The 172,593-nt window shown below is 71.0% G+C and carries 113 protein-coding genes and 10 pseudogenes; 66 read left to right on the top strand and 57 right to left on the bottom strand.

Going from position 1 to position 172,593, the window contains the following annotated elements; translation table 11 throughout:
- Nucleotides 1-351, bottom strand: a 351-nt coding sequence (locus NQU54_RS14215) for a hypothetical protein (RefSeq protein WP_257631385.1), incomplete at its 3' end; no start/stop codon positions are given.
- Nucleotides 352-554: 203 nt separating this feature from the next.
- Between NQU54_RS14215 and NQU54_RS14210 the strand changes: the two genes are divergently transcribed.
- A complete protein-coding gene (locus tag NQU54_RS14210; RefSeq protein WP_257631384.1) occupies nt 555-950 on the top strand; it encodes a GNAT family N-acetyltransferase in 396 nt (131 codons plus the stop codon).
- Nucleotides 951-1,002: 52 nt separating this feature from the next.
- On the opposite strand, the pseudogene NQU54_RS14205 reads toward NQU54_RS14210, so the two are convergent.
- The 5 genes and pseudogenes from NQU54_RS14205 to NQU54_RS14185 form a co-directional block, all read right to left on the bottom strand.
- Nucleotides 1,003-1,146, bottom strand: a pseudogene (locus NQU54_RS14205) (IS21-like element helper ATPase IstB); the annotation flags it as partial.
- Nucleotides 1,147-1,192: 46 nt separating this feature from the next.
- Entirely contained in the window at nt 1,193-2,047 is an 855-nt protein-coding gene (locus NQU54_RS14200; protein WP_257631383.1) for a VirB4 family type IV secretion system protein, read from the bottom strand.
- Nucleotides 2,044-3,195 carry a PrgI family protein gene (locus NQU54_RS14195; protein WP_257631382.1) on the bottom strand — a complete coding sequence of 384 codons (1,152 nt, stop codon included), beginning with the start codon at nt 3,193-3,195 and terminating at the stop codon, nt 2,044-2,046. Before NQU54_RS14195 ends, NQU54_RS14200 begins: the two co-directional genes overlap by 4 nt.
- Nucleotides 3,155-3,931, bottom strand: a complete 777-nt coding sequence (locus NQU54_RS50075; RefSeq protein ID WP_372505874.1) for a Rieske 2Fe-2S domain-containing protein — start codon at nt 3,929-3,931, stop codon at nt 3,155-3,157. Before NQU54_RS50075 ends, NQU54_RS14195 begins: the two co-directional genes overlap by 41 nt.
- 157 nt (nt 3,932-4,088) lie before the next feature.
- On the bottom strand, nt 4,089-5,363 hold the full coding sequence (locus NQU54_RS14185) for an O-antigen ligase family protein (protein WP_257631381.1): 1,275 nt from the start codon (nt 5,361-5,363) through the stop codon (nt 4,089-4,091).
- Nucleotides 5,364-5,438: 75 nt separating this feature from the next.
- On the opposite strand from NQU54_RS14185, the gene NQU54_RS50645 reads away from it, so the two are divergent.
- On the top strand, nt 5,439-5,735 hold the full coding sequence (locus NQU54_RS50645; RefSeq protein WP_257631380.1) for an AbgT family transporter: 297 nt from the start codon (nt 5,439-5,441) through the stop codon (nt 5,733-5,735).
- Nucleotides 5,736-5,919: 184 nt separating this feature from the next.
- Here NQU54_RS50645 and NQU54_RS14175 read toward each other — a convergent pair whose 3' ends face one another.
- Together NQU54_RS14175 and NQU54_RS14170 are read right to left on the bottom strand one after the other, a co-directional pair.
- The gene (locus NQU54_RS14175) at nt 5,920-6,720 is read right to left on the bottom strand and encodes a DUF427 domain-containing protein (RefSeq protein ID WP_257631379.1); all 801 of its coding nucleotides are present in this window, start codon (nt 6,718-6,720) and stop codon (nt 5,920-5,922) included.
- Nucleotides 6,717-7,034 (bottom strand): hypothetical protein, encoded by a 318-nt coding sequence (locus tag NQU54_RS14170; protein ID WP_257631378.1) that lies wholly within the window; start codon nt 7,032-7,034, stop codon nt 6,717-6,719. The genes NQU54_RS14175 and NQU54_RS14170 overlap by 4 nt, the downstream gene beginning before the upstream one ends.
- Before the next feature lie 271 nt (nt 7,035-7,305).
- On the opposite strand from NQU54_RS14170, the gene NQU54_RS14165 reads away from it, so the two are divergent.
- The 7 genes from NQU54_RS14165 to NQU54_RS14135 all read left to right on the top strand — a co-directional run bounded on the left by NQU54_RS14165 (nt 7,306) and on the right by NQU54_RS14135 (nt 17,581).
- The gene (locus NQU54_RS14165; RefSeq protein ID WP_257631377.1) at nt 7,306-7,941 is read left to right on the top strand and encodes an HAD family acid phosphatase; all 636 of its coding nucleotides are present in this window, start codon (nt 7,306-7,308) and stop codon (nt 7,939-7,941) included.
- Nucleotides 7,942-8,498: 557 nt separating this feature from the next.
- Nucleotides 8,499-9,233: a TrmB family transcriptional regulator sugar-binding domain-containing protein gene (locus NQU54_RS14160; RefSeq protein ID WP_257631376.1), complete on the top strand. Its 735-nt coding sequence runs from the start codon at nt 8,499-8,501 to the stop codon at nt 9,231-9,233.
- Nucleotides 9,234-9,402: 169 nt separating this feature from the next.
- Nucleotides 9,403-10,356 (top strand): ATP-binding cassette domain-containing protein, encoded by a 954-nt coding sequence (locus tag NQU54_RS14155; protein ID WP_069874970.1) that lies wholly within the window; start codon nt 9,403-9,405, stop codon nt 10,354-10,356.
- A gap of 103 nt (nt 10,357-10,459) precedes the next feature.
- Complete coding sequence (locus NQU54_RS14150; RefSeq protein WP_257631375.1) at nt 10,460-11,533, top strand: cysteine synthase family protein; 1,074 nt, start codon at nt 10,460-10,462, stop codon at nt 11,531-11,533.
- Nucleotides 11,530-13,011, top strand: coding sequence for an argininosuccinate lyase (argH, locus tag NQU54_RS14145; RefSeq protein WP_257631374.1), 1,482 nt, complete (start codon nt 11,530-11,532; stop codon nt 13,009-13,011). Before NQU54_RS14150 ends, argH begins: the two co-directional genes overlap by 4 nt.
- The gene (locus NQU54_RS14140; protein ID WP_257631373.1) at nt 13,008-14,276 is read left to right on the top strand and encodes an ATP-grasp domain-containing protein; all 1,269 of its coding nucleotides are present in this window, start codon (nt 13,008-13,010) and stop codon (nt 14,274-14,276) included. The genes argH and NQU54_RS14140 overlap by 4 nt, the downstream gene beginning before the upstream one ends.
- The gene (locus NQU54_RS14135) at nt 14,276-17,581 is read left to right on the top strand and encodes a non-ribosomal peptide synthetase family protein (RefSeq protein ID WP_257631372.1); all 3,306 of its coding nucleotides are present in this window, start codon (nt 14,276-14,278) and stop codon (nt 17,579-17,581) included. The genes NQU54_RS14140 and NQU54_RS14135 overlap by 1 nt, the downstream gene beginning before the upstream one ends.
- A 75-nt stretch (nt 17,582-17,656) precedes the next feature.
- Here NQU54_RS14135 and NQU54_RS14130 read toward each other — a convergent pair whose 3' ends face one another.
- Both NQU54_RS14130 and NQU54_RS14125 read right to left on the bottom strand, forming a co-directional pair.
- Nucleotides 17,657-18,598 carry a TauD/TfdA family dioxygenase gene (locus NQU54_RS14130; protein ID WP_257631371.1) on the bottom strand — a complete coding sequence of 314 codons (942 nt, stop codon included), beginning with the start codon at nt 18,596-18,598 and terminating at the stop codon, nt 17,657-17,659.
- 56 nt (nt 18,599-18,654) lie between these two features.
- The gene (locus NQU54_RS14125; RefSeq protein ID WP_257631370.1) at nt 18,655-19,485 is read right to left on the bottom strand and encodes an ABC transporter permease; all 831 of its coding nucleotides are present in this window, start codon (nt 19,483-19,485) and stop codon (nt 18,655-18,657) included.
- 371 nt (nt 19,486-19,856) lie between these two features.
- On the opposite strand from NQU54_RS14125, the gene NQU54_RS14120 reads away from it, so the two are divergent.
- The 9 genes from NQU54_RS14120 (at nt 19,857) to NQU54_RS14075 (ending at nt 63,777) form a co-directional block, all read left to right on the top strand.
- The gene (locus NQU54_RS14120; protein ID WP_306278697.1) at nt 19,857-21,674 is read left to right on the top strand and encodes a fatty acyl-AMP ligase; all 1,818 of its coding nucleotides are present in this window, start codon (nt 19,857-19,859) and stop codon (nt 21,672-21,674) included.
- Nucleotides 21,671-23,437, top strand: coding sequence for an acyl-CoA dehydrogenase family protein (locus NQU54_RS14115; RefSeq protein ID WP_257631369.1), 1,767 nt, complete (start codon nt 21,671-21,673; stop codon nt 23,435-23,437). Before NQU54_RS14120 ends, NQU54_RS14115 begins: the two co-directional genes overlap by 4 nt.
- Complete coding sequence (locus NQU54_RS14110; RefSeq protein ID WP_257631368.1) at nt 23,434-24,390, top strand: hypothetical protein; 957 nt, start codon at nt 23,434-23,436, stop codon at nt 24,388-24,390. Before NQU54_RS14115 ends, NQU54_RS14110 begins: the two co-directional genes overlap by 4 nt.
- A gap of 65 nt (nt 24,391-24,455) precedes the next feature.
- Complete coding sequence (locus NQU54_RS14105) at nt 24,456-24,728, top strand: acyl carrier protein (protein WP_069871569.1); 273 nt, start codon at nt 24,456-24,458, stop codon at nt 24,726-24,728.
- A gap of 81 nt (nt 24,729-24,809) precedes the next feature.
- A complete protein-coding gene (locus NQU54_RS14100; RefSeq protein ID WP_257631367.1) occupies nt 24,810-34,748 on the top strand; it encodes a non-ribosomal peptide synthetase in 9,939 nt (3,312 codons plus the stop codon).
- Nucleotides 34,745-55,345: a non-ribosomal peptide synthase/polyketide synthase gene (locus tag NQU54_RS14095; protein WP_257631366.1), complete on the top strand. Its 20,601-nt coding sequence runs from the start codon at nt 34,745-34,747 to the stop codon at nt 55,343-55,345. The genes NQU54_RS14100 and NQU54_RS14095 overlap by 4 nt, the downstream gene beginning before the upstream one ends.
- Nucleotides 55,345-62,550, top strand: coding sequence for a non-ribosomal peptide synthetase (locus NQU54_RS49270; protein ID WP_306278696.1), 7,206 nt, complete (start codon nt 55,345-55,347; stop codon nt 62,548-62,550). Before NQU54_RS14095 ends, NQU54_RS49270 begins: the two co-directional genes overlap by 1 nt.
- A 55-nt stretch (nt 62,551-62,605) precedes the next feature.
- Nucleotides 62,606-62,830 (top strand): MbtH family protein, encoded by a 225-nt coding sequence (locus tag NQU54_RS14080; RefSeq protein WP_069871580.1) that lies wholly within the window; start codon nt 62,606-62,608, stop codon nt 62,828-62,830.
- Nucleotides 62,831-62,964: 134 nt separating this feature from the next.
- Entirely contained in the window at nt 62,965-63,777 is an 813-nt protein-coding gene (locus NQU54_RS14075) for an alpha/beta fold hydrolase (RefSeq protein WP_257631365.1), read from the top strand.
- A 231-nt stretch (nt 63,778-64,008) separates the two neighbouring features.
- Here the strand turns inward: NQU54_RS14075 and NQU54_RS14070 are convergent, their stop codons facing one another.
- On the bottom strand, nt 64,009-66,198 hold the full coding sequence (locus tag NQU54_RS14070; RefSeq protein WP_257631364.1) for an MMPL family transporter: 2,190 nt from the start codon (nt 66,196-66,198) through the stop codon (nt 64,009-64,011).
- A 350-nt stretch (nt 66,199-66,548) separates the two neighbouring features.
- Between NQU54_RS14070 and NQU54_RS14065 the strand changes: the two genes are divergently transcribed.
- Nucleotides 66,549-67,610, top strand: a complete 1,062-nt coding sequence (locus NQU54_RS14065; protein ID WP_306278695.1) for an ornithine cyclodeaminase family protein — start codon at nt 66,549-66,551, stop codon at nt 67,608-67,610.
- 140 nt (nt 67,611-67,750) lie between these two features.
- On the opposite strand, the gene NQU54_RS14060 is transcribed toward NQU54_RS14065, so the two are convergent.
- From NQU54_RS14060 to NQU54_RS14010, 12 genes and pseudogenes are all read right to left on the bottom strand, one after another.
- Complete coding sequence (locus NQU54_RS14060; RefSeq protein WP_173963146.1) at nt 67,751-68,395, bottom strand: response regulator; 645 nt, start codon at nt 68,393-68,395, stop codon at nt 67,751-67,753.
- The gene (locus tag NQU54_RS14055; protein ID WP_257631362.1) at nt 68,386-69,468 is read right to left on the bottom strand and encodes a sensor histidine kinase; all 1,083 of its coding nucleotides are present in this window, start codon (nt 69,466-69,468) and stop codon (nt 68,386-68,388) included. The genes NQU54_RS14060 and NQU54_RS14055 overlap by 10 nt, the downstream gene beginning before the upstream one ends.
- A gap of 227 nt (nt 69,469-69,695) precedes the next feature.
- Nucleotides 69,696-70,352, bottom strand: a complete 657-nt coding sequence (locus NQU54_RS14050; RefSeq protein WP_069871782.1) for a DedA family protein — start codon at nt 70,350-70,352, stop codon at nt 69,696-69,698.
- Nucleotides 70,353-70,556: 204 nt separating this feature from the next.
- Nucleotides 70,557-70,877 (bottom strand): CoA transferase, encoded by a 321-nt coding sequence (locus NQU54_RS50535; RefSeq protein WP_441005743.1) that lies wholly within the window; start codon nt 70,875-70,877, stop codon nt 70,557-70,559.
- Nucleotides 70,835-71,308 carry a CoA transferase gene (locus tag NQU54_RS50530; protein WP_441005742.1) on the bottom strand — a complete coding sequence of 158 codons (474 nt, stop codon included), beginning with the start codon at nt 71,306-71,308 and terminating at the stop codon, nt 70,835-70,837. The genes NQU54_RS50535 and NQU54_RS50530 overlap by 43 nt, the downstream gene beginning before the upstream one ends.
- A 113-nt stretch (nt 71,309-71,421) precedes the next feature.
- A pseudogene (locus NQU54_RS14040) lies at nt 71,422-71,742 on the bottom strand (acetylxylan esterase); the annotation flags it as partial.
- An 81-nt stretch (nt 71,743-71,823) separates the two neighbouring features.
- Nucleotides 71,824-72,660, bottom strand: coding sequence for an amino acid ABC transporter ATP-binding protein (locus tag NQU54_RS14035; protein ID WP_284705992.1), 837 nt, complete (start codon nt 72,658-72,660; stop codon nt 71,824-71,826).
- Nucleotides 72,661-72,665: 5 nt separating this feature from the next.
- Nucleotides 72,666-73,451 (bottom strand): amino acid ABC transporter permease, encoded by a 786-nt coding sequence (locus NQU54_RS14030; RefSeq protein WP_069871592.1) that lies wholly within the window; start codon nt 73,449-73,451, stop codon nt 72,666-72,668.
- 43 nt (nt 73,452-73,494) lie between these two features.
- Nucleotides 73,495-74,289, bottom strand: coding sequence for a basic amino acid ABC transporter substrate-binding protein (locus tag NQU54_RS14025; RefSeq protein ID WP_251772587.1), 795 nt, complete (start codon nt 74,287-74,289; stop codon nt 73,495-73,497).
- 161 nt (nt 74,290-74,450) lie between these two features.
- Nucleotides 74,451-74,678, bottom strand: a complete 228-nt coding sequence (locus NQU54_RS14020) for an SGM_3592 family protein (protein ID WP_069871597.1) — start codon at nt 74,676-74,678, stop codon at nt 74,451-74,453.
- Between the two features lie 136 nt (nt 74,679-74,814).
- On the bottom strand, nt 74,815-76,824 hold the full coding sequence (locus tag NQU54_RS14015) for a glycoside hydrolase family 127 protein (protein ID WP_257631361.1): 2,010 nt from the start codon (nt 76,822-76,824) through the stop codon (nt 74,815-74,817).
- 176 nt (nt 76,825-77,000) lie between these two features.
- Complete coding sequence (locus tag NQU54_RS14010; protein ID WP_257631360.1) at nt 77,001-78,086, bottom strand: MerR family transcriptional regulator; 1,086 nt, start codon at nt 78,084-78,086, stop codon at nt 77,001-77,003.
- A 280-nt stretch (nt 78,087-78,366) separates the two neighbouring features.
- Here NQU54_RS14010 and NQU54_RS14005 point away from each other — a divergent pair, with 280 nt between their 5' ends.
- The 6 genes from NQU54_RS14005 to NQU54_RS13980 all read left to right on the top strand — a co-directional run bounded on the left by NQU54_RS14005 (nt 78,367) and on the right by NQU54_RS13980 (nt 88,136).
- Complete coding sequence (locus tag NQU54_RS14005; protein WP_257631359.1) at nt 78,367-79,398, top strand: DUF8189 domain-containing protein; 1,032 nt, start codon at nt 78,367-78,369, stop codon at nt 79,396-79,398.
- A gap of 229 nt (nt 79,399-79,627) precedes the next feature.
- The gene (locus NQU54_RS14000) at nt 79,628-82,177 is read left to right on the top strand and encodes a glycoside hydrolase family 127 protein (RefSeq protein ID WP_257631358.1); all 2,550 of its coding nucleotides are present in this window, start codon (nt 79,628-79,630) and stop codon (nt 82,175-82,177) included.
- Nucleotides 82,178-82,250: 73 nt separating this feature from the next.
- Nucleotides 82,251-83,258 (top strand): aldo/keto reductase, encoded by a 1,008-nt coding sequence (locus NQU54_RS13995; RefSeq protein WP_069871605.1) that lies wholly within the window; start codon nt 82,251-82,253, stop codon nt 83,256-83,258.
- A gap of 197 nt (nt 83,259-83,455) precedes the next feature.
- A complete protein-coding gene (locus NQU54_RS13990) occupies nt 83,456-84,550 on the top strand; it encodes a CobW family GTP-binding protein (RefSeq protein ID WP_257631357.1) in 1,095 nt (364 codons plus the stop codon).
- 96 nt (nt 84,551-84,646) lie between these two features.
- A complete protein-coding gene (locus NQU54_RS13985) occupies nt 84,647-86,101 on the top strand; it encodes an FG-GAP and VCBS repeat-containing protein (RefSeq protein ID WP_257631356.1) in 1,455 nt (484 codons plus the stop codon).
- 88 nt (nt 86,102-86,189) lie between these two features.
- Nucleotides 86,190-88,136 (top strand): cellulase family glycosylhydrolase, encoded by a 1,947-nt coding sequence (locus tag NQU54_RS13980; protein ID WP_257631355.1) that lies wholly within the window; start codon nt 86,190-86,192, stop codon nt 88,134-88,136.
- Between the two features lie 16 nt (nt 88,137-88,152).
- On the opposite strand, the gene NQU54_RS13975 is transcribed toward NQU54_RS13980, so the two are convergent.
- Both NQU54_RS13975 and manD read right to left on the bottom strand, forming a co-directional pair.
- Nucleotides 88,153-89,136: an aldo/keto reductase gene (locus NQU54_RS13975; RefSeq protein WP_257631354.1), complete on the bottom strand. Its 984-nt coding sequence runs from the start codon at nt 89,134-89,136 to the stop codon at nt 88,153-88,155.
- 40 nt (nt 89,137-89,176) lie between these two features.
- A pseudogene (gene manD / locus NQU54_RS50070) lies at nt 89,177-90,417 on the bottom strand (D-mannonate dehydratase ManD).
- A gap of 236 nt (nt 90,418-90,653) precedes the next feature.
- Here manD and NQU54_RS13965 point away from each other — a divergent pair.
- The 3 genes from NQU54_RS13965 (at nt 90,654) to NQU54_RS13955 (ending at nt 92,337) form a co-directional block, all read left to right on the top strand.
- Entirely contained in the window at nt 90,654-91,628 is a 975-nt protein-coding gene (locus NQU54_RS13965; protein WP_257631353.1) for a carbon-nitrogen hydrolase family protein, read from the top strand.
- An 89-nt stretch (nt 91,629-91,717) separates the two neighbouring features.
- A complete protein-coding gene (locus NQU54_RS13960; RefSeq protein ID WP_069871789.1) occupies nt 91,718-91,957 on the top strand; it encodes a hypothetical protein in 240 nt (79 codons plus the stop codon).
- Between the two features lie 2 nt (nt 91,958-91,959).
- The gene (locus NQU54_RS13955) at nt 91,960-92,337 is read left to right on the top strand and encodes a toxin Doc (protein WP_069871618.1); all 378 of its coding nucleotides are present in this window, start codon (nt 91,960-91,962) and stop codon (nt 92,335-92,337) included.
- A gap of 134 nt (nt 92,338-92,471) precedes the next feature.
- Here the strand turns inward: NQU54_RS13955 and NQU54_RS13950 are convergent, their stop codons facing one another.
- The 3 genes from NQU54_RS13950 to NQU54_RS13940 form a co-directional block, all read right to left on the bottom strand.
- On the bottom strand, nt 92,472-93,743 hold the full coding sequence (locus NQU54_RS13950) for an MFS transporter (RefSeq protein WP_079153630.1): 1,272 nt from the start codon (nt 93,741-93,743) through the stop codon (nt 92,472-92,474).
- Between the two features lie 72 nt (nt 93,744-93,815).
- Nucleotides 93,816-94,319 (bottom strand): MarR family winged helix-turn-helix transcriptional regulator, encoded by a 504-nt coding sequence (locus NQU54_RS13945; protein ID WP_257631352.1) that lies wholly within the window; start codon nt 94,317-94,319, stop codon nt 93,816-93,818.
- An 80-nt stretch (nt 94,320-94,399) separates the two neighbouring features.
- Nucleotides 94,400-95,650, bottom strand: coding sequence for a YncE family protein (locus NQU54_RS13940; RefSeq protein ID WP_257631351.1), 1,251 nt, complete (start codon nt 95,648-95,650; stop codon nt 94,400-94,402).
- Between the two features lie 55 nt (nt 95,651-95,705).
- Between NQU54_RS13940 and NQU54_RS13935 the strand changes: the two genes are divergently transcribed.
- Complete coding sequence (locus NQU54_RS13935) at nt 95,706-95,939, top strand: hypothetical protein (protein ID WP_257631350.1); 234 nt, start codon at nt 95,706-95,708, stop codon at nt 95,937-95,939.
- Between the two features lie 56 nt (nt 95,940-95,995).
- Complete coding sequence (locus NQU54_RS13930; RefSeq protein WP_257631349.1) at nt 95,996-96,895, top strand: Gfo/Idh/MocA family protein; 900 nt, start codon at nt 95,996-95,998, stop codon at nt 96,893-96,895.
- Here the strand turns inward: NQU54_RS13930 and NQU54_RS13925 are convergent.
- The gene (locus NQU54_RS13925; protein WP_257631348.1) at nt 96,882-97,334 is read right to left on the bottom strand and encodes a hypothetical protein; all 453 of its coding nucleotides are present in this window, start codon (nt 97,332-97,334) and stop codon (nt 96,882-96,884) included. The genes NQU54_RS13930 and NQU54_RS13925 overlap by 14 nt on opposite strands.
- 39 nt (nt 97,335-97,373) lie before the next feature.
- Between NQU54_RS13925 and NQU54_RS13920 the strand changes: the two genes are divergently transcribed.
- The 11 genes and pseudogenes from NQU54_RS13920 to NQU54_RS13870 all read left to right on the top strand — a co-directional run bounded on the left by NQU54_RS13920 (nt 97,374) and on the right by NQU54_RS13870 (nt 107,183).
- Nucleotides 97,374-98,117 (top strand): HAD family hydrolase, encoded by a 744-nt coding sequence (locus NQU54_RS13920; RefSeq protein ID WP_257631347.1) that lies wholly within the window; start codon nt 97,374-97,376, stop codon nt 98,115-98,117.
- The gene (locus NQU54_RS13915; RefSeq protein ID WP_257631346.1) at nt 98,114-100,459 is read left to right on the top strand and encodes a glycoside hydrolase family 65 protein; all 2,346 of its coding nucleotides are present in this window, start codon (nt 98,114-98,116) and stop codon (nt 100,457-100,459) included. The genes NQU54_RS13920 and NQU54_RS13915 overlap by 4 nt, the downstream gene beginning before the upstream one ends.
- Nucleotides 100,460-100,494: 35 nt before the next feature.
- Entirely contained in the window at nt 100,495-101,541 is a 1,047-nt protein-coding gene (locus NQU54_RS13910; RefSeq protein ID WP_257631345.1) for a PHP domain-containing protein, read from the top strand.
- Nucleotides 101,542-101,631: 90 nt separating this feature from the next.
- On the top strand, nt 101,632-101,982 hold the full coding sequence (locus tag NQU54_RS13905; protein ID WP_257631344.1) for a hypothetical protein: 351 nt from the start codon (nt 101,632-101,634) through the stop codon (nt 101,980-101,982).
- 143 nt (nt 101,983-102,125) lie between these two features.
- Complete coding sequence (locus tag NQU54_RS13900; protein ID WP_173963145.1) at nt 102,126-102,302, top strand: hypothetical protein; 177 nt, start codon at nt 102,126-102,128, stop codon at nt 102,300-102,302.
- A gap of 222 nt (nt 102,303-102,524) precedes the next feature.
- The gene (locus NQU54_RS13895; RefSeq protein ID WP_257631343.1) at nt 102,525-104,453 is read left to right on the top strand and encodes an NAD-binding protein; all 1,929 of its coding nucleotides are present in this window, start codon (nt 102,525-102,527) and stop codon (nt 104,451-104,453) included.
- 89 nt (nt 104,454-104,542) lie between these two features.
- Nucleotides 104,543-104,746 (top strand): annotated as a pseudogene (locus NQU54_RS13890) ((2Fe-2S) ferredoxin domain-containing protein); the annotation flags it as partial.
- Between the two features lie 152 nt (nt 104,747-104,898).
- Nucleotides 104,899-105,105 carry a helix-turn-helix domain-containing protein gene (locus NQU54_RS13885; protein WP_257631342.1) on the top strand — a complete coding sequence of 69 codons (207 nt, stop codon included), beginning with the start codon at nt 104,899-104,901 and terminating at the stop codon, nt 105,103-105,105.
- A gap of 18 nt (nt 105,106-105,123) precedes the next feature.
- Nucleotides 105,124-106,050 (top strand): RNA-guided endonuclease InsQ/TnpB family protein, encoded by a 927-nt coding sequence (locus NQU54_RS13880; RefSeq protein ID WP_257631341.1) that lies wholly within the window; start codon nt 105,124-105,126, stop codon nt 106,048-106,050.
- 128 nt (nt 106,051-106,178) lie between these two features.
- Nucleotides 106,179-106,750 (top strand): annotated as a pseudogene (locus tag NQU54_RS13875) (FAD-binding protein); the annotation flags it as partial.
- Between the two features lie 88 nt (nt 106,751-106,838).
- Nucleotides 106,839-107,183: a hypothetical protein gene (locus tag NQU54_RS13870; protein WP_099016133.1), complete on the top strand. Its 345-nt coding sequence runs from the start codon at nt 106,839-106,841 to the stop codon at nt 107,181-107,183.
- 7 nt (nt 107,184-107,190) lie between these two features.
- On the opposite strand, the gene NQU54_RS13865 is transcribed toward NQU54_RS13870, so the two are convergent.
- Nucleotides 107,191-108,156: a DMT family transporter gene (locus NQU54_RS13865; protein WP_257631387.1), complete on the bottom strand. Its 966-nt coding sequence runs from the start codon at nt 108,154-108,156 to the stop codon at nt 107,191-107,193.
- A 47-nt stretch (nt 108,157-108,203) separates the two neighbouring features.
- Complete coding sequence (locus NQU54_RS13860) at nt 108,204-108,809, bottom strand: TetR/AcrR family transcriptional regulator (protein WP_102936299.1); 606 nt, start codon at nt 108,807-108,809, stop codon at nt 108,204-108,206.
- 144 nt (nt 108,810-108,953) lie between these two features.
- On the opposite strand from NQU54_RS13860, the gene NQU54_RS13855 reads away from it, so the two are divergent.
- Nucleotides 108,954-109,589, top strand: a complete 636-nt coding sequence (locus tag NQU54_RS13855) for a cysteine hydrolase family protein (protein WP_257631340.1) — start codon at nt 108,954-108,956, stop codon at nt 109,587-109,589.
- Here the strand turns inward: NQU54_RS13855 and NQU54_RS50640 are convergent.
- Together NQU54_RS50640 and NQU54_RS13850 are read right to left on the bottom strand one after the other, a co-directional pair.
- Complete coding sequence (locus tag NQU54_RS50640; protein WP_502362198.1) at nt 109,555-110,007, bottom strand: hypothetical protein; 453 nt, start codon at nt 110,005-110,007, stop codon at nt 109,555-109,557. The genes NQU54_RS13855 and NQU54_RS50640 overlap by 35 nt on opposite strands.
- 126 nt (nt 110,008-110,133) lie before the next feature.
- The gene (locus tag NQU54_RS13850) at nt 110,134-111,474 is read right to left on the bottom strand and encodes a cytochrome P450 (protein ID WP_257631339.1); all 1,341 of its coding nucleotides are present in this window, start codon (nt 111,472-111,474) and stop codon (nt 110,134-110,136) included.
- A gap of 370 nt (nt 111,475-111,844) precedes the next feature.
- Here NQU54_RS13850 and NQU54_RS13845 point away from each other — a divergent pair, with 370 nt between their 5' ends.
- Nucleotides 111,845-115,258: a phosphoenolpyruvate synthase gene (locus NQU54_RS13845; protein WP_257631338.1), complete on the top strand. Its 3,414-nt coding sequence runs from the start codon at nt 111,845-111,847 to the stop codon at nt 115,256-115,258.
- Nucleotides 115,259-115,366: 108 nt separating this feature from the next.
- Complete coding sequence (locus NQU54_RS13840; RefSeq protein ID WP_257631337.1) at nt 115,367-116,227, top strand: SAM-dependent methyltransferase; 861 nt, start codon at nt 115,367-115,369, stop codon at nt 116,225-116,227.
- A gap of 102 nt (nt 116,228-116,329) precedes the next feature.
- Here NQU54_RS13840 and NQU54_RS13835 read toward each other — a convergent pair whose 3' ends face one another.
- Nucleotides 116,330-117,439, bottom strand: a complete 1,110-nt coding sequence (locus NQU54_RS13835) for a sensor histidine kinase (protein WP_257631336.1) — start codon at nt 117,437-117,439, stop codon at nt 116,330-116,332.
- Nucleotides 117,440-117,633: 194 nt separating this feature from the next.
- On the opposite strand from NQU54_RS13835, the gene NQU54_RS13830 reads away from it, so the two are divergent.
- Nucleotides 117,634-118,092 carry a MarR family winged helix-turn-helix transcriptional regulator gene (locus tag NQU54_RS13830; protein ID WP_257631335.1) on the top strand — a complete coding sequence of 153 codons (459 nt, stop codon included), beginning with the start codon at nt 117,634-117,636 and terminating at the stop codon, nt 118,090-118,092.
- A gap of 141 nt (nt 118,093-118,233) precedes the next feature.
- Here the strand turns inward: NQU54_RS13830 and NQU54_RS13825 are convergent, their stop codons facing one another.
- The 5 genes from NQU54_RS13825 to fae form a co-directional block, all read right to left on the bottom strand.
- Nucleotides 118,234-119,403 (bottom strand): iron-containing alcohol dehydrogenase family protein, encoded by a 1,170-nt coding sequence (locus NQU54_RS13825; RefSeq protein WP_257631334.1) that lies wholly within the window; start codon nt 119,401-119,403, stop codon nt 118,234-118,236.
- Between the two features lie 144 nt (nt 119,404-119,547).
- On the bottom strand, nt 119,548-120,483 hold the full coding sequence (locus NQU54_RS13820) for an NAD(P)-dependent oxidoreductase (RefSeq protein ID WP_069871662.1): 936 nt from the start codon (nt 120,481-120,483) through the stop codon (nt 119,548-119,550).
- A 70-nt stretch (nt 120,484-120,553) separates the two neighbouring features.
- Complete coding sequence (locus tag NQU54_RS13815; RefSeq protein WP_257631333.1) at nt 120,554-122,074, bottom strand: aldehyde dehydrogenase; 1,521 nt, start codon at nt 122,072-122,074, stop codon at nt 120,554-120,556.
- Entirely contained in the window at nt 122,071-123,183 is a 1,113-nt protein-coding gene (locus NQU54_RS13810; protein WP_257631332.1) for a mandelate racemase/muconate lactonizing enzyme family protein, read from the bottom strand. The genes NQU54_RS13815 and NQU54_RS13810 overlap by 4 nt, the downstream gene beginning before the upstream one ends.
- The gene (gene fae, locus NQU54_RS13805) at nt 123,180-123,719 is read right to left on the bottom strand and encodes a formaldehyde-activating enzyme (RefSeq protein ID WP_257631331.1); all 540 of its coding nucleotides are present in this window, start codon (nt 123,717-123,719) and stop codon (nt 123,180-123,182) included. Before fae ends, NQU54_RS13810 begins: the two co-directional genes overlap by 4 nt.
- A 210-nt stretch (nt 123,720-123,929) precedes the next feature.
- Between fae and NQU54_RS13800 the strand changes: the two genes are divergently transcribed.
- From NQU54_RS13800 to NQU54_RS13790, 3 genes are all read left to right on the top strand, one after another.
- Complete coding sequence (locus NQU54_RS13800) at nt 123,930-124,799, top strand: IclR family transcriptional regulator (RefSeq protein WP_257631330.1); 870 nt, start codon at nt 123,930-123,932, stop codon at nt 124,797-124,799.
- 131 nt (nt 124,800-124,930) lie between these two features.
- The gene (locus NQU54_RS13795) at nt 124,931-126,409 is read left to right on the top strand and encodes an NAD-dependent succinate-semialdehyde dehydrogenase (RefSeq protein ID WP_257631329.1); all 1,479 of its coding nucleotides are present in this window, start codon (nt 124,931-124,933) and stop codon (nt 126,407-126,409) included.
- A gap of 39 nt (nt 126,410-126,448) precedes the next feature.
- Entirely contained in the window at nt 126,449-127,813 is a 1,365-nt protein-coding gene (locus NQU54_RS13790; protein WP_257631328.1) for an MFS transporter, read from the top strand.
- A gap of 254 nt (nt 127,814-128,067) precedes the next feature.
- Here the strand turns inward: NQU54_RS13790 and NQU54_RS49760 are convergent, their stop codons facing one another.
- The 4 genes and pseudogenes from NQU54_RS49760 to NQU54_RS13770 form a co-directional block, all read right to left on the bottom strand.
- Entirely contained in the window at nt 128,068-128,625 is a 558-nt protein-coding gene (locus NQU54_RS49760) for a GlxA family transcriptional regulator (RefSeq protein WP_257631327.1), read from the bottom strand.
- Nucleotides 128,626-128,695: 70 nt separating this feature from the next.
- A pseudogene (locus NQU54_RS13780) lies at nt 128,696-129,328 on the bottom strand (arginase family protein); the annotation flags it as partial.
- A gap of 543 nt (nt 129,329-129,871) precedes the next feature.
- Nucleotides 129,872-132,181, bottom strand: coding sequence for an FdhF/YdeP family oxidoreductase (locus NQU54_RS13775; RefSeq protein ID WP_257631326.1), 2,310 nt, complete (start codon nt 132,179-132,181; stop codon nt 129,872-129,874).
- Nucleotides 132,182-132,210: 29 nt separating this feature from the next.
- The gene (locus NQU54_RS13770; RefSeq protein ID WP_257631325.1) at nt 132,211-132,732 is read right to left on the bottom strand and encodes an SRPBCC family protein; all 522 of its coding nucleotides are present in this window, start codon (nt 132,730-132,732) and stop codon (nt 132,211-132,213) included.
- 458 nt (nt 132,733-133,190) lie between these two features.
- On the opposite strand from NQU54_RS13770, the gene NQU54_RS13765 reads away from it, so the two are divergent.
- The 6 genes from NQU54_RS13765 to menC are packed head-to-tail and all read left to right on the top strand — an operon-like array spanning nt 133,191 to nt 140,230.
- Nucleotides 133,191-134,150, top strand: coding sequence for an isochorismate synthase (locus NQU54_RS13765; RefSeq protein WP_257631324.1), 960 nt, complete (start codon nt 133,191-133,193; stop codon nt 134,148-134,150).
- Nucleotides 134,151-134,167: 17 nt separating this feature from the next.
- Nucleotides 134,168-135,616, top strand: a complete 1,449-nt coding sequence (locus NQU54_RS13760) for a glycoside hydrolase family 88 protein (protein WP_257631323.1) — start codon at nt 134,168-134,170, stop codon at nt 135,614-135,616.
- On the top strand, nt 135,616-137,526 hold the full coding sequence (gene menD, locus NQU54_RS13755; protein WP_257631322.1) for a 2-succinyl-5-enolpyruvyl-6-hydroxy-3-cyclohexene-1-carboxylic-acid synthase: 1,911 nt from the start codon (nt 135,616-135,618) through the stop codon (nt 137,524-137,526). The genes NQU54_RS13760 and menD overlap by 1 nt, the downstream gene beginning before the upstream one ends.
- Nucleotides 137,511-138,284 carry an enoyl-CoA hydratase/isomerase family protein gene (locus NQU54_RS13750; RefSeq protein ID WP_257631321.1) on the top strand — a complete coding sequence of 258 codons (774 nt, stop codon included), beginning with the start codon at nt 137,511-137,513 and terminating at the stop codon, nt 138,282-138,284. The genes menD and NQU54_RS13750 overlap by 16 nt, the downstream gene beginning before the upstream one ends.
- A complete protein-coding gene (locus tag NQU54_RS13745) occupies nt 138,281-139,060 on the top strand; it encodes an SDR family oxidoreductase (RefSeq protein ID WP_257631320.1) in 780 nt (259 codons plus the stop codon). Before NQU54_RS13750 ends, NQU54_RS13745 begins: the two co-directional genes overlap by 4 nt.
- A 57-nt stretch (nt 139,061-139,117) precedes the next feature.
- A complete protein-coding gene (menC, locus tag NQU54_RS13740; RefSeq protein ID WP_257631319.1) occupies nt 139,118-140,230 on the top strand; it encodes an o-succinylbenzoate synthase in 1,113 nt (370 codons plus the stop codon).
- 125 nt (nt 140,231-140,355) lie between these two features.
- On the opposite strand, the gene menE is transcribed toward menC, so the two are convergent.
- Nucleotides 140,356-141,513, bottom strand: coding sequence for an o-succinylbenzoate--CoA ligase (menE, locus tag NQU54_RS13735; protein ID WP_257631318.1), 1,158 nt, complete (start codon nt 141,511-141,513; stop codon nt 140,356-140,358).
- 257 nt (nt 141,514-141,770) lie between these two features.
- On the opposite strand from menE, the gene NQU54_RS13730 reads away from it, so the two are divergent.
- Complete coding sequence (locus NQU54_RS13730) at nt 141,771-142,637, top strand: LysR family transcriptional regulator (RefSeq protein WP_257631317.1); 867 nt, start codon at nt 141,771-141,773, stop codon at nt 142,635-142,637.
- Nucleotides 142,638-142,691: 54 nt separating this feature from the next.
- On the opposite strand, the pseudogene NQU54_RS13725 reads toward NQU54_RS13730, so the two are convergent.
- Nucleotides 142,692-144,825, bottom strand: a pseudogene (locus NQU54_RS13725) (alpha-galactosidase).
- A 269-nt stretch (nt 144,826-145,094) separates the two neighbouring features.
- On the opposite strand from NQU54_RS13725, the gene NQU54_RS13720 reads away from it, so the two are divergent.
- From NQU54_RS13720 to NQU54_RS13710, 3 genes and pseudogenes are all read left to right on the top strand, one after another.
- Nucleotides 145,095-146,306 (top strand): ROK family transcriptional regulator, encoded by a 1,212-nt coding sequence (locus NQU54_RS13720; protein WP_257631316.1) that lies wholly within the window; start codon nt 145,095-145,097, stop codon nt 146,304-146,306.
- Between the two features lie 317 nt (nt 146,307-146,623).
- The gene (locus NQU54_RS13715; RefSeq protein WP_257631315.1) at nt 146,624-148,444 is read left to right on the top strand and encodes an alpha-galactosidase D; all 1,821 of its coding nucleotides are present in this window, start codon (nt 146,624-146,626) and stop codon (nt 148,442-148,444) included.
- Nucleotides 148,445-148,503: 59 nt separating this feature from the next.
- A pseudogene (locus NQU54_RS13710) lies at nt 148,504-148,992 on the top strand (glycoside hydrolase N-terminal domain-containing protein); the annotation flags it as partial.
- Here NQU54_RS13710 and NQU54_RS49755 read toward each other — a convergent pair.
- Nucleotides 148,973-149,287, bottom strand: coding sequence for a GntR family transcriptional regulator (locus NQU54_RS49755; RefSeq protein ID WP_257631386.1), 315 nt, complete (start codon nt 149,285-149,287; stop codon nt 148,973-148,975). The pseudogene NQU54_RS13710 and the gene NQU54_RS49755 sit on opposite strands and share 20 nt — an antisense overlap.
- A 263-nt stretch (nt 149,288-149,550) precedes the next feature.
- Between NQU54_RS49755 and NQU54_RS13700 the strand changes: the two genes are divergently transcribed.
- Together NQU54_RS13700 and NQU54_RS13695 are read left to right on the top strand one after the other, a co-directional pair.
- Complete coding sequence (locus tag NQU54_RS13700; RefSeq protein ID WP_257631314.1) at nt 149,551-150,393, top strand: fumarylacetoacetate hydrolase family protein; 843 nt, start codon at nt 149,551-149,553, stop codon at nt 150,391-150,393.
- 27 nt (nt 150,394-150,420) lie between these two features.
- Complete coding sequence (locus NQU54_RS13695; RefSeq protein WP_257631313.1) at nt 150,421-151,347, top strand: VOC family protein; 927 nt, start codon at nt 150,421-150,423, stop codon at nt 151,345-151,347.
- Between the two features lie 27 nt (nt 151,348-151,374).
- On the opposite strand, the gene NQU54_RS13690 is transcribed toward NQU54_RS13695, so the two are convergent.
- Entirely contained in the window at nt 151,375-152,688 is a 1,314-nt protein-coding gene (locus NQU54_RS13690; protein ID WP_257631312.1) for an MFS transporter, read from the bottom strand.
- A gap of 154 nt (nt 152,689-152,842) precedes the next feature.
- The gene (locus NQU54_RS13685; RefSeq protein ID WP_257631311.1) at nt 152,843-154,384 is read right to left on the bottom strand and encodes an FAD-binding oxidoreductase; all 1,542 of its coding nucleotides are present in this window, start codon (nt 154,382-154,384) and stop codon (nt 152,843-152,845) included.
- Nucleotides 154,385-154,765: 381 nt separating this feature from the next.
- On the opposite strand from NQU54_RS13685, the gene NQU54_RS13680 reads away from it, so the two are divergent.
- On the top strand, nt 154,766-157,510 hold the full coding sequence (locus NQU54_RS13680; protein WP_257631310.1) for a type 1 periplasmic-binding domain-containing protein: 2,745 nt from the start codon (nt 154,766-154,768) through the stop codon (nt 157,508-157,510).
- Nucleotides 157,511-157,588: 78 nt separating this feature from the next.
- Here the strand turns inward: NQU54_RS13680 and NQU54_RS13675 are convergent, their stop codons facing one another.
- The 3 genes from NQU54_RS13675 to NQU54_RS13665 form a co-directional block, all read right to left on the bottom strand.
- Entirely contained in the window at nt 157,589-157,792 is a 204-nt protein-coding gene (locus NQU54_RS13675; protein ID WP_257631309.1) for a hypothetical protein, read from the bottom strand.
- An 83-nt stretch (nt 157,793-157,875) separates the two neighbouring features.
- Nucleotides 157,876-158,493: an MPN domain-containing protein gene (locus tag NQU54_RS13670; protein ID WP_257631308.1), complete on the bottom strand. Its 618-nt coding sequence runs from the start codon at nt 158,491-158,493 to the stop codon at nt 157,876-157,878.
- 180 nt (nt 158,494-158,673) lie between these two features.
- On the bottom strand, nt 158,674-160,356 hold the full coding sequence (locus tag NQU54_RS13665; protein ID WP_257631307.1) for an FAD-dependent monooxygenase: 1,683 nt from the start codon (nt 160,354-160,356) through the stop codon (nt 158,674-158,676).
- Between the two features lie 68 nt (nt 160,357-160,424).
- Here NQU54_RS13665 and NQU54_RS13660 point away from each other — a divergent pair, with 68 nt between their 5' ends.
- A complete protein-coding gene (locus tag NQU54_RS13660; RefSeq protein WP_257631306.1) occupies nt 160,425-161,039 on the top strand; it encodes a TetR/AcrR family transcriptional regulator in 615 nt (204 codons plus the stop codon).
- A gap of 60 nt (nt 161,040-161,099) precedes the next feature.
- Nucleotides 161,100-161,524, top strand: a pseudogene (locus NQU54_RS13655) (MFS transporter); the annotation flags it as partial.
- Between the two features lie 100 nt (nt 161,525-161,624).
- Here NQU54_RS13655 and NQU54_RS13650 read toward each other — a convergent pair.
- Together NQU54_RS13650 and NQU54_RS13645 are read right to left on the bottom strand one after the other, a co-directional pair.
- Nucleotides 161,625-162,536, bottom strand: a complete 912-nt coding sequence (locus NQU54_RS13650) for a helix-turn-helix domain-containing protein (protein ID WP_257631305.1) — start codon at nt 162,534-162,536, stop codon at nt 161,625-161,627.
- Nucleotides 162,533-163,342: a peptidoglycan-binding protein gene (locus tag NQU54_RS13645; protein WP_306278689.1), complete on the bottom strand. Its 810-nt coding sequence runs from the start codon at nt 163,340-163,342 to the stop codon at nt 162,533-162,535. The genes NQU54_RS13650 and NQU54_RS13645 overlap by 4 nt, the downstream gene beginning before the upstream one ends.
- A gap of 330 nt (nt 163,343-163,672) precedes the next feature.
- Here NQU54_RS13645 and NQU54_RS13640 point away from each other — a divergent pair, with 330 nt between their 5' ends.
- Nucleotides 163,673-164,110 carry a hypothetical protein gene (locus NQU54_RS13640; RefSeq protein WP_257631303.1) on the top strand — a complete coding sequence of 146 codons (438 nt, stop codon included), beginning with the start codon at nt 163,673-163,675 and terminating at the stop codon, nt 164,108-164,110.
- 138 nt (nt 164,111-164,248) lie between these two features.
- Here NQU54_RS13640 and amaB read toward each other — a convergent pair whose 3' ends face one another.
- Genes amaB through NQU54_RS13625 form a run of 3 tightly spaced genes read right to left on the bottom strand, consistent with a single transcriptional unit; the run spans nt 164,249 to nt 168,408 of the window.
- Entirely contained in the window at nt 164,249-165,778 is a 1,530-nt protein-coding gene (amaB, locus tag NQU54_RS13635) for an L-piperidine-6-carboxylate dehydrogenase (RefSeq protein ID WP_257631302.1), read from the bottom strand.
- Nucleotides 165,779-165,808: 30 nt separating this feature from the next.
- Nucleotides 165,809-167,206, bottom strand: coding sequence for a 2-oxoadipate dioxygenase/decarboxylase (hglS, locus tag NQU54_RS13630; RefSeq protein ID WP_257631301.1), 1,398 nt, complete (start codon nt 167,204-167,206; stop codon nt 165,809-165,811).
- Between the two features lie 29 nt (nt 167,207-167,235).
- Entirely contained in the window at nt 167,236-168,408 is a 1,173-nt protein-coding gene (locus NQU54_RS13625) for an NAD(P)/FAD-dependent oxidoreductase (protein ID WP_257631300.1), read from the bottom strand.
- Between the two features lie 173 nt (nt 168,409-168,581).
- Here NQU54_RS13625 and NQU54_RS13620 point away from each other — a divergent pair, with 173 nt between their 5' ends.
- Both NQU54_RS13620 and NQU54_RS13615 read left to right on the top strand, forming a co-directional pair.
- The gene (locus NQU54_RS13620) at nt 168,582-169,580 is read left to right on the top strand and encodes a LysR family transcriptional regulator (RefSeq protein WP_257631299.1); all 999 of its coding nucleotides are present in this window, start codon (nt 168,582-168,584) and stop codon (nt 169,578-169,580) included.
- A gap of 291 nt (nt 169,581-169,871) precedes the next feature.
- Nucleotides 169,872-170,900: pseudogene (locus tag NQU54_RS13615) on the top strand (alanine racemase); the annotation flags it as partial.
- A 137-nt stretch (nt 170,901-171,037) separates the two neighbouring features.
- Here the strand turns inward: NQU54_RS13615 and NQU54_RS13610 are convergent.
- Nucleotides 171,038-172,453 carry an amidase gene (locus NQU54_RS13610; protein ID WP_257631298.1) on the bottom strand — a complete coding sequence of 472 codons (1,416 nt, stop codon included), beginning with the start codon at nt 172,451-172,453 and terminating at the stop codon, nt 171,038-171,040.
- Nucleotides 172,454-172,593 lie beyond the last annotated feature (140 nt).

Here is a 172,593-nt window from a genome sequence, read left to right as displayed (position 1 = left end):
AGAACAACCAAGCACTCGCAGCGTAGAAGAAGAGTGTCCAGGATCACGGGGAAACTTCACGATCGAGCCCGCCTTGTTGTGCACGGTGCCCTTCGCCAGGCCCCGGACCTTGCGCTGGTGGACAAGGAAACGGTCGGCGTCGTCTGGCTGCACGGTCCACACCGGTCGGCCCACGAACCGGATCAGCTCGAAGAGCACCGCCCGGTCGCCCGCGATCGTGACGTCCTCGACCCCGGCTCCGACGGACGCCAGCAGGTACTGGTCCACGAGCTCTTGCTCGTAATCCTCGTACTCCTGCTCCGTGCGCAGGCTTCGTGGCGAACCCAGCGAGCGCACCGTCGCTAACGCCACAGAGTCCTCACTCACTTCACCAGGAGCGACAGTGCGCCGAAGATATCAGTGAATCTTCAGGAATCTCGACCGAATGTCAGAATCTCCCATCAGTCCCACGAACCCGTCGCGGCCTGGCCTGTGCGGTCACCAGCGACAAGAACGCTCCAAGGAACCCGCGGGAGTTCGTGTAGTCCGGCTCTGATGGTCACTAGGTTCGGACCATGACGATCACGTATGAGTGGCGAGGCGACGTCGACAACTCAGCTCTTAACGAGTTGCATGCCGAAGGGTTCGATCATCCGGTCGGGCAGACGGACTGGCGGGCAAGGCTTCAACGTCACAGCCTTGGTTGGGTCTGCGCTTGGGAAGATGATCGTTTGGTCGGCTTTGTCAACGTCGCCTGGGACGGCGGAGTCCATGCATTCGTTCTGGATACGGTCGTGGCTCAGCGCTGTCGTTCGAACGGAGTGGGATCCGCACTGATCAGGGCAGCTGCTGAGGGGTGCCGTGCGGCAGGGTGTGAGTGGCTGCATGTCGACTTCGAAGAGCACTTGCGGACGTTCTACTTCGATGCCTGCGGCTTCAGAGAGACGGCGGCGGGACTGATCGCGTTGTGATCCTTGGTCTCCCGGCCCCTGGTCAGGTGCTCAGAGGCCGGGAGGAAGATCTTCAGCTGGCGACGACGTGTTCCTCGGCACGAGCCCTGGTGCTGGCCAGCCGGTAGGAGCCGGTGCCGGTCTCGATGATCGCGCCGTTGAAGGTCAGGCGGTCGACGATGGCCGCGCAGAGCCGCGGGTCGGTGAACGTCTTGGTTTGGGCAGGTCGGTCAGCGTGGGGGTGCCGGACTGGGCGCGCAGGGTCAGGAGTGAGGGCCCGCAGGATGTCGTCGGTGCGCGGGCCCCAGGAGGCGGCGTAGACGCGGGAGAAGATGGATACCAGGTTGGCCGAGGACGACGGAGTTGTGGTTGTCCAGGGCGAAGCGGTCCCAGTGGACGAGTCCTTGGGAGCCGATGTTGTATCCGTAGAGCACGCCGGTGGGGGCGGCGACGGAGGTGGGGTCGCTCGGGGGAAGGTCGGGGCTGGTGAAGGGGAAGGTTGCCGAGAGCGCCGCGGTGTCGAAGGTGCGGCGCATGCGGATCAGGTCCAGGCCCATGGGCAGGCAGGTGACCCAGCCTTGGAGACTGCGGTAGCTGGTCGGTTTGGCGTCCAGGAGCAAGCTCGCCGCGAGAGAGCGGACGGCGGCGACCTCGTCGGCCAATTCCTCGGGGCTGGCTGCATGCACGGTCAGGTAGAGCCCGAGGCGGTAGAGCTTGCCCTCGCCGCGGGCGACCCGGGAAGACAGCTCGTAGGCATCCTCGGTCGCGGCCTCCACGTGCGGGTCGAGCAGCCGGCCTTTCTGCTCGGTGTAGCGGCGTCCGGATTCGAGCTTGGCGAGCTGCCGCTTGAGGCGGGTCGCGGCAGTGACGGGGTCGATCGGCTCGATGTGCACGCTGACGTCCACCCGCCCCGGATAGGTCAGCAGGGGCTGTAGCCAGCCGGGGTAGACCTCGCGGGGGAAACCGGTGACGGCGAAGGAAGCCACCTGCTCCCCACCGATCTCCAGGTGCCGGGGGCCGACCGCCAACGCATCGGGTGTGAACGCCCCGGTCCCCTTCGGTGCGGTGGTCTTGTCCTGCCGTGACGCGCGTGAGCAGCCCGCACGTTTGCGGATCACCGTGCTCCCCTCCCTCCTGGCCCGTCGTCTTCGCTGTGGCCGGTCTCGTGGGAGGCGTCCGGAGGTTCGAAGGCCCTTGGAGCGGTGTCGTCTTCAGGGGCTGGGGCTGTGGTGATCACCTCGTCCGCTCCGGCGAGGTGGGAGGAGACCGGTACGAGGCTGTCGGGGTTGCAGGCGGCGGCCAGCACCGCGGTGGCCTGGCCGGCGTCCAGCGGAGTGACGACGATCCCGGTCGGGCTCAGCAGATCGACGGCCTCACCCAGCCGCCGCACCAGGCGGGCTTCCGCGGCCCTTCGCGCCGCCTCCACCGAGAGCTGCGGGGAGCCATGGGACCGTGTGCGGCGGGTGAGGGCCGCGAGTGGGGAGGCGCCGCCGAGTCCGTCGACCGCACGCTGTGCTCCCAGCGGTTCGTGCAGAACGAGCAGCACTTGACGGCACAGCAGATCACTTCGGACGCTGAGCTGGGCCAGATAGTCGGCGTGTTCGCGGGCGGCTTCCTCCAGCGCGGGATGCGGCAGCTTGGGGGCCTGTTCGCGGAGTTCACTGATCTGCCCGGTCAGGTCCAGGCGCTCGGTGCGCACCAGCACTTGGATCGGGGCGGTGAGGGAGTGCAGGTAGCGGCCGAAGGCGGCGGTCAGGGACTCCTGCTCGGCCGGGGTGCCCAGGGAGAAGTTGACGGTGGAGCACACCGCCAGTGCCGCGATTCCGTCCGTGCCGAGGTCGACCACGCCGGTTTCGGTGACGCCTTCGGCGGGGAGCTCCAGCGCGGCCGGAGCGATGTCCGCCTTGGAGTTGAGGTCTTGCACGTTGCGGGTGGCCCGGTTGGCCAGCCAAGCCGGAGCCGGGTGGATGCCTTCGGGGGCGGCGACCCGATGGCGGGGGCTCATGCGCTGGCGTATGGCAGCCAGCGCCAGCCGGTCCAGTGAGATGCCGTCCCTCCGTCCCAGGGCCAGCACAACGGTGGCCACCGCGATAGGGATGGCCAGGAGCGCGAACACCGCCAGCGGCACCACGTCGCGGACGGCCGTCCAGGTGCCGTGGAGCACGATGCCGGCCACCGTCAGGATGAGCAGCTGGCGGGCGGTCAGGTTCGCCAGGACGGTGTCCTCACGGTCGACATCGGCGGGGATGCGTACCGGCTGGGTCATCGCCGGTGACCTCCTTCAGTTCCTGCGTGGTTTTCGGCCGGGCGGCGAAGTGCGATTGGCGGGTGGGGAGCTGAAGCGTGGCGGAGGGGGCGCGCTGGCGCGTTTCCGCGGGGGCGGGACGCTCGGGTCGGGCACCGGCGGACGGAAGGTCACCGGCGCGGGTTGACCACCGGACTGTCGGGGTTGCGTGGGGGATGGAGGGGTGGGTGGCTGGAATCGCGGCCGGCCCGGGGGTGTGGTGGGGCGGCCGGTTGGACCAGCGGCCCACCCCGGGGAACTCGGCGTGCCAGTGGACCTCGTCCCGCACCCGGTAGATCCACCGGCCGCGCGGCACGATCCGGGTGATGTTCCAGGTCGGCATGGGCTTGAACAGCCGCCACAGGGACGTGCGGTGCAGATACTTGGCGTGGCCCTCGTCGAAGCCGTTCTCGCAGGCGAACCGCCAGTCGCCGGCGCGCGGCTCGATCCGGCCGCCCATCACGAAGGCGATGCCGACCAGCTCCTCGGGGCAGCTGACCGTGCCCGGGAACTGCTGATCGCCCTCCGACAGCGGCACACCGCGGTGCGGACATCGGTCGTACAGGGCGTACGCGGTGCCGTTGTCGCGGATCAGCGCGATCCGCTCACCGCAGACGGTGAAGGGCAGCGGCTTGCCCGTGACCTGGCTGGACCAGGTGACCGGGTACCAGTAGCCGCGGAACCCCGCGGCCGCGCCGTCGTAGTGGGGCCAGGACAACCAGTCCTGGCGGCCGGGTTCGGCCGGTTTCCTGCGGCGGCTCCGAGTGAGAGGCGCGGGGCTGTGTCGATGTGCGGCTCCGCCGCGTGGGCGCGACCAGCCACAGACGGCGCCGCGGATGGCCGACGATGCATCGCGGCACCTCCAGCGGAGCGCTTCAGTGGCGCCGCGCGCGGCGGCCCGACCGGCCGGTGGCCCTGGCGGGCGCCCCGGACTCCCGCCAACCGCCCGGGACTTCGGCCACGACGAGGCCGAGGACCAGCCAGAAGAGCATGGCGATCCGGTCCAGATTGGCCGGGTGGTCCACCGTGGCCGCGAGGAAGAACCCCGTCAGGGCGGCGAGCCCGACGACCCCGGCCACGGATTTCTCCCGGGCGGCGCGGACCGCCGAGGCCACGGCGATCACGGTCACCAGCACCATGCCGAGCAGACCGGCCACCCCCGCTTCGGTCAGCCAGTTCAGCCACATGTTGTGCGCGTGGACGAACGTCCTGCCGCCGGGCACGGCGGCGGAGACGGCGTCCCCGGCCCGGCCGAGACCGATGCCGAGCGGATGGTCCATGGCGAGGTCCACGGCCGCCTTCCACGCCTGGCCCCGGACGCCCAGCGCGTCACCGGCTCGCGACACCACCCACAGCGCCACCGTCACGGCCACCAGCCCGGCCAGCCCCACCGTCGTCAGCGTCCGCACACCCCACCGGCCGAGGCGGGGCGCGAGCCAGTACGCGCCGCCGAGCACCAGCAGTCCGGCGGCCGCCGCGACGCAGCCCGCCCGGGAGAAGGTGGTCAGCACCGCGCCGTACGCGAGGAGGCCCACGCTCACGACGGCGACGCGGGCGGTGCGTTCGGCGACCGTCACCGCTGCCAGCAGGGCGAACGGAGTGAGCAGCACCAGGAACGCGGCGAGCAGATTGGGGTTGGCGAAGGTGCCCGTGGCGCGGATCATCGCACCGGAACCGCCGCTGTCGCAGTCGACGTCGGTGAAGAGCCCGGTGCGGCAGAAGCCGGTCGGCACCTCATTGGTCACCTGGGAGAACGCCGCGGTGGCCGCGGCCGTCACCGCGGCCAGCGCGAGCAGGGCCACCGCCCGCCAGGAGTCGGGCTGCGCCCGCCGCACCCCGACCACCAGATAGAAGGTGGCGAGGGTGGTGATCAGCGCGCGCAACGGCGGGTCGGGGTGCCCGCCGACATAGGTGGTGGCGACGGCACCGAGGAGGAGCAGCGCGATGGCGGGGTCGAGCCGGGTGCGGAAGGTGGCGAGCCTGGGGGCCGTCACCGCCGTCGCCACCAGCCCCGCCAGCACCGCGAGGCGCACCGGTGTGATGACACCGACCAGCGGGGCGTCCGGGAAGAAGTCGGTGGCCGCGTCGAGCATGACGATGGCCGTAGCCACCAGCGGAACGGCCTGAACTGTCGCGCGCACAGGTGCCATGGCGCCCCAGCGTGTCCGGCCACGGGTACCGGCAGATGGCACACACACGAACACCGGACAGCGCCTTCACGTCCGGTGTGCCGCGCCGCCCACGTCCGGCGCGGCGGCCGCGATCCCGACGCGGACCGATCCGGATCCGCCCTGTGGTCCCTGGTCGGCCCCGTCTTCATCCCGGCCTTCATGCTGATGGACATGAGCCCGGCGCTCAGCCAGGCGGCCTTCCGCATCGGTGACTCCGCGACCGGTGCCATCACCCCGATGAACCCGTATCTCCTCCTCGTCCTGGCGATGGTCCGTGAATACGAACCGGAAGCCCATCGGCGTCATATGACGCACCCCGATCGCACGGTGGCTCCGTCCCCACAGCCGTGAGGACGGAGCCACCACGCGATCCCGACTCAGCCGTCGAGGGGGCGGTCGTCCCGGTGGGCCCCGTAGAAGTCGGCCTGCCGGGCCATGACCGTGCGCATGGTGGGGCGTCAAGTCCCGCCGTGAGACCCCTACGTGTGCCCCGGGCCGAGGCCCAGGGCGCGATCGACCGAGGGGGCGTTACCGCCTATCGGTGTTCCTTCTCCCAGTTCGCCCTGCTGACCGGGTCGGGCCGGGGAAGGGGCTGTCCGTCGAGGTAGAGGTCGACCTTTTCGTTGTAGAAGGCGACCAGCCCCGCGATGGGGGACACCTGCCGGGTGGGGAAGTCGTATGTCCAGGCGAGGTCCGGGTATTCGGCCTTGTCGGTCCGGACGGTCCAGTAGCCGCTTGTCGTTCCCTTGTAAGGGCAACTGGTGACGGAGTCGGTGGGCGCCATGCGCGTCCAGTCGAGATACACCCGGTCCAGGTAGTAGCGGGTCGGGAGCCCGGTCTCCAGCACCATCACCGAGCTCGGGGCGTCGGCGAGCACGGTGCCGTCCAGCTCGACGCGGACGCCGCGGCCGGACCGGAGCGCGTCGACGCGGGTGTACGGGCTGCGGGGGTGGACGAACACCTGCTCGTCCTCCTCGAACCAGGCGTCGATGGCCTCCCACCGGAAGCTGACGCAGCCGACGACACCGGCGGGCGCGTCCTCGCCCCACTCCCAGGCCGCGCCCGGGCGGGTGACCGACCCCACCTGGAGGGTCTGGCGGCGTGCTCCGCCGACTTTCAGCGTCAGGCTCCGGCCCTCGTCGACGAGCGCCCCCTCGGCGATGTCGTCGCGGGGCACGCAGTACTGCGGATAGCCCGGCCAGAGCCACAGATAGCGTGCCCGCACCGTGTCGAAGACGGGGCGGCCGGCCACATAGCCACGGATGCGGCGCGGTACGGGCTCCACATGCCCGGCCGGAACGATCATCGCCGGATAGTCCGGTGTGTACTGTGTCATGCCTCTTCCAGGGCCTCTCCGAACTCGCGCAACGCCTGGCCGTGCTGGCTGTGGGACAGCCAGTGCCCGATCGCTATGGCCGCCGCGACCGGCCAGTCGAGGATCCCGACGGCGGCGATGGCACCGAGGCCCGCGAGGAACCACAGTTCCTGCGAGGGCAGCTCCACTCGCCGCCCATCGAACTGGACGGTCACCGAATGGCGCTCGGAGATGTGCTCGGCCGCGGCGCGGGGGCCGCGCGACCTATTCGTGGCCGGAGCCGACGCGCGGGAGGACGCGCTGGTGGGAGGGGGTGTCTTGGTCGCTCTGGTCATGGCTTCGATCCGTTCATCGACCTTGACGGACAACCGCGCGATGACATTTTCTACTCTAATCCACCCTCCACGCCTCATGCCCGGTGGCAGCTACTTGCCATGATTTCGGCCGGTCCGGCGAGAAGCGCGCGGTTGCGTTCTCGGCTCCCCTGTGCGGTCAGAGCCCCTCGCTCCGGTTGTGGCCAGGGGCTCGCCGAAGCGTCGGTGGCGGCCTTAGCTTCGAGCCGAATCGTGGCCGCCGGCCACGGCTGACGAAACGGAGGAAGCGACCATGAGAGCGGTCTTACGGAAGGCGCGGGCGGGAGCGGTTGTCGCCACGGCGGCTCTGCTGGGGCTGGCGGGGACGGTGGACGCCCAGGCCCTCGACGCGGATCGGGCGCGTACCACGGCGGTCGGGGCCCCCAGCGCCGCCGCGGCCGTCGACTATGAGACGTGGAAGAGCGATGTCGACAAGGTGATCGACCAGGCCCTTCCCTACATCCAGCAGCGCATCCAGGACGGTGGGGGACAGAAGCAGGCGATCGTCCTCGACATCGACAACACCTCGCTGGAGACCTACTTCCAGTGGTTCCCGCCGACTCCCGCCGTCGGGCGGGTCCTGGAGCTCACCCGCTACGCGAGCGAGCGCGGAGTGGGCATCTTCTTCATCACCGCGCGCCCGGACCTCCTCGAGCAGGTGACCCGGGGCAACCTGGTGCATGTCGGCTACCCCATCACCGGCCTGTACCAGCGGTCGCTGGGGGACGTCCTCGGTGACCCGGCCGAGTACAAGACGGCGAAGCGGGCGGAGATCGAGTCCCTCCGTTACACCATCATCGCCAACATTGGGAACAATGAAAGCGATCTTGTTGGCGGGCATGCCGAGCGCACGTTCAAACTGCCTGACTACGACGGTCAGTTGTCCTGAATCGGAATTGTGAGTTCCGGCGGTTTCCTCCAGGGAGCCGCCGGAACTCGTCGGTCCACGGCCCTGCCACCGGTCCCCCGGGTGGCGTTCCGGGGTGCGGGTTCCCCGTTGTCCGAGGGGCGTGAATCCACACCTTGCAATGAGGTTTCCCCCATTGTCTTTAGGGGTTCGACCATTCTCCGCGCTGGGGCGGATAGGTATAGTCCAGCGCTATGGACGGTCAAGGTGCGACCGCTACGTCTTTGTCCGCTGGAGGCGAGGTGCCCATGGGAATGGCGAGCCACGTTCCGAGCGCGGGCGGTGTGGGCGAGCGGCAAGCCCTCTTTTCTCCTTGAGCTGCCTTGATCCCATGGCGCACTCGTGAGTCGCAACCCTTCCTTTCGACGATCAACGCCGGGTTTAGGACGTAATCCCAAGCATCAGGGGGAACTGTGCCAAGCTCTTGCAATGACGTGTTCATCATCGCCGACAATTCCACCGGTTCGGATTCCGAACCAGACGCTGATATCACACCGTTAAGAACGAGTGGCGGAGTCTTCAGCGGAGAGATAGAACGTATGCTTCTGGAGGCCGGCCGGCTCGTCAAGTCGGCCGTCGACCGCCATCGCAGCGAGGAACGGCTCCTGACCGAGATGGAGCCGGAGGAAGGCGTGGACGCCGCCGAGCACGTCATCGAGTCGGCGCAGCAGAGCCTCTCCGTGGTATTCGCCGGTGGCGACGACCAGCGGGCCCCCAGGCTGGTCACGCGGCTGGGCAGGGCCGTCGCCCGGGGGGTCGATGTGCGCCTGCTGGGGCGGGTGGGGCTGATGGACGAGCGGTACCTGCTGAAATGCCTGGACAAGCAGGCGTCGGGGGTCGACGTCAGGCTCGTCGGGGCACCCCTGCACGAAATGGTGCTCGCCGATGGCTCGGTGGGTGTGGTGTGGTCCGGTTCGGACAAACTCTCGCGCGAGGCGGTGCTGGTGCGGGCGCCGGCCGTGCTGCGCAATCTGCGCACCCTGTTCACGATCTCCTGGAACGGCAGCGCGGCGCTCGAGGACCACCGCCGCCTCAGCGGCCGGACCCGCAGCGTCATGGCCCGGCGGATACTCATGGCGCTGAGTTCGGGGCGTACGGACGAAGCCGCCGCACGGGAAATCGGCATGTCGGTCCGCACCTATCGAAGGAACGTGGCCGAAATAACGCGTGAACTCGGCGCGCATTCTCGCTTTCAGGCCGGTGCCCGCGCGGTGGAGCTGGGTCTGCTGCCCTATGTGGACGCCGCCGACGATGAGGACTCGCAACCCGCGTAATCACCAGACCGCGGTCAGAACCTGTCAGGACGAGTCGACTCTCCTGAACCTCCCCGCATCGTCTGGCAACTTGTTGTATGGGCCTTGCAGGGGAATGAGCGGTGAATGTAGGAACATCCCAGCCTCTCACTGCATTGCCCGATCCACTCCCTGCGAGGAATGACATCCGGTGAATAGCGCGATGATTGATGTGATGGACATATGCCGGTCCTTCGGCAGCACACGGGCTCTGGACGGTGTCAGCTTCCGCATCGGGGAAGGCGAGGTGCTGTGTCTGCTGGGCCACAACGGCGCGGGCAAGAGCACGCTGGTGAGCATCCTCGCCACCGCGCTGCCGCCCAGCCGGGGCACGGCCCGGGTGGCCGGATACGACGTGGTGCGCGAGGCCCGCGAGGTGCGTCGGCGCATCGGCCTGACGGGGCAGTTCGCCGCGGTGGACGAGAACCTGTCCGGCCGGGACAACCTCATCCTGGTGGCCCGTTTGCTCGGCGCGAGCCGCACCGAGGCCCGGACGAGGGCGGATGAGCTCTTGGAGACCTTCACACTGACCGGCGCGGCCGACCGCGCTGCCGCGACGTACTCGGGAGGCATGCGCCGCCGGCTCGACCTCGCCAGCAGCTTCGTCGGCCGCCCCCAGGTGCTGTTCCTCGACGAGCCCACCACCGGACTCGACCCGGTCAGCCGAAGCGCGCTGTGGGACTCGGTCCGGTCGGCGGTGACGGGCGGCGCCACCGTGCTGCTGACCACTCAGTACCTCGAAGAGGCCGAACAGCTCGCGGACCGGGTCATCGTGCTGGGCCGCGGCCGGACCATCGCCGACGGCTCGGTGGCACAGCTCAAGGAACAGCTAGGCGTCAGCTCGGTCCGCGCCACCCTCGCCGAGCCGGCGGCCGTACCCACCGCATGGGCCGCGTTGCGCCACGCCGGTCTCGAGCCGCAACCCGGCGAGCCCGCGGGCACGGTCTGTGTCCCCGTGCGCGAGTCCGCCGCCCTCGCCGCCGTCGTACGGGCCCTGGACGACGCGGGAGTGGTGATCACCGGTATCTCGCTGTCCGAGCCGACCCTCGACGACGTCTATGTGGCCCTCGCCGAGGGGCTGACCGACCTGCCGGTCCTCTCCTGATTCCGTTCCCGTGCCCCGGCCGACAGGCCATGCCACACGAACCCCGCGGGGCGCCCACCGGATCCCGGATCCATGGCCCGCCCCCGGACTCCGAGGAGTCTCCATGCCGCTGTCCACCCTGACGTACCGCTCCATCACCGACGCCCAGATGCTGCCACGCCTCATCCGGCTCGGCCCCAATCTGTACGGCGCGGTCTTCACCCTGATGAAACTGGTGCCCGCCCAGTACATCCTGCGCCGCGCGTTACAGCGCGGCGAGCTGACCGAGGACACCGTGATCGTCGAAACCACCTCGGGCACCTTCGGACTCGCCCTCGCGATGCAGGCGGCGCTGATGGAGCGTGAGCTGGTCCTGGTGAGCGACCCCGCGATCGACGACAACCTCTACCGAAGACTGACCGACCTCGGCGCCAAGGTGGAGATGTGCCTGGAGCCCGCGCCGGTCGGCGGATACCAGGGAGCCCGGCTGACCAAGGTCGCGGAGATCCGCGCCTCGCTGCCGTCCACCTTCTGCCCCGAGCAGTACAACAACCCGGACAACGCCCGCTCGTACCATGTGGTGGCCGACCAGCTGGTGCGCACCTTCGGCACCGTCGACTGCCTGGTGGGCACCGTCGGCACCGCCGGATCGATGTGTGGCACCGGGGGCGGCCTGCGTGAATACAGTCCGCACACCCAGGTCATCGGCGTCGACAGCCACCGCAGTGTGCTGTTCGGCCAGCCCGACGGGCCCCGCTCGCTGCGCGGCCTGGGCAACAGCCTGTGGCCCGCCAACCTCGACCACACCCTCTTCGACGAGATCCACTGGTGCAACGCGACCGAGGCATACGCCCAGACCCGGGCCCTGCACGCCGAATCCGCCCTCTTCCAGGGCCCGACCAGCGGCGCCGCCCATCTGGTCGCCCAGTGGTGGGCGGCGAAGAACCCGGACGGGCTGTGTGTGGTGATGCTGCCCGACGAGGGGTACCGCTACCAGGCCACCGTCTACGACGACGCGTGGCTCGCCGCCAACGGCCATGTGCTCGCCGAGCGTCCCGCCGAGCCGGTGACCGTCGCCTCCCCCGCCGAGGCCGGTGACCGCTGGACCCGGCTCGTATGGGGCCGCCGCTCCTACGAGGAGGTGCCCGGCGTCGTGCCCAGGGTGACGCACCCCCTCGCCGAGCGGGCCCTGTCGTGAGCTCCACCGGACGGCTCACCCGCACCCTCGGCCCGCGCACCCGCCGCGTCGTCTACGGGGAACCGGATCCCGGTGCCATCCGCGGGGAACTGGAGCCCATCAGCACCATCGACATGGCACACGTGGTCATGCTCACCGAGTGCGGACTGCTGCCCGCCGACACGGCCACCGCGCTCCTGGAGCGCATCACACGGCTGCGGGCGGAAGGCTTCGGCAGCTTGCACGGGCTGCCGGCACCGCGCGGCCTGTACTTGATGTACGAAGGCCATCTCGTGGCCGAACTCGGCGCCGACGTGGGCGGAAAACTGCACACCGGACGCTCCCGCAACGACATCAAGGCCACCGTCACCGCGATGCGGCTACGCGCCGAACTGACCGATCTGCTCGGCGAGGTGCTGAGGCTTCAGGCGGTCCTGCTCTCCCGGGCCCGCGCCCACCGCGACGTGGTGATGCCCGTCTACACCCACTTCCAGCCGGCCATGCCGGTCAGTTACGGCTACTACCTGTGCGGGATCGCCACCGCGCTGGACCGCGACATCACCGCGCTGCGCCAGGCGCTGGACGAGCTGGACCGCTGCCCGCTGGGCGCCGGGGCGGTGTCCGGGACCGACCTGCCCATCGAACCGGCGCGCACCGCCGCCCTGCTGGGGTTCGCCGGTCCACCGCTGCACGCGATCGACGCGGTGGCCGCACGGGACACGCTGCTGCGCACGCTCGCCGCCGCGTCCTCGGCCGGGGTGACGCTGAGCCGGCTCGCCACCGACCTCCAGCTGTGGAGCACCCAGGAGTTCGGGCTGATCGAGTTCCCCGAGCGGCTCGTCGGCGGCAGTTCGGCCATGCCCCAGAAGCGCAACGCGTTCCTGCTGGAACACGTCAAGGCCAAGGCGGGCGCGGCCATCGGCGCCTGGACGGCCTCCGCCTCCGCCATGAAGTCGGCGCCGTTCACGAACTCCATCGAGGTCGGCACCGAGGCGGTGGCCCCGGCCTGGCCCGCGCTGGCCGCGATACGCGACTCCGTCCTCCTCGCCCAGGTGCTCGTCAGTGGCGCCCGTCCGATGGTGGAGCGGATGGAGCGGCGTACGTCGGAGAGCTTCGTGACCGCCACCGTGATCGCCAACCGCCTGGTCGCACAGGGGGTTCCGTTCCGCACGGCCCACCACATCGTGGGCGCCGCCGTCCGCGAGGCGATCGAGAGCGGGGCGACGGAACTCGGCAAGATCGACCTACCCGACGGGGTCTCCGGCGGCACGGCCGCCGAACTGCCCTCCCTGCGTGATGTCGTCGAGGCACATGACCGGGGCGGCGGCCCCGGCGAGTGCGACACGGCCGTGGGCGTCCTGCGGGAGCGGCTCACCGCCCATGGGCGACGGCTCGCCGTCCACCGCGGCCGGACACGGGACGCTCAGCGGAGGCTCGGCCTCGCGGTCGACGCGCTCCTGGGCCGCGGAACCGCGGCCGGAAGGGAAGGAGAACGGTGACCGGGCACGGGAGCACGAGCGGGCGGTGGCTCGCGTTCGTGGAGAGCAACACCACGGGAACGGGGCGGGAGTTCTGCGCGGCGGCGCGGGCGCGAGGACTGCGGCCGGTGCTGCTGACCCGGGACCCGGGCCGCTATGTGTACGTCGAGCAGGACGGCATCGACACCAGGCTGCTGGACACCGGTGACCTGGCCGCGGTGGTGGACTGCTGCACCGGGCTCGTGGCGGACGGGGGGCTGGCCGGAGTCGCCTCCAGCTCCGAGTACTTCGTGTCCACCGCCGCCCGCGCGGCCGCCAAGCTGGGCCTGCCCGCGGCGGACGGGGACGCCATCGCCCGGTGCCGGGACAAGGAGACGCAGGTCGCCGCGCTGGCGGCGGCCGGTGTCCCGGTACCCGCCTCCACGGCCGTCGGCGAGGTGGCCGACGCGGTGCGCGCCGCCGACCGGATCGGCCACCCGGTGGTGCTGAAACCGGTGCTCGGATCGGGCTCGGTCGGCGTCCGGCTGTGCCGGGACCGCGAGGAGACCCGGCGGTGGGCGGAAGAGCTGCTGAGCCGGTCCACCGATGAACGCGGCAACCCGGTGCCGGCCCGGATCCTGGTCCAGGAGGCCGTCGAGGGACCGGAGTTCTCCGTCGAGACCTTCGACAACGCCGTCGTCACCGCCGTCGCCAAGCACATCGGACCCCGGCCGTACTTCGTGGAGACCGGACACGAGGTGCCCGCACCCGTGCCAGACGCCACCGCCGCCGCGCTCGCCGACACCGCCCTGCGGGCGCTCGCCGCGCTCGGCCTCGGCTGGGGAGCCGCCCACACCGAACTGCGGATGTCCGCCCACGGCCCCGTCGTCATCGAGGTCAACCCGCGGCTCGCGGGCGGCATGATCCCCGTCGCCGTACGGGCCGCCCTCGGCGTCGATCTGGTCGACGCCGTGATCGCCCGCGCGGCGGGACAGAGCCGGACACCCGCGCGGCCGGGCCGGCTCCACGCCGCGGTCCGCTTCCTGCGCAATGAGCGCGAGGGGCGGGTCACGGACATCGGCGGGGTCGAGGCGGCGCGGGCGGCCCCCGGCGTGGTGGCCGTCGCGATCGGCACCGCCCCGGGACGGACCGTACGGGTGACGAACACGTTCCAGGACCGCCTGGGCTGTGTGGTCGCCACCGGGGCGGACGGGGAGCAGGCCGGAGACCGCGCGGCGGCCGCCGCGCGCCTGATCAGGATCGAGCTGGAGGAGCCGGCGCTGCCGGATGAAGGAGTCGCAGGCTGATGAGAGACGGCGCGAAGCCCCTGGCGTTCACCCGCGTTCCCCGGTGGACCCCGCCGTCCGCGACGGACGCGGGCACGGGGGTCCACGGCATACGGCTGGACGCGGAGCTCACGGACGCGTTGGAACGCACCGCCGGGGAAGGGGAAACCTCCCTGGCGGCCCTGCTGCTCGCCGGTCACGCCCGTGTCCTGGCGACCGTCGCCGCCGAGCGCGACCTGCTCCTCGGCTGTGTGCCGCAGGACGGGCCGGGCCCCGCGCGGCCACTGGGCCTGTCCGTCGCCGACTGCACCTGGGCGGAGCTGGCGGCACTCGCGGACGGGGCGCTGAAGGGCCTGGGACCCGCGGCCGGCGCACGGCCCGAGGCCGTGCTCGACCTGTCCGGGCTGGACCTGTCCGGGCTGGACCTGTCCGGGCTGGACAGGTCCGGGCCGGCGGAGCACGAGGGCACTCCGGCCCAGGGCCACGGCGAGAGTCCGCCCGCCGCCTTGGCCGACGGCGTGGTGCTCCGGGTGGCCTGGTCGCGCGACGAGCACGGCCTGTCGCTGCGGGTGCTGCACGACCGTGCCGCGATCGACGGCGGCTACGCGCGGCGCCTCGCCGGATACCACCTCGCCGCGCTGCGGCTTCTCGTGGCCGACCCGCACGGGAGCCACGAGGCCGAGAGCCTGCTGTCCCCCCAGGAGACCGAGAAGCAGCTGTACGGGCTCGCCGGCCCCACCGTCGAACTGCCCGACCGCACCTTCGTCGAGCTGTTCCAGGAGCGGGCCCGCGGCTGCCCCGACGCCATTGCGGTCGAGCACGGCACGGTCCGGTGGACCTACCGGGAGCTGGAGCGGCGGGTCAACCGGATCGCGCACGCGCTGGTCGAGGCCGGGGTGGGCACCGAGGACGTGGTCGCCGTCGTCATGGACCGCACCCCGGAGTGGATCGCGGCCGCCCTCGGCGTCTTCACGGCGGGCGGCGTCTACCTGCCCGTTCGGCCCGACTTCCCGGTCGAACGCGTGGTCGCCCAGCTGGAGCGCAGCGGCTGCGCCGTCGCGCTGACCGATCCGGACAGCGAGGCGCTGGTGCGCGCCTCCTCCGCCCGGCTGGCCGCCCCGCTCACACGGCTGTCCGTGCCGCGCGTCCTGGCGCGCGGCGGCCACGCGGAGCCGCCCCGGGTGGAGGTGACGCCCGGCCAGGCCGCCTACATCTACTTCACCTCGGGCTCCACCGGAAGCCCCAAGGGAGCCCTGTGCGAGCACGCCGGCTTCCTCAACCACCTCCACGCGAAGATCGAGGACACCGGGATGACGGCCGGTGGCGGGGACGTGGCCACCCAGATCGCGTCGCAGTGCTTCGACATCTCCCTGTGGCAGTTCGCCGCGCCGCTGCTGATCGGCGGCAGCGTGCGGATCGTCGACACCCGCACCCAGCTCGATGTCGCCGCCTTCGTCGAGGAGATCGTCGAGGGCCGGGTCACCGTGATGCAGGTGGTCCCCTCGTATCTGGAAGTGCTCCTCACCCACCTGGAGCAGCACCCCAGCCCGCTCGGCGCCCTGCGCTCGGTGTCGGTGACGGGCGAGGCGCTCACCTACGAACTGGTGCAGCGCTGGTTCGCCGCCTACCCCGATATCCAGCTGGTCAACGCCTACGGCGCCACCGAGACGTCGGACGACCCGATGCACGAGGTGCTGCACGGCGTCCCGGAGCGCGACTTCGTGTCCGTCGGCCGCGCGCTGCGCAACGTCAACACCTATGTGCTCGACGAGAACCTGGCGCTGGTGCCGCTGGGCACGCCCGGCGAGATCGCGTTCTCCGGGGTGTGTGTGGGCCGTGGCTACATCAACGACGAGGAGCGCACCCAGGAGGCGTTCGTCCCGGACCCGTTCCGGCCGGGCAGCCGGATGTACCGGACCGGTGACTTCGGCCGGTGGCTGCCCGAGGACCGCCTGGAATTCCTGGGGCGCCGCGACGCGCAGGTCAAGATCCGCGGCTTCCGCATCGAGATCGGCGAGATCGAGAACAAGCTGCTGACCATGGAGGGTGTCCGCGAGGCGGCAGTGGTCACCGAAGGCGACACCAGTGAACAGCGCGTCCTCGTCGCCTTCTTGAGCGGTTCGGAGAAGGTGACCGCGGCGCGGGTCCGCGACTTCCTCGGCACCGTCCTGCCCGACTACATGGTGCCCACCCATGTCCACCGGGTGGACCGGCTGCCGCTCACCGAGAACGGGAAGATCGACAAAAAGGCGCTGGCGCGGCCCGTGGAGGAGACGGCCGGACGCCCCGCCCACATCCCGCCCGCCACCCCCGCCGAACGGCGCCTGGCCGAGCTGTGGGCCGATGTCCTCGGCGTACCGCTGGAGCGCATCGGCCGGTCCGACGACTTCTTCGAGCTCGGCGGCACATCGCTGGCCGCGGTGCGGCTCCTGGTCCGGCTCGACCGGGCGCTGTCGCTGAAGGACCTGGCCGCCCATCCGGTGCTCGCCGACTGCGCGGCGGTGCTCGAACCCCACCGCGCCGGGGCCTTCGCCCGCCCGGTGGCGACCCGGCTGCTCCAGCCGCTGGCCGCCGTGCCGGATCCGCACCACACCCTCGTGTGCTTCCCCTTCGCGGGGGGCAACGCCGTCAACTTCCGGCCCCTGGCCGGCGAGCTCCAGCGCGACGGCATCGCGGTGTTCGGTGTGGAACCGCCCGGCCATGACTTCGCCGGCGACGGTGAGCCGATGGAGGACGTCCCCGTCCTGGCCTCGTGGGTACGGGACGAGATCGTCGCGCACCTCTCCACGCCGGTGTCGGTATGGGGACACTCCACCGGTGTGGCCGCAGCGTTGGAGACGGCGCGACTGCTGGCGGAGGCGGGCCGGCCCGTCGAGCGCGTCTACATCGGCGCGCTGCCGCTGGGGGACGCCGAGACGCTCGCCGCCGAGATGGCACAGGCGGCCACGGCGGACGAAGAGAGTCTGCTGTCCCGGCTGCGGGCCGGAGAGGTGTACACGGAGCTGGACGAACTGGGGGCGGAACGTGCCGATGTGGTGGCCGGCGCCTACCAGCACGACGTACTGACCGCCGGCCGACATCTGCGCGCGGTCCGCGAGGACCCGGAGGCATACCGGCTCGACGCCCCGGTGGAGGTGGTGGTCGCACGGGACGACACCGCCACGGCCTCCTTCACCGAGGAGTACGGCGGCTGGAAGGCGATCTCCGACCGGGTCACCCTCCATGAACTGGAGCGGGGCGGCCACTACTTCGTCCGTACCCGGCCGGCGGAGACCGCCGCGCTGATACGGTCCGGCTGCCTGCCGTCGCAGTCGCGGGACCGGTGACGAAGGGGGCGTACCCGGGTCCGCCCGGGTACGCCCCCTCAGCCGTGGCTCGTCGGTGCCGACACCTCGGTGAGCCTAGGGACGGAACGGTTCACCGAGTCCGACGACGATCGCGCGGTCGCCCCGGTAGGGCTCGCGGCTGTGCGCCATGCGGACGTTGTCGACGACCATGAGGTCGCCGCGCCGCCAGGGCTCGCGCACGGTGTGCTTCTCGTAGACCGCGTTGATGAGGTCGACGGTGGCGCTGTCCAGGGGAGAGCCGTCGCCGTAGAAGGTGTTGAACGGCAGCCCGTCGGGGCCGAACTCCGCGGTGAGGAACTCACGCACCTCGGGAGCCATCGTCCACTCGTTCAAGAACGCGATCTGGTTGAACCAGCACCGTTCACCGGAATCGGGATCCGCCAGGACGGCCGGACGGGTCTGCCGGGTGCGCAGGCCGCCATCGGCGTCCCAGCGCACCTCGATGCCGTGGTCGGCGCAGTAACGCTCCACCTCGTCGGGGTTCTTGGCGCCGAACGCGTCCTCCCAGCCGATCCCGACGAACGGGTTGTAGTGGCGGGTCAGCACCCAACCGTGGCGTTCGAAGCGCTCGACGAGCTCCTCCGGCAGGTCACGCAGCACCGCACGGGCGTCCGCGACGGCAGTGACACCACCCGCGGACGGCGGGGTGACACAGGCGAAGACCATCAGCCGGGGCGCCTCGGCCGCGTAGCTGAGCTCATGGTGCATGCACATGGGCTGGTCGGCCGGCCAGTGCGAGGAGGAGTACACGCCCGGTCCGAACTCGTCGCGGGGAGCGAACCCCTCGCGCTCGGCCATGCCCTCGCCGACGATCCCGCGGATCACCGAGGCGGCGTGTTCATGGCCGTCCAGGTCCAGCCCGCGGACCAGCAGGGCACCGTGCCGGGCCACCAGGGCCCGGATCTCCTCGCGGTGTTCGGTGACCCAGGCCGCGGCGTCGGTGCCGGGCCCGGGGGCGGCGTCCAGCCGCCGCAGGGCATCTCGCTGTTCGGACATGAGGGCTCTCCGTTTCCGTCTGATGAGGGGGAGGGTGTGGGAAGGGGAGGACGAGCTCAGACCAGGGGGCGCCGGAACGCCCATACCGCCGCGCTCGATCCGAGCAGCGCGACGAGGGCGCTCGCGCCCAGGGCGGACCACACCTGGGCGCCCAGCGGCTGGTCGAGGCAGAGCGCGCGCGAGGCGTCCATCGCGTACGACAGCGGGTTGAGGATCGCCAGGACCTCCAGCCAGCCCGGCATCCGGTCCACCGGGACGAAGGCGCTGGAGGCGAACATCAGCGGGAACGTCACCAGATAGGCGGCGCTCTGCATCGCCTCCGCACTGCGCAGCCAGGCCGCCAGCGCCAGGAAGATCCAGGTCATCGCCCACACCACCACACAGGTCAGCAGCAGCGCGGCCACCAGCCCCACACCGCCGCCGGCCGGGTCGGCGCCCATGAACACCACGGCCACCACGAGCAGGATCGCCAGCTGCGCGGTGGTGCGCAGCAGATCGGCGAAGCTGCGGGCGAACAGCAGCAGCGGCGCGTGGATGGGCAGGGTGCGCAGCCGTGCCACCGCGCCGTTGTCCATGTCCCGGACCAGGCCGATACCGGAGGCGATCGCGGGGCCGATGCCCGTGGTCACCAGCAGCGCGGGCAGTAGATAGTCCAGGTAGGAGACGCCGTCGGGCAGATGGTCGAGGTTGACGATGCTGCCGAAGACCTCGCTGAGCAGAAGCAGCATGAAGACCGGTTGCAGCATGGCGAGGACCAGGGTCCGGCGGTGCGCGAGATGGGCCTTGAGCGACCGCTGGGTGAGGATCAGCAGTTGTGCCGGGGGGCTGCTGCCGTGCCAGGCGGGAGCGAAGGCGCCGCCGTCCGGTAACGACGGACCAGGGGTCATGAAATTCCTCCGGGAGTCGTGCGCCCGTTGGTGCGCGGCACGGTGCGCCAAATTCCTGGAGCGGTAATCGAAAAAAGGCAGGACCAAAGAATCCGCCGCCATGACCGGCTACGCGATGACTGAGCGCGGATGTATCGGATAGCTGTGTCGTCCATGCGGAACGAACGCACTTCGACTCTATCGCGCGGAAATGGACCCGACGGGACGTTTCCTGGCCAGTACTGGCCGGTGCGCACCGAAATCACGGTGCGATATGGGCGATATGCGGGGTTCTGTGTCGAGGAGATGGGATGCACTGTGCAATTTGTTGTCAGTGTCTTTCCCTCATCGCGGTCCCTCGGTAGAAATGCACGGCAGTGCCGGATCGGCGCATGGAAACTCAGTTCGCGGACACGAAGGGCAGGGCCTTGGATATGGCGGGAATCATCGCCGCCCCCAGCGTTGACGCAGTGCTCCGGGAGCATGCGGAAAACCGCCCGGAAAACACGGCGGCCGTATTCGTGACGGACCCGCTGCGCACCGACGGAGCGCAGCGGCTCACCTATGCGGAACTCGACGCACAAGCCAGGAGCGTGGCCGTACGGCTCCGTGCCCATGTCCCGCCGGGCGGCCGTGTCGTCCTGCTCTACCCCGCCGGGCCGGCCTTCGTCACCGCCTTCCTCGGCTGTCTGTACGCGGGCGCCGTCGCGGTTCCCTCGTCCCTGCCCGGCCGGTACCGGCATGAGCGCTACCGGGTCAGGCGCATCGCGGACGACGCGGGCGCCGCGGCGATCCTCACCGACACCGCCACCCGCGCCGACATCGGGGCGTGGGCAGCCGAGGAGGGACTCGACACACTTCCCCTCCTGGTCACCGACGACGGCGACGCCCCCGATCCACACGCATGGACGATGACGCCCGCCGGACACGACACGCTCGCCGTGCTCCAGTACACCTCCGGCTCCACCGGCGATCCCAAAGGCGTCATGATCAGCCACGGCAATGTGCTGCACAACACCGCCAATCTGGCCGACTCCCTGGACCTGGACGACACCACCCCCATCGGCGGGTGGATTCCGCACTTCCACGACATGGGGCTGATGGGCTCGATACTCCCGCCACTGCTGCTCGGCTCGACCACCGTCCTGATGAGCCCCACCACCTTCCTCAAACGTCCCCACCTGTGGCTGCACATGATCGACCGCTATGGCATCGAGGCGTCCGCGGCGCCGGACTTCGCGTACGACCTGTGCAGCCGACGGGTCACCGACGCCCAGAGCGAGGGCCTGGACCTGTCCCGCTGGCGGCATGCGCTGGACGGCTCCGAACCCGTACGCGCCGCCGTGCTCGAACGATTCCAGCGGCGCTTCGCCGGCCACGGCCTGCGCGCCGACGCCCTGACCCCCTGCTACGGCATGGCCGAGGCGACCCTCTTCATCTCCGGGGCCGCCCGCACCGCCCCCCGGGTGCGGCAGGTCTCCGCAGAACTGCTGGAACACCACGAGTTCCGGCCCGCGGCCCCGGACGAGCCCGCGCGCGCCGTCGTCGGCTGCGGCCCGCCACTCGGCGCCGAGGTGCGCATCGTCGAACCGGACACCCGGCGCGCCCTGTCCGAGGGAGGCGTCGGCGAGATCTGGATACGCGGTGACATCGTCGGCCACGGCTACTGGAACCGCGAGGCCACCAACGAGGCCGAGTTCCGCGCCACGACCGCGGACGGCGACCCCGGCTGGCTGCGCACCGGCGACCTCGGAGCCCTGTACCAGGGCGAACTCCACATCACCGGCCGCATCAAGGACGTACTCAACCTGCGCGGCCGCAACCTCTACCCGCAGGACATCGAGGATGAACTGCGCATTCAGTGGCCGGAGTTGGGCAACCTCGTCGGCGCGTGCTTCGCCGTACCGGGCGAGGGACCACAGGGCGACGACGTGCTCGTGGTCACCCACGAGGTGCGCGGCATCAAGGACGAGGACCGGCTGAGCGAACTCGCCGCCGAGATGCGGCTCACCGTCGCCCGCGAATTCGGCGCCCCCGTCGGCGCGGTCCTGCTGCTGCGCCCCGGCGGAGTACGCCGCACCACCAGCGGCAAGATCCAGCGGTCGGCGATGCGCGACCTGTTCCGCGCCGGGGCGCTGCGGCCCACCTACGCCGTCTACGAGCAGAGCCTGCTGCGCCCCTTACCCGAGCCCCAGGAGGCCGCCGTATGACCACCGCCTCCCCGGCCACCCGGGCCCAGGACCCCTCCGCCGCACCCCTTGAGCGGCTCACCCGCCTGCTCGGCGAGCTCACCGGACCGGGGCAGCCCTTCTCACCCGAGGCGCTCGCCGAACTCGACCGGACGGAGGCGTTTCCCACCGAGGCGTGCCGGGCGCTCGACACGTTCGGACTGCGGCGCTTCTACGTACCGGTCGAACACGGCGGCGCACTGGAGAGCTTCGACGTCGTCATGCGGCTGCTGCGGGCCGTGTCCCGGATCGACCTGACCGTGGCCCTCTCGCACGGGAAGACCTATCTCGGGGCCGCCGCCACCTGGATCGCGGGAGAGCCGGAGGCCGCCCGCAGGCTGGGACGGCGGATAGCGGAGGGGACACCCGTCTCATGCGCCCTGACCGAACGCCACCACGGCAGCGATCTGATGGCCGGTGAGGTGACCGCCAGGCCCGCCCCGGACGGTGGCTGGCTGCTGTCCGGCGAGAAGTGGCTGATCAACCTCGCCACCCGGGGCGGTCTGGTCACCGTCCTGGCCCGTACCGACGAAGAAGGCGGTCCGCGCGGCTTCAGCCTCTTCCTCGTGGACAAGTCCCGTCTCGCCCCCGAACACTTCACCCATCTGCCCAAAGTGCCCACCTACGGCATCCGGGGCGCGGACATCAGCGGCATCGCGTTCCACGACGCGCCACTGCCCGAGGACGCGCTCATCGGGCGGGTCGGTGAGGGCATCGAGATCATTGTCAAGGCGCTGCACTTCAGCCGGACCGGCTGCGTCGCGATGTCACTGGGCGCGGGAGACCACGCGCTCGCCCTGGCCGCCGAGTTCGTCGCTCAGGACGCCGACGGCGTACGGCTCGCACAGGACCCGTACGTGCGGCGGGAACTGGGCGAGGCCGCCGCGGGCCTGCTGCTCTCCGACGCCGCCGGTCTGGTGGCGGCGCGCTCCCCGCACGCGCTCGCCGGCGAGATGAGCGTCGTCTCCGCTGTCGCGAAGGCATATGTGCCCACCGAGGTCGACGACCTCATCGCGCGCCTGCTGCACCTCCTCGGCCCGTACGGACTGCTCCGCCCCGACGACCCGCACACCGGATTCGCCAAGGTGGAACGCGACCACCGCATCATCGGCATCTTCGACGGCAGCAGCCTGGTCAACCGCAGCGCCCTCATCGAACAGTTCCCCCGCATCGCCCGCGGCTACGCGAAGGGCCGCTGGGACGCGGAGGGCCTCGCCGAGGCCACGAATCCCCACGCCCCCCTGCGCCCGATGCGGCCCCGCGAGCTCGGCCTGGTCTCCAGCGGCGGCTGCTCCATCGTGGCCGGTCTGCCCGCGGCCGTCGGCGAACTGCGCGACCTGGCCGTACGCGGCCACGCCTCCACGGCGCTCACCACCCTGGCCGGGCAGCTTTTGGACGTGTCCGACCGGCTCCACCAGGACATGGCGGCGATCCGGTTCCCGCCCCGCGCCGTCCCCGGCCACGCCTTCCGGCTCGCCGAGCGGTTCGAGTCGTGCTTCGCGGCGGCTTCGGCGCTCCACCTGTGGCTGCGCGCCGCCGCCCGCGCCCGGGGCCCCATCCCGGAGGCCGCGCTGCTCGCCTGTCTCGTCAAGGCCCTCACCGACCTGGAGGAGCCCGTCGACGACGCCGACCGCACCGCCTTCGACGACCTCGCCGAAGCGGTCCTCTCCCGCCCGTCCGCCCCCTTCCACTCGCTCCTCGACCATGTGGAGCCGACCGGCTCCCAGCAAGGGGCCGCCTCGTGAACACCACCACGGGCACCTTCGCCCTCGCCACCACCGTGGAGGAGCGCCTCGGCGACCCCTACGACCCCACGAACCCCAACGGCTTCCAGGCGATCCTCGCCGCACGGGAAGCCGGACGGCCCCCGGCCGGTGAGCCCTTCCGCGCCCTCGGCGTGGGCGGCGCCGAAGTCGGCCATGTGGACCCGGAGTCGCTGATGCACGCCCTGCGCGCCGGTTACCGCAGATCGCCCGCGCTGACCCGGTCCTGCGGTGGGGCCCAGGGGGGGAGCGGCGCCGTGACGGTCGGCGCGACCGCCGTCGGCACACTGGACTCCGGCCTGCGCATGACACTGTGCCACCTGCGCGCCCGCCGCCTGTACGGCGCGGCGGCCATCGACATCCCCCAGTTGCGCGCGGTACTCGCGGGAGCCTACGCCGACCTGCTGCTGTGCGACACGCTGACAACACTCGCGGTCCGGGGCACTGATGCCTTCCCCGCCCGGCCGGACGCCCACGACAGCGTGGTCCGGGTCCTCGTACCGCGTGTGCTCCAGGGTGCGATGGACCGTCTTTCGATGGCCCTGGGGTCGCGCTTCTACATCAGGGAGAGCGAACACGCCGCCTTCCACCTGCTGCTGAACGAGATGCAGCGCGCCCTCTTCGCGGCCGAGGGCCGACCGGACGGGCAGCCGGACCCGGCCGACCGGCCGGGTCGGCCCCCGGGGCCCGCCGGTCATGCCGCTCCGCTCAGCGGCATGACGGGCGCGGACCTCACCACGGCACCGGCCGTCAGCGCACTGTGCGACGCCGAACTGCTCGCCGCGGCGCCCGGCCGCGCACTCCTCACACGTGTGCGACGGACACCGCAGCCGTCGGGCCCCGCACTGGAGCGCCTGGCCACGGAACTCGACCACCGCTATGACACCGGCCGCTCGTTCGACCTGGCCGAACGCCCCCTCCCAGACCGCCCCTAGCCGTCGCGCCCGGACACTCGCCACCTCAGCGCCGGACACCCGCCACCTCAGCGAAGGAGATACCCATGTCCGACCCCCACGCCGAGCCGCATACCGTCGACAGCCTGCGGGAATGGCTGACCAACTGCGTCGCCTCCCACTTGGAGCGGTCCGCCGACACCATCGACACCAGCGTGCGGCTCTCCGACTACGGACTCGACTCGCTGTACGTCCTGTCCGTCGCCGGAGAGCTCGAGGACCACCTCGACATCTCCCTCGACCCGACGCTCCTGTGGGACAACCCGACCATCGACGCGCTCAGCGAGGCCCTCGCCAAAGAACTGGCCCAGTACGCCTGACGGGCACTTCGCACCGCATCCGCCACGGCATCCCGCCCCGCGCAGTCCGCCACTCCGCAGAACCGAGAGGACCGCTCCGCCATGTCCGACGCCGCCCGTACGCTCCGTCGACCCGTAAGCGCCGCCCAGTTGGGCGTGTGGGTCGCCCAGCAGCTGGACCCGGACAGTCCCCTCTACAACTGCGGCGCCTATCTGGAGATCGACGGCCCGGTCGACACCGGCGTCCTCGGAGAAGCGGTGCAGCGGGCCGTGGAGGAGACCGAGGCGCTGCGGTCGTACTTCACCGAGGACACCGGTCCCACTGAGCGCACCGGTCCCACCCAGGACACCGAGCGCACCGAGGACACCCGGCTGTGTCAGCTCGTCGTGCCCGCCGAGCCGACGTCTCTGCGCGTGCGCGACCTGCGCGAGGCGGCGGACCCGGAGGCCGCGGCGCACCGGTGGATGAACGCGGAGATGCTCAAGCCCTTCGACCTCGGCCGCGGCCCATTGAGCGATCAGACCTTGCTGCTCCTGGCCGACGACCGGTCCTTCTACTTCCACCGCTACCACCACGCCGTCCTCGACGCGTTCGGACAGACCGTGTACGGCGCGCGGGTCGCGGCCCTCTACACCGCCCTGCTCACCGGCACCGAGCCGCCCGCGTCCGGCTTCGCCACCCTGGACCGGGTGGTCGCCGAGGAGACCGGCTATCCGGGTTCGCGCCGCCACACCCGGGACCGGGCCCACTGGCTCGACCTGTTCGAGGAGATGCCCGACCCGGTGGCGCTCGCGGGCCGCTCGGCCGGCAGCACCCACAGCGGTTTGCGGCGCATCCTGGTCCTGCCGACCGACCTGGCCGATCGGCTCACCGCGCTGAGCGACCGGCTCCGGGTGCAGTGGCCGGCCGTCGCCATCGCGGCCACCGCCGTCCTCTACCACCGTATGACCGGCAGCACGGACCTCACCTTCTCGTTGCCCCTGGCAGGCCGCACCAGCCGGGTGTCCCTGGCCACGCCGAGCGCGATGGTGAACGTCCTGCCCATCCGGGTGGCAGCCACCCCGGGGAGCACGTTCACCGAGCTGGTCGCGTCGGTGTCGCGCTCGCTGGCCGATGTCATCAGGCACCAGCGGTTCCGGGGCGAGGAACTCGTCAGGGAGCTCGGGCTCTCGGGAGGCCGCCAGGCCCGCCTCGGCCCGACACTCAACGTGGTGGCCTACGTCGACGAGCTCCGCTTCGGCGACAGCCCCGCCACCCCCCACCCGCTGTCCTCCGGACCGGTCAACGATCTGAAGATCAACTTCTATGGCACGGCGGCCTCCGGCACGGGCATCCGCGTGGAGTTCGACGCCGACCCGGACCTCTACGACGAACGGGAGATCGCCGCCCACCAGGAACGGCTGGTGCGGGTGCTGGAGTGGGTCGCTGAGGATCCCGATCGCCGTATCGGTGATGTGGAGTTGTTGTCCGCGGTGGAGCGGGAGCGGGTGCTGGTCGGGTGGAATGGTGAGTCGCGGGGTGTGCGGGGTGTGTCGTTGCCCGTGCTGTTCGCGGAGCAGGTGGCGCGGACGCCGGATGCGGTGGCGGTGGTGTGTGGCGATGTGCGGCTGTCGTATCGGGAGTTGGATGCGTGGTCGAACCGGGTGGCGCGGTGGTTGGTGGGTCAGGGGGTGGGGGCTGAGTCGTTTGTGGGTGTGGTGTTGCCTCGGTCGGTGGAGTTGGTGGTGGCGTTGCTGGGTGTGGTGAAGGCGGGTGGTGCGTATGTGCCGGTGGATCCGGAGTATCCGGCGGAGCGCAAGGCCCACATCCTCGGTGATGCGCGGCCGGTGCTGGTCATCGACGATGTGGCGGCCCTCGCGGCGGCTGACGAGTATGCGGCCGAACCGGTACCGGCGATCACCGATCTCAACACCTCCGCGTATGTGATCTATACGTCGGGTTCGACGGGTCGGCCGAAGGGTGTGGTGGTTGAGCATCGTTCGGTGGGGGCGTATCTGGAGCGTGCGCGGGAGGTGTATCCGGATGCGTCGGGGACGGCGTTGCTGCACTCTTCGGTGGCGTTCGATCTGACGGTGACGGCGTTGTACACGCCGTTGGTGAGCGGTGGCCGGGTGGTGCTGGGTGAGCTGGACGAGCGGGCCGGGGAGTCTGGTCGGCCGTCGTTCATGAAGGTCACCCCCTCCCATCTGGGGTTGTTGGAGGCGTTGCCCGAGGAGGTGTCGCCGTCGGGGACGTTGATCACCGGTGGTGAGGCGCTGGTGGGGGAGGCGCTGGTGTCGTGGCGGGCCGCGCATCCGGATGTGACGGTGGTCAATGCGTACGGTCCGACGGAGGCCACGGTCAACTGCGCGGACTACCGCATCGAGCCGGGTGCCGCGGTGGCGGCGGGGCCGGTGCCGATCGGGCGGCCGTTCTGGAACACCCGCGCCTATGTCCTGGACGCGTCGTTGCGTCCGGTGCCTCCGGGGGCGGCCGGTGAGCTCTACATCGCCGGTGTGGTTCTGGCGCGAGGCTATTGGGACCGTGCGGATCTGACGGCGGAGCGTTTCACCGCCGACCCTTACGGCCCTGTGGGTGCGCGGATGTATCGCACGGGGGATCTGGCGCGCTGGAACGCCGATGGTCAGCTGGTGTATGTGGGCCGGGTCGATGACCAGGTCAAGGTGCGTGGGTTCCGTATCGAGCTGGGCGAGATCCAGGCCGTCATCAGCGGCCACCCCGATGTTGCGCGGACGGCGGTGGTCGTGCGGGAGGACCGGGCCGGGGATCAGCGGCTGGTCGCCTATGTGGTGGCGGACTCCGACGTTTCCGATGCGGGGTTGCGGGAGCATGCCGCGGCCCTGCTGCCGGATTACATGGTGCCGTCGGCATTCGTCGCCCTCCCCGAACTTCCGCTGACACCGAACGGGAAGCTGGACCGGCGTGCCCTGCCCGCGCCCGACTACGGGCCCGAGATGGCTATGGGCCGCGCCCCGCGTTCGCCCCGCGAGGAGATCCTGTGTGGTCTGTTCGCCGAGGTGCTGGGCGTGGAGTCGATCACCATCGATGACGACTTCTTCCGTCTCGGTGGCCACTCCCTGCTGGCGACCAAGCTGGTCAGCCGGATCCGTAGCGTGATGGGCGCGGAGCTGCCCATCCGGCAGCTCTTCGAGACCCCCACCGTCGCCGGCATCTCCACCCTCCTGGACCGGACGGCCCTCGCCACCTCCACCGCCCGCCCCGCCCTGACCGCGACCGCGCGCCCGTCCCGCGTCCCCGTCTCGTACGCACAGGCCCGCCTCCGCTTCCTGGACCTGCTGGGCGACGGAAGCACCGCCTACAACGCCCCCGGCGCACTGCGGCTGACCGGACCACTGGACCGGGAGGCGCTGCGGCTGGCGCTGGGCGATGTGGTGGCACGCCATGAGAGCCTGCGCACCGTCTTCGCCGAGGACGAAGAGGGCTTCACCCAGATCGTCCTGGAACCGCGCCACGCCGTGATCGACCTCGGCGTGCGGACGGTGGACGAGGCCCGGCTCGAGGCGGAGCTCACCGCCGAGGCCCGGCATGTCTTCGATCTGTCCCATGAACCACCGCTGCGGGTCACGCTGTTCGAACTGGGGCCGGACGAGCACGTACTCCTGCTGCTCCTGCACCACATCGCGGGCGACGGCTGGTCGATGCGGCCGCTGGCACGCGATGTGGCGACGGCGTACACGGCGCGCGTCGAAACGGGCGAGGCCCCGCGCTGGCAGCCGCTGCCGGTGCAGTACGCCGACTACAGCCTCTGGCAGCGGGCGGTCCTGGGCCAGGAGGACGACCCCGACAGCGAGCTCTCCCGCCAGCTCGCCTACTGGACCACGGTGCTCGCGGGCATCCCTGACGAACTCGCGTTGCCCGCCGACCGGCCGCGCACCGACGAGCTGACGCAGCGCGGCGGCCAGGACTCCTTCCACATCCCCGCCGAGCTCCATCAGGCGCTGTACGGACTGGCCCGCAAGACCCGCTCCAGCCTGTTCATGGTGTTGCAGGCGGGGCTCGCGGCGCTGCTGACCCGGCTCGGCGCGGGCACCGACATCCCCATCGGCACACCGATCGCCGGCCGTACCGACACGGCCGTGGAGGAACTGGTCGGGTTCTTCGCCAATACGCTGGTGCTGCGCACGGACACCTCGGGCGATCCGACGTTCAACGAGCTGATCGAGCGGGTCCGGGAGCGGAGCTTGGCGGCGTACGCACACCAGGACCTGCCGTTCGAGCGGCTGGTCGAGGTGGTCAACCCGGAGCGCTCGCTCTCCCGGCACCCGCTCTTCCAGGTGTCGCTGTCCCTCCACCACACCGACCCCCGGGCCACGGTCGCCGAGGTCGCCCGGCTGCCGCGGCTCGCCGTGGAGTTGCAGCGGCTGCCGATCGAGGACACCAAGTTCGACCTCAACTTCGAGCTGACCGAGCGGTTCGACGACGCGGGGAGGCCCATCGGCATCGCCGCCGACCTGGAGTTCAGCGCCGAACTCTTCGACCCGCGCACGGCCCGCTCCCTCCGCGAACGCTACCTGCGGCTGCTGACCGCCATGGCCGGGGAACCGGACCGGCGGGTCTCCGAGGCCGGGATACTCGACGCGGCCGAGCGTACGGCCGTCCTCGAGGAGTGGAGCGACATCCGGCGCCCCGGTGTCGCCGCTGTGCTGTCCCGCGTGGAACTGCCCGACGGGGTGAGCGGCACCCGGGTCCATGTGCTGGACGAGACGCTCCGCCCGGTGGCTCCCGGTGTCCCGGGGCAGCTGTACGTGGCGTACGAGGACGCGGCCCCGGCCGGCCGGGACGGCGCCGATGCCGCCGACGCCGGGCGGCCGCTCCCGTGCCCCTTCGACCACGGCAGCGTGATGCACCGCACGGGCCGAACGGCCCGCTGGTCCCACGACGGGGAGCTGCGGCTGGTCGGGACCCCCGCCGGGCGTCCGGGCGAGGTCACCGCGCCCGACCGGCGGACCGAGCCGTACCGTGCGCCGCGCTCCCCGCGCGAACAGATCCTGTGCACCCTCTTCGCGGAGATGCTGGGCGTCCCCTCCGTGGGCATCGACGAGGACTTCTTCGCCGGCGGCGGCCATTCCCTGTCCGCCGTACGGCTGCTCAGCCGGGTGCGCTCGGTGCTCGGTGTGGAGATCTCCATCCGCCGGCTCTTCGAGACCCCGACCGTGGCCGGTCTGTCCACGGTGCTCGACGAGGCGTCCGGCGCCCGGCCGCCCGTGACCCCGGCGCCGCGCCCGCCGCGCGTTCCGCTCTCGTACGCCCAGCAGCGGCTGTGGTTCCTGCACAACCTGGAGGGCCCCAGCGCCACCTACAACATCCCGGTCACCCTGCGGCTCGTCGGCACCCTTGACCGCACCGCGCTGCGCCTGGCGATAGGCGACGTCGTCGCACGCCATGAGAGCCTGCGCACGCTGTTCGCGCAGGAGACGGCGGAAGGGACCGGCGCGCGGCAGGTCATCCTGCCCGCCCGGCAGGCGCGACCGGAGCTGATCGAGGAGACGGTCGCCCCCGAGGAACTGGACGACAGGGTGCGGGCCGCGGCCTCCCACCCGTTCGACCTCACCCGTGAACTCCCCGTCCGCGGCCGGCTGTTCACCACCCACACCGGGGAGTGCGTCCTCGTCCTGGTGGTCCACCACATCGCGGGCGACGGCTGGTCGCTCGGCCCGCTGGCCCGCGATCTGTCGTCCGCGTACACGGCGCGCGTCGAAACGGGCGAGGGCCCGCGGTGGCGGCCGCTGCCGGTGCAGTACGCCGACTACACCCTGTGGCAGCGCGAGGTGCTCGGCGCCGAGGACGACCCGGACAGCGAGATCTCACGCCAACTCGCCCACTGGAAGCAGGCACTCGCCGGTCTCCCGGAAGAGCTGGAGCTGCCCGCCGACCGGCCCCGGCCACCGCGCCAGTCCCACCAGGGCGGACGCGTCACCTTCGAGGTTCCCGCGGAGCTCCACGCGGGCCTCGCCCACCTGGCGCGCGACACCCGGTCGAGCCTGTTCATGGTGGTGCAGGCCGCCCTGGCGACGCTGCTGACCCGCCTCGGGGCCGGTACCGACGTGCCGATCGGCAGCCCGATAGCGGGGCGCACCGACGCCGCCGTGGAGGACCTGGTCGGGTTCTTCGTCAATACGCTGGTGCTGCGCACCGACACCTCGGGCAACCCCGCCTTCACCGAACTCGTCGGCCGGGTACGCGAGACGAACCTCGGCGCCTACGCACATCAGGACCTGCCGTTCGAGCGGCTCGTCGAGGTGCTCAGCCCCGTCCGCTCGCTCGCCCGCCACCCCCTGTTCCAGGTGCTGCTGGGGTTCGACAACAATCAGGACGCCCTCGAAGTGCTGAGGCTGCCGGGCCTGACCATGGACGTACGGGCCCAGGAGACCGGACGCGCCAAGTTCGACCTCGCGTTCTTCTTCGACCAGACCTACGGGTCCGCGGGCGAGCCGACCGGTATGCACGCCGCGGTCGAGTACAACGCCGACCTCTTCGACCGGGAGACCGCTGACGGCTTCGCCGATCGTCTGCTGCGGGTACTCGAAGGCGTCGCGGCCGCCCCGGACCGTCCCATCGGGCAGCTCGACATCCTGACGCCCGCCGAAACCCGGCACATCCTGCGGGACTGGAACGGGACCTCGCACGAGGTGCCGCCGGAGACCGTGCCCGCGCTGTTCGAGCGGCAGACCGCCGAGGTGCCCAGGGCCACCGCGCTGATCTCCGAGGGCACCACCCTCGCCTACGAGGAGCTCAACGCCCGGGCCAACCGGCTGGCCCGGCTCATGGCCGCCGAGGGCATCGGTGCGGAGGACGTCGTGGCGATCGCCCTGCCCCGGTCGGCGGAGATGATCGTCTCCCTGGTCGCCGTCCTCAAGTCGGGCGCCGCCTACCTCACCCTCGACACCTCGGCCCCCGAGCAGCGGCTGCGCGCCATTCTCGACGACTGCGCGCCCCGCGCCCTGATCACCGACGCGGCCACCCGCCCCCTCCTGGGCACCGGCCAGGCCCGCTGCCTCGTCCTGGACGACCCGGCCACCGTACGGGCACTCGCCGACGCCCCGACGGCCGATCTCACGGACGACGACCGCGTACGCCCGCCCGACCCGCGCCACCCGGCGTACGTCGTCTACACCTCGGGCTCCACCGGGACCCCCAAGGGTGTGCTGATGCCCATGGCGTCGCTGATGAACCTGCTCGCCTGGCACACCGGCACCTACAGCGGCGGTGTCGGCACCCGCACCGCCCAGTTCCTCGCCGTCGCCTTCGACTTCGCGGTACAGGAGATCCTCCAGGCGCTGGTGGCGGGCAAAACACTCGTCCTGCCCGAGGAACACGTCCGGCGCGACGCCTACGAACTGGTCCGCTGGATCGCCCGCCACGGAGTCAATGAGCTGTTCGCGCCCACTTTGATGATCGACGCGGTGCTCGCGGCCGCCGAGGACCGCGGCGAACCACTGGACTCGCTCACCGACATCTTCCAGGGCGGCGAACAGTTCCGGCTCAGCGGCGAGCTGCGCCGGTTCTGCGCCGGCGACTGGCGCCACATGGCACACAACATCTACGGACCGGCCGAGACCCACGCGGCCACCTCCACCACGCTCCCCGAGGACACCGACGAGTGGCCGTCGTCCGCGTCCATCGGCCAGCCGCTCTGGAACGCACAGGTCCATGTGCTCGACGCACATCTGCGGCCGGTGCCGCCCGGTGTGCGCGGCGAGCTCTACATCGGCGGCGCCCAGCTGGCCCGCGGCTATCTGAACCGGCCCGGCCGCACCGCGGAACGCTTCGTCGCCGCCCCGTTCGGCGCCCCCGGCTCCCGGATGTACCGGACCGGCGACATCGTGTGCTGGAACCGCCTCGGGCAACTGGAGTTCCTGGGGCGCGCCGACGACCAGGTGAAGATCGGCGGTTTCCGCGTCGAACCCGGCGAGGTCGAAGCCGTGCTCGGCGACCATCCGGACGTCGACACCGCGGTCGTCGTCACCCGCGAGGACACCCCCGGGGTGACCCGGCTGGTCGCCTACGTCGTACCGGAAGGCGCCCACGACGAGGCCGACCTCGCCCCCACCCTGCGCACCCACCTCGAACGGCAGCTGCCGCACTACATGGTCCCGTCGGCCGTCACGGTCCTGTCGGAACTGCCCCTCACCGTCAACGGAAAGCTCGACCGGCGCGCGCTCCCCGCCCCCGTCGCGGACCGCGACGGCACGGACCGGCGGGGTCCGCGCACCGAGCGGGAGAAGACGCTGTGCGGGCTGTTCGCCGAGGTGCTGGGGCTGGACGGGGTCGGTATCGACGACGGCTTCTTCGACCTCGGCGGCGACAGCATCATGTCCATCCAGCTCGTCGGCCGCGCCCGGCGGGCCGGACTCGAACTGTCGGTCCGCGACATCTTCGAGCACCGCACCGTGGCCGCGCTCGCCGACGTCGTCACGGAGGTGGCGGGGACCGTCGCCGAGGAGCCGGGCGCCGGCATCGGCGAGGTGCCCCTCACCCCGATCGCGCACTGGCTGCTGCGGCGCGGTGCGGACGTGGACGGGTTCAACATGTCCGTCGTCCTCCAGACCCCCGCGGCGCTGCGCCTCGACACACTCACCCGATCCCTCCAGACCCTCCTCGACCACCACGACGCCCTGCGCGCACGGCTCACCTCCGGCCCCGAACGCCGACTGGAGACAGGGGCACCCGGCACGGTGGACGCCGCGCCCCTGGTACGCCATGTGCGGGCCACCGGACAAGGCGGCCGGCACCTCGACGAGCCCGCGCTCAATGCCCTGGTACGGGCCGAGAGCGAGAGCGCCAGGGACCGGCTCGACCTGGACCGCGGCACGGTCGTACAGGCCGTGTGGTTCGACCGTGGCACCGATACGCCGGGCCTGCTGCTCCTCCTCGTCCACCACCTGGTCGTCGACGGGGTGTCCTGGCGCATCCTGGTACCCGACCTCGCGGAGGCACACGAGGCCATCGCCGCCGGCCGCACGCCCGAACTCCAGCCCACGGGAACCTCACTGCGCCGCTGGGCCCAGCGGCTGACCGAGGAAGCGGCCGAACCGGCCTGGGTCGCCGACGCGGCCTGGTGGCAGGAGACACTGCGGAAGGCGGACCGCGGCCTCGGGCGGCGCGCGCTGGACCCCGCCCGGGACACCACCGCGGCCGCCGGACACATCAGCCTCACCCTTCCGGTGGGCGTCACCGAAGCCGTGCTGACCCGAGTGCCCGCCGCGTTCAACGCGGAGGTCAACGACGTCCTGCTGACCGCCTTCACCCTGGCCTGGGAACAGTGGCGGGGGGAGACCGGCCTCCTGCTCGACCTGGAGGGGCACGGCCGCGAGGAGCACCTCGTCCGGGGCGCCGACCTGTCACGCACGGTGGGGTGGTTCACCAACCTCTACCCCGTGCGCCTGGAGACCGGCGCCACCGACCTCGCCGACGCGTTCGCGGGCGGTCGAAGCGCGGGCGACATCCTCAAACGCATCAAGGAACAGCTGAGGGCCGTGCCCGACAAGGGCATGGGCTACGGCCTCGTCCGGCACCTCAACCCCACCACGGCCGAGGGGTTCGAGGGACTGAGGGATCCTCAGGTCGCCTTCAACTACCTGGGCCGCTTCTCCACCACGGCGGCCGGCCAGGATGCCGACTGGACCCCGCTCATCGGCATCGACAGCGTCGCCGGGGACCCGCCGCACCTGCCGCTCGCCCATGCGCTGGAGCTCACCGCCCGTACGCATGACGGTCCCCAGGGATCGCAGTTCGTCGCCTCCTGGACCTGGGCCGGCGGAATCCTCGACGAGGACGAGGTCCGCGAACTGGCCGATCTGTGGTTCCGGGCGCTCGAAGCCCTGGTGGCCCATGCCGAGAACCCCGAATCCGGAGGGCTCACCCCCTCCGATGTCTCCCTGTCCTCGATCACCCAGGACGAGATCGAGGCGTTCGAGGACGAACTCGGCGACCTGTTCGACGACATGCCGGACGACGAAGAGCCGGCCGCAAACGACGACGTACACGCTCCTGAAGACGAAGAAGAGGCCCGAAAGTGAGTCGCACCCCGCGGAAGATCGAGGACATCCTGCCGCTGGCCCCGCTCCACGAGGGCCTGCTCTTCCACAGCGTTTACGACCAGGGCGAACTCGACCCCTACGTCGTCCAGGCGGCCTTCGACATCGAGGGCCCGCTGGACACGGCCACCCTGCGCACCGCCGCCGAGGCACTCCTGGCCCGCCACGCCACCCTGCGCGCCGCCTTCCGGCAGCGCAAGAACGGCGACTGGGCGCAGGTGGTGATGCGCACCGTGCCGCTGCCCTGGGCCGAGACCGACCTGACCGCGCTGCCCGAGGACGAGCGGCCCGCGGCCGCGGCCGAGGCCATGGCCGCCGACCGGAGCACCCGGATCGATGTGACCCGGCCCCCGCTGCTGCGCTTCACGCTCATCCGGCTGGGCGCCTCGCTCCACCGCCTGGTGCTGACCAACCACCACCTGGTCCTGGACGGCTGGTCGCTGCCCGTCCTCATGGGTGAACTGTGCACGCTGTACGACGCCCACGGCGACGACAGCGCCATGCCCCGCGCACGCCCCTACCGCGACTACCTCACATGGCTGGCGGCACAGGACCGCGAGGCGGCCCGCGCCGCCTGGCGCGAGGCGTTCGCCGACCTCGCCGAACCCAGCCCGGTGGCACCCGGCGTCGCCCGCACCACGGTCGCCTCCGCCGAGGTCCTCGCCTCCTTCTCCCGGTCCGGCACCGCCGCCCTCACCGAGATCGCCCGGCGCAGCGGCGTCACCCTCAACACCGCCGTGCAGACCGCCTGGGCGATCACCCTCGGGCGGCACACCGGACGCGACGACATCGTCTTCGGCACCACCGTCTCCGGGCGCCCGCCGCAGATCGACGGCGTCGAACGGATGGTGGGCCTTTTCATCAACACCCTGCCCACCCGGATACGGCTCCGAGCCGCCGAGCCGTTCGCCGAACTCCTCACCCGCGTCCAGTCCGAGCAGACCCGGCTCACCCCGCACCAGCACCTCGAACTCGCCGAGATCCAGCGTGTCGTGGGCCACGGCGAGCTCTTCGACACCTCCATGGTGTTCCAGAACTATCCCGTCGAGCGCGCCGCCACCGTCGGCGAGGGCATCGCCTCCGCCGTCCAACTCGTCCCCAGCAAGGACCGCGAGGCCACCCACTACCCGCTGATGCTGGTCGGCTCCGCACGCGACACCATGCTGTTCAGGCTGAACCACCGGCCCGATGTCTTCGACGAGACCGCTGCCCAGCGGTTCCTGGACCGCTTCGTACGGGTCCTGCACGCCCTCGTCGCCGACCCGGAGCTGCCCGTCGGCCGGATCGATGTGCTGGACGAGGCCGAGGTCCGGTCGGTGTTGTGGGACTGGAATGACACGGTGTGTGAGGTGCCGGGTCGTTCGGTGGTGGAGTTGTTCGAGGAGCGGGTGGTCGGGGCGCCGGATGCGGTGGCGGTGGTGGCGGGTGGTGTGTCGCTGTCGTATCGCGAGTTGGATGTCCGGGCTGGGCGTTTGGCGGGGTTGTTGGTTGGGCGTGGGGTGGGTCCGGAGTGTTTTGTGGCGGTAGCGTTGCCGAGGTCGGTGGATCTGGTGGTGGCGTTGCTGGCGGTGTGGAAGGCGGGGGCGGCATATCTTCCGCTGGACACCGAGTACCCGGCCGACCGGCTCGCCTACATGCTCCAGGACGCAGCCCCGACACTCATCCTCACCACGGATGAGCTGGCGGATGTGGTGCCGGATGTGGACGACATCCCACGAGTGCTGCTGGACGCGCCGGAGACCGTCGAGGAGCTTTCCCGGACGGCGGGGGAGGGGCGGATCGCCTCTCGGGCGCTGTCGTATGCGGCGTATGTGATCTATACGTCGGGTTCGACGGGGCGGCCCAAGGGCGTGGTGGTGCCACAGGGGCCGTTGGCGAACTTCGTGGTGGCGATGGCCGGGCGGTTCGGGCTTTCGGGCGAGGACCGTTTGCTGGCGGTGACCACCGTGGGCTTCGACATCGCGGGGCTGGAGCTGTTCGTGCCGCTGCTCAGCGGTGCGGCGGTGGTGGTCGCGGAGCGCGATGTGGTGCGGGATCCGGCGGCGTTGTGCGGGCTGGCGACGGCTGAGCGGATCTCGGTGATGCAGGCCACGCCGAGCCTGTGGCGGGCGGTGCTGGCCGAGGACCCGGCGGTGCTGAGCGGTGTCCGGGTGCTGGTCGGTGGTGAGGCGCTGCCCGCCGATCTGGCCGTGGCGCTGGCCGAACGTGCCGAGTCGGTGACGAACATGTACGGACCGACGGAGACCACCATCTGGTCGACGGCCTGGCCGGTCACATCGGAGGCGGCGGCCGCGCCGCGTATCGGGCGGCCGATCGCCAATACCCGGGTGTATGTGCTGGACGGCGGGTTGCGACCGGTGCCGGCCGGGGTGCCGGGTGAGCTGTATATCGCGGGTGAGGGTGTGGTCCGTGGCTATCACGGGCGGTCGGGGCTGACCTCCGAGCGGTTCGTGGCCGATCCGTTCGACCGCACCGGCGGTGGGCGGATGTATCGCACGGGCGACCTGGTGCGGTGGACGGCCGAAGGCGAGCTGGAGTATCTGTCCCGGGTCGATGACCAGGTCAAGCTGCGTGGCTTCCGCATTGAGCTGGGCGAGATCGAGACGGTGCTGGCCGGGCATGACCGCGTGGCCCAGGCCGCCGTCCTCGTGCGCGAGGACCGGCCCGGCGACAAGCGGCTGGTCGCCTATCTCGTCCCGGCGGCGGATGGTCGCGTGCCGGGCGGCGCCGAACTGCGGCGTCATGTGGCCGAGCGACTCCCCGACTACATGGTGCCCTCCGCGTTCATGACCCTGGACGCCTTCCCGCTGACGCCCAACGGCAAGCTGGACCGGCGCGCCCTGCCCGCGCCCGACTACGGACCGGGCTCGACGGGCGGCCGGGCCCCGCGCTCCCCGCGCGAGGAGATCCTGTGCGGTCTCTTCGCCGAGGTGCTGGGCCTTGAGTCGGTCACCATCGACGACGACTTCTTCGGCCTCGGTGGCCATTCGCTGCTGGCCACGAAGCTGGTCAGCCGGATCCGCTCGGTCCTGGACGTCGAACTGGCGGTGCGACGGGTCTTCGAGGCCCCCACAGTCGCCGAGCTCGCGGCCGCGCTGGACGCGTCCGCCGCGGTGCGCTCGCCGCTACGGGCGGTGGAACCGCGCCCGGCGCGGCTGCCGCTGTCGCTGGCCCAGCAGCGGTTGTGGTTCCTGCACCAGTTCGAGGGGCCGAGCGCCACGTACAACATTCCGGTGGCGCTACGGCTGAGCGGTGAGCTGGACGAGCGCGCGTTACGACTGGCCCTGGGCGATGTGGTGGCGCGGCACGAGAGCCTGCGCACGGTATTCGCCGAGGACACCGATGGCCCGTACCAGGTGGTCCGGGACGCCGAGGCGGTCGAACTCACCGTGGTACGGACCGATGAGACGCGGCTGCGCACCGAACTCCTCGGCGCGGCCCGCCACGCCTTCGACCTCCGGTCCGAAGGACCGCTGCGCGTCCGGCTGTTCGAGCTGGCCGACGACGCGTACGTATTGCTGGTCGTCGCGCATCACATCGCGAGCGACGCGTGGTCGATGGGCCCGCTGGCCCGCGATCTGACCGGTGCGTACGCGGCACGGGTCGACTCCGGTGGGGCTCCCGGCTGGGAGCCGCTGCCGGTCCAGTACGCGGACTACAGCATCTGGCAGCGCGAGGTGCTCGGCGCCGAGGACGACCCCGACAGTGAGATCACCCGCCAACTGACCTACTGGAAGGCCGCGTTGGCCGACCTTCCGGAAGAGCTGCCCCTGCCGTTCGACCGCCCCCGCCCGGCGGCCGCCACCTACCGGGGCGACTCCGTCACCCTCGACCTCGCTCCGGAGCTGCACGAGAAGCTGACGCGGATCGCCCGTGACCGCCGGGCCAGCCTGTTCATGGTGGTGCAGGCGGCGCTGTCCGCGCTGCTCACGCGCCTGGGCGCGGGGACGGACATCCCCCTCGGCACCCCTGTGGCCGGCCGCACCGATGACGCGCTGGACGACCTGGTCGGCTTCTTCGTGAACACGCTGGTGCTGCGGACGGACACCTCCGGTGACCCGACGTTCGCGGAGCTGATCGAACGGGTGCGGGCGGGCGACCTGGAGGCGTACGCGTACCAGGACTTGCCCTTCGAGCGGCTGGTCGAGGTGGTCAACCCGGAGCGTTCGCTGTCCCGGCATCCGCTCTTCCAGACGATGCTCACGCTGAACAACACCGAACAGGGCGCGGAGACCGCGGTCGCCTCGCTACCGGGGCTGACCGTGGCGAACGAGCCGGTGGCCGTGGGCGGGGCGAAGGTCGACCTGTCGTTCCGGCTGGGTGAGCGGCGGGGCGATGGTCCGGACGGGGGTGTGGTGCTTGAGGGGGCTCTGGACTTCAGCACCGACCTGTTCGACCGGGCCACGGCCCAGCGCGTCGCGGAGCGTTTCGTCCGCGTTCTGACCCTGCTCGCCGAGGATCCCGAGCGTCGTATCGGTGATGTGGAGTTGTTGTCCGCGGTGGAGCGGGAGCGGGTGCTGGTCGGGTGGAATGGTGAGTCGCGGGGTGTGCGGGGTGTTTCGTTGCCCGTGCTGTTCGCGGAGCAGGTGGCGCGGACGCCGGATGCGGTGGCGGTGGTGTGCGGCGGGCGTGAGGTGTCGTACGGGGAGTTGGATGCGTGGTCGAACCGGGTGGCCCGGTGGCTGATGGGGCAAGGGGTGGGGGCCGAGCGGTTTGTGGGTGTGGTGTTGCCGCGGTCGGTGGAGTTGGTGGTGGCGTTGCTGGGTGTGGTGAAGGCGGGTGGTGCGTATGTGCCGGTGGATCCGGAGTATCCGGCGGAGCGCAAGGCCCACATCCTCGGCGATGCCCGGCCGGTGCTGGTGATCGACGATGTCGCGGATCTCGCGGCGGCCGATGCGTACTCGGATGAGCCGGTGGAAGAGGTGCGGGAGCTGTCGCATCCGGCGTATGTGATCTATACGTCGGGTTCGACGGGTCGGCCGAAGGGTGTGGTGGTTGAGCATCGTTCGGTGGGGGCGTATCTGGAGCGTGCGCGTGAGGTGTATCCGGATGCGTCGGGTACGGCGTTGCTGCATTCGTCGGTGGCGTTCGATCTGACGGTGACGGCGTTGTACGCGCCGTTGGTGAGTGGTGGCCGGGTGGTGCTGGGTGAGTTGGATGAGCGGGCCGGGGAGGCTGGTCGGCCGTCGTTCATGAAGGTGACTCCGTCGCATCTGGGGTTGTTGGAGGCGTTGCCCGAGGAGGTGTCGCCGTCGGGGACGTTGATCACCGGTGGTGAGGCGCTGGTGGGGGAGGCGCTGGTGTCGTGGCGGGCCGCGCATCCGGATGTGACGGTGGTCAATGCGTACGGTCCGACGGAGGCCACGGTCAACTGTGCCGACTTCCGGATCGAACCGGGGCAGACGATTGCCGGTGGTGCGGTGCCGATCGGGCGGCCGTTCTGGAACACGCGGGCGTATGTGCTGGACGCGGGGTTGCGTCCGGTGCCGCCGGGAGTGGCGGGTGAGCTTTATATCGCGGGTGTGGTGCTGGCGCGTGGCTACTTGGGGCGTGCGGATCTGACCGCCGAGCGGTTCACCGCCGACCTTTACGGCCCTGTGGGCGCGCGGATGTATCGCACGGGCGATGTGGCGCGCTGGAACACCGATGGCCAGCTGGTGTATGTGGGCCGGGTGGATGACCAGGTCAAGGTGCGGGGCTTCCGTATCGAACTGGGTGAGATCCAGGCTGTGCTGCGTGGTCATCCCGAGGTGGCCCAGGCTGCGGTGGTTGTGCGGGAGGACCGGGCCGGGGATCAGCGGCTGGTCGCCTATGTGGTGGCGGATTCCAACGTTTCCGATGCGGGGTTGCGGGAGCACACCGCCGGGTTGCTGCCGGACTATATGGTGCCGTCGGCGTTCGTGACCCTGGACGCGCTGCCGTTGACGCCGAACGGGAAGCTGGACCGGCGTGCGCTGCCCGCGCCCGACTACGGGCCCGAGAGGGCTGTGGGCCGGGCGCCGCGTTCGCGCCGCGAGGAGATCCTGTGTGGTCTGTTCGCCGAGGTGCTTGGCGTGGAGTCGGTGACCATCGATGACGACTTCTTCCGTCTCGGTGGCCACTCCCTGCTGGCGACGAAGCTGGTCAGCCGGATCCGTAGCGTCATGGACGCGGAGCTGCCCATCCGGCAGCTCTTCGAGACCCCCACGGTCGCGGGTATCTCCACCGCTCTCGCGACGGATGGTGTGCGTCGTCGTGTGGCCGTGGCCGATCCGCGACCGGAGCGGATCCCGTTGTCGTATGCCCAGCAGCGGCTGTGGTTCCTCAACCAGTTCGAGGGCCCCAGCGCCACCTACAACGCTCCGGTCGCGCTGCGGCTGACCGGCCATCTGGATCGGGACGCCCTGCGGCTGGCGCTGGGCGATGTGGTCGCCCGCCACGAGAGCCTGCGCACCGTCTTCACCGAGGACACCGACGGCTCCCGGCAGATCGTCCTGCCCGCCGACGAGGTGCGTACGGAGCTTCCGGTGGTCGAGACCGACGAGCGGCGGCTGGACGCGGACCTGGCCGAGGCGGCGGCCCGCCCCTTCGACCTCGCCGCCGAAACCCCCTTCCGTGCCGTGCTGTTCGCGGTCGCGGAGCGGGAGCGTGTACTGCTCGCCCTGACCCACCACATTGTCAGCGACGCGTGGTCGCGCACCCCGCTGGCGCGTGATGTGGCGGCGGCGTACGCGGCCCGTGTCACCACTGGTGAGGCTCCCGTGCGTGAGCCGCTGCCGGTCCAGTACGCGGACTACAGCCTCTGGCAGCGCGATGTCCTCGGTGACGAGTCCGACCCGGGCAGTGAGATCTCGCGTCAGCTCGGCTATTGGACCTCCGCGCTGGAGGGTCTGCCGGACCAGCTGGAGCTGCCGTACGACCGGCCGCGCCCGTCCGTGGCCACCTACCGTGGCGACCGCATCCCGTTCCAGGTCTCCCCGGAGCTGTACGCGCGGATCAGCGACGTGGCGGGGGAGGCGCAGGCCAGCCCTTTCATGGTGCTTCAGGCAGGGCTCGCGGCGCTGCTGACTCGGCTCGGTGGGGGTACGGACATCCCCATCGGCACGCCGATCGCCGGCCGCACCGACACCTCGCTCGATGAGCTGATCGGTGTCTTCCTGAACACGCTGGTGCTGCGCACGGACACTTCGGGGAACCCCAGCTTCGCCGAGCTCCTCGACCGGGTCCGGGAGACGGACCTCAGTGCCTACGCCCATCAGGATCTGCCGTTCGAGCGGCTGGTCGAGGTGCTCAACCCGGAGCGCTCGCTCGCCCGTCATCCGCTCTTCCAGGTGCTGCTGACCCTCGACAACACCGACTACCAGGGAGCGCTGGACTCGCTGGACGGCCTTCCGGGGCTCACCGCCGAGCGACAGCAGGTCGAGACGTCAGTGGCCAAGTTCGACCTCGCCTTCGGCTTCACCGAGGGCCATGACGAGGACGGGCAGGTGCGTGCGCTCAACGGTGTCCTGGAGTTCAGCACCGACCTGTTCGACCGCGCGACGGCCCACACGCTCACCGAGCGACTCATCCGGCTCCTGACCGAGGCCGTGGCCGAGCCGACCGCCCCCGTGTCCCGTGTCGATCTGCTGGACGAGGTTGAGGCGCGGTCGGTGTTGTGGGACTGGAATGACACGGTGTGTGAGGTGCCGGGTCGGTCGGTGGTGGAGTTGTTCGAGGAGCGGGTGGTTGGGTCGCCGGATGCGGTGGCGGTGGTGGCGGGTGGTGTGTCGCTGTCGTATCGCGAGTTGGATGTCCGGGCTGGGCGTTTGGCGGGGTTGTTGGTTGGGCGTGGGGTGGGTCCGGAGCGATTTGTTGCGGTGGCGTTGCCGAGGTCGGTGGATCTGGTGGTGGCATTGCTGGCGGTGTGGAAGGCGGGGGCGGCGTATCTTCCGCTGGACACGGAGTATCCGGCGGACCGGCTCGCGTACATGCTCCAGGACGCCACACCGGCGCTCATCCTCACCTCGGAGGAGTCGGCCGACCACCTTCCTCATGTCAGTGGCATTCCCCGTCTGCTCTTGGATTCCGCAGCCGTGCGGGCAGCGCTCGACGAGCGTGCCGACGTCGAGGAGGTACGGACGGCCACGGCTCCCGACACCTCCGCGTATGTGATTTATACGTCGGGTTCGACGGGGCGGCCGAAGGGTGTGGTGGTGCCGCAGGGGCCGTTGGTGAATTTCCTGGTGTCGATGGCTGGGCGTTTCCAGCTCACGGGCGAGGACCGTTTGCTGGCGGTGACCACGGTCGGGTTCGACATCGCGGGGCTGGAGTTGTTCGTGCCGCTGCTCAGCGGTGCGGCGGTGGTGGTGGCCGAGCGGGATGTGGTGCGGGATCCGGTGGCGTTGTGTGGGCTGGTGTCGGCTGAGCGGATCTCGGTGATGCAGGCGACGCCGAGTTTGTGGCGGGCGGTGCTGGCCGAGGACCCGGCCGTGCTGGGTGGTGTGCGGGTGCTGGTGGGTGGTGAGGCGTTGCCCGCTGATCTGGCGGTGGCGCTGGCGGGTCGGGCTGAGTCGGTGACGAATTTGTATGGTCCGACGGAGACCACGATCTGGTCGACGGCGTGGCCGGTGACCCCCGAGAGTGCGAGTGGCCCGCGTATCGGGCGGCCGATCGCCAATACCCGGGTGTATGTGCTGGACGCGGGGCTGCGACCGGTGCCGGTCGGGGTGCCGGGTGAGTTGTATATCGCCGGAGCGGGTGTGGTGCGTGGCTATCATGCGCGTCCTGCCCTGACCTCGGAGCGGTTCGTGGCCGATCCGTTCGGTGGTTCGTCGGGTGGGCGGATGTATCGCACGGGTGATGTGGTGCGGTGGACCGCCGATGGTGAGCTGGAGTATCTGTCGCGGGTTGATGATCAGGTCAAGCTGCGTGGTTTCCGGATTGAGCTGGGTGAGATCGAGGCGGTGCTGGCGGGGCATGACCGGGTCGGGCAGGCCGCTGTCCTTGTGCGTGAGGACCGGCCCGGTGACAAGCGCCTTGTGGCCTATCTCGTCCCGGCGGCGGATGCTGGCCTGGTCAGCGCCGAGGTGCGCGAATATGTGGCGGCCCAGTTGCCCGGCTACATGGTGCCGTCGGCGTTCGTCACGCTGGATGCTTTCCCGTTGACGGCCAACGGGAAGCTGAACCGCCGTGTGCTGCCCGCGCCCGACTACGGTCCTGAGGGCGCGGGAGGCCGTGCGCCGCGTTCGCCGCGCGAGGAGATCCTGTGCGGCCTGTTCGCCGAAGTTCTCGGCGTGGAGTCGGTGACCATCGATGACGACTTCTTCCATCTGGGCGGCCATTCCCTGCTGGCGACCAAGCTGGTCAGCCGGATCCGTACCGTCCTGGACGCCGAACTGGCCGTACGCCGCGTCTTCGAGGCGCCCACCGTGGCCGAGCTGGCGGCTGTGCTGGATGCGTCGGCGGTGGTGCGGTCGCCGTTGCGGGCAGTGGTGCCGCGTCCGGCGCGGTTGCCGTTGTCGCTGGCGCAGCAGCGTCTGTGGTTCCTGTATCAGTTCGAGGGTCCCAGTGCGACGTACAACATCCCGGTGGCGTTGCGGCTGAGGGGCCCGCTGGACGAGGGTGCGTTGCGGTCGGCGCTGGGTGATGTGGCGGCTCGGCATGAGAGCCTGCGCACCCTGTTTGCGGAGGACACAGACGGCCCGTACCAGGTGGTCCTGGACTCCGCAGACGTAGAACTGACGGTGGCCGCGACCGACCGGGAAGCGATCCACGAAGAACTTGGCCACGCGATACGGACTCCCTTCGACCTCACGAACGACGTGCCGTTACGCGCCTGGCTGTTCCAGCTCGGCGATGACGAGCATGTGCTGCTGCTCGTGGCACACCACATCGCGAGCGACGCCTGGTCGATGGGCCCGCTGGCCCGTGATCTGACGGCGGCGTACGCGACCCGCGTCACCACCGGTGACGCTCCTGGGTGGGAGCCACTGCCGGTGCAGTACGCGGACTACAGCATCTGGCAGCGCGAGATGCTGGGTGCGGAGGACGACACCGACAGCGAGATCACCCGCCAACTGGCGTACTGGAAGGCCGCGTTGACGGACCTCCCGGAGGAACTGCCGCTGCCCTTCGACCGGCCGCGGCCGGCGATCTCCTCGTACGAGGGTGACCGGATCACCTTCGAGGTACCGTCCGGCCTCCACGAAGAGCTGACGCGGGTCGCCCGCGAGCGTCGGGCCAGCCTGTTCATGGTGGTGCAGACGGCGCTGGCGACACTGCTGACGCGACTGGGCGCGGGCACGGACATCCCGCTGGGCACGGCCATCGCCGGGCGCACGGATGACGCGTTGGACGACCTGGTCGGCTTCTTCGTGAACACCCTGGTGCTCCGAACGGACATGTCAGGCGATCCCACATTCGCCGAACTGCTCGACCGCGTCCGCGGTAAGGACCTTGAAGCGTATGCCTACCAGGATCTGCCGTTCGAGCGGCTGGTGGAGGTGGTCAATCCGGAGCGGTCGCTGTCGCGGCATCCGTTGTTCCAGACGATGTTGACGTTGAACAACACGGAGCAGGGTGGGGTGTCGGCTGTTGCTTCGTTGCCGGGCCTGTCGGTGGCGGGCGAGCCGGTGGCGGCGGGGGCGGCGAAGTTCGATCTGTCGTTCCGGCTTGCGGAGCGTCGTGGTGAGGCGGATGGGGGTGTGGTGCTGGAGGGGGCGTTGGACTTCAGCACGGATCTGTTCGACCGGGCCACGGCGCAGGGCATCGCGGAGCGATTCGTGCGTGTTCTGACCGCGCTCGCTGAGGATCCCGATCGCCGTATCGGTGATGTGGAGTTGTTGTCCGCGGTGGAGCGGGAGCGGGTGCTGGTCGGGTGGAATGGTGAGTCGCGGGGTGTGCGGGGTGTGTCGTTGCCGGTGCTCTTCGGGGAGCAGGTGGCGCGGACACCGGATGCGGTGGCCGTTGTCGCCGGGGATCGTGGCTTGTCGTATCGGGAGTTGGATGCGTGGTCGAACCGGGTGGCGCGGTGGTTGGTGGGTCGGGGGGTGGGGGCTGAGTCGTTTGTGGGTGTGGTGTTGCCGCGGTCGGTGGAGTTGGTGGTGGCGTTGCTGGGTGTGGTGAAGGCGGGTGGTGCGTATGTGCCGGTGGATCCGGAGTATCCGGCGGAGCGCAAGGCCCACATCCTGACCGACGCGCGGCCGGTGCTCGTCATCGACGATCTGGCAGCCCTCGCGGCGGCTGACGAGTACACGGACACGCCGATTGAAGACGCCCCGAAGCTGTCGCATCCGGCGTATGTGATCTATACGTCGGGTTCGACGGGTCGGCCGAAGGGTGTGGTGGTCGAGCATCGTTCGGTGGGGGCGTATCTGGAGCGTGCGCGTGAGGTGTATCCGGATGCGTCGGGGACGGCGTTGCTGCACTCTTCGGTGGCGTTCGATCTGACGGTGACGGCGTTGTACACGCCGTTGGTGAGCGGTGGCCGGGTGGTGTTGGCGGATCTCGATGAGGGGGCGGTCGGTGTCGGCCGACCGTCGTTCATGAAGGTCACCCCCTCCCATCTGGGGTTGTTGGAGGCGTTGCCCGAGGAGGTGTCGCCGTCGGGGACGTTGATCACCGGTGGTGAGGCGCTGGTGGGTGAGGCGCTGGTGTCGTGGCGGGCCGCGCATCCGGATGTGACGGTGGTCAATGCGTACGGTCCGACGGAGGCGACGGTCAACTGCGCGGACTTCCGCATCGAGCCTGGTCAGGAACTTTCGAGCGGTGCTGTACCCATCGGGCGGCCGTTCTGGAACACCCGCGCCTATGTCCTGGACGCGCGGCTTCGGCCGGTGCCGCCGGGCGTGGCCGGTGAGCTGTATGTCGCCGGTGTGGTTCTGGCACGGGGCTATTGGCGTCGTGCGGACCTGACGGCGGAGCGGTTCACCGCTGATCCGTTTGGTCCGGCGGGTGCGCGGATGTATCGCACGGGGGATCTGGCGCGCTGGAATGCCGACGGTCAGTTGGTGTATGTGGGCCGGGTCGATGACCAGGTCAAGGTGCGTGGGTTCCGTATCGAGCTGGGCGAGATCCAGGCCGTTCTCGCCTCTCACAGGGAGGTCGTCCAGGCTGCGGTGATCGTGCGGGAGGACCGGGCCGGGGATCAGCGGCTGGTCGCCTATGTAGTGGCGGACTCCGACGTTTCCGATGCGGCCCTGCGGGAGCACACCGCCGGGTTGCTGCCGGACTACATGGTGCCGTTGGCGTTCGTGACCCTGGACGCGCTGCCGTTGACGCCGAACGGGAAGCTGGATCGGCGTGCCCTGCCCGCGCCCGACTACGGGCCGGAGAGTACGGAAGGCCGCGTCCCGCGTTCGCCGCGCGAGGAGATCCTCTGTGGTCTGTTCGCCGAGGTGCTTGGCCTGGAGTCCGTCACCATCGATGACGACTTCTTCCATCTCGGCGGCCACTCCCTGCTGGCGACGAAGCTGGTCAGCCGGATCCGTAGCGTGATGGACGCGGAGCTGCCCATCCGGCAGCTCTTCGAGACGCCCACGGTCGCGGGGATTGCCACCACCCTGGCGACCGACGCCGTTCGCCGTGGTGTGACCGTGGCCGATCCGCGCCCGGACCGCATCCCTCTCTCCTATGCCCAGCAACGCCTGTGGTTCCTGAACCAGTTCGAGGGCCCCAGCGCCACCTACAACGTTCCGATCGCGCTCAGACTGACCGGCCATCTGGACCGGGAGGCGTTGCGCCTGGCGCTGGGCGATGTGGTCGCCCGCCACGAGAGCCTGCGCACCGTCTTCACCGAGGACACCGACGGTGCCTACCAGGTCGTCCGTGCGCTGGGCGAGGCCGAGCCGGAGTGGACGACGGTGGAGACGGACCGGGCGAACGTCGAACGGGAGCTGCGCGAGGCCGCACGCCGTGGCTTCGACCTGTCGGCGGATTCCGGAGAACTGCCGGTGAGGGCAACGCTGTTCGCCCTCGACGGCGGCGACGAACACATCCTCCTGCTGGTCCTGCACCACATCGTGAGCGACGCGTGGTCCCGCGCCCCGCTGGCACGAGACCTGACGGCGGCGTACGCCACCCGTGTCACCACCGGCCGTGCCCCCGTGCGTGAGCCGCTGCCGGTCCAGTACGCGGACTACAGCCTCTGGCAGCGGGACGTCCTCGGTGACGAGTCCGACCCGGGCAGCGAGATCTCGCGTCAGCTCGGCTATTGGACCTCCGCGCTGGAGGGTCTGCCGGATCAGTTGGAGCTGCCGTACGACCGGCCGCGGCCGTCCGTCGCCTCCTACCGCGGCGACCGCATTCCGTTCGAGATCCCGGCCCCGCTCTACGACAAGGTGGTCGCGCTCGCGCGGGCCACGCAGTCGAGTCCGTTCATGGTCGTCCAAGCGGGGCTCGCGGCGGTGCTGACCCGGCTCGGCGCGGGTACGGACATCCCCATCGGCACGCCGATCGCCGGCCGCACCGACACCTCGCTCGACGACCTGGTCGGCGTCTTCATCAACACGCTGGTGCTGCGCGCCGACACGTCGGGACGTCCCACGGCCCGCGCGCTGATCGAGCGTGTCCGTACGCGGAACCTGGCCGCCTACGCCCATCAGGATCTGCCGTTCGAGCGGCTGGTCGAGGTGGTCAACCCGGAGCGCTCGCTCGCCCGTCACCCGCTCTTCCAGGTGCTCCTGGCCTTCAACAACACCGACACAGCGGCCACCGACCAAGCCGTGGCCGGTATCCCCGACCTCACCGTGTCGCCGGTGGCGGCTGACACCGGGGTGGGCAAGTTCGACCTGTCCTTCGCCTTCACCGAGCAGCCGCACGAAGCCGGCGGGCTGCGAGGAGTGCTGGAGTTCAGCACCGACCTGTTCGACCGGGACACGGTCGAAACGCTCGGCACGCGGTACCTGCGTGTGTTGCGGGGCATGGTCGATGCGCCCGACGCCCCGCTCGACCGTATCGACCTGTTGGACGAGGCTGAGTCCCGGTCGGTGCTGTCGGTTTGGAATGACACCGTGTGTGAGGTGCCGGGTCGTTCGGTGGTGGAGCTGTTCGAGGAGCGGGTGGTTGGGTCGCCGGATGCGGTGGCGGTGGTGGCGGGTGGTGTGTCGCTGTCGTATCGCGAACTGGACAGGCGGACTGGGCGTTTGGCGCGATTGTTGGCTGAGCGTGGGGTGAAGCCGGAGCGATTTGTGGCGGTGGCGTTGCCGAGGTCGGTGGATCTGGTGGTGGCATTGCTGGCGGTGTGGAAGGCGGGGGCGGCGTATCTTCCGCTGGACACGGAGTATCCGGCCGACCGGCTCGCCTACATGCTCCGGGACGCAGCCCCCACACTCGTCCTCACCACAGGCGATCTGGCGGCCGTGCTGCCGGATGTGGACGTTCCCCGCGTGCTGCTGGATGCGCCGGAGGTTGTGGAGGAGCTTGCCCGGAGGCGGGCGGAGGAGCGGCTCACCCGGCCTGGCGCGTCTCATGCGGCGTATGTGATTTATACGTCGGGTTCGACGGGGCGGCCGAAGGGTGTGGTGGTGCCGCAGGGGCCGTTGGTGAATTTCCTGGTGTCGATGGCTGGGCGTTTCCAGCTCACGGGCGAGGACCGTTTGCTGGCGGTGACTACGGTCGGGTTCGACATCGCGGGACTGGAGTTGTTCGTGCCGCTGCTCAGCGGTGCGGCGGTGGTGGTGGCCGAGCGGGATGTGGTGCGCGACCCCGCGGCCTTGTGCGCTCTCCTGCTGGCTCAGCGGGTGTCGGTGATGCAGGCGACGCCGAGTTTGTGGCGGGCGGTGCTGGCCGAGGACCCGGCCGTGCTGGGTGGTGTCCGGGTGTTGGTGGGTGGTGAGGCGTTGCCCGCTGATCTGGCGGTGGCGCTGGCCGACCGGGCTGAGTCGGTGACGAATCTGTATGGTCCGACGGAGACCACGATCTGGTCGACGGCGTGGCCGGTGACCCCCGGAAACGCGACTAGCCCGCGTATCGGGCGGCCGATCGCCAATACCCGGGTGTATGTGCTGGACGGCGGGTTGCGACCGGTGCCGGTCGGGGTGCCGGGTGAGTTGTATATCGCCGGAGCGGGTGTGGTGCGTGGCTATCATGCGCGTCCTGCCCTGACCTCGGAGCGGTTCGTGGCCGATCCGTTCGGTGGTTCGTCGGGTGGGCGGATGTATCGCACGGGTGATGTGGTGCGGTGGACCGCCGATGGTGAGCTGGAGTATCTGTCGCGGGTTGATGATCAGGTCAAGCTGCGTGGTTTCCGGATTGAGCTGGGTGAGATCGAGGCGGTGCTGGCGGGGCATGACCGGGTCGGGCAGGCCGCTGTCCTTGTGCGTGAGGACCGGCCCGGTGACAAGCGCCTTGTGGCCTATCTCGTCCCGGCGGCGGATGCTGGCCTGGTCAGCGCCGAGGTGCGCGAATATGTGGCGGCCCAGTTGCCCGGCTACATGGTGCCGTCGGCGTTCGTCACGCTGGATGCTTTCCCGTTGACGGCCAACGGGAAGCTGAACCGCCGTGTGCTGCCCGCGCCCGACTACGGTCCTGAGGGCGCGGGAGGCCGTGCGCCGCGTTCGCCGCGCGAGGAGATCCTGTGCGGCCTGTTCGCCGAAGTTCTCGGCGTGGAGTCGGTGACCATCGATGACGACTTCTTCCATCTGGGCGGCCATTCCCTGCTGGCGACCAAGCTGGTCAGCCGGATCCGTACCGTCCTGGACGCCGAACTGGCCGTACGCCGCGTCTTCGAGACGCCCACCGTGGCCGAACTCGCCACAGCGCTCGACGAGTCCGCCGCGGTGCGGGGCCGAGTGGTGCGTACGACGCGACCCGCCAGGGTGCCGCTGTCCCATGCACAGCAACGCCTGTGGTTCCTCCAGCACCTGGAGGGGCCGAGCGACGCCTACAACATGGTCATCTCCCTCGACCTGACGGGCCCGCTGGACGAGGACGCGCTGCGTCAGGCCCTGGCCGACCTGGTCGCCCGCCACGAGAGCCTGCGCACGGTCTTCGCGGACGACGCGGCCGGCGGTGCCTATCAGGTGGTTCTCGCGCCGGAGCAGGCGCGGGTGCCGCTGTTCGTGGAGCGGGTGGCCGACGAGGCGTCCGTCGACCGGCTGATGCGCGGCGCCGCCGCGTACGCCTTCGACCTGACCAGCGAGATTCCGATCCGCGCCGCGCTGTTCCGCCTGCCCGGTGAGCTGCCCGGTGACACATCCGCGAACGCATCCGCTGACCCATCCTCCGACCCATCCGCCGACCTATCCGGTGTCCCGTCCGATGCACTGCCCGCTGCCCCGCCTGATGACCTGCCCCGCGCTCTGCCCCGCGACCGGCCCCGCACCGGAGGGGCCGACCGCTCCGCGCTGCTCCTGCTCACCCACCACATCGCCGGTGACGCCTGGTCGCGCGGTGTCCTGGTCCGTGACCTGACGGCGGCGTACGCGGCCCGCGTGACGACCGGCCGTGCTCCCGCCTGGGAGCCGTTGCCGGTGCAGTACGCGGACTACAGCCTCTGGCAGCGCGACCTCCTCGGCGACGAGGCCGACGCGGGCAGCGAGATCGCCCGCCAGCTCGACTACTGGACCCGGGCGCTGGAAGGGCTCCCGGAGGAGCTGGCCCTGCCCTTCGACCGGCCACGGCCGGCCGCCGCCTCCTACCGGGGCGACCGGGTCGGGTTCGAGCTGCCGCCGGGCCTGTACGAGCGGCTGGTGCGGGTCGCCGGTGCGCATCGCGCGAGTCTGTACATGGTCCTCCAGGCGGCCCTGGCGACCCTGCTGACCCGGCTCGGGGCGGGCAGTGACATCCCCATCGGCACGCCGGTCGCGGGCCGCACCGACGACGCGCTGGACGATCTCGTCGGCTTCTTCGTCAACACGCTGGTGCTGCGCACCGACACCTCCGGCAACCCCACCTTCACCGAACTGGTCGAACGCGTCCGGGCGCGGGACCTGGAGGCGTACGCGCACCAGGACCTGCCCTTCGAGCGGCTGGTCGAGGTGGTCAACCCGGAGCGCTCGCTGGCCCGGCACCCGCTCTTCCAGACCGTTCTCAACCTGAACAACGCCGCTCGGCCCCTCACCGCGCGGACGGGGCTCACCGTCACCGGACGACCGCTCGGGGCGCCCTCGGCGAAGTTCGACCTCTCCTTCGAGATCGCCGAGGCGGCCGGGGACACCGGGGCCGGGCTGGGCTGTGCACTGGACTTCAGCACGGACCTGTTCGACCGGGCCACCGCGCAGAGCATCGCCGACCGCTTCGTCCGCGTGCTGGATCAGGTGGCGGCGGACCCGGCCGTCCGGATACAGGACCTCCGGATCCTCGACCCGGCCGAGCGGCGCGAGCTGACCGTGCCGCCACGGCACCCCTCCGCCCCCGGCGACACGATCGTGTCCAGGTTCGAGCGGCAGGTGGCCGCCACTCCCGACGCGGTCGCGGTGACATACGAGACCACGTCCCTCACCTATTCCGAGGTGAACGCGCGGGCGAACCGGCTGGCCCATCTGCTGCGCGAGCGGGGAGCGGGCCCGCGGCGGTATGTGGGCTTAAGCATGCCCCGCACCGAGGAGCTGGTCGTCGCGGTCCTCGGCGTACTGAAGTCGGGCGCGGCATACGTGCCCATCGACCCGGCCTACCCGGCCGACCGCATCGCGTACGTCATCGACGACGCGCGGCCGATCCTCACGGTCACGCCCGACGTGCTCGCCGAGTCGGAGCCGTATCCCGCGGCCGACCCGGAAGTGGCACTCTCGCCCCTGGACACCGCGTATGTCATCTACACCTCGGGATCCACGGGGCGGCCCAAGGGCGTCGAGGTGCCGCACGGCAACGCGATACGCCTGATGGACTCGACCGGTCACTGGTTCGGCTTCGGCCCCGACGACGTATGGACGCTGTTCCACTCCTACGCCTTCGACTTCTCCGTCTGGGAACTGTGGGGGCCGCTGCTGCACGGCGGACGCCTGGTCGTCGTCTCCCACGAGACCAGCCGGACCCCGGACCGGTTCCTGAAGCTGCTGGCGGACGAGCGGGTCACCGTGCTGAACCAGACCCCGTCGGCCTTCTACCAGCTCATGGCGGCCGACCGGGACAACCCCGAGGCCGCCGCGCGGCTTCGCCTGCGCCAGGTCGTCTTCGGCGGCGAGGCGCTGGAGCTGGGCCGGCTGGCCGACTGGTACTCCCGGCACCCCGACGACGCCCCGTCCCTGGTGAACATGTACGGCATCACGGAGACCACCGTGCATGTCACACATGTGGCGCTCGACGAGGCCGTCGTCGCCGCCTCGTCCGGCTCGGTGATCGGCGAACCGATCCCCGATCTCGCCGTGTATGTGTTGGACGAGCGGCTGCGGCCGGTCCCCAGGGGTGTCGTCGGGGAGCTGTACGTCGTCGGAGCAGGTCTGGCCCGCGGCTATCTCGGCCGGCCAGGGCTCACCGCCGGGCGTTTCGTGGCCAACCCGTTCGGCGAGGGCCGTATGTACCGCACCGGGGACACCGGACGCCGACTGGCCGACGGGCGGCTGGAGTACCACGGCCGCGTGGACGACCAGGTCAAGCTGCGCGGCTTCCGTATCGAACTCGGCGAGATCGAGGCGGCGCTGGAGACACACGCCTCGGTGGCTCAGGCCGCGGTCATCCTGCGCGAGGACCGGCCAGGCGACAAACGCCTCGTGGCCTATGCCGTGCCGGCCGCCGGAGCCGGGTCCACCCCCGAGCCCGACGCGCTGCGCGCCCATCTCGCCACCGCCCTGCCCGAGCACATGGTGCCGTCGGCCGTGGTCGCGCTGGACGCGCTCCCGCTCACCCTGAACGGGAAGCTGGACCGGCGCGCCCTGCCCGCGCCCGTGTACGGCGGGAAGCCGGAGGCGGACCGACGGGGTCCGCGCACCGAGCGGGAGAAGACGCTGTGCGGGTTGTTCGCCGATGTGTTGGGGCTGGACGGGGTCGGTATCGACGACGGCTTCTTCGACCTCGGCGGCGACAGCATCATGTCCATCCAGCTCGTCAGCCGCGCCCGGCGGGCCGGACTCGAACTCGCGGTGCGCGACGTCTTCGAGCACCGCACGGTCGCCGCGCTCGCCGACATCGCCACGGAGACCGTCCGCGTGGCCGCGGAGGAGCCGGGGGCGGACATCGGTGATGTACCGCTGACGCCGATCGTGCGCTGGTTCCTCGAACGGGGCGGTCCGGCCGACCAGTTCAACCAGTCGCGGCTCATCCAGGTGCCCGCTCCCCTCCGCCAGGAGCATCTGCGGTCCGCGGTGCAGGCGGTGCTCGACCACCACGGCGCCCTGCGGGCCCGGCTCACCGCCGCTCCCGAACGAAGGCTGGAGATCCGGCGGCCGGGCGATGTGGACGCCGCGTCCCTGGTCCGCCGCGTGGCCGCCGCCGGGTTCGAGGAACCGGCACAGCGGGATCTCGTACGGCGGGAGACCGAAGCCGCGCGGGAGCGCCTCGACCTGGACGCGGGGCGGCTCGTCCAGGTGGTCTGGTTCGACCGCGGCGCCGACACACCGGGCCTGCTGCTCCTCCTCGTCCACCACCTGGTGGTCGACGGGGTGTCCTGGCGCATCCTCGTACCCGACCTGGCCGAGGCGTTCCGGGCCGTGAGCGCCGGGCGGGAGGCGGAACTCCAGCCCGTGGGCACCTCGCTGCGGCGCTGGGCGCGGCGCCTGACGGAGGCGGCGGCGAGGCCCGCGCGGGCGGCGGAGGCCGCCTGGTGGCAGCAGGTGCTGCGGCCGGGGGACCCGCTCCTGGGCCGACGGGCACTGGACCCGGCCCGGGACACCTACGGGAGCGCGGCGCATCTGACGGTCACGCTGCCGGTGGCGGTCACCGAGAAGCTGCTCACCCGTGTGCCGTCGGTGTTCACCGCGGAGGTCAACGACGTGCTGCTGACGGCGTTCGCCCTGGCCTGGGCCCGCTGGCGCGGCCGGGGTGCAGGCGGCGCGGGCGGGCGGCCGGCCGGGGTGCTCCTCGACCTCGAGGGCCATGGGCGCGAGGAGGACCTCGTGGGCGCCGTGGACCTGTCCCGCACCGTGGGCTGGTTCACCAGCCTCTATCCCGTACGGATCGACCCGGGCGCCGCGGACCTCACCGACGCGTTCGCGGGGGGCCCGGCCGCGGGGGAGGCCGTCAAGCGGATCAAGGAGCAGCTGCGGGCCGTGCCCGACAAGGGCATCGGCTACGGCCTGGTCCGGCATCTCAACGCGGGCACCGCACCGGGGTTCACCGGCCTGCCCGAGCCGCAGGTGGCCTTCAACTACCTGGGACGCTTCACGGTCGCGGACGCCGAGGAGGCGGGCAGCGCCACGGTCCCGGACTGGACCGTGCTGGCCAGCGCCGCGGGCATCGGCGGCACCGACCCCCGGGTGCCGCTCGCCCACCCCCTGGAGCTGAACGCCCGCACCGACGACGGACCGCGCGGACCCGAACTGGCCGCCACCTGGACCTGGGCGGAGGGCATCCTCGACCGCGCCGAGGTCGCCACGCTGGCGGACCTGTGGTTCCAGGCCCTCACGGCCCTCACCGAGCACGCGGAGCGCCCCGACGCGGGCGGGCTCACCGTCTCGGACGTTTCCCTGAGCCTGCTGAGCCAGGACGAGATCGAGTTGCTGGAAGACGACTGGAGGACCATGTGATGGCGACGCAGTCCGGTTTGCAGGACATCCTGCCGCTGGCCCCGCTTCAGGAGGGCTTGCTCTTCCACAGCGTCTACGACGAGGCGGCGCCGGACGTCTATGTCGTGCAGGACACCATGGACCTGGAGGGCGACCTCGACCCGGAGGCGCTGCGCGCCGCGTGCCGCGCCCTGCTGCGGCGCCACGCCAATCTGCGCGCGGGTTTCCGCTACGCGGGCCTGCGCCGGCCCGTCCAGTTCATTCCGCACGAGGTGACCCTCCCCTGGGAGGAATTCGACCTCGCCGATCTGTCCGAGGACGAGCGCACCGCGGCGGCGGACCGGGTGCTGGAGGCGGACCGGCGGCGCCGTTTCGACCTCGGCAAGCCGCCGCTGATGCGGTTCACCCTGCTGCGGCTCGGCGAGGGCCGGCACCGCTTCGTCCTGACCAACCACCACATCCTGCTGGACGGGTGGTCGCGCCCGATGCTGCTGCGCGAACTGCTCGCGCTGTACGCGTCCCGGGGCGACGACGGCGGGCTGCCACGGGTCCGGCCCTTCCGGGACTATCTGCGCTGGCTCGCCGACCAGGACCGGGACGCCGCGGTGGCCGCGTGGCGCGAGGCGGTGGCCGGACTCGACGGCCCCACCCTGGTCGCGCCCCGGGCCGGCGACCGGCCCGCGGTCGTGCCGGGCCGCCTGGACGCCGAGCTCGAACCCGCCGTCCACGAAGGGCTCGCGGCCCTCGCCCGGGAGCGTGCGCTGACCCTCAACTCGCTGGTGCAGGGCGCCTGGGCGGTGGTGCTCGGCGGGCTGACCGGCCGTGACGACGTGGTGTTCGGCGCCACCGTCTCCGGGCGGCCGCCCGAACTTGCCGGGGTCGAGACGATGGTGGGCCTGTTCATCAACACCCTGCCCGTCCGGGTGCGGCTGCGGCCCGGCGAGCCGCTGGTGGACCTGGTGCGCCGGGTCCAGGACGAGCAGACCCGGCTCCAGGCCCACCAGCAGATCGACCTCGCCGAGGTGCGGCGGCTGGCCGGAGCCGGTGAACTCTTCGACACCACCATGGTGTTCGAGAACTACCCCGTGGACCTCGCGGCCGGGAACGACAAGCCCGGCGGGGCGAACGGCCTGACCGTCGTCGGTGCCCGCAACCGCGATGCCGCCCACTATCCGCTGGCGCTCGTCGCGGTCGGCCGCGGCGGCCGGCTGCGGCTGCGCCTGGACCACCAGCCCGATCTGATCCCCGAGACGTCGGCCCGCGCAGTCCTGGACCGCGTGGTGCGCGTCCTCACCGCGGTCGCCACCGACCCGCTCCGGCCCGTCGGCCGGCTCGAACTGCTCTCCCGGGACGAACACCGGGCCGTGTCCGCGTTCGGCCACGGCGCGGACACCGACATCCCGGACCTCGGCCTGCCGGAGGCGTTCCGCGCCCAGGCCGCCCGCACCCCGCACGCCACCGCCGTCCGCACCGGCGCCGACGCGCTCGACTACGCCGCGCTCGACGCCCGCTCCGAAGCGCTGGCGCGCCGTCTGACCCGGCTCGGAGTGGCTTCGGAGACCCCGGTGGCGCTGCTCATGGAGCGCTCGGCCGACGTCGTCGTGTCCGCGCTGGGAGTCCTCAAGGCGGGCGGCGCGTATGTGCCGCTGCGCCAGCGCGACCCGGCCGACCGGCTGCGTCTGCTCACCGGCCTCGCCGGTGTCTCCCTGGTGCTGACCGACCGGGCCAACGCCGCCCGCGCCGCGGACCTGGGACTCCCGTCGGTCGTCGTGGACGACGGCGCCATGGAGCCCGATCCCGCGCCGGGGGATCCGCTGCCGCGCGTCCACGCCGACCAGATCGCCTACATCTGCCACACCTCCGGCTCCACCGGAACCCCCAAGGGCGTTGCCGCCACCCACCGCCATGTGCTCGAACTCGCCCATGACCGCTCGTTCACGGGCGGCGCCCACACCCGGGTCCTGGTCCACTCGCCGCACGCCTTCGACGCCTCCACCTACGAGATGTGGGTGCCGCTGCTGACCGGCGGCACCGCCGTCGTCGCCCCGCCCGGCGACCTCGACGCCGACCTGCTCGGCAAGCTGCTCGTCGAGCACGAGATCACCGGGTTGTTCCTGACCACCGGCCTCTTCCAGCTCGTCGCCGACGAGGCGCCCGAACACTTCGCGGGCCTCCAGGAGGTGTGGACCGGGGGAGAGGCGGTCCCCGCCGCGTCCGTCCGCCGTGTGATGCGCGCCTGCCCCGACACGACCGTCGTCGACGTCTACGGGCCCACCGAGACGACCACGTTCGCGGTGCGGCACCGGCTTCCCCGGGGGCGGGAGGTCCCCGACTCCGTCCCCATCGGCGGCCCCCTGGACAACACCCGGCTGATGGTCCTGGACACCGGGCTGCGCCCGGTGCCGCCCGGCACCGCGGGCGAGCTGCACATCGCGGGGGCGGGCCTGGCGCGCGGCTACTGGCGGCGCCCCGGGATCACCGCGGAACGCTTCGTCGCCGACCCGTACGGCCCGCCCGGGGCCCGTATGTACCGCACCGGCGACCTGGCCCGCTGGAGCCCCGAGGGCGTCCTCGAATACCTCGGGCGCGCGGACGAACAGGTGAAGCTGCGCGGCTTCCGCATCGAACTCGGTGAGATCGAGGCGCGGCTGGGCAGCCACCCCGGCGTCGCCCAGACCGTCGTCACCGTGCAGGAGCCGCGCCCCGGCGACAAACGCCTCGTGGCCCACCTCGTCGCCGAGCGCGGCACCACCCCCTCCCCGGAGGGCCTGCGGGCGCACCTCGCCGCCGAACTCCCCGACTACATGGTGCCCACCGCGTTCGTCGTCCTCGACGCGCTGCCGCTGACCGCCAACGGCAAGGTGGACCGCAGGGCCCTGCCCGTGCCCGACACCGGTCCGGCCGCCGGCGCCGCGGCGCGCCGCGCCCCGCGCAGCCCCCAGGAGGAGATCCTGTGCGGGCTCTTCGCGGAGGTCCTCGGTCTGCCGTCGGTCGGCATCGACGACGACTTCTTCGACGCCGGCGGACACTCGCTGCTCGCCACCCGGCTCGCCGGGCGCATCCGTTCGGTGTTCGGTGCCGAGCTGGCGGTGCGCCGGCTGTTCGACACCCCGACCGTGGCCGGGCTCGCCCGCGCCCTCGACACCGCCGGATCGGCCCGGCCGGCGCTGCTGCCCGCCGAGCCGCGCCCCGACCGCGTCCCGGCCTCCTTCGCCCAGCGCCGGCTGTGGTTCCTGCACCGATTCGAGGGCCCCTCCCCGACGTACAACATCCCCTTCGCGCTGAGGCTCACCGGCGATCTGGACCGCACGGCGCTGCGGGACGCCCTCATGGACGTCACGGAGCGCCACGAGTCACTGCGCACGGTCTTCGCCGAGGACGCCGAAGGCCCGTACCAGGTCGTGCTGCACGGTCCGGAAGCCAGGCCCGCGCTGACCGTCGTCCCCGATGTGCCGCGGGACCGCCTGGAGCGGGAGATCGCCGCCGCCGTTGGGTACGCTTTCGAGCTGGCCGAGGAACTCCCCCTGCGCGTCTGGCTGCTGGAGACCGGCGAGCGGGAACACGTGCTGCTGCTCCTGGTCCACCACATCGCGGGCGACGGCTGGTCGGTGCCGCTGCTCGCCCGTGACATCGTCTCCGCCTACGCCGCACGGCGCGACGGCACCGCCCCCGCCTGGCGGCCGCTGCCCGTGAGCTACGCCGACTACAGCCTGTGGCAGCACGAGGTGCTCGGCTCCGAGGACGACGGGGACAGCCTGATCTCGCGTCAGCTCGCCTACTGGAAGCAGACCCTGGCCGGACTGCCGGACGAACTCGAACTGCCCGCCGACCGGCCGCGCCCCGCCACCTCCGCCCATCGCGGCGAACGTATCCCCTACCAGGTGCCGGGACCGCTGTACGAGCGAATCCGCTCCCTGGCGCGCGCCACCAAGGCCAGCCCCTTCATGGTGGTCCAGGCCGCGGTCGCCGCGCTGCTCACCCGGCTCGGGGCGGGCACCGACATCCCGCTGGGCACCCCGGTGGCCGGCCGCACCGACGACGCCCTGGACGATCTCGTCGGCTTCTTCGTCAACACGCTGGTGCTGCGCACCGACACCTCCGGCAACCCCACCTTCCGCGAGCTGATCGCCCGTGTCCGGGACACGGACCTGGCGGCATACGCCCATCAGGACCTGCCGTTCGAGCGGCTGGTGGAGGCGCTCAACCCCAAGCGCTCACAGTCCCGGCACCCGGTGTTCCAGACCATGCTCACCTTCAACAACACCGAGCGGCGGCAGGCGGCGGACGCGGCGGCCCCCGAGGACGGCGTGGGGGTGCCGGGCCTGGCCGTCGAGCAACTGGACTCGGACACCGGTACGGCCAAATTCGATCTGCTGCTGTCCTTCGCCGAGCGGCACGCCCCCGACGGCGGCGTGGACGGGCTGAACGCGGGTCTCGAATTCAGCACCGATCTCTTCGAACGCGACACGGCGGAGCGGATCGTGGCGCGGCTCCTGCGGCTGCTGGCGGCCGTGACCGCGAACCCGCAGGCGAGACTGGGCGAGGTGGCGCTCCTCGACGAGGGCGAACGGGCCACGGTGCTGAGCGGCGGGCACGGCCCGGTCCGCCCCGCGCCGGACGTCTCGCTGCCCGATCGGTTCGAAGCGGCCGTCGCCCGCGGCCCGCACGGCGTGGCCGTGGAAACCGCGGCCGGAGCGGTCGGCTACACCGAGCTGAACGCGCGCGCCAACCGGCTCGCACGGCTGCTCATCGACCGCGGGGTGGGCCCCGAGGACCTCGTCGCGGTCGCCATGCCCCGGTCGGCCGACCTGGTCACCGCCCTCACGGCGGTTCTCAAGGCCGGCGCCGGATATCTGCCCGTCGACCCCGGGTACCCGGCCGGCCGCATCGCGTTCATGCTCGAAGACGCCCGCCCCGCCCTCGTGCTGACCACCCGCGAACTGGCCGGGGCCCTTCCGGAAGGGCTCGCCGGCCGTACGTTCGCGATCGACGACCCGCGGGCCGCCGAAGCGCTTGCCGCGTACCCCGCGACCGATGTCACCGATGACGAGCGCACCCGGCCGCTCGACCCCGCGCACCCGGCGTACGTCATCTACACCTCGGGTTCGACCGGGCGCCCCAAGGGCGTGGTGATGCCCGCGGGCGCGCTCGCCAACCTCCTGGACTGGCACCGGGCGCAACTGCCGGGCGGACCGGGCACCCGGGTGGCCCAGTTCACCGCGGTCAGCTTCGACGTCTCCGTTCAGGAGATCCTCTCCGCTCTGCTGCACGGCAAGACCCTCGTGGTCTGCCCCGAGGACGTCCGCCGCGACCCGGCCCGTCTGGCGCGGTGGCTGCACGAGACGGGCGTCCAGGAGCTGTACGCGCCCAACCTGGTCATCGACGCCGTATGCGAGGCCGCCACCGCCCAGGGGCTCGAACTGCCGCACCTCACCGACCTGGTACAGGCCGGGGAGGCGCTCACCCCGCACGGCGCCATCCGCACGTTCTGCGCCGACCGCCCCGGCCGGCGGCTGCACAACCACTACGGGCCCGCCGAGACCCATGTGGTGACGGCCTGCCCGCTCCCGGCGGACCCCGACACCTGGACGCCCGGCCCCGCCCCCATCGGGCGGCCCGTCGACAACACCGCCGTGCGGCTGCTCGACCCCTGGCTGAACCCGGTGCCGCCGGGCGTCCCCGGAGAGCTGTACATCACCGGAGCCGCCCTGGCCCGCGGCTATATCGCCCGCGCCGACCGCACCGCGGAGCGGTTCGTCGCCGATCCCTACGGCCCGCCGGGCGCCCGGATGTACCGCACCGGCGACCTGGCCCGTCTCACCCGCGCCGGACAGTTCACGTATCTGGGGCGCACCGACACCCAGGTCAAGGTCCGCGGGTTCCGCATCGAACCGGGTGAGATCGAGGCGGTCCTCACCGCGGCGCCGGAGGTGGCGCGCGCGGCCGTGGTCGTGCGGGAGGACCGGCCGGGGGACCGGCGCCTGGTCGGTTACGTGGTCGGGGCGCATGGCGAGGAGCCCGAGGCGCGCCGGTTGCGCGAACACGCCGCCCGGCACCTGCCCGACCATATGGTGCCCGCCGCGTTCGTCACCCTGGACGCACTGCCCCTGACGCCCAACGGCAAGCTGGACCGGGCCGCGCTGCCGGCGCCCGAGTACCGGACCGGTGCCGCGCCCGGCGTGCCGAGGACGCCCGAGGAGCGTGCGCTGTGCGCCCTGTTCGCCGAGGTCCTGGGCGTGGAGCAGGTCGGAGCCGACGACGAGTTCTTCGACCTCGGCGGTCACTCCTTCCTCGCCGCCCGGCTGGTCGGCCGGATCCGCGACGAGATGGGCGGCGACCTGCCGGTACGCGCGGTCTTCGACGCGCCCTCACCGGCCGCGCTGGCCCGCCTGCTGACGGGCGAGGCGGCCGCGGAGGGCGACTCGACGGGGACACTGCTGCCCCTGCGCGCCCGCGGTACCGCAGCACCGCTGTTCTTCCTGCACCCGGGAGGCGGCTTCAGCTGGTGCTATTCGGGGCTGGTCCGCCACCTCGGCGCCGAGGTGCCGGTCTACGGCGTCCAGGCCCGCGGCCTCGACGGCGCCGGACCGCTCCCGGCGTCCATGGACGAGATGGTCGAGGACTATGTCGTCCGGATCCGCTCCGTGCAGCCGCACGGCCCCTACCGGCTCGCCGGCTGGTCCTTCGGCGGGCTGACCGCGCAGGCCCTGGCCGTCCGGCTGCGAGCGGAGGGCGAGGAGGTCGGGATGCTCGCGGTGCTCGACTCCTACCCGCCGGGGGAGCACAGCGACCACTCGGAGCCGGTGGAGCACGAGGTGGTCGCGAACAATCTGCGGGCCATGGGGTTCACCTTCGACATGGCCGAGCTCATAGCAGATCAGGAGCGGGTTCTGCTGCGCTTCCGGGAGTTCCTGCAAGCGGGAAATCACCCCATGGCGCACCTCGACCACCTTGAGGCCCAGGACGTGCTGGCCCTCAAGGACGTCTACGTGAACAATGTCCGGATCATGCGGTCCTACGTGCCCCGGTTCTTCGACGGGGACATGCTTTTCGTGTCCGCGGAACGGAAACCCGCCGACCAGGAAACCCTGCTGGATGTCAACTTGTGGCAACCGCTGATAGGCGGGTCGATCGAGATCTGCCCCGTAGACTCGAACCACGGAGATCTGATGACCGACGCCCGTCACGCGGCCCGTATCGGACGTTTTCTCGCCGACCGGCTGTGAGCCCTGAATGTACGTCAAGTGACAAGAGAAGAATTCTTCGAGAAGGAGCGATCTCATGAGCACCAACCCCTTCGAGGACCCCGAGGGCACCTATCTCGTGCTCGTCAACGATGAGGGGCAGCACTCTTTGTGGCCGGCGTTCGTCGAGGTTCCCCAGGGCTGGCGCACGGTTCTGGCAGACGCCACGCGGGACGCGGCGCTCGAATACGTGAACACCAACTGGACCGATATGCGCCCCAAGAGCCTGATCAAGGCGATGGAAGGCGCCGGCGCGGCCTGACCCGCGGCACCGCCGCACCCGCTGGACCGCCGTGTGGCCCGCCCCGCCGGGACGCCTCCGACGCGTCGCACCCGATGGGCGGGCCACACCCATGTCCGCGCAACCCCGAAGACCAAGGAGAAGGGAGGAGCGAGATGCCGGTCATCGATGTCAACGGAATACAGCTCCACTACGAGGAAGCCGGCGAGGGCGAGCCGGTCGTGATGATCCAGGGGACCGGCGCCGGCCGCACCGTGTGGCAACTGCACCAGGTGCCCGCCCTCACCGCCGTCGGATTCCGCGTGATCACCCTCGACAACCGGGGCATACCGCCGACCTCGGAGTGGACCGAGGGGTTCACCCTCCAGGACATGGTCGGCGATGTTGCGGGGCTCATCGAGTACCTCGGGATCGGTCCCTGCCGGGTCGTCGGCACATCCCTGGGCGCCTTCATCACCCAGGAACTCGCGCTGTCCCGGCCCGATCTCGTGCGCCAGGCCGTCCTCATCGCCACCCGGGGCCGCACCGATGTGCTGCGGGCCGCCATCACACGTGCCGAGATCGAACTGTACGACGCCGAGGTGGAACTCCCGGTCCGGTACGCCGCCGTGGTACGAGCCCTGAAGTCGCTGTCCCCGCGCACCCTCGACAACGGGGCGGCCATGGCCGACTGGCTCGACCTGTTCGAACTCTCGCCCGCGGGCGGGCCGGGACACCGGGCCCAGATGGAGTTGAGCACACTGGACCACCGGCTCGAGGCATACCGGGGCATCCGGGTCCCCTGCCAGGTCATCGCCTTCGCCGACGACCTGATCACCCCTCCGCACCTGGCGCGCGAGGTCGCCGACGCCATCCCGGGAGCCGCGTACGAACTCATCGAGGGCTGCGGGCACTACGGCTATCTGGAGGACCCCGCCGCGGTGAACAAGGCGATGGTGGAGTTCCTCACCGGGACGGCCGCCCGCTGACGGCCATGGGAGGCCGAACGGCACCGGAACGAGGAGAGGGGGGAGGGGCCCGACCGGGGGTATCGGACGGCCCTCCCCCCTCTCGTCAAAGGGGTCGCTCGGCCACTAAGCGCTTAGCTGGAGGTGCCCCGACCTGCCGTCGATTGTCTGCGGCGCCGTCGTGGCTGGTCGCGCAGTTCCCCGCGCCCCTTCGGGGCGCCACCGAACCGCAGCCGACTTCCGCCGATCCGCTTAACGCTGCGGGTGGCCGGGCGACGCGCTGGGCGCCTCGTCCCTGCCCGTCCCGGGCGCGGCGGGCGGTGTGTACGAGGCCGCCGGCACATCGGCACCGCCCCCGGCCGGAGCCGACACGGGGGAGAGCCGACGGCCCGTCCCGGACGTGCCGCCGGGCCACCAGTTCCACGGGCCGAGTGCCGTCATCAGCGCCGGCAGCACGAAGATCCGGATGACCACGGCGTCGAGCATGATCGCCGCCGCTAGTCCCACGCCCAGCTGCTTGAACTCGACCGCGTTGAGCGTGCCGAAGATCGAGAACACGGCCACCATGACGATCGCGGCACTGGTCACGACACCCGCCGAGCGGACGATGCCCTCCCGTACCGAGTCCTTCACGGACGCGCCCTCCAAGGCCATCTCCCGGATCCGGCTGACCACGAACACGTGATAGTCCATGGACAGCCCGAAGAGCACCACGAACAGGAACAGCGGAAGCCAGGACACCACCGTGCCCGAACTGTCGAAGTCGAGCAGGCCCTCGGCCCAGGTGTGCTGGAAGACCGCCACCAGGACACCGAACGAGGCGGCCGCGGACAGCAGGTTCAGCAGCACCGCGGACAGCGCCACGGCCAGAGAGCGAAAGATCACCGCCATGGTGCCGAAGGTCAGCAGCAGCACGAAGCCCACCACCCAGGGCATGCGCTCCTCCAGATGGGCCGTGAAGTCGGCGCCCTGGGCCACCGCGCCGCCGACCGCGCTCTCGGCGTCCGGGACGTCCTCCAGCGCCTGGGGCACCCATCCGCGCAGCACCTTCATCGACTCGGTGGCCTTGGGGTTCTTCGGCGGGTACGGCGTGCCCACATCGACCGTGTGCACCCGGCGGTCCTCGGACTCGCGGATCACCGGCGTCTGGTCATGGGCGAACAGGCTGTTCCCCTCGGCACGGGCGATCAGCCCCCGCAGGGCGGCCTCGACCTGGCCGGCCTCGCCGGCGGGAGCCCGTACCGCCACCTTGTGCACGGTTCCCTCGCTCGGGAAGGCATCGGTGAGCCGGTCCGTCGCCCGCACGATCGGGATGTCCCGCGACAGGTCGTCCTGGCCGGGCTGCTTGAGCTTCATGTCCAGGGCGGGCAGGGCGAGCAGCAGCAGCGCGCCGATGGACACCACCAGGGTGAGAACCGGCTTGAGCAGCGCCGGACGCAGCAGCACGGGCCACATCCGCGACTCGCCGGAGCGCATCGTGAGCCGCCACAGGAACGGCACCCGGGGACGGTCCACCCGGCCGCCCAGCTTGGCGAGGAGGGCGGGCAGCACGGTCACCGAGCCGAGCACCGCGACCGCCACGACGATGATGGAACCGGTCGCCAGGGAGGCGAAGGTGGCCTCCTGGGCCAGATAGAGCCCGGCCATCGCCACGATCACGGTGGTGCCGGACACCACGACCGTATGCCCCGACGTCTCCGCGGCGATGTCGATGGCGTCGAGGTGGGACTTGCCCTTACGGCGCTCCTCCCGCTCCCGCTTGAGATAGAAGAGGGAGTAGTCGACGCCGACGGCCATGCCCATGAGCAGGATGACATTGCTCACCGCGCTGGTCTCCGGCAGCACGTGTGAGGCCAGGGACGACAGGCCCATCGCGGAGACCACACAGGACAGGGCGAGCAGCACGGGCACCCCGGCGGCGATGATCGCGCCGAAGACCACCAGCAGGATCAGCAGGGTCAGCGGAACGCTGATCAGCTCAGCCCTTCTGAAATCCTCGCCGATGGTGTCCGACATGCCCTTCACCGTGGAACCGTCGCCCACCTCTTCGATCTTGAGCCCGTCGTGGGCACGATCGGCCTCGGCGCTCACGTCCAGCAGCGGGCCGACCCGGTCCATGGCGTCGTCCTCGTCACCGGTCATGGTCACCGGCACCAGCAGGGCCTTGCCGTTCGGCGCGGGGACCGGCTCACCGACGCTCCGCACCTCGGGCAGGTCCTTCATCCGGTCGGTGATGTCCCGGGCCGCCCGCTCCGCCGCCCGCCGGTCCAGCTTCCCGCCCGAATCGGAGGTGATGAGCACGTTCTCCTCGGGCCGCTCGGTGAAGTCCCCCGAAGACACGATCTTGCCCGCCCGGCCCGACTCCCGGACCCCGGACTCCTCGGAGTCGAGCTTGTTCGTGCCGGCGGCGCCGCCGAGGAAGAGACACAGGACGACGAACACGACCCACAGTCCGATCGCCGACCACGGGTGCGTGGCGCTCCATCGGGCTACCCGTAATGTCGCCGGTTTCTTTCGCACCGTCGCTATCCTCCCAATGTCGCCGAACCGCCGGGGCGGCCGACGGGATTATGACGGTGAAACGTTAGTCGCGTGGCCCGGACGTCGATACGGGGTAAACCGCCTCGGTGGTCATTGTTTCCCGCAACTGTCACCCTGCGGGGAACCGCAGGGTGACAGTTGCGGGAAACCGTACTCGCCCAGGCGAAAACTTGACCGGAGGAAACTGCGGCCATTAGTTTCATATCCCGGTTCGTCCTTTCCGGTGGAGTGAAAATTCCATTGGCAAGTAAATGCCGCACCATTATGCGAATCAAGGGGAAACAATGGAAACCACGGTCCTCACTCGGCAACATGTTGCCAAGATCGTCCAGGAGAAGGGATTAGACCTTTTCATGGACCGGATGATCGACCGGCTCGACGAGGCGTTCCGTGAGGAAAGCCGACGGGGCATCACCCCGGCGCGGGACGGATTCCTGCGCGGTCCGGAGAACGCGGCCATCCTCGAATGGATGCCGCACCACCAGCCCGGCGACTCGACCACCATCAAGACCGTGGCGTACACCCCCACGAATCCGTCCGCCCATCAACTGCCCACCATCGTGGGCACCATGGCTCGCTACGACGATGTGACCGGCCGTCTGCTGGCCATCGGCGACGGCATCCTGCCCACCGCGGTCCGCACCGGCGCCGCCTCCGCCATCGCCAGCCGTCTGCTGGCCCGCCCCGACAGCCGGGTCCTCGGCCTGGTGGGCGCCGGTGCCCAGGCGGTGACCCAGGCCCACGCCCTGAGCCTGGTCTTCCCGCTGGAGCGCGTCCTCGTCCATGACATCGATCCCGCCCACGCCGAGTCGTTCGCCGAGCGCGTGGAATTCCTCGGAATCGACGTGCAGGTGGCATCCGTCGTGGAGATCGAGGCGGCATCGGACATCATCTGCACCGTCACCTCGGTCGGGGTCGGGGACGGCCCGGTCCTCCACGGCGAGCGGCTGCGCCCGCACGTCCACATCAACGCCATAGGCGCCGATCTGATCGGCAAGTACGAGGTGCCGCGGTCCGTGCTGAAGTCCGCCTTCGTCACCCCGGACCACCGGGGGCAGGCGCTGCGCGAGGGCGAGTGCCAGCAGCTCGACGCGAGCGACCTGGGCCCGGAGCTGCCCGAGCTGTGCGCGGAACCGGCGCTCGCCGAGGCGCGGCGGGAGGGGCTGACCGTCTTCGACTCGACCGGATTCGCCCTGGAGGATCACGTCGCCTTCGACGTGCTCCTCGAACTCGCGGAGGAAGCCGGCATCGGCGACCGGGTGCAGCTGGAACACCTGTCGGAGGACGCGCTCAACCCGTACTCCTTCCAGTGACGGAACCGGGCTGTGCCCGCCCGGACGTGGTGGGGCCGCGGACAGCCCGGCGGTGTGTCAGGCGCCCAGAGGTGCTCGACGGCGTATGGGACGACGTCGTCGGGCACCTCGGCATGTGTGCTTGTCGCCGGTCGTACGCCTCAGGACTCCAGATACCGCAGGACCGCCAGGATCCGCCGGCTGTAGCCGGCGGTGTGCGACAGCTCGAGCTTGTCGAAGATCGTGTTGAGGTTCTTCTCCACCGAGCTCAGCGAGATGTGCAGCTTCTGCGCGATGGCCGTGTTGGTGTGACCCTGAGCCAGGGTCTCCAGGACACTTCGCTCGCGCGGGGTGAGCCGGGCGAGCGGGTCACCGTGCGTGGTACGGATGACCAACTGGCGCACGACCTCCGGATCGATCGCCGCGCCGCCCGCGTGAATGCGCTCCAGCGCGTCCAGGAACTCCTCGACCTGGGCGACCCGGTCCTTCAGGAGGTACCCGACCCGCTCCGCGTTGGCGGCCAGCAACTGGGCCGCGTAGTTGCGCTCCACGTGCTGTGACAGCACGAGCAGGCTGATCCGGGGCCAGCGCTTGCGGATCTCCAGCGCGGCCCGCAACCCGTCGTCGGTGTGTGTCGGCGGCATCCGGATGTCGACGACGACCATGTCGGGCGTCCGCTCCTCGACCTCCTTCATGAGGGACACCGCGTCGCCCACGGCCGCGACGACCTCATGGCCCTCCTCGACGAGCAGGCGTACCAGCCCTTCCCGTAGCAAGGTCGAGTCCTCGGCGAGGATCACGCGCATGGAAGCTCCGCGGTAATGGTCGTGGGTCCCCCGAGGGGGCTGTCGATGTGCAGCAGACCGTCGAGCGCGCCCACCCGGCTGCGCAGCCCGGTGAGACCGCTGCCCGACGGGTCCGCTCCGCCGGTGCCATTGTCCTCGACCCGCACCACGAGCACCGCTCCGTACAGCGCGAGCCGGATGGAGATCGCCGTGGCACCGGAGTGCTTGGCGGCGTTGGTCACACACTCCGACACCACGAAGTACGCGGCGGTCTCCACCGTCTGGGGCAGCGCACGGTCGACCTCGAAGTCCATACGGATGGGGATGGAGCACCGCTCGGAGACCCCGCTGAGTGCCTCCTTCAGCCCCAGGCTGTCCAGGGCGGACGGATAGATCCGCCAGGTCGCCTCACGGAGTTCGGTGATGACCTCCTGGGACTCCTGGTGCGCCTGGTGCAGCAAGGCGTCCACCTGCTCGGGGTTGCGGGCACGGCTGCGGCGCGCCCGGCCGAGCAGCATGGCGAGTGCCACCAGGCGCTGCTGGATGCCGTCGTGGAGATCGCGCTCGATGCGGCGGCGCTCGGCGTCGACGGCCTGGACGACCGCGGCCCGGCTGGTGGCCAGCTCATCGATGCGCTGCCGCAGAACCTCCTGCTCGGACGGCCCGAAGCACTCGCGGGCCAGCTTGGCGTCCAGCACCGCCAGGGAGTAGATGCCCTGCACGTCGAGGAAGAGCAGCACTCCGCCGAGCAGCGCCTGGGTGAGGAGTTCCTGGAGGTCGAGGCGGCCTTGGACCAACCGCACGGCCAGCACGGCGGCGAGGATGACGCCGAACCCCAGCAGACCCACGACGATGGTGCACAGCAGCCCGGTGTAGCTGCGGGTCGCCAGATAGCGCAGGACCTTCTGGTCGGACGACTTGTAGTGCTCGGGGAAACGATCGCCGAAGAAGACGAAGCGGCGCGCCCGGTCCAGCGCCGCGACCCGACGGGCCCCGGAGGCGAGCGCGGCCAGGGCGCGGGGCCGGGTGCGCGGCCACAGCAGGAAGGCCGCCAAGGCCGTGCCGGCGATCAGCAGGTAGAGCAATCCGAGCATGGCCGTACAGCAGCCGAGGAGCGCTCCCGGAATCCTGCGCGGCCACGAGGGCTCCGCCGCCCCCCTGCCGTCGTGCTGACCGGGCGCGCCGAGAAACAGGTGATGAGTGGCGATATTTGTCAAATCCCCCTGCACGGGGGCAAAGCCTAGCCCGGCCGCACAGCCCGGGCAAGATCGCCCAGGCTGTGGCGCGAGCAGAGCGGAGGGGCCGGGCCGCGCGTCGTGGCTCATGAAGCGTGGCGCCGCCGGTCGCGCCCGCGGAAGCGCATGACCACATAGACCACTATGGCCACCAGAACCGCGACCAGGACCACCTTGGAGAAGACACCGACGTAGGTCTCCACCTCGTCCCACTGATCGCCCAGCCAGTAACCGGCCATCACCAGCACCGTGTTCCAGACCAGGCTGCCCAGCGTGGTCAGCAGGGCGAAGACCGGCAGCGGCATGCGCTCGACCCCGGCCGGAATGGAGATGAGGCTGCGGAAGATCGGCACCATGCGGCCGATGAACACCGCCTTGGTGCCGTGCTTCTCGAACCACTGCTCCGTACGGTCCAGATCGGACGTCTTCACCAGCGGCAGCTTCGCCCAGATGGCGTGCATGCGCCGGCGGCCGACGAGCATCCCGATCCAGTACAGCACCAGCGCGCCCACCACCGAGCCGAGCGTGGTCCAGAACAGCGCCGAGGCCAGGCTGATCACACCCTGACCCGCCGCGAACCCGGTCAGGGGCAGTATCACCTCGCTGGGCAGCGGCGGGAAGAGGTTCTCCAGCGCGATGGCCAGACCGGCTCCCGGCCCGCCCATCGCGTCCACGAGGTCCGCGGCCCAGCCGGCGATGCCGTCCGAGGGCTCCTGGGGCAGAGCCAGGGTCATCAAGTGCATGCGTGGTCTCCAACATGGCGGCCCGGCGCCAGGGGCGCCCCCCGCCCCGACGCCTGCCAATCTAGAAACCGCGGATCGGCGGGGACATGAGGATTGCCGCCCGACCCGGTGGTGTTCTCCGCAGCGCTGACCCTGCGGGAAACCGCAGATCAGCCCGGTGCCGGACGGCCCGGGCACACCACGCTCGCGGCACCGGGGACCGGCTCAGGAGAACTCGGCGCGCACCGCCTCCGTATGCTCGCCGAGTGCCGGCACCGGCCGCATCGGCGCCCTGCGGTCCGCCACCTCCACCGGTGGCAGCAGACCGCGCAGCGGCCCGACCGGGGAGCCGAACTCGCCCCAGCGGTCGCGGGCCTCGAGCTGGGGATGGGCGGCGAACCCCGCGATGTCGCGCAGCCGGGCATTGGCGATACCGGCCCCGTCCAGCAGCGCGATCAGCCCCTCTGCGGTATGGCCCGCGAAGCACGACTCCAGCTCCGCCGTCAGCTCCTCGTCATGGTGATCGACAGCAGCCCCGCCTCGCACTGGATGAGCAGGTCGTACGCCTTCTTCGCACGGTACGGGCCGCTGTCCCCGTAGCCGGAGATCGCGCAGGTGATCAGGCGGGGGTGGACGGCCCGCGGCGTCCGCACCCCCAGGCCCAGCCGGTCCACGGCGCCGGGCGCCAGATTGTGCACGAAGACATCGGCACGGGCGAGCATCGCATCGAGCAGCGTCCGGTCGGTGTCGTCCTTGAGATCGAGGACGACGCTCTCCTTCCCGCGGTTGATCCATACGAAGTAGGCCGACGCGCCCTTGGCCTCGCGGTCGTAGGCGCGGGCGAAGTCCCCGCCCCCGGGCCGCTCCACCTTGATGACCCTGGCGCCCGGGTCGGCGAGCTGACGGGTGGCGAAGGGAGCGGCCACGGCTTGCTCCAGGGCGACGACGGTGATGCCTTCCAGCGGCTGCGCGGGCACGGGCGGCTCCTTCGGTGCGGATAGCCCCTTGTCCACCCCGTGCCGGGCGGCGAGCGAACGCCGCCCGGCATGTGCCGCTCAGCCCAGCAGCCCACGCAGAAAGGCGATCTGCTCGGCCTGCTGATGGGTGCCCCCGCCGGATCCGGTACCAGCCCGGCCGCCACCAGCGCCGGCGCACCGCCCTGACTGCCCCCGCTGACCACGATCCGCGCGAGGTCCACCAGCGGATGCTCACGGGCGGCCTCCACCGTCCGCACCGCGTCCGTGTACAGCCGGCGGTAGTAGTAGTCGTCCGGGGAGAGCAGCCAGTTGTGCGGCAGCCCCCGGCCGCTGTTGTAGTCGAGGCACTGCACCACGCACGGCAGCGGGCCCGCCGCGTCGCGCGGAACCAGCAGCCGGCCGCGTATCCGGTGCCCGCCGAAACCGGAGAACTCCCCCCGAACGGTACCCGGCCATCCGGCCACCGTCGCGCACCTGGCCGCCGATCACCGCGATCCGGCGCCCCGGCCCGGAGTTCAGCGGTCGATACGCGCTCCGTGCGGGCCCGTGTCCGGTAGCTCGCCGACCCGCGCCGCGGCCGGGTTCAGCACCCGGGTGAGAAAGGCGCGGGTACGGGGGTGGACCGGGTCGGACACGACCTGCTCCGGTCCGCCCTCCTCCACGATCACCCCGTCGTCCATGAACACGACCCGGTCGGCGACCTCCCGCGCGAAGCTCATCTCATGGGTGACGACCAGCATGGTCATCCCCTCGTCGGCCAGGGCGCGCATCACCGCGAGCACATCGCCGACCAGTTCCGGATCGAGCGCCGAGGTCGGCTCGTCGAAGAGCATCAGCTCCGGGTCCATCGACAGCGCCCGGGCGATGGCCACCCGCTGCTGCTGTCCGCCCGACAGCTGCGCCGGATAGGCCGATTCCTTGTCGCCCAGACCGACCCGGCTCAGGGTCTCCCGCGCGATCCGCACCGCCTCCGCCTTGTCGCGGCGCAGCACCCGCCGCTGGGCGATGGTGAGGTTCTCCAGGGCCGTCAGATGCGGAAAGAGGTTGAACGCCTGGAACACCATGCCGATCCGCCGCCGCACCCGGTCGATGTCCACATCCGGGTCGGTGACCTCGGTCCCCGCCACGGTGACCGAGCCGGAAGTCGGCTCCTCCAGGAGGTTCACACAGCGCAGCAGCGTCGACTTGCCCGATCCCGACGGGCCGATGACACAGACCACCTCGCCCCGCCGGACGGTGAGGTCGATGCCCTTGAGCACCTCCAGGTCGCCGAAGGACTTGTGCAGCCCCTCCAGGCGGATGGCGATGCCGTCCGCCTCGCCGGTCCCCTCCACCTTCGTCGTCTCCTTCACACCGGTCACCTCGCCTTCGCCGCACGGGACTCGAGCCGGCGCACCAGCTGGCCGAGCGGCACGGTGATGATCAGATAGCACACCCCGGCGACCAGGATCGGGGTGAGGCTGCGATTCTGATTCAGCGCGTCCCGGCCGAACTTGGACAGTTCGTACTGGTCCAGGGAGAGCCCCAGCAGATAGACCAGGGACGAGTCCTTGGTCAGCAGGACCAGTTCATTGGTGAGCGGCGGCAGGACGATCCGGAAGGCCTGCGGGATGATGATCGAGGCCATCGCCCGCGTGTGGGACATGCCCAGCGAACGCGCCGCCTCCATCTGCCCCTTGGGCACCGCCTGGATGCCCGCCCGCATCGTCTCCGCGATATAGGCGGCTCCGACGAGCCCCAGCGCCAGCATGACCGTGACATACCGGTCCAGCGCCACCTGGAAGGCGAGCGGCACTCCGAAGCCCAGCGCGATGAACACCAGCAGCGCGGGCACCCCGCGGAAGAACTCGATATAGGCCACCGCCAGCCAGCGGTACGGCGGCACCTGCGAGAGCCGCATCAGCGCCAGCACCACCCCGAGGACCAGGCCGAAGCCGAAGCCGAGCAGGGTGTAGACGATGGTGTTGACCAGGGCGGTGGTGATGATCTCGGGGAACAGGGACCGGGCGACCTCGGCGTCGAAGAACGCGCGCCGCAGCTCACCCCAGTCCGCGGCCAGGACGATGGCGAGCAGCAGGGCGATGAGCACGGCGTACTGCACCGCTCGTATCGCCCGCACCCGCTGCCGGCGGGTCATTGCCATATGTATGCGGACTCCTCAGCTCCGATGACCGTCAGCGGGCGCGTCACTTCTTGGGCGCGGTGCCGAACCACTTCTTGTAGATCCGGTCGTAGGAGCCGTCCGCCCGGGCGTCCTTCAGCACCGCGTTGATCTTCTTGCGCAGTGCGTCGTTGCCGGTCCGCACGGCGATGCCGTACTGCTCTCCGGTGTCGAACTCGGCCGCCACGGCGGTGTCGGGGTTGTCCTTGACGTAGTCGTAGAGGACCCCGTTGTCGTTGATGCCCGCGTCGGTCTGGCCGGTCTTGACGGCGGTCAGCAGCAGCGCGAGATCCTCGAACTGGACCAGTTTGGCGCCCTTGGCATGCTTCTGGGCGTAGCTCTCACCGGTGGTCCCCTGCTGGACCGCGAGCTTCTTGCCCTCGAGGTCGGCGAGGGACTTGTACGGCTTGCCCTTGGGGGTGAGCAGCGCCTGGGTGGCCTCGAAATAGGGCTCGGAGAAGTCCAGGTTCTTCTCGCGCACATCGGTGATGGTCATCCCGGCGGCGGCCACATCACACTGGTTGGTGTTGAGGTCCTCCCCGGACTGGATGCCCTCGAAGGGCGTGTCCACGATCTCCTGCTTCACATCGAGCGCCGATGCCACGAGATCGACGATGTCCACATCGAAGCCGACGATCTTCTTGCCCTGCTTGGACTGGAAGGGCGGATAGGGCAGATGTGTGCAGGTCGTGAGCTTCCCGGACTTCACCAGGCTGATGTCAGAGCCGCCGGACCCCGATGACTTGGTGCTGGTGCACCCGGCCAACAGGGCTGATACAGCGGCGACGGCTATGACGGGCAACGCGGAGCGAGCGGACACGGCGCCTCCGGGGCAGGATGGGCAGGACGATCACGGATCTCATGATCAGTGAGTCGGCCCGAATCCTCCCACCGGAGGTGGCGTGATGTCTTCAGGTGTGTATTGCGACCACGTAACGGACGGGCGCCGACGGGCACCGGCGAGCATGGACAGGGACGAGGTCAGCGCCGCCGGCGCCGCTTGCGGCGCTTGCTCCAGAACCAGCCGGCCGGTGGCTCGTCGGCTCGCCAGGGCTGGGGCTCGGGTGCGCCGCGCCGCCACCGCGCGGTGAGCATCCGGGTGCGCGCGGCGGGCTCGGTGACCTCGGCACCCCGTATGAAGTCCTCGTCGAGTTCGACGTCGTCCCAGCCGTCGGCGTCGTCCCCTTGGGGTGTGGATCCGGTGCTCAAGGGGCACCTCCCCTTAATCAACAGTGCCGCTCGGGCACGAAAGCGTGTTCCTCTGGCGAGAAACGCCTGGGGTGTCCGCCGAGTTCCGGTGGACACCGCCCGGTTTGTGCCCGGTCCGTGCCCGGTCCCGCGAAGATCAGCCGGGCGGGTCCTGGACCGGGAGCCACACCCGCATCGCGCCGGGCTCGCGGTTCGCCCACGCGTAGTAGGGGATCGCGGTCACCCGGACCGGCTCGGGGACTTCCGCGCCGTCCGCCTCCCCGCCGGAGCCGACGTCCGCGCCGCCCGCGCCCCCGCGGGAGTCCGCGCCGCCGTCCCGGTACGGCCACCAGCCGTCGCGCGCCACAGTCCGACACAGGGCCCGGGAGGTGATCACGGTCACCCCGCCCAGCAGCTCCGGCCGGTGCTCGGCTCTCAGCGTGGCACCCGGGGCGAGGGCGATGTCGTCCAGCCGCAGCCCGGCGGGCTGGTCGGGCCACTCCAGGCAGTACACCAGCGGGCCGCGCTCGATCGCGGCACAGCCGCGCACCCCGTCGACCCGTGGATCGGGGCGGGTGAGCCGGGGGTCGAGCGGCAGGCTCAGCACGACCGTCTCCCCGGGCCGCCAGCGCCGCCGCAGCCGCAGCCAGCCGTTCTCGGCCCGCTCGGCCACCGGCTCCCCGCCGACCGTGGCCTCGTACGTCCGGGCCCAGTGCGGGATGCGCAGCGAAAGCGTCCAGTCCGCGTCCCGCGGGGCCGCGTCCACGACCACCGCGATCCGCCCCTCCCACGGGTAGCCGGTACCCACCCGCACCGCCCCGCCGCCCGCCTCGTACGAGCCGGACGCGTACTGGTGCAGCTGGAGCCCCTCGGTGTCGCCGCTCGCCATGTAGTGCGGCAGCGAGGCCAGCAGCCGCATCACGTTGGGCGGGCAGCAAGCACACCGGAACCATGGCGTCCGGTGGGCGTTCTGATCGCCGGTGGCCGCCTTACGGTGCTCATCGTCCTGGCGGACGTGCAGCGGATTCACATAGAGCCAGCGCTCACCGTCGAGCGAGACCCCCGATGCGAATCCGTTGAACAGGGTCCGCTCCACCAGATCGCTGTAGCGGGCCTCCCCGGTCAGCAGCGCCATCCGCCAGCCGAAGTGGATGGCGGCGATGGCCGCGCAGGTCTCCGCGTACGCCCGGTCCGGCGGCAGCTCGTAGGCGTCCCCGAAGGACTCCAGCTCATGCCGGGATCCCACCCCGCCCGTCAGATAGGTCTTTGTCGCGGCCATGTCCTCCCACAGCCGCACCAGGGCGTCCCGCAGCCCCGTATCACCGGTCTCCGCCGCCACATCCGCGGCCCCGGCCAGGAGGTACAGCTGGCGCACCGCGTGCCCGGCGACCGCCGTCGCCTCCCGCACCGGGACGTGGTCCTGCCAGTAGGGCGCCCCGGGCCGGGGGCCGGGGGAGCCCTCCGGCGGGCCGTCGCCGAGGCTGCCCCGGCCGCGCCGGTCCACGAAGTGCCCGGCCAGTTCGAGATAGCGCCGCTCACCGGTCTCCCGGTACAGCTCGACCAGCGCCGTCTCGATCTCCGGATGTCCGCAGACCGTCTCGTCCTTGCCGGGCCCGAACCTGGCGTCGACGAGATCGGCGCACCGCACCGCCACCGTGAGCAGTTCGTCCCGGCCGGTGGCCCGGTGGTGTGCGACCGCGGCCTGGAGGAGGTGGCCCGCGCAGTACAGCTCATGCCCCCAGTGCGGTTCCGCCCACCGCCGGGCGTCCGGCCCCAGCTGGTAGTACGTCTGGAGATAGCCGTCCTCGGCCTGTGCGGCAGCCACCAGCCCGGCCAGCCGCTCCACCTGCCGGGACAACTCCTCCTCGGCCGGTCCCTCGCCGCCGTCGGCCAGCTGCCAGGACGCCGCCTCCAGCCATTTGTGCACATCGGAGTCCTGGAACGGGAAGTCGCCCCGGAAGCCGGACTGCGCCGCTTCGGCTCCCGCGGCGGCCCGCAGATTGGCGAGATTGCCCGCCCGCTCCAGCCGGTCCGGCCCCTGGGGAACGCTCACCTCGGCGTTGACCCGGCGTCTGGCGGCCCAGAAGCCCCCCGTGATCCGGGCCGCGGTGGCCGGGCGGAGCGCGGTGTGCGCTGCCTCGGAGAACCGGATCGGACCTGCGGACATCCGCCCACCCCTTACACCGCACCGCCGGCCATGCCTGTCTCCCGGTCAGGAGTGGAAACCGGTTTCCGCCGCGAGCATAAGGAGGTGTTCTTCCGGCCGACAAGACTTTCCACACACCATTCAACAACATTCAACATGTGGTCACGGTGTGCGGACGCGGCGCCCGCGGCGGTGGCCTATGCCGAGGTCAGCGCCCCCTGCTCGGCCACATGGGCCACCACACAGGTGACGTTGTCGGGCCCGCCCGCGCGGTTGGCGAGGGCCACCAGCTCCCGTACGGCCCTGCCCGGGTCGTCCTCCGAGGCGAGCACGCGCCGGATCTCCCCGCTGGGCACGACCCCCGTCAGCCCGTCCGAGCACAGCAGATAGCGGTCCTCGGCGCGGGCGTCCCGCAGGGCGAAGTCCGGCTCGAACGCCGAACCGCCGCCCATGGCGCGCAGCAGCAGCGCCCGCTGGGGGTGCGAGGCGGCCTCCTCGGGGGTGATCCGCCCCTCGTCGATCAGCGACTGGACCACGGTGTGGTCATGGGTGATCTGGAAGAGCTCACCGTCGCGCAGCAGATAGGCGCGCGAGTCGCCGATATGGACCAGCCCGAGGCGGGAGCCCGACCACACCACCGCGGTGAGCGTCGTGCCGACGTCCCGCAGCGCGGGGTCGGAGGCGGCCAGCGCGGAGACCGACTCCCGGGCCCGGTGGGCCGCCTCCTCCAGGGCGCTCAGCAGCTCCCCGCCGGGGACACCCGCATCCAGCGGTTTGAGCGCCTCGATCGCCGCCTCGCCGGCGTGCCGGCCGCCTCCGAAGCCGTCGGCCACGGCGAGCAGGCGCGGACCGGCGTAGCCGGCGTCGTCGTTGCTCTCCCGGACCGAGCCGGTGTCGGAGAGCACGGCGTAGCGGATCCCCAGGGTGGGGTGGTCAGAAGACATCGTGGTGTCCTTCCCGGACAGATGGTCGACGAGGAAGGCGGCCAGGTCCCTCCTGGCGGCGGTGTCGGCCTCGACCCGCGCCCAGTACGCGCGCACCTCCCGCGCCGCCGCCTCCGGCGCCAGCTCGCACACCGCCCGGATGTCGGCCAGCGGCATGCCGAGCCGCCTCAGCCACGCCACCAGACGGGCCCGCTCCAGCTGGGCCGGATCGTAGCGGCGGTAGCCGGAGTACGGATCGACGCGGGCGGGCGGCAGCAGCCCGAGTTCGTCGTACAGGCGAAGTGCCTTGGGGGACAGCCGCGAGGCCCTCGCGAACGCACCGATGGTCAGCAGCCCCATGCTCGCCCTCCTCGTCGCCGGGCACCTCGCCCGGCCACCACGATGCTCGGGCTTCCCCTTTGGGGAAGGTCAACGATGGGCCCCTGATCAGTAGCTCGACTCTCAAGCGAACTAATTCCCGAAGTAAATGAGCGCCCGCGATCCGATATCAAGCTCTCATGGCAATGAGTCGGTCATATCCATACATCTTGCTTTCTTCAGGTATCCGCCATGCTTTACCCGGGAACTGACGGTGTATCCGCACGTTCTCGTGGCCTCACGAGAAGAGGGAGGTCCTCTCATGGCCGTTTCCACCACCCCGGGCACCGTCTGGGGCACCTGGATCAACTTGCAGGGCGGCATCCACTCCGAGCCCGCCCCGGTCACGTTCGCCGACGACCGGGTGCAGGTCTTCATCCGGGGCGGGTCGAATGTCCTGTGGAGCAGGGTGGAGGCCCGCGACGGCAGTTGGGGGCCGTGGCAGCAATACCCGGGCCTGTCCGTCGACGGCATCCCGGCGCCGATCCGGGGCAAGGACGGAAAGGTCCGGGTCTTCTACCGCACCCCGAGCAACAACCTGGAGGTCATCACCCAGACCTCCATCAACTCCGGGTACGGACCGCCCCAGACCCTGGTCACCGGCATCGGGGACGACCCGGCCGCCGCGCTCGGCGCCGACGGCCGCATCTATGTGTTCTTCCCCGGCACCGACAACGCCCTGTGGTACATCCGCAACCAGGATCTGCAATACGAGACCTACAGCGCCGCCACGTCGCTGGGGGGCGGCATCTTCGCCACGCCTTCGCCCATCCTGGACGGGGGAGGGCGGCTCGTGGTGGCGGTCAAGGGGGCGGGCGAGACCCTCTACACCATCCAGCAGCAGACGGAGAACGCCGCGGTCTGGGAAGCCTTTTCCCTCAACGCCTCCAATGTGACCAGCCGCCCGTCGGTGTGCCTGGACGCGGCCGGCCGGGTGCAGATCTTCTACCGGGGTTCCGACGGGTCCGTCCGGCGGGTCGGACAGAGCGACGACTACGACACGTTCGGCGCCCCGGTGAGCCTCGGCGCCCAGATCGTCTGGCGGCCCACCTGCGCCCTGGCCCAGGACGGCCGGATCAACGTGTTCATCAAGGCCGGCGACAACGCCCTGTGGGTCGCTGTCCAGGACACCGAGAACGGCACGGCGTACAGCGGCTTCCAGTCCCTGGGCGGGGTCGTCGGCTCCGCGGGTGTCGGGGTCCCCATCCTCAACGAGGAGAATCTGCTCTACGTCTTCATCCAGGGCAGCGGAACCGCCAGGGACCTCTGGCTCCAGCGCCAGACCTTCGTCTGATCACTCTCATCGCATCGCCGAGCGCTGAGAGTTCCGCCGCCGCATCCCCACCCATGCCACCGATCCCGAGCTGACCACCGCCGACATCGAGCGGCCCGAGGAGGGGCTGACCGCCCCTCCCGCATCACCGGTGTCCGAGGGCTGTTGACGTCCCCAGGAGGACCGGTACCTTCACGGTGCACACGATGTCGGACATTGTTCGTAATTTCGAACCTCAGTGAGGGAAGTCATGAGCGAACCAGTCGACAGACGGCACTTCATCGCCACCACGGTCTCAGGGGCCGCGGCCATGGCGCTCACCGCCGCGGCCGGAGGCACCGCCGCGGCGGCCGCCCCCGGCGCCACCCCGGCCGCACCCCACCGCAAACCCGTGGCGCCGACCAGCGTCCGGCCCTTTCCGCTCAGCGCCGTGACCCTGCTCCCCGGCGCCTTCAAGGACAACCAGTCCCGCAACACCGCCTATCTGCGCTTCGTCGACATCGACCGGCTGCTGCACACCTTCCGCCTCAACGTCGGCCTGCCCAGCGGCGCCCGGCCCTGCGGCGGCTGGGAGAGCCCCACCACGGAGCTGCGCGGCCACAGCACCGGCCACCTCCTGTCCGGACTGGCCCTCAGCTACGCCAACACCGGCGACACCGCGCTGCGCGACAAGGGCCGCACACTGGTCTCGGCACTCGCGGCCTGCCAGACCAGGTCCCCGGCCGCGGGCTTCGGCCAGGGCTACCTCTCGGCGTTTCCCGAGAGCTTCTTCGACCGGCTGGAGGCCGGTTCCGGAGTGTGGGCCCCGTACTACACCATTCACAAGATCATGGCCGGGCTCGTCGACCAGTACCGGCTCGCGGGCAACGCCGAGGCCCTGGAGACCGTGGAGCGCCAGGCCGCCTGGGTCGACACCCGTACCGGGAAGCTGGGCTACGACCAGATGCAGCGGGTGCTGCAAACCGAGTTCGGCGGTATGAACGACGTCCTCGCCGATCTGCACGAGATCACCGGCGACAGCCGCTGGCTGAAGGTCGCCGAGCGCTTCACCCACGCCCGTGTCTTCGACCCGCTGGCCCGGAACGAGGACCGGCTCGACGGGCTGCACGCCAACACCCAGATCCCCAAGATGGTCGGCGCCATGCGGCTGTGGGAGGAGGGGCTCGACAGCCGCTACCGCACCATCGGCGAGAACTTCTGGAAGATCGTCACCGATCACCACACCTATGTGATCGGCGGCAACAGCAACGGCGAGGCTTTCCACGAGCCCGACGCCATCGCCGCCCAGCTCTCCAACAACTGCTGCGAGAACTGCAACTCGTACAACATGCTCAAGCTCACCAGGCTGATCCACTTCCATGCCCCGGAGCGCACGGATCTGCTCGACTACTACGAGCGCACCCTGCTCAACCAGATGCTGGGCGAGCAGGACCCGGACTCGGCCCACGGCTTCAACATCTACTACACGGGCCTCGCCCCCGGCTCCTTCAAACAGCAGCCGTCGTTCATGGGCCCCGACCCCGATCAGTACTCCACCGACTATGACAACTTCTCCTGCGACCACGGCAGCGGCATGGAGACGCAGGCCAAGTTCGCCGACACCATCTACACCTTCGCCGACCGCAGTCTGCTGGTGAACCTCTTCATCCCCTCCGAACTGCGCTGGCAGGACAAGGGCATCACCTGGCGGCAGACCACCGGTTTACCCGACCAGCAGAGCACCACCCTCACCGTCTCCTCCGGCGGCGCCTCCCTCGAACTGCGCGTCCGCATCCCCTCCTGGGCGGCGGGGGCCACCGCCAGGCTCAACGGCACCGCCCTCGCCGACCGGCCGGCCCCCGGCAGCTGGCTGATCATCGACCGCCAGTGGAAGACCGGCGACCAGGTCGAGGTGACCCTGCCGATGGAGCTGACCTTCGACCCCACCCCGGACGACCCCGATGTCCAGGCCGCGCTCTACGGGCCCGTCGTGCTCGCCGGGGCGTACGGCGGCCGCACCGGAATGACCATGCCGCGCCTGGACAAGGGATCCGTGACCCGGACGGCCACCAGCCCCCTTCGGTTCAGCGCCACGGCCGGTGGGGAGAGCGTGACCCTGCTGCCGGTCGCCCGCGTCCACCACCAGCACTACAACGTGTACTGGCTGACCGGACAGCCACCCACCGCGCCGCCCGCCTTCGCCGCCTGGCACCGCTTCGACGAGACCTCCGGCACCGCCGCCGCCGACGCCACCGGCCGTGGCAAGGCCGCCCGGCTCGCCGGCGGCGCCTCCTGGACGGCGGGCAGAACCGGTGGCGCGGTCGCCCTGAACGGCACGGACGGACATGTCGTCCTCGCCGACGACCTCCTGGCCGGGGCCCGTGCATACACCCTGGCCACCTGGGTCCGGCTGGACGGCACCCCCGCCGCCTGGACCCGGATCTTCGACATCGGCACCGGTGTCACCGCCAATATGTTCCTCACCCCCGTGGCCGACTCCGGGAAGCTGCGCTTCGCCATCACCGCGGGCGGCGGCGGGGCCGAACAGCGCGTCGAGGCCGCCCCGCTGCCCACCGGCCAGTGGGTCCATGTGGCCGTGGCCTACGGCAACGGCACCGCCGTCCTCTACGCGGGCGGGCGCGAGGTGGGGCGCAACACCGCCGTCACCCTCGAGCCCGTCCACTTCGGCAACCACATCCGCGCCGGCTACCTCGGCAGGTCGCAGTACCCGGACCCGTATCTCAAGGCCGCGTTCGACGACTTCCGCGTGTACGGCAGGACACTCAGCGCTAATGAGGTCGCCACTTTGGCCCAAAGCTGAGAGGCTCGGGCGGGCGGGCCGTGCCCACGGTCTGCCCGCACCCAACCGCACCGTACGGACAAGGACGACGCCCATGGTCCACCTCGCCGCCGAGAACCGCTACGACTCGATGCAGTACCAGCGCTGCGGACGCAGCGGTGTGCTGCTCCCGAAGGTCTCGCTCGGCCTGTGGCACAACTTCGGCGACACCCACCCCCTGGAGACCCAGCGCGCGGTGCTGCGCCGCGCCTTCGACCTCGGCGTCACCCATATCGATCTGGCCAACAACTACGGTCCGCCGCCCGGCAGCGCCGAGGCCAACTTCGGCTCGATCTTCGCCCAGGACTTCCGCCCCTATCGCGATGAGCTCTTCATCGCCTCCAAGGCCGGACACCTCATGTGGCCGGGGCCGTACGGGGAATGGGGTTCGCGCAAGTACGTCCTCGCCAGCCTCGACCAGTCGCTGTCCCGGATGGGACTGGACTACGTCGATGTCTTCTACTCCCACCGCTTCGACCCGGACACCCCGCTCGAGGAGACGATGGGCGCCCTCGACAGCGCGGTGCGGCAGGGCAAGGCGCTCTACGCGGGCATCTCCAACTACCCTCCGGAGGCGATCGCCGAGGCCGCGGCGATCCTGAAGGAGCTGCGCACCCCGTACCTGATCAACCAGTACCCGTACTCGATCCTCCAGCGCGGGGTCGAGGGCGGGGTGCTCCAGGCGTCCGCCGAGGCGGGCGTCGGCGTCATCGCCTTCTCGCCGCTGGCGCAGGGTCAGCTCACCGACCGCTATCTGCACGGGGTGCCGGCCGATTCACGCATGGCGCTCGGCCACTTCCTCAAGCGCGAGGCGCTCACCGAGGAGCGGCTGGCCCTGCTGCACGCCCTCAACAAGCTCGCCGAGGGGCGCGGCCAGACCCTCGCCCAGCTGGCGCTCGCATGGGTGCTGCGGGACCCCCGGGTGGTCTCGGTGCTGATCGGCGCCAGCAGCGTCGCCCAGCTGGAGCAGAACGTCGCGGTGCTGGACGCCCCCGCCTTCACCGACGCCGAGCTGGCCGAGATCGACCGGCTCTCGGCGGAGGCGGGGGTCGAGATCCCCTGACGGGCCCCGGCCCCGGGACCCACACGGATGACCTGAGGCCCGCCGCGTCCGGCGCGGCGGGCCACGGTTCGCCCATGAGGGGCGAGCCGGGCCCGGGGGAGTGCCGGAGTCCGCGGAAGGTGATCGGCCCGGTCCATGGCCGGATAACATGAGCGGTCCCCCGAGACCACCATGAGCCGCCGCACGGAGACGCAACCTTGGCCACACAACGGATTCCGGTCATTCTCGTCACGGGTTTTCTGGGCTCCGGGAAGACGACGATGCTCAACCATCTGATGCGGGACAGCTCGGACACCCGGATCGGCGTCATCGTCAATGACTTCGGATCCATCAACATCGACGCCATGGCCGTCGCCGGGCAGGTCGATTCGATGATCCCGATCGAGAACGGCTGTCTGTGCTGTGCGGCGGACGCCTCCGAGATGGACGAGATGCTCGAGCGGCTCACCGATCCGGAGCTGCGCATCGATGTCGTGGTGATCGAGGCAAGCGGCCTCGCCGAACCGCAGAGCATGATCCGTGCGCTGCTGTCCAGCACCAATGAACGGATCGTCTACGGCGGCCTGGTGGAGGTCGTGGACGCCGCGGAGTTTCCCGACACCCGCATCCGCCACCCCGAGCTCGATCGTCACCTCCGCGCGGCGGACCTGATCGTGCTCAACAAGACCGACCGTATCGCCGAGGACGAGCGGCGGCGTCTCCTGGAGACCATCGAGGAGGTCGCCCCAGGTGTCCCGGTGCTGACCGCCGCACACGGACGTGTCGACGCCGCCCTGCTCATCGACCACCGGCCCCGTGAGACCTCCGGGGAACGCTTCCGGCAGCTGTCGTTCGCCGATGTGTACGCCGACGACGCGTCCGACGACGGCGGATGTGCTGCCGACGGAAGCGCCGCCGATGAGTGCGCCGACGGCCACGACCACGGCCACCACCCCCACGCCGCGTACGAGAGCGTGGAGTTCACCTCGGCCGAGCCGCTCCATCCCCGTCGGCTGATGGAGTTCCTCGACAGCCGCCCGGCGGGCCTTTACCGCGCCAAGGGATTCCTCCACTTCGCGGGCGCGGGGGCCGAGCACAGGTTCGGGCTGCACGCGGTCGGCTCGTATCTCCGCTTCGAGCCGTCGCCCTGGGAGCGCGATGCGCCCCGCACCACCCAACTGGTGCTGATCGGCACCGGGATCGACGCCGAGACCCTCACCAAGCGGCTGGTCGAATGCGTGGCGGCCGCTGAGGAAGAGGTCGACGAGACGCACATGATGGGCGTGCTCCGCTATGTGGACGAGGCGGACTAGGGAAATCTCTGGAATCGGCGGTGCAACCCTGAGGCGGTGTCACTGGTCCTGCTGGGTGTACATGAGGTAAACGCTCATCAACGAGCAGGAGGATTTGTGCGCCCCCGTTCCCTCACCACCGTTCTGCGCTGCGCGACGGTGGCCGCACTCGTGACCACCCCCGCCGTGCTCGGCGCCCCCTCCGCGGGCGCCGCCGAGGCCCGCACCGCCGCGGCCTCCGCCCCGAAGGCCGACTTCAACAAGGACGGACGCGCCGACCTCGCCGTCTCCGCCCCCACCGGCACGGTGGGCGGCAAGGCCAAGGCCGGCTACGTCGCCGTGGTCTACGGCTCCGCCTCCGGCGCGGACACCGCCCACCGCCAGGTCATCAGCCAGGCGACCGAGGGCGTCCCCGGCGATCCCGCCGACTCGGCCTACTTCGGGGCCCATACCGTCGCCCGCGACCTCGACGGCGACGGCTACACCGATCTGGCCGTCCAGACGGGCAGGTCCCCGGCCGTCACGGTCCTGTGGGGGTCGGCGAACGGCCTCGCCGACGCCACCCAGCTGCCCGCGGGCAACGGCGACCACTGGGGCGACAGCGTCATCGCGGGCGGCGACTTCAACGGCGACGGCCACGCCGACCTGGCCGATGTGGTCACCACCGGCGAGGGCCCGGACGACGAGAAGACCGGAGTGCGCGTCCGGCTCGGCCCGTTCACCCGTGACGGCAAGGACGCGGGCAGCTCCTTCTCCGACACCGGCAGGTTCGACGCGCCGACCTCTCTGACCGCGGGCGACATCACCGGCGACGGCAAGGACGACCTCGTCTCCACCCACGCCTTCGAGGAGATGTCCCAGTCCAGCCTGTTCTTCAAGGGCGACGCCCAGGGACTGTCGCAGAAGGCGGCCGATCTGACCGACGCCGCCTCCGCGGCCATCGGCGACGTCGACAAGGACGGCCACGGCGATCTGATCCTGCGCACCGTCCCCGGCGACGTCATCGAGAACCTGCCGTACGACCACGGCACCCTCAAGGTCCTCTACGGCACCGCGTCGGGGCCGAGCACCACCCGCACCACGACCATCGACCAGAACACCGCGGGCGTCCCCGGCGTCAACGAGGACGGCGACCAGTTCGGCTACTCGCTCAGCGCCGGCGACGTCAACGGCGACGGCTACGCGGACGTCGCCGTCGGCATCCCGTACGAGGACCTGGAGGCCGGCCAGGACGAGGCGGGCAGCGTCGTCCAGCTCTACGGCGGCCGGGGCGGGCTGTCCGGCACCGGAGCCCAGGCGTTCACCCAGGACACCGCCGGTGTCCCCGGTGTCGCGGAGGCGGGCGACCACTTCGGCGCGGCGGTCCGGCTCGCCGACACCGACGGCGACGGCAAGGACGACCTGGCCGTGGGCGCCCCCGACGAGGACGGCGCCCACTCCACCAGCGGTGCGGCATGGGTGCTGCGCGGCCAGGCGGGCGGCCTGACCACCAATGGCGTCGTCTCCTTCGGGCCCGACTCCCTCGGGGCGCCGGAGGCCGGTGCGTCCCTGGGCCACGGATTCCAGGGGTGACCGTATCGCCAGGCGGCTGAACGGGACTCCGTACGCGGGTGGTTGACGAGTAGTTGACGGGCCCTTAGGTTTACTGGACGGTAGGTCCATGCTGGCTCATGTGACACGAGGGATACGGATCGGCCGCCGCCGACCGGGCCGCACCCGGCTGCTCGGGGTGGCCGTGTCTCTGCTGGCGGCGGCCGCGGCCCCGGGCACTCCGGCGGCCGCGGCCGAGGCGCCCTGGTTCGACGGCCGGGCGGCGGACCAGGTGGCCGTGGACGGCACCCGGTTCGCCGACGGCCACGGCCGCGAGGTCGTGCTGCGCGGTTTCAACGTGTCCGGCGAGACCAAGCTGGAGGAGAACGGCGGGCTTCCGTTCGCCACCACCGACGACGCCAGGAAATCCGCGGCCGCCATGCGCCATCTGACCGGGGCCAACGCGGTGCGCTTCCTGCTCTCCTGGGCCCATGCCGAGCCGGAGCCCGGCCAGGTGGACACCGCCTATCTGGAGAAGGCCACCGCACAGATGAAGGCGTTCCTGGACGCCGGGATCCGGGTCTTCCCCGACTTCCACCAGGACCTGTACTCCGGCCACCTCTTCCACAAGGACAGCTGGTACAGCGGCGACGGCGCCCCGAAATGGGTGATCGACGCGGGCGGATATCCCAGGGAGTCCTGCGGCATCTGCGTCCACTGGGGCCAGAACATCACCCAGAACCAGGCGGTCATGAACGCCACCCGCGACTTCTGGCGCAACCGCGCCCTGACCACCGGCGCGGGCACCGTCCGGGTCCGGGACGCCTTCCTGGCCACCGCCGAGAAGACCATGACCTATCTCTCCCGGCACCTCACCGACGACCAGTTCACCCGCGTCGTCGGCTTCGACCCGCTCAACGAGCCCTACGCGGGCGCGTACGACGACGGCCAGAACAGCCGCACCTGGGAGAAGAGCTTGCTGTGGCCCTTCTACGAGAAGTTCCGCGCCCGTATGGACGCCGCGGGCTGGCGGGACAAGCCCGCCTTCGTGGAGCCCAATATGTTCTGGAACTCCAATCTGGACTTCCAGCGCCAGGAGGGCGGACTCCTCGACGCGGGAAGGCCCGGCCCCGGCTATGTCTTCAACACCCACTACTACGACCAGAAGGCCATCTCCGGCGTCTTCATGCCCGGCAAGGCGGGCGACGGCCAGTACTCGGGCGACTTCGGCACCCTGCGCGACCGCGCCACCGCCCTTGACCTGCCCGCCGTCATGAGCGAGTTCGGCCATCCGCTGACCGGCTTCACCTCTGACAAGGCCCCCACCGTCGTCAAGGGCATGTACCAGGCGCTCGACTCCCGCCTCCCCGGCGCCACCTGGTGGACCCGCCCGGCCGCCTCCGGCGCCGTGCTCTCCTCCACCCAGTGGCAGTGGGACATCTACAGCGGCCGCCACCACGAGGCCATGAACGGCAACACCGGCAAGACCCTCACCGAGGGCGACGCCTGGAACGGCGAGGACCTCTCGGCCGTCCGCCTCGACGACTCCGGTGGCGCCGGGCTGCGCCAGGACGCACGGCTGCTGGACCGGCTCTATCCGCGCGCCGTCGAGGGCCGCACCCTCGCCTTCACCTTCGAGGACCGCTCACGCGACGGCTCCACCACGCTCGGCTGGGACCGCGTCCCCGGCACCCTGCCGAACGTGGCCGAGCTCACCGGCTCCGGCCGCTACGGCATGCTGGTGTGGCGCTCCGGCGGCGGCACCGGGGCGCCCACCGAACTGCGTCTGCCCCGCGACTTCGACCCCGCCCTGACCACCGTCGTCTCCGACCTGGGCACCGTCACCGGGCCGCCCGTGTACACCGCGCACGGCCACACCGCCGACCACCCCATCGCCACCGCCGCGGAGCCCGGCGACACCGGCGCGCACCGGCTGGTGCTCTCGGCCCCGGCCGGCGAGGGCACCGGCACCGTGCACTACGCGCTGATCGCCGACGGCACCGCCGCCCCCTCGGCGGAGCTGCGCGCCGCCGCCCGGCGCGAACTCGCGCGGTGGGCGGCGGACGCCGGTTTCTGAGCCCCTCGCGCCACCGCTACCAGCGGTGGTGCACCTGGGCCCGAAGCCGCCGGTCGTACAGATCGCCGACGGCGTCCAGCGTGGTGTCCGGCAGCGGGGGCAGCCCCGCCGCGGCCGCGTTCGCCCGAGCCTGCTCGGGCGAACGCGCCCCCGGGATGACCGAGGTCACGCCCGGCTGCTGGACGATCCACCGCAGCGCCGTCTGCGCGGGAGTGGCTCCCCGCGGGGCCAGCTCCGCGAACTCCACCGCCGCCTCGACGCCCTCCTCGAAGCCCACGCCCGAGAACGTCTCGCCCTGGTCGAACATCTCACCGTGCCGGTTGAAGGTGCGGTGGTCGTTCTCGGCGAAGACGGTGTCCTTGGTGTACTTCCCGGACAGCAGACCGGACGCCAGCGGCACCCGCGCGATGATCCCCACACCGGCCTCCCGCGCCGCCGGTACGACCCCCTCCAGCGGCTTGAGCCGGAACGGGTTGAGGATGATCTGCACACTCGCCGTCCCCGGATGCGCGATCGCCGCCAGCGCCTCCGCACACGTCTCGACGCTCACCCCGTACGCCGCCACGCGCTCCTCGGCCACCAGTGTGTCCAGCGCGTCGAAGACCGCCTCCGAGGAGTGCACCGAGGACGGCGGGCAGTGCAGCTGCACCAGATCCAGGACGTCCACGCCCAGGTTGGCCCGCGAGCGGTCGGTCCACGCGCGGAAGTTGTCCAGGGAGTAGTTCTCCGCCAGCTGCGGCATCCGCCGCCCCATCTTGGTGGCCACGAAGATCCCGGCGTCCGGGCGCTCCCGCAGGAACCGCCCGATGAGCTGCTCGCTGCGCCCGTCCCCGTACACATCGGCGGTGTCGAAGAACGTCACGCCGGCTTCGACGGCCGCCTCCAGCACGGTCAGGGCGTCCCGCTCGTCGACCTCGCCCCAGTCCGCGCCCAGCTGCCAGGTTCCCAGGCCCACGACCGAGACCTTCCGGCCGAGCCGACCGAACTCACGCTGCTCCATGCTCCCTCTTCTCCTACTACGACGCTCACCGTACCTCTGCTCACCAGTCGTGCACCGTGCCGTCCACGAGTCGGTTCACCGGCAGATAGGCGGGCTGGTAGGGAAACCTCTCGGCGGCCTCGGTGTCCAGCTCCACGCCCAGGCCTGGGGTGTCGGACGGGTGCAGCAGCCCGTCCTCGAAGCGGAAGGAGGTGCGGAAGACCTCCAGCGTGTCCGCGGTGTGCGGCATGTACTCCTGTATGCCGAAGTTGTGGATGGCCAGATCGAGGTGGAGCGCCGCGGCCATGCCCACCGGGGAGATGTCGGTCGGGCCGTGGATTCCGGACTTGATCCCGTAGACCGCGGCGAAATCCAGCAGTTTGCGCATGGCCGTGATCCCGCCGGTGTGGGTCACCGCCGAGCGCACATAGTCGATCAGGCGCTCGCTCAGCAGGGTGGTGTAGTCGTGGACGTGGTTGAAGACCTCGCCGATGGCCAGCGGGGTGGTGGTGTGCTGCCGGATGAGCCGCAGCGCGGCCTGGTCCTCGCCGGGCGTGGCGTCCTCCAGCCAGAACAGGTCGTAGGGCTCCAGCGTCTTGCCGAGCCGGGCCGCCTGGATGGGCGTCATCCGGTGGTGACCGTCGTGCAGCAGTGGCAGCTCCGGGCCGAACTCCTCCCGTACGGCCTCGAATACCGTCGGCACATGGCGCAGATAGGCCCGGGTGTCCCAGCTCTCCTCGGCGGGCAGCACCCGCGGGCCCGTCCCCGGCGCGCGGGTTCGTAGTCGTAGCGCTCCCCGCCGCCCGCGCTGGAGGCGGCCACCCCGTAGACCGAGTCCAGCCCGGGGATGCCGGTCTGGATACGGATCGCGCGATAGCCCCGCTCCAGATGGGCGCGTATGGAGTCCAGCAGCTCGGGGACGTCCCGGCCGGAGGCGTGCCCGTAGGCCAGCGCCCCGGTGCGCGACGCCCCGCCCAGCAGCTGGTACAGCGGCATCCCGGCGGCCTTGGCCTTGATGTCCCACAGCGCGGTGTCGACGGCCGCGATGGCGGCCATGGTCACCGGCCCGCGCCGCCAGTACGCCCCGCGGTACAGGTACTGCCAGGTGTCCTCGATGCGCGAGGCGTCCCGGTCGAGCAGCAGCGGCACCACGTGGTCCCGCAGATACGAGGCGACGGCCAGCTCACGGCCGTTGAGCGTGGCGTCCCCCAGACCCGTGACACCGTCCTCGGTGGCGATGCGCAGGGTGACGAAATTGCGCCCCGGACTGGTGACGACGACCTCGGCCGACTCGATCCTCACCGCATGCCCCATTCCCCTTGGTGTTCCTGGCCGGTCCTATCGGCGATCACGCCATACGGGCAGCTCTACCCGCTTCCCGCCACCGGGATCCGGACGCGACGGCCCCTCGCCGAGCCACCCCGCCCGCGAGTAGCGTGGCGGCATGCTTTGACGCTCGCCCCGCCCCCGGGGCCCGCCGGGACGCCTCCTTCGCAGCGCCGCCCACATGTCATCAGGTACCGAAGGAGGAATTCGCCATGACCACCCTCACCGTCGCCCTGCTCCAACTCGCCCGGCCCGGACCCGATCCGGCCAGGAACCTCGCCCTCGGCGAGGCGGCCTGCCGCCGGGCCGGGGCCATGGGCGCCGATATCGCGCTCTTCCCGGAGATGTGGAGCAACGGCTACAGCGTCGCCATCCCGGACGGCTCGGACGACGGCGACGTCTACCGCCATCCGTCGCTGTGGGACGGCGCCCGCACCTCGGGCGCGCCGCGGCCCGAGTCCGTCTGGCTCGGCGAGCCGATCACCCGCGACTCGCCCTTCGTCATCCACTTCCGTGAGCTGGCCGCCGAGCTCGAGATGGCCATCGCGCTCACCTACCTGGAGCGCTGGGACGGACCGCCGCGCAACACCCTCTCCCTCATCGACCGGCACGGCCGTCTGGTCCTGACCTACGCCAAGGTGCACACCTGCGCCTTCGACCTGCCCGAGGCCGGGCTGACCCCGGGAGAGGGGTTCGAGGTGTGCGCCCTGGACACGGCGGTGGGCGAGGTGATGACGGGGGCGATGATCTGCTACGACCGGGAGTTCCCGGAGAGCGCCCGCGCCCTGATGCTCGCCGGGGCGGAGATCGTCCTCACCCCGAACGCCTGCGAGCTGGAGATCAACCGGCTCTCCCAGTTCCGCTCCCGCGCCGGGGAGAACATGACCGGTATGGCCATGGCCAACTACGCCGGTCCCGGCTGGGGCCACTCCGTCGCCCACGACGGTGTCGCCTTCGCCAACGGGCGGTCGCGGGACACCCTGGTGGTCGAGGCGGGCGAGGCCGAGGGGGTCTATCCGGCGGTCTTCGACCTCGACGCACTGCGCGACTACCGGCGCCGGGAGGCGTGGGGGGACGCCTTCCGACGCCCCGCCGCGTACCGGAACCTGACGGACCGCGAGGTGCGCGACCCATTTGTCCGGGTGGGGCCCGATGGTGCTCCGGTCCCCGGCCGCGGCCGTCCGTAATGGCTTGAAAGGTTTGTCAAGTACCTACAAAAACATGATCTGAGCTGCGGCGATTGCTGACGGGGTACCTGCTGAGTAGGGTGTCCCGCATGTCAGCACTCAACGTGGAATTCAGCGATCGAGAACTGGAGGACCTCCGTCAGATCGCCAAGGAGCGCGGTACGACGATGAAGGCCCTTGTCCGGGAGGCGACCGTGGCCGACATCGCGCGTCACCGCGCTCTACAGGAGGGTGCCGAAGTCTTCCGGCGGTTCTTCGCGGACAATGCCGACGCCTTCGCGGACGCGTTCCCCGACGATGAGCACCGCCGACCGGGGCAGGCCGCCTGACCATGGTGCCGCTGCTGCATATCGACGTCCCCTGGCTGCTCCAGCGCCATGAGGAGGTCATGCCGGAACAGCCGGCCATCTCGGACTTCTCGGGTCTGGTGGCGGCCGTCGCCCGCCACCGCGTCGACCCGCCGCGCCTGGGTGTCGACCCCGACCCCGCGTGGCGGGCCGCGGCCCTGCTGCACACCATCGCGCTGCTCAAACCGCTCCCGGCGAGCAACGCGCGATTCGCGGCCGCGACCGCGGTCGCCTATATGCACGCCTCGGGCGAGGGCATCGACCCGCCGTACGGGGCGCTGATCGACCTGGTCCGCGACATCCTCTCCAGCAAGGCCGATGTCTTCGACGCGGCCAGCAACATCCGCTCCTGGCGGATCTGAACGGATCTGAGGGGCATGCGGATCTGAGGGGTGTGGTCTGAGGGATGTGACCTGAGGGGTGTACGGATGGGCCCCGGGCCTCGGCGGCTCGGTCGACGTCGCCGTGTGTGCCGGCCCGGGGCCCGTCCCTCCCGTCACCCGGCCGAGCCGAGCTCCTCGGCCAGCGCCTGCTTCTCCAGCGTCTCCCGCCGCTCCTCGGCCGGGGTGTGACCGGCCGCCTCCGCCGCCTGGACGCGCTCGGCCTCGGCGAGCAGCGAATGCCCGGTGGCCAGGACACCGATGCCCAGCGCGACCGCCGCAGCCCCGATGTAGAAGGGCAGATGCACCCCGCTGTGCTCGGCGATCTTGCCCGCCGCGTACGGTGCCAGACCGCCGCCGATGAAGCGGACGAAACCGTAGGAGGCGGAGGCCACGGGCCGCTCCACGGGGGCGACGGTCATCACCGCCTGGGTGGTGATGGTGTTGTTGATCCCGATGAAGGCGCCGGCCACGATCACCGCCACGATCAGCGTCGTCGTGGAGTCGGTGAAGAGGCCGATGACGAGGATGTCGAGCGCGAACAGCGCCAGATTCAGATACAGGGAGCGGGCTATGCCCAGCCGCGCCTGTAGCCAGGGGGCGCCGAAGACCGAGAAGAAGGCCACGAGCAGACCCCAGCCGGTGAAGACATAGCCCAGCTCATGGGTGCCCAGGTCCATGGGGAACGGCGCATAGCCCAGCACCGTGAAGAAGCCCCAGTTGTAGCAGAGCGCGGTCAGCCCCATGGTGAGCAGCCCGCGGTGGCGCAGCGCCTTGATCGGGTCGGCGATCGAAGCCTTGCGCGCCGGGGTCGGGGTGGGCTGGACCAGCACGATGGTCGCTATCAGTGCGATGGCCATCAGGACCGCCACACCGAAGAACGGCCCGCGCCAGCTGATCGCGCCGAGCTCACCGCCCAGCAGCGGCCCGATCGCGATGCCGATGCCCAGCGCGGTCTCGTAGAGGATGATCGCGCCGGCGAAGCCACCGCTGGCCGAGCCGACGATCACGGCGAGCGAGGTGGCGATGAACAGGGCGTTGCCCAGGCCCCATCCGGCGCGGAAGCCGACGATCCCGTCGATGCTGCCGGACGCCCCGGCCGCCGCGCTGAAGAGCACGATGAGCACCAGACCGGCCACCAGGGTGCGCTTGGCGCCGATGCGGCTGGAGACGAACCCGGTGAGCAGCATGGCGACCGCGGTGACCACCAGATAGCTGGTGAACAGCAACGACACCTGGCTCGGCGTGGCATGCAGTTTGGCGGAGAGGGAGGGCAGGATCGGATCCACGAGGCCGATGCCCATGAAGGAGATCACACAGGCGAAGGCGACCGCCCATACGGCCTTCGGCTGCTTGAAGGGGTTGGGGGCGCTGGGATGAGCGGACAAATGATGCTCCGTGGTTCAGGGCCCGAGCCGTGACGACATGGCGAGCCGTGGCGCGGCAGGGTGCCGGTTGATTCAGGAAGCGGTGGTCCCCGGGGCCTTCCGCGCCCGTGCCGCGTTCTCGACCAGCCGCTGGAAGGCGGGGGTGGCGGCGCGGACGGCGGTGGCGAGTGCCTGTTCGTCCTCGGGGGAGAGGGTGGCCAGCAGTTCGGCGAGCCGGTCCGTACGGCCGCGGCGCCGCTCGGCGAGCAGCTCCCGCCCGCTGTCGGTGATCGCCACCAGCACCACCCGCCCGTCGTGCGGATCGTCGACCCGGGTCACCAGACCCTGCCGCTCAAGCCGCTGGATCAGCTGGGTCATCGAGGGCTGGGTGACACCCTCGTCGGAGGCCAGGGCCGTCAGCCGGGACGGGCCCTCCCGGCTGAGCCGGCCGAGGGTCGAGGCCGCGGTGAAGCTGATGTCCCGGTTGGTCAGATGGCGCACCGCGAGGAACGCCAGCTGCTCCAGCGCCTCCGCGACCTCTTCACGGGCCGCGGGGGTGTCGGGTTCCCGGGGTCCGGACTGCTGAGTGTATTCCACATCTAGTTTTATATCATGCCTCTATATAGGCAGGCTATGCAGGTGGCCGTCGCGCATGGGCGCCCATGGCCGCCATCGCCTCAGCGGAAGATTCCGGTGTGCCCGAGGGAGTAGCGGCCGGGCTGGGGGTAGACCGCGAGCCCGTGCGGGCCGCCACCGACCGGGATCCGGGCGCGCAGCCGGCCGCTGTGGGTGTCGATCGCGTAGACCTCGGCGTTGTACCGGCCCGAGAGCCACAGCACCTTGCCGTCGTCGGACACCCCGCCCATGTCGGGGCTGCCGCCGCCGGGGAGCCGCCACTTCCGCGTCACCTTGCCGGTCTTGAAGGACAGCACCGAGATGGTGCCCTCACCGCGGTTGGAGACGTACATCGAACGGGAGTCGCGGCTGACGTAGAGGCCGTGCGTGCCCTTGCCGGTGGGCAGCAGCCGCGGTTTGCCGAAGGTGTCGCCGTTGAGCACCCACAGCCCGTTCGCCACCATGTCGGCGATGTACCACGTCTTGCCGTTGGGCGAGATCTTGACGTCCTGCGGCATGGCCCCGGCGATCGGCAGCCGCTGCTTGGCGACCACCTTCTTCCTCGCCGTGTCCACCTTCAGCAGCTCACCGGAGAACTCGCACGAGACGATGAAGTAGCGCCCGTCGGGCGAGAAGTCGGCGTGGTTGACGCCGTAGCAGTTGGCCGGCACCGACTTGACCACCTTCATGCTGTGGGCGTCCCGGAAGACCAGCGCCCGGTCCTTGGAGGCCATCACCACGGCGTACTTGCCGTCCGGGGTGAAGTAGAGGTTGTACGGGTCATGCACCGCCACCGGGCGGCCGACCCGCCCGTTGGCGGGGTTGATGGGGGTGAGGGAGTTGCCCAGATCGTTGTTGATCCACAGCGTCTTCAGATCCCACGAGGGCACCACGTGCTGCGGCTGATGGCCCACCTGGATGGTGCGGATGACCTTGAACTTCTTCGGATCGATCACGCTCACCGTGTCCGAGAGCGTATTGGGCACATACACCCGTGACGGATAGTCCTTCACCGTCCGGGACAGCATCCCCGGCCGGTCGGCCGCGTAGAGGTCATGCGGGTCCAGCGGAGGCGGCATCCCCGGCAGCAACCGGGCCTGCTCGGCCTTCTTCTCGGCCTTCCTCTTCGCCGCGGCCGACGCCTTCAGAGCGCTCTCCCGCGCCGCCGCCGACTCCGCCCCGCCGGGCTTGTGCTCGCTGGAGGAGGCGCAGGCCGGCACCACGGCCCCGCACAGCAGCAGGGCCACCGCGGCCCGGACCGTGGCGCGCCGCCGGTACGCGCTGGAGAGGGGGCGGGACGAGCCACGGGCCACGGGGTCCTCCAGCGGTGAGGGTGGGCATCGGCCGGCACCCGCACCGCGGCCGGCCGTGGCCTCACCCTGGCACCGCCCCGGCCCACCGGCATCCGCCCGCGGCCGAGCGGGGGAGGAGGACACCACCATCGGCCCCGTCCAGCGGATCTTCACGGGCCCGCGCTGCCAGGACCCGCTGGGTTGTGTGCGCCCCGCGCCGGACGCCGTCGGCCCCGCGGCCTCGGCCGCCGATGTCACGGGCGCGAAGATCCGTCCACCGGGCCTGAGCGGCCGGGCCGTACGGGCGTAGGATCGCCGCCGACGCCCGGGGAACACCCCGGGGCTCCGTGCGGAGGGGGACGGACAGTGCGGTTCGGAGTGCTGGGCACCGGACACTGGGCGGCCGAGACCCACGCGGCGGCGCTCGCCGCCCACCCCGTGGCCGAACTGGCCGGGATCTGGGGGCGCGATCCGGAGAAGGCGAAGGCGCTGGCGGACCGCTGGGGCACCCGCGCCTACCCGGACGCCGACGCGCTGATCGCCGACGTGGACGCGGTCGCCATCGCCCTCCCGCCGGACATCCAGAGCGGCCTCGCCGAGCGGGCCGCGCTGGCCGGGCGCCATCTGCTCCTGGACAAGCCGCTCGCGTTCACCACCGAGGAGGCCGACCGGATCGTGCGCGCCGTGGACGAGCGCGCGCTGGCCTCGGTCGTGTTCTTCACCAACCGCTTCGCGGCACCCGTCGAGACCTTCATCGAGGAGACCGCGGCGGCCGGCGGCTGGGACGGCGGCCGTGCCACCGCCTTCGCCTCGATCTTCCAGCCCGGCGGCCGCTACGGCGAATCCCGCTGGCGGCGGGAGCGCGGCGGACTGTGGGACGTCGGCCCGCACTCCCTGTCCGTCCTGCTCCCGGTCCTCGGCCCGGTGGCCGAGGTCACCGCCCTCGACGGGCCGCGCGGCGCCGCGCATGTGCTGCTGCGCCACCAGTCCGGCGCCATCGGCACGCTCGCCCTCACCCTCGACGCCCGGCCCGCCGCCCAGGGCTTCTCCTGCGACTTCTACGGCGAGCGCGGGATCGCGGTGGTCCCCGAGGCGGGGACCACCGCGGTGGCGGCCTTCGCCACGGCCGTCGACCGGCTGCTGAGCGGCGCCCGCGACGGCGGCGCGCCCGACCCCTGCGACGTACGGTTCGCCCGCGAGGTCGTCGCCGTTCTGGAGGCCGCCGACCGCTCCCGCCACGAGGGGCACACCGTCACCCCGCGCTGAGCGACCACCACGCGGCGCGAGGTGGCCCCCCGGTGCCGCGCGGGCGGTCGCGGCGCGGCGCGGGGTGGCCGCGGTGCGACGCCGGGTGGTCGTGGTGCCGTGCGGGGTGGCCGTCGTGCGGTGCCGCCGGGTGGCCGTCGTGCCGGGCCAGGTTGCCGTTGTCCGGCGCCGAGTGACCGTCGTGCCGAGTCGGGTGGTCGCGGTTGCGACGCTGCCGAGTGGCCGCCGTGTAGAGCCGGGTGGCCGCTGTGCCGCGCGGGGTGGCCGCCGTATGGCGCCGCCGGGTGGCCGTCGTGCCGGGGCGGGTTGCCGTTGTCCGGCGCCGAGTGACCGTCGTGCCGGGCCGGGTGGCCGCGCCGCCGAGCTCGGTTGCCGCCGTCCGGCGCTGCGTGACCGTCCTGCCGCGCCGAGTGGCGGAAGGTCCGGATCCCGTCCCCATGGGCCGCATACTCCGGCGTTCCCGGGGGAATCGGGGGCCATGACCAAGCTCTGCCTGCCCGACGGCGTGCGGGCCTGCCTTTTCGACCTCGATGGTGTGCTGACCCGGACCGCGGTGGTGCACGCGGCGGCGTGGAAGCAGATGTTCGACGAGTTCCTGCGGCGGCGCGACGGCGCCTCCTTCCGTCCCTTCGACTCGGCCCGCGACTACGACGAGTACGTGGACGGCCGTCCACGCGCCGACGGGGTGCGCACCTTCCTGGCCTCCCGGGGCATCGACCTCCCCGACGGCGAGCCGGACGACCCGCCCGACAAGGACACCGTGTACGGCCTGGGCAACCGTAAGAACATCCTGGTCCTGGAGAAGATCCGCAAGGAGGGAGTCGAGGCGTACCCGGGGTCGGTGCGCTTCGTGGCCGCCGTACGCGCCGAGGGGCTGCGGACCGCGGTCGTCTCCTCCAGCGCCAACTGCCGCGATGTGCTGATCGCCGCCGGTATCGAGGACCTCTTCGAGGTGCGGATCGACGGTGTGGTCGCCGCCGAGCGCAAGCTGCCCGGCAAACCGCACCCGGACACCTTCCTGGAGGCCGGACGGGAGCTGGACACCGGGCCCGAGGCCGCCGCCGTCTTCGAGGACGCCCTGGCCGGCATGGAGGCCGGCCGCTCCGGGCACTTCGGCTGTGTCGTCGGCGTGGACCGCGTGGGGCAGGCCGACGCGCTGCGCGCACACGGCGCCGACATCGTGGTCGAGGATCTCGCCGAGCTGCTGGAGGACGATTCGTGATCACCGATGCCTCGTACGCCGTCGACCCCTGGGCGCTGCGGGAGACCGATCTCCGGCTCGATCTGCTGCCCCAGAGCGAATCGGTCTTCGCGCTCTCCAACGGGCATGTCGGCTGGCGCGCCAATCTCGACGAGGGGGAGCCCCACGGGCTCCCCGGCTCCTATCTCAACGGTGTGTACGAACGGCGTCCCCTGCCTTACGCCGAGGCCGGATACGGCTACCCCGAGGCCGGCCAGACCATGATCAACATCACCAATGGCAAGATCATCCGGCTGCTGGTGGACGACGAGCCCTTCGATCTGCGCTACGGACGGCTGCGCTCCCATGAGCGCGTGCTCGATCTGCGCGGCGGACTGCTGCACCGCACCTGCGAATGGACCTCCCCCTCCGGTATCGGTGTGCGGGTCCGCTCCACCCGGCTGGTCTCCCTCACCCAGCGGGCCATCGCCGCCATCGCCTACGAGGTGGAGGCGCTCGACGCCAGGATCCGCGTCGTCGTCCAGTCCGAACTGGTCGCCAACGAGCAGCTTCCCGAGCGCGCCGGCGACCCCCGGGTGGCCGAGGCTCTGGAGTCCCCGCTGAAGCCCGAGGAGAACGCCGCCGACGACAAGCGGCTGCGGCTGATCCACTGCACCGACGCCAGCGGGCTGCGGGTCGCGGCCGCCGCCGACCACCTGATCACCGGACCGCCCCCGACCCGCCACGCCAGCGAGAGCGCCGACGACGTCGCCCGGCTGACCGTCACCTCGGTGCTGGAGCCGGGCCAGGTCCTGCGGCTGGAGAAGCTGGTGGCCTACGGCTGGTCCGGCGCCCGCTCGCTGCCCGCCGTACGCGACCAGGTCGAGGCCGCGCTCGCCGGGGCCGCCAGCACCGGCTGGCGCGGGCTGGTGGACCAGCAGCGCGAATGGCTGGAGGACTTCTGGTCCCGCGCCGATGTCGAGGTCGAGGGGGACGCCGAGATCCAGCAGGCCGTGCGCTTCGCCCTCTTCCACGTCGTACAGGCCGGTGCCCGCGCCGAGGAACGGGCCATCCCCGCCAAGGGCCTCACCGGCTCCGGCTACGACGGCCACTCCTTCTGGGACACCGACACCTTCGTACTGCCCCTGCTCACCTACACCTTCCCCGAGTCCGTGGCCGAGGCGCTGCGCTGGCGCCAGTCCATCCTGCCCGCCGCCCGGGACCGGGCCCGGCAGCTGAACCACGACGGCGCCGCCTTCCCCTGGCGCACCATCGACGGCTCGGAATGCTCCGCCTACTGGCCGGCCGGCACCGCGGCCTTCCACGTCAACGCCGATGTGGCGGACGCGGTGGTGCGCTATGTCGCCGCCACCGGCGACGACTACTTCGAGCGCGAGACGGCCGTGGAACTGCTGGTGGAGACCGCCCGGCTGTGGCGCTCCCTCGGCCACCACGACCACCACGGCCGCTTCCACATCGACGGGGTGACCGGCCCCGACGAGTACAGCGCCATCGCCGACGACAACGTCTACACCAACCTCATGGCCCAGTCGAACCTGCGGGCCGCCGCGGACATCGTCGAACGCCACCCGGAGAAGAGCTCCGAACTGGGCGTCGACGACGAGGAGTCCGCCGCCTGGCGGGACGCCGCCGAGTCCATGTCGGTCCCGTACAACAAGTCGCTGGGCGTCCATGAGCAGTCCACGGACTTCACCGGCCACCAGGAGTGGGACTTCCAGGGCACGCGCCCGGACCAGTACCCGCTGATGCTCCACTTCCCGTACTTCGAGATGTACCGCAAACAGGTGGTCAAACAGGCCGACCTGGTGCTGGCGATGTATCTGCGCGGCGAGTGCTTCACCGAGGAGCAGAAGGCCCGCAACTTCGACTACTACGAACGGCTGACGGTCCGGGACTCCTCCCTCTCCGCATGCGCCCAGGCCGTCATGGCCGCCGAGGTCGGCCATCTGCGGCTCGCCTACGACTACTTGGGCGAGGCGGCCCTGATGGACCTGAGGGATCTGGAGCACAACACCCGCGACGGTCTGCACATCGCCTCGCTCGCCGGCACCTGGATCGCCCTGGTCGCCGGGTTCGGCGGGATGCGGCAGCGCGACGGCGGGCTGGAGTTCTCGCCCAAGCTGCCCGAGAAGCTGGCCCGGCTCGCCTTCACCGTGCAGGTGCTGGGCCGCAAGCTGCGCGTGGAGATCACCCCCCGCTGTGCCACCTACTCCCTGGCCGAGGGCGCCCCCTTGGAGATCCGGCACTACGGGCGGCCGATCACCGTCTCCGAGAAGACATCGCAGATCTGCGACATCGACGAGCTGACGGCACGCCCCGAACCCCATCAGCCGCCCGGCCGCCGCCCGAACCGCCGCGCCTGAGGCGCGCGGCCGCCACACACAGCGAGGTGCGCCCGATGGACCCCCTTCAGGCCCTGGACCGGATCGCGTTTCTCCTGGAGCGCGCCCAGGCGCCGACCTACCGGGTGCGTGCCTTCCGCACCGCCCAGGCGGTGCTCGCCGGTATGGACCCCGGGGAGGTGGAGCGGCGCGCCTCGAACGGCACCCTGCGGTCGCTCAAAGGGGTGGGCCCGAAGACCTCGCAGGTGGTCCAGGAGGCGCTGAAGGACCAGGTGCCCGGGTATCTGGCGAGGCTGGAGGCCGAGGCGGCCAAGGACGGGCACGAACCCGACGAGGAGGCGGCGAAGCTGTGCGCCGCGCTGCGCGGGGACTGCCATATGCACTCGGACTGGTCCGACGGCGGCTCCCCGATCGAGCTGATGGCCCGTACGGCGGCGCGGCTGGGGCACAAGTGGGCGGTGCTCACCGACCATTCCCCGCGGCTCACGGTGGCCCGCGGCCTCTCGGCGGACCGGCTGCGCGCCCAGCTGGACGTAGTGGCCGAGCTGCGCGAGAAGCTCGCCCCGTTCCAGCTGCTCACCGGGATCGAGGTGGACATCCTCCCCGACGGCTCCCTGGACCAGGAGCCGGAGCTGCTGGACCGGCTGGATGTGGTGGTGGCCTCGGTCCACTCCAAGCTGCGGATGGACGCCCGTCCCATGACCCGCCGGATGGTGGCCGCCGTCAGCGATCCGCGCGTCGATGTGCTGGGCCACTGCACCGGACGGCTGCTCGGCGGAAAGCGCCCCGAGTCGGCCTTCGACCATGAGGAGGTCTTCGGCGCCTGCGCGGCGGCGGGCACCGCCGTGGAGATCAACTGCCGTCCGGAGCGGCTGGATCCGCCGCGCCGGCTGCTGCGGGAGGCCGTGCGGGCGGGGACCTTCTTCTCCATCGACACCGACGCCCACGCGCCCGGCCAGCTCGACTGGCAGCCAGGCGGATGTGCCCGGGCGGTGGAATGCGGGGTGCCGACGGAGCGCGTCATCACCACCTGGACCGCCCGGCAACTGGTGGAGTGGACCCGCACGCGCCGTCCCCCGCGCCGTGCGAGCCACCGGAGCTGACGGCGGAGGGGCAGGGGCACGCGTCGGAGACGGCGGAGTGGCCTTTCGCGTCATAGGCGAAATGCGCTGTGAGTCTCGACGGCCACCGACATGGCCGTACAGCGCGGAGTGCGGGACGCCGTCGGCTATCTCAGGCGCTGCCTGCGCGGCGACGCCACCGAGGACGGGACGGACACCGGGGAGGACGGGGACAGCACGGCGGGGCTCGCCCGGCGGGTGACGGTGGAGCTGAGGCTGCCCCAGGAGGTGGACCCGGACACGGTACGGGCCGTCGTACGGATCCAGGCCGAAGCGCTCATCCGCTCCGAGTCCGGCCCCGACGACGGTACGGACGACAGCCCTGGCGACGATGCCGACGGCGGTCCCGGCGACGATGCCGACGACGATGCCGACGACGGCGCTCACGACAGCGCGGCCCCCGCCGGACCCGGCCGCCCATGACCCCCACGTCCCCGGTCCGCCGGTTGCGCCGGTTGCGCCGGTTGCGCCGGGCCGAGCGGACCTTCCTGGGGCTTCCCGGGGCTTCCCGGGGCGCAGAATCGGGTACAGGGCCCGCGTACGGTCCGGATAGGGAGGCGCACACGATGAGCGGCACGGCTCGGCCCGGCGACCCGGACCGGGAGCCGGCGGACCCTCCCCCTGCCGAGCCCGAGGGCGGGGACCCCGCCTGCTGGCTGGACAGGGTCTGTGCCGACTGCGGCGCGATCCAGGACACCGCCGGTTTCACCCACTGCGCGCGGTGTGGGGCCCCGAGGGAGTGAGCACCCGGGCCGCCCGGTCATCGGCCCTGACGGTCAACTCCCTTCGGCGGCACACGAGGTACGGTCTGATCATCACCGCGGGAGCGGAGGTGCCGACCGAGGGATACGGGCGGCGGCCGCACCCCGTCCGGTGACCCACGGCATCACGGACCAGCGGGGGGCTTCGCCGTCGTGTTCTCCACCTCCACATCCGCACCGCCGTCCCCTTCGGGGACGGGCCACATGGTCGTCTGCGGCGACGACGCGCTCGCCCACCGCCTCGCCGCCGAGCTCCACTACGTCTACCGGACCCGGGTGACGGTCGTCATCCCCGGCGGCCCTCCCCTGGCGGACCCCGCAGGGCAGCGGGTGGTGGGATGGCGGCCGGGCGGCCGGACGTCCGCGTTCTTCGGCCGGTTCAGCGCGGCCGTCGGACGGGTCCCGCCGGCCCGGCAGACCGCGGACGACCCCGCTCCGGACGGGGGAGTGCGGGTCATGGAGGCGCCGACGCTGGACGACGACGTGCTGACCGAGGCGGGCGCGGACCGTGCGACGGCGCTCGCCCTGGTCCATGACGACGACGGGGCCAACATCCACGCCGCACTGCGTGCCCGTCGGCTCAACCCCCGGCTGCGGCTGGTGATCCGGCTCTACAACCGCAAGCTGGGCCAGCACCTGGAGGAACTCCTCGACGAGGCGGCGCGGGTCGCCGATCCCGGTATGGACCCGGCGGAGCTGGACGCCACCACCACCGTACTGTCGGACGCCGACACCGCGGCCCCCGCGCTGGCCGCCACCGCCATCGCGGGGACCAGCAAGGTGGTGCAGGCTGATGGGCTGCTGCTGCGCGCGGCCGAGCGCACCCCGCCCGGCTCGCGTGAGGTCGCCCGTCCGGGGCTGTGCACCCTCGCCCTGCTCTCGTCCACCACCAGCGACCCCGGTGGCAGCGAGGGCTCCGACAGCAGCGGGGACGAAGGGCCCAGGCTGCTGCCCGGAGACGAGGAGGTCGCAGCCGCCACCGGGCGTGACACGGTGGTGCTCGAGGCCGTATCCGCCACCGGCCCACCGCTGCCGCCACGGCGGCTCGGCAGCCGCAGACTGCCACTGGCCTCGCTGTTCTCCCGTCGGCTTCGCTGGTCCGTGGCGGGAATGGCCATCGCCGTGCTCGTCCTCACCATCGCCGCCTGGCAGCTCACCGGAGCGGGTCTGCTCCGCGCGGCCTACCTCACGGTGCTGGACGTGCTGGCGATCGACGATCCGGCGCTCGACGAGCCGACCGGCCGCAAGGTCCTCCAACTGCTGTCCGGGCTGACCGGACTGCTTCTGCTGCCGGTCCTGGTGGCCGCCGCGCTCGAAGCGCTGGGCACCTTCCGCACCGCGTCCGCGCTGCGCCGCCCGCCGCGCGGCCTCTCCGGCCATGTCGTCCTGCTCGGACTCGGCAAGGTCGGCACCCGGGTGCTGGCCAGACTCCGGGAGATGGACATCCCCGTGGTGTGCGTGGAAGAGGATCCGGGGGCGCGTGGCATTCCGCTGGCCCGCAGGCTGGGGGTGCCGACGGTCCTCGGCGATGTCACCCAGGAGGGCGTCCTGGAGGCCGCCAAGATCCAGCGGGCACGCGCCCTGCTCGCCCTGACCAGCGTCGACACCACCAATCTGGAGGCGACGCTCTACGCCCGCTCGGTCAAACCCCGGCTGCGGGTGGCGCTGCGCCTGTACGACGACCACTTCGCCACCGCCGTCTACCGAACCCTGCGCGCCGCCCACCCCCGGGCGCTGACCCGCAGCCGCAGCGTCTCCAGTCTGGCGGCGCCGGCGTTCGCCGGGGCGATGATGGGACGCCAGATCCTCGGTGCCATACCCGTCGAGCGCAGGGTGCTGCTGTTCGCCGCTCTGAATGTCGCGGGGCATCCGCAGTTGGAGGGGCGCACCGTCGCCGAGGCGTTCGTACCGGGCGCCTGGCGGGTGATCGCACTGGACACGGCGGAGCCCGCGGACCGGCAACGCGACCTCGGGGCGGCGCCTCCTTACGACGGTGTCACCCATCAGGAGCCCGCCCTGGTCTGGGACCTGCACCCCGGCTATGTCCTGCGGCCCCAGGACCGCGTGGTGCTGGCGGCCACCCGCCAGGGCCTGGGCGAGATCCTCGCGGGGGCACCCGCCCGCCGGGGCTGACCGAGACCTTCCCCGCGGCCCTCCCCGGAGCGGGGGCCGCGGATTGGGATGCCCGGGATGCGATGATGCCGGGCGACAAGGGCGACGGCGTGCAGCCGTCGGCCGCCGGACGCGCCGCCGGGGGCAGGCCGGTATGGCTCGGCCTGGTCAACGACCCCGCCGCGACCGAGGACATCGTGGACTGGGTCCGTGCGGGCGGCCCCGGTGTGGCCCCGCTGCCCGACATCCTCGAGCTGTACGCCTTCTCGCTGGTGCGGCGCACCTCACCCGAGCCGTCACCTGGCGGGCGCTGATCGGAGCTCTCAGGATGCAAGCCCCGTCCGTCAGGGCGGGGTTAGGCCAGTACCGGGCCCGCGGACGAAGCAAGAACCCAACTTGACATTTGGTCACCCGGTCCGCGTACGGTTCACGGGTATTGGTCACGACCGGGCCGGGGAGGTGGACCATGAAGCTGCGGTACAACGAGCGGATCTATCCGACTCCTCACCAGCAGCGGGACCTGGCTCGCTTCTTCGGGTGCGCCCGCGTGGTCTACAACGACGGCCTGCGGGAACGGCGTGCGGCGTGGAAGAACGGCGAGCCGTACATCTCCGACGTCACGCTCCAGAAGATGGTGATCACCGGGGCGAAGAAGACGCTCGGGCGGGAGTAGCTGAAGGAAGCCCCGTCCGTGGCACTGGTGCAGTCGCTCCAGGATCTGCACACCGCGCACCGGAACTACTTCGCGTCCAAGCGCGGTGTGCGCAAGGGGCCGAAGACCGCACCGCCGAAGATGAAGAGGAAGTCCGGGCGGCAGTCGATCCGGCTCACCCGCAACGGGTTCGTGTTGCGGGACAACGGCAAGCTGTTCATCGCCAAACTCGGGGACGTGGCCGTGCGCTGGTCGCGCCCGCTGCCCTCGGACCCGTCATCAGTCACCGTCGTCAAGGATCCTGCGGGCCGCTACTTCGCCTCGTTCGTGGTCGAGACCGAGGACAAGCCCCTGCCGGAACTGGACCTGGACGAGACCGAAACCGGCATCGACCTGGGCCTTTCCTCCTACGCCGTCCTGCGCGGCCGGAAGATCGCTTCCCCGAAGTTCTTCCGGCGGCAGGAAAAGAAGCTCCGCCGCGCGCAGCGCAAGCTGTCCCGCGCCCGGAAGGGATCATCGAACCGCAGGAAGGCCAAGCTCGCCGTCTCGAAGATCCACGCCCGGATCGCGGACCAGCGCCGCGACTTCATCGAGCAGGAAACCACCCGCATCGTCCGCGAAAGCCAAGCGGTCTATGCGGAGGACCTGAACGTGAAGGGCATGGGATCGAAGAAGGGCAAGCGCGCCAAGTCCGTCCACGACCAGTCCCTGGGCATGTTCGCCCGCACCCTGGAGAACAAGTGCGCCCGCTACGGCCGCGCCTTGGTCAAGGTCGACCGCTTCTTCCCCTCCACGCAGATGTGCTCAGCATGCGACAGCATCGAGGGACCGAAGGGACTGGAAGGACTGCGCATCCGGTCGTGGACCTGTACTTGCGGGGTCGTCCACGACCGGGACCAGAACGCGGAACTCAATATCAGACGCGAAGGGAAGCGTCTCCTCGCGGCGGGGCTCGCCGAGAGGTAAAACGCCTGCGGAGCGCGTGTAAGACCCTGTCTAGCCATGCCTAGCCGGGGCGGTGCGTGATGAAACAGGAACCCACCAGGGCCCGCACCATGCGGGCGGATGGAACCCCGGCCCTTCAGAGCCGGGAGGATGTCAGCAACAAGGACATCTTGCAGCTGCTCTCCCGTATCTGGCAGACCCCCGAGCCGATCCAGCGGTTCCGCGACAAGGGCGAGGACTTCGTCGTCGCGAGCACCCTGCCCCAACTCGTCGCGGGGATGAACAAGTTGACCGGCGACGGCCTGATCGACCTGGCGGATCTGCAACGGCAGATCGAGGCCCGCGACCGCGAGATCGCGAACCCGTACACCAAGGACGTCCAGGTCATGGGCATCCGCAACGCGCTCGCCCACCCCGGGGACACCCTCAGCCGCACCGCCTCCGCGCACCGGATCCTGGACCCGGGCGCCGGACCGCTGATCGCCGTACGCCTCAACGTCCTCACCCGCAAGACCCTCGGCGGCCTCCAGACCGATCTCTCCGGCCGCGTCCTGGACGCCTCCGGCACCCCGATCGCCGGTCTGTACGCGGCCGGTGAGGTCGCGGGCTTCGGCGGCGGGGAGTGCACGGCTACCGCTCCCTGGAGGGCACCTTCCTCGGCGGCTGCCTGTTCTCGGGCCGTGCGGCGGGCCGAGCGGCGGCGGCCGCGACCGCGACCTGAACCGGCGGGCCATGGCAGACTCGTCCCGCACTCCGCGACCGGCCACGAGCACTCCCGGCCGGTCGCGTCGCCGTGTCGGGGAGGTCGCATGGGCGGGGACGATCCGCATATCCACGTCGAGTCGAAGGTGGTCCGCGGTGTCGCCGCCGTACGCGACATGATGGCGTCCACCTTCGGTCTGGCCGGTGATCTGCCGAGCCTCGTCGATACCGGATGCGGGCTGCGGGCGCCGTACGCGATGACTTCTCCGCGCCCGGAGAACGTCACCTGCCTCGCCTGCCGTGAGCACGCTCGGCTGGAACACCTGCGCTTCGCCGACGAGATTGAACGTATCGGGCGGATGGCCGGATCGACCGTCGGCACGGCCGATGCGAAGCTGGCCGCGGACCGGCACCGCGACCTCGCGGAGAGGTTTTCCGCCGCGGGGAGTTGACACTCCGCTACGGTGCCCACTCCGGGTCCGGCCGGGCAGCGGTGTGCTCGGCGGATGTGCGCTCCGGTGGCGGCACGCTTTCTCCGCGCTGTCGGCGCCGCCCGGGGACGGCCGCCGGTGCGGTGAGGACGGCCAGACAGGCGAGGACGAGCGCGACACCGCCCCAGCCCGCGGCGGGGAGGCGTTCGCCGATGACGAGTACGGCGAGGACGGCCGCGACGGCCGGTTCGAGCAGGGAGAGCGTGGTCGCCGTGGAGGCGGGCACATGCGCCAGCCCCCAGCCGAACAGCACATAGCCGGCGAACATGGGCACCAGCGCCATATAGGCGCCGACGGCCATGGCGGACCCGGAGTCCAGGAGCGGGGCGCCGGTGGCCAGGAGGACGGGCACGAGGAGCAGTCCGCCCAGGCCGAAGACCGTGCCCATCGCCGCGCGTGAGGTGATGCCGCCGGTGATCAGCCGGTGAGCCGCCCAGGAGTAGAGGGCGTAGGTCGTGGCCGCGACGAGGCCCAGCGCCACGCCGAGTGCCGTGGCACCCATGGACGCCCGCTCCGGGTCGCCGGGGGCGCCGGTGGCCTGGGCCGCGCACAGCATGAGGGTGCCCAGCAGGCCCAGGGCGGCGCCGAGTTTCCAGCGGCCGGTCAGCCGGTGCCGGTCCATGACGCGCTCGATCACGGCTGAGGCCGGTGGGGCCATGCCGATCGACACCACCGTTCCCACGGCCACTCCGGCCAGGCGCATCGAGCTGTAGAACGCCAAGGGGTAGGCCGCCACCGCGATCGAGCCGAGCAGCACGGTGACGCGCCGCGCCCGCAGCCCAGCGGCCTGCCGGACGATGCGGGGAGCCGCGACCAGGGCCTGGAGCAGTCCGCCGAGGCCCATGGCGACGGCGCCGATCGCGAGGGGGCCCACGGCCGGGGCGAAGGTCGCCGCGGTGCCTGTGGTGCCCCACAGCACGGACGCGGCGAGCACGCACAGCGATCCGGCGCCCGCCGAACGGGCGCCGGGTCCGGGGGTGTTCACAACGTGTCCAGCAGGGCTGCCGCCATCGCGCGGGCGTGCCGCAGACGGCTGTCGTCGCCCTCCAGGCCGGCCCGCGACATCGCGCCCTCCAGCAGGAACGACAGGTGCTCCGCCATGGTGCGAGCGTCGTCGGGGCGCTCGGGCAGCAACTCCTCGAGGTGACCGGCGAGCAGCCGCTCGACCTCCTCCTTGTGGCGGCGCACGACGGTCCGCCCCTCGTCTCCGGCGGGCAGTTCGGCCGCCGCGTTGAGCAGGCCGCAGCCGCGAAAGCCGCGCTCGTAGGCGAACGCCGCGTGGTCGGCGTAGGCGTCGAAGACCGCGAGGACGCCGTCGCGGGCGCTCTCGGCCCGCTCCAGCCGTGACGCGTACAGCGTGAGCCACTCCTCGTGCCGGGCGTCGAGATAGGCCATGACGAGATCGGCCTTGGAGGAGAAGTTGTTGTACAGGCTCATCTTCGCCACGCCGGCTTCGGCGGTGATCGTGTCGATGCCGGTCGCCGTCACACCGTCGGCGTAGAAGCGGCGCGCCGCGGCAGCCAGCAGACGCTCCCGCGCCGGCCGCCGCCTTCCGGGCCCCGTCGTCCTCACACCGGTCTCGCTCATCGTATGCGCCTCGATAGACTAGGTAGGTAGGTCTACCTACCATGGCGGAAGCGGATTCGGATGGCAACGGCCGGGCACTCGGACGGGTCCAGGACGCCGGCTGCTCAGGGGGTCGGTGATCGTCCGGACGGCGGAGGAGACGACATGGCCGAGACCTACGAGCCCCGGCGAACGGCGGTGCTGCTGGTCGATCCGTACAACGACTTCCTCTCCGAGGGAGGCAAGGTCTGGCCGGCCGTGGAGAGCGTCGCCGAGGAGGTCGGCCTGCTGGACAATCTGCGCGCCATCGTCGGCTCCGCCCGGCGGTCCGGGGTGCGGGTGGTGTTCGTCCCGCACCGCCGCTGGGAGCCGGGCGACTACGAGTCATGGGACCACCCCAACCCGACCCAGCGGAACATCATGGTGCGGCACAGCTTCGCCAAGGGCACCTGGGGCGGGGAGTTCCATCCCGACTTCCAGCCGGAGCCGGGGGAGACGGTGGTCCATGAGCACTGGGCACAGAGCGGGTTCGCCAACACCGATCTGGATACGCGGCTCAGGCAGCACGGCATCAGCCATGTGATCCTCGTCGGGCTGCTGGCGAACACCTGCATCGAGTCCACCGGCCGGTTCGCCATGGAGCTCGGCTACCACGTCACGCTGGTCCGTGACGCCACGGCCGCGGCCAAACCCGAGATGATGCACTCCGCACACGAGCTGAACGGCCCCACCTTCGCCCATGCCATCCTCGGCACGAAGGAGCTCCTCACCGCGTTGCGAGGGGAGGGTTCGGGGGCGTAGTGGCCGCGTCGCGGTGTGCGGCCCCGGCCCGGTCCGCCCGGGACCGGCGCAGGGCGAGCAGATGGCGGACCAGGGCGAGCGCGGTGAGGCAGGCGACGAGTGCGCACACGCCCCACCAGCCGGTCCGGCTCCAGGTACGTACACCGAGCCAGGAACCCGCGCCGCCGCTGAGCCCCGAGGAACCCCCGTCGCTGGTCCACCCCAGCCGTGGCGTGGCGACGCTCTGGGCCTCGGCGCCCGCCCGCGACGCGCCCGCTCGTGACGCCCCGCCCGCGACGCGCCCGCTCTCGTAGCGCTCATCGGCGCGCCCAGGGCGAGGCTCCTCGGCCTTCTCGAGGAGCCTCTGGCCACCGTTGAGCTCGCCCGCCGCCTGAGGGTGACGCCGAGCGCCGTGTCCCGGCACCTGCGCGTCCTGCACGCCATGGGACTGGTCACCCGGGCCCGCCACGGACGGCAGGTGCCGTACCGGCGAAGCACCCTCGGCACCGGCGAAGCACCCTCGGCGAGCAACTCGCGGCTACGGACCGGCCGTAGGTGTGATGGCCTACTCGGACGGGGCCGGGTGCACCGGGCACCTCGCTTCCTCGGTCAACGGCCCACGCTTCAGGGGTTGTTCGCGGGCCACGGCGATGGCCCGCCTGCCGGGGACGAGGGTGACATGCCACATCCGCTGGGCCTCGGGCGCGGGGTCGGCGGCGGTCAGATCCACCCTCCGCAGCACCTCGCGGATGATCACCTTCATCTCCATCATGGCGAGCTGCGCACCGACGCAGTAGCGGCGGCCGCCACCGAACGGCAGGAAGGACTTCTGTGCCGCCTGGGCGCCCTCGCCCAGGAACCGCTCCGGCCGGAACTCCTCGGGGTCCGGATTCACCTCGCCGTCCTGGTGGATCAGCACGAACATGGGGATGGCCACCCATCCGGCCGGGATCTCGTACGCCCCGAGCCGCAGTGGCTTGTCCAGGAGGCGCCCCGAGCCGGCGATCACCGAGCGCAGCCGCAGCACCTCCTTGACGACCGCGTCGAGGTAGCTCTCGTCCTCGCCGCGCTCCAACTCCTCTTGCAGCCGCTTCAGCACGTCGGGGGTGCACATCAGCCGTTCGAAGGCCCAGGAAAGCCCGGTGGCCGTGGTCTCGAGTCCGGCCTCCAGCAGGGTGAGCAGCTCGTCGCGGATCTCCTGGTCGCTCATCGACCGGCCCTGGTCGTCCCGCGCCTGGAGCAACCGTCCCAGAACGTCGGTGGCCCCGCTGTCCTCCTCGTCCCTGCGCCTGGCGATCTCGGCGTAGAGGATCTCGTCCACCGCCGTGCTGGTCTTCATGGTGCGGGTCGTCGGCAGGAACGGCAGGCGCATCGCCAGCGGTGACTTCTCCGCCCACGCACGCAGTCGGCCGGGCATCAGGAGCAGCAGCGAGGAGCCACTGGCCTTGGACAGGGTGAGGAGCAACGGGCGCAGCCGGGTCAGTTGCTCGGCGTCGCGGATCCCGAAGACCAGCCGCAGGGTGATCTCCAGCGTGATGGCCTGCATATGGTCCTGGAGCGCGAACGGCCTGCCGAGCGGCCACGTCCGGATGTCCTCCGCGGCGATCTCGGCGATCAGCTCGGGGTAGCTCGCGATGGACCGGCCGTGCAGCGCCGGGCTGAGCAGCTTGCGGTGCCGCCACCACGGCTCGCCGTCGTTGGTGAACAGCGAATACTGGCCGAGCCACGGCACATAGCCCGCGCGCAGCGCCCCGGCACGGTTGCCGTCGCCGTCCGTGGCGTAGATCTCCGCGGCGAGTTCCGCGGTCGACACCACCACCTGGGGCGGGAAGCCGATCAGCTTCATCCGGAACACCGGACCGTAGCGCTGCCGTAACGAGGCGAAGTAGCGGACCGGATCGCGCATGCCCAGCGTCTTCTCAGTTCTCCGGCGGCTACGGGGTAGCGGCCACCAGATGCCCGGCCCACCGGGGATTAACCACCGGCCGGGGAGAACAAAGGGTGTGGGGGCGGGAAACGGGACGGGAGCAATGGCAGGGGGCATAGCGTTACCAGCCCACTACTACCCCCAGTGAATCGCCCGGCGCCAGAGGAACTCGGCGGAAATCACTAGGGGAACTCATAGCAACCAAACAGCCGTCCTGACGGTGGCAAGGGGGAACTCCTTAAAAGAAGGGGAAGGATCGCCATCGCATGACCCGTGGGGTACGGTGAAACACCCTCATGATCAAGCCGGGTGTGATTCACGGCCGGGTGTCCGGAGGTCAAGGAAACTGATGCGAGCCATAGTCGACGACAGCCTCCCAGGCGCGGCCGCGAAGCTGGCGGGCGGCAAGGGGCGGAATCGCCATGAGCTCTCCAGGAACGGGCTCGCCGTCCCCCGATGGGCGGTCGTGGGCCTCGATGTATTCCAGGAATTCATCGCCGCGGTCGACGGGGCGGGGCGCATCGAGGAACTGCTCGCCGAGGTCACCCAGGACAATGTGAGCCGAATCTCCGGGCAGCTGGCCGAAATCATCGAGTCGGGGGAGTTGAGCGACGAAGCCGCGTCGGTCGTCGAAGCCGCGTATGCCCATGTGGGGCGCGCCCGGGTGGCGGTGCGTTCCTCCGGCGTCGAGGAGGACGGCTCGGAACTCTCCTTCGCCGGGCAATTCGCGACCTTCCTCAATGTGTCCGGTCTCCCCGAAGTGATGGCGCACGTCAAGAAGTGCTGGGCGTCGGCGTTCTCCGAGCGATCGCTGCACTACCGGCTGCGCCACGGGCTGCCGCCGCGTGGTGAGGGTCTCGCCGTCGTCGTGCAGGACATGGTGGACGCCGAGGTCAGCGGTGTCATGTTCACCGCCAACCCGGTGACCGGAGACCGGTGGCAGCATGTGGTCAGTTCTGTTTACGGACTGGGCGAGGGTCTGGTATCGGGCGCGGTGGACGCCGACACCGTCGTCCTCGACGCCGCCACGGGCGCGGTGGAGGAAACCGTGCTCGGTGAGAAGCGGGAGCGTTACCACCTGGACCCGGCGGGCTCCGGATATCTGGTCGGCGAAGTGGAGCGGACCGACCGGGAGAAGCTGTCGCTGAGCCCGAAGGACATAGCGCGGCTGCATGAAGCCGGGGTGCGTATCGCGGCGGTCTTCGACACTCCGCAGGACATCGAGTGGGCGCTCGTGGACGACGCCTTATGGATTTTGCAGGCCCGCCCCATCACCGCGCTGCCGGATGACGTCCGGCGGCCGATGGATGAGTTGGGTCCAAGCGAAGGCGAACTCCGGATCTGGGACAATGCCAACATCATCGAGAGCTTCTCCGGAATCGTCTCACCGCTGACCTATAGTTTCGCGGCCAATGTCTACGGCAAGGTCTACGAATACTATGCCCGAGGGCTCCGGGTCCCTCCCGCCGCACTGCGTGAGATCACGGAATGGGCTCCCCATATGCTCGGCTATTTCCACGGCCGGGTGTACTACAACCTGCTCCACTGGTACCGGATGGTACGCATCGCGCCACTCTACAAACTCAACAGGAAAGTCCTGGAAGTCGCGATCGGAGTCAAGGAGCCACTCGACGACGAAACGGCGGAGCGGATCTATCCGTACACCTTCTCCTCTTCCCTCCGCGGCCGGCTGTCCCGCGCAGGGACGGCGGCCGCGTTCATGCGCCGCTTCCTCACCATGAACCGCTCGGTCGAGCGTTTCATGGACTACTTCTACAAGGCGTACGAGGAGTTCGACAACGTCGACTACGACGCGATGGAGGGCCAGGACGTCTACCGGCGTTTCCGCGCCCTGGAGAAGGACCTGCTGGAGAAGTGGGGTCCGATGCAGACCCTGGACGCCTCGATCCTCTGGTCCATCGGCGCACTCGCCCTGCTGAACAGACGCTGGCTGCCCGACGCCCCCGAGTGGCTCACCTGGAGCGCCGCCGGCCCCGGCTCCCGCGTGGAGTCCATCGAACCCGCCCGTGCGCTGGCGCGCCTCGCGGCCACCGTCCGCGATGACGCCGAACTGAGCCGCCTCCTCCAGGACACCCCCGCCGTGCACACCTACCAGGCGCTGCGTGACGGCGGCCACACCACGTTCCTCGCGTCGGTGGACGAGTACATCGCCGCGTACGGCTACCGCAGCCTGGACGAGCTGAAGCTCGAAGTGGCCGATCTGCGGGAGGACCCGTCCAGCCTGTTCGCCATGGTGCGCGCCGCGCTCCCCGAGGTGGACGCCAACCCCGGCGAGAAGGCCGACGCCTATCTGGACGAGCACCTGCGCGGGCCGCGCCGGCTGTTCTACGACGTGGTCCGCCGCAAGGCACAGAGCTCGCTCTACAACAGGGAGCGGCTGAGGTTCTGCCGCACCCGCGCGTTCGGCTCGGCGAAGCGGATGCTGCGCGCCATGAGCCGCGATCTCGCCCGGATGGGGGCGATCGACCACTGGAACGACGTCTTCTTCCTGCGCCTCGAGGAGCTGCGGGGCGCCTACGAGGGCACGACGGCGCACACCGAACTGCGCGGCCTCGTGGAACTGCGCAAGCGTCAGAAGGCCGAGGACGAGCAACTGTCCGCCCCTTCGCGGTTCACCACACGCGGGGCCGCCTACTGGCGGGGCAATCTGGAGCGGGCCGGCTTTGTGAAGGGCGGCACGGCGCGCACCGGCGTCAGGGAGCTGCGCGGCACCCCGTCCTGCCCCGGTGTGGTGGAGGCCCGCGCCGTGGTCACGGACACCCCGGTGGACGTGGACGGCGGTGTCCTGGTGACCTACCGCACCGATCCGGGCTGGGTGGCCGCGCTGCCCTCCGCCTCGAGCGCGCCCGGTGGGCACCCCGGCGTCACCATGCCGCTGCTGCCGACGGTGGCCGGGCCCGAGCGGGCCGATGCGTTCGTGGCCGCGAGACAGGCAGAGGGCGCACACTTCATCAAGATCATCGTGGATGACGGCGCGAACCACGGGATGTCGCTGCCCGCTCTGGACCGGGCGACCGTGACGGCGCTCGCCGAGGCCGCGCGGCGCCGTGGCCTGCTCACCGTGGCCCATGTGTCCGCCCTGTGGTCCGCACGGCTCGCCCTGGACAGCGGCGTGGACATGCTGACACACCTTCCGCTGGAAGGGGATCTGGACGACGCGTTCGTCAGCCGGATCGCGGACGAGCGGCGGGTCGTCATCCCCACCCTGGCCATGCTGGAGGCGTCCGCACCCGAGACCTCCGCCTCGGCCCGCGCAGGACGGTCACTGGCGGACGATCCGCGGATCGCCGGCTACCTCCCGGATCACGCCCGTACGGCGATGGCGGAAGGCCATGAGGGCCTGTGCGTGGAGCATGCGTCCGCCGACCACGACTTCGGCCACGCCCTGTCGAGCGTGGCCGCTCTGCGCGGGGCAGGTGTGCCCGTACTGGCGGGAACCGACACCAACTACCGGCCGGACCGCGCCTGCCCGGTCGTCCACGGCGCCAGTCTGCACACCGAGCTCGCCCTCCTCGTCCGGGCCGGACTGACTCCGGCGGAGGCGCTCACGGCGGCGACCTCGGCCCCCGCCGAACACTTCGGCCTCTCGGACCGCGGAATGATCGCGCCGGGGCGGCGCGCGGACCTCGTCCTCGTCGAGGGCGACCCCACGAAGGACATCGGCCGCACCCGGTCGATCGAGGCGATCTGGCGCGGCGGCGTGCGCTTCGACCGCGAGGCGTACCGCAAACGCACTGTCTGATGAGCGGGACCGACACGCCCATCAACAGGACCACACGCTCATGGACAGGAGCGACCCGCCCATGAGCGGGAGCGGCATGACAGGAAACCATACGAAGGGGAGAACCACGTGACCGACGGACACGAGCGCCTGGCGGGGGTCAGCAGCACCGCGCTGTTCGTGGGCATAACCCGCGCGGCCGAGAGCCGGCGCCAGGACCGGCTGTTCGAGGACCCCCTGGCCACGCGTTTCGTCGACGCCGCGGGCGCCGAGCAGCAGGTGGCCTGGACCCAGGGGGAGGGGAGGCTGTTCACCGAGGTCATGGGCGACTACTTCGCCCTGCGCACCCGGTACTTCGACGACTACTTCATGCACGCGTGCGCGGCGGGCTGCCGCCAGGCGGTCCTGCTCGCGGCCGGTCTGGACACCCGTGCCTTCCGATTGCACTGGCCGGCCGGGACACGCCTCTTCGAACTGGACCAGCCCGAGGTGCTCGACTTCAAGGAACACGTACTCCAGGGGGAAGTGCCGCGCTGTGAGCGCGAGGTGATCGCGGGGGATCTGCGCGAGGACTGGCCCGCGCTGCTGATGAAGCAGGGCTTCCGCGCGGACGAGCCGACGGCCTGGCTGGTCGAGGGGATACTGGTCTACCTCACCGCGCGTGACGCGGATCACCTGCTCGACCGGATCGGCGCGCTGTCCGCGCCGGGCAGCCACCTCGCGGTGGAGCATGTCACCCGGTCGATGGTGAACACGGACCAGGCCCAGGAGGCAGCGGCCTCACCGGGAGGCATCATGAACATGCTGTCCGGCCTGTGGAAGAACGAGATGGCGCAGCCGCCCGCCGAGTGGCTCGCGGACCACGGCTGGAGCGCCGAGGAAGAGCCCCTCACCGACCTGGCGAAGCGCCACGACCGCCCCGTGCCCCCTGCCTTCGACCCGGCCCTCCCGGGCACGGGCCGCGTGCGTCTTCTGGCGGCCGACCGCTGACCGCTCGTCTTTCCCCGGGACGCCGATCCACAGCGACATCGCCGTCCGGCCCCGGCATCCCGGCTGGCGGGGCGCACCGGCCCGCGCGGATCAGCACCCGGATCATGAGCCGCTCCCGGCGGGAATCCGGGCGCTGACGCTGAACCCGCCGCCGGGCCGCGCGCCCGCCTCCAGCTCGCCACCGACCAGGCCCACCCGTTCTCGAAGTCCGTTGAGCCCGCGCCCGTCCGGAGCGTGGGCGACACGGGACGGCCCGTCCGTGGTCACGTCGATGTCCACCCCGTCGCGGTGGTAGCGGACCCATACCTCGGTCGCGTGTCCGGCGGCGTGCTTGACGGCGTTCGTGAGCGACTCCTGTACGACCCGGTAGGCGGCCAGCTCGGCTCCGGCCGCCATGGGCGGTCGTTCGCCCTCCTCGACGAGTTCGACCGGCTGACCGCCGAGCCGGGTCCGTGCGACGAGCTCCTCGATGGTGCCGAGCGCGGGTGTCCGCCGCGCGGGCGCCGAATCGTCCGTCGCCTCCAACACGCCCAGCAGATGCCGCAGTTCGCCCAGTGCCTGGCGGCCGGTACCGCTGATCGCGGTCAGTCCCTCGGTGACACGGCCGGGCGATTCGGTGAGGAACTGCGCGGCGTCGGCCTGCACCACCATGGCGGTCACATGGTGGGTCACCACGTCGTGCAGCTCGCGTGCGATCCGGGACCGTTCCGCCGCGGTGGCCGCGAGCGCGGCGAGACGTCGCCGCTCGGCCTCGTCCGCACGCCGCGCACGGACGTAGCTGCCGAGGATCCAGAACGCGGCCAGCGCGAGGAAGAAGATGAGGTAGTCGAGGAACCGTTCGGGGGAGTCCAGCGTGTGCAGGGTGATCGCGAACGCCAGGTAGCCCGCGCTCGCCAGGGCCGCCACCACGTTCCGGTGGCGGGACAGACGCGATCCGGCGCCGTACAGGGCGAGGTAGAGCCCCATGCTGCCGAAGGTGGGCGGATAGCCGAGCGACTCATGGACCGCGAACGACGGCCCCACCACCGCCAGGCACACGGCCGGCCGGCGGGTGCGCACCACCAGCGGCACGGTCTGCCCCAGGGACAGGAGCACCGCGAAGGCATCGCCGTGCCGAGCGGGCAGATCGCCGAACGTCGAGGAGATGCGCGACAGGGCCGGGACGAACACCAGCGCCGTGAGGACGAGCGCGAGCTCACGGTCCCGGGTCACCAGGCCCCGCGAGCGTCACCAGCGCACCACCGGCCGAAGGCGCCGGACCACCGTCGAAGACTCCATACGCACGGGCATGCGAGGAGCCTAATGGGGCTTGACTTGAAGTCGGGTTGAACTTTTACGGTCGGTCTCGACGTCAAGCGAGTTCAAACGCGTTCAAACGAGTTCAGGCAATAACGGAGGGACCGGTCATGGAGTACTCCCACAGCGACGCCGAACTGCTACGGCAGCCCATCGGCTACTGGAGTTGGGCGGCCTACAAGGCCGTTGTCACCCGCATCCAGTCCACTCTCGCCGAGATCGGCACCACCCAGCCGCAGTGGTGGGTCCTGGCGCAGATCGCGAACGCGGACACCGCCAGGACCCGCGGTGAGGTGTCCCGCCTCCTCCGCAACTATCTGGACTCGGGTGCGGACGTCATGGAGTCGGAGATCGACGCGACCATCGCCCGGGGCTGGATCACCGAGGACGCCGAGGGACGTCTGGGCATCACGGCGGAGGGCAGGGCGTTCTACGACAAGGCCGCGGCCCTCCAGGGCGAACTGGAGGCGGAACGCCGCGCGGGCATCTCCGACGAGGAGTACCTGACGACCATGAAGGTGTTGCAGCGGTTCATCCACAACACGGGCGGCCGTGCCTGGCACCACTGAGTGAGCGTTCCGGGCGGCTCGCACCGCCCGGAACACTGACGACACCAGTCCGGAACACAGACGACACCAGTGCGGCAGCGCGCGGCTGACGGCCGCGGCGACCGCGCGTGGACCGTCAGGGGACGGTCCACGCGCCCGCGATCAGTAGGTGGCGGTGAGGATGTCGAGGACCTGGGTGTGATCGGGCGGCAGCGGATTGTTCTTCGTCACCGCGTCCGCCACCGCCCCGGTGGCGATCGAGGGCAGCATGTCCCGATCCGCGCCGAGCGTCCTCAGCGGGCGCTTCACATCGACAGTGCCCGCGAGCTCGCGCACCCCTTCGATGGCCGTCCGCGCCCAGTCCCCGTCGGCGGGCGGCGCGAGGCGCATGGCGCGTGCCACTTGCTCGTAGGCGTCCCGCGCGGCGGGGGCGTTGAACTCCATCACCTGCTCGAGGACGGCGGCCAGGGCGACGCCGTGCGGGGTGCCGGTGTGCGCGGTCAGCGCGTGGCCGATGCCGTGGACCAGCCCGAGCCCGGAGAGGGTGAGGGCCTGGCCCGCGAGGTGGGCTCCCAGCATCAGCTCGGCGCGTGCGTCCAGGTCCGAGCCGTCGGCGTAGGCGGCGGGCAGGGCACGGCTGACCATGGCCACGGCCTGTGTGGCGTAGGCGGTGGACACCGGGTTGGCGCCGCGCGAGGCGAGTGACTCGACGCCGTGTACGAGGGCGTCGATGCCGGTGGCGGCGGTGGCGGGGGCGGGCAGGCCCAGGGTGAGCTCCGGGTCGAGCAGCGCGATGCGCGGCTTCACCGAGGGGTGGCCGAGGTACACCTTGCGGCAGGCGGCGGTGTCCTCGATGACCCCGAAGCCGTTGGTTTCGGCGCCGGTGCCGGAGGTGGTGGGGATCGCCACGAGCGGTAGCCCGTCGGCCGCCTCCCAGAGGTCGTCGGCGTCGGCGGCCGTGGCGTCGGGGTTGCCGACCAGCAGGGCGATGCCCTTCGCCGCGTCGAGTACGGAGCCACCGCCGAGGGCGACGACCGCGGCGGTGCCGAACGCACGGGCGCGTGCGGCACCCGCGTCCACGTTGGCCGTGGAGGGGTTGGGCGCCACTTCGTCGTGGACGGCGTACTCCAGCCCGGCGGCGTCGAGGGCCTTGAGGACCGGACCGAGGACACCCGCGGCGCGCAGTCCGCGGTCGGTGACGACGAAGGCGCGATCGTGGCCGGTCGCCGCGATCAGTGCGGGGAGTTGGCCGATCCGGCCGGGGCCGAACTCGATACGGCAGGTGGGGTCGATGCTCAGCGGTGTGGGACCGCCGGGCCCGGATGAGGTCATGGGGTGCGGCTCCTGGCGTGGTGGTGGAGGGGTGGCGTGCGCTCGTTCTCGGACTGCGGGAGTCATGTCTTCCCGGACGGCGGGTGTCGTGTCCGCTCGGACCTTGAGTGTCGCGTCCGCTCAGACGGCGAGTGTCGCGTCGGCTCAGACGGCGAGTGTCGCGTCCGCCGGCTCGATGGCCGGGTTGGGCAGCCGGAACTCCTGTCCGACGAGGGCCTCGTAGAGCCGGACGGGGCTCATCTCACCGGCGAGCTCGCCGTGCTGGGCCTTGGAGCGGCGGTAGATCTGCTCGACGAGGGCGGACAGCTCGGTGGACACGCCCAGGTCACGGCCGAGGTCGACGGCGAGTCCCAGATCCTTGCAGGCGAGCGCCATGGCGAAGGAGTCGTCGTAGTCGCCGTCGGCGAGGACCGACATGAGGTCCTGCTCGATGAAGGAGGAGCTGGCCGGGCTCGCGAGCAGCGAGTTGCGCAGTGTCCCGAGGTCCACGCCCGCCTTGACGCCCATGGCGAGCACCTCGGAGGTGGCCACCAGGTGGCTGAACCACAGCAGGTTGAGCATGAGCTTGACGGTGTAGCCCGCGCCGACCGGCCCGACGTGCAGAATCCGGTCCGGATCGCCCATGGCTTCGAGGGCGGGCAGGGCGATGCGGAAGTCATCGTCCGCGCCACCGACGAAGATCTGTAGTGCTCCGGCCTCGGCGCCCCGCGCCATGCCGCTGACCGGTGCGTCGATCCGGCGCACCCCGCGGCCGTCGAGCACATCGGCGGCGACGCGGTCCGCGGCCGCCGGGGTCGAGGTCGACATGTCCACCCACAGGGCCCCGGGTGGCAGCGCCTCTGCCGCGCCTCCGCGCAGCAGTACGTCCTCGACGATGCGCGGGGTGGGGAGCATGGTGATCAGCAGCTCCGCGCCCTCGGCGCAGTCCGCGGGGGAATCGGCCCAGCGGGCGCCGAGCGCCAGGTGCTCGGCGGCGGCCTCCGGCCGGGTGTCGTGCACGGTGACCAGGTGGCCCGCGTGGATGAGATGGCGGGCCATGTGGCGTCCCATGTTGCCCAGGCCGATGAAACCGATCCTCATGGTTGTCCTCGCAGTGATGAGAAGAGAAAAGGAGGGAGGGGTACGGGCGGGTCCATGAACCGGGTCCGGTTCAGGCCAGGTTGATCCAGGTGGTCTTCAGTGCGGTGTACGCGTCCAGTGCGTGCAGGGACTTGTCACGGCCCGCGCCGGTGGCCTTGAAGCCACCGAAGGGGGTGATGACATCACTGGCGTCGAAGGTGTTGATCCAGACCGTCCCGGCTCGCAGCCGCTTGGCGGCGCGGTGGGCGGCGGTCACATCGCGTGTCCAGACGGAGGCGACGAGCCCGTAGTCGGTCTCGTTGGCCAGCCGTATCCCCTCGTCGGCGTCGCCGTCGTAGTCCACGATGGCCAGGACCGGGCCGAAGATCTCCTGCTGGGCCACGGCGGAGGTGTTCACCACCCCGTCCAGGACGGTCGGCTCGACATAGCTGCCGCCCGTCTCACCGAGGGCGCGGCCACCGCCGAACGCCACCCTCGCCCCGTCCTCCACACCACGTTCGACATAGGCCAGGACCGTGGCCAGCTGGTTCTCGTCGACCAGGGGGCCCATGACGGTGGCCGGGTCGAGCGGGTCGCCCACCCGGAAGGTCTCCGCGGTGATCCGGTGCAGGGCGTCCAGGAGCCGGTCCTTGACGGAGGCGTGGACCACGACGCGGGAACCGGCGTTGCAGGTCTGCCCGGCGTTGTAGAAGATGCCCCAGGCCACGGCAGACGCGGCGGCCTCGATATCGGCGTCGGGCAGCACGAGCTGGGGTGACTTGCCACCCGCCTCGACCGCCACCTGCTTGCCGTTGGACTCGCCCGCGTACACCTGGAAGAGCCGGGCCACCTTCACCGAGCCCGTGAAGGCGATCTTGTCGACCTCCGGGTGGCGGCCCAGGGCCTGACCGGCGACCTCGCCACGTCCGGGTACGACGTTGAACACCCCGTCGGGCAGTCCCGCCTCGGTAGCGAGTGCGGCCAGCCGCAGGGCGGCCAGGGAGGTCTGCTCGGCGGGCTTGAGCACGACGCTGTTGCCGGTGGCCAGAGCCGGGCCCAGCTTCCAACTGGCGATCAGCAGCGCGTAGTTCCACGGGATGACCGCGCCGATGACACCCAGCGGCTCCCGGGTGATCAGGGCCAGCGCGTCCCTGGGGGTCGGTGCCACCTCGTCGTAGGTCTTGTCGATGGCCTCGGCGTACCAGGCGATGGTCTCGGCGGCCTTGTCCACGTCGATCCGCACCGACTCGGTGATGGGCTTGCCCATCTCCAGGGTGTCGAGGAGGGCCAGTTCCTCGGCGTTCGCCCGGATCAGATCGGCCCAGCGCAGCAGGACGCGCTTGCGCTCCTTGGGCGGGAGGTCGCGCCAGCGTCCGTCGTCGAAGGCGTCGCGCGCGCCGCGCACGGCACGGTCCACGTCCTCCGCGCCGGCCGCCTGCACCTTGGCGAGCACCGCACCGTCGCGCGGCGACACGCTGGTGAAGGTGTCGCCCGAGAGGGCGTCGGTGAAGTGGCCGTCGATGAACGGCCGGGTCTCGAAGGTGAGTGCCCCGGCCGCGGCGAGCCAGTGGTCGTGTGAGCGGGAGAGCAGGGCGTCGATGCCGTGCGTCATGTGATCCTCCACCGGTCGATCGCGTCTTCGTCCAGCTCGATTCCGAGCCCCGGCCTCGTGGGTACCTCGAGGTCGCCGTCGCCGTTCACCCGCACCGGGTCGGCGAGCATGAAGTCCCGGCGCTCCGGGGTCCACCCCGGCGGGTCGTAGGGGAACTCGAAGAACGGGCCGCCGCCGACCCCCGCCGACACATGCAGATTGGCGAGTACGCCGATGCCGTTGGTCCAGCTGTGCGGGGTGAAGTGGCGGTGCTTGAGCTGCGCCACTTCCGCCAGGGTGCGGGCGCGGTGCATGCCGACCGCGAGCACCACGTCCATCTGGTAGATGTCGAGGGCGTCCGCTTCGAGGTAGCGCAGCAGCTCGGTGGGGGAGTGGTGCATCTCGCCGGCGGCGATGCGCACCCCGGGGTTCTCGGCCCGCAGACGCTTGAAGCCCGCCACATCGCAGTAGGGCAGCGGCTCCTCGACCCAGAACACGTCCAGCTCGGCCAGGCGCGCGACGGTCCTGCGGGTCCGGGCGAGGTCGGTGGCGGCCGCGGTGTCGCCCGCCATGCGCCACGACTGGTTCAGGTCCACCATGATCTCGAAGTCGGCGCCCAGTTCCTCGCGTACGGCGCGGACCGCGGCGATCCCCTCGTCCACCCGGTCGCGGTCGATGCGTATCTTCATCGCCCGGAAGCCCGCCTCGCGCACCTCCAGCGCGGTGGCGACGCGCTCCTCGGGCGACTTGAGCTCACCGCAGGAGGCGTAGGCCGGCAGCCTCTTGGCCGCGTTGCCGAACAGCTCCGCCACCGGGCGGCCGTGGACCTTGCCGATGATGTCCCACAGCGCCGCCTCCAGCGGCCAGTAGTGGGCGCCGTGGAAGTTGGCGGTCTCGATGGCCCTGACGTGGCGGGTGATGTCGAGCGGGTCCTCGCCGACGAACAGGTGCTTATAGGTCTCGAAGCCGTCCATCAGATCACCGGAGCCGATACCGGTGATCCCCTCGTCGGTGTGGACGCGGACGACCGTCGCGTCGAAGTGGCGCCGCGGCTCGGGGTCCCAGGCGGCCCGGAACGGCGGATCCAGCTCCAGGCGCAGCCGGTCCAGGGTGATGTCCGTGATCTTCATCGGGTGAGCACCTCGGAAGTGGCGGTGTAGAACGGGTTGGCCGGGCCTTCCTCGGCGGCCGCGAGGACATCGGCCACGGTCGGGGTGGCGTTCACCGCGGCCCGCACCGCCTGGTACGCGGCGGTGCGCTGGTTGCGGAAGGACACGTCCAGGTCGTCCACCGCCGGGTTCACCCAGATCGCGGCGATGATCAGCAGATCGTCGGCCTCCTCGGCGGGCAGCAGACCGTCCTTGACCGCGTCCGTGACGCCCTGCGCCAGACCGGCCTGGGCGGAGCCCCAAGTGGCGCGCGAATGCAGCTCACCCTCCGCGGCGGCCTTCGTCACGAACAGCGTCAGCGGCTTCACCGGCACCGAGGGCCGCACGATGGTCAGGAACGGGACGTGTCCGGCGCTGGGCGTGGCCAGCGCCGTGGCCCACGCCGTCTCGACGGGTCCGCCCTTGCGTCCGATCACGACGTTCGTGTGCGCGGCGTTGACACCCTCCCCGGCGAAGAACTCGCCGATGAGGGCGGTCGGGGCAAAAGGCGATGGCATGGGATCTCCTGGATCTCCGGTAGCGGGGAATCGGCGGACCAGGGGATGAACCTCGCATTCACCGCAGTTCATCCGGTCCGATGCGGCGAATCTAGATCCGCCACCACCCCCTCGCAAGGCGCCCGCGTGAATCGAAATGCCGGTTGCTCTCGCGACAACTCAGCGGCTGACCTGGGGGTTCCCCAAGGCGCCTTTAGGATGGCGCACGTGATGAACCTCCCCCCTCGCGGCGCCGACGATCCCGAGGACCCGGCCGATCCACACGGTGCGGACCTGCCCGCCGCATCCTCCGGCCCCGAAGACACCGCCGCCCGGCGCGGCCACGGGCTGCGGCGTGACATCGACCTGCTGGAAGCGCTCGCCTCCGATGAGGCCCAGAACGCCGGCGGGCTCGGCGTGGTGCGCCTGGCGCAGCTGGTGGGCCGGGAGAAGACCCAGGTCTCGCGGGCCCTCAAGGCCCTGGCCGCCTCGGGGATCGTGGAACGGGACCCCGACACCCTGGAGTACCGCCTGGGCTGGCGGCTCTACTCGCTCGTCGCCCGGACCTCGCAGAACCGGCTGGTGCGCATGGCGGAGCCGGTGATGCACGCCCTCTCGTCGGACGTGGAGGAGACCAGCCATCTGTGCGTCCTGAGCGATCGCGAGGTCCTCACCCTGCTCTCGGTCTCCGGACACTCCTTCCGCGTCCACGGCTGGGAAGGGCGCGGAGTGCCCGCGTGGCAGACCTCTGCCGGGCGGGTGCTGCTGGCCGACGCCACCCCCGATGAGCTGTACGTCCGCTTCGGCACCGCCTCGACACCGCCGATTCCGGAGCTGTGGGCACTGATCCAGCAGGCTTCGCGACAGGGGTACGCGAGGGTGAGCGAGGAGTTCGAGGCCGGTCTGGTCGGGGTCTCCGCACCCGTGCGCGACTTCCGGGGACGTGTTGTGGCGGCGATCAACATCTCGGCGCCCAAGTCCCGGCTCGGCGACCGGCTGGACCAGGCGGGCCGCACCACGGCCAAGGCGGCGGCACGCGTCTCCGCGCTGCTGGGCTGGGAGCCGCGGCACACCCCGGCCCCCAGGGCACGGCTTACCTGAACCCCCGGTGAGTTGCCCTGACAGCAACCACCATTGCGATCCGAGAAGCGGCCTTGTCGGCCCTATGACGTGCTCGTAAATTCACCGCGAACCGAACCAGCTCTCGTTCGGAACGGAGAAAAGAGCAGCTCATGAACCTCCCCGGCATAGAAACCCTCGTCAAGGCGCCGTTCGCCGAAGGCGATGTGTTCATCGCCGGCCGCTGGTGTGCGGCCGGGGACGGACGGACGTTTCCCGTGCACGACCCGGCCACCGCGGAGTTGATCCGCGAGGTGTCCGCGGCGGGCCCGGGCGACGCCATGGCGGCGGTCGACGCTGCCCAGGCGGCCGCCGCCGGATGGCGGGCGACACCGCCACGCCGTCGCTCGGAGATCCTGCACACGGCGTTCGCGCTGATGCGCGAGAACACCGAGACGCTCGCCCACCTGATCGTCCTGGAAAACGGCAAGGCGTACCGGGACGCGGTGGCCGAGGTCGGCTACGCGGCGGAGTTCTTCCGCTGGTTCGCCGAGGAGGCGGTACGGATCGGCTCCGCGTTCGGCGACGCACCGGGTGGCGGTTTCCGGCATGTCGTACGCAGGCATCCGGTGGGCGTCACCGCCTTCGTCACACCGTGGAACTTCCCGGCCGCGATGGCCACCCGGAAGATCGCCCCCGCGCTCGCCGCCGGCTGCCCGGTGCTCCTCAAACCGGCCCCGGACACGCCGCTCACCGCCCTCGCGATCGCCGCCCTGCTGAGCGAGGCGGGCCTGCCGGACGGGCTGCTGAACGTCCTGCCGACCGACCGCGCGCCCGAGGTGGTCTCCGCCTGGCTCCGCGACGAGCGGGTCCGCAAGTTCTCCTTCACCGGCTCCACCGCCACCGGCCGGAAACTCCTGGAACAGGCGGCGGCGAACGTCGTCAACGTGACCATGGAACTGGGCGGCAACGCCCCCTTCATCGTCTGCGAGGACGCCGATGTCGACGCCGCGGTGCGCGGTGCGATGGACGCCAAGATGCGGGGCGGTGGCGAGGTGTGCATCGCCGCCAACCGGTTCTACGTCCATCGGTCCGTCGCCGCCGAGTTCACCGAGAAGTTCGCGGCGGCCATGACCGCGGTACGCGCCGGAGCGGGTCTGGAGGAGGGTGTCACCCTCGGCCCCATGGTCAACCGCACCGCCGTGGAGTCCATCCGCTCCCTGGTCGACGACGCGATCGAACGCGGTGCGAAGGTCGCCGCCCGGGGCGAGGTGCCCGAAGGCCCCGGCCACTACCACCCGGCCACCGTCCTGGTGGACGTCCCCGAGGACGCCCGGATCATGAACGAGGAGGTCTTCGGGCCGGTGGCGCCCCTGGCCACCTTCGCCGACGAGGACGAGCTGGTGGCCCGCGCCAATGACACGGTGCACGGCCTCGCCTCCTACATCTACTCGCGCGACGTGGGCCGGGCCCTGCGCATCGCCGAACGCCTGGAAGCCGGCATGGTCGGCCTCAACCGGGGCCTGCTGTCCGACCCGGCGGCGCCCTTCGGCGGCGTCAAGCAGTCGGGTCTGGGCCGGGAGGGCGGCCGCGAGGGCATCGAGGCGTTCCTGGAGACGCAGTACATCGCCCTCGACTGGCCCACCGACTGACTCCGGCGTTCTCCTCCCCCTCCCAGTAAGGAACCGCACATGGCAACGACGCCTGTGACCGAGCACAACGAGCCCAGCACACCGCCGGGCGCACATGCCACCGAACGTGAACGGAAGCGGCTGCACACCAAGCTGAAGCTGGCCACCCAGATAGGCCAGGGAATCGACGGCTACATCATCGGCGGCATCGGGCTGGCGATGAGCGACATCACCGACGACCTCCATCTGTCCTCCGTGGCGCAGGGGCTGGTCGGTGCCGCACCGCTCATCGGCATCTTCCTCGGCGGGCCGCTCTTCGGACGGCTGGCCGACCGGTTCGGACGCCGCCCGGTGTTCCTCATCGACATGATGATCTTCCTGGTCGGCTCGGTGCTCCAGTTCTTCGTCGCGGACGGCACACAGCTCGTCATCATCCGGCTGGTGATGGGTGTGGCGATCGGCGGCGAGTACGCGATCGGCGCCCCGCTGCTGTCGGAGTACGCGGGCCGTCGTGGCCGCGGGCGGCTGCTGGCGAGCCTGGAGATCAGCTGGTACCTGGGGTACGCCCTGGCCACCGTCGTGGGGGCGATGTTCACCTCCGTCGACGGCGGTTGGCGCTGGTCCCTGGCGAGCAGTGCGGTGATCGCGCTGGTGTGTGTGGCCCTGCGTGGCGGCATCCCGGAGTCCGCGCGCTGGCTGCTGAGCAGGGGGCGGCGGGACGAGGCGGAAGCGCTGATCGCCAAGTACGGCATCGAGGTGGATGTCACCGCGGAACTCGACGACCGCGACGAGGTGCGGCAGGACGGGTTCCGCGCCCTCTTCAGCAAGCAGCATCTGCGTTCCACGGTGTTCGCCAGCGTCTTCTGGGCCGCCCTCGTACTGCCGTACTTCGCCATCGGCACCTTCTGGACCGAGGTCTTCGAGGCCCTGAACATGGGGGACAACGCCGTCGCGGCGCTGCTCGTCTACTCCTTCACCGCCGTGGCCGGTGTCACCGCGGGATGCCTCGTCGTGGACCGGATCGGCCGCCGCAAGCTGCTGATCCCGCCGTTCTGGATCACGGCCGTATGTCTGGCGCTGGTGGCGGTGTGGCCGTCCTCCACCCCCGTCATCGTGATCGGCTTCCTGTTCTTCATCTTCCTCAACGCCGCCTCCAGCGCGCTGACCTCGGTGTATCCGCTGGAGGTGTTCCCCACGTCGCTGCGCACCACGGGCGTGGGGTTCGCCACGGCCATGAGCCGGGTGGGCGCCGCGATCGGCACGTTCCTGCTGCCGATGGGGCTCGACCACTACGGGGCGGAGTTCGTGCTCCTGATCGGCGCCGGAGTGCTGGTGGTCGGCGGTGTCGTATCGCAGTTCCTGGCGCCGGAGACCACCGACCTGGACCTGGCCCGGGCGGCGCGAACGGCCCGTGAGGGGGCCTAAGCGCTTAGCTGGAAGTGCCCCGACCTGCCGTCGATCGTCTGCGGCGCCGTCGTGGCTGGTCGCGCCCGCGGGGCGGAGCCGCATATCGACACGGCCCCGCGCCCCTTCGGGGCGCCACCGAACCGCAGCCGACTTCCGCCGATCCGCTTAGCCAGGGAGGGGCGGTGGCCGTGACCGGTTTCCCCGGACCACGGGGCACCGTCTCTCCGCCGCGTCCGGGGCCGAAGCGGGTGGTCGCCCGGCCGCGCCGCCGCCTATCCCGCCGTGAGGTGCGGCGCGCCGAGAGTGCTGCGAAAACGGGCGCGGTAGACCGTCGGTGAGACCCCGAGGGTGTGCTGGAAGACCCGGCGCAGCGACTCCGAGGAGCCGAACCCGGCCTGTTGTGCCACCTCCTCGACCGTGCCGGTGCCGTCCGCGAGAAGTGCCTGCGCCGCCTCCACACGGACGGATTCGACATAGCGGCCGGGGGTGAGGCCGACCTCGGTACGGAACAGCCGCTCCAGGTGACGGACGCTCACACCGCCCGAGGCGGCCAGCGTGGCCAGTGTGTGGCACCCCGCGGGGTCCGCGGTGACGCGGTCCATCACCCGGCGCACCGCCGGATGCCGTGGCTGACGCGGGGCCAGCCGTGCGCTGAACTGCGCCTGCCCGCCCGGACGGGCCATGAAGACCACCAGCTGTCTGGCCACGTTGCGCGCCACGTCCGCTCCCCAGTCCTCCTCGACCAGCGACAGCGAAAGGTCGATTCCGGCGGTGATGCCGGCCGATGTGGCCACATGGCCGTCCCGGACGAAGACGGGGTTGCCGTCCACCCGCACCCGGGGGTAGGCGGCGGCCAGCTGTGACGCCAGTTCCCAGTGGGTGGCGGCCCGGCGGCCATGAGCCCAGCTTGGTGTCCTCGTCCAGGTCCTCCTTGCTGTACAGCGAGCCGCGGGTGCCGACGTGTGAGAGCGCGGAGGTGTCGAGGAGGCCCTCCTCGGCCGCGCGGCGGAAGGGTGTTCCGTGGGTGTACTGGGCCCCGAAGTGGGTGTCCCAGGTGTCCAGGTGCGCGTCGAAGTGCAGCAGCGCCACCGGGCCGTGCCGACGGGCCACCGAGCGCAGGATGGGGAGCGCGATGGTGTGGTCGCCGCCCAGTGTCATCAGCCGCGCGCCCGTGGACAGCAGGGCGTCCGTGCCCGCCTCGACGCTCTGAACCGCCTGGTCGATGTCGTGCGGATTGGCGGTGATGTCTCCGGCGTCCGCGACCTGGACGTAGTGGAACGGGTATGCGTCCTGGGCCGGGTTGTAGGGGCGCAGCTGGCGCGATGCCTCCCGGATGGCGTTCGCACCGAAGCGCGCGCCCGGCCGGTAGGAGACACCGGCGTCGAACGGCACTCCGACCACGGCGATGTCCGCCGTGTCGACCTGGTCCAGGCGCGGGACGCGGCCGAAGGTCGCCGGGCCCGTGAAGTGCAGGGTGGTCTCGGTTTCCTGGGGTGGGACGGGCCTGGCCGGGCCGGGAGTGTTCGCGGTCATGGTCGTGCTGAGTCCTTCATCTGCGGGGGGAGTGCCGGCCTGTGGGGAGGCCGTGTTCCGGGGTCGATCAGACAGCCCGTCGGTTAACGGGGAAGGGCGCTCGTCTGGCTCTTCGCCCTCACTTCGCACCGGCTTCGGTGTACGAGGCACGGTTTTCGTGCCCATGACACAGCGCTGGCCCGGAAGCCGACCGTGTGGTCCCGGTTTCCCGGATCCGGGAAACCGTTCCATGAAACCCTTGGTCAGCGGGGTTTCAGCGGCACGCCACCTGGTAGTGGCGGTGGCGTCTTCGGCGGCCGCTCACTGTACGCCGTCCGTTCCGCGGGCGTGGGGAGCGTGGCCGACCACGGCCGACGAGACATTTGATGCCGTCCGGCGATCGCTCACGTGTCACATCCTCGCGGTCCCTCGTCCCACCGGCGGCCGACCTGCCTCGCGGCAGGACGCGGGCGGCTGGGCAACCGCCAGTCTCCGCCGATGCCTTGGTCGTGTCCGATCGTAGAACCAGGGGCCGAAGCTCGCTCACCCGCCCTCCGGCGAAGGTCAGGAGCGGTGACGTTCCGCGGTGCCATGGGCCTCCAGGCGGACTACGATCCCCTTCGACGTCGGCTGGTTGCTGATCTCGGCCACGCTGTCGAGCGGCACCAGGACGTTGGTCTCCGGGTAGTACGTGGCGGCGCAGCCGCGTGTGGTGGGATACGGGACCACCTCGAAGTCCTCCGCGCGGCGCTCCACCTCGTCGGTCCACACACCCACCAGGTCGACCAACTGTCCCTCGCTGAGCCCGAGTTCGGTCATGTCGGCCGGATTGACCAGAATCACCCTGCGCCGTCCGTGGATGCCTCGATAGCGGTCGTTGTCCGTGTACGGGATGGTGTTCCACTGGTCGTGTGAGCGCAGGGTCTGGAGCAGCAGGTGTCCCTCGGGGGTGTGCGGCATGTCCCAGGCGTTGCGGGTGAACAGGCCCTTGCCGGCGGGAGTGGCGAAGACTCCCTCGTTGACCGGGTTGGGCAGTCTGATGCCACCGGGGCGGGCCACTCGCCGGTTGAAGTCGTGAAAGCCCGGGACGATACGGGAGATGTGGTGGCGGATCGCCCCGTAGTCGCACTCGAACCGGTCCCAGGGGATACCGGTCCTGCCGCCGAGGGTGTGGCGCGCGAGCCGGCACAGGATGGCGACCTCGCTGAGCAGCAGCTTGGAGGCCGGTTTCAGGCGCCCGTAGGAGGTGTGCACCTCGCTCATCGAGTTCTCCACGGTGATGAACTGCTCGCCACTGGCCTGGATGTCCCGTTCGGTACGGCCCAGGGTCGGCAGGATGAGCGCGGTCCGCCCGCAGACCAGATGGGATCTGTTGAGCTTGGTGGAGATATGGGCGGTGAGGCGGCATCGCCGCATGGCCTCCTCGGTGACCGCGCTGTCCGGAGCGGCCCGGACGAAGTTGCCCGCGAGCGAGAGGAAGACCCTGATACGGCCCTCGCGCATGGCTCTGATCGCGTTCACCGAGTCCAGTCCGTGGGCGCGCGGCGGATCGAAGCCGAACTCGTCCCGCAGCGCGTCCAGGAAGGAGTCCGGCATCTGCTCCCAGATGCCCATCGTGCGGTCGCCCTGCACATTGCTGTGCCCGCGCACCGGGCAGGCGCCGGTGCCGGCTCTGCCGAGGTTTCCGCGCAGCATCAGGAAGTTCACGATCTCCCTGATGGTGGGCACGGCGTGCCGGTGCTGGGTCACCCCCATGGCCCAGCAGACGATGATGCGCTCGCTGCCCAGGACACCGTCCCGGACCTCCTCGATCTCCTGTCGGGTCAGTCCGGTGGCGGTCAGGACGTCGTCCCAGGAGATGGCGCGGATGTGCCGGGAGAACTCCTCGAAGCCGTTGGTGCTGGAGCGGATGAAGTCGTGGTCGAGCACGGTGCCCGGCCGTGCGTCCTCCGCCTCCAGCAGCAGCCGGTTCAGGGCCTGGAACAGCGCGAGGTCGCCACCGCCGCGGATATGGAGGAATCGGTCGGCGATGCGGGTGCCGGGCCCGATCACCCCGCGGACCCGCTGCGGGTTCTTGAACCGCAGCAGCCCGGCTTCCGGCAGAGTGTTCACCGCGATGATGTGGCCGCCGTTGATCTTCGCCTGCTCCAGCGCGGAGAGCTGCCTGGGATGGTTGGTTCCGGGGTTCTGGCCCACCAGGAAGATCAGGTCGGCCTGGTGCATATCGTCCAGGCTCACCGTGCCCTTGCCCGTGCCCAAGGTCTCGTGCAGCGCGAAGCCACTGGACTCATGGCACATATTGCTGCAATCGGGCAGGTTGTTGGTGCCGAAGGCCCTGGCGAAGAGCTGGAGGACGAAGGCGGACTCGTTGCTGGCCCGGCCCGAGGTGTAGAAGACCGCCTCGTCGGGGGAGTCCAGCGACGTCAACTCCGCGGCGAGCAGGCCCAGGGCGTCATGCCAGCTGATCGGCTCGTAGTGGTCCGAGTCCGGTCGCTTGACCATGGGTTCGGTGAGCCGGCCCTGCTGGTTCAGCCACAGGTCGGAACGGCGGCCGAGCTCGGAGACCGTATGGGTGCGGAAGAAGTCGGCGGTGACGCGCCGCGCCGTCGCCTCGTCGTTGATGTGCTTGGCGCCGTTCTCGCAGTATTCGTTGCGGTGTCTGTGGCCGGGGGCGGGGTCGGCCCAGGCGCAGCCGGGACAGTCGATGCCGGCCACCTGGTTCATGGTCAGCAGCGTGGTCGCGGTGCGCCGGGCCGTGGTCTCCTCCAGGGAGTACTCCAGCGCATGGGTCACCGCGGGCACTCCCGCCGCCCATTTCCTGGGCGACGTGGCGGAGAGCCGCACCTCCGGCTCGTGTCTCGGCGCCTTCTTCATCGGGTGTGCCTCGCTCTCTCGGACGCGGGTCAGCCCACGGGCCAGCGAGCCACCCGGCTTCTCGGCGGTTCCGGTTCCGTCGGCCTCACATGTCCGTTGTGGATGGACCCCCGCCAGGCCCCGCTCTCCTGGCCCAGGCCCTCGATGAACTCCTTGAAGCGCCCGAGTTCGTTGCGGACCACACGGCGCATGACGGCGGAGGAGGGGCCTGTGAGGAGGGCCGCGGCTCGGTGCCGCTGGACCTCCATACGCACGGTGACCCGGGTGCGGTCCGCCGCCGTGGGGTGGAAGGAGACCTCACCCCGGTGGGAGGGGCGCCGCTGAAGGCTTCGCCACGCCACGCAGGAGTCGGGGTGCTGCCGCACGATCTCCGTCCGGAAGGTGCGGCGCACCGGGCCGCATCCGATGACCCAGTGCGTGATCGCGGGCCTGACCTGCTCGACCTCCTTCACCGCGGACATGAACCGGGGAAAGCTCTTGAACTGGGTCCATTGGTTGTAGGCGGTGCGTACCGGGACCGCGACCTCGATCGTCTCCTCGATGGTGTCCATGGCCCACCTGTCTTCAGACGTGACCCCAGTGTCACCGCCCGACCGGCAGGCCGCCATATGGATCTTCGACGCCCTGACGGTGAATCCGCGATCAACAGCCACCTTGGCGTGACGATCGCTGACGCCCTCGGCGGGCGATCGTTCACGCGCGCTGCCCGTACGTGTCCATCAAGTGGACTTCTGCATTGGTCGGATCTTGACGCATTTACCCGTCAATGCGAGGCTGTTGGAACGCTTTGCGCAAATGATCATATCTCTACCAGAACGGACGGGGGCGTTCCGTGGTGGCACGTTCGCAAGAAATGGTCGATGACGCGATCGATCGTCTGGATAATCGCCGATTATTCTTTTCCGGACCGGACCGCACACTTCTCGGAATTGAGCCTGTCAAATACCATTTGGTCGATTCCGAGAAGGACATAGCCCAAGCGCTGGCGGCCGGTGGGGGAATCGGGTTCGTGGCCTTTCCGTTTCAGCGCCATGAGCCCATCCGGCTCGCGGTTCCCGCCCGGACACTGAGCCTGAGCCCGGAGGAGACGGCCGACCACCGTCGCCTCCTGGCCTCGGTCCCGAGCCCATCCGCGAAGAGCGGTGAACCCGGCACCTACGCTCTGCGGCCCAGCGAATCGCCCGAGCAGTGGTGCGGCAGCGTCGCCGACGCGGCGCGCGCCGTGCGCCGCGGCGAGCTGCGCAAGGCGGTCCTCGCCCGGCGCATCCAGATGGAGTGCGACGCCGACATCCAGCCGTCCGTGGTGCTGCGGCGGCTGGCCCACACCTTCCCCTCCGCCTATCTGTTCTCCGCCTTCGGCCTGGTGGGAGCCAGTCCGGAGCTGTTGCTGGCCAAGCGCGGGCGGATGGTGGAGTCACGCGCCCTGGCCGGCACCATCCGCCGCGGCGGGGACGCCGAGTCCGACCGGCGGCTCGCCGCCTGGCTCCAGGAGTCCGGTAAGAACCAGGAGGAGCACCGGGTCCTGCGCGAGGCGGTGCTGGACGCCCTGGCGCCCAGCACCACCTGGATCGAGGCCAATGAGCGGCCCGAGATGCTCAAACTGGCGAACGTCCAGCATCTGATGACCCGGGTCCGGGCCGAGCTCGTGGCAGACCATCCGTCGTTTCTGCGACTGGCGGCCATGCTCCATCCGACCCCCGCGGTCTGCGGCTGGCCCCGTGACAAGGCGTACGAAGTGATCGAGCGCCTGGAGGGGTGGGACAGAGGGCTTTACGGAGGGGCACTCGGCTGGGTGGACGCGAAGGGCGACGGCTGTCTCTGCGTGACCATTCGCTGCGCCGAGATTCACGGCAAAAACGCCACCATGTACGTCGGGAACGGCATAGTCGCGGATTCCGACCCGAAAGAGGAACTGGCCGAGACCCGTGCGAAGCTGGGCGCCATTCTGCCGGCGCTCATAGCGCCCTGAACATGCGAGGGATCATCATGGCAATCGCACACCATGTTCCCGCGAGCACTGTGGATGCGCCGAGCGTTCCCTTCCCGTCGGACCGGCGCACACCGCTGACATGGTCGACCGCTCCCATCGCCGGCGCCGGCGGCCACCCGCCCACGGTGCTGGAATGGCACTCCGCGGTACCCGCCGCTCCGGGACGGCTCCGGCTCTTCGTCGCCTGCGACGTACGGGACGTCCGTCGTGTCGAGGCCGCCTCGGCACGTACCGGTCGGCCGCTCGGCTCCTTCGACATCCGCTACGCCGACTGCCACCAGCCCTACGACCTGCCGCTGGACGGCGACGCGGTACGGGCCGTGGCGGACGAGGGCGTACGGCTCACGCTCGCACCCGACCCGGCGACCGAGCCGCTGTGGATCTTCTCCGGCCCGGACGCCCCTGTCGAACGCCGCCCGTCACTGCTGCTGGACACCGAGGACCCGTCGGCTCCGGCCGCCGCACTCCACCACCACCTCACCAGCATCGCCAGTGTGCAGCCCTTCGGATGGATGGAGGGATGTGTGCTGGACGCGCTGTACGACCTGCACACCACCTTCCCCGCCGACACCCGCGCGGAGACCGCGCTACGAGACCATCTCGCCGTCTATGTCCATGGCATCCGGCTGCGCTACGAGGATCCGCGCAGCCGCCCCGCGAACGACCGGGTGTACGGGATCGAGGCCACACTCCCGTTCGCGGTGGTCGCCAAGCGGGACCCGCGGCACCCCACGCTCCGGCTGGCCATCGACTCCTGGGACGCCCGGACCGATCCCCATGGATGCGTCAAGGACGCCCCGACCACGGCCGAGGGCTGCTACACCGTCGCCTACCCCATGGCCGTCCTCGCACAGGCCACCGGGGACGCCCGGTTACGCGAGGCGGCCATCCGCCAGCTCCGAGTCCGCCGCAGGCGGCTGACATGGGATGACGACCTCTATCTGAGGCTGCTGCCCGACGGCAGCCGTATCTACCGCAACTGGGCCCGCGCCTACGCCTGGTATCTGCTCGGCCTGGTGCGCACCCTGTCCGAGCTCGGCGACCAGCCGGACACCGACGACCTGTGGGACGAGGCCGCGAGGGCCGCCCGGCTGGCGCTCTCCCGGCGCAACGCAGCCGGCATCTGGGACTGCTACCTCGGTGAGCCCGCCACCGCCGCGGAGACCTGCGGGTCCGCCGGTATCGCCGCGGCCCTGGCGCTGGGCGTGGAGCGCGGCCGCTTCGCCGCCGATCGCGAGGGCGCGGTCGCGCAGGAGACATGGGAGGTGTTGTGCGACCGGCTGACACCGGACGGCTGGCTCGACGGCTCCTCCCCGTCGAACAAGGGCGGCGAGGAGTTACAGCGCAGCGGCTACCGCATGCTCTCCGGTGTCGGTTCAGGGTTGCTGGGCCAGCTCGGCGCGGCGCTGGTGCGCATCGGTGCGGTGAAGGATTGGACACGCTGATGGCGGGCCGTGAATCCGTGGACGGACACGCAACTGCCACCGGCACCGAGGAGAACCCTCGAGCGGCCGGTGACACCGAAGGGGCTGCCGAGGCGGCCATCGACACCGAAGGGGCTGCCGAGGCGGCCATCGACACCGAAGGGGCTGCCGAGGCGGCCATCGACACCGAAGGGGCCACCCAGGCCGCCATCGACACCGAGGGAGGCGCCCAGGCGGCCTTCGCCGCCACCCTCGTCGACGAATGGGTCCGGGCGGGGCTGAGCGAGGCCGTCATCGCGCCCGGCTCCCGCTCCACCCCACTCGCGCTCGCCCTCGCCGAGGACGGCCGGCTGCGGCTGCACATACGCCTCGACGAGCGCGCGGCGGGCTTCCTCGCCCTGGGGCTGAGCCGTGCCACCGGCCGCGCCACCGTCGTGGTCACCACCAGCGGCACGGCCTCGGCCGAGCTCCATCCGGCGGTCGCCGAGGCCGATCTGGCGGGAGTGCCGATGGTGGTGTGCACCGCCGACCGCCCGCCGGAGTTACAGGGCGTGGGCGCCCCGCAGACCATGAACCAGACGGGCCTGTACGGATCCGCGGCGCGCTGGGCCATGGCCGTGGCGGTTCCCGAGCGGAGCCAGGACGGCATGTGGCGCTCTCTGGCCGCCCGCTCCGTGGCGGAGGCCGAGACCGGACCGTCCGGCCCCGGCCCCGTCCACCTCAACCTGGCCTTCCGCGACCCCTTGGTCGCACGGCCCGGCCCCATGCCGCCCGGCCGGCCGGACGGACGGCCCTGGCACCACGTCAGCCGTCCCGTCCTGGGCGCCACTCCGGCCGATGTGGCCGCCGTCGCGGGCGGGCCCGGACGGGGCGTCCTGGTGGTGGGCGCGGGTGCGGGCGATCCGGACGCCGTGCACGAGGCCGCCACGGCGCTGGGCTGGCCGGTGCTGGCCGATCCGCGCTCCGGCGCTCGTACCCCGGGCCCCGCCACCGTGGCGGCGGCCGACGCCATCCTGCGCAGTCCACACGCCTGTGACCGGCTGCGCCCCGAGGCGGTCGTGCACCTGGGGGAGCGCTGGACCTCACGGGCACTGGCCGACTGGCTGCGGCAGCCCGGTGTCCGGCATGTGCTCGTCGACCCGGACTGGCGGTGGCGGGACCCGGACCGTCTGGCCGCCACGGTGCTGCGCACCGATCCCACGGCCCTGTGCCGCGCCGTGGCCGAGACGGTGCCGGAGCCCCTGGCAGGGCCGGAGTGGCGCACCACGTGGACATCGGCCGAAGCCGCGGCGCAGGCGGCCGTGGCCACCGCCTTGGCCGGCCGAGGCGAACTCACCGAACCACGAGTGGCCCGTACGCTCTTCGACGCCCTGCCCACCGAGGCGACCCTGGTGGTCGGGTCCTCGATGCCCATACGGGACCTGGAGTGGTTCGCCGCGCCGCGCCACCGTCCCCCCGCCGTGCTCGCCAACCGCGGCGTCAACGGAATCGACGGCACGATCGCCACCGCGCTCGGCGTGGCCGCGGGCCGGGGCCCGGTGGCCGTACTACTGGGCGATCTGTCCTTCCTCCACGACGCCGGCGCGCTGCTGGGCGCCGCCGAGAGCTGCACGCTCGTGGTGGTGGACAACCACGGCGGTGGGATCTTCTCGTTCCTGCCACAGGCGTCACGTCTCCCGGCTGACACCTTCGAGCTGCTCTTCGGCACCCCGCAGGCCGCCGATGTGTCCGCCGTCGCCGCGGCCTACGGAGCGCGTGTCGTCCACGCCGCCGACGAGGGAGAGCTGCGCACCGCGCTGAAGGAGCAGGTGGGCTCCCCGGGCGTATCGATGATCCATCTGCGTACCGACCGCGCGGCCAATGTCGCGGTGCACGACCGGACCCACCGGACCGTGGCCGGCGCCCTCGATGAGCTGTGGGCACCCCGGTGATCGACGTCGAACGGGACCGCGCCACCGGAGTGGCACAGCTGCGGATCGACCGCCCACAGGCCCGCAACGCGCTGAGCACGGAGGCGGCCGTGCGGTTGCTCCGCGCCGTGGAGCACACACTGGCCGACGACGCCGTACGTGTGCTCGTCCTCAGCGGCAGCGGACCGGACTTCTGCGTCGGGGCCGACCGCGACGAGGAGTTGGGGAACGAGGGACTCGCGGGTCGGCTGCGGGCCTTCGCGCGGTTGCAGCGCACGGTGGCGGCCGCGCCCAAGGCGACCGTGGCCGCGATCGAGGGGCGCTGCGTCGCCGCCGGTGCGGAGCTGGCCGCCGCCTGCGACATCCGGGTGGGGGCCGACGACTCGGTGTACCGCTTCCCGGGCTCCAGCATGGGCGTCCCCATCGGGGCGGCCAAACTCATCGGACTGGTCGGCCTGGGCGCCGCCAAGGATCTCCTTCTGACCTCCCGCTGGGTGACGGCACAGGACGCCTACCAGCTCGGGCTGTTGCAGCGGCTGGTACCACCGGGCCGGGCGTGCGCCGAGGCCACCGCGTGCGCCACCGAGATCTCCGCCAACGACCCGAGCACGACCGCGCTGCTCAAAAGCCAGCTCCAGCGCTTCTCCGGGGTGCTGGAACGGATCGACGCCGAGCTGCTGGCCGCGGAGTCCTTCCCGGGCGCGGGGCGGGAATCGGCGCGAGGAACGGACCGCGAAACGGAGCGAGGGACAGACCGGGAAACGGAGCGAGGAGCATGAGGCTGACCGGCATAGCCGAGGTCACGGCCCTGGTCACCGGCGCGGCAGGAGCCATCGGCGCCGCCACCGCCCGCCAACTGGCCGCCGAGGGCGCGATCGTGGCCGTGGCCGACATCGACGAGGACGGGGCGCACACCGTGGCCGGCCGACTGGGCCCCGCGGCACACCCCGTGCGCCTCGACGTCACCGACTCCGGCGATGTGGAACGGACCGTACGGGACGTGGAGGACCGGCTCGGCCCGATCGGCATCCTGGTCAACGCCGCCGGAGTGCTCGGCCGCACCGCCCCGCTGACCGAGCAGGAGGACGCCGAGTGGGAGCGGGTGTTCGGCGTCAACGTCCGGGGGACCTTCAACTGCGTCCGCGCGGTGGGCCGGCGGATGGCGCGACGCGGACGCGGCTGCGTCATCACCGTGGCGTCGAACAGCGCCGGGATCGTCAAGTACGACCAGGGGCTGTACGGGGCGTCGAAGGCGGCGGCCCAGTACCTCACCAACTGCGCCGGACTGGAACTCGCGGAGCACGGTGTGCGATCCGTCGTGGTGGCGCCGGGCACGACCGAATCCCCGATGTCCCGCAGCAACGCACATCTGCCCGGCCGGAGACAGGCGCTGCTGCACGGAGACCCAGCACGCCATCGGGTGGGTATCCCACGCGGCACTCTGGCCGAACCCGAGGACATCGCCTCCGTCATCGGCTTTCTGGCCTCCGACCAGGCGGCCCATATGACGATCACCACCGTGACGGTGGACGGCGGCTCCACCCTCAGGCCCTAGACACCGCCACGTCATCAATCGACGACTTCATCTCGCGACGACGGGAAGGGGACCTCCGTGCCGCGCATCGACCGGCTCGACCTCTACGTGGTGGAGCTGCGGCTCACCCACGGCTTCACCGCCAGCACCCACAGCGCCCGGACCCTGCTGCATGTGGTCGTCCGCGCCACCACCGCCGACGGCCGCACGGGGTGGGGCGAGGCGCCCGTGCCGGTCGATCCGTACTACCTGGGCGAGACGACCGACACCGTGTGGTCCGTGACCCGCGACTTCCTCGCTCCGGCGGTCATGGGCCGCTCCTGGGACACCATCGAGGAGTTCACGGCCCTCTACGGCCGGGTCAAGGCCAACAACTTCGCCCGGTGCGGCATGGAGATGGCCGGGTGGAACCTGCTGGCCGCCACCACGGACCGACCGCTGGCCGCTCTGCTCGGTGGCGCGGCGCGCACCCATGTCCCCTCCGGCGTCAGCCTGGGCATGGACGGCGACTACGACCGGCTGTGCGACACCATCGCGCACCACGTCGGGCAGGGGTACCAGCGGGTGAAGGTCAAGATCGGCCCAGGAGCCGATGTGAAAGTGCTGGAGGCGATCAGGAACCGGTTCCCGGAGCTGCCGCTGATGGCCGACGCCAACTGCGCCTACACCCTTGAATACCTCCCGCGGCTGCGCGATCTGGACGCGTTCGGGCTGATGATGATCGAGCAGCCGCTGGCCTGGGACGATCTGCTGGACCATGCCACCCTGCAAAAGGAACTGACCACACCGCTCTGCCTCGACGAGAGCCTCACCTCCGCCGGACGGGCGCGGGAGGCGCTGGCGCTGGGCAGCTGCCGTGTGGTCAACATCAAACCGGCTCGCCTGGGCGGTCTGCTGGAGGCCGTCCGGGTCCATGACGCCTGTGTGGCGGCCGGGGTGCCGGTGTGGTGCGGTGGTATGCACGACTTCGGTATCAGCCGGGCGGCCAATGTCACGCTCTCGGCGCTGCCCGGTTTCACACTGCCCGGCGACAACTCCGGCTCCGACAAGTACTTCGGCGAGGACATCGTCACTCCGGAAACGCGGGCGGTGGACGGCCTGATCGAGGTTCCGGACACGGCCGTGCCGTACGAGGTGAAGGATGACTTCCTCGAGGCCCACACCCGGCGGCACATCCAGCTGACGGCCTGAGCCGGACGGCGGGGCGGTACGTGGCGCGGGCCGCAGGTGACGCGGGTCGTACGTGGCGCGGGCCATAAGTGACGACCGGACGGTACGTGACGACCGGGACCCCACGCCCCGTACCGTCCCGTACCTCACTCCGCGCTGAACAGGCGGCGCACGGCCTGCCGGTCCGGCTTTCCCACGCCTCGCAGCGGCAGGGCCCGAACGATCCGGATGTCCTTGGGCGCGGCGGCGCGTCCCAGCCGGTCCCGGACCGCGCCCTTCAGCGCGCCGACCGCCTCCCGCCCCACCGCGCCCGGTTCACACGGAGCGATGGCGGCCACGACGATCTGCCCCCACTCCGGGTCGTCCACCCCCACCACACACACGTCCCCGACTCCGGGCTGTTCGCGCAGCACCCGCTCCACCACGGACGGGGACACCTTCACACCACCGGTGACGATCACGTCGTCGGCCCGGCCCAGCACCTGAAGACGGCCGTCCTCCCGCCAGCGCCCGAGGTCGTCGGTGCGGAACCAGCCGTCCTCGAACGAACGGGCCGTCCGCTCCGGCCGGTTGAGATAGCCCGATGCCAGGGTCGGCCCGCCGAGAGCTATCGGACCGCCCGCCGCGGGCCCGGCCGTTCCCTCCGGTGGCGGGCCGATCCGCACCCGCACCCCGGCCAGCGGCACTCCGTCGTAGACACAGCCGCCGGCGGTCTCCGTCATGCCGTAGGTGGTCACCACCCTCACGCCCGCCTCCCGCGCACGCGCCAGCAACGGCTCGGGTGCGCCCGCGCCGCCCAGCAGCACGGCGTCGAACTCCCGTAACGCGGCCAGGCCGGGGCCACCGGCATCCAGCAGACGCCGGATCTGCGTGGGCACCAGCGCGGTGTAACGGCATCCGGCGGAGCGGAACCGCTCCGGCCGAAAGCCCTGCCCCAGATCGTGGACCACTGCCTCCGCCCCGGCCAGAAGGGAGCGGACCAGGACCTGCACGCCCGCGACATGGTGTGCAGGCAGCGTGAGCAACCAGCGCCCGGGGCCCCCGAGCCTGGTGTGCGTCGCCTCGGCCGAGGCGCGCAGCGCCCGGGCGGAGAGCAGCACGCCCTTGGGCTCGCTGGTGGAGCCGGAGGTGCCGACCACCACCGCCGTCCCGGTCGGCACGGGTCCGCTGGTGTCGAAACCGGGCGGGCCCCCACCGGCCGCCACGGGCAGCACGGTTTCCCCGGTCCCCTCGACCGCCGCGGCCAGCGCACAGGACAGCGCGCCGACCGTGTCCGCCGAACCGTCGCAAGGCAGGATCAGCATCGCGGTGGCTCCTCCGCGAAAGACATCCGTCATCACGCGAGCGATCGCCTTCACACCCCGAGACCGCTCACCCCTCCGGCCCACGCTAAGGGCCCGACGGCACGGTGGGCCGATGTGGCGGAACGACCTGTCAGGAAACTGCCACGGCCTCCCGGACCACCACCCTCCGGTCGGCGGACATCGATTCCACTGGCGGGGCGCGGCGACTGTTTGAGACCCGTGCCGGGATGCCGATACCGTACGGGTATCGTCGCACCATGGAGCTACGAACGTTGCGCTACTTCGTGGCGGTGGCCGAGGAACTCCACTTCGGCCGGGCCGCCGCCCGGCTGCATATGAGCCAGCCGCCGCTGAGCCGGGCGATCAAGGCATTGGAAACCGACGTCGGCGCCGCGCTGTTCCGCCGGTCGTCCGCCGGTGTCGCGCTCACTCCGGTGGGGGAGGTGCTGCTGGACGAGGCGCGTGCGCTGCTCGATCATGCCGACCGGGTGCGCGTACGCGTGGCCGCCGCGGCCGGAGCGGCGGCCATCACCGTGGGCATGCTGGCTGACAGCACCGACCCGGGCGCCACCCGGCTGGCCGCCGCCTACTCCCGGCGGCACCCGGACGTCGAGGTCCACATCCGCGAGACCGATCTGACCGATCCCACCTGCGGGCTGCACGCCGGACTGGTCGATGTCGCCCTGACCCGCGGGCCGTTCGACAAGACCGGCCTGACCACGCACGAGTTGCGCGCCGACCCGGTGGGCGCGCTGCTGCGCGCCGACGATCCGCTGGCCCGCCGCGACAGCCTGGCCCTCGCCGACCTGGCGGACCGCCGCTGGTTCCTGTTCCCGGCGGGCACCGACCCCGTCTGGCAGTCGTACTGGAACGGCGGGGAACCTCGCGAGGGCCCGGTGGTGCGCGGCGTCCAGGAATGCCGGCAGGCCGTGCTGTGGAACGGCACGGTCGGCATGACCCCCATGGGCCACGGGTCACCGGCGGGGCTCACCGTGGTGCCGCTGATCGACATGCCGCCGAGCCGCGTGGTGGCGGCGTGGAAGGAGGACGACACCAATCCCCTGATCCGCTCCTTCGTCCAGATCGCGACCGTCGCCTACCGCGGGAGCGACCGTACGCCATGACACCGTCCGTCCCACGCCGAGCCGTCGGCCAGCGGCCTGCGCACGCGACCGGTGTCATGCGTCTTCCCGCTCCATCCTGACCAGGTGTACGGCCGTGCTGGCCCAGTCGCCGGGCCGGAGGTCCGGGTGGCACCCGTACTCGGCGAGCACGGTGGCATGGTGCACCTCACCGGTGCGGGTGTCGCGGTAGCGGGCGCCGGGGGTGAGGCCGCGCAGCCGCACCGGCAGGCGCGGCACTCCGTGGCGGGGGCCGCGCTGCCAGGCCAGGACCAGGGTCTCGGCGCCGTCCTCGGCGGCGTACTGCACCACGGTCGGTTGTTCGCCGTGCGGCCCGGACAGCCGGTACAGGGCGCCGTGCTGGACGAGGTGGCGCACCCGCTTGTACTCGGCCACCAGAGCGGCGCCCTCGGCGAGTTCCGCCTCGGACCAGCGGGCCAGATCGCCGCCGATGCCCAGCAGCCCGCACATCGCCACATGGAAGCGGAACCGCAACGGCACGGTGCGGGAGCTGAGTTGATTGGGCACGTCGGTCACCCACGCGGACATCGCGCGCGCCGGGTGGAGCTGGCCGAAGCCGTGCTGGATGACCAGGCGGTCGACGGCGTCGGTGTTGTCCGACGCCCACGCCTGGTCGGTACGGGTGAGGATGCCGAGGTCGATCCGTCCGCCACCGCCGCTGCACGTCTCGATGCGCAGCCCGGGGTGGTCGGCGCGCAGCCGGTCGAGGACGCCGTACAGATTGGCCACATAGCGTGTCCACAGCCGGTCGTTGCCGTCGGGAGCGCCGGGCCACCCGGCCTCGCTGAAGGCGCGGTTCATGTCCCACTTCAGGAAGTCGATGCCGCAATCCGCCACCAGCCGGGTCAGCCAGCCGTGGGCCCAGTCGGCGACGTCGTCGCGCGCGAAGTTCAGGACGAGCTGGTTGCGCAGTTCGCTGCGGGCCCGGCCGGGAGTGTGCAGCACCCAGTCGGAGTGCTCGCGGTAGAGGTCGCTGTCGGGGTTGACCATCTCCGGCTCCACCCAGATGCCGAAGCGCATGCCCAGGCGGTGCACCGTGTCGGCCAGGGGGCCGAGGCCCTGGGGGAAGCGCTCCCGGGCCGGGGTCCAGTCGCCGAGCCCCGCGTGGTCGCCGCGCCGGGCCCCGAACCAGCCGTCGTCGACGACGTACAGCTCCACACCGAGGGCGGCGGCCCGCTCGGCCAGCGCCTTCTGGTTCGCCTCGGTCACGTCGAAGCCGGTGGCCTCCCAGGAGTTGTACAGCACGGGCGCCACCTCACGTCCATGCGGCAGGACGTGGTTCAGCGTGTACGCGTGCCAGGCGCGGCTCGCCGCGCCGAACCCGCCGTCCGTGCACAGCCCGGCGAACACCGGGGTGATGAATTCCTCGCCCGGCGCGAGTGGCACGCAGGTGCCCTCGTGGCCGACGCCACCGGTGAAACCCGCGCGTCCGTCCGGGGCGCTGGACGGTGATGCGCCAACTCCCGCTCCAGGCGAGGGCCGCGCCGAACACCCTGCCGTGCTCCTCGGCCGCGTCACCCGCGTCCACCACCACCCAGGGGGCGGCGTGATGACTGGGGATCCCGCGCCGGCTGGTCAGCACCGTCTCCCCGTGCGGCAGGTGTTCGCGGCGCAGCTGACTCTCCGCGGACCACTGGCCGGTGACATGGCTGAGCCGGTAGTCGGCCAGCGGCGGCAGCGACCAGGCCGCCGAGTCGGCCCGGACCAGCCCGAGTCGCTGGTCGCCGTCGTTGCGCAGCACCGTCCAGCGCTCGATGACATCCGTGTCGTCCCGCACCCGGTAGTGGAGGGCGACGCGCAGGGGATAGAGGCGGTCGCGGAACTCCAGATGGAGTTCGCTCACACCGTGGGACGGTGTGATGACGCGGTGCCCGGTCGGCTGCCATTCGAAGCCGCGGGAGCCGTCCTCGTAGCGGATCTGGAGGGAGGGCGTGCCGTACCGCGGGCCGCCGTCGACCGGCAGTTCCTCACCCACCGCGGGCCGTCCCTCGAAGCTGCTCGCCGCCTCCCCGGCGGGCACGACCAGCTCCTCCGCCTCCGCCGGCGTCAGCCGCGGCCCCCAAGCGAGATGGCAGGGGGCGCCCGTGTCGTCGATGCGCAGGGCGTACGAGGTGTGGGGAGTGGTCAGCAGCCAGACCCCGCTGTCCGGGGCATGGGAGATCGTCGGCATCGGGCCTCACGTTCGGGAGACGGCGGGGGAGCGGCGGGTGCCGCCCCACGGATGCGGGGCGCTCGGTGAGTGACTCGGTGAGTGAGTTCGGTGAGTGACTTACGTGAGTGGGAGGGAGGTCGCCCGGCAAGCCAACGAGACCTTCGATCACATGTCAACACCCCGTGTGTGGCTGGCTTTGGAAGCGGGATCAGGACTCACAGGCAATTCTCAGGTGATTCTTGTTTCTTTCATTGACAGCGGAAAATAAGGGGCCTAGGTTCCCGGCCATGTCCTCGCCCTCCGCTGCCGAGTCGTTCCCGGCGCATACGTCGGCCGGCTCGCAGATCTTCACCACGGTCCTGTCCCAGGGCCCTCTCACCCGTTCGGAGGTGGCCCGGCGGGCGGGGCTGTCGGCCGCGGCCGTCACCAAGGCGGTCCGTCCCCTGATCGAGGCCGGCTATCTCGTGGAGGACGTGGACGAGGACGCGCGCCCGGCGCTCGGGCGGCCCGCGAACCTGGTGCGGGTGGACGGCGGCCGTGCGCTGTTCATCGGGGTCAAGGTGACCGGCGACAAGATCATCGGTGTGCTCACCGACCTGTGCTGCCGGATCCTGGTCGCCCGGTACGTGCCCCTCGCCGCCCGGGACCCCAAGGCGGTGCTGGGGTCGGCCGCGGAGCTCGTACGGGAGTTGCTCATCGAGGCGGACGGCCTCGGCGTACGCGTCGCGGGACTGGGCATGGCCGTCTCCGGCGATGTGGACCGCGCCGAGGGCGTCGTGCGCTACTCGCCCTTCCTGGAGTGGCGTGATGTGCCGCTCGCCGAACTCGCCGCCATGACCACCGGGTTGCCGGTGACCGTCGACAACGACGTACGCGCGCTGACCGTGGCCGAGCAGTGGTTCGGGGCGGGCGTGGGCCTTTCCGGCTTCGCCCTTGTGACGGTCGGGGCGGGCATCGGCTGCGGTCTCGTGGTCCACGGCAAGGTGGTCGCCGGGGCCCATGGCGTGGCCGGCGAGATCGGCCACGTGGCCGTCGACCCGGCGGGCCCGCGCTGCCACTGTGGCAACCGTGGCTGTGTGGAGGCCATCGCGAGCGACGACGCCATCGTCCGTCAGGTCCGCGCGGCCACCGGGGTCCAGGTGGCCGACGCGGTGGAGACCGCCGGACTGGCCCACGACGGTGTCGCCGGAGCCCGGGAGGTCTACGCACGGGCCGGTGACGCCATCGGCCGCGGTATCGCCACCGTGGCCAATCTGCTCGGCCCCGAACGCGTGATCATCTCCGGCGAGGGCCTGGCCGCCTACGACCTGTTCGCCGACCACATCCGCGACGCGTTCGCCACGGCGGCCTTCGGCTCCGCGGCGCGATGCGATGTACAGACCCGGCCGCTGCCCTTCGACGAGTGGGCCCGTGGCGCCGCGGCCACCGCCATCCAGTCCTTCATCAGGTCCGACGCGAACCAGCACCTACGAGGAGCCGCCATGACGCAGCCCGCCTGAACAGGAACACCGTGCCCTCCGCGACCCTCTCCCACTCCGGTCGCGGACGCGGCGACCGCCTCTCCCTCGCGGTCGTCATCGCCTGCCGCTGATCACCCTGTTGTCCTCGTCCGGCCACCCGCGCCAGCCTCGCTCGCGCCGTCGTTCGCCGAATGACCGCGAGCCCCCCACGCCGCTGGTGTACTTCGCACGCCGGCCCCCGTTCCTCGGCGCGTTCACCTCGGTACGGGCACGAGCCGAGCCCTCGCCGCCGTCACCCCGAACCGCGCCGCGTCTCCCCGCCATTCCCCGCACCACACCTCCTGGAGGTAGGACCCATGCGGTCATCCTCGTCTCCCCTCATGCCCGTACGCGGTCTGAGATCCCTCGTCGTCCTGGCCCTCGCCGCGGCCTTCGCGACGGCCGCCCCGGCGGCGCGGGCACAGCCCGACGACGGGAGCGCCACTTCGGCCGCCTCGGTCACCGCCGCCGTCAAGCCCTATATGGGCTGGAGCAGTTGGAGCATGCAGTCGTCGAAGTACCCGGGCCTCAACCCGAACGGCGACTACAGCTACCTCACCGAGGCCAACGTCGTGAAACAGACCGACGCCATGGCCGCCAAGCTGAAGAAGTACGGCTACGAGTACATCAACATCGACGCCGGCTGGTGGCGCGACTACGCGTGGACGCCCGAGTTCGACGAGTACGGCCGGCAGAAGGCCGATCCGGTGCGCTTCCCCAGCGGTATGAAGTCGGTCGCCGAGCATATCCACGCCAAGGACCTCAAGGCCGGTATCTATCTCCCCGTCGGCCTGGAGAAGGAGGGGTACGGCGGCGGCAAGGTGCCGATCTGGAACGCCGAGGGCTGCACCACCGCCGATATCGTCTACGACGACCTGCGCACCACCAACGGCTGGGACAGCGCGTACAAGATCGACTTCTCGAATCCCTGCGCACAGAAGTACATCGACTCCCAGGCCCGGCTGTTCGCCGACTGGGGCTATGACTTCCTCAAGCTGGACGGCGTGGGCCCCGGCTCCTTCAAGAGCGGCGACAACTACGACAACGTCGCCGACGTGGCCGCCTGGCAGAAGGCGATCTCCGCCACCGGCCGCCCGATCCACCTGGAGCTGTCCTGGTCCCTGGACATCGGCCACGCCGAGGACTGGAAGAAGCACTCCAACGGCTGGCGCGTCGACACCGACGTCGAGTGCTACTGCAACACGCTCGTCAGCTGGGAGAACTCCGTCGACGACCGCTGGGACGACACCCCCGCCTGGACCCGGCACGCCGGCCCCGGCGGCTGGAACGACCTCGACTCCCTCGACGTGGGCAACGGTGAGATGGACGGCCTGACCAAGGCCGAGCGGCAGAGCTACGCCACGCTGTGGGCGATCGCCAAGTCCCCGCTCTACACCGGTGACGACCTGACCAAGCTGGACTCCTACGGTCTTTCCCTGCTGACCAACCGCGAGGTCCTCGCCGTCAACCAGGGCGACACCCCGCCCGCGAAGCCGGTCACACCGTCCGACCCCCAGCAGGTGTGGGCCGCGAAGAACCACGACGGCACCTACACCGTCGCCCTGTTCAACCTCGCCGACAAGCCCGCCTCGGTGACCGCCGACTGGTCGACGCTCGGCTTCACCGGCAAGGCCACGGTCCGGGACCTGTGGAACCACGAGAACCTCGGCAGCCACAAGAACAAGATCACCGAGGCCCTGCCCGCCCATGGCTCCCGCCTCTTCACGGTCACCCCGCGCGGCGACGCGCTCACCTGGACCGGTATCGAGGCCGAGGCATCGGCGAACACCCTGGACGGCAACGCCTCGGTCGCCGACTGCGCGGCCTGCTCCGACGGCCACAAGGTCGGCAACCTCTACACCGGTGGCAAGCTGACCATCAACAACGTCGTCGTCGACAAGGCCGGCACCTACCAGATCAAGGTCGCCTACATCAGCGGTGACGCCCGCTCCGCCGACATCTCGGCCAACGGCGGTGGCGCCACGCGCCACAAGTTCCCCTCGAGCGGCGACTGGTCCACCGTCAACAGCGTCCATGTACCGGTGACGCTCAAGGCCGGCTCCAACACCATCACCTTCGACAGCGGTTCCGACTACGCGCCGGACATCGACCGGATCGACGTACCGAAGTCCTCCTGAACACCCGGGGGCCCGGCCCCGGCCGGGCCCCCTTCGGATCTCAGACGCCTGGAGCCGCCATGAACCCCCGCCCGACCGACCCCGGCAAAGACCCCAGCAGAGACCCCGGCAACAGCCCCGGCAGCGACCTCAGCAGGAGAACCGCGCTGTCCCTCGCGGCGACGGCCGGACTCACCGCCGCACTCGGCGCCCTGCCCGCCTTCACCGCCTCCGCCGCGCCCCGGCGGCCTGCCGACATCCCGCCGCTCACCGGCACATCGCACGACCAGCTGTGGTGGCAGGCCCCCGGCGGCGAGGGCTCCCTGATCGAGCAGGGCCTGCCGGTCGGCAACGGCCGCCTCGGCGCCCTCGCGAGGAACGACCCCGGCCGTGAACTCCTGCTGATCAGCGATGTCACGATGTGGACCGGCGGCCTCAACGAAACCCTCGACGCCGACGGCCAATTCCCCTACGGCCGCGGCGACTTCGGCTCCTTCACCCTGCTCGCCCGGCTCACCGTGGACATCCCCGACCACGACCTGTCCGGCGTCAACGGCTACCGCCGCACCTGACCAGACCGCGTGACTGGAGGAGCCGTAGAGCCTCGTTGAAGGTGCCCACGGACACCTCGCACAGGGTGCGCAGCTCTTCCTTGGTGCCCAGCCGGGATCCGGGACGGACGCTGCCGACCAGCGCGGCGATGCGTTCCGCCGCTTGTTCGGCGCGTCCCGAGGCCGTCGCCCGGGGTGCGCCGTCGGCGCGGCGGCCACGGCGAGGCGCGGTCGTGCCGCCGATGGCGCGAACGCTTCGGCCCGGGTCGGTGACGCCGTCGGCGCCGGGCTCGGCCGGTGCCCCGGGGGCCACCTCTCCGGGGTCGGACGTGGCAGTCACGACGGCTCCCACCTCCTCGTCATATTCATCATGATTGTTTCAGGGCGCGCTCTTGACGGCCCGCCGCGACCGGGCGCAGCATCGGGATAATCATCATGATGAATTGCTGGTGGATGGGCAAGCTCCGGCCGCTCCTGGCCGGGGAAGCGCCGTCACCAGCGGGAACGGACCGGTGATACGGCCTGATGCCGGTTCATCGCCGCGCCCGCTCCCACCGACCCTTCGGGAGCCACACCGTGCGCATCGCCAATCTCTCCGGTCGGCTGACCTTGATCGTCGACGGCCGGGCCGTGGACGTCGAGCAGGCCAGCGGCGGCCGTTTCGCCGCCGATCCGCAGGCCGTGTACGAGCGCTGGGAGGAGTTCCACACCTGGGCGAAGACCGCGGACCTGCCCACCGGAGACGGCTTCGAGCCCGCGAAGCTCGGCTCGCCCGCCCCCGCGCCGCGGCAGACGCTGGCCATCGGCCTGAACTACCGCGATCATGCCTCCGAGTCCGGATTCGCCGCGCCCGAGGGGCTGCCGCCGGTCTTCACCAAGTTCGCCACCTCCATCACCGGGCCCGTCACCGAGGTGAAGCTGCCCGAGGGCGGCCACACCGACTGGGAGGTGGAGCTGGTCGTGGTCATCGGCCGACGCGCCGAGGCCGTGTCCGAGACCGACGCATGGCGGCATGTGGCGGGCCTCGCGGTCGGGCAGGACATCTCCGAGCGGGTGGTGCAACTGGCCGGACCGGCCCCGCAGTTCAGCCTGGGCAAGTCCTTCCCCGGCTTCGCGCCGATCGGGCCGTGGCTGGTCACCACCGACGAGTTCGACAACCCCGACGACCTCGAACTGCGCTGTGCCATCAACGGTGAGGAAGTGCAGAAGGGCCGCACCCGGGACCTGATCTTCTCCGTCCCCGCCCTGATCGCCGGGCTCTCGGCGGTCCTGCCGCTGCTGCCCGGTGACGTGATCTTCACCGGCACACCGGCCGGTGTGGGGCTCGGCCGCAACCCCCAGCGCTGGCTGGCGGCGGGCGACGAACTGGTGAGCACCATCGAAGGCATCGGCGAGCTGCGTCAGACCTTCGTGGCCTGAGCGGTTCCGACGGACGAAGGAGTCCTCATGGCACTGCACCGGCTGACCTCCATCACCATGGGGGTCCCCAACGTCGCCGAGACGGCCGCCTACTACGCCGACTTCGGGCTCACGCCTGAAGAGGACGGCTGGTTCTCCACCCGGGACGTGGGCCGTCAGCTGCGCATCGTGCACGCCCCGACCCGCCGTCTGGCCGAGGTGCGCATCGGCGCGGACAGCCCCGACGACCTCGCCGCGGCCGCGTCCCGGCTGCACCGCCTGGGCGCCGAACCCCGCACCGAGGACATGACCCTGACCGCGTACGACAAGGCCACCGCGGTCCGCGCCGTACTGGAGGTGGCCCCCCGCCTGGTTCAGGGTCCGGTGCCGGCCACCGTCTACAACGGCCCGGGACGCAGCGACCGCACCGATGCCCGTGCCCCCGGTGTGCTGCGTGACGGCCCGGTACGGCCCCGCAAGCTGGGCCACGCGGTCATCGGCACCACGGACTTCGACGCGACGACGGCCTTCTTCCGGGACGGGCTGGGCTTCAAGGTGTCGGACCACATCAAGGATCAGGGCGCCTTCCTGCGCTGCTCCACCGACCACCACAACATCCTGGTGCTGGCCGCCCCGGTCACCTTCCTGCACCACACCTCGTGGCAGGTCGACGACATCGACGAGGTCGGCCGCGGCGCCGCCGCCATGCTGGAGGACCACCCCGAACGCCATATCTGGGGCCTGGGTCGTCACCACGCCGGATCGAACTTCTTCTGGTACCTCAAGGACCCGGCGGGCAACTTCAGCGAGTACTACTCCGACATGGACTGCATCGTCGACGACCAGCTGTGGACGCCGGAAGTCCTGGAGGGCGCCAAGGGCCTGTTCAACTGGGGACCGCCGCCCCCGCCGTCCTTCCTCGCCCCCGACGATCTCGCCGCCTTGATGACCGGCACCCACAGCCCGACGGGCTGACCCACCGGACCGCCGTCCCCGGCTCCCTCAATCCCGCCGCGTCATGGGCCTGGGGGCCCGGGCGGGTGGAGCGGCACGGCTTCCGTCGGGTTCGGTGCGGTCGGGCTGATTGACGCGGCGCCGCATCGCGGGGAGATGGTTGGCGAGCAGGGCGATACCGAGCATGTCGACCATGGCGAGGGCCGCCATCGGTAGCCAGGTGGCGAGCGGTCCATGCGCCAGAAGCATGGTCATGAGGGCCGGTGTGACGACATCGCCGACGCTGAAGGCCATCTGGAAGAGCGAGTTGTAGCGGCCGCGACTCGCCGCGGTGGCACGGTCGTTGACGATGGGCGCCACGATCAGGCCCTGGATCAGTTCGCCGACCGTCACCAGGACGACCGCGGCGAGCGCGAGGCAGATGCCGACCGCCGATGGCACATACGCGGAGCACAGCACGGCCATGAACGCGCCGCCGACAATGGCCTGCGACGCCATCAGGCTGCTCGCTCGCCGACGTCCGGTGATGGCGGCGCCGACGGCTGTGGCGCCCACCGCGCCGAGCACGGCGTTGACCGCGAGAACGGTGCCGGGTATCCACGGCGGCAGACGCACCGTCTCGACCAGGAAGACGGGAACAGCGAGGGCGAAGGCGAGCGAGAGCAGGGCGAGCCCGAAGTTGAGCACGACGAATCCGAGGAAGGGCCGGTCCCGAAGTGTGCTCGCCCAGCCGCTCACATCGGCGCGTTGTGTGGTGTTGCCGTGCTCCGGGACGGATACGGCGTGATCGCCGCCCGAGGAGCCGAGCCGTGTCAGGACCGCCGCGACGGCGAACGACACGGCGTTGACGGCGACGATCGCGGTGTATCCGTTCGTCCCGCCGATCGCGACGGCGAGGCTCGCGCCCAGAGCGCCGACCCCGAGCCCCGCATTGCGCAACGTGGTGATCAGGGCGAACCAGGACTCCTGGTGCTTCCCCTCGGCGACATCGTGCACCAGGGGCGGATAGGCCACCCAGAACGCGGAGTTGCCGAGCTGTACGACCACCGCGGCGATGAGCAGATGACCGAAGGAACCCACCAACAGGTAGTTGAAGAACCCGACCGCCTGGGTCAGGTTCGAGACGACCACCGTGCGACGGGCGCCGAACCGATCACAGAACATTCCCGCGCCCGCGGTCGCCGGAATGCGTATCAACGCCGCGATGGACAGGGCCAGTCCGACCCTGCCGAGGCTCAGATCGGTCGTCGCGGTGAAATAGAGGATGGAGAACGGCAGGAAGAGGCCGGTGCCCAGGGCGTCGATGGCGAGTGCGGAGAACAGCCGCCGGTGGCCACGAGCATCGGGGAGCCATGCGCGCACAGTGGCACCCTCTCGGGACGTTCCGGCCACACCATGATTCGCGTGACACTACTCCGAGAGGCGCGAGACCGGCAACGAAACAGCCAAGTCCTCGTCTTTCCCCGCCACTCCGCCACACCGATGCCTGAGGGCGTGCGGCGGCGGACCGAGAACGTCAGGTGCCGATCGCCTGCGGATAGCTGAAGAAGTTGGTGGGGTCGTACTTCTGATTCACTCGGACCAGCCGGTCGTAGTTCGCAGCGTAATACGCCCGCCGCCAGTCCTTCAGGGTCGGATCCGGGAAATTCTGATACGACTGCGGGGGAGGCGTACCACCGAAAATGGCGAAGTAGAACTCACGGAGCCAGTCGAGATTCGCCGTGGCGACGCTCGGCGGATCGTAGTCCGCCCAGGAGGTCTCGGCGGCGAGGACGAACACTCCGTTCCGGTGCACGAACGCCGTCGCGTCCGGCGGCACTTGGTTGATCTCGCCACCGAGGGCGAACATGGCGAACCCGGCTCCGTCCTCGTTGTCGCTGCCGGGCCACTCCAGCAGTTGTTCGGCGGCGGCGGCCACCTGCTCATCGGTCAGCAGCCTCCGGGCCGTCAGTACCGCCGACTTGGCGCCGAACTGCTGCACCGGTGTGGTGGCGCTCAGCAGCACACTCGCCTCCCCCGGAGTGACCTCGCGGACGGACGCCTTGTTGCGGGCCCGCTCCTCGGCCGTACCGATGGCGAGCAGCGGAGCCAGGATGTCGCGCAGCTCATCGAGGTGGCCGTAGAACTGGCCGATGGCATTGACACCCGCGTTGGCGCGGATCTCGTCCCTGGTGAACCCATGGGTCCCCATGCCGACACGGAGATGGAACCGCTTGTCGTCCAGCGTGTTCACGGCGATCCGCTGCGCGGCGGCCATCACCGGCAGTGCCGAGTCCAGGCTCCAGCGCAACTCGTAGACACCCACATCGCCCTGGAACCGCTCGTACTGGAACGTAAAGGAGGTGTTGACACCGAAGTTGTTCCCCGCCCCGCCGCGGCAGCCCCAGAACAGATCGGGGTGCGCGTCCTCACTGGCCTCCACCACACCGCCGTCGGCGAGTACCACGGTCGTCGAGACCAGCCGGTCGCAGGTCAGGCCGAACATCTTGTCGCTGAAGCCGATACCGCCACCGAGCACCAGCCCGGCCACCCCGACCGTGGGGCAGCGGCCGGTCGGCACGAACATGCCGCGGTCCTCCAGCATCGGGTGCAGATCGCCGTTGGTGACCCCCGCCCCCACGGTCACGGTCCCCGCGTCGTGGACGACCCTCATCCGCCCGTACGTCCGGGTCCGGGAGCGGGCACCCGGAAGCGGGGTGGAGTCGATGCCATTCATACGGGCCATGTTGAGCAGCAGACCGGTGGTGGCGGAGTACCCGGCGTAGTTGTGGCCCAGCCCGGAGCGAGGCACGGCGGGCAGCCCCACCGAGCGGGCCCAGCGGACCGACGTACGGACATCCCCGGCGGTGCCACACGCCACGATTCCGGCGGGGCGGATCCCGGCGTACCGATGGTTGAACGGCAGCGCCAGCGGCGGATAGCCGGAGTCTCCCGGCCGGTACAGCGTGGAACGCGGCGACAGCGCCCGGACCAGCAGCTCCCAGTCCCGCTGACTGACTCGCTCCGCCGTCCCGGAGGATGGCGCGGCAGCGGCGGGCGGCGACTGCGAGCCCACCACCTCCGCTCCCAAAACCCCCACCGTGCCTGCCCGCAGTACATTCCGCCTGTTGATCAACGTGGCTGCCCTCACACGAGACGCTCCGGAGGCGCGATCGCCTCCCCGCGCCAAGTCAATCGACCCATGCTCGGCACGGCTGCGAAACGAGATCCGTCCACGGGCCCCGCAACCCGAAAGGATGCCGACCTACCGCTGAATGCCCCAGCCCGGTACGGCGCACAGGACCGCGCCCGACCGCGGGGAGGGGTCCCACGGGTGGCGGGTAGAACGGGCCGGTGCCGGAAGTCCCCGGGCAGGAGCGCCGGCTGATACGCCGCTTCCCTGCCTCGCCCGGACCGACATATCGGTGTGCGGTTCGGGGCCCGACGAAAGGTCGTGATGATGCCTGCCGCGCCCAATACGTCCGCGCGCCGCGAGCCCGAAGGGTTCCAGGGGTTCCCCGATGACCGGGAGGCGGGCAGGCTCCGCCACGAGTACCGGCGGAAGGTGGCTCCGCCCTTCGCCGACCGGCGGCGGCTGTCGGCCACGTCGTCCATGATCCTGCTGCGTGTGCCGGGTACCGGGCTCGAGTACCGGGAGCGGGTCCGCCGGGTGATCGACGCGCTGGAGCGCCCGCTCACCGACGGCGGGAAGCTGGTGCCCTACGGCGTCCTGTCCACGGAGTCGGTCACGGCGGCGACGCCGCTCATCGCCATGGCGGCGCGTGAGGACCTCGCGTACAACCTGCCACGCCATATGACTCCCGACCGTTTCCCGCACTCCGCGCTGGTGCGGGACGTGATCCTGAGGGCGCTGCGGGATCCCCTCGCCGCCTCCGATGCCGATGTCCTGCGCAGGGCCGCCTATGCGGGCCGGGTGGCGCGCGGTGGCCTTCCCTGCTGGCTGCACAAGGTCAGCGGTACGGCCGCGGCGGGTGACGGAGCGGTCGGCGGGGCGATCGGCTTCGTCCTGAGCGCCGTGTGGCAGCCGCTCACGGACTCCCTACCGCGCTGGTGGTGGACGCGGCGGATGACCCATCAGCTGATTCGGCCGGCGTGGCTGTCGTTACGGCGCGGGGCGCGCTGGCTCGGCGCGGAACTGGACGAGGCGCGGGGCAGCGCGGATCTGTTCGAGATCCTGGCGACCGTGCTCGACGCGCAGCGCGCCGGGCTCGCCCTGGACGCCGGTCACCCCAGCCACCGAGCCGCGCTGCAAGCCCTCGAACTGCTCCTGGTCCAGGCCCTGTTGGCGGACCTCGCCGTGCCACCGGTGGGCCGTCTGCTGCCCCGGCGCCGGCGCCGGACCGCCGCTCCGGTGCTGCTCGTGCGTATCCCGGAGGACACGCGTCGGGCGGAGGCGGTCGAGCGGTTCCTGAGCTCGTGCCACGCCGCCGGTCGTACGGCCGCCTCACACCTTCCGGTGCTGATCGTGGTCGGACGGCCCTCGGACACGCTGCTGTCGGCGCTCGGCAACCCGGTGGCCGGCACCCTCGGACAGGCCGCGGACGCGCTGCGCGCCGGTGATGGGCAGCCGGTGCTGGTGCCGCTGGACGAGGAGCCCTTCGGGCGGCCGGGGCAGGACATCGCACGGGTGGACCCGAGGCGGTTCAAGCTCCCATGGTGGGCCGTGCACATCACGGCCTGGGGCGTCGTGGCCGCGCTCGTCCTGACCCCGCTGGCCTTCCCCCTCGGACCCGGGCGCGAGTCCTGCGTCGGAGGGGATGACACCGTCGCGGCGGCCCGGACCGAGCCGGTGCGGGTGCGGCCCGCGGAGTGGTACGAGGCGGCGGTCGGCGAAATCACCCGCCAGAACGCGCGGGCCGAGCAGTACGCCGCGCAGGGCAGAACCGTCCGCACCGTGGTGTGGTTCAGCTCGGAGAAACCGGTCGACGAGACGGACACGCTCTACGACGGCACCATCCCCGAACTGCGCGGTGTCGCCCTGTGGCAGCGCAAGCTGAACGACGACGCGGGCTCCGACGAGGCGCTGGTGCCGCTGAGGGTGGAGATCCGCACGACCGGCAAGGCGTTCCACGACGCCGAGCGGTCCGCCAGGAAGCTGGTGGCCGAGGTGCGGGGCGGCAAGCGGACGGGGGAGCGGCAGATCGTCGGTGTGCTCGGGTTCGAGCAGAGCAGGAAGGAGACCGCGGCCGCGCTGGGGGTGCTGGGCAAGGCCCGGATCCCCGCCGTGGGGACCACCGCGACCGCCGACGAGATGATCCACAACGGCGACTACCGGACCTATTGGCCCTTCACCCCGCTCAACAAGACCGAGGCCGGCATCGAAGCGGACTTCGCCAGGACCTTCCCCATCCTGCCGCGGCCGGGCCCGGCGGGCGGCTGCGCGCCCGCCGATCACGCCATCGTCATCCAGACCCCGGCTGACCTCTACAGCCGAGGTCTCGCCGGACGGTTCAGGGACAGCTTCGAAGGCGAGATCGATGTACTGGACTACGCGCAGGATGCAGACTTCTCCGGCGCGGGCGCCGACGATCTCAGGTTCGACAGTGCGGAGAACCTCGCGGACGAGGTGTGCAGACGGCTGCGCGAGTCTCCCGACTCCCTCGTGTACTGGAGCGCGCGGGCCCGTGAGTTCACCGCGTTCATCAACGCCATGGACCACAAGGGGACCTGTGGCGACCGTGATGTCACCGTGCTGGGCGGCAACGACCTGACCAACGTGGCGCAGACCGGCGCCTTCAACGACAAACACTGGCTGCGCCTGTACTTCTCCGGCCACCGCCTGCCGGACACGGACCCCCGGGCCGGCACCAAGACCAGGGACTTCGCGGACGCCTACGACCGGTTCGTGCGCACCACCACCAGGGGCACCGACCCATGGCGACAGGACGGCCACGCCGCCGTCGCGTACGACGCCCTGCACGTACTCTCCCTGGCCACCGATCTGGCCTACCGGGACGAACACGCCACACCGGGCGCCGTACTCACCGCGCTCGGCAGCGACAGCATCCGTTTCGACGGGGCGACCGGCTATGTCTCCTACCACCAGGGCGTCAACCAGCCGCCCGCCGACAAGACACTGGTGCTGTTACGCCAGACCGCCGGGGGACCCGTCGCCGTGGTCGCCTGCGGCGCCTACCGCCAGGGGCGGACCTACGCGGCACACGGCGAGCCCTGCACCGCGTAGGACGATCCGGCAACGCCCCCACGAGCCAACCGAGCGCGCGTGAGGCACCCAGGCCCCCCGGGGGCCGTTACTTCTCGTCTACTTCTCGTCCGCTTCGGTGGCCGGGCGGGGGCCGCCGAAGCCGTGGGCGGAGAGGTCGAACCAGTTGCCCTCCGGGTCCATGGCCCGGTACTCGGCGAAGGGGCGGTTGGTGAAGCGCTCGGCGGGTTCGTCGGCGCCGGAGGCGACCAGGGCGGCGGATATCTCGGATGTGTCGGCGACGTGGAATCCGAAGTGGTTCATGCCCAAGGGGGTGTCGCCGTTGAGCTGGTGCTTGATCAGGGCGAGGCTGAGGTATCCGTCGGAGAGGGTCGCGGTCGGCGGTCTTATACCGCCACCACTGCGTTGGTCCGTATCCGCAGCGGCAGTTCGGTGCACGGCTGGTGGGAGCTCTCGGACGGCGGCGGCGCCCAGGCGGCGAGGGCGTGATACATGACATCGCCACGGCGTTCGAGGTAGCAGATGAGATTGACGGGCCAGCCGGTGTTCCCGAAGATGTGCTGATCCATCGGCGTGGGGCGCTCGCTGGGGATGAGTTTCCGCTCCTCCAGCGGGCCTATGCGATGCCAGTCGGGGTGCATGTGCACGGATCCCAGGATTTCCAGACCATCGGCCTCGGCCTCGCGCGAGGCCCTCAGCAGGTCATGGGAGTCGATCCACCAGCCACGTGTCTCGTTCTCGTATGCCGGGCCGAAGAGTGGCACGATCGACTCGGTGAACTCACGGCGCGCGGCCGGGTCGGTGGTACGGGCATTGCGGCCGAACGCGACGAGCTCGACGGTCAATGTCGCCTGGTCCGCCGTACCGACGAGGAGGGCGAAACACGGCACCGGTGATTCGGGGGTGATGCGCTGATACTCACCGACGGCCACCTCGAGAAAATCATCGAGCGCCTGGTCCTCTACCAGGACCGTACAACATTCACCTAAATGCGACGCGCGCATGCCAAACCACCTCTCGATGTGGATGTCGAATGCGGTGGGGGAGCGGAGCCGTCGTACTGTATCCCGGCATTCTTGAACTCTCAAACGGCATCGCTTCCTTCACTCCCGCCTTCGTCTCCGCCATCGTCTCCGCCTTCGGGGGCCTGGTCCTGGCGGGTGCCGACTGCCGCGCGTTCGCGGTCAAAGTGGCAGGGAGCTCGCGCCGATCCAGCGCCGGATCGCGGCGTCGAGCCGCTCGTGGGCATCGTGGACGTGGTGGGCGGACAGCGCGGCATCCTGCGTGGTGGCGGTGGCCCATACGACGATGCCGTCCGGGCGCACGAGCAGGCTCGGCAGCGACGTGTCCGGGGCAGGATCCGCCACGTAGGTGATCCTGCTCTTCAACTCGCCCGCTGCCGTGGCGAATTGGCCGTCCGGCGAACGGTCGACCAGTATGAAGCGCCCGTCGTGCGCGTGGTCGGCGAGTCGGTTTCCGGAGGCGAGCTCGACGTCCCCGGCTATCGAACCGACCGGCGCCACGGCCTCGTCGGCCACGTCGTAGTGCTGCGTGATCCCGGAAGTCAGGGCGACGACGCGGTTCATCGCCCCCGGCACGGTGAGCAGCTCACCGCCGACGATTTTCCGCAGCCGCGCCGTGTGCTCGTCGCCGCGCAGGAGCGCGACCTGGGCCCGCGTCCAGTCGAGGACCCACGCCGCGATCGGGTGACGTTCGGTCTCGTATGTGTCGAGCAGTCCTGCCGGGGCCCACCCGTTGACGGTGGCGGCGAGCTTCCAGCCGAGGTTCACCGCGTCGCCGAGGCCGAGGTTCAGACCCTGGCCGCTGAACGGCGCGTGCACGTGGGCGGCGTCGCCCGCGAGCAGCACCCGGCCGTGGCGGTAGGTCCGCGCCTGCCGGGCGTGGTCGGACCATCGGGTCGCACGGCCTTGAAGTCCCTTGAGGGTCACCTCGGTTCCGGTGACGTTCCGCACGACGCGCTCCAGTTCCGCGATCGTGACGGGAGCGTTCCGGTCCTCGGGCTGCGATCCGAATCGCGCGACGAGAATGCGTCCCGGGATCGGCCCGTAGGCGTAGACGCCACGAGGTGTCCACGTCCACCCGCGGTTCAGCTCGCTCGGGTCGTCGAAGTCGGCGATCGCCTGGTACCCCACCATCTGGGGATCGGTTCCGATGAATTCGACGCCGAGCTGTTTGCGGATCACACTGCGGCCCCCGTCGGCCGCGACCACCCACCCGGCGGTCAGTTCACCCGCGCTGGTCTCCACCACGACGTCGGCGTCGTCCATGAGCCCCTCGCCCGTGCCGCGCACCCCGCGCACCCCGCGCACCCCGCGCACCCCGCGCACCCCGCGCACCCCGCGCACCCCGCGCACCCCGCGCACCTCGACGCCGCGGCGGATCTCGACGCCGAGTCGGTCGCAGTGCTCCCCGAGCAGCAGCTCGAGATCGTGCTGTGGCACCACGACGCCGCCCGCCACCGCGGTGTGCGCGGCGAGCACCGGGTCGCTCTGATCGACCAGCTCGCCGCGGAACAGCATTCCCGCGAAGTGCCCGGCGACCGGGAACCGGCGGGGCGTCCGCTCCCGCCGGTCCGGCTGTTCGCGCACCGGCCGGTGGCCCGTCCCTCCGGCGAAGGCGCCGACCGACGCCATCAGGCGGCGCTGGGCCCGCTCCGCGGCCGGCAGCAGACCGCGCCGGTCGAGGATCTCGGCGCTGGCGACATTGATCGAACCGGCCTTGATGGTCGGATCGGGTTCCTCCAACCGCTCCAGCACCGTCACCCGCACTCCCTGGAGCGCCAGCTCGCCGGCGAGGAAGAGGCCGGTGGGACCGGCTCCGACGACGATCACATCAGTGTGCCGCATGGCAAGCACCCAACCTTTACTCGGTAAACTTACCGAGTAAGCTAACTCAGCAAAGATAGCCTTGTCACATGCCGAATCGAGGGGACCGTGGCGGAGCGCAGACCCGGGCGCGCATCGCCGCGATCGCAACCGAGTTGTTCCTGGAGCGCGGGTTCGAGGACGTGACCATCGCCGAGGTCGCCGCGGCCGCCGGTGTGTCCAAGGTGACGGTCTTCGCGCACTTCGACCGCAAGGAGGACCTGCTGCTCGATCGCCTTCCCGACGTCCGCGACGTTGTGCGCACCGCGATCCACGAGCGCGCGGATGACGTCGGCGCCGTCGAGGCCATCCGCCGGGCGGTGCTCGCACTCGCCGCGCAGCGGCATCCGCTGTCCGGGCTGAGCGAGGGAGCCGAGCCGTTCCTGCGCACTCTGATCGCGTCTCCCGCGCTGACCTCACGGCTCCGCGGTTTCGAGTACGAGATCGAAAAGGAGCTGGCCGCGGACCTCGACGCCGACTCCCGGTTCCGTGGCGACAGCGCGTTGACCGCGGCGCTGCTCGTCGCCGCGTACCGTACGGTCGCCGTCGAAATGGTGCGACGGCGACTCGCCGGAGACGATCTCGCCGAGATCGCCGCGGCGCATCAGGCCCGCTTGGAGCGCGCGTTCGAGGTGCTGGCCACCGGTCTGCCCAACGGTGGGTGACGGTCCGGTCCACGTACACCCACGCCCGCCCGTGCCGTTCACCGCCGTTCCGGGAGAGATATGACCAGCACCGCGCCCGCCACCCCGACGGCCGCCATACCCGACCCCGACCAGGCGCGGCGCCGCGTTCTGCGGGTGCTGGTCGCCTCCCAGGTCCTCAGCGGCGCGGGGCTCGCCGCCGGTGTCACCGTCGGTGCGCTCCTCGCGCAGGAGATGCTCGGCTCCACCGGCCTCGCCGGGCTGCCCAGCGCCCTGTTCGTGTACGGCGCGGGCAGCGCCACCAACCTTCAGGCCCGCTACGCCGGTGCCGATCTCGCGCGTCCCAACCACCGGCCCGAGCCGTCTCCACCGTCCTGGTGGCCACCACCCTCGGTGGCGTCGCGGGTCCCAACCTCGCCGCCCCCACCCGCGGTTTCGCCGAGCGGCTCGGCATCCCTCACCTGGCCGGACCGTTCATCCTCTCCGGTCTCGCCTATGGACTGGCACGCCCTCGCCCTCACCGGCGGCATTCTCTCCCTCGCGCTCCTGCCCGCCGTCGTCGCGACCGCCTACCGCCGATGAGCCTCATGAACCACCCGCTGGGCCTCACCCTCCCGGGGTGAAGCACTCCCGGGTTCCGCCACCTCCCGGTTCGAAGCACACCCGTAGCTTTGTGCGGTCCGTGCCGTCGACCATGGGTGTGAAGACGTACTCCTGTGTGTCGTAGGTGTCGGTGACCTCGGCCCGTCGCCACTCGCCGCCGGACGACACCTCGATGACGTCTCCGATGTGCGAATGCCACATCCGCGCCCATGCGGCGGCGCATGCCGCGCTGTACCTGAACTCCAGCCGTGCGCCCGTCGAGGTGCGCAGCGGCGGACCGAGCGCTCGGACCCGGGAGGGCATGCCGCAGCCCATCAGCCCCGGATCCTTGCCGACACAGCCCTGCCCACGGCAGCCGGGGGGTGGTGGCGCGGTGGACGGGACGCGCGCCGTGGAGCCGTTGGAACCCGTGTTCGGCAGGACTGCCACCCACACCGCTGCCGCGACCGCGACCACACAGACGGCCGCGGCGACGACGGCCCATCCGCGCGGCCCGGCCCATCCGCGCAAGCGGGAGTGCCCGCGCCGCGCTTGACCCGGCTCGGCCGAACGCACCGACCGGCCGTCGCCCGGTCCGTCGTCGCCCAGTCCGCCGTCGTCCGGTCGCGCCACCGCTGGTGCGGCCACGGGGTCCGGCGCGCTGCCCGCTCGGCCGCTCCACTCCCCGTCGGCCAGCTCCCACAGCGCCATCAGACGTCCGGGCGGCTCACCGGCCATCGCGCACAGCACTTCGACGGCTTGGCGCGGGGCCAGTTGCTTGCCGTTGAGATAGCGCTCCCAGGAGGACTTGCTGTACGCGGTGCGCTCGGCCAGTGCCGCCATGCTCAGCCCCGTACGCGCCCTGAGCTCGCGCAGCCCCGCGGCCAGCCGGTTGCAGGACGGAGCGGCGGCGGTTGGTGGTGCGGCGTCCTTCATCCGCGCAGCACCTGCCAGGTATGCGGGCCGACGATGCCATCGGTAGGCAGCCCCGCCTTCTTCTGTAGCCGCTTGACGGCCCGCGTGGTGTTCTCCCCGTAGACGCCGTCGGCGCCACCCGGGTCGAACCCCAGGTGCCGCAGGAGGCACTGGGCCTCCACGACCTCCCATCCCGGCTGGGAGAGGATGGCGGTGCGGGTGGTGCTGTAGCCCGCGTACGCCCGTCCGTTCTCCCGCTTGACGGGGCAGGGGTAGGTCTTCCCCGGCCGGTAGGCGAAGGTGCCATGGGAGGACCCGGCCGCGCCGTGCCGCGTCTCGGCCGCGCCCTTCCCACCACCCCCTCCGTCCTTCCAGGGCGCCGCGATCAGCAGTCCGACGAGCAGCGCGCCGAGGGCCACGGCCGCGCAGATGCCGATCAGCACGCTCCTCGACCTCGGCGCGCTCGCTGTCGAGGGCTCGCCGCCCGGCGCGGACTCGCCCGGCGTGGATCCGCCCGGCGCGGACTCGCTCAGCGCGGGCACGTCCGCCGCCGCGTCTCTCTCCCGCCACGCGGCCTCGGCCACCTCGTGGAGCACCAGGAGGCGTGTCGGCTCGACGCCGCCCACCCGCGCCAGCTCCTCCACCGCCTGCCGGGGCGGCAGCGCCTTCCCGTTGAGATAGCGCTCCCAGGAGGAGCGGCTGTAGCCGGTCTTGGACTCCAGCGACGACAGACCGAGCCCGCTGCGGTCCTTCAACCGGCGTAACTGCACGACCAGCTGCCGAACCCGATCATCGAGCGAATCCGGTAATGGCCTCCAACGCGACATGTTCCACCCCATACGCATTGAGTCCCGAGGCCCGAATTATCCGCCTCCCGCGCGTTCTGGTACGCCGCTTTACGGCCCCTTGGCTCTCCGTGACCGGCCTCGCGGCACCCTCTCGCTCAGCCGACCGCCGCCGGTCCGGCCCGCCGCGTCCCGGTAGGGCGTCCCCGGGGGTGACGTCCGCGCAGCTCAGCGCGTGGGACGTCCCGCGAACTCCTCAATGTGCCGCGGGTTCTGGCGGCTGACCGGGGCGGGCCCGCAGTCTCGGTATCGCAAGTCGGGCGGCGCGGTCCACCCCGCGCCGCCCTCACCACAACGGGGAAGGAACCAACCATGAACGCTCGTCAGCGCATGGCCCTGGTGGCCGCGGCCGCCGTTCTGGGCGGCGGCGTCGCTGCCGCCGCCCCTGCCTCCGCCTCCGTGCAGAGCGGCTGGACGGCCAAGGGCTACGCCTCCGACGTCGCCGGCGCCCACGCCTCGGGGAAGGTCTACACGCGGGGAGATGGCCGGGTGCAGCTCACCGGCACCCTGAAGGACACCAAGACGGACGGCAAGTACGCGATCCTCCAGATCTCCGCGAAGTACGCCGACGGCGGCAGCCGGTACGAGTACGACGTGACCGGGAGCTCCAAGTCGATCGGCTCGGCGGGCGGATACAACTTCGCCTCGTCCGTCCGCAGCATCAAGGTTCAGGAGTGCATCGGCCACTCGGGGGGCTCGGGCCACTGGTACCTCGACAAGTGCGGCTCCGGCTGGCACGAGATCTGGTGAACCGGGCCCGAGTCCGCTGAGCCGGGGCTGAGCGGGACGCGACACCACGGGCAGCGGCCCGTCCTCCGAGGGGGAGAGGACGGGCCGCTGCCCCGCGTTCCCATGCGAATGCCCCGCGCTCCCGTGCGAAGGGCGCGATCAGAGGAAGCTGACGCCCTGGGCGAGGGGGAGTCCGGTGGAGTAGTTGATGGTGTTGGTGGCCGAGCGCATATACGACTTCCAGGCGTCGGAGCCCGACTCCCGGCCGCCGCCGGTGTCCTTCTCGCCGCCGAAGGCACCGCCGATTTCGGCTCCCGAGGTGCCGATGTTGACGTTGGCGATACCGCAGTCGGAGCCCGCGGCGGACAGGAAGACCTCGGCTTCCCGCTGGTCGCGGGTGAAGATGCTGGACGACAGGCCCTGGGGCACGTCGTTGTGCAGCGCGATCGCCTCGTCGAGGGTGTCGTAGGCGAGGACGTACAGGATCGGCGCGAAGGTCTCCTCCCGTACGACGTCGGTCTGTTCGCCGACGTGGACGAGGACCGGTTCGGTGTAGGCCGCCGCGGGCGCGGCCTCGGCAAGACGCCGGTTTCCACCGGCCAGGATCTTGCCGCCCTGCGCCCGTACGCGGGCGAGCGCGCCGTGCATGGTGTCGAGGGCCGTGGTGGAGATGAGCGGGCCGACCAGTGTGGTGTCGTCGAACGGATTGCCGATGGGGAGCCTCTCGTAGGCGGCGGTGAGCCGCTCGATGAGGGTGTCGGCGATATCGCGGTGGACGATCAGGCGGCGCAGCGTCGTACAGCGCTGGCCCGCGGTGCCGGCAGCGGCGAAGACGATGCCCTGAACGGCGAGGTCCAGATCGGCGGACGGGGTGACGATCGCCGCGTTGTTCCCGCCGAGTTCCAGCAGGCTGCGGCCGAAGCGGGCCGCGACGCGGGGGCCGACCTCGCGGCCCATGCGGGTGGAGCCGGTCGCGCTGACGAGGGCGATACGCCGGTCGTCGACGAGCCGCTCACCGACCGCGCGGTCGCCGAGCAGGAGACGGTGCACATCGCGGGGCGCGCCGACCTCCTCGGCGGCCCGGGCGAGCAGATGGTCGCAGGCCAGGGAGATCAGTGGGGTGAGTTCGGACGGCTTCCAGATCACGGTGTCGCCGCAGACGAGGGCGACGGCGGTGTTCCACGACCACACGGCGGCGGGGAAGTTGAAGGCGGAGATCACCGCGACCACGCCGAGGGGGTGCCAGGTCTCGGCCAGCCGGTGGCCGGGGCGTTCGGAGGCGATCGTGCGGCCGTACAGCTGCCGGGACAGGCCCACCGCGAAGTGGCAGATGTCGATCATCTCCTGGATCTCGCCGAGCGCCTCGGAGCGGATCTTGCCCGCTTCGATGGTGACGAGGTCGGCCAGATCGCCCTTGTGCTCGCGCAGCAGCTCACCGAGGCGGCGCACGAGTTCACCGCGGCGCGGCGCGGGCGTGGTGCGCCAGATGACGAAGGCCGCACATGAGGCCGCGACGGCGTCTTCGGTGTCGGCTTCGGTGGCGGCCGTCAGCCCGAAGAGGTGCTCGCCGGTGAGGGGCGTACGGGCGGGGAAGCCGCCGCCCTCGGCCACGTCGACGCCGATGTTCCCGAGGGCGGCGCGGGCGCGGGCGCGCAGGTCGTCCGTCGTGGGCAGTGCGGTGCTGGTCATGGCGGTCCTCCGGAGTGAGGGGGCGATGGGTCAGCTGAGGGCGCCGGTGAGGCCCAGCTCCCGGGCGACAGGTGCGAGGGACTCGTTCTGCTGCCGTTCGTAGAGGGCGAAGGGGTCCAGGACGTCGCGGCCGATGGCGCCGGAGAGCCAGTCGGCGTCGTAGGCGGTGCCCTGCTGGTCGTGGTGGCGGGTGCCCTGGCCGCTGAGGTTGGACTGGAAGATGCCGGCGGCGGAACGGGGCAGGAAGTCCTCGTAGACGATGGGCTCGGCGCGCACCCAGCCCTGCCGCAGCAGTTCGCCCACCCCGGCGGGAGGCCGGCTGCCGTCGCGGGGCCGGTCCGGGCGGAGGTGGTAGGTGAAGTGGGCCAGGCCCTTGGCGGCGAGTGCGTGTTCGCTGCCGGGCATGTGGCGCTCCCACACCGCGCGCGCGATCTCACCGCGGGGTTGCGAGGGGTTCTCGGCCGTCCGCTCGTCGATGTGGCCGAGGAGTTCGTCGTAGAGGGCGCGGCCCTCGCGGGTGAGGGCGATGCCACGCGCTTCGACCTCACCGAACCGGACCCTCAGGGCGCCGCTGATGACGCTGCCGTCCGGGGTGCGCATCGCACGGGATTCGGCCAGGGCCCGGAAGGAGGTCTGGCGCAGCAGGACGTCGGGGCCCTGCCAGGCCGGTGGGCCCTGGATGGTGTCGATCATCTCTATACCGCGGTCGGTCATGCGCCGGTACAGCTCGTCGATGTCGAGGACGCGCGGGGTGAGGTGGTTGATATGGGTGCTGCGCACCCCGCCGATGTCCGCGGCGACGGCGGAGATCCGCTCCAGCGTTTCGTACCACGCCTTGTCGACCGGCTCCGCGGACAGTTCGAACGCCCGCACGGCGAGGTGCAGGAACCGCTCGGCCTCCTGCTGGGGCAGCTCCCGCTCGGCGGTGGCACGGTCGGCCAGCGTGAGCAGCTCGGGCGGAAAGAGCTCGCGGTCCGCGAGGAAGGCTTCCAGGCGCGAGCGCAGGTCGGCGTCGAAGAAGCGGGGGTCTGCCGGGGTGAGGAGGGAGGTGAACACCCGGAAGGGGTTGCGCGCCAGCTCCTCGCGGTCGACCGGGCGGAAGGCGGTGGAGATCACGGGGACAGCGCTGGCCGCGGCCTCCCGCAGATCGTAGAAGCCGACCGGGTGCATACCGAGGGCGGCGAAGACGCGGGCGACGTGGCGCAGTTCGCGCGGGGTGCCGACGCGGATGGCCCCGTGGCGCTCGGCGGTCACTCGGCTGATGGACCCGAGGCGTTCGGCGGAGGCTCCCCGTGCGCGCAGGACGTCCTCGTTGACCTCGCGTGAGACGTCCACGAGCGTGGTGTAGGCGGGCACCTCCCGTCCGTACATCTCCGACAGCCGCGCCGCGAAGGCGGCCCTCAGCTCCCACTGACTGATCCTTGACATGGTTGGGCCTTTCGATCGGGATCCACGGTTCACACCACATGGGCTTCGGGGCGGATCTCGGCGCCCCGGTGGAACCGGTCGGCGCTGAGCGGGGAGACATCGGTGAACGGCTCGCGCTCCAGGTACAGATCGCGTACGACCTCCCCGACCGCGGGCGCCTGGAGGAAGCCATGACCGGAGAACCCGGCGGCGTACAGGAAGTTGGGCAGCTCACCGGAGCGGCCGATCAGCGCGTTGTGGTCCGGTGTGACCTCGTACAGGCCCGCCCAGCCACCGGCGGTCTCCATATCGGCCAGGGCCGGGGCGCGGTGGCGGGCGACGGTGCGGAACAGCTCCAGCCACTCCGGGGTCCAGGTGGTGTCGAAGCCCTCCGCCTGGCCGGGGTCGGCCAGCCCGAGCAGCAGCCCGTCGTCGCTGTTGTGGAAGTAGGCGGTCGAGGAGAAGTCGATGGTGAACGGGATGCGCGGGGCGGGCGGCGCGAGCGGCGCGGTGAACGCCAATTGCCGCTTCACCGGCCGGACCGGGAGGTGGACGCCGGCCATGTCGCCGATCCGCGCCGACCAGGCCCCCGCCGCGCAGATCACGGCGGAGCACGCGATGCGCCCGTGGCTGGTGTGCACACCGACGACACGGTCCCCGGCCGTGTCCATGCCGCGGACCGCGGTACGGGTGGCGATGGTGACCCCCGCCCGGGCCGCGGCCGCCGCGTACCCCTGGACCACCAGCCCGGGGCGGGCGTGCCCGTCGGCCGGGGAGTACGCGGCGGCCACGAGACCGTCGGTGCTGAGATAGGGGCACAGCCGCTGCGCGTGTTCGGGGCCGATCATGCGGCTCGGCACGTCCAGGCTGTTCTGGAGCCCGACACCGGCCGCGAAGTCGCTCGCCTGCCGTTCGCTGTCGAGCAGGAAGAGATAGCCGACGGTGTCGAGCCGGATGTCGGCGCCGGGCCGGTGCGGGAACTCCTCGAAGGCACGCAGACTGCGGCTGCCCAGCTCGATGTTGAGCGGATCGGAGAACTGGGCGCGTACGCCGCCGATCGGCTTGCCCGAACTGCCGCGGCCGAGGTCGCCGCGCTCGACGACGACGATGTTCGTCACCCCGGCCTCGGCGAGGTGGAAGGCGATGCTCGCACCCATCACACCGCCGCCGATGATCACGACATCGGCCGAGGCCGGAACGGTGGGGAAGGCGGAGGAGGACAACAGACCACTCCCTTCCAGGGGTCGCCCCACCGGACGAAGACGGGTCCGTTTCCGGGGGCGGCGGGGCTGTCAGGACAGAGCGATGCCGATCAGCTATCTCCGCGTCATCGTGCAGCAAACCGACCGTTGACGTCCATCAAGGCTTCATGCTCCTGATCTTTTAGGATTCCTATATGGACTGGACGAGTGCACAGCTGCGCTCACTGGTGGAACTGACCAGACGCGGCACCATCACCGCGGTCGCGGACGCCCTGGGATACACCCCCGGTGGGGTCTCACAGCAGATCACCGCGCTGGAGAAGGCCACCGGCATGCGACTGCTGAGGCGGGTGGGACGCCGCGTGGAACTCACCGACGCCGGGGCGACACTGGCCCTGCACGCCGAGCGCATCCTCACCACGGAGGCCGAGGCCGTGGAAGCGCTGGAGCGCACCCGGAACGAGATCTCCGGCACGCTGCGGGTCGGGCTCTTCGCCACGGCCGCCGCCGAGATCCTGCCCCCGGCCCTGCGCCAGGTGCGCGAGAGGCATCCGGGCGTGACCGTGCGCAGCCGGGACATGGACGTGGACGAGGTGTACGACGCGGTCGCCGGTGGCACGGTGGACCTGGCACTGGGCCTGGACTACCCGGACGTGCCCATCCCGAGGGATCCGTCCCTGCGGGTGATGGAGCTGTCCAGGGAACGCTTCTCGCTCGCGGTCCCCACCGGAGCGATGCCCGGTCGGGCCGATACATCCCGCACATCCGGCACGTCTGATACGTCCGGCCGGGCCGGCCCGCGGAAGGTCTCGCTCGCCGACACCAGGGAACTGGGCTGGATCCTGCCGTCGGTCCGCAGCTACTACGGCCGCGCCGTCCTCACCGCCTGCCGTCGGGCCGGTTTCGAACCGCAGGTCGCGCATGAAGTGACGGACACGGCAGCCACCCTGGCCCTGGTCGAGGCAGGCGTCGGGGTCAGCGTGGTGACGGATCTGATGCTCCGGCTGCGCCCCTCCCGCCTCGATGTCCTGGAACTGCGCGAGACGATGGAGCGCCACATCGTGGTGGTGTTCCGCTCCTTCGCCGAACACCGGCCGACCGTGGCCGCCCTGGTCGACGTCCTGCGAACCTCCACGGGCAGGCGACCGCCCAGGCGCGAACACCACGGTACGGACAAGCTCGCCACCCGTTGAGAGGGCCAGATTTCTTCGGTCTCAGGAGCGCAAGTTGTCGCGCTGCTGAGGCTTTCGGGCGCGGTACGCCCTGGGTGATGGTTTCAGGCCAGCGGTGACCGACACCACGCCGGCGGCCCGTTGTGCCGCCGCTCGCCTGCCCCAGGGAGCCAGCGATGTCCCCACATCAGACCCCCCAACCCGGGCTTCCCGACCTTCTGGGAAGAGGACCCCGAGGATCTTCAGCCTGATTCTTGCGAGGAACTCCGGGCGTTCACGCCGGGGAGGAATGGCATCTCTCGCCTACGGCTACCGGCGCACCCGACGGCCAAGAGCCTCGATGTCGCCGCCCTTATGCACGGCGGCGCCCCCAACCCCGTCACCGTCTCCACGCTCGCCGAGGCCGAGGCGTTCGCCGACGGCGGCTACACCGACATCACCTACGCCGTCGGCATCGCCCCGCATAAACTCCCGCGTGTGATCGCCCTGTTGGGCCGAGGTGTCACCCTCCGCGTCCTGCTGGACAGCGCCGAGCAGGCGGCTTTCGTGGCGGAAGCCTCCCACCGGGCCGGTGTCAGCGTTCCCGCCCAGATCGAGATCGACTGCGACGGCCACCGCGGCGGTCTCAAGACCGACGCCCCCGCACTCGTCGACATCGGTCGCACCCTCCACGAGGCCGGATGCCTGGACGGTGTGCTGACGCACGCGGGCGAGTCCTATTTCGCCCACTCCGTGGAGGAGCGGCGGCTGGCGGCGGAGAACGAACGCGACACCGCCGTCGCCGCCGCCGAGAAGCTGCGTGCCGCGGGTCTGCCCGTGGCGACCGTCAGCGTCGGTTCGACGCCCACCGCGCACGCCGCCGAGGACCTCACCGGTGTCACCGAACTGCGCGCCGGCAACTACGTCTTCTTCGACCTGGTCATGGCCGGTCTCGGGGTGTGCCGGGTCGACGACCTCGCGCTGTCGGTCGTCGTCACCGTCATCGGACATCGCCCCGAGTACGGCTGGATCGTCACCGACGGCGGCTGGATGGCGATGTCCCGCGACCGCGGTACGGCGGCCCAGCCCCAGGACCAGGGATACGGCCTGGTCACCGACCTGGCGGGAGATCTGATCCCCGGCCTGGTCATGAGCGCCGCGAGCCAGGAGCACGGTACCCTCACCGCCCGCGACGGCGCCGTCCTGCCCGACCTGCCCGTCGGCACCCGTCTGCGCGTCCTGCCCAACCACGCCTGCGCCACCGCCGCACAGCACCGCGGCTACCACGTCATCGACAGCAGCCGGACGGCGACGGACGCACCCGCCGTCCACGCCGTCTGGAACCGCGTCAGCGGCTGGTGACCGGCCGGGACAGGGCTCCGCCATACCCGCCGGATCAGCGCCTGGACGTACTCATCGCGTCGGCGGTACCCACGAGCCGCCGCCCCCGATACCGGCGGTCGTGGCGTAAGGTCGCGGCCCGGACGTCGTGTGACGGGTCAGCGGCCGGCGAGGTCGGGGGAGCGGTGGCGGACGGGGCTGACCGACTCCAGTGCCGCGCCCAGACGCAGGACGGTCGTCTCGTCGAACCAGCGGGAGATGAGCTGGACGCCGATCGGCAGGTTGTCGCTGCTCGCCCCGAACGGCAGCGACAGCGCGGGCAGACCGGTGAGGTTGAACGGCACGGTGGCGCGCATGATGCCGCGCGCCGGTACCGTCTTGTCCCCGACAGGGAACGTCGGCCGCGCATGGGGCTGGGCCGGTACGGGGCATACCGGGCACAGCAGCGCGTCATAGCGCTCGAAGTACTCGGCGAACAGCGAACTGAGCTCCTCGACCCGTTGTTGCGCGGCGATGTAGTCGTCCAGCGCCACTTCCGGAGCGGTGAGCGTGCGCTGGATGACGGTGTGCAACTCGGACTCGCGGCCGGCGGCCGCATGCCGGAAGTACGGCACCGTCTCCGCGGTGAACAGGGTGGCGCTCAGCTCGGTCCCGTCGATCGTCTCCAGCGTTTCCAGGGGAGCCGGTTCGACGGTGCAGCCGATGTCGCGCAGTGCGTCGGCCGCGGCCGAGACCGTGGCCGCCACTTCAGCGTCCACCGGACCGAATCCGGGCTCGATCAGCCGGCCGACACGCAGCCCGGCCATCTCCTTCGGGGGGTCGGTGTGGGGTGGTGCGTGCCGCACCTCACCATCCGCGCCATCGGGTCCGGAAAGAACGCGCAACGTGGTCGCGATGTCCCGCACACTGCGCGCCATCGGACCGACATGCCAGTAACGACGGGGAACTTCGGGCCAGTGTCCGGTAATCGGGATTCTGCCCCGGGTCGCCTTCAGGGCGACGATCCCCGTGTCATGCGCCGGGCCCCGCACCGAGATGGCGACATCGCTGCCCAGCCCCAGCGGTGACATCCCGGCGGCGATCGCGGCCGACTCACCGCCGCTGGAACCGCCGGGTGTTCGCTCGTCATCCCAGGGGTTGTCGCACCGGCCGACGAGCAGGTTGTCGGTTTCGGTCCAGTAGGAGAACTCGGGCAGGTTCGTCTTGGCCAGCGGAATGGCACCGGCCGCCCGAAGCCGCGCCACCGCGGTCGCGTCCGCCGTCGCGACATGATCGCGGAACAGTGTGGAGCCACGTGTGGTCACGACGCCCGCGACATCCAGCGCGTCCTTGACTGTGAAGGGCACACCGTGCAGAGGCCCGAGCGGGGCACCGGCCGCGACCGACTCATCAGCGGCGCGTGCCGCGGCGAGCGCCTGCTCGGCGAGCACCGTCACCATCGCGTTGAGCCGTGGGTCGACCTCGTCGATCCGGTCCAGATGCGCCCGCACCACCTCGACCGACGACATCTGCCGTGTCCGGATCAGCTCGGCCAGCTCGGTCGCGTCCCGGTAGAAGGACCTGTCCACCTTCATCCGCCCTCCGTATGCCGCTTGAAGATGACCTTAGTGGCGAGGGGCCGCGGTGCCACTCAGGCGGCGGACGCCGAGAGATGGCGAGTCGGCCCCGGGGGGGGGCACGGTGGCACCCCCCGAGGCCAGCCCGTGTCGGGCCC

The sequence above is a fragment of the Streptomyces malaysiensis subsp. samsunensis genome (assembly GCF_024519315.1).
Lineage (GTDB): Bacteria > Actinomycetota > Actinomycetes > Streptomycetales > Streptomycetaceae > Streptomyces > Streptomyces malaysiensis.
The sequence above is the reverse complement of the archived record's forward strand: the minus strand, read 5'-3'. Positions and strand labels throughout refer to the sequence as shown.

What these genes read in the sequence shown, in the direction of transcription:
- NQU54_RS14210 (WP_257631384.1), top strand. Translation starts at nt 555, where the DNA reads ATGACGATCACGTATGAGTGGCGAGGCGACGTCGACAACTCAGCTCTT.
- NQU54_RS14195 (WP_257631382.1), bottom strand. Translation starts at nt 3,195, where the DNA reads ATGACCCAGCCGGTACGCATCCCCGCCGATGTCGACCGTGAGGACACC.
- NQU54_RS14185 (WP_257631381.1), bottom strand. Translation starts at nt 5,363, where the DNA reads ATGGCACCTGTGCGCGCGACAGTTCAGGCCGTTCCGCTGGTGGCTACG.
- NQU54_RS14175 (WP_257631379.1), bottom strand. Translation starts at nt 6,720, where the DNA reads ATGACACAGTACACACCGGACTATCCGGCGATGATCGTTCCGGCCGGG.
- NQU54_RS14170 (WP_257631378.1), bottom strand. Translation starts at nt 7,034, where the DNA reads ATGACCAGAGCGACCAAGACACCCCCTCCCACCAGCGCGTCCTCCCGC.
- NQU54_RS14165 (WP_257631377.1), top strand. Translation starts at nt 7,306, where the DNA reads ATGAGAGCGGTCTTACGGAAGGCGCGGGCGGGAGCGGTTGTCGCCACG.
- NQU54_RS14160 (WP_257631376.1), top strand. Translation starts at nt 8,499, where the DNA reads ATGCTTCTGGAGGCCGGCCGGCTCGTCAAGTCGGCCGTCGACCGCCAT.
- NQU54_RS14150 (WP_257631375.1), top strand. Translation starts at nt 10,460, where the DNA reads ATGCCGCTGTCCACCCTGACGTACCGCTCCATCACCGACGCCCAGATG.
- NQU54_RS14135 (WP_257631372.1), top strand. Translation starts at nt 14,276, where the DNA reads ATGAGAGACGGCGCGAAGCCCCTGGCGTTCACCCGCGTTCCCCGGTGG.
- NQU54_RS14130 (WP_257631371.1), bottom strand. Translation starts at nt 18,598, where the DNA reads ATGTCCGAACAGCGAGATGCCCTGCGGCGGCTGGACGCCGCCCCCGGG.
- NQU54_RS14125 (WP_257631370.1), bottom strand. Translation starts at nt 19,485, where the DNA reads ATGACCCCTGGTCCGTCGTTACCGGACGGCGGCGCCTTCGCTCCCGCC.
- NQU54_RS14120 (WP_306278697.1), top strand. Translation starts at nt 19,857, where the DNA reads ATGGAAACTCAGTTCGCGGACACGAAGGGCAGGGCCTTGGATATGGCG.
- NQU54_RS14115 (WP_257631369.1), top strand. Translation starts at nt 21,671, where the DNA reads ATGACCACCGCCTCCCCGGCCACCCGGGCCCAGGACCCCTCCGCCGCA.
- NQU54_RS14105 (WP_069871569.1), top strand. Translation starts at nt 24,456, where the DNA reads ATGTCCGACCCCCACGCCGAGCCGCATACCGTCGACAGCCTGCGGGAA.
- NQU54_RS14100 (WP_257631367.1), top strand. Translation starts at nt 24,810, where the DNA reads ATGTCCGACGCCGCCCGTACGCTCCGTCGACCCGTAAGCGCCGCCCAG.
- NQU54_RS49270 (WP_306278696.1), top strand. Translation starts at nt 55,345, where the DNA reads ATGGCGACGCAGTCCGGTTTGCAGGACATCCTGCCGCTGGCCCCGCTT.
- NQU54_RS14080 (WP_069871580.1), top strand. Translation starts at nt 62,606, where the DNA reads ATGAGCACCAACCCCTTCGAGGACCCCGAGGGCACCTATCTCGTGCTC.
- NQU54_RS14075 (WP_257631365.1), top strand. Translation starts at nt 62,965, where the DNA reads ATGCCGGTCATCGATGTCAACGGAATACAGCTCCACTACGAGGAAGCC.
- NQU54_RS14065 (WP_306278695.1), top strand. Translation starts at nt 66,549, where the DNA reads ATGCCGCACCATTATGCGAATCAAGGGGAAACAATGGAAACCACGGTC.
- NQU54_RS14060 (WP_173963146.1), bottom strand. Translation starts at nt 68,395, where the DNA reads ATGCGCGTGATCCTCGCCGAGGACTCGACCTTGCTACGGGAAGGGCTG.
- NQU54_RS14055 (WP_257631362.1), bottom strand. Translation starts at nt 69,468, where the DNA reads ATGCTCGGATTGCTCTACCTGCTGATCGCCGGCACGGCCTTGGCGGCC.
- NQU54_RS14050 (WP_069871782.1), bottom strand. Translation starts at nt 70,352, where the DNA reads ATGCACTTGATGACCCTGGCTCTGCCCCAGGAGCCCTCGGACGGCATC.
- NQU54_RS14030 (WP_069871592.1), bottom strand. Translation starts at nt 73,451, where the DNA reads ATGGCAATGACCCGCCGGCAGCGGGTGCGGGCGATACGAGCGGTGCAG.
- NQU54_RS14015 (WP_257631361.1), bottom strand. Translation starts at nt 76,824, where the DNA reads ATGTCCGCAGGTCCGATCCGGTTCTCCGAGGCAGCGCACACCGCGCTC.
- NQU54_RS14010 (WP_257631360.1), bottom strand. Translation starts at nt 78,086, where the DNA reads ATGGGGCTGCTGACCATCGGTGCGTTCGCGAGGGCCTCGCGGCTGTCC.
- NQU54_RS14005 (WP_257631359.1), top strand. Translation starts at nt 78,367, where the DNA reads ATGGCCGTTTCCACCACCCCGGGCACCGTCTGGGGCACCTGGATCAAC.
- NQU54_RS14000 (WP_257631358.1), top strand. Translation starts at nt 79,628, where the DNA reads ATGAGCGAACCAGTCGACAGACGGCACTTCATCGCCACCACGGTCTCA.
- NQU54_RS13995 (WP_069871605.1), top strand. Translation starts at nt 82,251, where the DNA reads ATGGTCCACCTCGCCGCCGAGAACCGCTACGACTCGATGCAGTACCAG.
- NQU54_RS13980 (WP_257631355.1), top strand. Translation starts at nt 86,190, where the DNA reads ATGCTGGCTCATGTGACACGAGGGATACGGATCGGCCGCCGCCGACCG.
- NQU54_RS13975 (WP_257631354.1), bottom strand. Translation starts at nt 89,136, where the DNA reads ATGGAGCAGCGTGAGTTCGGTCGGCTCGGCCGGAAGGTCTCGGTCGTG.
- NQU54_RS13965 (WP_257631353.1), top strand. Translation starts at nt 90,654, where the DNA reads ATGACCACCCTCACCGTCGCCCTGCTCCAACTCGCCCGGCCCGGACCC.
- NQU54_RS13960 (WP_069871789.1), top strand. Translation starts at nt 91,718, where the DNA reads ATGTCAGCACTCAACGTGGAATTCAGCGATCGAGAACTGGAGGACCTC.
- NQU54_RS13955 (WP_069871618.1), top strand. Translation starts at nt 91,960, where the DNA reads ATGGTGCCGCTGCTGCATATCGACGTCCCCTGGCTGCTCCAGCGCCAT.
- NQU54_RS13925 (WP_257631348.1), bottom strand. Translation starts at nt 97,334, where the DNA reads ATGGGGACGGGATCCGGACCTTCCGCCACTCGGCGCGGCAGGACGGTC.
- NQU54_RS13920 (WP_257631347.1), top strand. Translation starts at nt 97,374, where the DNA reads ATGACCAAGCTCTGCCTGCCCGACGGCGTGCGGGCCTGCCTTTTCGAC.
- NQU54_RS13910 (WP_257631345.1), top strand. Translation starts at nt 100,495, where the DNA reads ATGGACCCCCTTCAGGCCCTGGACCGGATCGCGTTTCTCCTGGAGCGC.
- NQU54_RS13905 (WP_257631344.1), top strand. Translation starts at nt 101,632, where the DNA reads ATGGCCGTACAGCGCGGAGTGCGGGACGCCGTCGGCTATCTCAGGCGC.
- NQU54_RS13900 (WP_173963145.1), top strand. Translation starts at nt 102,126, where the DNA reads ATGAGCGGCACGGCTCGGCCCGGCGACCCGGACCGGGAGCCGGCGGAC.
- NQU54_RS13895 (WP_257631343.1), top strand. Translation starts at nt 102,525, where the DNA reads ATGGTCGTCTGCGGCGACGACGCGCTCGCCCACCGCCTCGCCGCCGAG.
- NQU54_RS13885 (WP_257631342.1), top strand. Translation starts at nt 104,899, where the DNA reads ATGAAGCTGCGGTACAACGAGCGGATCTATCCGACTCCTCACCAGCAG.
- NQU54_RS13870 (WP_099016133.1), top strand. Translation starts at nt 106,839, where the DNA reads ATGGGCGGGGACGATCCGCATATCCACGTCGAGTCGAAGGTGGTCCGC.
- NQU54_RS13860 (WP_102936299.1), bottom strand. Translation starts at nt 108,809, where the DNA reads ATGAGCGAGACCGGTGTGAGGACGACGGGGCCCGGAAGGCGGCGGCCG.
- NQU54_RS13855 (WP_257631340.1), top strand. Translation starts at nt 108,954, where the DNA reads ATGGCCGAGACCTACGAGCCCCGGCGAACGGCGGTGCTGCTGGTCGAT.
- NQU54_RS13850 (WP_257631339.1), bottom strand. Translation starts at nt 111,474, where the DNA reads ATGCGCGATCCGGTCCGCTACTTCGCCTCGTTACGGCAGCGCTACGGT.
- NQU54_RS13845 (WP_257631338.1), top strand. Translation starts at nt 111,845, where the DNA reads ATGCGAGCCATAGTCGACGACAGCCTCCCAGGCGCGGCCGCGAAGCTG.
- NQU54_RS13830 (WP_257631335.1), top strand. Translation starts at nt 117,634, where the DNA reads ATGGAGTACTCCCACAGCGACGCCGAACTGCTACGGCAGCCCATCGGC.
- NQU54_RS13825 (WP_257631334.1), bottom strand. Translation starts at nt 119,403, where the DNA reads ATGACCTCATCCGGGCCCGGCGGTCCCACACCGCTGAGCATCGACCCC.
- NQU54_RS13820 (WP_069871662.1), bottom strand. Translation starts at nt 120,483, where the DNA reads ATGAGGATCGGTTTCATCGGCCTGGGCAACATGGGACGCCACATGGCC.
- NQU54_RS13815 (WP_257631333.1), bottom strand. Translation starts at nt 122,074, where the DNA reads ATGACGCACGGCATCGACGCCCTGCTCTCCCGCTCACACGACCACTGG.
- NQU54_RS13810 (WP_257631332.1), bottom strand. Translation starts at nt 123,183, where the DNA reads ATGAAGATCACGGACATCACCCTGGACCGGCTGCGCCTGGAGCTGGAT.
- fae (WP_257631331.1), bottom strand. Translation starts at nt 123,719, where the DNA reads ATGCCATCGCCTTTTGCCCCGACCGCCCTCATCGGCGAGTTCTTCGCC.
- NQU54_RS13800 (WP_257631330.1), top strand. Translation starts at nt 123,930, where the DNA reads ATGAACCTCCCCCCTCGCGGCGCCGACGATCCCGAGGACCCGGCCGAT.
- NQU54_RS13795 (WP_257631329.1), top strand. Translation starts at nt 124,931, where the DNA reads ATGAACCTCCCCGGCATAGAAACCCTCGTCAAGGCGCCGTTCGCCGAA.
- NQU54_RS13790 (WP_257631328.1), top strand. Translation starts at nt 126,449, where the DNA reads ATGGCAACGACGCCTGTGACCGAGCACAACGAGCCCAGCACACCGCCG.
- NQU54_RS13775 (WP_257631326.1), bottom strand. Translation starts at nt 132,181, where the DNA reads ATGAAGAAGGCGCCGAGACACGAGCCGGAGGTGCGGCTCTCCGCCACG.
- NQU54_RS13770 (WP_257631325.1), bottom strand. Translation starts at nt 132,732, where the DNA reads ATGGACACCATCGAGGAGACGATCGAGGTCGCGGTCCCGGTACGCACC.
- NQU54_RS13760 (WP_257631323.1), top strand. Translation starts at nt 134,168, where the DNA reads ATGGCAATCGCACACCATGTTCCCGCGAGCACTGTGGATGCGCCGAGC.
- menD (WP_257631322.1), top strand. Translation starts at nt 135,616, where the DNA reads ATGGCGGGCCGTGAATCCGTGGACGGACACGCAACTGCCACCGGCACC.
- NQU54_RS13745 (WP_257631320.1), top strand. Translation starts at nt 138,281, where the DNA reads ATGAGGCTGACCGGCATAGCCGAGGTCACGGCCCTGGTCACCGGCGCG.
- menE (WP_257631318.1), bottom strand. Translation starts at nt 141,513, where the DNA reads ATGCTGATCCTGCCTTGCGACGGTTCGGCGGACACGGTCGGCGCGCTG.
- NQU54_RS13730 (WP_257631317.1), top strand. Translation starts at nt 141,771, where the DNA reads ATGGAGCTACGAACGTTGCGCTACTTCGTGGCGGTGGCCGAGGAACTC.
- NQU54_RS13720 (WP_257631316.1), top strand. Translation starts at nt 145,095, where the DNA reads ATGTCCTCGCCCTCCGCTGCCGAGTCGTTCCCGGCGCATACGTCGGCC.
- NQU54_RS13715 (WP_257631315.1), top strand. Translation starts at nt 146,624, where the DNA reads ATGCGGTCATCCTCGTCTCCCCTCATGCCCGTACGCGGTCTGAGATCC.
- NQU54_RS13695 (WP_257631313.1), top strand. Translation starts at nt 150,421, where the DNA reads ATGGCACTGCACCGGCTGACCTCCATCACCATGGGGGTCCCCAACGTC.
- NQU54_RS13680 (WP_257631310.1), top strand. Translation starts at nt 154,766, where the DNA reads ATGCCTGCCGCGCCCAATACGTCCGCGCGCCGCGAGCCCGAAGGGTTC.
- NQU54_RS13675 (WP_257631309.1), bottom strand. Translation starts at nt 157,792, where the DNA reads ATGAACCACTTCGGATTCCACGTCGCCGACACATCCGAGATATCCGCC.
- NQU54_RS13670 (WP_257631308.1), bottom strand. Translation starts at nt 158,493, where the DNA reads ATGCGCGCGTCGCATTTAGGTGAATGTTGTACGGTCCTGGTAGAGGAC.
- NQU54_RS13665 (WP_257631307.1), bottom strand. Translation starts at nt 160,356, where the DNA reads ATGCGGCACACTGATGTGATCGTCGTCGGAGCCGGTCCCACCGGCCTC.
- NQU54_RS13660 (WP_257631306.1), top strand. Translation starts at nt 160,425, where the DNA reads ATGCCGAATCGAGGGGACCGTGGCGGAGCGCAGACCCGGGCGCGCATC.
- NQU54_RS13650 (WP_257631305.1), bottom strand. Translation starts at nt 162,536, where the DNA reads ATGAAGGACGCCGCACCACCAACCGCCGCCGCTCCGTCCTGCAACCGG.
- NQU54_RS13645 (WP_306278689.1), bottom strand. Translation starts at nt 163,342, where the DNA reads ATGTCGCGTTGGAGGCCATTACCGGATTCGCTCGATGATCGGGTTCGG.
- NQU54_RS13640 (WP_257631303.1), top strand. Translation starts at nt 163,673, where the DNA reads ATGAACGCTCGTCAGCGCATGGCCCTGGTGGCCGCGGCCGCCGTTCTG.
- amaB (WP_257631302.1), bottom strand. Translation starts at nt 165,778, where the DNA reads ATGACCAGCACCGCACTGCCCACGACGGACGACCTGCGCGCCCGCGCC.
- hglS (WP_257631301.1), bottom strand. Translation starts at nt 167,206, where the DNA reads ATGTCAAGGATCAGTCAGTGGGAGCTGAGGGCCGCCTTCGCGGCGCGG.
- NQU54_RS13620 (WP_257631299.1), top strand. Translation starts at nt 168,582, where the DNA reads ATGGACTGGACGAGTGCACAGCTGCGCTCACTGGTGGAACTGACCAGA.
- NQU54_RS13610 (WP_257631298.1), bottom strand. Translation starts at nt 172,453, where the DNA reads ATGAAGGTGGACAGGTCCTTCTACCGGGACGCGACCGAGCTGGCCGAG.